Raw genomic sequence first — 174,685 nt, forward strand, 5'->3', positions numbered from 1 at the left:
CGTATATTCCTGCACCGTGAGGTACTCAGCGGCGGCAATAAAGTCATCGAACACGTTTTGCTTATGAGGCGTCATGCCGGCTTTGTGCCACTCTTCGCCGTACTCGCCCCCACCGCGCAGGTTCGGAATAGCTAGGATGCCGCCGTTTTCTAGCCACAGCATGCGCGCTACGCTAAAGCCCGGCGTGAGCGACACGTTAAATCCACCGTAAGCATAGAGGTACGTCGGGTTTTGGCCATTCAGCTTCACCCCTTTCTTCCGCACAATGAACATCGGAATCTTCGTGCCGTCTTTGCTGGCGAAGAATACCTGATTGGTTATGTAGTCTTCGGGGTTCACATCAACTTTCGGAGCCCGAAATACGGTGCTGGTGTTCGAAGCTGGGTCGTACTTGTAGATGGTGGTTGGGTACGTGAACGAGGTGAAGGCGTAGTACACCGTCTTGGCATCGTGCCGACCGCCGAAACCCGCGGCCGTGCCGATGGCCGGTAACGCTACGTCGTGCAGGAACTTGCCTTTTTCGTCGTACACCTTCACCAGCGAGCTAGCATCCTTGAGATAATTCGCAATCAGCTTCCCTCCTACTTGGCTCACGCCTTCCAGCGTGTTCTCCGACTCAGGCAGAATAGTTTTCCAGTTCTTTTCCTGCGGCTTCTTGGGGTCGATGGCCACGAGGCGGTAGCGCGGTGCTTTGTAGTTGGTCATCACCAAAAGCTGCCCACCCACGTTGCCAACTATCGAGTTGTTGTGCGCGTAGCTGGTAATCAACGACGTGAACTTGCCTTCCTGCTTGGGGTCGGTCAGGTCGCGCACGGAGAGGCGGTTGCCATCGTTCTTGCCGTCGGTAAGGTAGAGGATCAAGAAACGCTCGTCTTCGGTGGCACCCGCCATGCGGAAGCCAAGCGGCATCTTCTTGTCTTCGTACACCAGCTTGTCGGCACTCTGGGGCGTACCTAGCTTGTGGTAGTATACTTTGTGGAACTCGTTCTTGCCAGCTAGGCTGTGTTCGCCCTTCTTCGGCGCATCATAGCGGCTGTAGAAAAAGCCGTCTTTGTACCACGAGGCCCCCGATACTTTCACCCAGTTTAGCTCGTCTTTTAGCGGCTGACGCGTTTTGAGGTCGAGCACTTTAAGCTGGTGCCAATCGGAACCGCCGCCACTCGTGGCGTAAGCTAGGTAGCGGTGGTCGTTGGAGAAGTAGGTACCCGCTAGCGCCGTGGTACCGTCGGCCGAAAACTTGTTGGGATCAAGCAGCACTTCGGGTTGGGCGCCTTCGGTAGTGGGCTGCACGTACAGCACGGCTTGGTTTTGTAGGCCGTCGTTTTTGGAGAAGTACAGCTGGTTGCCTTCCTGCTGCGGCACACTGTATCGCTCGTAGTTCCAGATCTTGGTGAGCCGGTCGCGAATCTGATTCCGGAACGGAATCTTTTCTAGGTAGCCGAAGGTCACCTTATTTTCAGCTTCCACCCACGCTTTGGTTTCGGGCGAATCGGGGTCTTCGAGCCAGCGGTACGGGTCAGCGACGGGAGTACCAAAGTAGTCGTCGACTACATCAACTTTATGAGCTTGTGGGTATTGCACGGTAAAACGGGGTAAGTCGGTGCCGTTGCGGCGAGCCGAGAAAGTAGAACGGGTGCCAGCAGCACTGGTTTCACGTTCGGCTTCAGAAGCAGCCGAACGACAAGAAGCTGTTAGTGTCGTTAGTGCTAATAAAGCAAGTGAGAAGTTGCGCATAGGAGATTAGGTGGGAGCAGAGAACAGCGAAGATATGCGCTGGTCACTATACATCCGACGTACCCTACAAATTGTTCATCTAGCAAGATTGCCAACCCGTTTTCTGAGCTAATTCTTAGGCGACTTACGGCGGCGTTGCCATTCTGAAAGCTAGGTTAGCAAGTCAAAGGTGTAGTTCACCGAATTTGACTACTACTTATTCGGCCCACCTTTGGAATCACTTGAATCAGGAACCGCTTGTTCTGCCCTTCCCGATTACCGGCGTAGCGACCGGTGCCGAAGAAGCCGCTGCCACCAATGATCAACTCAATGCTCCGATCTTGGGTGAAGTCGAGGCTATTTTGCTTCCAGAGGTTCAGCAGGTTCAGAGCGCGGCGGTAGCTAAGTTGGTAGGTGGCTTGCTGCTCGTTGTTGTTGCGCGGGTCGCCTTCGGGGTAACGGGCCGCCATGCCCTCCACAATAACGAGGTAACGCACTGGCTGGTCAGTTTTGATGCTTTTAAGTACCGTGCGCAATCGGCGGCCGGCTTGTAGCAGCGCCGGTTTGTAGGCATCCTGAATCTCGTCGCGGCCCGACTTGAACTGCACGGGCACCAGCAACTCGTGGCGCTCGTTGGCGGGGTCATACTTAAAGTACTTACCTTCGAGCTGCTGCAAGGAACGCCGGATTTTGGTGATTTGCTCTAGCTCGGCGGCTTTTACTTTTAGCTCACCATTGGCCCGCTTCAGCTCCCCTTCTCGGTCCTTGAACAGCTTGAAGCTGTACACAAATAGCACCAACATCACCACAAACAGCGACGTCATCAGGTCCACGTAGCTAGGCCAGAAGAAGTCGGAAGATTGGCGATTGTTGGAGGAATTATTCATAAAAATTTAGAGCTTAAAACCCTGAACGATCATCCTCTATCATCAGTATTAGTCCCCATGATATCAACATAGGTACTACTACTATTACTAAGAATAGAGTAAGTCGGAGTAGCAGAAGTAACCGGCTCTGCTGTTCAGGTTTAACAAGTAGAAAGAAATAGCTTAATGCCACAGATATACCATAGAGTAATGCCCATGCGCTAACAACGAAAGTGTTTGAGTTAAGCATATTTGGACGTATCCACTACAACGGCTTCACACCGCCAAACACATTATCCATCGCCCGCTGCAGTCGGTTCTTAGCAGTAGCCTTCACAAGAATTTTATTCAGCTCACCTAGCTCACTTAGCACCTTCGCTTGGATCTGAGAGTCGAGTTCAACTTTGCGGAGTAATTCGCGCTGGGTAGCCGTCACGTCGCGGGCTAGGGCTTGCTGGCTCGCCTCCACATTTTTGAGCGGATCGAGTTGGCGCATGATGCGCTCGAACACGTTGTCGTTGTTGAGCTTTTGGAAGTATTGCCCCCACTTCTCGTAGGCTTGCTGAGCGTCGCGCTCATGGAATTGCAGGCGCTTCTGCATCAAGTCGGTGAGTGAAAGGCTAGCTTGGTCAAAGTACTGCTCGGTGCGGGCGCGCAGGGCGTCCATCTCCTTCTGGTGGCGCTGGAAGAAATCGAGCTGGTGCTGAATGATGTTGTCGTTCTTCCCAATGTACTGACCTAGGTCGTTGATACCTTTCTCAAAACCGCGCAACCGGTCCAAAATGCTGTTCACGCTCTGCGCCGAATGGTAGCCTGCCTCCAGCATCTGGTTTAGCTTCTGCTGGTAACCCGTGAACTGCCCAAACAGATCAGCCGACTCACGCACCTTCTCAAACACGGCAATATTGGCCTTCGCCATCTGGTCGTAGCCGATTTTGTCTAATGCTTCCAAGAAGCGGCTCTGCACCCGAATATTGTCGGTGAGCTTATCCATGATGGGTTCAAACAGCGTCACCTTACCCACAAAATCCTGGTTGAACGCATCCAGCACCGATTTCAGATTGCTCAGGCTGCCTGCCATGTCGCTGTGCAGAATGGGCAGCAACCTAGCTTGCAGGAAGGTGTAGTAGCTATTTTGCAGCACATCTAGCTGCTGGCGGGCGTTGCGGAGTAGGCCATTACCGAGCAGCGTGAGTAGCAAGCCCACGAAGCTGCCCGTCATGGCGATGAGCACGCCGGTGAGGAAGGGCGTCAGGGCATTGTCGTCGGAGACGCCGTTGCGGGCGATGCCCACCAGACCAAGAATGACGCCTAGAAACGTGCCCAGCAAACCTAGGTACAGCGGTGTAGCTACGTCAGCTTGGGCTTCGTTGGCTACCACCTGACTTTGGCGTTCGGCAATATCTTTCAGGATGCTGAAGTCGGCCGCGGCACCTTTGTTGTGTCGTAGGTAAGCATTGGTATCGACCAGGATATCTTGGAAATCCTTCGAGGTAGCATCAGCCCGGATGATGTCGGCCGAAAAAGCATCAGCGGGCGCATCGGAGGCATAATCGGGCATGTCGAGCCCCGCCGGGGTCACCAATCGCCGCTCAACGCGGAGTTGTTCTTTGGTTGGGTAAAGCTGAGCCAGCCGCGACGCTCGAGCGCGCGTTTGCAGAAACGTACGAATCTGCAAGCCCACTACGACCAGCACGACTATTACTTCAAGAATGATTTCGAACATAGAATACAATACAAAAGAACGTCATGCTGAGCTTGCCGAAGCATCTCGCGTGCAATGGTAACCCCAATCGACAGGAATTACTACAACATTAGCACGCGAGATGCTTCGACAAGCTCAGCATGACGTTCTGGAATTCGAATGCACTGCAACGTGTTTGCAACGTCCTGCTTCGTTCAACGAGAACGTGCCGAGGCGCGTTCCTACTGGCTACTCGAAATGAATCAGTGCCTTCGATTCAATCTGCCATACGCCGCCAACTTTGCGCAAGGTTCCTTCCTCATCGGTTACAATGCGCGATACGGGGCCGGTTGGCTGCTCGTAGCGGCAAGCTTCCCGCAATGAGTACTGGGCGCTCTGAATAGCATAGGCGTGTACCGTTGGGTCAGGGTTCACCTGGAAAATACCGACTTCAGGAAACTGTGTATCGAGAATGATTTCGTAAATGCTGTCGTGCTGCGGCTCTTCTGACAAGTCGTAGATGTTGAAACCGCCATTCACAGGCACTTTCACATAGCGCGTATAAGCCGTTGCCAGTGCGTCGTCTAACTCTTCAGTCGGCTGGTTTTCAGCGGCGGGCAACTGCATCGGCGGCACCAAGCTGTCAAACTCCTCGACAGGCGCCGAAGCCGGCGAACCAGCGGGTATCACCGGCGGCATTGGCGAGATTTCCGACATAGAAGGTGGCGCTTCATAGGTAACCGGCGCAGGAGCTGGCGCCGCGGGCGGCGCTGCTACGGGCGGTGCGGGTAGGGTAGGCACTGGAGCCGGAGGAGCCACCGTAACTGGAGCAGGTGCCACTGGAACCGGCGCAATTGGCTTCGGGCTAGGTGCTGGAGGAACTGGTGCCAGAGCTGCTGCTGCAGGTTGGGGCGCAGGTGCTGGTGTCGGCGCCGACTGTTTCCGCAACTCTTCTGCAACGCGCTGTTGCACTAGCTTTTCCACTTCGCGCTGTAGTTCAGGCGTTAGTTTGCTGATGCTAGCTGGACTAGACGCTGCCAAATCGCCAGCACTGCCGCGTGCGCCTTTGGTTTCTTTTGCGTAGCGGTCAACACGTTCTACTAGCTTGCCGATCTGGCCGCGTAGCAGCGCGTACAACACTAAGCTCAGCAAGGACAGAATCAGCGCCAACGGACTAAAAAACTTGCTCATGAAGCTTTCTCCCGACGAGCGAGTCGTGGCGGCATCGCCAACAGTCGCTGGGCCTGCATCAGCCGGAGCAGCGGCCGTCGCTTCATCCGTCGAGGACGACGTGTCGCTTACCTCTACGCTTGCCGTTTCACCAGCGCTGATGTCGCCGAGCGGCGTACCGTTTTCCACGTAGCCTTTGAGCGCGGTGTTCAGCGCTTCCAAAGCTTGCATCCGGGCCGGGCTAGCTTTGCGAGCCGGCGACGCTTTCAGACGGTTAATAATCTCCGTTACGAGCTTTTCGCTCCGCGCTTGATTCGTACCTAGGCCCTTGTACATCGTGCCGCGGCCCTCCAAGGGCTGATAAAGCAAGCTATATACTTTCTGGCTATCCGGCTTGATACTGTTCTCAAACTGTTTCAGCGTGCCGCCACAGTTGAGCTTGCTCTTGAGGTTTGGCCGGTTGTTGTCGTTGTACACGAACTTCACCGTAGCACACCAGATCTGCACCTTCTGCTCATCGAGAGAAGGCTGACCTAGGGGTGTTTGAGCGTAGGCAGCGGTGGTTAAAAGCAGGCTAAGAAGCAAGAAAGCAACACGACGAAGAGAGGTCATAGGTTGTGGCAACAAAGAAAAATTAGAGCTTACTGAAGTAAGGCAGAACGAGCATCAAATCGACAGCTACAATATGAGAATGTATTGTTCTATACCATCCCATTCTTCACCGCAAAATTCCCATCCGGTTTCGTACTCCTGTAGAGAATACTTCGCAGTGAAATGAGGTGGAAGTAATAGCGGCTTATGTAGATAGCAGCCCATCATACGGTCGTAAGAATTATAGAGCTCTGTCTCCGCTTTAAGGATAGTAATGTGGACTATGCGAGGCAGAACATCAGAACAAACAAGAGCTTTTATCAACTCCCTTCGGCTTGTTAATGGAATGATTACCTCGGCTCGATCAATGGTAGCCGATGAAACCATCTTCTTTATTGCCTTTAGAATTTCCTCTTCGGTAGAGTATAGTACTGCAGAAGCATCATTCGGCATTAACCGAAGCACATCAATAAAGAAGTTGGCGTTCTTGTTCATTCCGCATCATCTTCATGTTTAGCAGATTTCCTAGGATTGAAACCCTGAGCTATGGGATGAATCGTTCTTCGTCACTCAATAACTCAGAGTTTTAACTCTGGGAAATTTAATCTAGGCCTGCAATTCCCGGCTTAAATTGTACAGCGCCTGCTTCAGCGGGTAGAAAAACAGCGTTTCGGGTAGCGTCTCATCGTTGCTGAGCTGGCGCTGAAGCTGGTGCAAACCTAGGCTCAGGCTGTCTTCGATTTCGCGGAGCAGAATGTCGCGCACCCGCTGGCGGTCTACGTCGACGCCAACTTCGCGCAGGAGCGGCGCTACTTCGTCGCCTTCCAACACTAGGGTCAAGAAGTTGCGCACGTTGTCGAGCACCTGCTGCTTAAGGTCGGCATCTACTTGCTGCAACTTGAGGCGAGCCGCCCCGATTTCCGCCGACTGGGCCGTGCCGGTCAGCTTCACGTGCTTGATCTGGTCGTAGTCAGACGTAGACGACTTTTCCTCGAACAGCACACCACCGTTGGTGGTGGCTTCTTTCGGGTTATCAGCTAGAATAACGCGGAAGTTCTGTGGCGGCTCGGTGCCTGTTACGGCTTTGAAGACGGCTTTCGTGATCTTCTCAATAGCCACCAAGCTGCTGCCACCCGCTAACAGACGCAGGTACAAGCTGCCTTTGCCCGAGAAGCATAGGTAGCGCGGCGTTTTCAGACCTAGCTGCTGCACAAGCTGCGCCGTGTGGTAGATGATGGACGTGTAGTGCAGGTAGAACAGCACCCGCAATTGCCGGCCCTTCCCTAAGGTCAGGCTCTGGGAGAAGCGCAGCGCATCATCGTACTTGAAGAGCAAGCTCGTCACGTCGGCTGAGCCAAAGTCGGCGTTCTTCAGCGCAGCTTGCAGGTAGCCTTTGTACTCCTGGTTTTGCTCGCTGTTCGGCAGCGCGTCGGCGTGGTTAACACCTAGGCGCAGGAGGCCGTTTTGCTTGGGCGCGCCCTGCACACGGGCGTATCCATCGCCCCACAGGTCGTCGCCGGCAAAGCGGAACGACGAACTGAAGGCGGGTTTCTGCTCCGCGAAGATGAGCAAGTCGGTCGTGCCGCCGCCAATGTCAATGTTGATGACGTTCTCGTCGCGGTTGGGCACCACTTGGTTGGTGGCCGTGAGGTAGTAATACGGCGCCACCGATTCAGTGAGGCACACGGTATTCTGCCCCGACTTGAACACTTGCCGGAAAGACTCATCCCACACCTGCTGGAACTGGTTGCGCAGGAAGCCATCGAAGCTCAGTGGCGCAAACCACACCACGCGGGTATCTTCCAGAATGCCGCCGTGCAACGCTGCTTTGTGCTTGAGCAGCAGTAAAATCTCACGGAAGAACGCCTCAATGCGTCCTACGCCCTGCGGATCTAACTCCGCCGACCATTTCAGGTTGGTCACGAAACGATTTTGCGGTAGTTCGGCCAGTGTTTCGGTGTTGATGCTAAAGCCAATGTTGATGTTGCTCAACACCTTGGCGGGTTCGTTGGCAAACGACAACGTTTCGCAAACCGCCGTCCGAATTGGGAACTCATACACCGAGCCACCGTCGCCAACGAAGCTAGGTACGAACTCACGGTTTTGGAGTGTGGCCACCGAATCCCACATCTGGCCGGCGCCTGTGCGGTAGCGTTGCGCCGCCGATAAGCCCATATCTGCAACCGGTGCGTGCAGCCATTCTACTTGCACATCGGCCTCGCCAATGGTGAGCGGACGCGGGTGCGCCGACGGACCATCTGCGTAAGCAATGTGCGTGTTGGTCGTACCGAAGTCGATGGCAAACGTGAAGCGACGCGTACCACGGTCCAGCTCACGCCAACGGGGCACCAAAAGGCCGCGAGCTGGCTCACCGCCAATGTTGGCGGGCGGGCAGGTCAGCTCGGCTAGGTCGAAGTGCGTGCCGGTGATTTCGTAGTACGTGCTGCCGGCCGTGGCCATGCTCTTCTGCGTGCGCTCATGGCGCACGGCGCGGCGAGCTGCGCCTTGCTCCGTAAGCCGTTCGCCACCCACGAAGAACGTGAGGTCGTAGCGACGGCTGAGCATGGTGGGCGAGTTGTCGGCATCCACCAGCATTACTTTGTACAAGTCGTTGTACTGCGGCTGGTGGCGCACTTTGTAGAACGGGAATACCCCTAGGTCCACATTCGCGCGCACAATGCGGCCTTTCTCCAGAATCTCGCGGCCTTGCGCGTCCTTCGGGTTCTGCGGATTGTGGTAGTAGCTGCGTTCAAACGAGATGAAGCGCCCCGCCTGCACTGGCACCCGCAACGTCACACGCACGTGGTTCAGGTCGATGGTGAAGTGCAGCAGCTCGGCTAGCTCGTTCTCGGTGAAGTAGTCGAAAAAGGCTTGGCGCAGCGGCAGCAGGTATGGAAACCTAGCCCGACCCTGCCCGTCGGCGCCGTACTGGAACGACACTTTGCCGGTGTGGAAGCGCTGGGTATTCAGGTCGTACGGCAGCTCCACGAGCGAATCTTCTAGGAAGTCGCCTACGGTGATATAAGGGTACTTGAAGCCTTTACCGGGTAGCACGCGGTTTTCCAATGCTAGCTCGTCATGGTACGGCACTGGCGTGCGGTCGTCCCAGGGCTGGCCATTGAGGTAGTTGGCGCCCTGCATGGTCAAGTTGGGGCGTAACACCAAGGGGCGCGGCCGGCCGCTTTCGTTGGCGCGGGTCGGCTGGATAAACAGGTCGGAGCTGGTCACAGCTGACTGATCGGCACGGCCGGGCAGCGGCACCGTTTTCACGCTAGCTAGGTTGCCCTGAATATCGGGCAGCGCTGGGTAGCGAGCCGAGAACTGCTGCGCTGTCCGGTCGCCCTGCATCTGGAGCTGGTTGATCTTGCTCCGATCGAGGCCCGCGAAAACGCTGCCGGCGAAGTCGCGGCGCTGCAAACCCGGATAGGCTAGGAACAGCTCGTACACGAACTCGCGGAACTGCGGGTCGCGGTCCTCGAGCAGCACCGTCTGGTTGTCGAAGTAATGGCCACGGGCCTGCGGCCGCTCCAGGTCCAACGGCTTCACTTCCGGGCCGGTGAACAGCAACGTGAGCGGCGATGTGCCGCCCAGCAACCTAGGTCCGCCCGGCAGCTCCGGCGACTCATAGTACACCAGGTACATATCGGTGAAGTCGCGGAACCGCTCGTCTTGCAAGAACAGCTGCAAGGTTTCGCCGAGCAGGCGCGTGCCTTCCTGCTGCCGCATCTTGCGGATTTCCGTCTCCGCGTTCCAGCGCCGCAGCGTGATTTTGCGCCCCGCCTGCGAGTAGAGATGGTAGTTGTACAGCAGCTCAAACAAATCCCAGAAGTGCGTCACCAGCTCGTGGTACACCGACCCCGGATTGCGCTGCCCTTCCCGCGCCAAGAAATCAAAGGCCGTTTCGAAGAGGTGCATCCGCGCAAACGGCGTCGGGATGGACACAGCCACGTTCTTGGCCTTGCCGCCCGCCGGGTCGGTCACGGTGTTGATTTCGGTGCTGGTAACGGGCGCGGTTTTCTGCCAGCCTTGCACCTGCTGGGAACCGTTGTTATGTAAGCGAAGGACTTTGGGCATTCCTTTAGTATCTATTGAATGGTAATCAACTCCCCTCCTTCTTTAAGTAGGGGTGCCCGAAGGGCGGGGTGGTTGATCGTCGAACGATGCGGACCTAGGTCGTTCAAGAAAATCGTTTTAAGGTAAACAACGACTTCAACCACCCCAGCGTCAGCTAAAGCTGCCGCGTCCCCTCCTCTAATGAGGAGGGGAGCTGTTGTTCTTACACCACTTTCACCTTCTCCTCAAACGCCTTATCTGTCACATCATAGAACAGCTCGACGAGCTTCTTGAAGTTGTCGGGCTCGGCGATGGTCTTCTCGGTTTTGTTGAGAGAGTCGAGGAAGTAGTTGTGGTTGATGCCTTTGTTAAAGAAATCAGTCCATTTCTTTTCGACGGGCTTGCCAGCAATCATGGCGTTAAAGTCTTCGGTAGCTAGGTCGAAGGGACGGAAAGCGCGGCGATTTTGGCCTAGCTCTTTCAGCCACTCATCCACACCAAACTCGGGGCTGTGCAAGATATTTTGCAGCTCCCTGAAGATAGGCTCGTTGCGCAGTGCATAGTCGAGCTTCAAGTTGTCGTGGTACGGCGCCTTGTCAGTTGCGAGGAACTGCCGGTGGTAGCGCGTGAAGTAGAGCAGCTGCGTGAGGTGCTTGGCCATCAACTCGCGTGATTCGTCGGGCAGGTGGTTGAACTGCACCTCGGGCGCATCGGTGGCAAGGCCATACTCGTGGAAGTGCGGACCACCCGTGCGGAGTTCGGCCGCCGAGTACTTCATGAAATCTACGATACTCAGGGCCGCGAGCAGTTCGATGAGGTGGGCCTTGTTGCGCTGCTGGGTGCCGCCAGGCTGGTTTTCGTAAGGCGTATCGGGCGTATCGGCTAGGTAGTATAAGGCGTTCAGGCCTTGCAAATTGTGCTCGTAGTAGCTGAGCGCCGCTTTGGTTTTCGTGAGGAAGCTGTTGGAGTCAATAACCGAGTTATCCTCCGATTGCAGGGCGAAGTACGGCATCACCGTCACGGCGCCGGTGGGCGCGTCGCGCAGGTAACGGGCGTTGCTCAGGCGCGTGTTGGTGTCCTTCAGGTTTTTGAGCATGAGCGGGAAGCCCGCCGCACCCGTCCCGCCGAAGATGCTCGACACGAAAAACACCCGGTCGCCTTCCTGGAAGTTATCAGCGAAAAAGCGGATTTCGGGCGATTCCACCAGCTTGTTCAGCACGATGCTGCCCACATTGGGCGACCCGCGAAAACCAATCGTCAACGGACTTTCGAGGTTATCTTGCGTGAACAGTAAATCCACCAAACCCTTAGAGTCAACCGACAAACCATCGTAACTGAGGTACTGCCGGAAGCTCTGGTTGATGCCGCCGAAGTCGAAGATGAAGGTGTCCTTCACCGAGCCGTTCACATCCTGGCTAATGCCGCTGAGCGTGCTGATGTCGGTTTTGAAGAAGCCTTCTTCGCGCGGACCTAGCTTTTTGTAAATCTGCTGGTAGCTCTGCAACAGGGCTACCGTACGGTTCATGTCGCCGTTGTGGGCGTCGGGGTCAATGATGATGGGCACCACCCGGTCGCAGTTAGGCAGTTCCACGCCCGCCGCCAGCAGCATCGTGAGCGAGCGAATAACGCGGGAACCTGTGCCGCCGATACCGAATAAAAAGAGTTTAGCCATGTGGGTTGGGCTTGAAATTCTGATTTACAACTCAGCCTATGAGTGAGTCGTCGTACTCACAATTGTATATGGCATTTTGTAAAACCATATAGATGTCTTCAAAATGTCGTGACTGCTTGATCAATGTTATTAAGTGATCTGCCTCGATGAACTGAGTCAAAACATCATCGTCGGCTTCAACACATCGTACGACCCAATCCTTAAGATCATCAAGCGTATACTCTCCTACCTGGTACCATATGCTTTCTACTGGAACTTTGTCCCAATAAACATAGGAGAGTAGCTTTTGCCACTTGCCGAAGCTACGTTTCAAATGGAGCCTCCGTCTAAACAGTCTACCAGAAGCATCAAAATACAATTCTGGTTTTCGTTGTGATTCATAATAGCTATACAAGTTACAATACCCAAGCTCCTGCAAATCGTCTACGAAGTAGCAGTAAGGATTATCTTCCTCGTGTGCACAAAGCAGAGGAAAGATCGGGGTCATACTCGCTCAAACTAAAACGGCGTCGTACTCGCGTTGGTCGAGCCTTTGCGCAGAATGACGGAAAACAGGAAGTAGAACAAGAGGCCGTACACCGCGTTCAGCGTGGCCAGCCAGTAGATGTAGCTGTGGTCGGTTACTTGCTGCGCTTTAGCCTGCCACACCACCACGATAAATGCAAGCAGGGCATTCAGCACCAAGAACAGCGTCCAGTGGCGGAGCTTGTTGAAGGTGGCCACACCCATCGCGCGATTGATGAGGTAATAGAAAATAATGACCAGCGCCAGCGAGATACCTAGGTTCAGCAGGCCGATATTGGGGAATACAATCTGGCGGTACACGGGCGTGTCGGCCGGGGGCTGGGGTGTGCCGATGAGTTCGTAGAGGAAGCGGAAGAAGCTTTGCATAGAAGGAGAGGAAACGCCAACGTTAGCTGGGAGAGCGGTACACGATATGCGTCGGAATAAGAATACTGCGAAGAAGGTGCCAGCTAAAAGCTAGCGTTAGTCGGCGGGTTGCAGCGTGAGCGGAATCTGAAAGATAGGCGCTTGGTTTTGCTCATCTGTCGTGACGGCCGCTACGCCATCTACCAGACTACTTAAGGCGAAAGTTTTGGCGCCGACTTGATTGATGTTGCTGTCATTCTTAGTTGTCCACTGAGTTATCCACATTGGGCGCTTATCCTGGAGGATAACTTGGAGTGGCCGGGCGGCTTTGCCCATCTTGGTAACGCGAATTTTGACAAAATGCGTGTATTGTGCTTCTGGTCCGCTGCTGGCGCGCGTTTGATCAGTGGCGCTAAACACACTCACGATCTTTGCATCCGTGTCTTGCCCAGTTAGTTGCAGGTTTGCTTTCAGGTGACCTAGGTCTTGGTACAAAGCGGGCAGCGTTTGCAAATTCATCCCGAGTACAAACTCCACAGGCTGTTGCGCTGATACTTCGCTTACGGCTATGGTGTGGTAGCTAGCTCCCGCTGCGCGCTTGCTAGCATCTTTCTCGCCGTAGTACCAAGCACCTTGGTTCTGAAACTTATTCAGCAAGGAAGAAGCTGGCACCTGGTACTTCACGCCAAAGTGCGCTTGCTCACTAGGAGCTTTTTTCAACAAGGCTGCATCGAAGCGACGCACGGCATCGGCCGGACCAATCACCCACATATAATACGGTATATCCGTATCACAGCACCGATTGATGCGCTTGGCTGCTGTTTTCATGGCCGGATAGAAAGCGCCTTTGAAATCAGACGTGTGGCCGTAAACCGACACGGCTAGGTCGGAACGACCAGCAGCATTGAGGGCGTCGATGATATCCGTTTTAATGTACGGCACGGCTCCAGCGTTACGCGGCGCGTAGATAAAGTCCGAAATCAGCACGCTGACCGCGTTGGGCTGGTAGTAGTGGCTCACTAACGTATCCAGAATGGCCGGAATACTCGTGCTGCTGGCCGGCTCCCGAATGCCTTCGCGCACTGTCGTTTCCAACTGCTGGTATGAATCGCGGTACGGCTTCTCTTTGATGCGGTAGAACGTTTTACGCTGAACGCTGGCGCTCCGGTTTACATCGGAAAGAAACTGTGCTACGTGCTGCTGAAAACGTGTGTTTTGGGCATCAGCGCCGGTTTTGGGCATGAAGCCTTCCATCGAACCGGACACCTCCAAGAACACGTTCACTTGCTTGAGCGGACCAGTTGTGGCCGCAACGGAGCTAGCTTCGACTTCCGGCGAGGAAGCAGCAGCGGGCGTTTTATCTACAGAAGCTTCTGTAGTTTCGGCAGCTTTCGTGTTGCCCGCATCTGACTTGAGGTCGTCGCGGGAGTAGCAGCCAGGAAGTAGCAAAGCCACTGCCAATAGCCCTGGCAGTAGTTGAGAGAAGTGAGGACGTTGCATCGAACCAATGTACAGGTTGACGGCTGAAGCCGCAACCTTACCTACTGCCGGGGTGCCCAGCAGGTTGTGTAGGAACGATATATAAGAAAGAATATTTTATAACTAGGCTTGCCGCTGACCTAGCTATAGTCAATCTCCGTATTGTCGCCGATGTTCAGGCTGTGGTTCAGACCACGGAACGAAGCGTCGGAGCCGACAATGCAATCGTGGAGCACGGCTTGGCGCAACTCGCTGTAGGAGCCAATAATCGAATCCGCCAATATGGTGTTCTCCACAATCGTTCTGTCGCCGATGGCAACGTTAGGGCCGATGATCGAGCAGGAAATCTGGCAGTTCTTGCCAATGCTCACCGGCGGAATAATAATGGTGTTCGGAAACTCAGGCAGCGACTCCGTCCGCATAAACTCGGGCCGGTTCAGCAAGCGGGCGTTGGCTTCAAGCAACGTCTCTTTGCGGCCACAGTCAAACCAGTTATCCACCGAAACGGTCGTCATCTCCTCCCCTTCCTGAATCAGCGTCATCAGTGCATCCGTTAGCTGAAACTCGCCGTGCGTGCGGTGCTCCTGCTCAATCAACTGCCCCAAGGCGTCAACTAACCGTTCAGGATGAGCAATTTTGTACAGCCCAACCATGGCATAGTTGGACTTCGGAATTTTCGGCTTTTCTATCACTTTCGTGACGCGACCACCGGGTCCGGTTTCCACCAAACCGAAAAGGGTTGGGGTTTTAACTTCTCTTACCCCGAGCACGGTGCCTGGCATTTGCAGCACGGCACCTAGGTCGACATCAACAATGGTATCACCCAGTAAAATGAGGATGCCTTCTGCGTTGTAGCGAAATTCTTCACGGGCAATCCACAAAGCATGACCAATGCCTTCGCGAGGCTCCTGCACCACGAAGGTGGATTTTATCTGTGGATATTGGCGGCGCACATAACTCTCTACCTTTTCACCTAGGTAGCCAATGATAAATACAAAGTCCTGAACGCCAGCGCCCAGAAGCCGGTCGATGATATGCCCCAGGATGGTATTACCAGCAACGGGCACCAGCGACTTGGGCTGAGTATGCGTATGCGGACGTAGGCGAGAGCCGATGCCGGCAACGGGAATGACAGCTTTCATGAACAAAAGACGTGGCGTAAGCACGCAAAATAGTGAATCGGCGCCGGAGCACTGAGGGCCAGCACAACCGCCAGCGCCTTAATTCGTACTTTTCAGCGCACCAGCGCCTGCCGACGCTAACCACGTTGGCCCGCTTCAGGTTTCGAATGTCTTTCTCTCTCTTCCACTTTTTTAATTTCTCTCTCCCTATGAAACGTTTTGTTCTGTATTTCTTTGGCTTAGTAATTCTGCTCACGCAGTCGTCTTGTGGCTACAATGGCATGGTCGAGCGCGACCAGGCGGTAAAAGGCCAATGGGCCAAAGTGCAAAGCAGCTACCAGCGTCGTAACGACCTTATTCCGAACCTAGTAAACACCGTAAAAGGTGCTGCCAACTTCGAAAAAGGTACCTTGACAGACGTTATCAACGCCCGCGCCAAGGCTACCAGCGTGCAGCTTTCAAGCGATGATCTGACCCCCGAAAACATTAAGCGCTTTCAAGAAGCACAAAGCCAAGTTAGCTCAGGCCTAGGTCGATTGCTGGCTGTATCAGAAAACTACCCTGACCTGAAAGCCAACGCCAACTTCCAGGAGTTGCAAGCCCAAATTGAAGGCACCGAAAACCGCATCAACGTAGAGCGCAACCGCTTCAACGACGTCACGAACGACTACAACGGCTACGTAAAGTCGTTCCCGAACAACATTTTTGCGGGCATGTTCGGCTTTAAAGAGAAGCCCTACTTCGAAGCCGACGCTAGTGCTCAGAAAGCACCTACCGTTCAGTTCTAATTTTTTAGTGCGTAGTGCCTAGTGCTTGGTGCTTAGTTTATGCAGAAGAAAATAAGGGCGGTTGGCCACGAGTAGCAAAGAGATTTGCGTTACTACTCAGGCCATTGCCTTATCATCTAGCATCAAGCACACCCACCCAAGCACTAGGCACCAAGCACTAAGCACTACGTCATGAAAAGCCCTCTTACGCCGGAACAAGAGGCTGCGCTTGTGGCCGCAATCCGGCAGGCCGAAATCACTACTTCCGGCGAAATCCGGGTTCACCTAGAAGATACCTGCCCTACGCCCGAGCCACTCGACCGCGCCGCGCAGGTGTTTGCCGAGCTAGGTATGCATCGCACCGCTCAGCGCAACGGAGTCTTGTTCTACCTAGCCTGGCAAACGCGCCAGTTTGCCGTCATCGGCGACTCAGGCATCAACTCTGCCGTGCCCGACGATTTTTGGGAAGTGACGAAAGAAGCCGTGCTCAACTATTTCCGAACTAACGATTACGTGAACGGTTTGGACAAAGGCATCCGGCTAGTCGGGGAGCAGCTCCGACGCTATTTCCCATATGACGCGGCCACCGACCGCAATGAACTCGACGATTCCATCTCGTTTGGCGACTCCACGCCGCCACATGCATGAGCAGCACATCCTCTCTCCCTATTTCCGCGAACCGCTGGTTTGGGCCGCTGCTAGCTATTCTGTTGCTCGTCGCTGGCCTCTTGCCATCGGCGGTAGCGCAAAATGTGCCGCCCCGTCCTTCGCCCCCACGCCTCGTCAATGACCTAGCCAACATGCTCCGCCCCGATGAAGTGGAGGCGCTGGAGCGTAAGTTGGTCGCTTACAATGATTCCACTTCCTCGCAGATTGCCGTCGTGACGGTGCCAACACTGGGCGACGACGAAATTGCGGACTATGCCCAGCGCATTTACAAAACTTGGGGCATTGGGCAGAAAGGCAAGGATAACGGTGTCCTAGTTCTGGTTGCGAAGCAAGAGCGTGCCGCCCGCATTCAGACCGGCTATGGCCTCGAAGGGGCCGTGCCCGATGCGCTGGCAAAGCGTATTATCTCTAGCACCATCGTGCCGGCCTTCCGCGAGCAACGCTACTACGATGGTCTCAACACGGCTACCGACGAGCTAATTGCCCTGGCAAAAGGCGAGTACAAAGCGCCGCCGCAAGCCCAGGGCTCCGCTGACAACGGCGATACCAGCGGCTCGGGCTGGACGTTCTGGTTGATCATCGGCATGCTGATCCTCTTCGTGCTGCTTCGCTCCCGAGGCGGTGGCGGCGGTGGGGGCGGCGGACGACGCAGCCGGGGCTTCGGCGGTACGTTCATTCCGCCCATCATCTTCGGCGACTTTAGCGGCGGCCGCGGCGTGTTTGGCGGCGGGGGCGGCTTTGGTGGTGGAGGCGGTGGAGGTTTTGGCGGCTTTGGTGGAGGCAACTCTGGCGGCGGCGGCGCTAGCGGCAACTGGTAGCTAGCTTCTCAGTTAGCTTGCTAAAAAAACCCCAATAACATCGTTCCCATAATAGAAAGCACCTGATGTGCTGTAATGCTTCCTAGCAATGGAGGTCCTACAATACATGAGGTGCTTTTTGGCGTTAGTACGTTGTTCTACACGCCACATACACTTATGGCTTAGCAGCGAGAGAAGTAACTACTTTGGCGGGCTAAGCGCGTAAGAGGAATATGCTTAGAAACTCCGACAAACCAGAACTACCCGCGTGGGTCTTTCTCCTGCTTCGCTTCGCGGGTATTGCTTTCGTAGCTATTCTGTTCTGGGTTGTCACCAGGTGCGGACGCTAAGCTTCTCCTAGCTGCCTAGCTACAATAGTATGTCAGCGCTAGAGCCCAACAGCTTCTGCATCTGACGAGCATTCTCTACACCAGCCCCACCAATGCCGTTGTTGAAATACAAATAGACTTCCTTCACCTGAGGAGCAGCGCGTACCTCATCAGCTACGCGCTGCAAGAACTCGGGCGTATAGGGCGTGGTGTACAGTTCCGGCACGCCATGGAAGCGGTAGTAAAGCACCTCCGTATTGGCCACCACTTCGTCGGGCAATGGCTGCGGATGGCTCTGGCTCACGAATGTTACATGGTAGCGAGCTAACTCGCGGTATACCTCACCTTCCCACCAGCTTGGGTGCCGAAACTCTACCACGTTTGTAAAGGCTGGGTCGAGGCTATCGAGGATGCGCTGAAGTAGTTCGTCGGTGTAAGCAGCTTTGGGTGGCAGTTGGAACAACACTGGACCTAGCTTTTCGCGCAATCCCTCCTGCACCATGCCGTAGAAGTCGGCTAAGATCGGCTGAGCTTCCGCATTGAACTTCTTGTAATGCGTGACTTGGCGCGGCGCCTTTACCGCAAAATGGTAATCAGCTGGGCTCTTGACGTACCAATCTTCAAACACTTTCAACTCCGGCATGCGGTAGAAAGTAACATTCACCTCCAGCGTGTTGAAGTGCTGGGTGTAGTACTCAAACCACTTGCGCGGGGGCAAGCCTTCTGGGTACAGGATGCCTTTCCAGTCGCGATAAGAAAAGCCAGAGCAGCCGATATAGTAGGTGGGCATAGCAGGAGTGCGCAGCAGTATGATGTACGGTTTCTACGCGTCTAGCTTCCCTTCTGATCTAAGCGGAAAAGAATCTGCTAGCTTCCTTAAAACCGAATAGCCGTTGCGACCTGCACCATTTGGTGCTTAAATTCTTGTACATCCGACCGTTGCCCGATACCAATGTGGTTTAAACCCTGCATGTACCGAGCTTGCAGGCTGAAGCCGTTGGTGATATAAAACTCCAGCCCAGCCGTAGCACCAAAGCTGCGCTCCTCGGTATCGTGCGTGATGGTTGTGGTCGTACCATTGGTGCGCTCTTTTGCCTGGAGAAGCAAGTCAAACTGGGGCCCAACTACGAAAGCTAGCTTTGATAGTGGCTTGTACTGCAAAAGCAGAGGCAACGACAGATAACGCAATTGGTACGTGGTGCCCGTACTTTTCTCGGCGCCACCCATTTGCGAAAACAGGTACTCCTGCTGAAGAAACAGGTTTTTGCGCAGCGGAATCTGCCAAAAGAAACCCGCCATTACGCCCGCCTTCCAAGTCGTTTCGACAGATACTACTGGTTTTGGAAAGCCTTGGTTGAAATTCGTATTGGTGATGTTCGCGCCTAGTCTGGCGCCAAATCGCACGGCTGCTTTCTCCCCTGGTGGTTCATCGGCAACAAATTGCTTAACACGCTGAGCACTCTCTGTTTCAGGCATAGCTTGTAGCATCTGGGGTGGTTGGGCCACGACGAAAAACGGCCAACTGAGAAAGATAAAACTTAGTTTAAGCTTCGTTTTACTTACAGAGCTTCCACCAAAACGTAGCGCATTTTTCATTACTTCAAACCTAGGTTGTGTATATACAGCCATGCAGGGGCGTTGTGGGTAAAGATAGTGTATATTAAATACATACGATATTATTCTCAACTAACCCGCTTCCTGCTACGGCCTGCCGCGTGCAACTCCGCGGCTCTACCCCAGACTTTAGCTACAACTACTTCTTCCAAGCACATGAAAAAACGCTTTATTGCCCTTGCTGCGCTGTCGTTAAGCAGCCAAGCGTATGCCCAATACACCCAAACGGCCATCAAGACGCTGCCTTACCCGCAAGCCAAGAAGGTAGACACCGTCAACACGTACTTCGGCACGAAGGTACCCGACCCCTACCGCTGGCTCGAGAACGACCAGGCCGCCGACACCAAAGCGTGGGTGCAGGCCGAAAACAAAGTCACCCAGGGCTACCTAGCTCAAATTCCGTATCGTGACGCCATTCGCAAGCGTCTCGAAACGCTGTGGAACTACGAGAAGTTTGGGGCTCCTTTCAAAGAGGGCAAGTACACCTACTTCACCAAGAATACGGGCTTACAAAGCCAATCAGCGGTATATCGCCAAGTGGGCAATGGCGCACCGGAGCTGTTTCTTGACCCTAATACGTTCTCGAAAGACGGCACCACCTCCCTGGCCGGCATCGACTTCACCAAGGATGGCAGCATGGCCGCGTACCTGATTTCGGAAGGCGGCTCCGACTGGCGCAAAGTGATTGTGCTGAAAGCGGCTGATAAAGCAATAGTCGGCGACACGCTTACCGACGTGAAGTTCTCGGGCATTGCCTGGAAAGGTAACGACGGCTTCTACTACAGCAGCTACGACAAGCCCAAAGTAGGCAGCCAACTAGCCGGCATGACGCAACACCACAAGCTTTATTACCATAAGCTAGGTACGCCGCAAAGCACTGATAAGTTGATCTTCGGCGGCGAGCAAACGCCTCGGCGTTATATTAATGCTAGCCTCACGGAAGACCAGCGCTTCTTGGTTATCACGGCCGCTAACACCACAACCGGCAACGAGTTGTACGTGCAAGACCTAAGCAAGCCGGGTAGCGCCATCACGCAGGTCGTAGATAATTTCGAGAGCGAAGCCGACGTAATTGACAATGTGGGTAGCAAGCTCTACATCTTCACCAACCTGCAAGCGCCTAATTTCCGCGTGGTGACCGTAGACGCAGCCAACCCTAAGCCTGCTAACTGGAAAGATTTGATTCCGGAGACGAAGAATGTGCTGAGCGTGTCGACAGTGGGCGGAAAAATCTTTGCCAAGTACCTGAAAGACGCTACCTCTTTGGTAGAGCAGTACGACATGACGGGCAAAAAGGAACGCACCATTCAGCTGCCTTCTGTCGGCTCGGCGAGCGGCTTCGGTGGCAAGAAAGAGGAGAAGGAGACGTACTACACGTTCACGTCGTACATCTACCCGCCCACCATCTTCAAGTACGACCTAGCTACTGGCAAGTCGACGGTATTCAAGAAGCCCACCGTGCAGTTCGACCCCACTAAGTTTGAGTCGAAGCAAGTATTCTACACTTCGAAGGACGGCACCAAGGTTCCGATGATCATCACCTACAAGAAAGGGGTGGCGATGAACGGCAAGAACCCCACGCTGCTCTACGCCTATGGTGGCTTCGGTGTGAGCGTGACGCCTAGCTTCAGCACCTCCAATATTGTGCTACTAGAAAACGGTGGCATCTACGCGGTACCCAACTTGCGTGGCGGCGGCGAATACGGCGAAAATTGGCACCTAGCTGGCACCAAGCTCAAGAAGCAAAATGTATTCGACGACTACATTGCCGCCGCTGAGTACTTGGTGAAAAACAACTACACCTCTAAGGACTACCTAGCTATTTCGGGCGGTTCGAATGGCGGCCTGCTGGTAGGCGCCACCATGACCCAGCACCCCGAGATGTTCAAAGTAGCCTTCCCGGCCGTGGGCGTGATGGACATGCTACGCTACAACAAGTTCACGGCCGGTGCGGGCTGGGCCTACGACTACGGCACCGCCGAGGACTCGAAGGAGATGTTTGAGTATCTCTACAAGTATTCGCCTTACCATGCCATCAAGCCAGCCTCCTACCCTGCCACGCTCGTTACCACCGCCGACCACGACGACCGGGTAGTACCCGCGCACTCCTTCAAGTTCGGTCAGCGTTTACAAGAAAGCCAACAAGGCACTGCACCTATTCTAATTCGCATCGAAACCAAAGCCGGCCACGGCGCAGGTCGCTCTACCGCCCAGGTTATCAGCGAACAGACCGACAAGTGGGCCTTCATGTTCCACAATATGGGCGTGAAGTACCCAGCCGCCACTAATTAAATACCGTTTTCAGTTACCATGCATGCTACAACGAGCCGGCTCCTAGGAGCCGGCTCGTTTTTTTGACCTCGCTGGTAGTACTTCGCTCCACACCTAAGTCGCTAACCTTGCGTTGAGCTTTAACTTTGTGTAACCAGCATCAATGCGCTGTGGTAAGATGCCACGTGTGTATGCTGACAACTATTGCTTTTTTATGTTTCGCTCCTCGCCTGTCCGCAAAGCCCGTCGTCAGTTCGTTCATCGTCGCCTGCGGTTGCGGTTGCGCATGTTTGCTCTGGTTTTCACGCTGATGCTGTCCATCGTGATGTACGACTTAATAAAGCTTGACACGCAGGTTCCGCCCGCCATTGGCGCTGCCATGGGTGGCTTTGTGGTTGGAATGCTATTAGCGCGCATTGCCAACATAAGATGGCACGAAGAAGCTAGCCAAGTAGTGGCTAAAATGGACAAGTTGGGCATCGTGGTCTTGGTGTGCTACGTAGCTTTTGCCTTTTCCCGGCGCTGGATCTTCGGCCATTGGTTTGCGGGTACGGAGTTGTCGGTGGTAGCCATGAGCTTTACGGCGGGCGTGATGCTAGCACGACTGCTATTTATGCGGCGCGAAATCATTCGCATTTTAAAAAGCCAGGAAAAGTACTAAACAGCATAGCTAGCTGTGTGTAAAACGCCGCTTAAATTCAATTCAACCACGAACAGCTATATAGCATCTTATTATATTGAATTTCAAGTATTAAATTATCTGTATTTTCTTTCCATAACTGGCCCAAAGAGGTAATAGAACCAACAAACTTTGCTCTTCATACAAAATTCATAAATCTGCTAAATCCAGTTGATACCTCAGCGTCGTAGCTCCTGTGTAACTAAGTTTTTTCACATTAAAACAATATTAAATGAAAAACCTTTTCAGCTTACGGAAGCTAGCTTTTGTGGGGGCACTGTTCTTTGCTCTAACTAGCTGCGACGATGACGGTGAATTTCCAGGCTACAATGGCACGCTTGATGTACCCTTTTATGCGCTAGAAGACGGCGTGCGCCTCACAGCCTTTTCCGCTGGCAATCCGCAGACTCCCGCCAGCGCGGCTCCCATCACAGGTTTGCAAACCGGCGAAACCATCCTTGGCATCGACTTCCGCCCGGCAACGGGCCAGTTATATGGCCTAGGTAGCACCAGCCGCCTGTACGTTATCAATCCGGCCACAGGCGCAGCACGCCAAATTGGTGCGGGCCCCTTCACACCGGCCCTAAGCGGTTCCATCGCCGGCTTCGATTTCAACCCTACCGTTGACCGAATCCGCTTGGTGACCAGCAATGGTCAGAACCTACGCTTGAACCCAGAGACTGGTACCGTAGCTGCCACCGATGGCAACATCAACGGCGCCGCCGGAGCTAGCATTGCGGCCGTGGCTTACACCGGTAACACTGCGGGTGCTACTTCTACCACCCTCTACGATATTGACGTAACCTCCCAAAAGCTTTACAAGCAGCTGCCGCCCAACGACGGTACGCTGGTAGAAGTTGGCTCTTTGAACCTTGCCATCTCCGGCGAAGGAGGCTTTGATATCGCACCCGAAACCGACAAAGCGTTAGGCCTCTTTAAAGTGGGTGGCAAAGCGACGCTCTTCTCCGTTGATCTAGCTACAGGCAAGGCTACCGTTGTTACGGTGTACAACAAGTCGTACACCGGCATTGCTATTCCGACGCAGCCAGTGGCCTACGCGGTTAATGCTAGCAATAGCCTCCTGATTTTCAACCCTGACAAACCGACCACCAGCATTGCCAAGCCCATTACGGGTCTAGCTAATGGTGAGTCGATTGTGGGCATTGACTTCCGACCTGTAAATGGCCAGCTGTATGCAGTAAGCAGCAATAGCCGGGTACTGACCCTGAATACCTCGTCAGGAGCCGCCGCCGTGGTGGCAACTCTAAGCACTCCGCTCGTAGGCAATTCCTTCGGTGTCGATTTCAACCCGACCGTTGACCGCATCCGCATCGTGAGCAACACCGGTCAGAACCTACGCGTGAACCCCGCCGATGGTGTGGCGATTGTGGACGGCGCCCTAAACCCCGGCACACCTGCCGTAACCGGTGCGGCCTACACCAACAACTTCGCCGGCGCTACTACCACGATGCTGTATGACATCGACGTGAACACAGACAAACTCTACCTCCAGAACCCGCCAAACAACGGCACGCTAGTAGAGGTAGGCAGCCTAGGAGTGAACGTGGAAGCCGCTAACGGCTTCGACATCGGCGGCACCAGCAACACGCCCTACGCCCTGCTCACCTCGGGTGGCAGCACTAAGCTCTACCGCATCAATCCGAACACCGGTGCCGCCACGGCCACCGGCGACTTCAACGGCTCGGCCACTGGCTTCGCACTGGGCCTAGGTTTCTAATTAATACGCAGCCGCATACAACACGAAAGCGCCGTAGCTACTTAGCTGCGGCGCTTTTTCATGTACTGCACTTAGGGTTTTACCGAGAGCTGGCTACTGTTGAATCTAGGCTTCCACCGGTAGCTCCGTGGTAATAGCAATACGGTTCCAGGCGTTAATGACCACAATGGCCATGATGGCCTGCGCCAGCGTGTGCTCATCAAACAGCGCAGCTGCTTGCTGATAGGTAGCATCCGACACATGGGCCTGACCAATAAGGGTCACCTCTTCTGTGAGAGCTAGCAATGCTCGTTCTTCGGGCGTAAACAAAGTAGTTTCGCGCCAGGCCGAGAGCAGGTACAAGCGCTGCTCAGTTTCGCCAATTTTGCGAGCGTCGCGCGCGTGCATGTTGAGGCAAAAGGCGCAACCATTGATCTGGGAAGCCCGCATTTTGATGAGCTCTTTCTGAATGGCGGTGAGCTTGCTCGTACTCAGGTATTTCTCCAGAGCAAACATGGCTTTGTAGGCCTCCGGCTCGATTTGCTGCATGTTGAGTCGCATAGTCGTGGTATTTTTAGGGTTGATGATGCGACAAAGTTCCGCCCCGCCAAGCAGGAAAAACTTAATCTAGTTCAAGAAAGAAGCAGACCTAGGTATGCCCCACTTTCGCCCGGATCTTACTCAGAAACTCGGGCGTGAAGTTCAGATAAGAAGCTAGCATATACTGCGGCACGCGCTGTACAAACCCAGGAAACGCATTGTTGAAGTGGTGATACCTAGCCTCTCCCGACAAACTGAACAAGAACTTGATCCGAAACAGCGCGGCGGCCGCCGACTTCTGAAGAATGATGCGAAAGTACCGCTCTAGCTTCGGCACTTGGCTGAATACTTCTTCTTGCACGCGCTTCTCAAACACAACCACTTCCGTGTTTTCGACGGCCTGAATAAAGAACTGAGAAGGCGCGTGATTGTCGAGGCTGGCGTAGTCGGTGAGCCACCAATTTTCGATGCCAAACTGAATGGTTTGCTCACCGCCCTTTTCGTTCAGCAGATACGTGCGCAGGCAGCCCCGCAGCACAAAGTAATTGGCTAGGCACACCTGACCTTCTGTTACTACATACTCTTTGCGAGCGACAGTCTGCGGTTTTAGATACGAGAGCAGCGTGTTGGCCTCAGCTTCCGTCAGCGTGACGTAGCGGGCAATGTGGGCGAGCAGGGGCGCGTACATGAGCAAGCTAGGTTTAGCAGGTAGACAACTTTGGTAAGGTACACCGCTGCACGGCTTGTCATCAAGCTAGGCTCATGCGGTAAGCTGGCCGGTACTCTTCGTAGTCCTTTATCACTTGCCGCAAGATGCCCATGTCCTTGGGGCACGTCTCCGCAAATTCCTCCCAGTTGATGAACGTCAGCTGCTGCGGCATTTGCACCACCGCCACAATGCAGTCCCAGAAGGCATCCCAACTTGCCCACCCAACTCCATACCACTCCGGAAAACCTAGCTCGCGCTTAACTAGCTCGTGAAAGGCTGGTTTGCTGCTGATGCCGCGCAGATCAATGGTCATAGCTTGATTGATGCAAGTGAGAATATGTACTCAACGTTCGGCCGAGCCCGGCTAGGTTTGCAATTCATGAGTTGGCCTAGCAACTCATGTAGAACCGCGCTATCTTGCTTCTGTTAGCAATAGACTCACAACGCCCGGATTATAAATCAGGCCGACCACACAAGTATATCACTGCTTTTAAGGATCTAATCTATGAGCAAGCCATTCACCCCTCATGCTAAAGGGATTGCAGAACTATTTACCAAAAGTGAAAGAAAAAGGCTTGTCGTACCGGCATTTCAACGCGGCTTTAGTTGGGAAAAACAACAAATAGGTGCTTTTTGGGAAGATACAATTGCTTTCGGGAAAGAGTATCAGCAAGCTCCTACAGCAGCAACATATTTTTTAGGTTCTATAGTTGTTACTAGTGGAGAAGAAGATATTAAAATACTTGATGGCCAACAGAGACTTGCTACTATAACAATGCTTTTGTGTGCAATAAGGAATAAAGCAAGATCATTACAGAATGACAAGGGCCATAACCTTGCAAGAGATATCCATAGAGACTATATAACTAAGGAGAATGAGGACGAGAATGAAGAAAATATAATATATAGCTTAACGTTAGGGGAGCTCGATGGCGAATACTTTAGAAGAACAATACAATCTGATCCACCTCTTCATGTAGAAGTACAACTAAAATCACACAAATTAATTCATGATGGCAATAAACTAATAAATGACTATGTAGGACAACTAATCGATAGCTTGACTAAAGAAGAGGCCATAAAGAAGTTATCATCATTAAAGAATTGGTGCACAAAGGGCATGCAAATGGTATCGATAGAAGTCAGCAACGACGAAGACGCATATCACATTTTTGAGACACTCAATGATAGAGGCATGAGTTTATCTACTGTAGATCTGCTCATAAACTTACTATTGCAAAAAGCCAACTCTGCGCAGAGACCTCACATTAGACAAAGCTGGAACGAGATTATAGAGAATTTTGGAAGAAAAGACATAAACAGGTTTCTTAGACATGTATGGATATCAGAATTTGGTGATCTAAAGAATAAGACATTATACAAAGCATTAAAATTGTACATAGAAGAGAATAAAGTATCTAGTCAAGAGTTCAGTGATAGATGCCTTAGCGATTCCACAACCTATATAAATCTTTTAGATCAAAAAGATATACCAGAAGGATCAATATCGAATGTATATGGAATAACAAAGGCGTTAGGTATGGGATATACTTTACCTATTCTTTTGTCTGCCAAGAGACATCTTTCTGATAAGAATTTTATTAAAATAACAAATACTTTATCAACAATATGCACGAGAACTTATATTATTAACTATAATCCCACTATTGTTGAAGAAATTCTTTATGAATCCGCAAAAAAGCTAACAACACTTGGTAGAGAAGGCAAGAATGAAAGCCAAATTTTGTCTCAGGTCAATGACTATCTTTCTGCATTGAATATCAGCGATGATGCAGTATTATCTTCTTTACAAAATGAGAGCTCAATCAGCGTCAACAATACTGCTGCGCTTTGGATATTAAAGAATATTATAAATAAACAACAATCTATCACAGGTGAATTTGCAGTCAGCAATAGTAATGTAGAACATATTTTCCCACAGAAACCTACTGTAGATTCATGGAATAATATATCGGAGCTAAAGCCTTACACTTATCACTTTGGCAATCTAACTGTTTTACAGGCTAAGCTCAATGATGCCGCTGCTAACTCAAGTTTTAAGAACAAGAGAGACAATTATTACAAAAAATCAGAAATCATTATTAGTAAGAGCATAGTTAATTATACAGAATGGACAAAAGATGCTATTCTACAACGTGCCCAAGAACTAGGACAGCTATTAAACTCTACTTTCAATAATTCAGCAAAATCAATAAAACAAATGGTCAAAAAGTCAGATATAACAAAGACAGAAAAGCTAAAAACAGCCAAAACGTCATAAAAACACGTTTTGCACCCCGTTTGCTATGTCCCCCGTAGAACTTCTTAACCCGAGGTATCTACCAACGACGAAGCAAAATGAACTTTAATAACTATACCATCAAGGCGCAGGAGGCTGTGCAGAAGGCCACCGAAATTGCCGGCGCCAACCAGCAGCAGGCCATCGAGACGGGCCACCTGTTGAAGGGAATTCTGCAATCGGACGAGAACGTAGTTAGCTTCCTCACCAAGAAGCTAGGTGCGAACCAGAACCTGCTAAATACCCGCCTGGATGCCGTAGTAAACGGTTATCCGAAGGTGAGCGGTGGGTCGCCGTACCTGTCGAACGAAGCCAACTCGGCTTTGCAGCGGGCTACGAACTACCTAAAAGAATTTGACGATGAACTTGTGTCGGTGGAACACCTGCTGCTAGGTCTGCTCAGCGGTAAGGATAGCACCGCTACGCTAATGAAGGATGCGGGCTTCTCGGAAAAAGAGCTGAAAGCCGCCATCAAAGAGCTACGCGGGGGCCGCAAAGTGACCAGCCAAACCGCCGAAGACCAGTACCAGAGCCTGAACCGCTATGCTCGTAACTTGAACGAGCAAGTGAAAACCGGCAAAATGGACCCGGTAATCGGCCGCGATGAAGAGATTCGTCGGGTGCTGCAAATCTTGTCGCGCCGCACCAAGAACAACCCGGTGCTACTCGGTGAGCCCGGCGTTGGTAAGACCGCCATTGTGGAAGGCCTCGCCCAGCGCATCGTGGCCGGCGACGTGCCTGAAAACCTGAAAGACAAGGTGATCATGAGCCTAGATATGGGCTTGCTGATTGCCGGTGCTAAATACAAAGGCGAGTTTGAGGAACGCCTCAAATCCGTCATCAAAGAAGTAACGGACTCGGAAGGCCAGATCATTCTGTTCATCGACGAGATGCACACCCTGATTGGGGCTGGTGCGGGCGGCGAGGGCGCTATGGACGCGGCCAACCTGCTCAAGCCTGCCTTAGCCCGCGGCGAGTTGCACTCCATTGGTGCGACCACGCTGAAGGAGTATCAGAAGTACATCGAGAAGGACAAGGCGCTGGAGCGTCGTTTCCAGGCCGTGATGGTAGATGAGCCGACCATTGAGGACGCCATCAGCATCATGCGCGGTATCAAGGAGAAGTACGAGCTGCACCACGGCGTGCGTATTACGGATGATGCCGTAATTGCCGCCGTTGAACTCAGCTCGCGCTATATCACCGACCGCTTCCTGCCCGACAAAGCCATCGACTTGATGGACGAGGCGGCAGCAAAACTGCGCATCGAACTGAACTCCATGCCCGTGGAGCTCGACGAAGTGCAGCGCCGCATTATGCAGCTGGAGATTGAGCGCGAAGCCATCCGCCGCGAAGATAATCGCGACCGGGAAGCCGTGCTCAGCAAGGAAATTGCGGAGCTAGCTACCAAGCGCGACGACTTGAAAGCTAGGTGGCAGGGCGAAAAGGACGTGCTGACCAACATCCAGACGGTAAAGGAAAGCATTGACCGCTTCAAGGTGGAAGCCGAGCAAGCCGAACGCCAAGGCGACTATGGCCGCGTGGCTGAGCTGCGCTACGGCAAGATCCAAGAAGCCGAAGCCAAGCTGAAGGAGCTGCAAACTCAAGCCAGCGAAAACAAAGACGGTGGCTCGATGCTGCAAGAGGTGGTGACCCAAGAGGACATTGCCGAAGTGGTAGCCAAGTGGACTGGCATTCCCGTGAGCAAGATGCTCGCCAGCGACCGGGAGAAACTCCTGAACCTAGAAGGTGAGCTAGGTAAGCGCGTAGCCGGTCAGTCGGAAGCCATTGCGGCTATTTCGGATGCTGTGCGTCGTTCGCGGGCCGGTCTGCAAGACCCACGTCGCCCGATTGGTTCGTTCATCTTCCTCGGCACCACTGGGGTTGGTAAGACGGAGCTAGCTAAGGCCCTGGCTGAGTACTTGTTCAACGACGAAAACGCCATGGTGCGCATCGACATGAGTGAGTACCAGGAGCGTCATGCCGTATCGCGCCTCATCGGGGCACCTCCCGGATACGTGGGCTACGACGAAGGTGGTCAGCTAACGGAAGCCGTGCGCCGCAAGCCATACTCGGTGATCTTACTCGACGAGATTGAGAAAGCGCACCCTGATGTGTTCAACATCCTGCTCCAAGTGCTGGATGATGGTCGCCTCACCGACAACAAAGGCCGGGTGGCGAACTTCAAGAACACCATCATCATCATGACCTCTAACACCGGAGCCGACATCATTCAGAAGAATTTTAAAGAGCTGAATGAATATAACCATGATGAAGTAGTGGACCGGACCCGCGAGGAGGTAATCGACCGCCTCAAGCAGCATATGCGCCCTGAGTTCCTGAACCGGATTGATGAAATCATCATGTTCCAGCCGCTCAAGCGCAAGGAAATCCGCCGCATCGTGGATATCCAGTTCCGCCAGATTCAGCAGCGCCTGGAAGAAGCCGGCATCCGCTTGGAAGCCACCGACGAGGTGCTCGACTACCTAGGTGAGCAAGGCTTCGATCCGCAGTTCGGTGCTCGTCCGCTGAAGCGCGTGTTGCAGCGCGTGATTCTGAACGAGTTGTCAAAAGACATTCTCTCAGGTCGCGTGAGCAAGGATGCGGTGGTAGAAGCCGTGCTGCAAGATGGCCAGGTACGCTTCGAGAACGTGGACGTGCAGATTCCAGGATTGTAAGAGCTACGTTTTTTGTAGTTGATTGGTAAATGTAAAAGCCCCGCTGACCTAGGTCGGCGGGGCTTTTCTATCTATGGCTTAGGCCAAGGGCGAAAGTACTTGGGCCGTAATCGTCGCCGAATTTTGGGAGCTAATGGCTCACCTGCTTCGTACCGGCGAATGAGCGCTTCTTCTTTCGACTGAACCTACTTAGCTTTTCAATTCCGACGACCAGTAGCGGCAATGTTTCTACCGTAAGAATGATCACAACTTGCCGTTTGTTGGCTGCGGTGTAGGGTAGCCAAGTAGTAGCGGATTCGGTTACTGGCTGCGCCGCTGCATAGCTTATTCCTCCTACGCCTAGCCCACTGTATACCGCAAAGAACCTACCGCCTCGCCGGCGGTTCTGAAACAGACGACGAATTGCTTGTGTCGTATCTGCTTTTTGTATTTGAACAGCAGGGAATAAATCAGTTGCATTACTGTTGCCTGTTGGGGTGATATTCTGCGCGGAAAGCGACGCAGCAAGTAGTAGCAGAGCTAATAGTAAATTGATTTTCATCGTCACTCACTTTCATAGATTGTTAGAGCAAAGGACAAGTTCAGTTCTCCAATAAAAAAACAACGACTTCACAGCCAAAAGTCTAATTTACAAACAACGAATACAGCAGTTCTACGTCTCAGCAGCACTTTTAGAAGCAGAACGAGACGACAAAATCATAGTTACAGATGTCCTCCGTAAGCGCTTTTTTATTCAGCTTGACTTACCATCTTATGGGTCAGCACTAAAATCAAACAGCCTCACTAACCTAGGTTAGCGAGGCTGTTCTGTTTCGAGCTAAAACTTATCAATTGGCCTTACTACTTAACAACTTCTTCTCATTACGCTTACCGAGCAAGGGTAGCCAATTGCGCACAAACTCTGATAATGGCTCCCCTCGTTCTAAGGCAACTAGTACCTCCCGCTCGTGACGGCGGTTAAATTGAATCATGTTTGCCACACTGAAAGAAGCTGCGCTAGCGCCCATCGTAAGATCCACTCCGGTCGTCCAGTCGCTGCGCCCACCTATGATGTAGCCTAAAGCTGCTGCCGAACACAGTTGCGCCAGCAACAGCTCCTACGGTACTATACAGGCGGCCCCGTTTGAATATCTTGTGCACCACCTGCCGCATGCTATCCGATAACGGTTTGGTGGACGCTAGCACCGTAGTGGAGCTCACCGCTAGCGTGGGCATAGTAGCGGTTGCCGGCTGTGCAAAGCTGGCGCTGCTAGCCGTGAACAACATAACTGCAAACAAACTAACATTCTTCATAAGGGTATAATTTGTAAGGTTTTACCAATACTCAACTTATACAGAACGCACTTATTGTATCAAAGATCTAGCTTAGCTGATCACCGCACTCAATATATGGAAGGCGCACAAAAAAGCTCCCTTAGCAATACGCTAGGAGAGCTTTTTTGTGCGCCTTCATGGCAGCTAGTTACCTACAAATTACTTAGAGGTATTGCTCGTTTGTAACTGCTCACGCTGCATTTGCTGGCGTAGCGCCTCTCGTAGGTAGGCGGCTTCCGCGAAGTGCTGTTGCTTTAAGCCGCGCCGATACTTGGCCGGAATTGGTTTACCCGCTGCGTAGGCGTGGTCCACGGCAAGCAAGTGTTTTTTGTTGTAGGTATTGGCATGCACAATAAATCCGGCGAACGTACCTGCTAGCACCGCAATACCTAGGGGCGGCGATATAGCCTCCGACGCAACCGTGGTCCGGCCGTAGCTATCGGTCGAGGAGATGGGCAATGCGAGCGACATACCCACGATAAAGGGAATCGTGAAGGCATAGCCAGCCACTCGGCGGCGACGAAACATCGAGAGCAGCGCACCCGTTGTGTCGGCTTCCGCAGCTTTGGGTTGGTAGCGCGGCAAATACCAACCGTTGAACAACAGCACTGCTCCAGAGTCGGCAGATGCTGTGGGTGGCGCTGCGGGCAAGCTAGCATTAGTAGACTGAGCAAGGAGTGTAGTCCCAAACAGCACTAGCACCAATAGCAAGCAAAAAGACTTACGCATAAATACTAGAGCTATTTACTTAGCAGGCTTATAGTCAACTGATTTATATTGAATGATCGGTTGGGTAAAAAACCGGCGCTTCAGCTTTCGGCGCGTGCTACGTGCCAAGGGATGACCAGCAGCATAGGTCGTGAGCGTCTTTTCTAGGTTACCGTTGCTGTAGTGCAGCATCTTGCCTAGGCCGTAGGCAGCAAACGGAACCAGCACCAAGGCGGCAGCTGCACCGTTGCTGCTGTTGTCTTGCACTACATACGCGTTGTTGACTGTCGTGCTATTGGAAGCAGTGGCCACTCGGGCCGCAACCAACGCCGACGAAAAGATCCAGCTGGCACCACCCGCCTGCCGCCGGCTATACAAATTAATAATAGCCTGCGCAGTATCATTATTCAGATATTGAGCACGTAGATGCTGCTTGAAGGTCTCGGACTTCAGATTACCAGAAGTAGTTTGGCCTAGTGCAGTACCAACACCCATGCTTAGCAAGCCACCGATAAGTAGTGCTTTTATCATATGATAGGAGTAGAAAAAGAATATTTATAGCAAAAAATGATGGCTCTGTAGCAATAATTCGTCCCAAGTTTAGCTTGCATGTTCTTGTGTCTTGCTCTTGCAGCCACGGGACAACTTCCTTGGGGAAAGCTGTTCAGCTTACCTAGCTTTTTCTAACTGCGTATATAATTGTGTCTCAAGCGGATCGTACCTTGCTCGGGTTCGTATAGTAAAATTGCATTCTAGTTCTCCAACCACTACACCTTCATCCTACCCAGTATGCCCAACCTCTTCTTTCCTCGACAATCCACCCGGATTGCTTTTCGCCGTTTCTTCTCACTAGCCGCGCTGGCGATTGGCACGTCTTCTTTCCTGGCTTCTTGCTCGGAAGACGGCACGCTGCCTAACCCATTTACCCCCGATAAAGTCACTGTTGCGCAACCTGGCGTCTTTCCGGAGGGTGTACAATACGACGAGTTGAACCAGCACTTTTTGGTGAGTTCACGCCGCCTGGGCCGGATAGGAGCCGTGGAAGACGACGGCACCTACACCGTGTTCGGCGACGACTCACGGCTGATTTCCACCATCGGCTTGAACATCGACCCTGTTCGGCATCGCTTGCTAGCTGCCGTGTCTGATAACGGGTCTAACGCAACGCGTACGTCGCCTGCCACCCTGAATAAGCTAGCCGCCTTAGCGATTTTCAACTCGAACAATGGCAACTTGGTTAGTTACGTTAACCTAAGTGCGCTCCGGCCCGATCAGCGCCATTTCGCGAATGACATAGCCGTAGACATTGAAGGCAACGCTTACGTAACTGATAGCTTCTCACCGATCATTTACAAAGTTGATACGCAAGGCAACGCCTCTATCTTTCTGGAAGATGCGCAGCTAGGTGCTGCTACTGGTTTTGGACTTAATGGCATCGTCTACCATCCCGATGGCTACCTGATTGCAGCCAAAACAACGGAAGGCGTGTTGTTCAAAATACCCATCAATGCTCCTAAAAACTTCACGCGTGTGACGAGCAACCAGAGCGTTGTAGGCGCCGACGGCCTCTTGCTCCTGAATGCGAAGACGTTGCTACTAGTATCTGGTTCGCAGAGCACCGTGCTCCGCTTATCCAGCAACGACTCGTGGGCTACGGCTAATGCCACGGGCAGCTTTGCGACGGGCGCAACTAGCCCCACCACCATTACCCGCCGTAGCATTTCGGACGCGTACGTGCTTTACCCTTACCAAAGCACTGCCACGCAGTTCGATATCGTAAAGACCAAGTTCTAAGCTAGGCTTTGCTCCTAGCGCTTATCCCACACTGCAAAAAAGCCCCACTGTCATTCATTGGCAGTGGGGCTTTTTGTAAGAAGTATATAGCAGAATTACAGCTAAATACCTGAAGCATGAACTAGCAAGAAGAACGTAAATAGACGCTTGCAATCGTTCCCGGCAACGATTGCACAAATTATCTAGTCAGCAGGCGTCTTATCAGCTACAAACCCCGTTAATATGCCTTTCCAACCTCAATCCCACCAAAACCAAACACTATGGTTCCACATTCTACTTACCGTGCGGCCCTGCCCACCAACAAGCGTTGGTTTCTCCTTGTCTTGTTGCTGCTTGGCTCAGCGTTCTACTCGCCGCTTTTCGCCTACGACTTAGTGGTGGCGAAAGACGGAAGCGGCAACTACAAAACGGTGCAGGCCGCCATTGATGCTGTACCCACCGGCCGCACATCGGTCTATACCATCTTTATCAAGAATGGTATTTACCAGGAGAAGGTGACGGTGCCAGCTAATAAGCCTTTCGTGCAACTGATCGGTGAAAGTGTGGCCAATACCATCCTTACCTGGAACGACAACGCCAACACCCCGAACGGCTCCGGTGGCACCCTAGGTACTGGCGGCTCAGGCAGCGTGACGGTGAATGCCACCGACTTTTCGGCGCTGAATATCACGTTCGTTAACTCCTTCGGCGACGGTTCGCAGGCAGTAGCAGTGAGCTTGTACGCTGATCGGGCCGCTTTTAAGAATTGCCGGTTCCAGGGCAACCAAGACACGCTGCTCAACTACGGCAACGGTCGGCAGTACTTCAAGGATTGCTACATCGACGGCAACGTGGACTTTATATTCGGCAACGCTATTGCGCTGTTCGACAACTGCGTGATTTATGCGAAGACGCGCACGACAGCGGGCAGCTCCTTTATCACGGCCGCGAATACCCCGCCCGGTCAGACCTACGGGTATGTATTTCGGAACACCAAAATTCCGTCGAACACTGGTGGCACGCAGTACTACCTAGGTCGGCCCTGGCAAAATTCCACTGGCTCATCACCACTAGCCGAAAACAAAGTTGTGTTCCTGAAGACGACCATCGGCGCCAATCAGATTCTACCAGCCGGCTGGGTCACCTGGGATGCTGGCACCGATGTAACGAAGATCACCTACGCCGAGTACCAGACGCGCTACTTCAATGGCAAACTGGTACCCGTGAACCAGCGCGTGACTTGGTCGAAGCAACTGACGAGTGCTGATACAGCTCAGTACGTGAAGGCCAAGCTGTTTGGTACTTGGGACCCGTGCACGGTAGTCGCAGGCTTCTGCACTACCCTGAACACGCCCGACATTGCGGTATCGAACTTCCGGGCTACCAAAGGCGCTACGCAGGCTACGCTCGACTGGAATATTAGCTGGGCCATGAGTCAGATCAAGTATGAGCTGTTTCGCTCGACGGATAATGTGACCTTCAATAAAATATACGAAGCCACAGCCCAGAATGACTCGACCTACAACTTCCAGGCAACCGATGCGCTACCTGCCGCTGGTAATATCTACTACTATTACTTGCGTGCTTCCAAAGCGGGCCTAGCTACGCACACTACTCCCACTATTGAGGTATCGAGTGTGCCGACCATCAACATTACAGGTGGCACTATTACCTTTGCGCAGTACAGCAACGGGCCTTCCGCCCCGCAGACGTACGTGCTGGCGGGCGTAAACCTCCTAGGCAGCGTGACCATTACGCCACCGCCTAGCTATGAAGTGTCGGCGAACGGCGGCACAACGTGGTATAACTCGGCCACTCCGCTCGTCCTCTCCCAAGCGAACAATACCCTAGCTAGCACCACTATTAGCGTACGCCTGAATGCCTCGGCGGCGGGCACGTACGGCGGCAACATCGTGCACACGAGCACGGGGGCTGCTCCCGTCAATGTAGCCGTGAATGGCACGAAGGTGAATACGCCACAGCCCGTATCAGTGCCCTTGCAATGGTGGCCTCTGAAAGTGAATAACCAAGATAGCGCAGCTGTCCGCAGCACAAGTGTAATTGCGAGCAGCTCCACGTTGCGTAATTTTTACGTTTCGAATGGCACGACGGTACCAGCAATCAAGGCTTACTCGAAGGCATTTGGTCAGGCGCTGGGCGCGTCGGCAAACGGTGATGGCACGTGGGTACCGAACCCTAGCAGCAACCCTAACCGCCGGTATTATGAGGAGTTCACCTTGACTACTTCGCCCAACAGCACCTCTATCCGAGTCGATTCATTGGTGTTCACGGCTGGTTTTTACGGTACAGCCAACGGTCGCTTGGCCGTCCTAGTTTCGCGCAGTGGCTTCGTCTCCGATTCTACAGAGCTGACAGGCGGCCGAGGGCCGGTTGGCAGCCTCAATAGCAGTACCGGACTAGGCACCTTTGCTAGTCCGTTGGTGCTGGCCAACCAAACCAATGGCGTGACCACTACCTTTCGCTACCCATTGAACAGCACTACTGGGCTCACCATTAGCACAGGCCAGAAGCTCACGGTACGGCTCTATTTCTCGGCGGGCACGACCAGCGCCGGCCGTTACTCCTTGCTCAAGGACGTGCATTTTAAGGGAGAGCGGCTTAACGTGACGGCGGCAAACAAGCCGCTTGCTGGCACCTCGTTCCACGTTTATCCGAACCCTACCCACGAGGGCAACTTAACCGTGGAGCTAGGTGGTTACGCCCAAGACGTAACTCTAACCTTGTGCAATGCCTTGGGCCAGCAGATCTTCTCAACAAAAGTTAAAGCTGGTCAAACGCAAAAAGTGCTGCCGCTGGGCAAGCTAGCTTCGGGCGTGTACATGCTGCGGGCACAAAGCCAAGGCGGCACCGATGTCCGCCGGATTGTGCGGGAATAAATTTGGGTTGATGGAACAGACAAACGGGCCGCTGGTAAGTAACCAGCGGCCCGTTTGCTATCATATTATGGCTACTTCTGAGCGAAATACTCCGTCTTCGTTCTTACTCACCGGTTCTCTTGGGATAGTCGAGCTTCGAAAGGAAGTTTGCAGAGATGCCTAGCTTTAGGGCATGGCTTCCGTTTTTCAGACTTACCTCAAACTCGGGTTTTTCCACATCTTCAACCTGCAGGCCTACGATCATCTCGTCTTCCTGCTGGCCCTTTGTGCGCCTTACGTGCTAACCGATTGGCGACGAGTGATAGCCCTGGTAACCAGCTTCACCGTGGGGCACAGCCTGACCCTAGCGCTGGCTACCCTAGGTTTTGTAAAGTACGATGTTCAGGTAATTGAAACCCTGATTCCGATTACCATCCTGCTGACGTGCGTGCTGAACATGCGGCAGACTGGCCGCGAAGATTCCCGCCGCCTCGACCGCAGTTCCTGGCGTCAGGGGTCGGTTGTGTTGGCGCTGCCCAACTTGCTGGCCGCCGTCTTCGGACTGATTCATGGGCTAGGATTTTCGAGCTACCTACGCGAGCTGCTTGGCCGCCAGAGCCGCCCCGTACTAGAGCTGTTGGCGTTCAACCTAGGGGTTGAATTTGGTCAGCTGCTTATTGTGCTGATCATTCTGCTGGTGGGGTTTACCATGTTACAAGTCTTCCGGGTAGCGCGCCGCGACTGGATCCTGGCGGTGAGCAGCGCGGCGGCGGGCATCGCTGTGGTGCTCTTGCTGGGTGTTTGATAAGGAAAGATGACGTGTCCTAGCTTCTTCGTGCAACTTGCCTTTTTAGGGCTTGTCTGTAAGCACGTTATGGAGCTGGCTTTTGTATATTTGTTTTTACGCTGTCTCGAAACATCTTCTTAATATGCTGAAACACTTACTTTTAGTGGCTGGCGCCCTCGGGCTGGCTACTATGCCGTTGCGGGCCCAAACCACCAACTCCGGCACGGATAAGTTTGCGCAGCTCGGCACGGAGTTGCCGACGCCCAACGAGTACCGCACAGCCAGCGGTGCCCCTGGTCACGCTTACTGGCAGCAGCGCGCCGACTACAACATCCGCGTGAAGCTCGACGACGAGAAGCAGGCCATTACTGGCTCGGAGGACATCACCTACACGAACCTCTCGCCCGATGTGCTGACGTATCTGTGGGTACAGCTCGATCAGAACATCCTGGATAAGAACTCCATGACCACCGCCACGCAGATCGCGCAGGTACAGGAGAAGATGTCGTTTCAGGCCATGGACTACCTGATGAAGTCGGACTTCGACGGCGGGTTCAAGATTGAATCGGTGAAGATGAAGGGTGGCAAAGACCTGCCGCACACCATCAACCACACCATGATGCGCATCGACCTGCCCACGCCTTTGCGGCCGAAGCAGTCGGTGACGTTCAGCGTAGCGTGGCACTACAACATCAACGACCAACTCAAAATCAGTGAGCGTTCGGGCTACGAATACTTCCCCGAGGACAAGAACTATCTCTACGAAATTGCGCAGTTCTACCCGCGCATGGCCGTGTACTCTGATAACCAGGGCTGGCAGCAGAAGCAGTTCCTAGGTCAGGGCGAGTTTACGCTGCCTTTCGGCGATTACCGTGTGAGCATTACTGCCCCCGCCGACCACGTGGTGGGTGCCACTGGCGTGTTGGTGAACCCCGATCAAGTACTGTCGGCCGCGCAGCGCAAGCGTTTACAGCAAGCCAAAACGGCAACGAAGCCCGTGTTGGTTGTAGAGCAACCTGAGGCAGTGAAGGCCGAGGGAAGCCGCGCCAAAGGCACTAAAACCTGGACATTTGCGGCCGAAAATGTCCGCGACTTTGCGTGGTGCAGCTCGCGCAAGTTTATCTGGGATGCCCTCGGTGTCAAGCAGAACGGCAAAGACGTGATGTGCATGAGCTACTATCCCAAGGAGGGCAACCCACTGTGGGGTCAGTACTCGACGCAGGTAGTGGCTCACACCATTAAAACCTACTCGAAATTCACGATTCCTTACGAGTACCCGGTTGCCATTTCGGTGCACGGGCCCGTGGGCGGCATGGAGTACCCTATGATTTGCTTTAACGGTGGCCGCCCCGAGAAGGACGGCACCTATTCGGCGGAGCGGAAATACGGAATGATTTCGGTGATTATCCACGAAGTCGGCCACAACTTCTTCCCCATGATCATCAACTCCGATGAGCGCCAGTGGACTTGGATGGATGAGGGCTTGAACAGCTTCGTGCAGTTTTTGACGGAGCAAGAATGGCAGCGCGACTATCCATCGCGCCGCGGCGAGCCGAAGAACATCGTGCCCTACATGAGCATGGATAAGAGCTTGCAGAACCCGATCATGACCAACTCGGAATCGGTGTTGCAGCTAGGCAACAACGCCTACGGCAAACCTGCTACCGCGCTGAACGTGCTGCGCGAAACGGTGATGGGTCGTCAGCTGTTCGACTACGCCTTCAAAGAATACGCCCGCCGCTGGGCCTACAAGCACCCTGAGCCGGCTGACTTCTTCCGCACCATGGAAGATGCCTCGGGCGTGGACCTCGACTGGTTCTGGCGCGGCTGGTTCTACGGTACCGACCACACTGACCTCAGCATCGAGGGCGTGAAGTGGTATACCGTGGATTCGAAAAACCCCGAGATTGAGAATGCCCGCAAGCGGGAGATGATCAACGCGGCGCCTAAAACCATTACCCAGCAGCGCAACCTCACCGATCTGCAGAAGACGCTGGTGGATGATAAGCCTGAGCTAAAGGACTTCTACAACACGTACGATCCTACTGCCACAACCGACGCCGACCGTGCTCGGTACCAGAAGTACATTCAGACGTTGAGCCCCGAGCAGCAGAAGCGTCTCAACAACGGCTTGCAATTCTATGAAGTGAACCTGCGCAACCTAGGTGGCCTCCTAATGCCCGTCATCGTGCAGATGACCTACGAGGACGGCAAACAGGAGCTGGTGAACATTCCGGCCGAAATTTGGCGCAAGAACAACGAAGTAGTAACGAAGGTCTTCATCACGGAAAAGCCCGTGGTGGCTTTCTCCCTCGACCCTTACCTGCAAACCGCTGATACCGACGTGAGCAACAATAGCTTCCCCCGCAAACTAGCTCCGTCGCGCTTCGAGTTGTTTCAGCAGCAGCAGCAAGCGGTACCCAACCCGATGCAGATGCAGTCGAGCGCTGCCAATCCTGAGAAGAAGGCTAATGGTACCGGTACTACCGGCGGCACGAACTAAGCTCGTTACCGTTTCCCATAAAAAAAGCCAGGCAGTACTGCCTGGCTTTTTTTATATCAGCTTTCTTTAAGCTAGGTCACAGAGCAAGAATTTAACGCTGCACCTATTTCGTTACTTACAACGGCGAAATAGTAGGAGCCTTGCGTAACAGCAAGTAGCCGACCACGCCCGATAACAGAGAAACTAGTAGAATGGCTAACTTAGCTACTGCTTCTCCTTCAGAATGTTCTCCTAGGGCTAACAGCGTAATAAACAGTGACATCGTAAAGCCAATGCCTCCCAAAATCCCGGCGCCCCACAAATGTCGCCACGACACACCGGGCGGCAATGCGGCCCAACCGAGCCGCACACTGGCCCACGCAAACAGTCCAATTCCGAGCGGCTTGCCTAGCCCTAAGCCGGCCATAATACCTAGCCCCAACGGGGAAAGCAACTCCTTAAACACGGAGGATTCTAGTGCTAAGCTCGTGTTGGCGAAAGCAAACAGCGGAATGATACCAAAGCTGACCACGGAGTGCAGGCGCTCTTCCAGCTTCTGGGCCGGCGAGCTGATAACATTCACCAAATGCTCCATTTCTTCGCTGATAGTCCGTGGGTCAGCCTCGGAGTTATGTGCTTCATCACTTAGGTAGGTTAATCGGTCATTCAGCAGGCGCAACAACACGGGTCGCTCGTGGCTAATGCGAAACGGAATAGCCACCGCCAACAACACGCCGGCGAGCGTAGCATGTATCCCCGATTCTAGCGTGAAGTACCACAGCAACACTCCCAAAGGAAGGTAGCACCACAAACTGCGCGCCCCTAGCCAGTTGAGCAGCAACAGCACCGCCCATGTGCCCACGGCCAAGTAGAGAAAAGTCAGGTGCAGTTCGCGGGTGTAGAAGCCCGCAATAACGAGCACCGCCCCTAGGTCATCGACGATAGCCAAGGCCGTGAGAAATACCTTCAACCCCAGGGGTACCCGCGAACCGAGCAGCTGCAGGGCGGCTAGGGCAAAAGCAATGTCGGTGGCCATGGGAATGCCCCAGCCACCCGCAGTGGGGGTGCCCCGGTTGAAGAGCGTAAACAGCAGAGCTGGTAGTAGCATCCCGCCTAGCGCCCCGGCAATTGGCAAGGCCGCTTGCCGCAACGAGGACAGTTCGCCCTCTAGCACTTCGCGCTTAATTTCTAGGCCTACTATCAGGAAAAAGATAGTCATTAGCCCATCATTGATCCAGTGCAGCAAGCTCTTGTCGAGCACCCAGCCGTTGAAGGCAATGCGTAAGTGCTCATCCCACAGGGCCGGAAAGTAGCGCGCTACTCCCCAGCTGGTATTTGCCAGCAACAGCGCTAGGGCAGCACTAAAAAAGAGAATAATACCACTGGCCGCCTCACGCCGAAAGAATTCTGCAAAGGGCCGCACCAGCGGTCGTACGAGTTGAGTAATAGCCATAGGCAGTAGAAAAGAAGTACGTGTATCCCACAGACCGTTTGGGTAGTCGATGATTCCGCGTAGATGCTAGAGAGTACGTACCAAAGTAAAATCTGCTGCAATAAGCGTCGAAAAACGTTGTACTAGCGTCGACCTATCCATAGGTGCTTTCGCTTTCCTATTCTTTGGCCGCTAAGCAAGTTTCAACGAACTTATGAGACATCGACCGGAGCTAGCTACCAGTTATTGACCTAGCTTCTTGGAAACAGGGGCAGCGCTATTACGTTACACTATCTTTCCGCTTGCTAATTGCCCGTGATGCTTACCACCCACCATTACTTCTCCAACGCGCTTGGGACCCTCGAGTACTTACCTGACTCCTACGTGTACTTGCGCTGGTCAGGAAAGGCACCTACCAGCTTAGAGTTGCGGGCGCTCTACATCCATGCGCGTAATCTCTTGGAGCGCACCAATCTCTGCTGCCTGCTCGTCGACCACCGTGCGCTGCCGGCAGCCTTCGACGCAGCGGACCAAGAATGGCTGCTCACGCGCTGGTTACCCGAAACGACAGCCCATACGCATTGTAATCGCTACGCTGTGCTACCGGCTCTGGAGCCAACTCACCGCCTGCACACCGACCCAGTAATCGCCAAGTTTCGGTGCTATTTTTCCGTTGCCCTCTTTGAAGATCTTAACCAAGCCACTGCTTGGCTGCAAACGACCTAGCTATCGTCTGCGCATGAACTTCTAGCTGCTACGCCATTTCTAGTGGCTCTTCTTAAGCACCGCCTTACAAGAACTACTCCTGCGCCGGACGAGCGGCACGGGGTAGACGGGGTAGAACCGGCGGGGCTGGTTGGGCTAGCGCCTCCCGCAAGAAACTGGCTTTAAGATGCTCGTAGAAGGAGTGCGGATCGACTAGAGAAGCCACCGCTTGCGCCATCATGCCGCTGAGCAATAATTGAAAAATAGCTGAGTGACGGTCCGTCATTTCCAATACCAAAATAGCCGCCGTGAATGGGGAGCGTACTACGCCCGTCAGGAAGCTGACCATACTCACTAGGATCAAGAGGTTACGGTCTTCTACAGGCACCATTCCTAGTCGGGCTAGGGCGTCGCCTAGAATGGCGCCTGCACTCAGGGAGGTCGCGAAGATGCCGCCCGCGCCCCCACCGCTGTAGCTCAGTGCCATTCCCACGTAACGTACGGGGAATAGGTACCAAGGCGTCTGGCTGTCATTCTGAAATAGAAGCCGGTTGATGATGGGTTTGCCGGTACCCACACCTTCCTGCCCTACTCCGTAGGCCAGGACTGCCATCAATAAGCCGCAGCCTATTACCCACATAGCTTGCTTCCCGAAGGTGTCGAAGCGGCGGCGATAGTGCCCGAGCCACAGAAGGGTCTTAGCAAATACAGCACCCGCCAAGCCGCAGATGATGGCAACCAGCACGACCGTAGCCAGGAACCACCCCGCGTGCGCTGTCACTTTCGGGAAACCTAGGTATAAGTAAGGGCCCAGAATTGCCTGCGCTGTGAGGCCCGCTACAATAACGGCCGAAAACACAGCCATACGGAAGCGTGCCAGGTGCATTTGCGTCAGCTCTTCCACTACGAACACAATGCCTCCTAGCGGCGTGTTGAAGGCGGCGGCTAGCCCAGCAGCACCACCTGTCACTAACGCAATCTGCCGAGAAAGCTTCGGCCAGCCTGCTGGCTGCAAGCGGTTGATAGCCCGAAAAATAGCTGCCGACAGTTGAATAGTAGGTCCTTCGCGCCCGATTACGCCACCTCCTAGCAGCAATGCCACGCTACTCAGCACCTTGATGAAAACTACCCGCAAACTAAGCAGGTAGCCTGTACGGCGATAGTTGGCGGGGTTCGATAGCTCAATGCTAGCCATTACCTGCGGAATGCCACTGCCGCGAGCAGCGGGCGCAAAGCGCTGCACCAACACCCACGAGACAAAAAAAGCGAGCGGCGTAAGGACGAAAGCAAGCAGCGGTTGGTGTCGGAGCCAAGTGAAACTGGTGTGCTCGGCCCACTCAAATAGCCGCTCATAGCCCACAGCTACGATCCCCGTAATGATGGAGGCAAACCAAAAGGGAAAACTTTGCAGTACAAGCCGCCGCACCCGATCGGTGTAGAGCCGCTGAAGAAAATGCTGATCAAGCCAAGCGAGCAGCCTGGCATATCGAGTAGGAGAAGTAGGCATTCAGGCGAAGGTAGGCGTGCGTTTCTGTGGTACCGATGAACTAAGCCATTCAGCCATGTCGGCGCAAAGCGCCCTCAAACCATCTACAAACGGATACTATCCTCAGCCAACAAAGTTGCTCAGTGCGCTAAGTAAACTCGGTTTTAGATAAAACGCCGACGATTTGCTTCGTCACTTTCGAGGGAGCAGCTACTGCTTATTGGCTCCCAGTGGCTGAGTAGCTCATCTTCGAAACACCTCGAATCAATTGGTCAATTACATTTAATGGACTACTTCTTAAATAATCAGACGAACGCCACCTAGCTCGGAAATCTGGTAGGGAAAATGGTCGCCGGGGGAGCCAATGAACATGAAGTTCTTCGGGATTTGCCACTCTTTGCTCAGCCGGTCAATCAGCTCCGGCCCGAATGTGTCTCTCATGGTCACAAAATCCACCACGATTTCCTCGTAAGCTCGATCGAGCACCCGAATGTCCGTGATCAGCTCCTGCGGAAATACCTCGCCCTCCCGTAGTACCGTCACGATTTTGAGGCGGTTTGTGGATTCATTCTCCACGACGTAAGCCATTACCTTGTTGAGGTTGGAGACGTTGTCGCCCTTCGTAAAGAATACAAATTCCTGCCGGTGTAGCTCCCGCAACTGCCGACGGATGGTGATCTGAGTAAGGCGCGAGATACGGGGCGACTTACTAGCAAATGATTGAGCCGCTTGCAGTACCAAGTTTAGGATCCCCTTGCGGTTGAGCATGGCCGTGACCAGCAACAAAGCCGGCAGAAAGTATTGCAGAAACACAATCAGGTAGTCGGGCCGGATGCGAATGTTGCCGTAAAGAGCTGTCAGCACACCCAGGAGGGCCAGCGACACCGTGCCTACACTCGCGTACACGGGCCGCGGAAGCTTGGGGCGCTTTCGCTTGAGCAGGAAGTTGCCAAGGGCAAAAAACGCCATTACCGACAAGAACGAGATGGTGTACACCCCGGCCAGCGGACCTAGCTGCCCGTTGGTGATCAGCAGCACCGAAATGCACAGCAAGAAGAAGGTAATGAGAATGACGTAGTTGCTCTGGCGCTTATTCTCCTTCAGAAAGAACGGCGGCAAAATGCGGTCTAAGGTCATGCGCTTCATCAGACCACTCACGCCTACAAACGACGTGAGTACCGCCCCACTCAGCACCGCAACGGCATCAACGGAAATAAGCGTGGCTAGCCAAGAACTACCCGTCGTCTGCCCTAGATGAGAGAGCAACGTTTCGGTGTGCTCGCCCACTGCGGCTAGGGGTAGCGCAGCAATGGCCAGAAAGGCTAACAGTGGGTTGAATACCGTCACGACTACCCACATGTTGCGCAAGGTCTTCTGGAACACGCCCCGTGCCTGTTCCTCCACGAAGTTGGCGGAGCTTTCGAAGCCCGAAATACCGAGCATGGCCGCACTAAACCCTAGAAACAAAGCACTCGGCAAACTGCCTTTCAGCGGCATATGCCAGTTGGTTGCTAGCGTGGCCGTACCATGCTGCATGAGGTACCAACCCGTGACGCCCACGAGCAGCGTCAGCGAAAACAAGTGGAGCAAGAAGATGCCTACCGCTACTACCGCCGATTCGGAAATACCGAGAATAGTGAGGAGCAGAAACAGGCCGAGCAACAGCACCGTCGCGAAAATGATAGGTAAGCCGTGCCACAGCGTATGCAGGTAATGCATGGCCTCGGAAGCAGAAATAACCGCGGTGGCCATATAGGACAGAATCGTTAAACAGGCCGCCACAGCAGCATTGCGTTTGCTAGTGGTGTTGAGCAACACGTTGTAAGCCCCACCGTTGAGCGGTAAGGCACCTACTACTTCCCCGTAGATGCGGCGAAATAAATAGAGCACGGCTCCCACGACTAGCAACGCTACCCAGGCGTACTGGCCCGCATACGCAATAGCTAATGCCGATACGTAGAGACACGAAGAAGAAATATCATTACCACAGATAGCAGTAGCTTCCAGTTCGTTTAGCTTTCTTTCATGGCTCATGGTAGGGTGGTTAGAGAGCGTGTGTACACCGTTGCTAGTTGCTGCTCGCTACCCTAGCTCAAAAAACTCGTCGATGATAACTAGCTGAGCACGGTAAAGCAACGTCTTGAAGGAACACTTAGTCAGCGGGACTTCTTCTTTCATCCTACGCCTGCCAGAACAGTCCGTTGCCTTTGGATTGGCTGCTTACACTTTAGCTTCTAGCTCATCTTTGGGGCCCCAAGCTAGCTTTCACCAAATCAGGCCCACCACTCGGCTATAGTAGCCGGATGACGGGCCTGAAATGTTCTTATCTCGTGACCGAGACTGGTGATTTACTTACAGTGCCTAAACCCTATCGAGCTAGGTTATGGCTACTGGCCGAAGCACCTATTTCGGAACGGCGCCTTTGCCATTCAGTTGCTGATCCAGCATTTTCATGAAGTAGCCACCCACGACGGAGCGGGCCTGGAAACCTACTTGCTTAGCATCGGTGGTTTCGTGCCAGTCGTTGAGCGGTACCCGGCTGGGGGTCTCGTTAGCAAACTGCCACACGGGGGCCACCAGCGCTTGGAAATCGGCTTCGCTCTTGGCCATCGTGGCCGTCCACATAATCCAATCCGACTTGGTATACGTGCGGCGGCTATCGAGCGGCAAGCCGTAGCGCTGCTGGTGCTTGAGGTAGAAAGCTAGCTCCTGCTGAGCCACTTCCGGCGGGAAAATATTCAAGCTCAATACTTTGTCCCACACCAAGTTGTACTTCTGACTCCAGGAGCCGGCAGTTTTGTCGAAGGTGAGCGCATAATGGTCACCGTCTTTGGCCATTTGCTGCCACTTGCCGGCTAGCTCGCGGGCCAGGGTAAAGTGTTCGGTGGCCGTTTTCTGGTCGCCGAGTTGCTGGGCCATTTGCGCGTAACAGGCAATACCCATAATGGCCTTCAGCGACAAGTTGGTATTGCGAGCTAGGTGCCCGGCAAAGTCGTCGGTGCAAAGCTGGTTAGCTGGGTCGAAACCGTCGCGCTTCAGGAAGCCCACCCACTTAGTGAGCGTAGGCCAATGCTCGCGGGCGAAGTCGGCTTTGCCATCCATACGCACCGCAGCCGCGGTCAAAATCAGCATGTTGCCAGCTTCTTCCACGGGCATATCTTCGCCGTAGGTTTGCCCATTAGCCAAGGGGTACGTTCCGACATCGTGAGCTGGGAAGTCCTTTTTCCACCGTCCCGACTCCGAGTAATCGAAGATGAAGCGCAGCATACCCTTGGCTAGCTCGTTGTTGTAGAGCAAGAACATGGGCTCCGAGGGATAAGTTACGTCTACGGTACCAATGGAACCGTTGGAGAAGTTTTCCTTTGAGAAGAAAAACAGCTCGCCTTTCGGGCCGGCCACGATGCTATGCGCCGCAATGGCCTGGCGATAAGCTAGCTGGCACAAGTCGGCGTACTTCTGGCCTCCAACGGCTTGCGCATCGGCATACAGCTTCTTATCAAAGTCAGTAGCTTTTTTGCGCAGGCGCGTATAATCAGCTTCGGCCGCTTGCAGTGCTTTCTCCATCGTCATGCTGGGGTCGCGGCGCCACCAGGGGCGCAGGTTCTGGCCGAAGTACTGCACGGCGTACTGCTCATCATAGCCCATCAGCAAGTGCTTCTCAACGGGCTTGGTGGTTACGCTACCTAGGTCTAGCATTGCGACTTGGGCCACACGCTGGGCCTGACCAGGTTGGTTTTGGGCAGCAGGCAGGGTTCCTTTCTGAGCAAAGCTCGTTTTCAACGCTTGCGGATTGCCGGCGCTAAGTGTTCCGCCTGGCGCCGCCAAATATGCGTAGCCCCAATCAATGCGAATGTTGTCGCCGGCCTTCTTCAGCAAGGGTTGCGCTGTGGTACCCATCGACTGCCAACGCAGATTGCCAGATGAGCCCGCGCGCGTAGTAACCTCCTGGTACGGCGTGTTAGCGGCGAGTGTGCCAGCCTCCGTCAGCAGCACCTGAGTAGCGTGGCTTTTGCCATCGGTGGTGGTAGCGGTATAGGTCACGTAGCTCACCGGGCGGGCGACGGTTTCCAGCTCATCCAGCAGCAGCGGCGACAAGAAATTGACGGTCAACTGCACCGGTCCTGCGGCGAAGGTATAGGTGGTTTGGGTGGCGGTTACAGTTACGGCCGTTTGGCGAGCAGTGCCTATCTGCGTCTGCTCGGGCAAGGTTTCGTAGAGGCCCGCATCGAGGTACTCCCCACCTTGCGGGCTGTTGGCGTGCATGGCTAGCACGTTGTCGCCAGCGTGCAAGGCTTGCAAGCCCGCAGCCGGAATGGTGAAGAAGTCGTACTTGCTGTTGAAGCCGGTTTGCTTCGTGAGCATCACCCCATTCAGGTATACTTCCACGTCGTCGTCGTGCTCCATGAGCAGGCGCACTTGCCCCGCTGCACGTGGGTTGGCTACGCTCACCGTGCGGCGCACCCAAATATCACCCTCCGTCCAGGTAGTGCCATTCAGCCCCTTGTTATCGGTAAAGGGTGCCGCGCCTTCCTTCCAATTGGTAGCCGCAAAGTTTGCCTTCTCCCAACCCGCAGCAGGCTGCGTGAACGTATAGCGGGCCTTATAGGGTTGCTCGCCCACTATCGGTATGATGGCACGATACTGCGGGCTAGCTTTCCCCATAAACTGGTAGGCCTTCCCATCTACCCGCACCACTCCTTCCAGGCTTTGTGCCTCGCCGGTCCAGTGCCGCGTCGGAGCATCGGTCAGCACATCTTGAAAGGCCCATACGCTGAAGTATGGATCGTGTGTCACAAGTGGGTAAGCTGGTGGGCGCAGCGTTTGAGCCTGAAGCTGATACCAGCTTATTCCGCTCGTGAGCAGTAGCAGGGTAGTCTTTTTGAGCAACATTTTTTCGTGAAAAAAAGGTGAAAGAACCGCTCGGCTCCGGCAGAAGCCTTTGGTCAGGGGAATTTTACAAGACGCTAGCAGCGTGAGAGTATTGGTGGGTGGTTCAGTTATTTGCGCACGCCAAAGTGGTATTCAGTTGTCGAGTGAAACGCCTGGCCGGGCCGTAGCACCGTGCTGGGAAAATTGGGTTGATTAGGTGAATCGGGGAAGTGTTGCGTTTCGAGAGCAAAGCCATAGTGCTGGCCGTACGTTACGCCGCCTATACCCTTCAGATTGCCCTTCAAGAAGTTACCGGAGTAAAACTGCACGCCAGGCTGATCGGTGTACACCTCCATGATGCGCCCCGACCTAGGCTCGTATACTGAGGCAGCTAGCTCCGGCACAGCCTGTAGCTTGTCGGCCAGCACCCAGTTGTGGTCGTAGCCACCCGGCACCTGCCCGATCCGCTCGCCGATGGTGTGCGGCTGCCGAAAGTCCATAGGGGTGCCGGCCACCGATTGTAGCTCACCGGTAGGAATCAGGGTTTTGTCAACCGGTGTGAAGCGGTCAGCCGCGAGCGTCAGTACATGCCCTAGGATATCCTGGCTTTGTCCGTACCCTAGGTTGAAGTAGCTGTGGTTGGTCAGGTTGAGCACCGTAGGCTGATCGGTGGTGGCCGTGTAGCGCAGGCGCAGGGTATTAGTATTCGTGAGCGTGTACACTATTTGCACCCGCAAGGTGCCAGGGTAGCCTTCTTCACCATCTTGGCTTACATAGTTGAGTGTCAGGCTGGGGCCCTCGGGTGCAGTGCTGGGCGTAGCGCTCCACACGCGCCGGTTGAAGCCCTGTTTACCGCCGTGTAATGCATTAGGAGGATTGTTGATGGGAACTTGATAGGTTTTACCATCGAGGGTAAACTGCCCCTTCGCAAGGCGGTTGCCGTAGCGGCCGATGGTGCCACCGAAGTACGGATTCGTGGCGCGGATATAAGCAGCCAGGCTGTCGAACCCGAGTACTACATTACCTAGCTTCCCGTCACGGTCTGGCACGAATAGCCCCGTGAGTGTTCCGCCGTAGTTAGTGATAGTCGCCGTGACGCCTTGGACATTGCGCAAGGTATAAAGCTCTACCGCCGTGCCCTCTAGTGTAGTGCCAAATGTAGCTTGTGTAACTGTAGTCTGGACTGGGTTATACCCTTTGTTTATTCCTATTATATTAGGCGCAAGCATCCGCTGATTACAGGCTACTATCACAAATAACAGCATAGTGTAGCAGCCGAAAAGATGGGATTTCAGAGCGGTTAGCGGCATTGACATCCTAGCAGCGAGCGGGTTTGGTGGTAAATCTATAAAAGCCACCGCCAAGTGCAAACGTTTGCAAGAAAATTACCACTAACAGAAGCACTTGCTAGTCATGAAATTGCTTGCTATAGATAGCTGATACTACTTACTTATCCTCCTCTATTATTCACTAACTATCAATAATATACATCATAAAATCCTCCTCCTTATCATCATTGATGAAGAAATATTGAAGCCAAAATAATCTCGTGATACTTCCTTCAGTACTGTTTGCAGTGCTGCTGCTGCTTGTATTAGAAAATGCAAAGAATATTTGTGATTAAAGCAATCGTTTGCATATTTAGCCTACCGATTGATCTACAGGATTCTAAAGGCTTTCTGCACAGCATAAGCATACTTACCTATGCTGCACCTAGCTCACGCGGCAGTCACACTGTAGTCGCGCCACTTGCTACTTGCTTAAACGAATTAGCAAAAGAGCGAGCTGCACAGAATACAGAGGTCTTCCTCCTACCAAGCACAGCTACTAGCTAGGGACCTGGGTAATGACTAGAATAACGAAGCGCTTAGTATGATACCATTTTTGTACAATTATAGCAGCCATTGAATTTGCTTAAGTGGTTTGTACAAGACTGCTCACTGATGGTACCTCTTTTGAACTCCTTTACTTCATTTCATTCCACCATGCGAACAAAAACTACTAGCCGTTTTACGTTCCGGGCAGTAGCTGCTTTCCTTGGGCTCGTGGCTGTTGTCGGCACTAGCGCGCTCACTTGGGCTCCTCCGAAAGAAGCCAAACGCCCCAACATCATCGTCGTCGTCGCTGATGACCTAGGTTACTCCGACCTAGGTTGTTACGGCGGCGAAATCAGCACGCCCAACCTAGATAAGCTGGCCCAGAGCGGACTCCGCTTCAACGCGTGTTATAACACGGGGCGCTGCTGCCCTACGCGGGCTTCGCTGCTCACAGGGTTGTATCCGCACCAGGCGGGTATTGGCAAGATGACGTTCAACGAGGGCGCGCCCGGTTACGTGGGTTCGCTCAACGAACATACCGTGACCATTGCGGAGGCGCTGCGCTCGGCGGGCTATCAAACGGGCATGGTGGGCAAATGGCACATCTCCGAAACCATTGAGCGCAAGGACAAAGCGGAGCAGCTAAAGTGGCTAGCGCACCAAGTCGACTTCGGCGACTTCGCGGCTCTAAACACCTACCCAACGGCCCGCGGCTTTGACAAATACTACGGCACCATTTGGGGCGTAGTCGATTACTTCGATCCGTTCAGCCTAGTGTACGGCAATAAGCCGGTAAAAACAGTTCCGAAGGATTTCTACTACACCAATGCGCTTGGCGACTCGGCTATTTCGTTCGTCGACCAGTTCACGAAGTCGGAGAAGCCGTTCTTCCTATACGTGGCCTACACGGCTCCCCACTGGCCCATCCAGGCCCTGCCCGAGGACATCAAGAAGTACGAGAACATGTATAAGGATGGGTGGCAGGCCCTACGCCAGAAGCGCTACAAGCGTCTCATAGACCAGAAGCTGTTTGACCAAGTAACCACGCCCCTACCCGAGTTTATGTTCCCCGATAAGGATTGGGCCACCAACCCGAACCGGGAGTGGGATGCGCACGCCATGGCCGTGCACGCCGCCATGGTCGACCGCATGGACCAGAGCATAGGCCAGCTAATAGCCGATCTCAAGCGCAAGAAGCAGTTCGACAACACCGTCATTCTGTTCTTGGCTGATAACGGAGCTAGCTCGGAAGATCCGACAGAGTTCGGACCAGGCTTCGACCGGGCCGGCAGTACCCGCGATGGGCAGCCCGTTGCCTTTCCGAAGCAGAAGGAAGTTCTGCCCAACGGCGAACTTGTGCATGCTGGCATTGGCGAAGTGTGGGCGCACAGTCTCAACACGCCGTTTCGCTACTACAAGGCCAAGCAGCATGAAGGCGGCATTGCCACCCCTCTGATTGTGCACTGGCCGCAGGGCGTGCAGCAACCCGGTCGCGTTGTGCGTGAGCCCTTGCACGTGATTGACATGATGAGCACTTTCCTGGATCTGGCCAAAGCCTCTTACCCCAGCACGTTCCAAGGCCGCAGCATTACCCCTAGCCCCGGCAAGAGCTTCGTGTCGCTGCTGACTTCGGCTAAAGCGCCAGCGCAACGTCTGCACCCGGAGTTGTTCTGGGAACACTTTGGCGCAGCCGCGCTCCGGCAGCAAGACTGGAAGATTGTGCGGCTAAATGCCCAAGCGCCTTGGGAGCTGTACGACCTCAAAAACAACCGGTCCGAAACCAAGGACCTAGCTTCCCAGCAGCCAGAGCGCGTGAAGGCCATGAGCCAGCGCTGGCAGCAGCTAGCCGAAGCGTATCAGGCCTTCCCCAAGCCCGCCACTCCGCAGTAATTGGCCTTTCCCCCACACCAACACAATTCCTATGAAGACACCTTTATTGTTGAAACCAGTGCGGCAAAGTCTGCTGCTGGTTGTTGTGTTCCTTCTTAGTCTAGAAGCTAGCTTCGGACAAGCTATTAGCATCTCGGGCCGGGTTACGTCGAAGAATGGTGAAGGTATTCCGGCGGCCACAGTACTAGTAAAAGGTACGACGACCGGCACGGCGTCGGGGGCGGATGGCAGCTACACCCTCACCGTACAGGGCCCAAACAGTGTGCTGGTATTCAGCTCCGTGGGCTTTCTTACACAGGAAGCAACAGTGGGGCAGCGTACCACTATCAACGTTACGCTGGCCGACAACGTCAACGCCTTGAACGACGTGGTGGTGGTGGGCTACGGCACCGTAAAGAAGAGTGACGTGACCGGTTCCGTAGCTTCTATCAAGGAGAAAGACCTGACGCCGGGCGCCATCGTCAATGTGCAGCAGGCCATTCAGGGGCGCGTGGCGGGCGTGCAGGTGTACCAGAAAAGCGGGGAGCCAGGCAGCGCTATAAGCGTCAAAATACGGGGCGCTAGCTCCATCACAGCCGGCAACGATCCGCTGTATGTCATCGACGGCATGCCCATGAACAACGACGCGCCCATCACGGGCAACGGGGCGGGCTCGGTAGGCAACGTGAACCCACGCAACCCGCTTAACGCCCTTAACCCAGCCGATATTGAGAGCATTGAAGTACTGAAAGATGCCTCCGCAACAGCTATTTATGGCTCGCGGGGCTCCAACGGCGTTGTGATTATCACGACCAAGCGTGGCACCAGTGGCGCCATGCGGCTCAACTACAGCGCCCAATACGGTCGGCAGGAAGTGGCACACTATCCGCGCATGCTCACCGGCCAGGAGTACCACGACGTGCTGAATGCCCTCGTAGATGCCGGCGCTGCCGACGCTACTCAGCGCGTGCCTGACAACTACGTGAATACCAATTGGCAGAAAGAGCTGTATCGCACAGCACCTACTCAGACACACGACCTCTCGCTATCAGGCGGCGGCACCAACACAAAGTATTTCGCTTCCCTAGGCTACTTCGATCAGCAGGGTGTGGTGCTGAACTCCGCTACCAAGCGCTATTCGGCGCGCCTGAACCTAGAAAACCGTGTGGCGCAGAAGTACGCTTTTGGGGTAAGCCTGAGCACGTCGTACATCAAAGACAAGCTGAACTCGACGGGCGACCAGGGCATCAACGAAAACGCCAACGCCCTGTACTCGGCTATCAGCTACGATCCGACCGTGCCCATCTACAACCCCGATGGCTCCTACTTCCGCTCCACGGCCATGACCATCGACAACCCGGTAGCGCTCATCAATGGCCAATACGCCGTCAGCGATTCGTACCGTACGTTCGGCAACATCTACGGCGAGTACTACCTGTTGCCCTCGCTCTCGGTGCGGCTGCGGGTAGGCGGCGACGTGAACGTGAGTCAGCGTAATGAGTGGCTCGACCCGATTACGCTGGCTGGGCAGCAGAACAGCGGCCTAGCGACCATCCTCTCCGGCAACCGCAACTACTATCTCACGGAAGGCACGCTGAACTTCAACAAAGACCTAGGTAAGCACAGCATTAGCGCCGTGCTGGGGGCTACCTACGAGCACTTCGGCCTGAATACCTTCTCGGCCAGCGCCCGCGGCTTCACCCTCCCCGACCTGACGTACGACGCCATCGGCTACGGAAACAGCGCACTGAACCAAGTCGGCAGTGGTCGCAGCCAAACGCGGCTAGGTTCGCTGCTAGGCCGCGTCAATTACGTGTTTAACAATCGGTACCTAGCCACCGTGTCGATGCGGGCAGACGCTTCCTCGCGCTTTGGCCCCAACAACCAAGTGGGCTATTTTCCTTCGCTAGCGCTGGCTTGGAAACTATCCGAAGAAGATTTCCTGAAAAGCTACAGCTGGCTCACCGAGCTGAAGCTGCGCGCGAGCTACGGCGCCATTGGTAACCAGAACATCGGCAACTTCCTCTATACTTCTACCTTCGCATATGGGGGCAACATTGTGCAGGGCGGCGTGCGCTACCCGGCTATTTTTCCCTCGCGCAGCCCCAATGCTGACCTGAAATGGGAAGCCGCCGTGCAAGCCGACCTAGGTATTGATTACGCGTTGTTCGATGGCCGCTTGCAGGGTTCGTTTGAGTACTACAACCGCAAAACTTCTGACTTGCTGCTCGCCGTGCCTCAGCCCTTGAGCACAGGTTACGCCAACCAAGTGCGCAACGTGGGCAGCGTGCGCAACTCCGGGTTCGAGTTTGCTCTAACGGGCGGGCTCATTCGCCAGAAAAACTTTTCTTGGAACGTGAATGCTAACCTGACCACGCTCAAGAACCGCATACTATCGCTGGGCGGCAGTGCCCCCATTTACCAAGGTAGCGGCGGCAACATTTCCAATGCTAGCATCATTCGGCCAGGCGAGTCGCTGGGCAACTTCTACGGCTACAAGGTGACGGGCGTGTGGCAGCAAAACGACGACCTGAGCAAGGCCCCTGCTGGCGTGAAGCCCGGCGACACGAAGTACCAAGACCAGAACGGCGACGGCCAAATCACCGACGCCGACCGCGTGGTGCTCGGCAAGTCACTCCCCGATTTCTACTATGGCCTCACCAACACGCTTCAGTTCAAAGGCTTGTCGCTCGACATCTTCCTGGAAGGTGCGCAGGGTGGCAGCATCCTGAACAACAATTTGGTCGATAGCTACTTCCCCTTCAGCTTCCGCCGCAACCGCGTGGCGGAGCCTTTGCTCAACCGCTGGACGCCCAATAATCCGACCAACGAGTATCCCTCGTTCGTCAATCCGGTATCGCAGGGCCAGCGCGTGGTGAACTCGACCACCGTGGATAAAGCCGACTACTTGCGCCTGCAATCGGTGCGCCTAGCCTACACCGTGCCTCTCCCCACGAACAAGTTTATCCACTCCCTTGGGGTGTTCGTGACGGGCCAGAACCTAGCTACCTGGACCAACTACTCGGGCACTGACCCCGCCGCCAACACCATCGGCAGCGACATCATCAAAATAGACTACGCTTCTTACCCCCGCACCCGCACCTATCTAGCCGGGGTGAACGTCCAATTTTAAGCCGACTCTTCGATGAAAATCCCTACCAAAATCGGCCTGAGCCTACTCGTGCTTCTGACGCTCGGCGGCTGCAAAGATCTTATTACCGTGGAGCCGCAGTCGGAGCTGGCGCCTTCCAACGTGCTCACGACTCAGAACGGGTTGCAAGCGGTACTATACTCAGCCTACGGCAACTTCCAAAACCAGGAGCCGACCCGCATCCGCATTAACATATCGGAGGTGACGACCGACATGGCCTACAACACCGGCGGCGGCGAAAACCTGTACCTGAGCCAGTTCATCAACTTCACTTGGGACCCTTCGGTCGCGAACTTCCTGGGCGACGTGTGGGCGCCTTACTACTACTGCATCCGCGACGCCAACATCGTGCTCGATAACGTAGCCAACGTAACCGCGTCGGATGCCATTAAGCGGCAATTCACGGCGGAAGCTAGGTTTCTGCGCGCTTACTCCTACTCCATTCTCTACAGCTGGTATGGCCCAGTGCCGCTGCGCACGTCCAGCACCACGGTGAAAGACCAAGCCCGCGCCACCGACGATGAGATGAAAGCTTTCATCGAGAAGGAGCTGACTGAGTGCGTAGCTGATCTACCGGACCCTGGCAAAGAACAGGCGTTCGGGCGCGCTACCAAGGGAGCCGCGTACGCCGCCTTAGCCAAGTTCCTGCTAAATACCAAGCAGTGGCAGAAAGCTGCCGATGTCAGCCAGTCAGTCATTGGGCTGAATTACTATAGCTTGTATCCTTCCTTCACGGGTTTGTTCCGCGTTGAAAACGAAGGCAATAAGGAGATGATTATAGTGTCGCCCTGCCTGAACGTGGCGGGTTACGGCAACTGGTTTATGGCGGGCGCATTGCCCCCAGCTTTCAAAACCACGCCCCAAATTCCGGGTTTCGTGTGGACGACGGCCATGGCAAATTTTGCGACGCAATACCGTCTGCGCTCGGCCTTCGTGAACACCATTGCCGCCAACGACCAACGCGGGCAACTGGTGGTAAAAACCTACGTGAATACGTCCGGCGCCACCGTCGACCTGATGACCACGCCCGACAACGCCCGTAGCTTTAAATACTGGGACAACAGCACCCTCGGTAACAACAGCGCTACCGACGTGCCGCTGCTGCGCTACGCCGACATCCTGCTCACCCGCGCCGAGGCCCTCAACGAAGTAAGCGGCCCCACGGCCGCGGCCGTGGCCCTCGTGAACCAGGTGCGTACCCGCGCCGGCCTCGCCAACCTGCCCGCTGCCGATATTGCGTCGGCCAGCAGCTTCCGTGATGCTATTCTGCGCGAGCGGGGCTGGGAGTTTATTTCGGAGGGCAAGCGCCGCGAGGATCTTATTCGACACGGCAAGTTTATTTCGCTGGCCCAGGCGCGCGGGGTTACAGTGGCGAATGCCAATAAGCACGTGCTTTTCCCCATTCCGCAGTCGGAGATTGATGCCAACCAGTTGGCCGTCCAGAACCCAGGGTATTAAAGTTTACTTAAAAAAACGCGCCTTTCCCGAAGCTATCGGCGACTTCGGGAAAGGCAGCCTAGGTAGCATGCTCTCAGTCGTTTCTCCTTCTTCGAGCTTTCAAGAAATTGCCTGCTGCGATACGCCCTACTAGAACTTTGTGCCTGTGAATTGCCCGTTGACTGCTCGTATTTCTCTTCCTCGATTACTGTACGTAGTTATCAGTTCGTTTCTGGCTATGGCTACTACCAGTTGCCAGCAGCGTACAACCCATGAAACCGCCGCTACCACAAAGCCCAACGTCTTGATCATCTACGCTGATGACCTAGGCTACGGCGACGTGAGTGCAAACAACCAGGGCAAGATTGCGACGCTTAATATTGACAAGCTGGCTGCATCGGGCGTGCGATTCACCAATGGTTACGCTACCTCAGCTACCTGCACGCCAAGCCGCTTTGCCTTATTAACAGGCACTTACCCGTGGCGCAACAAAAATGCTCAGATTCTGCCCGGCGACGCGCCTCTACTCATCGACACGGCGTCCATGACCATGGCCGACATGTTTCGGCAGCAAGGTTACGCCACCGGCGTAGTGGGCAAGTGGCATCTAGGGCTCGGCCGAGGCCACGTTGATTGGAACCAGCCCATCATGGAAACGCCCAACGACCTAGGTTTTGATTATTCCTACATCATGGCCGCCACCGCCGACCGGGTGCCCACGGTATACGTCGAGAACCGCCGTGTGGCGGGCTTACAGGCTAATGACCCGCTCTACGTGAGCTACGAAAAGAACTTTCCAAGCCAGCCCACCGCCCTTACGAACCCGGAGCTGATGACCAAGATGAAATGGCATCACGGGCACAACCAAAGCGTACACAACGGCATTCCGCGCATCGGCTACATGAAAGGAGGAAAAGCAGCCCTTTGGGATGACGCAAGTATCGCTGCAGTGTTTCTGGAAAAGGCAAAAGCATTCGTCGATGCGCACCAGAAGCAGCCTTTTTTCCTGTATTACGCCTTGCATGAGCCGCACGTACCACGCGTGCCCGGAGCCCGCTTCGCGGGTAAATCGGGCCTAGGACCGCGCGGCGACGCAGTACTGGAGGCCGACTGGTGCGTGGGCGAAATCATGCGCAAGCTTCAGGAGGATGGCCTAGCGGATAACACGCTGGTCGTCTTCTCCAGCGACAATGGTCCGGTGCTGAATGATGGCTACTACGACGAGGCAGTGGAGAAAAACGGCGCGCACACACCCTGGGGACAGTTTCGGGGCGGCAAGTACAGCTTGCTGGAAGCTGGCACGCGTGTACCGTTCATCGTGAACTGGCCTGGGCATGTGCAGCAAGGCACATCTAATGCCGTGGTGAGCCAGGTTGATTTGCTAGCATCTTTAGCCGCTTTGGTTCATAGCTCCACGCAAGCACTGGATAGCCAAAACCTGCTTGCCACGTTCTTAGGCAAATCGACAAAAGGCCGCGCCAATCTGGTGCTGGAAGCCTCCGGACGCTTAGCCTTCCGCTCCGGTGACTGGCTACTTATTCCGCCTTATCGTGGCAAGCCGCTCAACGAAGAAGTGAACCTTGAGACGGGCCTCTCTCCCACTCCCCAACTCTACAACCTTGCTTCCGACCTAGGGCAACGCACTAACCTAGCTTCTATCCAACCAGCTAAGCTCACCGAACTACAACAACAGTTCAAACAAGTAGTAGGCCCCGATTTTCAGGCTAATACCGAGGAACTGCAACTGCACTAGCCTGCGTAATTGGCGGATACTGAGCTGGTCGAAGCATGACGTTCTATGTAGATAATAGCACAGAGCCCCTAGCTTACCATGCAACCAACTTGGCATGATGAGCTAGGAGCTCAGCGTTTAGTCTCAACTACTTACTTGCGCGCCGCAGGCGGCTCCGGTAGTACCTGCCCGGTCTGCACGGGTGTGCCGAAGTCAGGCGTGCCGTCGGTGCGCCACGTGAAGGGCTGCATTCTCGGCGAGCGGAAACGGCCGCATCCTTGGCCAGGCTCATCGTTGGCGTGGTATAGGATCCAGTTCTGCTTGCCATCGGGTGAGGTAAAGAAGGAATTGTGGCCGGGGGCGTATACCTTGTTAGCAGCCGACTGCTGGAAAACCGGCGTTGCCGTTTTGGTCCAGGAAGCTGGGTTGAGCAGGTCGTCGTTTGCCGAAGCAGTCAACATGCCGAGGGCGTAGAAGTCAGTCCAGCAGCCACTGGCTGAATAAACCAGAAACAGCTTGTTGCCGTGCCGCAATACTTCGGGTCCCTCGTTCACGTCGACGTGAGCTGGGTCATTGGGACTGTTAAGATCACCGTTTCGCTCCCAATCGTACGTGGGGGTCGATACCAGTACCCGCGGTCCGGCCAAGGTCCACGGGTTTTTCATAGGAGCTAGGTAGATGCTCTGGCGCCCATTGGCGTCGCCTTCCCAACCCGACCAGATAAAATACAGCTTGTCTTTATTCTCAAATACCGACCCATCGATAGCCCATTTGTCGTTGGCCGGATCCGCTATCTTCCCGCGGTCGATCCAAGTACCTTCGAGCGGATCGGGCGAGCTGTTTTCGAGCACCCATACGCGGTGCGTTTGGTTGGTACCAGCATCCGCCGAATAGTATAGGTACCATTTCCCTTGCAAGTAGTGCAGCTCGGGCGCCCAAATGTCACGGCTGTTAGGGCCAGTGTCAGGCGGCGTCCACACCACCTTTTTCTCCGCTGTTTTCAGCTCCGCGAGGCTTTTGGTCTTCCAGAGCGTAAGGTTACGGCCCGTGGTATGGGTGTAATAGTAGTACCCATCGTGGTAAGTAGTCCACGGGTCAGCGCCGGATGGCAGCAGCGGGTTGGCAAATGTAGCAGCCGCTGAGGTAGAAGCCGCCGCTGATTGACTTTGCGGCCGGGCGCAGCCACCTAGCAGCAGGCTGATACTCAGTACTGCACCAAGAATCAGCGGCACAGGATGCTGACGAGGAGCTTGTCTATTTACTAGAAACATCACCCCTATTTGCTATTCATTTTCTTGATGAAATCGGCTTCATCCTGGTGGTAGGCCGTGCCATCGGGACGGAATACCTCGTGAAACCACTCATTTGGTTCGCTACCGTCGGCAATGGGCACATCCCATTGGTACTTCGTATTGGTCTTGCCGGCTACTAGGCCCCAGTTGAGGGCAGCCACGTTGTATTTCTTCAACAAAGGCATCATATTGACGAAGCGCGAGTTGCGCGGCCGCGCCATGTACTCAGTGCAGAGCAGTGGCCGATTGTGCGTCGAGAGCAGCGAAATGATACGTTCGTGTGCTGGCACATCATCGTAGCAGTGATAAGTCATCACATCGGAATGTGTCGCCTGAAACGCATTCAGTTCTTTAAAACCTGAGTCCCAGTTCCACAGACCAGCGCTCAGCGGCTGATCCGGGTTGGCAGCTTGGGCCCAAGCAAACACATTACGCAGCAGTGGCAACGAGGCCACGCCTTTGTTCCCGTTGCCGGGCTCATTATACAAGTCCCACAGCAGAATGCGCTTGTCGTGGGCAAAGCTGGTCAGCACATCGGTTACATACGGTTTCAACTGCACGAATGTAGCTGAGTCACGCGAAGCTGGGTCGCCGGGATCTTGCACCCAACCCGAGTTGTGTATACCCGGTTTTGGCGCCGGCTGCTTTCCCGGCTGGTAGGTCTTGTTCCAGCAGTCGTCGAAAAACACGAACATCGTTTGGATGTGGTGTTTGTCGGCCAAAGCTAGGTAGTCGTTCAGCCGCTTCTTGAAGCCCGCTGGGTCTTGCTTCCACGCTAAGCTGTGCAGAAACACACGCATGGTATTGAAGCCAATGCCTTCGGCCCACCCTAGCTCTTTGTCAATGGTTTGAGGGTCAAAACTATCGGCTTGCCACATTTCCAGCTGGTTGATGGCAGTGCTAGGAATAAAATTAGCGCCCGACATCCACTGCCGACCTTGGTACCACGCATTGGCTTTCTCAGTAGACCAGCGTGCCCCCTGAGTAGCGGACATAGCAGCGCTAGTCGCCTTGACCTTCGTTTTGACTTTTTGAGCCTGCACTGCTGGCGCACCGAGCAGCAGCAAACCAAGCAACAGAGCGGAAATTTTCCTCATGAAAAGAAAGAATAAGGTGGGGTTTGGAAAATGGAAGTGTGGTAAGCGTTAGTGCTTGATACAGGCATAGTTTTGCCCCTATCAAGTGCTCTAAAGTATGAAAGAATGTGCAATCGTTTGCACATTCTCGCGAATTCGCTTTGAACAGATCATCTACCAGAGAGAAAGTGCATCCTAGCTTCTTCCCGAGACAGAAATTGTGTTACTCTATTGAGCTACAGAACAGGTCACCTTCCTCAATCCTAGAATGACTACGAACGGGCTAAGCTGCTTACTAGCTACAATGTAGGTATACAGACATGGTCATAAGCCTAGTAGGCGATATGAACCGATCTATGCTAAGCTAAAAAGGCTAGAGTTTGTGCAAAGGATTGCATGAAACCTAGGTGTACTTATCGTTCAGCCCTGCAAGAGCACTAGCTAGCTTTTATTGCGCTTCACTTTCAGCGACGCCAGTAGGAAGGGGCAAGATGGAATTGCTTGCTATACTGAGGGCAAGTGACTCAAGCCGGTTCTGTCATTCAGCATCCTTTACAGCATTAGCAAATAACAGTATTTAATACTATCATTATGAACTCCATAACAGCGTTGCTACGGCATTTTTATTTGGCTATGCAACCAATTTATCCTTGTTAGAATCTTGTAAGCGCCCCAACTGCTATTCTTTTCCACCTCATGAAAAAACTGGCTCTGTATTGCCTGAGTGCCCTATTGTTAACTAACCTTACTGCTTGTGATAAAGAAGCCGTTGCGCCTCAGTGTGTAAACGGCATTGTGCTAGGTACTACTTGCGATGGGGCGTATCTTATTCAGCTAGATACTGATATGCCTTTAGGCAAAAGCCTCGTTTTTCAGGGTGACGGTGGTCCAGTGCTGCCTGGCCCAGAAAGTGTAGCAGGCACCACCTACGCAAACGTTGTAGAGACGTTCACGGCGCTCCCCAGCAGTATCAGCCGGGGTCAGCAGTTGTTTTTTGACGCTCGTCCGGCTACGGAGGAGGAACTTGTGCACAACTACTGCATGGCCAATCGGCCTTGGTACGAGGCCCCGCAAGTTGTGCTGACGAACATTTCCCAAACCGCTTGCGCTATGCGCGTGGAGGAGTAAGCCTATTTCTCGTAGCTTGGTCATTCACCACACCAACCGCTCACCTTATGGGAATTCTCGATAGCCTTCTCGGCAATGCATCCGAAAGCGATGCCCAATCGTTGCAGCAAGAGCTTACGCGCCTGTTAGGTGCCGGCGAGCAGATACAAAAAGCATACGCCATCTTCCGTGACCAGCTCATTTTTACCAACAAGCGCCTCATCTTGGCCAACAAGCAGGGCGTGACGGGCAAGAAAGTGGAATACTTGAGTATCCCTTACCGCAGCGTCGAGCGATTTTCAATGGAAACGACCGGCCATTTCGACCTCGAGTCGGAGTTAAAAATCTGGGTACGGGGGCAAGTAGAACCACTCGGTTTCACTTTCAGCAACGATACGAGCATCTACGACGTGTACCGCACCCTCGGGGAACATGCGCTGTAGGCTTTCTATCAGAACTGTTAATTAAAAGAACATCATTTCTCCCGCTGGTCGAAATGATGTTCTTTCGCTAACAAACCTAGGTTGTTACCGGCGTCTGAATAGCCGGCGGCGTGGGATTATATTGAGGAGTAGCATTCTGACGTTCAGCGGCTTTCTTACCTTTGTCGTCTTTCATGTCGAGGCGATTGAAAGGACGAATGATGAGGCGCAATGCCTGATCGGAGCTGAAATAACCAATAGCCCAATCGGCAAAGGCTACTACCTTGTTGCGGAAGCCTACGAGCGTCATTAGGTGCACAAAGAGCCAGGTGAACCAGCCGAAGATACCATTGAAGTGAATGTCTCTGGGCAGATCAACAACCGCTTTGTTGCGGCTCACAATCGCCATGACTCCCTTGTTGTAGTACTTGAAATCGAGCGGCGCCTGGCCTTTCAGAATGCGCTTGAAGTTCTTGCCTAGGTGCGTGCCCTGCTGCTGCGCCACGGGCGCCAGCATCGGCAAGCCCTGCGGCATATCGTCGGTTATCATGTTCGCCACGTCGCCGATAGCGTAGATGTTCTCGAAGCCGTCGACTCGGTTCCAGCGGTTCACGTTGATGCGCTTGTTGCGCGCAATGGCCTCGGGTGGCAAGCCGGGGACTTCGGCCCCATTCACCCCGGCAGCCCAGATAAGGTTGTCCGTCGGAATATACTCGGTGTCAGAGTAATACACGCGACTATTTTCGTAACGCAATACTCTGGTATTCAGGCGCACTTTCACCCCTAGGTCTTCTAAGTACCGCCGCGAATCGTCTTGTGACTTCTTCGACATCGGCTTCAACAGTGCCCCACCCGACTCGACTAGAAAGATCTGCATCTGCTCTAGGTCTAGCTCGGGGTAGTCTTTGGGCAATACGTGGCGGCGCATTTCGGCCAGCGAGCCGCTAATCTCCACGCCCGTGGCGCCGCCTCCAACCACCACGATATTCATGAGGGCCTGGTATTCCTCGGGGTTGTTGGTGAGCAGGGCTTTCTCGAAGTTCTGGAAGATAAAGCTGCGCAAATTCAAGGCATTCGGGATGCTCTTGATCTGCATGCTATGCTTTTCGATGGCCTCATTGCCGAAGAAGTTGGTGAGGGAGCCGGTGGCTATCACCAAATGATCGTAGTGGATTTCTCCTACCGTCGTTACGATTACGCTACTCTTCGAGTCGATGCACTGCACATCGGCCATGCGATAGAAGAAGTTGCTCTGACCGGCAAAAATTTTCCGGATGGGATAGGCAATGCTATCGGGTTCGAGAGCACCCGTAGCAACTTGGTAAAGCAGCGGCTGAAACTTGTGGTAGTTGTTACGGTCAATCATGACGACCTGCACCGGAGCGTCACGTAACTCTTTCGCCAACCGCAGACCACCAAAACCACAGCCAACAATTACAACCCGCGGGTGAGCAGAAACCGGAATATTTGCATCCATACTTCTTCAACAGAAAGGTAGTGCGAGAGCACCAATCACCTTAACACCAAAAGGAGGTGGCTGGTTACGTAAATTTTGTCCGACCTAGCTTCTGGTTGCGCTTGCCCATCCAACTAACCTAGGGTTGTTTGAGGCTTACTACCATAACCTATTTCAACAAAAACGCCCAACCGAGGCTGGGCGTTGTAGTGGTTGACTTAGTCGTCGCTGTCTTTTTTCTTAAAATCCCCGTTTTTGATCTGGTTGATCAACTGTAGCCAACTGAATGGGTTTAGCAAGGGGTTGGACGTGTACGGCGAAGGTGCCGTGCCCATGCGCCGGTTATAGTCGTTTTGTTGGAGCTGCATGGTTTGCCGGTAGTTGCCCATGCTCGTAACAGGAGCATTGTTGAAGATGCGCTGCATAATCTCGGGGCTGAGGTTTTCGGCGGCCCGCGAACCTCGTTGCTTGGGCAAGCGCAGGGCTAGGAAAGCTTGCTTAAACTCCTTTTCGGTAGCATAAGGGAAGATGCGCACTTCGGGCAGAATGGTAGCATCTTCCTTCAGCTGCACAATCACGGAGTAGCTCTGGCGCGTGTAGTCGGCGGGCACTACCACGGTTTGGTTCCGGTAGCCCAGCGACCGAATGATGATACTATCGCCGGCTAACACTGGCAGCGAAAAGTATCCGTACTCGTTGGTAGCCGTACCGCGACCAGCTTTCGGAACGAAGATGGAGGCGCCCGGCACCCCTAGCAAACTGTCGCCCGTGGCCACAATACCCGTGAACTGCACTACGGCCCTCTGCCCTTGCGCGCGTGCTGGCGCGGCCACGCCGACCAACACGATGATTAGAGCGAGAACTAAGCCCGCCGTAAGCAAACGAAATCGAACAAAACCAAACATACTGGGTAGGATAGACTACAATAATACGGCTCTTTCGGAGGGCACCGGCCGCTTTGCTGTAAATTTGTTGACACTCAAGCGGCACCTCCGCCTGCGTTTCGATAAAAGATGCGCCTAAAACACTTTACCGTTGCATTCGGCCAGCAAGTATTTAAAGCATTCGGCGACGAGTCGCGGGTACGCATCCTGCATTTGCTGTGGCGTAATCAGGAAATGTGCATTTCTGACCTGGAACAAGTGCTCGACTTCACGCAAACGAAAACGTCGCGCCAACTCTTATACTTAAAAAACGCTGGGCTTGTAAGCTTCCGACGGCTTGACAACTGGGTATTCTATTTCCTGAAGGATGAAACGGCCGATCTAGTTCAACAACTACTCGCCTTCATGGAGCGCGACCCGCAGCTCATGCACGACCAACAGATCTATAAAACGTTGTGGTCGAACCGGGAGCTAGCCGCGTACAAACTACAGAACCGCCGCTGGACCGGCACCATCTCCGAATGAAACTCGACCATCATCTTTTTGTCTGCACCAACCAGAAAAGCGGCGTGGGTGAAGACCTAGCCAAAGCCCTAAAGAAGGAACTGAAGAAGCAGCATCTCAAGTCCGTCTTTGCGGATGGAGAGAAATACAAGAACCGCGTGCAAACCTGCAACTGCTTGGATTTGTGTAAGCATTGCAAGAAAGGCGACGGCGCCGCTGTGGTTGTTTATCCCGAAGGCATCTTCTACGGCGACGTAGAACCTAGCGACGCTGCCGAAATCGTGCACGACCACCTAGGTGCGGGCCAAGTAGTTACGCGTTTACTACTTGACTGATTGTCGCGCCGAACCGTTTGTCATTCCGAACGCAGTGAGAAATCTGGGGTTGAGTGTTTGTGCGTCGCAACTCAGATTCCTCACTGCGTTCGGAATGACAGCCGCTATTGTTAACTATTAACTGATACCTGTTACTTGAAAACCTACCGCCACCTCTTCTTCGACCTCGATCATACCCTCTGGGATTTTGAAAAAAACGCAGATGAGACGCTCCGCACCCTATTCGAGCTCCACAACCTAGGTCGCTACGGCTTCTCCGTCGATACGTTTATTGCGCGTTATAGCGAAGTAAACCACGCGCTGTGGCGGCTCTATCAAGCCAATAAGATCGGCCAGAAGGAGTTGCGCAGTATCCGTTTTACACGCACCCTCACCAAGCTAGGGGTGCCCGAAGACGAAATACCAACGGATATCTCGGACCAGTTTACGGACATATTGCCGTACAAATCGGCGGTGTTCCCTTACACACACGAAGTGCTCGACTACTTGCGCGACAAAGGCTACGTGATGCACTTGATTACGAATGGCTTCCAGGACATTCAGCATATCAAGCTAGCCTCTTCCCGCCTCACCGACTACTTCGTGGAAGTCGTTACCTCCGAGCACATTGGCTGCTTGAAGCCCGACCGCCGCATCTTCGACCATGCCCTGGAGCGCGCCGGCACCACGGCCGCTGAAAGTCTGATGATCGGCGACAACCTAGAGTGCGACGTGCTGGGTGCCTACAATGCGGGTATCGACCAAGTGTATTTCAACCCCGAAAAGCGCCGTCACTCCGCCCAGATTACTTACGAAATCAGCTGTTTGAGCGAATTGAAGAGAATTCTGTAGCAGCTATGGACAAGTATTTTACAGAACAGATTTTACCGTTATTAGGCCTTTTGCTGCTACTAGTAGTTGGTGGTAAGGTTGTTTGGCGCTGGCGGGTACTACATGGAGACCAAGCTCCTGCTACAGTGTATCAATTATTAGGAAAGCAGGGCTCAGGCAGTAGTGGCGTATATGAGATGCGTGTACGCTATGAGCACCCACAACGCGGACTCGTAACTGCATTAGTGCAAACCTCGCACAGTCAGCATGATGCTATGAACGTAGGAATGCCAATCGACATATCTTATATTTCTACTGCTCCATTTGAAGCTTTGCCTACTGCCGAAACATCTGTTACATGGCAGTATGGTATTGCGCTACTAGTCAGTCTTATGCTAATGGCACCTCTACTAAATACCTCTCGCCAGCAGTGATAAACAACAAGGCTCTTGTTGCTAGTAACTCGTATGCTATTGGGTTATCCTCAAAATCTACAGTCTACCTTTGCCCCACCCTCTCTTACATCAACCAACCCCGAAAATAATGGCCAACGGCTTTTTTAACGTTCCCACCCCCATCAACGAACCCGTTAAAAGCTATGCTCCCGGCACCAAAGAACGTGCGGAGCTACAGCAAGCGCTGAAGGAACTGAAGCAACAGCACCTCGACATTCCGATGTATATCGGCGGACAAGAGGTGCGCACCGGCAACACCATCACCATTTCGCCACCCCACGACCACCAATACAAGCTAGGTCAGTTTCACGAAGGCGATGCTAGCCACGTAACCCAAGCCATTGAGGCGGCCCTCGCCGCTCGTGAGCAGTGGGCTTCGCTGCCGTGGGAGCACCGCGCCGGTATCTTCCTGAAAGCGGCCGAGCTGCTGGCCGGGCCGTACCGTGCCCGCCTAAATGCGGCTACGATGCTAGGTCAGAGCAAGAATGCATTCCAGGCGGAAATCGACGCAGCGTGCGAGTTGATTGACTTCTTCCGCTTCAACGCGCACTTCATGCAGGAAATATACAAGCAGCAGCCTGAGTCGGCGCCGGGCATGTGGAACCGCTTAGAGCACCGCCCGCTGGAAGGCTTCGTGTTTGCCCTTACGCCATTCAACTTCACTTCTATTGCTGGCAACCTACCTACGTCGGTAGCGATGATGGGCAACGTGGTAGTATGGAAGCCTGCTTATCCACAAGTGTACTCGGCTTACGTGCTCATGGAGCTGTTCCGCGAAGCGGGTTTGCCCGACGGCGTTATCAACCTAATCTATGTGGACGGCCCCGTTGCTGGTGACATCATCTTCAACCACCGCGACTTTGCCGGTATCCACTTCACCGGCTCGACGGGTGTGTTTCAGAACATCTGGGGCCTCATTGGCCAGAATATTCACAAGTATCGCTCGTACCCGCGCATCGTGGGCGAAACGGGCGGCAAGGACTTCATCATTGCGCACCCATCGGCGCATCCTCGTCAGGTAGCCACGGCTATTTCGCGCGGCGCCTTCGAGTTTCAAGGTCAGAAATGCTCGGCGGCTTCACGGGTGTACATCCCGCGCAGCATGTACGAAGCGGTGAAAGGCTACGTGCAAGAAGACCTAGCTTCGTTCAGAATGGGCGACGTAGAGGACTTCGGCAACTTCGTCAATGCTGTTATTACCGAAGGCTCATTCGATAAGCTAGCCCGCTACATCGATGCTGCTAAGGCTGATTCCAGCGTGGAAATCATTGCTGGCGGTGGTCACGACAAGTCGAAAGGCTACTTCATCGAGCCAACTGTCATCGTGACTAAAGATCCGAAGTACGTGACAATGTGTGAGGAGCTCTTTGGCCCCGTGCTGACGATGTACGTGTACGAAGACGCCCAATTTGAGGAAACGCTCACCCTCATCGATACGACGTCGCCTTACGCCCTCACCGGCGCTATCTTCTCCCAAGACCGCTACGCCATCGACCTAGCTTCGAAGCGTCTCGTGCATGCGGCTGGCAACTTCTACATCAACGACAAGCCTACTGGTGCTGTAGTAGGTCAGCAGCCCTTCGGTGGCGCCCGCGCCAGTGGCACCAACGACAAGGCCGGCTCCATGCTGAACCTGCTTCGTTGGACTTCGGCACGCGCCATCAAGGAAACCTTCGTGCCGCCGGTCGATTATCGCTACCCCTTCATGGGCGTGGAAACTGGCGAAGACCTAAACGTGACTGGTCAGGGCGGGTTCTAGACCTAGGTTCAGTTAAGAAAGCCGCTCCAGGGTGCTGGAGCGGCTTTTTATTTTGTTGTCTTTAACTACCCTCCTGCCTTATCATCCGTCACGAGCGGAATGCGCAGGCTCGCATAAATATCTGCTAGCAACAGCCGCGCACCTAGCTCTGGAATCTCTATAGCTTCTTCTGGCTTCGTGAGCAATTCACGTTGCCACTCGCTGCTTTCATTGGTCTGGTAGTACCACTCCACTGCTTGATATTGTTGGGAAATAAGCAGATAGTGTCGTAGGGAAGCCAAGCGTTGGTATCGAAACAGCTTCCATAACCAATCCCGGTCGGCGGTAAGAGGCGATATTACTTCAATAATTAGCACCGGGTAGCGCATGATCCGCTCGGCCGTCACGTCTTTATCGTGGCAGGTTACCATCACATCGGGGTAGGTGTAGTGAATACCTTCGGCTACTTCCAACTGCACGGTTTCGGTAAATACCCGGCAGCCTCGACGACGAACAGTCTGTCGTAATTCAGCAGCACAGTTCAAGACCAATTCATTATGATTGGCAGTGCCGCCCAACATCGCCATAATGTCACCGCGGTAAAACTCATGCCGTTCAGGCGAAGTTGCTTCGAAGGCCTGATATTCCTCAACGGTGTAAAGCCGCGCTGAAGGTTGCGTTTGTGCCATAGACCTAGGTTATCAATTCTCCTAAATATAGCCTTTCTGCTGCCGCTGCCGCAAACCTTTGTTCCCAAGGACTGAACTGCTACATTTGCCTCTATCCGTTTTTCATTTTTGTCTTTACTCGCAGTTCGTATGTTACTTGTCGTTCCTGCTCCCCAATATCAACCTTCCGATTACCTTCCCATTTTAGCCCAGCTAGGCTTTGCACTAGCGTTTGTAGCCTTTGCGATGGTCGTATCGCACTTGGTAGGTCCTAAGCGCAAGAGCACAGTAAAGGATAGCTCCTTCGAGTGCGGCATCGAATCGGTGGGCAATGCCCGTACGCCGATTTCGGTGAAGTACTTCCTGACCGCTATTCTGTTTGTGCTTTTCGACGTGGAGGTTATCTTTATGTATCCTTGGGCAGTCAACTTTCGTCAGCTAGGTACTGAAGGGTTTGTGCAGATGATTGTGTTCTTGGCTTTGCTGATGGCAGGCTTCGCTTACGTTATCAAAAAGGGTATCCTGAAGTGGACTGGCACTAATGCCTAAGTCTAACACTAGCAAACTTTTACTTTTCCGCTGGTGTTGGCTTTATAGGTTCTTACTTCCTACTCGACTTCTCTCATGAACGATATCCGAGTTCCCGAAATCAAAACAGTAGCCGCTCCCGACGGCATTGAAGGTGCTGGCTTTTTTGCCACTTCCATGGAGAAGGTAGTGGGCATGGCCCGCGCTAATTCCTTGTGGCCTTTGCCCTTTGCTACCTCGTGCTGCGGCATTGAGTTTATGGCCACCATGGGTGCCCACTACGACATCTCGCGTTTCGGCTCCGAGCGCCCGTCGTTTTCGCCGCGCCAAGCTGACTTGCTGATGGTGATGGGCACTATCGCCAAGAAAATGGCACCGATTGTAAAGCAGGTGTACGAGCAAATGGCCGAGCCCCGCTGGGTGCTGGCGATGGGTGCCTGTGCTTGCTCAGGTGGCATTTTTGACAGCTACTCTGTGCTACAAGGCATCGACCGCATCATCCCAGTCGACGTGTACGTGCCTGGCTGCCCACCTCGCCCAGAGCAGGTGTTGGACGGCTTGATGCGTGTGCAGGACCTAGCTAGAAACGAATCGTTACGTCGCCGCAACTCACCTGAATATCAGGAGCTGTTGTCTTCCTATAATATCAAATAAGTACTTGGTACTGGGTATTGAGTAATTAGGCTTTGCCTACATCTCAATACCCAGTACCAAGTACTCAATACTCCCAATGGCTGAACCGAACGAAGAATCTGCTGCCGCTCAAGCTGCTGCTGTTGCCGAAGAAGATCCGGCCAAGCTCTCCAACAACCGTGTGTTGACCAACTTACACCAGATGTTTGGCGAAGATGCCTTCACTGATGTAGAGGAGCCTTACGGTTTGCTAACGGCTACAACAACCCGCGAGCGGATTCATGAGATTATCGAGGCGCTGCAAGCCGAGCAGGAAATGCAGTTTCATTTTCTGACCACGATGTGCGGGATTCACTACCCTGATCATGAAGGCAAGGAGCTAGGTATGATCTATCACCTGCATAGCCTCGTGAACAACGTGCGACTGCGGCTGAAGATCTTCTTTCCAATCAGTGACCCAGTGGTACCGACACTCACCGACCTCTATGCCACCGCCAATTGGATGGAGCGTGAGGCGTATGATTTTTTCGGTATCATCTTCCCTGGTCACCCCAATCTTATCCGCATCCTGAATGTGGAAGACATGGACTATCACCCTATGCGGAAAGAATATCCGCTGGAAGATGGTACGCGTGAAGACAAAACAGACTTATTCTTCGGCCGTTAGGCCTCGACCTGATACTTATGGCAGTCAACGACACGCTAGCAGGTACCCACAAAATTATTCAAGAAGCGCGCGAGCAGCAGCATAACCAGCTAGTTCCGACGGTCAACGACTTCAACCAGGAGCTGACCACGCTAAACCTAGGTCCGACCCACCCGGCTACGCACGGCATCTTCCAGAACATCCTGCAAATGGATGGCGAGCGGATTGTGTCGGGCGTGCCGACTATCGGCTACATTCACCGGGCGTTCGAAAAAATTGCCGAACGCCGGCCATTGTACCAAATTACGCCCCTCACCGATCGGATGAACTACTGTTCGTCGCCCATCAATAACATGGGCTGGCACATGACGGTAGAGAAGCTGCTTGGCATCACGGTTCCGAAACGCGCACAGTACATGCGCGTAATTATGATGGAACTAGCCCGTATCGTTGATCACCTAATCTGTAACTCCATATTGGGTGTTGACACAGGTGCTTTTACAGGCTTCCTATACGTGTTCCAGGAGCGCGAGAAGGTGTACGAGATTTATGAAGAAGTCTGCGGTGCTCGCCTGACGACCAACATGGGCCGTATCGGTGGCATGGAGCGCGACTTTTCACCGGTAGCGCTAGAGAAGTTGCGCAAGTGGGTAAAGGAATTTCCAGCCGTTATGCGGGAGTTCCAGAGTATGTTTGACCGCAACCGCATCTTCATGGACCGCACCCAATACGTGGGTGGCATCACGGCAGAGAAGGCGCTGAACTACGGCTTCACAGGTCCTAACCTGCGCGCTGCCGGTGTCGACTACGACGTGCGCGCAATGAACCCGTATTCTTCTTACGAAGACTTCGATTTTGAAATACCGGTGGGCACTAACGGCGACACGTATGACCGCTACCTAGTGCGCAACGAAGAGATCTGGCAGAGCTTACGCATTATTGAGCAAGCGCTGGAAAACCTTCCCGAAGGCCCTTACCACGCCGACGCTCCTCATTACTACCTGCCTCCCAAGCAGGCTGTGTACAAGAACATGGAGGCCCTGATTTATCACTTCAAGATCATCATGGGCGAGATTGAAGCGCCTGTGGGTGAGGTGTATCACTCCGTGGAAGGAGGAAACGGCGAGCTAGGTTTTTACCTAATCTCAGATGGTGGCCGCACGCCTTATCGCCTGCACTTCCGTCGCCCGTGCTTCATTTATTACCAAGCGTACTCGGAAATGGTAGTAGGCCAATCGCTCTCCGACGCCATCGTGACGCTGAGCTCCATGAACGTAATTGCCGGCGAACTGGACGCGTAGTTTTTGCTGAACTTGACCCCTATGGAATCCACAACCGCGCCCACCAAGCCTCAGTTTTCGCCTGCTGCCCAAGTCGAAATTAAACGCTTACTCACCCATTACCCCGACGACCGCAAAAAGTCGGCCCTGTTGCCGGTGCTGCACATGGCACAAGCTGAGTTTGGCGGCTGGGTGAGCCCCGAAGTACAAGACTTAGTAGCTGATACGCTAGGTATCAAGCCGATTGAGGTGTATGAGGTAGCTACCTTCTACACCATGTTCAACCTGAAGCCCGTGGGCAAGCACGTACTGGAAATTTGCCGGACGGGCCCCTGCATGCTGCGTGGTTCTGATGAGCTAACTGCTCACCTAGAGCGCATCACGGGCGCCAAAGTGGGTGGACCCACCTCGGAGGATGGCTTGTTCACGCTGAAAGAGGTAGAGTGCTTAGCAGCTTGCGGCTTTGCTCCTATTGTGCAGGTTCGGGAGAAGTACTACGAAAAGCTAGATACTCCTGAGGCGGTAGACGCCATGCTTACTGAGCTTCGTAATCAGGTACACCGTCCTATTCTGCCTTGGGAAGAAGTAGGTTTGCCTAACTCATTGAAGAATAACTAACAGCTGGCCATCAGCACAACGCTTATTACTATGGGCCGCAAGCTATTAACTGAACATATCAACGTTGAAGGCATTGACACCTTTGAGGTGTACCGCAAACATGGCGGTTACCGCTCGGTGGAAAAAGCCCTTAAAACGATGACACCTGACGAGGTGGTGGAAGAAGTGAAGAAGTCGGGGCTGCGCGGCCGCGGCGGTGCTGGCTTCCCTACTGGCATGAAGTGGAGCTTCTTGGCAAAGCCAGAAGGTGTGCCACGTTACCTCGTCTGCAATGCCGACGAATCGGAGCCAGGAACCTTCAAGGACCGACAGCTGATGTCGAAGTTACCTCATTTGCTTATCGAGGGAATGATTACGGGCTCTTATGCCCTTGGGGCTAACACCTCGTACATCTATATCCGCGGCGAGCTATTGTACGTGCTGCGTATTCTAGAAAAGGCTATTGCTGAAGCGTATGCCAACGGTTTTCTAGGTAAAAACATCCTAGGTTCAGGCTACGACCTAGACCTACACGTGCACCCCGGCGGCGGCGCTTACATCTGTGGCGAGGAAACAGCTTTGTTGGAATCACTGGAAGGCAAGCGTGGTAACCCGCGCAACAAGCCCCCTTTCCCTGCTGTGCAGGGCCTCTACGCCCGCCCAACGGTGGTAAACAATGTCGAGTCCATTGCCGCTGTGCCCATCATCGTCAACATGACGGGTGACGAGTACGCGAAGATTGGCGTAGGTCGCAGCACGGGTACCAAGCTCATTTCTGCTTGTGGCCACCTGAATAAACCAGGCATTTACGAAATTGAGCTAGGTCTGCCCGTCGAGGAATTCATCTATTCCGATGAGTACTGCGGCGGCATCTGGAAGGGTCGGGAATTGAAGGCGGTGGTAGCCGGCGGTTCGTCAGTACCGATTTTACCTAAAGAACTGATCTTAAAGACTGCTGCCGGTGAGAACCGTTTGATGACTTACGAGTCACTCTCCGACGGCGGCTTTGTGACGGGTACTATGCTAGGTTCGGGTGGCTTCATCGCCATGGACGAAACGACTTGTATCGTTCGCAATACCTGGAATTTCTCACGCTTCTACCATCACGAGTCGTGTGGCCAGTGCTCACCGTGCCGCGAAGGAACAGGCTGGCTGGAGAAGGTACTGCACCGCCTAGAGTACGGTCACGGCCATATGGAAGACATCGACCTACTGGTAAGCGTCGCTAAGCAGATCGAGGGCAACACCATTTGCCCACTTGGTGAAGCGGCGGCTTGGCCCGTAGCTGCTGCCGTGCGTCACTTCCGTGATGAATTTGAGTGGCACGTGAAGCACCCACAAGAAGCAATACGCCCTGGTGCTGTCTATCCGGGTAAGGCTGTTTTGGCCTAAATTCAAAACAGTCACACTGAGCTTGTTGGCCTTTTTACCGCGGTGGCAACATCCTGATGGTATAAATGAAATGCCTCAACAAGCTCAGTATGATGAATAACCTTAATGTCTCCAACTTAAATGGCTAAAATAACATTTGACGGCATAGAGGTGGAAGTACCAGACGGTACCTCTATTCTCAACGCGGCGCGCACGATTGGCGGCAGCATCGTGCCTCCAGCCATGTGCTATTATACGCCGCTGCAAGGCTCAGGCGGCAAGTGCCGTGCTTGCTTGGTACGTGTGGCTGCTGGTTCAGCCAAAGACCCGCGCCCCATGCCCAAGCTAGTAGCTTCGTGCGTGACGCCAGTGCAAGACGGTATGGTAGTGGAAAATACCACTTCCGAGCAGGTGCTGAACGTGCGCAAAGGCATTGTGGAAATGCTACTCATCAACCACCCACTCGACTGCCCAGTGTGCGACCAAGCAGGTGAGTGCGATTTGCAGAACTTCGCCTTCGAGCATGGCGTGTCAACGACGCGTTACCAAGAAGAACGCCGCACCTTCGAGAAAATCGACATCGGCCCACTGATTCAGCTACACATGACGCGCTGCATCTTGTGCTACCGCTGCGTGTATACGGCTAATCAGATTACTGATAATCGTGTGCATGGGGTGCTAGGTCGCGGCGACGCGGCGGAAATCGGTACTTATATCGAAAACGTCATCGACAACGATTTTTCCGGTAACGTTATCGATGTGTGCCCAGTAGGTGCGCTGACCGATAAAACGTGGCGCTTTAAACAGCGGGTGTGGTTCACTAAACCCGTAAATGCTCACCGCGACTGCTCGCACGAGAAGTGCCCCGGTCGTGTAGTGCTGTGGTACAAAGGCAAAGATGTGCTCCGTGTGACAGCTCGCAAGGATCAGTACGGCGAGGTGAAAGAGTTTATCTGCAACGAGTGCCGTTTCGAGAAGAAGGAAACTGCTGACTGGGTAATCGAAGGTCCAGCACACATCGACCGTTCTTCGGTAATCTCGGCTAATCACTACGAGTTGCCTGTACTGAACCAGCAAGTAATTGCTGACCTGCCTGAAAGCTCTGTGCGCGACCTAGAGCAGAACCCACCCATGAAATTAGGTAACTAGACGATGGAACTTCCTGTACTAGGCTGGCAAGCCCTTGTAATTCTAGTGGTATTTGGCATTTCGCTGCTTATTGCTACGTATTCCACTTATGCTGAGCGTGTTATAGCAGCATTCTTGCAGGACCGTGTCGGTCCTGACCGTGCGGGCCCTTTCGGCCTTCTGCAACCCCTAGCCGATGCTGTGAAGCTCTTCACCAAGGAAGAGTTTTTCCCAGCTGGTGCTAACCGCGCGCTATTCGTGTTTGGTCCTTGCCTAGCTATGGTAACGGCACTGATGGCTTCGGCAGTTATTCCGTTTGGCAACTACTTGCAGTTCGGTACTACCATTATTCACCTGCAAGGCATTGAGGTGAACATCGGTATGCTGTACGTGTTTGGGGTCGTATCGCTGGGCGTGTACGGCATCATGATCGGCGGCTGGGCTTCTAATAACAAGTTTTCCTTGCTCGGTGCTATCCGGGCGGCTTCGCAGAACATCAGCTACGAGCTAGCTATGGGCATGGCCTTGATTGCCGTGCTGATGATGTCGGGCACACTGTCGTTGCGTGAAATCACCTTGCAGCAGTCGGTACCCGGCGAGTGGCACTTCTGGAACATCGTGAAGCAGCCCCTTGGCTTCATCATCTTCATCGTGTGTGCTTTCGCCGAAACGAACCGTACGCCTTTCGATTTGCCTGAGTGCGAAACGGAGCTCGTAGGTGGTTACCACACGGAGTATAGCTCCATGAAAATGGGCTTGTACTTGTTTGCAGAATACATCAACGTATTCGTGGCGTCGGCGGTAATGAGCGTACTGTATTTCGGTGGCTTCAACTTTCCTTTCCAATACGAGCTACGTGAGGCGATTGCGCAGTCGCAAGGCGCCGTAACTGCTCAGAACATCATCACCATTCTAGGAGTAGTGGCGGTGTTCATCAAAATCTTCTCGTTCATCTTCTTCTTTATGTGGGTGCGCTGGACGCTGCCGCGCTTCCGCTACGACCAACTCATGCGCTTGGGCTGGACGATATTGATTCCGCTAGCTATTTTCAATATCATCCTTACCGGTGGTCTGATTCTGTTACACGTTATCAAATAGCTGCTCATTCAGCGTCAACACCTAGGTTCAGTATCATACCGTCCTAGGCCCTTGAACAACATTCGACTATGCAATCCTTAAGCAATAGAGCCAAAAAGCTAGAAAAGAAGCCGATGACGCTGGCCGAGCGGGCCTATTTGCCGGCTATTTTTCAGGGCTTGAGCATCACGCTGCGGCACTTCTTTTCCAAAAAAGCGACGATCCGCTACCCTGAGGAGACGCGGCCCTTCTCCCCCGTGTTCCGCGGCTTGCACGTGCTAAAGCGCGACGAGCAAGGCCGGGAGCGATGCACAGCCTGTGGTCTTTGCGCCGTAGCCTGCCCCGCCGAAGCCATTACAATGGTGGCTGGCGAACGAAAGAAAGGCGAAGAAGGCTTGTACCGCGAAGAGAAGTACGCTGTTAGCTACGAAATCAACATGCTGCGTTGCATCTTCTGCGGCCTCTGCGAGGAAGCTTGCCCGAAAGCAGCTGTTTATTTGCAAGCTGATAAGATGGCGCCGCCACGTTTTGAACGTGACGAGTTCATCTACGGTAAAGACCGCCTCGTGGAGCCGGTGGCACCCGATACGCGCTCTAAGCGCGGCATCCAGCTGACACCTGAGCAAGCCCAAGCGCTGAATGCAAAGCTAGCTCAACCCGCTTAGGTGCCTGCGCGAAGCTCCAGCTTCGCTCCTCATCCGGCTTATTCGGATACTCATTGTTCAACGATGCACGAAGCTGGAGCTTCGCGCTACCCTCTGCGAAATGTCACCTCTCTTCTTCTTTCTGTCGTTTGTGGCGCTGTTCAGTGCACTTGGTGTGGTACTAGCCAAAAACCCAGTTCATAGCGTACTGTTCCTGATCTTAACGTTTTTTACGCTGTCGGGACATTACTTGCTGCTGAATGCGCAGTTTTTGGCGGCCGTCAACATCATCGTGTATGCCGGTGCCATCATGGTTTTGTTTCTGTTTGTAATTATGTTCTTGAACTTGAACGCGGAGACAGAACCTCACAAGTCTACTGTTTCGAAGATAGCGGCTGCTGTTGCAGGCGGTTTGTTGTTCGTGGTAATGGTAGCTGCCCTGCGCGACGTGCAACCCGGTACAACCTATAACGCCACTACTTTCGACTCACAGATCGGGATGGTCGGTCAGCTTGGCTTGGTGCTGTACCAGAAGTACCTGCTCCCGTTTGAGCTAGCCTCTGTGCTGTTCCTAACGGCCATGGTGGGTGCCGTCATGCTTGGTAAGCGCGAAACAGGGGAACGGCATTTCTAAGATAGATTCGACTTCTCTTCAACGAAAAACGGCAACTGAGCTTCAGTTGCCGTTTTTTATTTACTTAATTATCTCTGCTCAACATGCGTTGGCTGTGGAGCTTCCACCGGTTGGCGGCGCATCCAGGCAGGGCCACAGGCGACTTGCATTTTCTGCCGGAATTTTTCTTGCTGCTCCGGCGTCATGTCGGCCATGCGGGATTCTATTTTCTCGCGCCATAGCTGCTTCTTGCGCGCCCAGGTCATACCCGCTTGGCCGCCTCGGCCCCAGCCCCCGAACAGAATACGCGAGAGCAAGAGTAGCCCGAGCGTCTGAGCAAAGCTGATGCTAGGTCCGTGGAAAAGCACGGGTACTAGCCAGTTCCAAAGGCTCATAGTAACAAAGCCTGCGGCAGCCACAAACAAGGCAGCGAAGGCCACGAAGCGAAGGCCACGAAGTAGCCAGGAGTTACGGTTCATGGGTAGTGAGATGCGAAAGTGATGATGTTTGTAGGCTTGCTGGTTGCATCAACGACGCTTCTTACAAGTCAAGTCGCATCAATCTGTGAATAAATTAGTGTAAAGTGCCTGCAAACGCTGCCGCAGGTGTTGTACGGCGTAGTGTTTACGCGAAATCAACGTTTTGAGCGGCACGCCAGTTTCTTCCACGAGTTCCTTGAAGCTCTTGCCCTCCAGTTCGTGCCACACAAACACGTCGCGCTGATTTTTGGGCAGTTCTTCTAGCGCCTCGGCTAGGGCTTCCATGATGGTTTCACGCAGGAGCCGGTTTTCGGGGGCATCGTCGGGGGCTGGCAATACGTCGGCTAGCAACAAGCTTCCTTCTTCGTTATCGGCGTAGCGGAGCGTCTCGGTTTCTAGGGAGCTAGTTTTTTTGCGCCGATACAGATCGGTAATGCGATTACGGGCCACGCGAAAAAGCCAGGCAGCTACCTTTTCTACGGGCTTGAGCAGCCGGTAGCTCTCTACTAACTCGCCAAACACATCCTGCAGAATGTCTTCGGCATCGGCTTCGTCGGGCACACGGCGCCGGATGAAGGCTAGTAAGCGGGCACGTTGCTCCTGTACAGCCTCCTGTATCTGCCGGTCCTGTCCTGTCATGGTGGCCGTGGTTGCGCCGGTGGTGAGAGCTAGAGATTCCATTCTACTAGCGCAGACGAATATGGCTGCGAAATATTTTAAAGATGATAATTATTTTAAATGGGTGCTAAAGCAGCAAGCCTACCTGACTGACCGTTGCCGAATCAGCCAAGTAGGCTTGCTGGAAAGCAAGTTTGTTCGCAGAGGAGCTCTTAGAATCTAGCTGTCAGACCTAGCTTCAGGTACGACATGTCATACCCAACTTCGCCAAAGGCACCTAGCTTGTCAGAGAAGTAGTAACGCCCGCCGACAAAAATGCCTGAAGTGACGTAGCTAGCGCTGGTTTTGGAGTAGTACATATCGGTACCAGCATTGTCGGAATACCGCTCGTGCCGAATGCCTAGCGAAATACCAGCATAGGTGTCGAGCTTGGGATTCTCGAATACATCGTAGTGGTAAGTACCGCGGGCCGATACCATAATGTTGCTCCATGTGCCTTTGTAGCCGCCGGACTTCCAGCCGTAAGACTTATAGCCTACCATTCCACCTACGCCGATAGTGCCCGGCCCAACGTTGTCAGAAACCCCGTATTCGAAAGAGGCACTCATAGCAGGTGTAGAATGCAAGCCCGACAGCCCATAGCCGTACCCAAGTCCTAGCCCCACACCTAGGTTCAAAGCTTTGCTGCCTTTCACAAAAAGCTGGCTTGTGGCGGCTGCCTTCTTTGCCACGTTGAGTTCCGGAGTCGGAGTAGCAGCGCGCGTCGTCTCTACGGCAACTGTAGGCACTTCGGCAACGGGCTTGCTAGCAGGCGCTGTGGTGGTTGCCTTAGCGGCAGGCTTAACAACGGGCTTGGCCGTTGCCTTATAGCCAGAGCTTGTAGGCTTGGCTGTGGCAGGTTTAGCAGCCGTGGTAGTTTTGGTGGCTGCTACCGGACGCGTAGCAGGTTTGGTCTGTGCCAAAGCCGAGGCACTAGTTAAGGCGCAGAAAAGGAAAGCGGAGGTAAAGTACTTTTTCATGGTATGAGTTAAAGAGTTTAGAGTAGTAAGAGAAATGCAATTCCGACTGGGAACGATGCAAAATTACCCTACTCTCCTCCTGCCGTCAATCGCCTAATCATGTGACGCGCCTCACCCAATTATGTGATATTCTCCTATCTATAACTTTATAATACAGTCCATTCTTACAGCACAAGTCGTCTGACCTAATCACATTAACATGTTATGTCAGCTTCCGCAGAAATAGCGGGCTTGACAGACAATTGCTTCTGATTTCGGCAAAGTCACTTTCAAAAGGATGGTAAAAGCCTTTTTTAAAGCTCTGCTACTACTGCTTTACGCTTGAGCCAATTAAGTTCTGCTTAGAATGTTCCTCGCTTCGCGGCTTTTTCCGAATTTCGGATACCTTTGCTAGGTACTCACCCCCAGCCGAGCCTCGGCTGTTTCGCCGTTTTATCGGAACGTCCAACTGCATGGAACAGAATATCCCAGAAGTTATCCGCACCGTCCCGCTTCAATACTATATATATTTTGCTACGGCGCTATTTGCCATTGGCGTAACGGGCGTACTCACCCGGCGCAACGCCATTATCATTTTCATGTGCGTGGAGCTGATGCTCAACGCCGTAAATGTGCTGCTAACGGCTTTTTCTGCTTACCGATCTGACCCCAACGGTCAGATTTTCGTGTTTTTTATCATGGCTGTCGCTGCCGCCGAAGTATCGGTGGGGCTCGGTATCATCGTAATGATCTACCGAAATTTCCAGAACACGGACGTCAATCTTCTTAACCGCCTCAAGTGGTAGCTTTCAGCTGTGGTATTGCGCTATCCAGACCGCTGGATTCATAAGCGCAATCTGACGATCTGAATTCTCTTCCGCATCAACTTATGCAAGAAACTGTTCTTCCCGCGGCCGGCGCGCCTCTCCCCACGCTGGTATACGTGCTGATTCCTCTGTTACCGTTCCTGGGTTTTCTGATTAACGGTCTCCTCAACAAACGTTTGTCGGGAACGATGGCGGGTGTCATTGGCAGCACAACCGTACTTGGTTCGTTCCTGATTTCAGCTTACCTGTTCAGTACCTTCCAGTATCAATACACTGTCACGCTGTTCGACTGGATTTCGGTCGGTTCGATGCAGATTCCTTTTGCCTACCAAATCGACCAGCTCAGCCTAATCATGCTGCTGTTAGTGACGGGCGTTGGCTTCCTGATTCACGTGTACAGCATCGGCTACATGCACCACGACGAGAATGTGGGCAAGTACTTCAGCTTTCTGAACCTGTTCGTGTTCAGCATGCTGGTGCTGGTGCTCGGGGCCAACTTCGTGATTCTGTTCATCGGCTGGGAAGGCGTGGGACTCTGCTCCTACCTGCTTATCGGCTTTTGGAACAAGCACGAAAACTTTAACAACGCGGCCAAGAAGGCTTTCATCATCAACCGCATTGGTGACCTAGGTTTCCTACTCGGTATCTTTCTCATCTACCTCACTTTCAACTCGGTGCAGTATGGTGAGGTATTCCATAAAGCGTCGTTAGCGCAATTTGGTCCTTATACCAAAGAGATTTGCACGGCTATTACGTTGCTGCTCTTTGTGGGTGCCATGGGTAAGTCGGCACAGTTGCCGCTCTATACCTGGCTACCCGACGCTATGGCCGGCCCAACTCCTGTTTCGGCGCTAATCCACGCTGCGACCATGGTAACCGCAGGCATTTACATGGTGTTACGCTCCAATGTGCTATTCACCCTAGCTCCTACCACGTTGGAAGTAGTTGGCATTGTGGGTCTAGCCACTGCTTTCTTCGCTGCTACAATTGGCTTGGCGCAGAACGACATTAAGAAGGTGCTAGCTTACTCTACGGTGTCGCAGCTAGGTTATATGTTCCTGGCGCTAGGCGTAATGGGGTACACCTCGTCTATGTTCCACGTTCTGACGCACGCTTTCTTCAAAGCGCTGATGTTCTTGGGTGCGGGTTCTGTCATTCACGCCATGAGCAACGAACAGGACATGCGCCGCATGGGTGGCTTGCGCAAAGCGCTACCGATTACGTTTCTTACATTCTTGATTGGCTGCCTAGCTATTTCAGGTATTCCGCCGTTCTCGGGTTTCTTCTCCAAAGACGAAATCCTGAGCCACGTGTATGAGCACAACAAGCTCATGTGGGCTGTTGGTCTGTTCACGTCGTTCCTAACGGCCTTCTACATGTTCCGGCTGCTCTTCCTTACTTTCTTCGGTCAGTTCCGCGGCACCGAGGAGCAGAAGCACCACCTGCATGAGTCACCCGCTTCCATGACGCTGCCGCTCATCGTCCTAGCGGTACTAGCTGCGGTAGGCGGCTTCATGGGTGCACCAATGATTCTAGGGAAACACTACTTGGCTGACTACCTAGCTCCAATTTTCACTTACTCGCAGCGAATCAACCCAGCCGCATTTGCCGCTGAAGTGGATCACAACACAGAGCTCATGCTCATCGGTGCTTCCGTGGCGGCGGGTGTGCTAGGCATTGTGCTGGCTTACGTGCAGTATGTGAGCCGCGGCGTGCTACCCGCTGAGGATGAAGGGCAACGCTCTACTCCCGAAAGCCTCGTGTACCACAAGTACTACGTGGATGAGCTATATGACGCACTATTCGTGCGGCCCATTATGGTTTTGTCGCGTGGTCTGTACCGCTTCGTGGAGCAAGGCATCATCGACCCGATTGTGAATGGTTTCGGCCGGATCACCCTAGGTGGCGGGCAGCTGTTGCGCTATGTACAGACGGGTACCACCGGAATGTACTTAATCCTGATGGTAGTAGGCATCGTGCTGATTCTGGCGCTTAACCTTTTTCGGCTTTAAGCTTAGCTAGCGATGAACAGTATTCTTCTTTTTTTGGGAGATATCAGAAGTAGTGATCTAATTCTGATTCTGTTCCTAGCTTTCCCTATTGGAGCTTTATTACACTTTTTGTCTAGCATTATTGGCCGCAAACGGCCAGATATTCTAGTCATTTTTCTGGTGAACTTATTGGCGGGCTGGTCAATCATTGACTGGTTTGTCGCTCTTTACCTAGCCCTCCGCAAAACTCCTATTGCCATTCCTTCTGCTTTTTCTTCTGCTTCGGTTGCCGATGAACTAACCAAGCTTCGTGACTTACGCAACCAAGGCGTGCTCACGCAGGAAGAATTCGAGCGTCAAAAGAATAACTTGCTTACCTAATGCTTACAGCTGTTCTCCTTTTTTTCCCCCTAGCGGCTGCGTTGCTGCTTCACTTTTTCAAAGGTGGCACTGCCCGCGTGGTGGCGTTTGGGGCGGCATTGCTCGAATTTGTGCTGGCGGTAGTAGTGGCCATTGCTTCTAAGTCATCGGCGGCAACGCAATTTTCCATCGATCAGCCTTGGATTGCTTCCTCTGGCATTCGCTTCCACATCGGGCTCGACGGGCTGAGTTTGTTGCTAGTACTGCTCACCACTTTCCTAGTGCCGCTGATTATGCTGGCCTCCTTCCGCCACCAATACAAGAATGAGTCAGCTTTGTACGCCCTTATCCTGTTTATGCAAACGGGTCTAATCGGCGTATTCGTGTCACTGGATGCGTTTCTGTTCTACTTCTTTTGGGAAGTGGCACTTATCCCGATCTACTTCATTGCTGGGGTATGGGGCGGCGAACGACGTGTGCAGGTTACCTTCAAGTTCTTCCTCTACACGATTATCGGTTCGCTATTTATGCTGGCTGCTTTCGTGTACCTCTACTTCCAAACGGGTGCCAACGGTGCTGAGCGCAGTTCCGACCTGCTAGCTTTCTACAACCTGAGCTTGAGCGCTGCTCAACAATCGTGGTTGTTCTGGCTGATCTTTATTGCCTTTGCAGTGAAGATGCCCATCTTCCCCTTCCACACATGGCAGCCCGATACGTACACTGAGTCGCCGGCCCCAGCTACTATGCTGCTGTCAGGTATCATGCTGAAAATGGGCATTTACGGTACGCTACGCTGGTTGCTGCCCATCGTGCCACTAGGCGTGAGCCAATGGAGCAAGTTGGTGATGATCCTGGCTGTAATCGGCATTATTTACGGGGCCATCATCGCCATCCGTCAGCGTGACTTGAAGCGCTTGGTGGCGTATTCTTCGTTTTCGCACGTTGGTCTAATGGCGGCAGGCGTTTTCTCGCTTACGCAAATAGGCTTGCAAGGTGCTGTTATTCAAATGCTCGCACACGGCGTGAACGCCGTCGGCATGTTCTTCGTGGTAGATGCTATCGAGCGTCGCACGGGTACCCGCGAAATATCGGACCTAGGTGGCCTCACCCGCCATACACCGGTATTGTCCGTCACCTTCCTCATAATGCTACTCAGCACGGTAGCACTGCCGCTCACAGCAGGCTTCGTTGGCGAGTTTCTGCTACTCGCAGGCGTATACGAATACAACGCTTGGCTAGGTGCAGCAGCCGGCCTGACCATCATCTTCGCGGCAGTATACCTGCTGCGCATGTTCCAGCGCGTAATGCTCGGCCCCGATACGGCGCTCACCGCGACGTTCCGTGACCTAACTGGCTCGGAGCTAGCTGTGTTAGCGCCATTGATTGTGCTAGTATTCTGGATCGGCTTGTTTCCTAATACTTTTCTGCACATCTCCGAGCCTAGCATCATTCAGCTGCTAGACATCGTGAAGCGGTAGTCTGCAAGCGTGAAGCTTCAGCTTTGCGCATTGTTTGCACCGTGTATTCATTCTTATCGCCTGTCGTTCAACGATACAAGAAGCTGAGCTTCGCGCCACATTCGCCGATATGACTTCTATTGTTCTTCTTTCTGTTCTCGGCATTGCCAATCTGTTCTTAGGCTTTTTGCGCTCCAACCGCATTCTGCTGCCGGCAGCCTTGGTTATTTTGCTCCTAGCTTTTGGCGCCAACGTATTGGATTGGGGTGCCGCGCCGCAGTCGTACTTCAACAACATGCTCACCGTTGACAGCTACTCAGTGGCTTTCACGGGCATTGTAGTCCTCACGACACTTCTACTGCTCCCCTTCTCTGAGAAGTATGTGCGTGATGACGAAGCCAACTTAGCTGAATACTACTCACTGCTGCTGTTTGCGCTGGTGGGCGCTATTATGATGGTGAGCTACGACAACATGCTGATGCTGTTCGTAGGTATTGAAATCCTGAGCATTTCGATGTACGTGCTGGCCGGCTCCGATAAGCGCAATGTGCGCTCCAACGAAGCCGCGCTGAAGTACTTCCTGATGGGCTCATTTGCCACTGGCATTCTATTGTTCGGCATTGCGCTGGTGTACGGCGCTACCGGTACGTTCCAACTCACGCAAATCGGGGCAGGCGTTGCCAACCCCGCCAACGCCAGCTTCGCTCCCATGCTCTACATCGGCATGCTGCTGATGTTTATTGGTATTGGCTTCAAAGTATCGGCGGCGCCATTCCACTATTGGACGCCCGATGTGTACGAAGGAACGCCCACGTTCTTCACGGCCTTCATGAGCACCGTGGTGAAAACCGCCGGTTTCGCAGCCTTTTTCAAACTGCTGATGATTGCTTTCAGCACAGCCAAAGGCTTCTGGATTCCAACCATTGTGTCTATGACGGTGCTCACCCTGCTTATCGGTAACGTAGGGGCTGTGGCGCAGTCTAGCGCAAAGCGCATGCTCGCCTACTCCAGCATTTCGCACGCAGGTTATCTGTTTATCGGCTTAGTAGCGCTCAATGGCAAGCTCTCCGCCAATGGCATCTTCTTTTACTCGCTCGCTTACTCCATTGCTACCGTAGCGGCTTTTGCCGTGCTTAAGCTCGTCATTGACCAACGCCAGCGGGAAGACTATGATGGGCTCAATGGCCTAGCCAAAACAAATCCGCTGCTCGCCTTCGTACTAACGGTAGCCATGCTCTCCCTCGCTGGTATCCCGCTCACGGGTGGCTTCTTCGGCAAGTTCTTCCTGTTTGGTGCAGCCGTCGATAAAGGGTATATCGGCCTGATCGTGTTTGCCGTAGTCATGTCGATGGTAGGTATCTACTATTACCTGCGCCCGATCATCGCCATGTACATGCGTCCCGCCGTCGATGAAGCGGCTACACCAATAGCAGTTAGTCCCTTCCAATCGGTAGTACTGGTGGTACTGGCTTTGCTAACGGTACTCCTCGGCGTACTTCCTGGCTTGGTGAGTAACCTTCTGTAAGCCTATCATTATTCAAGTTGCGGAGAAGCCCGCTATGCAGTACCTAGGTGCTGCATAGCGGGCTTCTCCTTTTGCAGTGCTTCTGCTGCTACATTGGTCGAGGATGCTGTAGAAACTCCCTAGCTCGCACTTCGACAATCAATTCCTTAAAACCAAAAAGGGCGACCATAACGGTCGCCCTTTTTGTAAGTAGTAAAGTAGTAAACTTTTTGTATAGGCTTTAATTATTATGGTATGGTAAGTAGTTGTATTAAGCATTTTACAACTACTATGCCAAACCACAAGCAGTGCCTTACTTTCTAGTAACGCGTAGGCTGATACGACGGTTAAGCGCACGTCCATCTTCGGTATCATTGCTGGCAATACCGTGTTTGTCGCCGTAGCCTTTGGCCTCGATGCGCTCGGTGGGTATGCCCATGTTGATGAGCGTCGCCATTGCTGATTTCGCCCGCTCCTCACTCAACTTTAGGTTTTTGAAAGCATCACCGCGCGTGTCGGTATAGCCGCCTATTTTCACTTTCGCCGTTGGGAAGGTTTTCAGAATATCTGCTACGTTTTGCAGCTGCACCAATGACTCGGCCGTGAGGGTCGTCTTGTTTGGGTCAAAATACACGCGGTCGAAACTGATCCAACCTTTGGTGCGGTTCACGGAATCGACCTCCGTGGCCGGATCGACCAGGAATTCGTACAGTTTGCTCTCAGTGGAGTTAGCCCCTACAATCTGCTTGGTTCCGTTGCTTAGCTTCAGTACCGTTGGCAGTCCGGTGTCGTAGATGTAGTTACCACTGGCTGCGTCGTAATGGCCGTTGACAGCTGCCGGCGCGTTTGTTTCTGCTCCTACCTTTTTGTTAGTAGCGTTAGCCGGCGTAGCAAACCCATCGACGCCCGCTAGCGCCGCGGAGCTAGGCGCCTCTACGGCACCAGGCTTGTAGCCTACTAGATAGCCAATGGTAGCGGCGGCAACTACCAAAGCAACCCACAGCCAACGACTTGTTTTATCAGCAGTTTGAGCTACGGCCATTGCGGGCCTCGGCATCTCGACGCTGGGCATACTGGCGAGCATCGGGGTAGCGGCTACGGGTTGTGCGGGATGTTGCTCACGTTGGCTTTGCAGCCACAGGCTAAGCTCCTCGGCATTCCAACCATGCTCAGCTACTTGCTCTCCTAGCATTCCTAGGGCAACGGGTACCACGATATTCAGCAGGTCGGCAACAGAAGTGGTCTGAATGCCAGCGGCTACTGCGATGCTGCGCACGGCTCCTTGATACCGATCCTCAAGCAAAGACTTGATTAGGTTCACCCCACGGTTGGCATCTACAGCGGCCTCATGCTGTAGCATTTGCTGCGGATTATTCAGCACCGACGCTTTCGACGCCTCGCGTGCCATGCCCCACACCACTTCCCTGCCTCCTACGCGTTCGGCCAACTCGATCAGGCTATTTACCGTCAGGGGCACAATACGGCGCAGCGCACTCCGAATACCTAGCTCTTCCTCACGGGCTAGGTCGCCAGTTTGTGTTAGGGCATTGCGGAGTATGAAGCTCTTTATTTCTTCCAGTAAACTTTGCGTCATAATCATATGATTAACAATTACGTTTTGAGGACGTGATAATACAAAAAAATAGCGGATAAGCACCAAAGGTTGAGCTTACAAACAATTGGTAATCAGCCGCCAGCTGACGAGCTGCCTATACGTTTTCCAACGAAAAAGAGCGACCTCATCAGCCGCTCTTTTTTCATTATTGCTATCTAGCACTGTTTATTTTTTTGTTACCCGAACGCTAACGCGACGATTTAGCGCTCTGCCATCCTCGGTAGTGTTGCTGGCAATGTTGTAGCGCGAGCCATAGCCTCTGGCTTTCACATTGGCTTCCTTGACCCCCATTTTTACGAGGGTTGCTTTGGCAGCTTGCGCGCGTGCTGCGCTCAGTTTCTCATTAAGCACAAACCCGCCCGTACTGTCGGTATAGCCTCCTAGCTGCACTTGAGCCACCGGAAACGTCTTGAGAATACTTGCTACGTTCGACAGCTGCCACATCGACTCCGGCGTCAGGATTGCCTTATTGGGCTCAAAGTAAATGCGGTCGAACGTAATCCAGTCCTTTCCTGAGCTGAGCGTATCAACTTTAGCAATGGGGTCAGATAAAAATTGGTATAGCTTGTTCTCAGTGGAGTTAACTCCGATTATTTGCCGAAGGCCATCCTTGAGCTTCAGCACGGCGGGCACTCCACCTTGGCCGTAAACGTAACTGCCGTTAGCGGTGCTATAGTTACCGTTGGCCGCGATAGCGGCTGGGTTGACAGCATCCCAAGGTCCCTCTGCCGCGGCGTCGGATGAACGGGAAGTTGGGCGTCCTGCTGGTGGATAGCCCGCGTACTGCTCTGAGTTGGGCTGGTACCCTAGCAAATAGCCAATCACGCACGAAGCCACTACCAATGCAATCCACAGCCAGCGACTCGTTTTTTCCGCTGGATGCGTGGTAGGCTGCTTGGTATACGCCGTGTTGAAGGCGGCGCCCCCTGGCACGACCAACGTAGGCATACCCAGCGGCCCCCCGTGTTGCCCCTGCTGACTGCGTAGCCACTTACTCAAGGACTCGGCGCTCCAGTTATGCTCCCCAGCTTGTTCGCCCAAGATACCGAGAACAACAGGCACCACGATATTCAGCAGGTTCGTGGCAGACTCCGCTTTGATATCGGCAGCCGAAGCAATGCTCTGAATAGCGCTGCCATACCGCTCACCTAGCAAGGAATGCATGAGCTTGGCTCCGCGGCTGGAAATAGTTTTGGTGGCGTACAACGTCTTGTGCGGATTACTCAGCAGCTCCGATTTTGCAGCTTCGCGAGCCATGCTCCACACTACTTCGCGGCCGCTGGCTTGCTCCGAAAACTCAATCAAGCTATTTACAGCGAGCGGTACTACTCGTTCCAAAGCATTCTGCGCGGCACTTTCCCGCTCATCGGCTATGCTGCCTACTTGCATCAGCTCGTTGCGTAGCACGAAGTTTTTTACTTCGTCTAATAAACTTTGCGTTAGGATCATGTCGGGCGTGTCGTAAAGCGAAAAGCTTAGTGCAATTTTTTTCTTGATAATTACTATTCAAGAAAAGATCCATACGATACGAACTGCCCAGTTGGATTTAGGGCCTAGGCTGAACTTTGGTTTTGCCACCCTCCTATCCTGCGCCTGCTCTAGCTAGGCCTCATTGAAAAACGCCTCATTTTTAGAACGCTTCATGGTGAGCCTGTTGCCGTCAATGTCTTCTTTTTCAACAAACAACAAACCCTGCCAGCGCCGCTTTTCACCGGAGTTGGCAGGGCTTACCTGCTATAATAAGGTAGTATACTGGCTAACGTGTTGTTATTACACGCGGCGCATCACTACACCAATCTCATCGGCATACACGATAGCATCATCGCCAAAGGGCGCTTCCCCGCGGAAACGCTGTAGCAGCCGGGCCGTCGTGATAATATCTTTTTGGCAGTAGTGCACGATGCGAGGCAGATCCCGCTCGCTGTAGTAGACGCGAGCCACATCTGCTCCCGAAATATCATCTTTGGGCGTTGGAATGCCAAACATGGCCGCCAAGAGCGCCAGCGACGTGAACGACTTCCGGTCGCCAAACTTCCACAGCTCCATTGTGTCGAGGTGCGGAATTTCCCACGGTTTCTTGCCCGCAATATCTAGCTGCGGTGGTAGCTGCAGCCCATTGATTAGCAGCCGCCGACCTAGGTATGGAAAGTCAAACTCTTTTCCGTTGTGCGCGCACAATAGGTAGTTCGGCTTGCGTGCGAGCAGGGCCGCAAATTCCTGCAGCATCTTCTTCTCGTCGTCGTCAGCAAAGCTTTTCACTTTGAAGCGCCATTGTTCTTCCTGCTTATCGAAGTAGAAACAACCAACGGAGATACACACTACCCGACCAAACTCGGCGTAAATACCAGCTTGCTCGAAAAGACTAGCAGCCTCAAGGTTCGACGGCATTTCCTCAACGTCGGCGCGGCTAGAGCTCCAGCCTTTTTCGCGACGCAAGGCATGGCACTTATGCTCCCATAACAGCCGTAGCATGTCGTTCAGCTCATCGTGGCAGCCCACGCACGGCACCGTTTCGATGTCGAGAACGAAAAGCTGATCGAGCGAGGTTTTTTGCAGAATCTGCATGGGAAAGGCTGCTAACGGGATTTTACTACTCCGAAGATAGCCTTTTCAACCTGATGCTCGCAACGGAACCTAGGTCAGAACGGGTTTGGGGCCGGCCAATTAGCTACCACAGAGAAGATAAGCGGTTGGCAGAAAAACCACAGAGATGGCACTTTGTTGCTGGCCGGACCAGCTCAGGCCAGTGCAGGTTGCTTCGTAAGGCAGAGACCTAGTAAGATTAGGGCGAGATGACGACGTGGCTTTGCCATAAGACAGAGGGGAGATTGAGCGCGTGTGAGGCGCCGTATGTTCAAGATGGACTTGCTCTGCTGAGTGAGCACTACTGCTAACCCCTCAAGGTACCTTTTCTCCGACCCCACTGTCAATCACATGATGATGTGATGCGCCGCCCTGAAGGTTCCTGTTATTGCTTGGCCCTAGCGGCTAGGTCAAACCTTGCCGCAGTGCCTTACTCACCGCCTCCGTCATCGAGCGCACATGCAGCTTTTCATAAATCTTCTTGATGTGGGAGCGCACCGTATCGATGCTAATGCCTCGGTCGGCAGCAATCATCTTATAGCTGTAGCCTTCTACCAAGAGTCGCAGAATTTCTCGCTCACGGGCGCTCAAATTGGCTGCTGATTCATCGTTGCTGGCGGAGGGAGAAGCTGGTGCTTTCGGAAAAAGCTGTAGCACCTGACGGGCAATGGCAGGCGTCATGGGTGCGCCACCGGCGCGTACCTCACTGATAGCTTCTAGCAAACGAGCAGGCGGCGTTTTCTTGAGCAAATAGCCGTCGGCACCGGCGCACACGGCACCAAAGACCCTGTCGTTTTCCTCAAATACCGTGAGCATCACCACGTTGATGGTAGGCGCATTGGCCTTTATACGACGCAAGCCTTCAATGCCATTGATGCCAGGCATATCGATGTCCATTAGTACGACGTGGGGCTGCAGACGCGCCACGTCGGTTGTTACTTGCGTGCAATTGCCGAAAGCTCCTACTAACGACAACCCAGGGGCGCCAGCAATCAACTGACTTAGGCTAGCCTGCAAATCGGGGTTGTCTTCGTAAATGAGTACGCGAGTCGATGTTTCCATAACGAGCTAAATTAGGTCACTAAGGTACGACAGCCCCGAACGCCGCGCGACTGCATGATCATGTGATACCGCGGATGCTCGCAACTACTTCCTGTTGCCTAAGCAGCACGCCCGCATAAGTTAACAAACTAACTACCAGCTTACTAATTTACAAGCTCGCCTTTGTTCGGTGGGTTAGCTATTCCTGCGAACCTAGCTATCTAGCGGAATGCTTAGCTCTATTTTCGTGCCCTGGCCGGGCGCTGTTTGAATGGTAAGCGTCCCTTTTAAAACGGCGGCCCGTGCCCGCATATTCACCATACCGTTGCCACCGCCCCGAGCTGGCGCTTGCGGGTCGAAGCCTACGCCGTCGTCCTCTACTTTCAGGATCAATCGGTTGCGCTCGTACAACAGATTAATGGCTGCTTCCTTCGCCTGGGCGTACTTGGCTAGGTTGTTCACGGCTTCCTTGAAGAGCAAGAAAAACTCGCGCCGGGCTTGCATATCCAGCCGCAACCCTTGCACTGAGGGCGCCACCCGGAAGCTAAAATCGATGCCGCGGCTTTCGAGTACCTCGGAGGCAAAGCGGCGCATGCGGGCCGTTACATCATCGAGCGAGTCGTGTGCGGGGTTAATGGCCCACACGATATCGTCCATGGCGTCGAGCATGCGGCGCGAGCTTTCCCCGATTTGCTCCAGCAAACGCTCTACCTGATCGGGGCGCTGGTGCTGCTGGTGGTTGCGTGCTAGTTGGCTCAGGATGGAGATGCTGCTGAGTGTTGAGCCCATATCGTCGTGCAAGTCGCGGGCGATGCCGTGGCGAACCCGCTCCATGGCCAGCAACTGCCTGACGCGCACCCGGTAGGCAAAGAAAAGTACGCCAAATACGCCCCAACTGCCGAGCACCCTAAACCACCACGTCTGGTACCAAGGAGGTTCTACAATGATGGTAAGCCCAGGCTTAGCCTTGCTCCAGACCCCGTCGTTGTTGGCAGCCCGCACCCAGAACGTGTAGGTACCAGGCCCTAGGTTGGTGTACGTAGCTTCGTGCCGATTTCCCGTCATCACCCAACCTGGGTCGAAGTTTTCCAGCCGGTATGCGTACCGGTTCTTATCGGGACGGCGAAAGTTGAGCGCGGCGAATTCTAAGGAGAAAAAATAATCACGCGGACTCAAGTGGATAACGCGACGTTCGGTGATGGATGTATCAAGCTCCACAGGCTCATTGAACTTGCGAAAGTCGGTTAGTACTAGGGTCGGCGGTACATGATTGATGCGTACCTCATCGGGTCGAAAAACTACTAGGCCACTCACTCCCCCGAAGTAGAAGCGGCCGCTACGCCCCCGGTAGTAAGCACCCGCATTATATTCATCCTGCACTAAACCATCGCGCGTGTCAAAGTTGTGAAACTGGCGCGTGCGGGGCATAAAGCAAGCTATACCCTTATTAGTAGACAGCCACAAGCTTCCCTGGTCGTCTTCCAATATGCCGTACACCATGTCGTTGGGTAAGCCTTGCGGTTCGCGGAACGCAGTGAAATACCCCTTCTGCTTATCATCAAGCCGGCAAAAGCCCCCACCTTCCGTCCCGATCCACAACACGCCAGCTCGATCTTCGAGGATCGTGCGCACGAAGTTGCTGCTCAAGCTTCTCCCTCCCTTGCTTTTGACACGATAAGCCCGAAACTTCTCCGTCTGAGGATCAAACTGACACAAGCCCCCGCCACCCGTTCCGATCCATAATTGCCCGTCGTGGTCTTGACAAACCGCCCGTACAAAATTGTTGCTCAAGCTAGCTGGGTCCTTCGGGTTGTGCTGAAAAGTCGTGAACTTTCCAGAAATAGGGTCATACTTGTTGAGGCCGTTTTCAGTACCAATCCACAAACGTCCTTGCTTATCCTCGTAAATGGCGCGAATAAAATTATCGCTGATGGTATAGCGCCCCTCGGGGTCGTGACGGTAGTGCCTGAACTGATTGCTACCCGGCTCTAGGCAATCAAGCCCTTGGCTTTGAGTGCCCACCCATAGGCGCCCTTGCCGGTCGAGCCACAAGGCGCGCACGTGGTCTTCGCTGAGGCTGCCGGCGTCTTGTGGATTGTGGCGAAACTCGCGCCGTTCGCCCGTTTTCGGATTGTAGCACACCAACCCCTCACTCTCCGTTCCGATCCAGGCTCGCCCAGCCCCATCCTCATACACGGCCCACAACGGCCCGCCGCCTCGTCGGCTGATGGGGTAACTGGTGAAGGGTACCGGCTGCCCACTGAAGCTGCTCAGCCCGGCCTCGGTTCCTACCCACAACAGCCCTGTGCGGTCTTCAAACAACGACTGCACTACATTGCCAGACAACGAATGAGGATCGTGCTGCACGTGCAAAAAGGTGTCAAACTTCTTCTCCTGCGTCCGGTAGCGGGCTAGCCCCATAGCAGTGCCCACCCACAAAGTACCTTGCTTGGTCAGCAACAAGGCCCGTACGTTATTGCTGGGCAATCCACCCGGTTGGTTATTGGCTCGAATGATCTGCGGTGGTTCTCCGTGGGCACCCAGGTACACCACACCATCTATTTCAGTGCCTGCCCATAGACCACCTTGCCCATCCGGAAACAGCGCAGTAATGGCGCTATTGGCTTGCCAGCGTGGATGCGGTACCAACTGATTGGTGCGCGGATCTAGCCGGCTTACTTTTCCTTCCCCGGTCCCGACCCACAGCGCCCCATCAGCGGTCTGGGCGATTGCACGGATTGAATTGTGTCGAACGCCTGCTTCTTCGTTTGGGGCATGCTGGAAGCGCTGCACAGGCCTGCCGTCGTTTCTTACTTGGTGCAGCCCATCTTCTGTCCCTACCCAGATGCGGCCTTCCTGGTCGCAGAATACTACCCGAACAAAGTTATCAGTTATGCTTCCCGGCGCATAAGACTTCGATTGAAAGATGCGCATCCGCCCAGTTATTGGGTTGTACTGGCACAGCCCGCCACCGCCGGTCCCGATCCATATTTTCCCCTGGCGGTCTTGGGCTAGGGAAAGAACGTAGTTGCTACTCAAACTACCTGGCCGCTGTGGATCGTTGCGAAAGACATGAAAAGCGGCCCCATCAAAGCGGTTCAGGCCATCCTGGGTACCTAGCCACAGAAATCCCCGCCGATCTTGCAACATAGCCGCCACGCTATTCTGCGACAGGCCGTTGGCGGTCGTGAAGGTGTGAAACAGCAACGTTGGTGGGGAAGGCATCATTGGCCCCGCCCACGCAGTAGGCCCAGTTCCTACTGCGAGGAATAACCCCCAAAGCACCAGAACGATAATTCGCCTCATGAGCATGCAGTAACTAGCAAGACCGCGGAATTCGGCTAGCCAAAACTAGAAAAAATCACTGCTTGTGCTGCATTATTTATTGTATAGCTACTGCTGCTCGCCTTATGGTAAAAGGCGAGACGAAATAACGGTACCTCGTGTGCCAGGCGCCGCTCCTATCTCTTTCAAATCTGGTTAGCTAGGTGCTACCTACATAAATGGATTTGAGGCTCTCGCAAACTGCTGCACCCAACTCGCTAGCTCTTTACCTTCAATATCTAAGTAAGGAACATACTCGAAAAATCGTGGCGTTAAATCATGAAGCCGACGAATCTCTATGGAGTAGTAACCCAAGCGTACTCGCTCTAAACTGACGGCCAAATCTTCCCATGACTGCCAACCCAACTCCTTTGTCCACACCTTTTCTGGCGTGAGCCGCAACAATACGTCACTTTCCTTAAGACGCAGGCTTGCCATGTGGATTACCAAGGCTCCAAGCAAGGCCTCCAGTATACTAGGAAGAAGTTGATCCATTCCACGGAGGATGGTTAGCAGGGCAACAAGAATAATGAGCGCGCCAAACGCTACCATCACCTTTGCTTTCCAACGCGTGTACCGAACCTCTACCATGAGTATAAAGGAGAAGCCTAGCTATTACTAGCTAGGCTTCATCATTTTGTTGCTCCGGAGACTACTTCCCCGGTACCACTGCGGTCTTGATGCTGAGTTCCTTCAGCTGCGCTTCCGAAATTTGGGCGGGTGAGTCGATCATCACGTCGCGGCCAGAGTTATTTTTCGGGAAGGCAATGAAGTCACGGATGCTGTCAGCGCCACCGAACAGCGAGCACAGACGGTCGAAGCCGAAGGCGATGCCGCCGTGGGGCGGAGCGCCGTATTCGAAGGCGTCGAGCAGGAAGCCAAACTGCGCTTTTGCTTCTTCGTCAGAGAAACCTAGCAGAGAGAACATGCGCGCCTGCACCTCCCGGTCGTGAATACGGATGGAGCCGCCGCCGACTTCCACGCCATTGATCACCATGTCATACGCGTTAGCACGCACCTGACCAATGGTTTCGGGGTTATCGAGCAAAGCTAGGTCTTCGGGCTTGGGCGAAGTGAACGGGTGGTGCATCGCGAAGTAGCGGCCTTCTTCCTCGATGTACTCAAGCAACGGAAAGTCGACTACCCACAGCGGCGAGAACGTGTCTTTGTCGCGCAGACCTAGGCGTTGGCCCATTTCCAAACGTAGTTCACTCAGAGCTTTACGTGTCTTGTTGGCGTCGCCAGCCAAGATGAGCAGCAAGTCGCCTTCATTCGCGTTGAAGGCTTCCTTCCACTTCTGCAACTCCTCCTGCGAGTAGAACTTATCGACCGACGACTTCACGGTGCCGCCTGCCTCTACCCGAGCATATACGAGACCCGTAGCACCTAGCTGCGGGCGCTTCACGAACTCCGTCAGCTCGTCGAGTTGCTTACGGGTGTACATGGCGGAGTTGAAGGCGTTGATGCCTACGACCAGCTCTGCGTTGTCGAACACGGGGAAGTTCTGGCCTTTCACCACGTCGTTCAGCTCCACAAACTTCATTTCGAAGCGCGTGTCGGGCTTGTCGTTGCCGTAGAAGCGCATGGCATCGGCGTACGTCATGCGCGGCAGCTCACTGATGTCGAGGCCTTTTACTTCCTTAAATAGGTACTTCACCAAGCCCTCGAAGGTATTCAGGATGTCTTCCTGCTCCACAAAGGCCATTTCGCAGTCAATCTGCGTGAACTCCGGCTGACGGTCGGCGCGCAGGTCCTCGTCGCGGAAACACTTCACAATCTGGAAGTACCGGTCAAAGCCCGACACCATCAGCAGCTGCTTGAAGGTTTGGGGCGACTGCGGCAACGCGTAGAACTCGCCGGGGTTCATGCGCGAGGGCACCACAAAGTCGCGGGCACCTTCAGGCGTGCTCTTGATGAGCACGGGCGTTTCTACTTCAATGAAGTTTTCGCCGTCGAGGTAGCGGCGCACAGCTTGGGCCATGCGGTGGCGCAACATCAAGTTCTGACGCACCGGAGTGCGGCGCAGGTCGAGGTAGCGGTATTTCATCCGCAGGTCGTCGCCGCCATCGGTTTCGTCTTCGATGAGGAAGGGCGGCAGCTTGGCGGGGTTGAGCACCTCTAGCTGCTGCACCCGAATTTCGATGGCGCCGGTCGGAATCTTTTCGTTTTTGGAGTAGCGCTCGGCTACTTTGCCGGTAGCTTGCACCACAAATTCCCGCCCTAGGGTACGGGCAAGCTCGCGCAACTCGTCGGCCTCCACGCCTTCTTCCAGCGTCAGCTGGGTGATGCCGTAACGGTCGCGCAGGTCAACCCAAAAAATGCCGCCTTTGTCGCGGGTGCGCTGCACCCAGCCAGTAAGCGTGACAGTTTGACCAGCGTTATCGAGGCGGAGTTCGCCGCAGGTATGCGTTCGGAGCATGGACCGCAGATGGTTAAGAGGTGGTTCGATACTAGGTTTGGGACAGCGAAGGTAGGCAGGAAAAATAAGTAGACCGGCCGACCTACCCGGATTTTAGCTAGGTATGATTAGAACTTTCATCGATTAAAATTCACTTTGTGAAGGCATACCACCGTTTTTTGCGTACGCTTCCTGCATTTTGGTACGGAGTGTGCCTTTTCAAGAACACACTCCGTTTTAATCTCCTCCTTAGTTTTTACATGAAACGCATTGTTCTTTTCGGCTGCGCCGCTGCTTTCCTCACGCTATCGGCAGCTCACGCGCAGACCCCGACGAAGGTTAAAACCAAATCTAAATCTGCTGCTACGGGCGCCGTTATCAAGTCGAAGTCGAGCGGTGCCGAGCCTGTTGTATTCGACGGACCTATCAAGCGCGTTGAAACCCTTTCGGGCATTGATGTGTACCCCGATCCTAGCTCTCAAACGATTATGCTGAGCTTCACGCAGCAATTCACCCAGCCGGGTACGCTGGTAATGACTAATTACAAGAACGCGCCCGTGTACACGACTGCTCTTGATCCGAAGAACAACACGGGCCAGCCCGTTGACCTAGGTCGGATTCCGGCCGGCACGTACCTGGTCGAAGCCAAAACGGGCAATTACGTGTACTGGAAACAGGTTCGCGTGAAGTATCCTTCGAAACCAGCGGCAAGCAAGAAGCGCCGTTAGGGCTTTCCTGACTGTTTATTGGAAACCTCCGCGGCTTCGTGCCGCGGAGGTTTTTTTATAGGAACGCGCCGTAGCACGTTTGGCGTTAGCGATGTTGGGATGGCCGCGGAGCCATTACGCACGCGATAACGCGCTGCAGCGCGTTCCTACATTGCTGCTAGCTCTTTACTTTGTCGTATGAAAATTCCTTTTTCCTTTTTGCGGTTGGCACCGTTGCTGGTGCTATTCACGCTTGTTGCCTTCGTTGCACCTGCGCCGAAGTTGAAGAAAACGCCGGTTGGCAAAAACATTACGCTAGGTGTTCCCGAGGGCTTCGCCGCCCTGCCCGACGATGGTATTGCCGCTAAATATCCGTCCCCGCGTAAGCCACTAGCCGTTTTCTCAAATCCGAGTGGCCGCGTGGATGTGAGCGTGGCCCAAAAGCCCAGCACCTTCACTAGCCACGACTACGCCTTGCTGCTCAAAATCTACAAGGCCAGCATTCAGAATACATATTCGAAGGTGGAGTTCCTGACCGAAGACATCCGGACCATCAACAAGCGCGACTTCGTGACGCTAGAATTCGTATCGAGCCTGAACGACACGCGGCGCAACGCCAACCTAGCCCCGATTCGCCGCTACCAATTCATTCAGTACGCCATTCAAGGCGACCAACTCTATGTATTCACCTTCAACGCGCCCGCCGAAGAGCAGCCCCAATGGCAGCCCACCGCCCGCGCCGTGATGGAGAGCATTTCTATGAAATAAAGTGACTGAAGGGCTGAGTAACTGAGTGGATCGTTGAACGACTTTCCTGTAGTTACTCAGTCGCTCAGTTACTTAGCCACTCAGTTACTCTTTTATGACTCTTTCTTTATACAGCGATGAGCACTACATGCGAGAGGCGCTGAAGCAAGCTCGCTATGCGTTAGCGGAGGAAGAAATTCCGATTGGGGCTGTGGTCGTGCTAGAGCGGCAGATTATTGCCCGTGCGTATAACCAGACCGAAAAGCTGCGCGACGTGACGGCCCACGCCGAGATGCTAGCCCTCACAGCCGCCGCAAACCATGTGGGCAACAAATACTTATCGGATTGTACGCTGTACGTCACCATCGAGCCTTGCGTGATGTGCGCGGGGGCCAGCGCCTGGGCACAGGTGAAGCGCGTGGTGTATGGTGCGCACGAGGAGAAGCGCGGCTATCGGCGGCACGGCAACCTACTGCATCCGCGCACTGAGCTAGCCACGGGCATCCTAGCCGCCGAAAGTGCGGAATTGATGCAACAGTTTTTCGCCCAAAGACGGAAATAACTCTACTTTTAGCGGCGAAACGGCGAGTGGTCTAGCGAGCTAATTGGCCCGCGGGCGTAACCCACAGGCCCCAAAGCTTGTTATCTCCTAACTCACCACGTTACCATCTCACTAATCCACTTAATCCTCTGACTATGGCTTTCGAACTGCCCCAGCTGCCTTACGCCTACGACGCCATCGAACCGTACATCGATGCGCAGACCATGGAAATCCACCACACGAAGCACCACCAGGCGTACGTGACCAACCTGAACAATGCTATTCAGGGCACGGAAATGGAGAACCAGTCGCTGGAAGAAATCCTGCACAACATCGCCAAAGCGCCCGCTGCGGTGCGCAACAACGGCGGTGGTCACTGGAATCACTCGCTGTTCTGGACCATCCTAGGTCCGAACGGTGGTGGCGAACCCACTGGCGCTATCGGCGAGGCTATTACCCAGTCGTTCGGTAGCTACGATAAGTTCAAGGAAGAATTCACGAAGGCCGCCACTACGCGCTTCGGCTCGGGCTGGGCGTGGCTTTGCAAGCAGCCTGATGGCTCGCTGCAAATCTGCTCGACTCCAAACCAGGACAACCCGCTGATGCCTGATTCGGGCTGCAAAGGCGTACCTGTACTCGGCCTCGACGTATGGGAGCACGCGTACTACCTGAAGTATCAGAACAAGCGCCCCGACTACATCGGCGCGTTCTACAACGCCATCAACTGGGACGAAGTAAACAAGCGCTTCGCTGCCATCTAAATTACTGAAGCTAGCTTTCTAGCTTTTTGAAAAGGCTTCTTCGCATTCGCGGAGAAGCCTTTTTGTTGGTGCGCTGCTTAGTCGAAGCAGAATGTTGTTTCTTAGAGCTAGGTCAATGGATGGTAAGCAGCTCACACGTACCGAAAATTACGGCGCGGGTCTGTTTTACTCACTCCTTTTTGCTACCTAGCCCTGACCGCTGTTGGTCCTGCTTCCACAAGAATCCTTAGTATCTTTAGGAGCCTAATTTCATTCATTTTCAAACTGCCCTTGCATGAACACCAAGTTGCGTCTTACCATCCTGAGCTTCCTACAGTTCTTTATCTGGGGTTCGTGGCTGATAACCATTGGGGCGTACTGGTTCCAGACCAAGCAGTGGTCGGGGGCGAAGTTCGGGCTCATCTTCTCCACCATGGGACTGGCCTCTATCGTGATGCCGTCGCTCATGGGCATTCTGGCTGACAAGTACATTAATGCCGAAAAACTTTACGGCATTCTGCACCTGCTGGGCGGCGTGATGCTGGCTATCGTGCCCTCCGTGGCCTCGCCCGAAACCATGTTCGTGGTGATGCTGCTGAACATGTTCTTCTACATGCCCACGCTGTCACTGTCCATTGCCGTGTCCTATTCGGTACTGAAGCGCGAAGGCCTCGACGTAGTCAAGGATTACCCGCCCATTCGGGTGTGGGGCACCATTGGCTTCATTGCGGCTATGTGGACGGTGAGCTTGCTAGGCTTCGAAAAATCGGGTAACCAATTTTACGTGGCAGCTATTGCGGCCGTTATCCTAGGTCTCTATGCGTTTACTTTGCCTAAGTGCCCACCGCTGTCCAAAGGAACGCCTAGCCGTTCGTTGGTCGATACCCTAGGCCTGAAGTCGTTTGCGCTGCTGCGCGACCCAAAGATGCTGACCTTCTTCCTGTTTGCGATGCTGCTGGGTGCGGCGTTGCAGCTCACCAACGCGTACGGCGACACCTTCCTGCACGATTTCGACAAGATTCCGGCCTACCAGGAAACCTTCGCGGTGCAGCATCCGGCTATGATCATGTCCATCTCGCAGATCTCCGAAACGCTGTTCATCCTAGCCATTCCGTTCTTCTTACGGCGCTTTGGCATCAAGCAGGTAATGCTGTTCAGCATGATTGCCTGGGTGTTGCGCTTTGGTCTGCTAGCCTACGGCAACCCCGGCACGGGCCTGTGGATGATTATCCTCTCGTGCATTGTGTACGGCATGGCGTTCGACTTCTTCAACATTTCCGGCTCCCTGTTCGTCGAAACCCAGACTACATCATCTATTCGCGCCAGCGCTCAGGGGCTGTTTATGATGATGACCAATGGCTTTGGCGCAGTACTCGGTAGCTCCGTGAGCGGCTGGGTGATTCAGGAGTACTTCACCAACCCCACCGACCAGAGCAAGGACTGGCCTAGCATCTGGCTAACGTTTGCAGCTTACGCCTTAGTTATTGCCGTGTTGTTCGTTGTTCTGTTCAGACACAAACACAATCCGCAAGCCGTCGAAGATCCGCAAACTGAACCGCTGCTTTCTACCAGCGAAGCTTAGCTGCGCAAGAGGATTACACGTCTGATACAAACGCCAACGGGCTGCTTGTTTCCAAGCAGCCCGTTGGCGTTTGTATCAGGTGCTATTTCGCTATACGGCATCTACAAGAATTGCCCCTATTCCTAAAACATATATCTTTTTAAAGGCACATTCTATCTAAACTGTACAGTTAAGGACAAAATACCCTACATATTGACAGTCATTTTTATCATTAGGTATATAATTTTTGCTTTTACGCCCTTTCGTCCTTAGGTTGCTGGCTTATTAGGTTACCGATTTCAAACTGATTCATCTATCTGCTATTGTGTTAGTTGTTGTTGAACCACTGAATGCAGTTAAGATTGGACACCATTTGTTACACGAAAGTTGGCAATAAGTACCCTGCTTACCTAGGTTCCTCGGACGAGCTAGTTGGCAGACGAGTTGTCTTTTTTAGGAGCTATTGGTGCCTAGCTTGGCTTTTGTGCCTGACCATGCTAGCTGGCTGCACAACCAGTAACTCGCCCCGAACCGATAGCACGGCTTCCGCGCAAGTGTATCGCCCTAGCGTCAATTCGGCGGCGTATGAGGTGCAGCGCCGGGCCTTTTTGGCCGCTGATAGCGCCCGGGCGTTTAATGCCGCTATTGTCTTGTCGAAGGAGGAGCAACAGGCCAACCGAAGGATCATTTTCTTGCGACAGCAGTTGCTCGGGCATTACGATTCCACGCACTATTTCCCGCCGGGACGAAATTTCTATCGGGCGCGCCAGCACATGTACGCCACGAAGCTGTTTCAGCTGCTGCGCAAGATGCCAAAGGGGGGCATTCACCACTTGCACCCCAATGCGGGCGGCAGCTCCTGGTGGATTGTGCAACGTGCCTTGCAGGAACCGCAGTGCTACGTGTACTGGCAGCCCGATAATCAGCAGTACGTCAAAGGCCAGATCTACTTTTTTCGGCCACGGGAAGTGCCAGCGGGCTTCTACCCAGCGAAAGCGCTGAACGACACAGTGCGCAACTTTCCCCAGCAGCTCCACGACTTGCTCACCTTCGATGCAGCGGAAAGCCAGGACTCAGTGGACGTGTGGCGGGAGTTTGAGCGCTGCTTTCAGCGGCTAGGTGGCTTCACGAGCTACCAGCCCATATTCAAGGATTTGTACACAGCTACCTTCGATTCGCTGGCGGCTGATGGCGTGCAGCACGTGGAGCTGCGTACTTCGCTGAACGGCAGTCTGTACGACTTGCAGCACCCCGCCGGCTCCTTCCCCGCCGACTCCATCATTCGGTACTTCCAACAGGCGGCGCAGCATACCCGAGCTAGGAGCGGCCCAGCTTTTACCTTCAAGCTGATTTATACCAACACGCGGTTTCGTTCGCTTGATATTATCAAAGCTGATTTGCGCAAAGCCTTCGAGCTGCGCAAGCGCTATCCTAGCTCGGTGGTGGCCTACGACTTAGTAGCGCACGAAGATGCGGGCCACACGACCGATTTCTTCCGCGAAGCTTGGTTTACCCGTGATTCGCTGAAGCGCATTTACGGCATCGACATGCCCTTGTGCCTGCACGACGGAGAAAGTGCCTGGCAACACACCAATAACTTGTACGACGCCGCCCTTCTGAACAGCACCCGCATCGGGCACGGCTTCAACTTGTCCTTCTTTCCGGCGGCTGAAGATTTAGTGCGCAAAAATGACATCTGCATCGAGGTGAGTCCGCTTAGCAACCAGATTCTGAACTACATCGGCGACTTGCGCATGCACCCGGCGCACGCCTGGATCAAGCACGGCATCCAGATTTCCATCAGCCCCGATGATCCCGAGATTTTTGACTACGTGAGCGTCACCCCCGATTACTGGTCCATCCTGCTCGCCTGGGAGCTCGACCTGCGCGACTTAAAAAAGCTAGCCCTTAATGGCATTGAGTACAGCTACTTGAGCGCTGCCGAAAAGAAACAGGCCTTAGCCGCTTGGCAGCAGAAATGGACGGCTTTTGTGGCAAAAATCAACCAAGAAGTAGCCCTTCAAAGCAAATAAGTAGCCGGAACACCCAGCCACAGCACTTTACACCTATACCAGCCCCTGCATGAGAAAACTTTTTCCGCTCTTTCTTCTACTCTTCGCTACCCTTACTACTTCTGCTCAAACGCCTGCTTCGAAGAGCAAGGTGGCGAAGCCCATTCCTGTCCGCGTGGTGATTATCACCATGTTTGAGCGCGGTGAAGACACCGGCGACACACCCGGAGAATTTCAATATTGGGTGGAGCGCCTACCCCTGAAGGAAACCATTGCCTTTCCGCAAGGCTACCGCAACCTGCGCTACAACCCCGAGAAGCAAGTGCTCGGCATTTGCACAGGCATGGGCACAGCCAGGTCGGCGGCTTCTATTATGGCGCTGGGCCTAGACCCGCGTTTCGACCTTTCGCATGCGTATTGGATGGTGGCAGGCATTGCCGGCATCGACCCGGCTGATGGTAGCACAGGCTCGGCGGTGTGGTCGGAGTGGCTAGTAGATGGCGACCTAGCTCACGAAATCGACCCGCGCGAAATGCCGAAAGAATGGACGACAGGCTACATCCCGTTAAGTAAAACCAAGCCGTACCAGGAACCCGCTCGCGCTGGTGAGTACAACAATGCCATGCATCTCAACTCCGGTTTGGTGCACTGGGCTTATGATCTGACCAAAGACCTGAAGCTGCCCGACAACGATAAAATTCGGGAGATGCGCATGGCCTACACTAATTACCCCACCGCCCAGCAGCCACCCAAAGTAATGATGGGCGACCACCTAGCGGCCATGACCTACTGGCACGGCCAGTACGCCAACGATTGGGCCAATGACTGGGTGAAGTACTGGACCCAAGGCAAAGGCAACTTCGTGACTTCGGCCATGGAAGACACCGGCACGGGGCAGTCGCTGGAGTTCCTAGCTAAGGCGGGCAAAGTAGACTTTCAGCGCTACTTGGTGCTCCGCACGGCGAGCAACTTCACGATGCAGCACCCGGGCATCACGGCCATTCAGAGCCTAGCCAACGAAGAACATGGGCAAGACAAAGGCTACTCGGCCTACCTCCCGTCGCTGGAGTCGGCTTACATGACCGGCGAAAAAGTAGTGAACAACCTTGTGAGTAACTGGAACACCTTCAAAGACAAAATTCCCGGCAACTAACCTCCTTCTCCCCTCCCTTAACGCCTCCCCCTCCGCGCTCTTTCTACTTAAGTAAAATTCCCAGCTCCCATGAACCCTCAACCTATTTACCAAAGCCATGCGAAGCTTGTACTTACGAATTTTACTGCTGGCGCTGTGCACGCTGGTCCACCACGTGGGCTGGGCACAGGGCGTCACCACGTCCTCCATGACGGGCATCGTCAAGGACACCAAGGGGCAGTCCTTGCCCGGAGCTAGCGTCGTAGCTGTTCACACGCCTTCCGGCACCAAGTACGGCACGGCTACTAACTCCGATGGCCGCTACAACCTGCCCAACATGCGCGTGGGTGGGCCTTACACCATCACGGTGAGCTACGTTGGCTACGAAACCAAAGTACTCGACAACATCCAGCTAGCGCTAGGCACGGCGGGCACCTTCAGCTTTAACCTCTCCGATCAGTCGAGTGCGCTGCAAGAGGTAGTGGTGACGGGCAACAAGAACGGCGTGTTCAGCTCGGATAGGACGGGCGCGGCCACCAACATCACGCGCGAAGCCATCAACTCGCTGCCCACGCTGAGCCGCTCCCTCACCGATTTCACGCGCCTCACGCCCCAAGCTAACGGGCAAAGCTTTGGCGGCCAGGATAACCGCTTGAACAACATCACCGTCGACGGCTCCATCCTGAACAGCAGCTTTGGCCTAGCTGGGCAGCCCGGCGGCCGCGCCAACGCCACGCCCATCAGCCTCGATGCCATCGAGCAGATTCAGGTGAACGTAGCCCCCTACGACGTGCGCCAAAGCGGCTTTGTAGGCGCGGGCGTGAATGCGGTGACCCGTAGCGGCACCAACGAGTTTTCGGGCTCGGTGTTTTATAACATTCAGGGAGACAAGCTAGTAGGCGACCGGGCCAAGAACACAAAGCTCACCGTCAATAATTTCTCCAACAAGCAGGCAGGCTTCCGCCTCGGTGGCCCGATCATCAAAGACAAGCTGTTCTTCTTCGTGAATGGCGAACTAGAGCGTCGCGTTGACCCGGCTACACAATACCGCGCCAACCAAGGCGGCGAGACGGTGGCGGGCAACACCACCCGCGTGCTAGCTTCTGACCTCGATGCCATCAGCAACTATCTGCGCACCAACTTCGGCTACGAGACCGGCGCTTACCAGGACTACAACCTAGAGCGCCGCAGCGACAAGCTGCTGGCTAAGCTCGACTACAACATCAGCGACAAGCACCGGGCGAGCATTCGCTACAACATGCTGAACGCGCGGCAGGATGTGCCGATCAACACGGGTAGCTTTGTGAGTGGCGCACGGCGCGGCAACCTGAACTCACTGACGTTCCAGAACTCGAACTACGTGCAGCTGGAGAAAATTCAGTCAGTGATTGGGGAGTTGAACTCTAGCTTCACCTCGAAACTCTCCAACAACCTGATCCTAGGCTACACCTACCAGAACGAGAACCGTGACCAAGGCAACGCCTTCCCGCTAGTGGACATTCAGAGCGCTGGCACTACCTACCTCTCGTTTGGCTTCGACCCCTTCACTTACAACAACCTGCTGACGTATTCGACGCTGCAGTTGCAGGATAATCTCTCGTACTACGCCGGCAACCACACGCTGACGGCCGGCTACAACCTGGAGCGCCTGAGCTACAACAACACCTTCGTGCAAAATGGCGTGGGCGTGTACACCTATAGCTCGCTGTCGGACTTCTACGCGGCAGCTAACGCAGGCCTCGCCGGCTCGCCTGTTTCCCCCGTGAACTTGGTGCGCTATCAGCAGCAGTACTCGGCGCTGCCCGGCAACGCACTGCCAACCTCGCGCACGAAAGTGACCTACACGGGTCTGTACTTCCAAGATAACTGGCTGCCCAAGCCCAACGTGAGCGTGACCCTAGGTATCCGGGCCGACGTGCCTTTCTTTGACAAGACGGGTCTATTGAACCAAGCAGCTTCCGAGCTAACCTTCAGGGATGAAAACGGCAAACAGCTAAAAGCGCGGACTGATGAAATGCCGAAAGCTAGGCCGCTCTGGTCGCCGCGCGTTGGCTTCAACTGGGATGTGCTCAACAACAAAACGCTGCAAGTGCGCGGCGGTACGGGCATCTTCACCGGTCGCCCGGCTTTCGTGTGGATCGGCAACCAGATCGGCCAGAACGGTGTGCTGCTCGGCACGACCGACGTGACGAATACGACGGCCATTCCATTTAGCCCCAACATTGCGGCCAACTACCCCGCCAATCCGACGCTGCCCCCCACGTACCAGCTGAACATCACCGACCGGGATTTCCGCTTTCCGCAGGTGTGGAAGAGCAACCTAGCTATCGACAAGACGTTGTTCGCGGGCATCATCGGGACCTTGGAGTTCATTTATAACAAGAACATCAACGCGATTCGCTATGTGAACATCAACCAGGCCGACCCGCTGGGCAACTTCGCCGGACCGGACACGCGGTTGCGCTACCCTGGCTCGGCCGCGGCCAACCGCTTGAATTCGACGATCACGCAGAACTACTACCTGACCAATACCAGCAAGGGCTCTTCTTACAGCTTGACGGCTCAACTGGAGCGCCCGTTCTCCAACGGCTTGTTTGTGCGGGCAGCCTACAACTATGGTCACGCGAAAGACTTGATGTCGGCAGGCACGACGGCCTCGGGTACGTACGGCGGCATCTACTCCGTGAATGGCGGCAACTATCCTAGCCTCTCCTACTCCGACAATGACCTGCGTCACCGCGTTATTGGCTCGGTATCGTACCGCAAAGAGTACGGCAACTTCGGCGCCACGCAAATCTCGCTATTCTACGAAGCTCGCAACCAGGGCCGCTTCAGCTACACCTACAGCGGCGACCAGAACGGCGACAGCTTCACCGGCAACGACCTTCTTTTTGTACCAAATTCGGCCAGCGACCTGACCTTCCTGCCCATTACGACTGGTTCAGGTAGCAGCACTACGACGTTATTCACTGCCGCCCAACAGGCTGCTGCTTTTGATGCGTACATCAACCAGGACAAGTACCTGAAAGATCACCGCGGGCAGTACACGGAGCGCAACGGCGTGCTGATGCCCTGGGTCGCCCGCGCTGATTTGAGCTTGGTGCAAGAGTTTTTCGTGAACGTCGGCAAAAAGCGCAACACGCTACAGCTCCGCGCCGACGTGTTCAACGTGGGCAACCTGCTCAACCACAACTGGGGCGTGGGTGATTTCTACATCAACCGCTCGCCGCTGATTGCGGCCGGCACCAATACGGCCGGCGTACCGCAATACCGCATGGCAACCCTAGGTACGGGCGCCAACCAAAGCCTGCTCACCACTACCTACCAGAACTCGGCTACCCTGAGCCAGACGCCCTCGGTAGCCAGCGACGTCTGGACGGCGCAGCTCGGTATCCGCTACATTTTCAACTAAGCCCCCGAAAAAAGCCGTCATGCCTAGCGTGGCGGCTTTTTCCTTTTTAGCTAGCTTCCGCCCTGATGCAGACCCAACTCGAAAAGCTCTTTCAGCTTCAACACCACCAAACCACCATCCGAACCGAGGTAGTGGCTGGCCTCACCACGTATCTCACGATGGCCTATATCGTGTTTGTGGTGCCCACTACCCTGGGTGCCGCCGGCATGGATAAGCAGGCGCTCATCGCCGTTACGTGCTTGGTCACGGCATTGTCTACGGCGCTGATGGGCCTAGGTGCCAATGTACCGATAGCTGTGGCCCCAGGGCTAGGTATGAGTGCGTTTTTCACTTATACGCTCGTGCTTACCAACCACATTCCGTGGCCAGTGGCGCTAGGCATTGGATTTTGGGCCGGCGTGCTGTTCCTAGTGCTCAGCCTCATTGGTGCCCGCGAAAAGCTGGTGCAAGCCATTCCGCCTTCCATCGTCACGGCTATTCCGGTGGGCATCGGCATGTTCTTGCTGTTCATCGGGCTGCGCAACATGGGCGTGGTCGTGGCTAACCCCAACACGCTGGTGATGCTCGGCAAGTTTACGCCCTCTGTAGTCATTAGCGTGGGTGGGCTGTTCGTGACCCTAGCTTTGCTAATCCGCAACGTGAAGGGCGCGATTCTGCTGGGCATTGTGCTAGCTACCATCGTGGCCGCCTTAGCTGGTCTGGTAGCGCCACCGGAAGGCATCTTTACGTCGGGCGTGCGGGTGGCGCCAGTTGCGTTCAAACTTGATGTGCTAGGTGCTTTGCGCTGGAGCTTGCTCGGGCCCGTGTTTGCCTTGTTCTACATCAACCTGTTCGACTCGCTGGGCACCTTGGTTGCTTGTGCCAGCGAGGCAAAGCTAGTGCAGGCAAATGGCAAGATTGAGCGTCTCAGCCGCATGCTGAACATTGATGCGGTGGCGGCCATCGTCAGCAGTTTGCTTGGTACCTCGCCTAGCACCGCCTACATCGAATCGGCTACGGGTATTGCAGCGGGTGGTCGTACGGGGCTCACGGCAGTAGTTACGAGTCTGCTCTTCCTAGGCTCTCTGGCTATTATTCCGCTCATCAGCATAGTGCCCGCTTACGCTACGGCGCCTTCGCTGGTCATTGTCGGCTTGCTCATGATCAGTCAAATCCGACACCTCGATTTCAGCAAGTTTGAGGAGTATATTCCGGCACTCTTCACTATCCTGATGATGCCTTTCAGCTTCTCCATTGCTACCGGTATGGCCTGCGGATTTCTTTCCTGGGGTCTCATCCGATTGCTCTTATTTCGGCCGCGCGAAATAAGTGGCGTGCTGTACGTGATTATGGCGCTTTCCCTTATTAGCTTGCTGCTCTAAGACCAGAGAAACAGCTGCTTACCTAGGTATAAGCACAATCTAAGTTTATTCTGAGTATAAAAACAGCATAAACTTAGTATACAAAAAACCCGCCTTGCACGCTGCAAAGCGGGTTTTTAACTTGAATTCAGCTGCTAATTACGCTAAAGGGCTACTTAATAGCGAATAGCTAACAGCGAGCAACAGAATTAGAACTGCTCGTCAGCGCTGAAGTAGAAGTCGCCTTCGATTTGCGCGTTTTCGTCGGAGTCAGAACCATGCACGGCGTTAGCCTCGATGCTCTTGGCGTACTTCTTCCGGATGGTGCCTTCAGCAGCCTGCGCCGGGTTGGTAGCCCCAATCAGCGTACGGAAGTCGGCCACGGCGTTATCCTTCTCTAGGATAGCAGCGACGATGGGGCCCGACGACATGTATTTCACAAGGTCGTTGTAGAAAGGACGCTCCTTATGAACTTCGTAAAACTTACCGGCGCGCTCGGGCGTCAGGCGTACTTTCTTAAGCGAAACGATGCGGAAGCCGCCTTCTTCGATCATGTGCAGGATGCCACCAATGTGGTTTTCCTGTACGGCGTCGGGCTTAATCATCGTGAACGTGCGATTCGTTGCCATGATAAATGGGGTGAATAAGTAACTGAGTGAGGTGAGAGGTAAAAAGGATTTTGTCCTTCTTTGGGCGCAAAAGTAGTCTTATTGCGCAATTGGATAAGAGCTTGGTGAAAAAGGGCGCGGCAATACGTGCAAACTCCTAACTCAGTTGCATCTTACCGCACCAAATTTCACCTTCTTTTGTTGAACCCAGTAATATTTCCGATTTTTGCCGCCTTGCTCCGGCGTAAACTCCCGACTTTCAGCCACCTATTAGTAGGCAATGTCCACTATCACCGACTTGAAGGAGCTGCTTGCGCAGCCCCGGCAAATCTTCATCACCACGCACCACAAGCCCGACGCTGATGCCTTGGGTTCGTCGTTAGCCATGGCGGGGTATCTCCGCAAAAAAGGGCACCACGTGACCGTAGTGACGCCTTCTGACTACCCTAGCTTCCTTGAGTGGATGCCCGGTAACGACGAGGTGATTATCTACGAAGCACAGCAAAACGACGCCCAGGTGCGCGACATCATCAGCCGAGCCGAGGTCATTTTCTGCCTCGACTTCAGCTGCCTAGGTCGCATCAACGAGATGGGCGAGTACATCCGTGCCGCGCGTGGGACGAAGGTGCTCATCGACCACCACCTAGAGCCGGAGCAGTTTGCCGACCTAGATTTCTCCAACCCCAAAGCCGCCGCTACGGCAGAGCTCGTGTTTGAGGTCATTCGTGACCTCGGCGACCAGCGCCTCATCGACGTAGGCATTGGCGAGTGTCTGTATGCCGGCATTATGACCGACACGGGCTCGTTCCGCCACCCGAGCACTTCGCGCAATGTGCACTTGATCATTGCCGAGCTCCTCGACGCTGGCATCGATTTGAGCTCCGTACACCGCCGCATCTACGACTCACACTCCGAGATGCGCCTGCGCTTCCTAGGTTTCGTGCTGAAGGATAAGCTCACGGTGCTGCCCGAGTACAACACGGCCTACATTGCCATCACCCAGGATGAGCTGCGCCGGTACCAATCGAAAACGGGTGATACCGAAGGACTCGTAAATTTTGCGCTCAGCATTGAGGGTGTGGTATTCGCTGCTATTTTAATTGACCGCGGATCGGCCGTTAAGATTTCCTTCCGTTCGGTGGGTGACTTCTCGGTGAACGAGTTTGCGCGCAAGCACTTCAACGGCGGTGGCCACCACAATGCCTCCGGTGGCATCAGCTACGACCCGCTCGACGTGACGGTACAGCGCTTCTTAGACCTTCTTCCTGAGTACCAAACCCGTCTCGTGACGGCCCCCTTGGCGGTTGCGCCGCCGACGGCGTAACTTGCCCCCAATTCCCTTATCATCTTTTTCTATTTCATGCTCTTTTCACGCAATTTTCTGAGTCTGGCTCTGGCAGCCGGCGTATTAGGCCTAGCCTCCTGCAACAAGGGCGGTGGCGAATTCAAAAAGGCCAAATCGGGCTTTGAATACAAAGTCTTCAAGAGCACAGGCAAAGGCAAGTACGACGCCCGCGAAGTAGCTCCCGAAGGCGACCCTACTTACAAAGAGCGGACGGGCAAGGTGATGGCCCTGAACGTGGAGTATCGCACCGGCAAAGACTCCATCTTGTTCAACTCGCGCAAGCAACAGATGGGCATTCCAATGCGCATTGAGCTGCAAGAAGTGAAAACTAAGGGTGGCTTAGAAGAAGCTATTTCCCTTCTCCAGCCTGGCGACAGCGGCGTGTTTCGCTTCAACGTGGATACAATCTTCGCTAAGTCGTTCAAAGCACCGGTGCCACCATTCATGAAGAAGGCTGGCGCTACCATGACCATGTACGTGAAAGTGGACAAGGTGCAGACGAAGGAAGAAGCCATGGCCGACCAGCAGAAGTCGATGATGGAAGCCCAGCAGAAGATGATGACTCATGCCAAAGATCAGCTCAAGAAGGACGACGTTCTGCTGCAAGAGTACATCAAGAAAAACAATCTCACGGCGCAGCGCGATACGTCGGGCATCTACTACGTAGTGACGCAGCCCGGTGCGGGCGCGAAGCCAAAGCAAGGCCAGACGGTATCGGTACAATACCGCGGCACGCTGCTCGACGGTAAAGAGTTCGACTCTTCGGCAAAAGGCAACGGCGGTAAGCCGATTTCGTTTGCGCTAGGTGTTGGCCAAGTAATTCCGGGTTGGGATAAAGGCATTGCCCTGCTCAGCAAAGGCAGCAAGGCTACGCTCCTCATTCCTTCGTCTCTGGCTTACGGACAACGCGGCGCTGGCGCCGATATCCCGGCCGATGCTCCGCTCCGCTTCGATGTGGAACTAGTTGACATTAAATAGAATTAAGTGGGAACAAGCCTCGTCGGAACTCAACTGACGGGGCTTTTTTCTTAACTTCAAGGGTACTATGACACACCTTTTTTCTTCCTCTTCCTTGCTTCGTTTGGCCGCGCTAGCTTTGGCAGCGGCTCCTTTGCTTGCTTCCTGCAAAAAAGATGACACGGATGCGCAGAACGCTGCGCTGCAAGAACAAGCCATTGCGGCCTACCGGGCTACCCGCGCCGCCGACTCGCTCACCATCATCAAGTACGTTGCCGACAGTAGCTTCAAAAACGTGGAGCGCCGGGCGTCAGGAGTGGTGGTCGTGCACAAGGTATCGGTTGCGACCACAGTGCCATTGGCGCAGCCTGGTCAGTCGCTCACCACTTACTACAAGGGCTACACGATTCCGGCCAACAAGTTGTTTGATGCTTCGGCTACCGATCCTACCACTGGCTTACGCAAGCCCTTCTCTTTTACACTGCGAGTCGACCAGGTAATCAGTGGCTGGCACGAGGGCTTTGCTTCCCTGCGGAAAGGGGAAAAAGCCATCCTGCTGATTCCGTCTTACCAGGCATACGGTCCAAGCGGTAACGGTCCCATCCCGCCGAATGCTCCCCTGCGCTTCGATGTGGAGCTAGCTGACGTGAAATAGATATAGCCTACTTTGCTGGTACAGCAGAGCGCGCAAAGGTTATGTATTCAGGTCGCCTTCTTATCGGAACCCTAGCTGCCTTCCTTAGCTTGGCTGCCCAGTCCACGTTGGCGCAGTCTGCGGATACCCTGCGCACGGCTAGCGGCGTGCGGTACGTCATTCGGCAAAAAGGCACGGGTAACCTAGCCCAACCTGGCGACCGGCTTACCATGCGGTATACCGGTTATTTGCCCAACGGGCGCATCTTTGATGCCTCAGTGGCAGACGGGGCTCCCATCCGCTTTCGGGCGGGCCGCGGGGAAGTTATTCGTGGCTGGGATGAGCTAGCTTTGCTGCTTCCCGCCGGTACTCGCGCCCACGCCTGGATTCCGGCAGCCTTGGCGTACGGCCATAAAGGCAACCTAGACCCAGATGATGAAAGACGCTACATCATCCCACCGGATACTGACTTGGAATTTGAGTTGGAAGTAGTCAGAATAAAATAAGATTTACCACGAAAAAGGCCTTCCCAAGGGAAGGCCTTTTTGCTATAATCGGGTACTGGCGCAAGTCTTACTCGGCCAATACTTCCGACAATACATCTAGTGAACGAATATCACCTAGCTTTTCCACGTGCAGCTGGTAGTAGCGAATAAGCACCTCCAGCAGCTCCCGTCGAACGCGGCCATTGGGCACAGTAGCATGCGCGGGATTATGAATCAGCTCCTCGAAGTAGTGGTCGAATTCCTGAAAGCGCAAAGCCGCGGGTCCGGTACCACGCGCCGAGTTGGTTGTCTCAGTAGCAAATGCTACCTGCGTCGTGATTTCACTACCCGCTTCAACCCCAAAACCTAGGTAGGATGCTAGCTGAAGCAGGAAAGTCAACGCGAAGTTTTCAAAGCCCGCTTCCTGCGTATCAAAGGCTAGGATTGAGTCGTGCAGGAAGTTGAACAACGGTTCGTTCTGTTCTTCCTCCAGCACCGTGCGGCTTACCATCTCCGACAGAAATAACACGACGCTGCTCTTGCGCATGTCATACGGCAACGACCGAAACTGGTGCTCGCAACGGTACTCCGATAAGCGTGTGATGCCACCCTGCCGCGACGTATACGCGACCAAGTCGAGCAGCGTGAAGGGCTGAAACAACGCAATACGCCCCGGGGGCTTTGCTTTTCGCACCCCATTGACGATGTACGTTTGCAAACCTAGGTGCTCGGTGTAGATGCGCGCGATAATGGACGTTTCGCGGTACCGAATATAGTTCAGCACGATACCGCGGGTTTTTATTAGCATACTTCGACGGGTAACTAAGTAGGAGAGTAATTGATTAACGGAGTAGCTGCGTAATATCGTTCAACCACGGCTTCCTCCCTTTCTTAGCTACTCGGTTACGCTATTGTTGCACCACCGCAATCTTGCTAATGCACCCCTGATTGCCATCTGCGTCGGAGGTAAGCACCAAGTACACCCCCGATTGCACCTTACGTCCGCTATAATCAGCGAGGTTCCAGGTTACGGTACCGCCGTTGGCGCGCGTCTGGTAGACAAGGGCGCCGGTGACATCTGTGATTTTCACAACGGCATTGTTCGCCAAGCCCGAGATACCGACCTGCCCTGTGAAATTCGTGCGCACCGGATTTGGAAAGACGCTGGCGCAGCTAGGTTTGGTGTCGGTAACGGTGGCATCGCCGCGGTACGAAGCTAAGCCAGCATCCGTCAGGACGAATACTTCGCCGGTTTTGTCGTTTACCGCCACATCCACGATACGGTTAGAGGGCAACGGCGAGTTATCAGTCGTAAAGTGTAACAGAGCTTCATCAGCGTCTTCGTTAAATAGCCAGAGGCCCCGTTCCGTCCCGAACCACTTGCGGTTGCCACCATCCACGGCAATACACAGCACCGTTTCACCCCGTAAGAGCGGAAAGCCACTCGTTTCACCGCGACGGACAATGGGAACCTGAAAACCTGTGTTGTTGCCAGACAAAAACGCTTGGCTAGGATCACTAAATACGGCCACGGCACCTGCCAAACCGGAGGCAGCACCAGCAGAGGAAGTGCCAACCCAGATAGCGCCTTTGCGGTCTTTGACAATGGCGTAAACTTCACTACCTGGCAGTCCGCCATCGGTATCGGAGAAGGTACGCGTGGTGCCAGTAGCTTCGTCGTACGCGACTACTCCGTTGATAGTGCTCCCACTAATTCCCCGGCGCGACCGCGAGGCCCAAACGCCATTATAATCATCGAGGATGATACGATCTAGGTTATCCGATCCAGCAAAGTAAGGTAAGGTTCGCCAAGTCTCATCGCTAGGCTTGAAAACGTGCACGCCTGGGGTACCCGGTAGTTCCGGATAACGGTTGGCAACCCACACATTTCCGTCGGCGTCCGTCGTAACGTCCGTTACACGCGTGTAGCTCGGGTTATCAAATTTTACATCAGCAGTTTTCAAAGGACTATTAGAAGGGCCGAATAGCTTGAACTCTCCTGGGCCTTTCCATTGCAGCAGCCCGTTACCGTAGCTCCCAATGTAGAGTGTTCCATCCGGTGCGCGGATGCCGCGCGTCAAGTCCTTGGGATTCGGATACTGACTTAGGTCCGGAAAATTCTCCTTGTTAAAATTCGTCCACTTCCCATCCCGGTATTCGTAGAACCCTTGGAAGTTGTCGCTCTGTACGTAGTTAGTTTGGTAGCCCCCGCTGAATACATCTACCGTATTGGTGGCCCGGTCCGCTAGTAAGCTAAATCCTAAAACACTAGCGGGTGCGTTGGTCACAAAGCTTTCGATAGTTTGTCCACCGTCGCTCGTGGTCACTAGGCCTCTAGTGTTATCAGCAATGAACAGCTTCCCTCCTTTAGCGCGTAGCACATCCTGCGGGTTCGGAACCTGGTTTCTGATTAACAGTGTGTACTGCCCAGTGCTATTCACCGCGCCAATTCCAGCACTTGAAACCACGAACAACTGAGAGCGGGAAGGGCGCAACCTTCGGAAAGACTCGCTATAGGTACCCGGCACGTCTACCCAACCAGTTGTGCTTCCTTTGTACACAAACAAAACTGACTGCTTTACACCAGCATATACTTGGCCGTTTTGTGTGGCTATCGCTTGGTAGAAGTCGCCAAAGCCCTTACCACCTAGCTGGTCAATTGTCCAGCGGTTGTAGTCGAGCAGATTGTCGGTGAGCGAGCCCTGCATGATCCCGACGGAAGTAGCAGCGAACAGTCGGCCGTTGGCCACGGTAGTTGCATACACGCGCACACTCGTACCATTCGGGCCAATGTTGCTGTAGCTTTCGCGCACCTCTAGCTTGGTCATGTCGAACAGGAGCAGTCCAAAACTGCACGCGAGGTAGGCCGACTTGCCGTTGAAGTAAATGCTGTTGATCGTCTTGTCACCTGAGATTTGCTTGCGCAAGACGTCGGTCACGTTTTTCACCGAGCCATCGGCGCGCAAGACATCAATATTGCCACTCTTGTAGGCAATCACCGTTTGCTGACTTACCGAATCATAGGCCGCGGTATTCACGCCCACATCACTCAACCCATCACGGCGGGTCAAGAAGCGTGTCGTGTTCAGGTTCTTATCGTAGTAGAAGAAGGCGTCCTCGGCAACCACATACACTCGGTCGCCGGCATCTGTCACTACCTTAGCCCGGTTGTTGGGCAAGTAGAGCTGCCAGTCGCCGTAGCCAACTGTACTTTGAGCGTTAGCAGTATAAGCACCTAGGATTAGAAAGAAGATAACAAACCAGCCGGATCGGCGGCGAATGGGTAGCAAATGCTTCATTGGCAGAGAATAGCAGCGAAATAACGGTGGAAGATAACGGTCCGCCGCTGTATTTAGTGTTTCGCCGCCGCCCGAACCGACTCTGGATTTTTTTCTTTCATGCCTTCCAGAAAACACGGCCGGCAGCGCGCCTCATACGAATCAGTTTCTCCGAGCAAAATCTTGTCTTCGGAAGCGGCAATGCGAAATGAGTACGCCGCCAGCTCGCCACAGCATACGCACACGGCGTGCACCTTCGTCACAAACTCGGCCACGGCCATGAGTGCGGGCATCGGGCCGAAAGGCTTACCGGTGTAGTCCATATCCAAGCCGGCCACAATTACGCGCGTGCCCCGGTTAGCTAGCTGCGAGCAAACCTCCAACAGGGACTCATCAAAGAACTGCGCTTCGTCGATGCCAACCACGTCGCAACCACTAGCTAGCAGCAAGATTTCCTGCGCCAGCGCCACAGGCGTCGAACGGATACTGTTGGCGTTGTGCGACACCACATCGAGCTCGTGGTAGCGCTTGTCCAGCGCCGGCTTGAAAATTTCAACGCGTTGGCGCGCGATTTTAGCGCGGTTGAGGCGACGAATCAGTTCTTCGGTTTTTCCAGAAAACATGGAGCCGCAAACGACTTCAATCCAGCCCCGACGGGGTAGGTCGCGGCTCGTGCCGACGCGAGGTTCTATAAACACAACAACGGGTAACTGAGTGACGGAGTAATTGAGTAACAGCGAGCCAAGCAGGCCGTTTTTCCTCAACTCTAACAATCGAAATTAGAACTTTATGGTTGGAAGCCGACGCATTTTCAACCTAAACAGTGCCGCCGGTTCTTATCGTTCAGGTAGTCAATTAGTCTTCCTTTAGTCGCTGTAGCTCACGTGCGGAAGCTTGGTGGCGTGCGGCACGCGGCCCGTCACGGCCCCTTCGCACAGACGCGCTTGGCAGGTGAGGCGCTCATGAGCCAAGAGACGCCCGGCAGCACGGTAGCGCAATTCGGCTTCGGTAAGAGGCGTTAACAGATCTAACCCTTCTACTACTTCTAGCCGGCACGTGGTGCAGCGGCCCCGTCCTCCGCAGGCATGCAGCCAATCGTGGCCGGCCGTTTGTAGCGCGCTCAGCAGTGTGGCGCCCGCAGGTACCGGCAACGCGCCGCTAGCTAGGTTTTCTATCAGTAGAGTGGGCATCTTTCCCTAAATTGCCAGTTGAACCAGGCTTTCAAATGAACAATAAATATAGCCAGGCAAAGCGCGAACAATACGGCCGCCGCCTTGCCGACCACCTTTGTCAACAATACTTTGCCGCCCCTGCTATGCCGCCCACGGCGACGCTCGACGGGCCGGCCATTCTGCGCTTTACGCCCATCCGGCAGATTAACCTGTTTGTTGTCCAGCAATTGCTAGCTCAATGGACCGCCGAAATGGCGCGCCTGCGCAGTCCTTATTTCGATTTTGAGGCTCCTGATGTTCGTCAAGCACTCACGCAGTTCATGAATGTGCTGTCGCGCCGCATCAAACTCACGCGCACGGCTTTCGAGCCATTGCTCGCCCGTGCCGTTGCCGATACCTTCACCGTCATTACCGATCCGACTACCACTTTCGATCTAAAACTGCTTAATGCCCAGCCTTATGCCAGTGTGGAGCAGTTGCGTGACGCGTTGCGCTACCTCGACGTAGAAAAGGCGCTGTACGAAGGCTTCTTGGATACGCTAACACCAGACAAGCAGCTAGAGCGTCGTATTCTGCTCACGGGCTTTCAGCACTACCAGGAGAGCACCCCCTTGCCCACCGATGCGCTTACGAAGCTGGTTCAGGAGCTCAACAACCTCCTGCCACTAACCGAAGCCGATTTGCTGGAGGCTAGCCCCGCAGCCCCCGAACCCGTTGCGCCCAAAGTCGACAAGGCGGAGCCGCAAGTTGTTGCCAAACCGTTAGAAACACCTCCAAAACCAGAGCCTAGCCCTGTAGCAGCCGAAAGCAAACCAGTTGCCCCAGCCCCGGCCGAAGCTCCCCGGCATCTGATGGTAGAAGCAGCACCGGTTGGCGCTGTTCCGCTCTATGAGAAGCTACGCGCTGAGCGGCCAACGGGCACCTCACTCGGTGAGACGCTGCGGCCGGAGCGACCTACTGGTACCATCTTAGCTGAAAAAGCCCCTAAGGTTGAATCACTGCGTGAGGCTATTTCCATTAACCAGCGCTTTAGCTTCATTAATGAGCTGTTTAATGGCGAAAACATGGAATATCACGCGGCCATTCAGCATCTCGACAGCCTGCCTGACGCCGACGCGGCTCGGCGGTATGTAGCGGATGAGCTAGCGCAGAAACACGGTTGGGTCCGGAAGGAAGAACACGTGAACAAGCTGCTGAAGCTTATTGAGCGAAAGTTCGCTTAAGTTCGGGGCGTGTCTTCTCCTGTCTCTGTCGCTTTTTCGCCTAGCATTCGGTTGCGCTGGCGCCAACTGCTGCTCGTGTACCTGTTCGCGGTGGGCATGATAGCGGGTAGTGCCTACACCATGTACGTGCACTACGACTTCTCGCACTCCCTCGACACGCGCAGCTACCTAGGTGTGGCCAGGGGCAAATTCAAGGGAAATAGCATCACGCGACGTTACCGAGTACTGGTACCCGCCGCTGCTGCTGCCGTAGCGTGGCCTTTGGAGCGCATCTATGCGCGCATTTGGCCGCAGCGGGCGACGAGCGACTGGGCGCTGCGCCTAGCTTTCTATGTCGTAAATACCTTGCTACTGGCTGCCGCCGGCTTAGTCATTTTCCAAACGTGCTTACTCTACGGCGCCACGCCGGCCGCGGCGCTCCTCGGTCTAGTAGCCGTGCTGACAAGCCGTTGGGCCGTGTACCTTGCGGGCTTACCCTTGGTTGATAGCCTGTACATGCTGGTATTTGCCCTAGGTTTTTACGCCGCTCGTAGCGGCTCAGGCCTAGCTTTAGTAGCCTGCATCTTACTAGGTCCGCACGCCAAAGAATCTTTCATCTTTTTGGCGCCTTGGCTGCTGCTGTTTGGGCAACGGGCTATGCGCTGGCCTTGGCAAATCCTCTGGCTTGCGGCCTCGGGTATGCTCGTGTATGCCGTTCGCCATTGGGTTGACCAACAAGCGGGTACCGAAGCGCAAGCGAGCGTTAAGAATGCCTTCAGCCACTTTGAGAATGTCTCGTACTCTCTTCATCGCCTATTCTCGTTGAAAGGCGTCGGAGAGATCTTCAGCATCTTTAGTTTCTTTAGCTTGGTGCTCCTGCTTGGGCTGCGCGGCGGTTGGGCGCAGGCACGGCCGTGGTTGCAACCGTTGGGTTGGGCAAGCGTTGGGCTAGGTCTGGTGGTAGTAATCCACATGCTCTTGTCGAGCGAGCTAGCGCGCATGGGGTACCTGTTTTCGCCGGTCTTTGCGGTAGCCTTTAGTCTACTTCTGACACGACACCCCACGTTTCGTTGGCTTCAAGGTCAACCGTCCACCAACTTATAGAGCAGCGCTTATCGCACCAGATCCTGCTTACGGTACGCGTCGATAGCGAGCAGAATAAACAAGAGCGTGGTGAAAGACCACAGCGACGACCCCCCGTAGCTGAAGAAAGGCAGCGGAATACCCACTACGGGTGCCAGCCCGATCGTCATGCCGATGTTGACGGCAAAGTGGAAAAAGATGATGCTGGCCACACAGTACCCATAGGTGCGGCCGAACACAGATTTCTGGCGCTCGGCTACGTACAGCACGCGGGCAAGCAGCGTCATAAACAGAATAATGACGACGAGGCTGCCAACCCAGCCCCACTCCTCCCCTACGGTGCAGAAGATAAAATCAGTGCTTTGCTCGGGCACGAAGTCGAACTTGGTTTGGGTGCCTTCCAGAAAGCCTTTCCCAACTAGCCCACCCGAGCCGATAGCAATCTTGGACTGCGTAACGTTCCAACCCACCCCTAGCGGGTCAGCCGAAGGGTTAATCAGAACCTCAATCCGCTTGCGCTGATGGGGCTGTAATACGTTGTTGAAGAAGAAATCTACTCCAAACACCATCGCCACCACAATGCCCCACACGCTGAGCGCCAGCGGCAGATGATGACGCAACACCCGCGAGTTGAACAAGAATGCTAGCCCTAGCATTACGGTGAAAGCACCCACCAACCATAGTTTCGGTATCAGCAGCGCAAGAATTAGAATAGCACCCGCGGCCGCTAGCACAATCAGAATCAGGGGCGACATTCCTTCACGGAAGTAAGCGAGCAGGAAGGCGCCAAATACCAGCGCCTGCCCCGTTTCGTTGGAAGCAATGATGAGTAGCGGCGGCAGCAGTGTAAGCCCGGCCAGCACCAGATGGTCGCGCCAATTTTGATGCCGCAGGTTGGTACTTGCCATAAAGCGCGATACCGCCAGCGCCGTCGTAAATTTCGCGAATTCAGCGGGTTGTAAGCGCACCGGACCTAGCTCCAGCCACGAGCGAGAACCGGCAATAGGTCGGGCAATCACCAACGTGATGAGCAGCAGCAAAATCATACCCCCGTAGAGGCCAAAAGCAAAGGTGTCGTAGGCCTTGTAATCGATGACCACTAGCACCACAATAAGCACAACGGCCGTCCCGATCCACATGATCTGCTTGAACCAGTTGAACTGCATCAGCTCGCCAAAGCTCAGGCTGAAGGCGTTGGAAGGAGCGTCAGGAGAATAGCTAGCCGCGTACACATTCAGCCAACCGAGGAACACCATCAGGAAATATATTCCAACGGTAATCCAATCGATACTGCGGCTGTAGCGCGCTGGGGAGGAGGGCATTGAAGGTAAATTGTAGCTGGTTGGAAGAAGCTAGTTAAACCCCTGAGCTTACCTAACTTCTCACAGAAACGATAGCAAAGTGGTACTGCAAAACGCGGCAGCCACCTTTCAGCAAGCGCAGCCGTGCTGGCATGAGCTGTAGATCAATGGTGACGCGAGACAAACCGGTCGGCGCTGCCGGGCAGCCACTCCTCCCATTTCTTACGAACGACTTTGCCGCGCAAGTATTTCTCGATCATAAGCGAAGCTAGCGGCGCCGCTGAGTTGCCCCCGAAGCCAGCATTCTCAATGAACACCGCAATGGCGATTTTGGGATCCTCGATTGGAGCAAAGGCGGCAAACGTGGCGTGGTCGGCCCCGTGGGGGTTTTGTACAGTTCCCGTTTTGCCCGCCATAGAAATACCGAACTGGGCTAAGCTCGCATAGTTGCCCGTGCCGCCGCGGCCATCCACTACTTGCTGCATCCCCGGAATAATAGCCTCAAAATGCTGTGGCGCCACAGTCGTGTAGTGGCGCTTCTGATATTCTGGCAAAGGCCCACCATTGCCGATACCACGCACAAAATGCGGCGTATAGTAGTAGCCCCGGTTGGCAATGGTAGCTAGCACGTTCGCCATCTGCATCGTCGTCACGCCCATTTCTCCCTGCCCAATCGACAGCGAGTAAATAGTGCGAAAGTTCCAGCCGTGGTGTCCGTATAGCTTATCGTAGAACTCGGGCTTCGGAATGCGCCCTTTGGTTTCGGAGCCCATGTCCACTCCTAGCTTATCGCCTAGGCCGAAAGACATTACTTGACGACGCCATTCAGCCAGCCCCAAGCGAACGTCCTCCCGGGCATTGCGCGACCGACCCCGCATGACCGCGGTCCGCATTACCTGATAGAAATAAGGATTGCAGCTGTTCTTGATGGCAATACTCACATTGCTCGGATACTCGTGGCGGTGCGTGCACCTCACCAGGCTCCAGTTGCAGGGAAAACCAGTCGACGGTGACACGGTGCCCATTTGCAAAGCAACCAGTTCATTAACGAGCTTAAATACCGAACCCGGAGGCTGTGGTGCTCCGAGCGGACGATTATACAGCGGCCGCTCCTTCTGATTGAGCAGGTCCATGTACCGGTTGCCCATACCTTTCCCGGTTAGCACTGCTGGGTCGTAGGCAGGCGCCGAAACGGCCGCTAGGATCTCGCCGGTCTTGGGGTCGATGGCTACAACTGAGCCCCGCTTACCGGCCATCAGCATCTCACCGTATTGCTGCAGATCGATGTCGATGCTGGTATGCAGGTCCTGGCCGGCCACGGAGAGCGTATCGAACTCTCCACCACGGAAAGCGCCTTTTTCAATGCCGCGCACGTTGACCATGCGGTATTTCACGCCGCGCCGTCCCATGAGTTGCTGCTCGTAGAACGACTCTAGGCCACTGCGCCCCAAAAACTCATTGGGCTGGTACTTAGCATACTTCGGGATTTCCATCAGCGCTGGCGTGATGGTACCTACGTAGCCGAGCGTATGAGCTAGGTTCTGGGTAGCATAGGCGCGCGCCATCCGAGCCTGAATGCTGAAGCCCGGAAAATCAATTAAGTTATCCTGAATAGCAGCTAGCTCCGGCGTACTTAGGTTTTGCACCAGCGGCGAAGCTTTAACGCGTGAAAATGCTTTGGCGGCTTTCAAGCCTTCCCGCACTTCTTCCACCGTCATTTGCATCACTTGACAAAAGCGAGCGGTATCGAGACGCTTCACTTCACGCGGCACCACCATCAGGTCGTACACCGGCGTATTTTGGACCAGCAGCTTGTGGTTGCGGTCATAAATCAGGCCTCGGTAGGGCGTCTGCACAATGCGCTGTAAGGTGTTGCGGTCGGCTGCTAGCTTATAGCTGCCATCGAGCACCTGAATGTAGAAAAGACGTGCCCCAAACACCATCGCCACCACCAGGAAGATGGCTTGCACTACGTATTTGCGTCCTTCAAGGTATTGCAAAGCGACTAAAACAAGAGGTAAACTACTGCCGACTCACCGGCCGGATTTGCAAAGATAACAGGTACCTCGTTGCTAAGTAATGATCTTGCGCAAGTTTCTCCTTACTAACGTACTAGCGGCAAACTCATTGCCTACCGTCCGCTCCGTTTGTTGGGGAAGAAAAGCAGCTGCACGATGAGCAGCGTTAGGCTTGTGAACAGCGTGCTCACGACAATCTTACCTAGCGTGAGCCCGATCACCCGGAAGCTACCTAGCTCTAGGAGGAAGAAAGTAGCATGGTGCAATACGACTAGTAAACTGAGGTAGACAATAAACCATTGCCAGCCCATCTGGTGGATATTGACCGAGTCAGAAGAATCATAGCCGTCGCGCGGTGTGAGCAAGCGCAGCACCCAGGGTCGTAAATACCCCAGCAGCACCGCCGATGCCGCATGCACTCCACCTGTATCATAAAAAATATCAATTGACCATCCTAACACAAAGCTCAACAAGAGCTGCAGCACGATAGGCGTGCTGATAGGTAAGAACAGTAAGAAACCTAGGTAGAAAAAGCACCACCCTAGGTCGAAGAGCACCAGCTTGCTGACAAACAGCACATGTACGCCCACGTACAAAGCGAAGCGCAGCAACTGAACAATGATGGCACCTACTCCCCTCATGGCTGGTCGTCTGCTGTAGGCTTTTTGCCAGCGCGCATTTCTACCGTGTCACGCTCGGCCTTGTGCCGGTTGCTGACCACGTACACGTACGTCAGGTTAGAGAAATTAACGGCTAGCTTCACCCGCACCGTCCAGAAGTTTTTGTCGGGTTCTTTCACAAACGAGTCGATGGTCCCGATCAGGATTCCCTCCGGAAAAACAGCGTTGTACCCTGATGTCAAAATTGTATCGCCGCGTACTAGCGTATTCTGCCGCGGAATCTGATCTAGCAAAGCATGCGTGGGGTCATCTCCTAGCCATTTGATGCTTCCGAAGGTACCATCGCGCTGAATGCGCGCCGAAATAGCTGTTTTGGAGTGCAATACTGAAGTAGCCGTAGCGTAGTGCTCGCTCACCGATTTTACCCGACCTACTACCCCAGCTGCCGCCAACACGCCCATGCCTGGCTGCACACCTTCGTTGGAGCCTACGTTAAGCGTGATGTAGTTATCGACGCGGTGCAGCTCGTTATTGAGCACACGGGCCGGAATCAGCAAGTACTCGGGGTCAGAAACGGGCAGCTGCCGCAAACCTAGCAGTACCGAGTCACGGCGTCCAGGCCGCAAAGGAGGCGCAGCGCTTAAGCTATCCGGTTGACGTCCGGCTAGGTCAGAACGGTAAAGCTGTTGGCGCAAGGTCGCGTTTTCGGCAACTAAGCCTCGGTTCACTTCTACCAAACGAAAATAATCGTAGATCCGCGTACGAGCTTCTAGCACTCGTCCCGCGTAGGCATTAGCGGAGTTGAAAAACGCCGCTCGCTGATACGAGCTGTTCTTGATCAGCAAATACAAACTAAACACCTCCAGCAGCCCGAACACCAGAATGCCCCGGTAGCGGAAAAGGAAGGCGAAAAGATTGCGCAAGGCGGTAGGTTAAATTATTAAATGGCTGGATGGTTAAATGGTTACAGTCGGCGCAGAGGCGACTATCCATTTAACCATCCAGCCATTTAACGACAGAAATTACGTTAAAAGTACTCCCCGGAAGCCATCTAGGTTCTTGATAGTAGCTCCCGTGCCGCGCACTACTGCCCGCAATGGGTCTTCGGCGATGTGAATGGTCAGCTTAGTTTTAGCCGCCAAACGCTTGTCGAGGCCTCGGAGCAAAGCCCCTCCCCCGGTTAGGTGAATACCATTGTCGTAGATATCAGCCGACAACTCGGGTGGGCTGATTTCTAGCGCCTTCAACACAGCCTCTTCGATTTTTGCTACCGATTTGTCGAGGGCAATAGCAATTTCGGAGGAAGTTACTTTGATGACTTTCGGGATACCCGTCATCAGGTCACGGCCCCGAATTTCGTAGTCGGCGGGTGGGTTATCTAGCTCGGTAAGAGCAGCACCTACCTCGATCTTGATCTTCTCGGCCGAACGCTCTCCAATCAGCAGGTTGTGCTGCCGACGCATGTAGTCCAGAATATCCTGGTTGAATACGTCGCCGGCCGTTTTAATAGACTGATCGCAGACGATACCCGATAGGGCGATAACAGCAATTTCGGTAGTTCCCCCTCCGATGTCGATGATCATAGAACCGACCGGCTGCTCTACGTCAATGCCGATGCCGATAGCCGCCGCCATTGGCTCCTGAATCATCCACACCTCTTTGGCGCCGGCGTGTTCAGCGGAGTCACGGACAGCACGTTTCTCTACTTCCGTAATCCCGGAAGGAATGCAGATCACCATACGGTGCGAAGGCTGAAACAAGCGGCGACGCGTGTCAATCATCTTGATCAAGCCCTTGATCATTTCCTCCGCCGCGTGGAAGTCGGCGATTACCCCATCTTTCAGGGGGCGAATGGTTTTAATATTATCGTGGGTCTTCTCGTGCATTTGCTGCGCTTGCCGGCCCACGGCAATTACTTTATTGGTCGTTCGGTCTTTGGCAATAATGCTGGGCTCATCTACTACGATTTTGTCGTTGTGGATGATGAGCGTGTTGGCCGTGCCTAGGTCAATAGCAATGTCGCTCGTAAGAAAGTTGAAGAAGCCCATTAGGTAGCGGCAATTAAAAGAGAATGGGCGATTTGCGCCCTGGCAAAGTGGGCGCAAAAGTAAGCAAGTTTAGTCGAAGCACCGCTGTTCTTTCCCCGAAGCTCTGCTCCAACAGCTAAACGGTATATTATAAAACTTAGTAGAAAAGTCCTGTAGCAGCTTACTGCTCTTTCTTATAGGACAGAACATTTTGGCGTCTTATGCCTGCTAATGGCACTTTGCTACCTAGGTTTTACGCCATAAGTTACCGGAGACTATCAGTGCTGCCTAACCACAAAGCCAGTAATTGCAACTACAGACCTAGGCACGCTGCATAAGCTCTTCAAATGACTCCATAATCTTATCAATGGAGAGGTAGCGCTCCGCGTAGGCACGGGCATTCTTGCGTTGCTGGCTGGTGTCTTGCGCCAAGGCTTTGCGCAGACCTTCGTTCAGCGCCTGTTGGTTTTCAGCCTCTACCAATAAGCCCATGTCGTACTTCTGCACCAGCGAGTGCAGACCGGACCCCGGATTGGCAGTGATAAGGGCGAGCCCCCCAACCGAGAGAATAGTTGTGAGCTTGGAAGGCATTACTAAGTCACTAGCCGTGGCTTTTTGAATCACTAGGTGGATGTCAGCTAGGTTCAAGAATTGGTTGAACTTCTCGAATGGCTGCAACGGTAAGAACGAGAGATTCGTGAGCTTCAGCTCATTGGCTAGGTTCTGCAACTTCTCTTTGTACGGCCCTGAACCACAAATAATAAACTTGACAGACGTTTGCTGCTGAAACTCTTTCGCAGCATACAGAATAGCTTCTAGGCCCTGCTTTTCCCCAATTGCTCCTGAGTACAGCACAATCTTGTCAGTGGGCGCAAAACCGAAATCTACTTTTATGCTTGCTTTATCTTCAACAGGATGGAATAGGTTTACGTCAGCCCAGTTAGGCAATAAGAAGATATCCTTCTTGGCTTTCTCCTGAATTCTAGCCACCATCCCTTCTGAGATGCTGCTCACGTAATCGGCCTTGTCGAATATGTACTTTTCAAACCCTAGTAAAGCATTGATTGCCTTTTCAGATTTTATCATTTGCAAATCCCGCGCTGCCTCAATCTGCATGTCCTGTATATGGTACATGAACTTTGCACCCCTAAATTTTTTATACAAGGCACCTAGGATACCAAATTGAAACGAAGGAACAACTGTTACAACGAAGTCAAATTTCTTCGCAGGCAGTAATTGAATTAATTTAAAAAATCCAGTTACTAGAAAAGAAAAATCCAACAGTATACGTTTCAAACCCGAAGGTTTGGCAGGCACATACATGGGACACCTGTATAATTTTATGCTCCCTCCCGAGGGAAACTTTGTCAGCTCAGTGCTATACCAGAACCTGTTTTTATGGTAAGGCTCCTGTACTTTCCAATAAGGGTAATAGGGATAAGTAGTGATAACGGTGCAGTCATACCCCTTTTCAGCTAGCCATTTAATCATTTCACCGCTATACTTGCCTATTCCGGTAGGTTCGGGATAGAAGTTATAGCCAATTAGCAGAACCCGCTTTTTCATCTTATGTAAGGGCATTTTGCTTCTGTGCATCAAATTCGCGCAGAAGCAGATGGTAAGATTGGATACGATTACAGTTATTTAGTAATAACTCGCTTTCGTATGTAGGTGGCTGGGTTTCCTGCGTAAATACCCCAGGCCTCTAAATTCTTTGTAGCAACTGAATTGACGGTTAGAATAGAATGCGACTCACATACTATTCCTGGGCATACAACGGCATGCGCCCCCACCCAAACGCCATCCGCTAGCTTGATCTTGCCTAGCCGATATGGAAAGCTAACTGCGGTATAATCATGATTACCCGTCAGAAGCATAGCCCCTTGTGAGATACTTACGTTGCTACCAATAGTAACATCTTCTAGGTTATCAATCCAAACCGATTCGCCAATCCAACAGTTGTCTCCAATTGTAAGCCGCCATGGGTTCTTGATTCGAACGTTAGGCTTGATGACTAACCCTTTTCCTATTTTAGCTCCAAATAACCGAAGCAAACCCTGCTTTAATTTGTAAGGCCAAGGTAAGGCGCTATCCAAGATGTAATAATTAAGAAAGTACCAAAGTAATACCTTCAGCTTAGGCCCCGCTTTGTAATCGCCTGTTTCAAATTTTGAGAGGTCTGTTTGCATCTACGTGACCAAATTTAAGAAATCAGAGTGAAGCAATTTTAGCATAGCTTACACTCAAGAACTGTTTATACAAAATTATACCTAGCACTACCCCGAGTGTATTAAGCAATACATCATCAATATCAGGCACCCCAATACGCCAAGTAAACTGAACTAGCTCAATCAATAAGCTAATAAATATTCCAATAAAAATGATAGTAAATTTATTTTTTAATAAAAATAAACTAATCAAAAATAAAGGCAACGGAATAAATAACGCTATATTACCAAGAAGATTAGAGAAGAAATTCCAATAATTTACTGCATCCGATTGAAAAGATTCAACTGTCAATTTTATTGGAATCAGGTTAACTAATTCATCATGCCAGATAAGAACATTTCTTCTTCTTGCAAAAAATACAATATAAGACAGCACCAAAATGTAAGGCACAAACAAAACCCACTTTAGTACCTTCATTATAATTTATTTAAAAACAGTGCACAAATAGGGGCAGCAGTTTTCTACAGCTCACTACCTAGTTATGCAGTCACTTGTTTAGCTAGATATTGCTTTCAGCAAATGAGAAGCGGCAGGACCTGTGGCGAAATTAGTCACAAAACACGTATGCGCTTTTTGACCCATTGCTACCTTTTGTGCTTGGGTCATCTGCTGCCATTGCCGCAAACCTGCCTCAACGCCAGCAGGCGTATCGTCGGTGACGATGCCTCCGCCGGCTTCTTCAATCTCCCGCCATATGTTCACTTGGTTGGAGATAAGGACAGGCTTACTACAGGCCAGCGCTTCCACAACAGCAATACCGAAGTTTTCCTGATGGCTAGGTAGCACGAAAGCCTCACAATGATAGAATGCACCCCATTTGGCCAATCCGGTCAGCATACCAGGGAAGAGAATTGCAGCTTGTGACTCTTTAGTTTTCGAAGCCACTTGCTGCATTTGCTGACCGTAGTTGGTTTCTAAACCTGGTCCAGCAACTACTAACCGGGTATGCTCAGGCAATGTAGCAACGTCGGTTGCTCTAGCAGCCATTGGAGCATTTGTTGCTGCTTCGCGTAGTGCGGGGCTGGTCTTTAGATACGCATTCAGCAGCAGGTCTACTCCTTTTTTCTCGTGAATACGGCTCAGGAAAAGCAGATAAGGTTGGTCTGCTAGCTGCGGGCACTGCTTCAGGAAAGCGTCACGCATACTTGGGGTGTAAGCTGGTGGTTCTTCTACACCTAGCCCAACCACAACCTCCCGCTTGGGGTGGTAAGGCCGAAACGGCTCACGAGCAAGCAGACGTTCTGCTTCGCACGTGAAGAGCACCCCATCTGCGTTGTTGATAACACGCCCTTCTATTAATTTCCAATAGGCCCAGTTTCGCAACGCCTTCAGCTTTCGACCAGTGGCTCGTTGAAAGTAAGGGTCCAACATGCCGTGCGGCATGACATAAAGCGTTGGAGCTGAGGGCGATTGTTGGCTTTTGTAGTGTCGCAAGGCTTTTTCTACGGCGTAGGTAGGATAAAGCCAAAGACCGTGCGCAATGACACAATCAAAGCGTACGAAGTTATCTAGGAGCCACGGCATTAGCCCAGCACTATATCCCCAAGGACCTTTAGCTGGCCCTAATGCATGAATCGGGAAAGGATCATGGGAGATAAAAGAGGCATCTGGGGCGTCGAGGCTAACTACCTCGCTGTGCACACCTAATTCAGCAAGACCAGCAACTATCGTCCGTACTGCCTGGCATACCCCACCCAGTTTGGGATCCATTCCCGCAATAACATGGAGTACCTTCATGAGTTTCTGTCTGCAATTTGTTCCATCAATGTAGCGTGTCTGACCCTCGTGAAAGCACGGATTTGCTTAGAGGCCTAGCAATGTGATTGACAGGTATTGCTAGTTGCTGAGAATAGGTTGCAGCTTGGCAGAGCCTAAAAGTACATAAGAATTATCAAATACTATCTTTCCGGTGTTACATTATACATTATGATATAGTGTAAAGCCGCTCTAGAATTAATGTAGGTTATTGATTACATGTTCACTACACCTTCATACTCATTACGCGCTTCTATTTACTCTTATTACCTGCTAAATAGGCACTGATATAAAATAATATCGTTTGCATGAGTGTTTGTCTTCGCACACCATGCTCCAAATTCTTAAAGACCAAGGAAATATGCTTGTTCTTTGAAAAATCGATAAAATCGTCGATCATCAAAGTCTGCTCTACTGTTAACGAACTTTGGTATTTACTTCTAAATACTTCAGCCATCAACACCTTTTTCTCTGCATCTTTAATAGGCTTTCGCTGAATAATAATACGCTTGAAGCGATTGATCAATGAATTATCATTGTAGTTACCCGAAATATTCTTCCCGTGCTGTCGGTAGAGAATAGTTTTTTTATCTAGATAGTGAATTTTCCCAAAGGCACTCGCGACCATAGCAATCCAATAGTCGTGGTTTTCTGCAACAGATGGTATATCACCAATTACCTCTACAAGCTTTCGATTCAAAACTGTAGTGCAGCCGTAGACGGGGTTCTGAGCCAGCAGATGGCACAAATTCAAATCCGTGATTTTAGATGCCTGGAAGTTTTTAGTTGCCTTTATGATCTTTAGATCGGTACTGGCGTAGTGAAAATTGGTATGAATAAGCAGGGGGAAATTTTCGCCGTAACAATCCTCTAGGGTACGCATACTGGCTAAAGTGTAAGCCACTTTGTCGGGTAGCCAAAAATCATCTTGGTCGCACAGCATAACATACTTTGCGTTGCCTTTGCTGGCTATTTGCAATAGAGCATTGAAATTCAATGTACTTCCAAGATTACCAAGGTCATCATTGACAATAAGTATCTTTCCTGGATAGCGCGCCTGATAGCTAGCCACAATTCGTGGAGTAATGTCCGAAGACTTATCGTCTCTAATTATTAATTCCCAGTTGGTATGCGTTTGTTGTAAAATACTGTCAAGTTGCTCTTCGACATATTTAGCACCATTGTAAGTGGCCAACAGGATAGTAACTTTAATAGCACCTTGCCCTAACATATCCCTTCTACTCGAGTACTATCAAAAAAGTTATAATTTTGAGTAGCACTAATTTACTGCTTTCAAACCATTATATATAAAATCATTATTTTATATGCTTACTATCTGCTTTATAGTCCCATTCGTCCAAAGCATAATCTTTTGGATTACTAGTTTTCAGGAGAATACGAAAAGACACTCTTAACGGCTCCGTCGCTTGCGACGGCACTCCTACGAATAGTCCAGAAGGCTGCTAGTAGCCAGCTGATGTGTAAACTACATTGCCGATCTATTACTTTTCTACTGTAATAGAGCTGATTACTTAATAGTTTTATAGATTTCTTCTATCCTGTTCAGCGCGTTTTCGGAGTTGAACCTAGCTACGTTCGTGATTCCTGCGGCAATGGCGGCACTACGCTCAGCGGGCGAAAGGTGTATAACTTCATCAATTGTAGCAGCTCCCGCTGTTGCCCAGCCCGCTGTTGTTGATTCATCGTGCGGACGGCGGGGAATCAGAAACCCAGCTTCTCCTGCAACCTCCGTCATGGGCGCTTCACCAGTAGTAATGACCAAGCACCCCGAAGCCATAGCCTCCGCAATCGGCCATCCAAATCCTTCTGCAATAGATGGGAAAAGAAACACCGTTGCTCCTGCATAAGCTAGGTGCACGAGTTCATCTTCGAGGCCGCTTACGACATGAATGTCCTTTTTGAACGGTGAAGCTTCTTTCACGCTATTCAGCTCTGCGCTCAGAGGCCCGCCCACAAGTAGCAAAGGCAACGCAGCAGAACTGCTGGAGCGCCAAGCATTGTAAAGCTCCATGACACCTAGCCGGTTCTTGTACCACTGGTTTCCGCCTACGTGCAGTAAGTATCCTTGGCTCAGGTCAATACCGGTTGCCGCGCTTACTTTAGCGCGAGCATCCGTTTGATCATGAGGTGTTAGTGCTTCACTTAGCCCATTGTACACCACCTCCGACGTTAAGGGAAGGGTAGGCAAGAAAGCATGAAGCTCCTCCCGGGTTTTCTGAGAAACAGAAATAAAGTGCTTCCCCTTGGAATAGCCTGCCCGAATCATACGCTGATATTGCTGCCCTGACCAACCCGTAGGGTTCTCTGGAATTTGCCCCTGGGCAGAACGTTGCGCCATAAAATCATGACAATGCATTACGTGTGGTCGGTCGGCAACCAAGGGCACCCACGGACCTAGGGCATTATCAGCAAAGACAAAGAGCGTATCTGAAGGATACTTCTTTAAACGTCGACGTACTTCAGCCGGAAACACGAGGTATTGATCGATGTAGCCTAACCACTTCTTGGGCCCTCCCGTCACCGGCAAATCAAAGAAACGCGACTTAGGTGCCCACATTTCCACCTCGTGGCCGCGTTCACGCATTCCATCAGCTAGCATCCGGGCAAAGCGTGGCATGCTGGCAAAAGCAGGCATGCGCTGGTCGCCCATGAAATCAGGGTGCGTGAAGAAAACTAGATGCATAAACGACGCAGCGAAGCCAGATGAATATAGATGGGCAGGGCGGCTTTAGTGAATGTTGACCTCCGCCAAGATCTTCCGGCAAATGTCTTCATTACCTACACCGATTGCCCGGATCTTGCGCATACCTGCTAGGCGAATACTTTCCCGAAGAGCGTCGTCGCTGAGCAGCTTTTTACAGATGGTGGCGCACTCAGCCGCATCGGCCCAAAATACAGCCTCTTTTCCTTCTTCATAGATCTCCTGGTGCTCTGTGGTACGCTCGGCGCAAAACAGCCCGCCAGCATACGGCACTTCCAACGAACGTTGGGTGTGCAAGTCGCGGTTGCCTTTCGATAAGAGACCTAAACAGATCTTAGAGCCTTGAATAGCCGCTACATAATCGCGCCCGCTAAGGTTACCACCCCGATAAGAAGCTTTGAGTGTCTCCCAATGGGGTGATTTCGACCATCTGCTGCCCCAAATGCTCAGCGGTACGCCTTGGCGCAGGAGTTCCATCATAAAATCATCTCGCTTCTCATGGCGCATCCACGTACCGATGAATACGACTTCACTTCTGAATGAAGCGGGAATATCATCGATGCTATCGAAGGGCTTGTGGGCCACTTCGTCGTAACTACGTAAGACGCGCAAGACGCGCTTCGCATGCAACTGGCGGCACTCCTCTTCACTTTCCTTCCGCACAACGGCAACCAGATCATACAGCGGCAATGCTTTCAGCAGCACATCGAAGCGCCGGCCGTCGCGCTTGCCCGTAGGGTCATCAAGATTGTAGAGTACAACGGGGCAGCCTAAGCTTTTCAACACGTTCAAGCTTGCTGGGCTCAGCAGTTCACCACTATCGACCCATACAACGTCATACGCTGAATTTTTCTCAAGTAGGCCTGTCAGCCACTTGGTAATCTTCCCTTGTAAGAGCCGAAAGCCAGTCCGGTAATGTATAGCGTGGAGCAGCGGAGAATCTAGCTGCGAGGCTACTACTTTATGAACGTCCTGGATATCAACGCTGTGCCCTAACCGTTCAAGAGCTTTTGCCCGATGCGAAGAAGTAGCAGCCGGGTGATTGTCACCTAGGTAAAGGATTTTAGCCATTGAGCAGTTACGTATAATCTGATGTGAAGCAAAATGTTGTTGCGCGTTTTTAGACATTTCCAAAGCTCTTCGTGAGCTAGGAATGCCATGCGTGAAGTGTGCAGCGGCGGCAATATAGGCAAGCTTGCATTCTTTTAGCGCCTAGTTAACCGGGCGTAGTCTGCCGGGCTCATGGTTTTGGGTCCCTGGAATACCTTACTGACGAGACGCGTAGCCTGAAAGAGTACGACGTACAGCAAGATCATCTGGATCCAACCACGCAGCAGAAAAGTAGCCGTCGTCACGACCGATTCGGCAGGGAGGAACTGAAAAATACCCGTGAGCACTAGCAAGCCACACAGGCTGAAGCGTAACGGGGTGCCAGTGCCAGGCGCTTTGTTAGAAATAGGAACGTACGCTACAAACAGGTCAAACAAGAAGTAAACGGGTATCATACCAAACCCTAGTATGGCTAGGTACCACCAGCCAAAGGCAGCCATACCGGTGCCAGCAAAGTGCCCGGTCCGGAACCCGCCCAGTGCTTCAATGGGCCCGCCGGCCTCTGCGTACAGATAGTCGCCTATTGAGACACCATAAACGTTTTCTTTGTCTGCGTCGATGTCCAATGCTTTCAGGAAAGGATCTGGCAAAGCGCCAAGGATGTAGTTAATCGAGTACGTTAACATGTCCTTGTCCTGGTCGCCAATTTTGGTTGACTGCACCAGGCTAGCATCATTGAACTTCAGGTTGGAGAAGCGAGCGGTAAAGATGTTATCCAAATAACGCTCGTCCCATTCGTCGGCAGTCGTATTGTCGTTCTGGCGCCGAGCCCGAATGGCATCTTTATCTTGATAGGCTTGCCAGGTTAATTCAATCAGCTCAGCATTAGAGATCTTACTGCGCTGTCCGCGCACGATAACCATAGCCGTACCGATATCAGCAATCGGCCCTGTAACCAACAGAAAAGCTAGCCCAGCAAGCGCGGCATTTCGCATGGTAAACAGCCGCGTCTTGAAGATTCCGAGCAACAATGCCAATCCAAAGCCGAAGCCAACGGAGGTGAAGCCTAGCATGAACGCTCCCCGGCTATTGCGGCCGATACTGACAACAAAAAGTAGCAAGGTAAACGCCACTAGCATCGGCACTAAGCGCTTGTCCGGATCTTTCATGTTTCCATACATGCGGCTGAATGGAATGAAGAAAGGCGCGTAGGAAAACGGTATTAAGCCCTGAATAGCCTTATCAGAAGCAGCTCCAGTTACCTCCCACCCGACTGAAGGCGAAATAAAATAGGCGTACACAGTAGCTCCTAGCCCCGTTAGGCCCATGAGCCAGAGCTGTAAATCAGCAGGGGGCGTAAACAAACCAATTTTCCCTAACAAGCCATTCGGATTGCTTAGCGGCATTTTTACGATGCCTCGATAGGCAGCATGCGCAAGCAGCAATACTAACAGCGACAAGCCGGAGTGCCCGAACACATGATACGGGAGCTCCAAGTTGAAAACAACAGGCTTCCCTTCTAGCGTCGTGAATACTAAGGGGAAATAGAATTGGGTTGCGGTGAAGCCAAGTAGTAGAAAGCTAGACAGCGGATAAGTATTCAGCCGGTCAGGCCGCAAAAACTGCGCGCTCAACAGTGCCCAAGCAATGATGATACAGCTTAGGGCAAATAGGTTAGCAACACTCAGGAAGAACACTACTTGAAACAGACACGCAGCAAACAATGCTAACCACGAGCTACGCACGAAGTTGAACAGAAAGCTATTCGTATCTGGCTTATCAGGATACGCAAGCGCTTTGTAGGACAACGCTGCCGGCTGCGTGAGTGCACTGCGAAAGTTAGAGGGCCACACGTTAGGCATTGGAGAAGTATTGAAACGAAAGAGAGTATGCACGCCAGTTTGGGTTCCGCTGGCACACCCTATTGTATATACTGATAATTATTTGGTTGGCGCGTAAAGCCTTTTCATCCCTGGCAAGGCACTCGCAATGCGCCGAGCGTGCTGCGTAGCTAGGTCGGGTAATACTTGCCAGTAACGCCACATATTACCGACTAATAGCACCAAAGATCCTAGCAGAATAAACCATTTCGCCTGTGGCAATACAACCATGGCTCCCATAGCCGCCGCCGCTATCCAGACAGAGGCCATTGCTATACTGAATTGGTTCTTTGGCCATAACAATCCGTTGGCTTGCAACCAGCGCTGAGCAACCACTCGGTAGCCGACCATAGCTGCTATCTCGGCCACTAGCAAAGCAATACCAGCTCCTAGGATGCTCATGAAGGGAACGAGTGCCGCAATACCACCCACTACAACGACAGCAGCTACTGCCGACAAGGTTAGCTGAGCCTTCAAAAGATTATTGCCTTTCACAACTGCGATGGCAGGCTGTGCCACAGCGTACACCAGCACACTCAGTGAAAGGGTAGCAAACAACAAGGGGTTGAACGGTACACGTCCGCGCGTCCACAATGTGTAGAGAGGCTCCATGATGGCTTGTAACACAACCATAGCCGGCGCCATCAAAGCCACTAGAACAAACCACAAGGTACCGAAAGCAGCTTCGCTCCGATCTTGGTCGCGCTGATGCAGAAAGCGCATCAGCTCCGGCATCAACGGGTTAATTACGGTATTAAGCCCTTGTAGTGCTACGTTTGCTCCCGTCCGCATCGTAGAGAAGGCAGCCAAGCCTGCAGCACCCGACAAAGGCGCCAAGACCAGACGTGCCCCTTGCTGACGCGCATTTTCCAGCAGTCCTTTGCCCGAAATAGCTAATGAGCGAACGAAGTTTTTGTAGCCAACTGCCAAAGATGGTTTGCTAAACGGAATACCTTCTTTGCGTAGCAACCGAAGTAAATCTAGGTACATCGGAACAGCAACGATCAACGACGTAGCCGTCATTACAATACCCGCAGTTAATAGACCAGCGCCCATTACCACGGCGACCACCGGTGCTACAGCGCTAAGCACCGTCGTCAGCAGGTTCCACCAAGCCATGCGGGGGAAATAGCCAAACGGAGCTAGCACCCGAAAGAGCAGGCCCGATACACTATTGCATATCAACCACGAAACACTTTGCAACAACACAATAATGCCAGCAGCCCGAATCAATTCGGGATCAATCAGACCAGCACGGTCCGATTGGCCAAGTAAATAAGGTAGTACGCCGCTTAGCAGAAAAGCAATGAGAAGAAGTATTTGGCAGAGGCTAATAATAATACCAGCACCGGCACCCGACCACAAAAATTTACTTAATTCTGGACGGTTATCTCGGCCTATTCTTAGAAACTCATACGCTAGAAATTCTTGGTGACCAAAATCTAGCGTGATCATTAAGTTCGTGAGTGACAAAATGGCGAGCCATATACCATAGGTGACAACGTTCCAGTGTGATAAATACAAAGGAACTAAAGCCATTTGGGATATCATCGTAACCCCGATCTGCGCCCAGGATGCTGCACTCCCAGAAATTACGCGCGCTGCAGTTGACATACTTCGCTTACTTTAACTCCGAAATGAATTCTTTTCGGAGCTGCACATTCAAGCAGGTTTAGTGAAATAATAGATGAACATACTATTTATAGGACTATTAAAAATAGTAGGGTAATTATCTTATTCTATCAAAGCTTTCTATTCTAATAAAAGAATAGAATACATTATTCTTATTATCAAAAAGGCACTATTCAGCAGTTCAATTCTAATTGAACCACTAAATAGTGCCCCGAAGACTTAAACTAATTTCTTGCTTTTTTTCGACTTATTAGCTTCCGGGTAGCCGTAGCCTTGGCCATAGCCATACGCAGATAAGTTGTTAGGGCGCGCGTCGTTCAATACCACCATTAGTTGGTTGAATGTGTGCTCCGTGCGCAACTTATTTATAAACTGCAGTTGTGCTTTCTGCGTGACGTTGTAGCGCACTACATACAAGGTTGCGTCTACGTAAGGAGCTACGCTGTAAGCATCTGCGACTTGCCCAATAGGAGCCGAATCGAGAATAATATGATCAAAGCTCTCTTTCAGTACGTTGAGCAGTTGTCCCACGCGCGGGCTTAGCAGCAGTTCGGCCGGGTTAGCTGGTAGCTCACCAGAGCCTACCACATACAGGCCTTCAACTGTCGTGCTTGGCTGCACGAGGTCGTTCACCCGCACTGCTTCGTTGGTCACGTACTCGCTCAGACCTGGACCAGAAAGCTCACCAGCTTCTGACAAAGAGCCAGGCTTGCGCAGATCCAGGTTTACGATGATAACCTTCTTGCCTGCCAGCAGTAAGCTAGCTGCCAAGTTCAAGCTGACAAACGTTTTACCATCGCCGCTTCGGCTTGAAGTCACCAGCATTACCTGATTAGCAGTGCCAGAAGTTGCTAGCTGGTAGTTCGTACGCAGCAAGCGTACCATCTCTGCTAAGGGGCTGCGGGTATTAGGCGATATTACGATGGTCTCGCGGGTGCGATTGTGCGCTAGCTCCCCAAGTACTGGAACACCGGTGGCCCACGCTACTTCTTGCAAGCTCTGCACTTTGTCGTTGAACATGTTCTTCACATAAACAAAGGCAAACGGCAAACCTAGGCCCAACATCAGCGCAATGAAGACAACGGCTGTTTTCTGCGGGCTCACTGGTGATTCGCCAGCTTCTGCAGCGTCAATGATCCGAGCATTCGACACAGCACCAGCCAAAGCTAATGCGGCCTCTTCTCTCTTTTGAAGCAGATACAGATACAGGTCTTTTTTCAGGTCCTGCTGACGGCTGATTTCTTGTAAACCACGCTCAATAGTAGGCATTTGCTGCAAACGCGAGCCAAACTGCCCTGATTTAGCCTGTAGGCCACGCCGTGTGATTACCAAGTTATTTTTGAGCGTACGTAAGTTCTCCAGGATACTACCCCGCAAGTTGGTCAACTGGTCCGTCATGGTTAGTACCAGCGGATTGTCGGCCTGTACAGTACGCAGCATTCGCTCGCGCTCTAACTGCAGTTCGTTGAACTTTGTGATCAACCCCGATAAGGTGGGGTCTTGCACACTCAACGTACCTGGAATCAGCTGATTCGGCTCAGTTGGCTGATTGATATATTGCTCAATCGAGGACAGTACGTCCAGCTGAATATTGAAGTCAGAAAGTTGCTTGTTATAGCCGCTAGCCTCTTGCAAGGACTGCTGAACTTGCGAAGTGATATTAACTACATTGTTTTCCCGGCTGTACTTCTCCACGTTCTTCTCCACCGAAGTAAGATCCGACTCTAGATATTTCAAGCGGTCATCAATGAAGCGGATAGTGTTATTCGCCAACTGATTCTTGTCTTCTACAGCCTCCTGGTTATAGACCTCCACCAATTTATTGAGAACAGCTTCGCCACGCTCAGGTACTGCATCTGTCACGTTGAGCGTCAATAAGCTAGCTTGCTTGTTGATAGTCGACACCCCTAGCTTCTTGGCATAAGAGCCAGCTAATTGACGCCGATCCTGGAAGCGAATCAGCAAAGGATGTTGCCGAAAAGCAGCTAGGTTGGCCGGCTTGCTTACTACAGTGAATTCTCCGTAAGGCGTATGCAGTAGCTGACCGAAAGCATATGTCTGGACGGGCTTATTCGCTTCTCCTAGCGTGAAATGCGTTGCATCAATTACTTGCAACAGCACTTGCTTGTTATACGCACTAGAGTCCAAGCGGCTGATCAGAAGTCGGCAAGGTAGGTTTTCACCATATAGCTCTTGCTTACCCACGCGGCCCTTGATGTAGTAAGCGGCTTGCATGTCGAGGTTCGCAAAAACCCGTTGCATCAAGCTGTTCGATTTCAACAGCAGAATTTCGTTGTCGATATTCTTGCTGGCATTCTCCTCATTCAAGTTGTTGAAGCGCTCGTTGCGTTGCTGCTGCGGCTCGTCTTTCTTGTCCTTGATAAGGATTGTCATGTTGATGCTGTACTGCGGCACTGTATAGCGCAAGTACAACCACGCGCCGGTTAGCGCTACTAGTAAGCCAAGGGCAAAAAGGTACCAGTAGCGACGATACGTGGCCCAGGTGAGCGGCTGGGGGGGTAATGCTGCCTCCGTAGGCAGTAGCTCACTAGTCGTATCGGGATATGCCATGGTAGTTATCTATTTAGTACCAAAGATGTTCTGGAAGTTGAAAAGCACTGCGGCTAGTACTGTGATACCCATGCCAGCTAGGGTAAGCGTCAGCGCGTTTGTGCTAGCCTGCACTTGCTTGATCTTATCTGGCGCAACATAAATTACGTCATTTTGCTGCAGATAAAAGAAGGGTGAGGTCAGCAAGGCCTTGTCATTCAGGTCCAAACGCGTCGTGGTGCGTACTTGGTTCTGTTCGCGAACCAGCAGCACGTTTTCGCGACGTCCGTAAGCCGTCATGTCTCCCGCCAAACCGAGTGCTTCCAAGATCGTGATACGCTGCGTGGGCACCAGGAACGTGGACGGGCGGTTTACTTCTCCAATAACCGTCACTTTGAAGTTTAGGAGCCGAATTGTGATGATGGGCGACTTGACGTATTGCTGTAGTAGCCCAGTCATTTTAGTAGTTGCCTCCGTGTTCGTCATTCCAGCTAGCTTAACTTTACCTAATACTGGAAAGTCGACGTTTCCATTCTGGTCCAGTAAATAGCCTTCGGTAGGAGTAGTTTCAGCAGAGAGCGTGGTGGCGGCGGCACCTGGAGCAGCTAGCACACCACGATTAAAGAGCGCATTAGACTCTGGGTTTAAGCTACTCACCTTGATGCTTACTAGGTCGTTTGGTTGCAAGCGCAATTCCACGGGTGCTTCAGGAGGAGTTTGATAACGGTCATTCTCCTTCAGATTGCTGAAATACACCAAATTACGCGGGGTACAGGAGGCTAATAGCCATAAAAAAAGAAGCGGTAAGATTCTACGGGCAGATATGCTACTCATGCGAAAAAAAGATTACAATAAGCTTATGAACTCAAGTTTCTCAGCAAGCAAGAGAAAGTAACAAGCAACTGCTGAATCAGAATAATTTACCCGTACCAATCAGACGCTTAGCGTTCTGCTAGTACTTAGCAAGTATGTAAGAAAGTCAGGCAAGTGTCACTCTCAACTAAATTAAGACGCAAGTTAGACAGCTTATAACTATTGCTGTAAACAATGCGAAGGTAGGTAATATAATCCTGTTAATGACAAGTCGAACGAATAAAAATATGAATCTATATATATTTTATTGCTTCATGAGGTAACATACAGGATTCCCATGGCAGAGGGTATGTTTTAACAATGAAATGGTATGAATGCTCCACAAAGCTTTTAACTGCAGAAGGCTGCTCTTGCTGCTTATCGCACAGTAGCAAAGCAGTGAGAACTGACACAGCAGCCAGCTACCACCTTGCAATGCTCAAGCAATCTAAATCGTTAATCAAGCTAGCTTAATCTCTTCACTCCTTCTCGCCTACTGCACTTGCCAAGGCTAGCAAATATGCTCCTCTCCTACGCTACCTCATACAAACCAACTTCTCCGTAGAGCTACTCAGAGGTTGTAACCTAAGTAATTTGAAAGTGGTTTATCCGCGACCTTACACTACATAAGTATAGGGAAGCTTTCGTTACTCTACTACTATTTTACGGCAGTATAGATTTCCCTCTCTATCCTACGAGTAACTGGCAGTAATCTGTTAGCAAATAGCCACCTGCCCGTCGCCAGATGTTTATTCTGTAGCGAAGTGCAGGAGGCTATTTGTCTTAAGCTTATCAGGTTACCAAATACTGTTAGAAAGCATTCTCGCTACCTTTAACTGCTTGCTTCACAGTTAGAAGTACGATTTTCACATCAAGCAGGAACGACCAGTTCTTGATGTAGAAGATGTCAGCGTTTACGCGCTTGGTCATGGCGGTAAGCTCCTTGGTTTCGCCACGGTGACCTGCTACTTGTGCGAGGCCTGTGATGCCGGGCATTACTGCGTGGCGCACCATGAAGTTGTCAATTACGCGAGCATAATCTTCCGTGTGTTTGAGCATGTGCGGACGCGGCCCTACTACTGACATCTCTCCCCGCAGCACGTTGATAAACTGAGGCAACTCATCTAAACTAGTCTTGCGCAGGATAGCGCCGAGACGAGTGATGCGACTATCGCCGCGGCTAGCTTGCTTATGATCAGCATCATTGCTCATACGCATGCTGCGGAACTTGAAGCAGTAAAAGGGAAGCCCATCTTTGCCTGTGCGCAGTTGCTTGAAAAAAACTGGACCCTTAGAGTCTAGCTTGATGAGAAGCGCAATCAGCGGTACCAACCAGCTGAGCAAAAAGATCAATACCAAAGAGGCAAATAGTAAATCAAAGACCCGTTTTACTAAAACGGCGCGAAATGCAGCATCTTCAACTTGACGGTAAGAAAAGTTGTTAGGCATTGTTCCTTGCTCTTTTAGAGTTGCGTATGCGGCCATGGTTATCAGAGTAAGAAGTGAGGCTATCGAACCTGCTACTGTTAGCGTTGACGAAATCAGTGCGTGATTGAAAGAAGCGTGTTTAAGTTTAATACAAGCTTATAAAACTTTGTATTACTGTTGCTTACATCTCTTCTTAAAGAATTCTGTGTAGGTTAACTGTTGTAGCTTACAAATAGTTTTTTTGTGTTCACATCCCCATCCGACACCCCCTTGTTTTGGGTCCATCTGCTCTTTCGATTTGGATAGCCTAAAACAGCAGGTTCTTGTTGGATAAAACATCTAAAAAAAGGTGTTTTACAAGCTTTCGGTGCAATATTACGTTAGAAAAATATACCATCAAAATAAAATCACATTTTTTATTACATAGTGACAAATTTATATTTGATAAAGATTCGGTAACAGCTAAGTGACACTCTTTTTTGTACTAGCTAAAGGTAACTATAGCCTTATACGCGCTTTTGGACTAATAGGTGGCTTTTTTATATAAATTTTACATGAACAAACGACACGTGATTTACTGAAACGTTTGCGGTAACTATTTAGAACCAACTAAAAGGTTTGCTAAGTATAAATACTAATTACTGTTAGTGTACAAATGCACACCATTCTAACTGAAGCGTTATCGTTAGAATCACCTTTAGCTAAATAGAAAAGCTTCTTGCTCGGCAGGTTATTGGTAAGGCTGCCGAGCAAGAAGCTTTTGGTTCGTCTGAACCTAGGTAAGCTGCGCAGAGAATTAATGCTTGAAGTGGCGCACTCCGGTCATTACCATAGCCATTCCACGGGCATCGCAGGCTGCGATGCTGTCTTTGTCTTTGATAGAGCCACCCGGCTGAACCACTGCTCGAATGCCTGCATCGCCTGCAATTTTTACGCAATCGGGGAAAGGAAAGAACGCATCGGAGGCCATTACTGCCCCATGAAGGTCGAACCCGAATGTGCGCGCTTTCTCAATAGCTTGCTTGAGCGCGTCTACGCGTGAGGTCTGTCCTACGCCAGAAGCGAGCAACTGCCCAGCCTTGGCTAGTACGATGGTATTGCTCTTTGTGTGCTTGCAGATCTTGGCAGCGAATACCAAGGCATCTACTTCTTCACTCGTGGGTGCTGATTGAGTAACTACTTGGAAATCGGCAGCAGTTTCAGTCTTGCGGTCGGCATCTTGCTCGATAAAGCCATTAAGTAGCGTTTTCACCTGCTTAGCAGGAAAAGCTACGGGCTTCTGACGCAATAGCACCCGGTTTTTCTTGCTTTGGAGCAGCGGAAGTGCCGCCTCGTCAAACTCCGGCGCAATCAGTACTTCGAAAAACAATTTGTTGAGTTCAACCGCCGTGGCTTCATCGACAGGTTGATTGACAATGATAACGCCACCGAATGCCGATACGGGGTCACATGCCAGTGCATTTAGGTATGCGTCGTGTAGTGACGCGGCTTGTGCAACGCCGCAAGCATTGGTGTGCTTTAGAATAGCGCAGGCTGGTTGTCCGTCCGTAAACTCGGCAATCAGCGCCACCGCTGCATCCACGTCGACTAGGTTATTGTAGCTAAGCTGCTTGCCATGCAGTTGATCAAACAGGGCAGCTAGGTCGCCGTAGAAAGCACCTGCTTGGTGCGGGTTTTCGCCGTAACGTAGAGGTGTGGCTGGTTTTTGGCTGATCTTGAGCGCCGTATCCTGCAACGTAGTTCCTTGGCTTAGACACCCGAATATCTGCGTATCGTAGTGCGAAGTAGCTTCGAAAGCTGCCGCTGCATAATAGCGCCGATCTTCTAACTCTGTTGCGCCATTCTTTTGGGTGAGCAGTTCTGTGACGGCTGCATACTGGTCGCGGCTGCTCACTACTAATACATCCTGATAGTTTTTGGCCGCCGCCCGCAGCAAAGAAATTCCACCGATATCAATCTTCTCAATTACGTCTGCCTCTGGAGCGCCCGCGGCAACAGTTTCCTCGAAAGGGTACAGATCGACGATAACCAAGTCGATTGGCGGAATTTCGTATTGCTCGGCTTCTTCTAGGTCGCTGGGTTCGTGCCGCCGATGCAAAATACCGCCGAATACTTTGGGGTGTAACGTTTTGACGCGGCCACCGAACACGGCCGGAAACCCGGTCAGACTTTCCACTGCCGTCACTTCAGCACCTTGGTCTTCCAAAAACTTCTGTGTACCGCCCGTTGAATAAAGCTGCACACCGTGCGCTTTTAACAGCGCCACCAACGGCTCTAACTGGTCTTTGTAATACACCGAGATGAGGGCGGCGCGAATTGGCTGAGACTGCATAGCAAGAGTGAATTAAGCTGGTTTGATGCGGCGAAGGTAGCACCTGTACCCTGCTAAGCCCAAGTTGCAGCCCTACCTTTCCCTTATATCCTTACTGCTATAGTCACAGAAAAAGGCCCGTAGCAGTTGCTACGGGCCTTTTTCTGTGGTTACTATTTATTTGATCTATGCTCTATTAGAAAGCTTCGCCAACTGCGAAGATGATTCCGGAGTTACCGCCAGAACCTACACCATAGTCAAGACGAATGTTAAGCCGGTCGCGGCGGTTGAAGCGAAAACGAGCGCCTAGTCCACCTGCTATTTTAGTACCATCAAAGGTGTAATCTGAGATTTTGTATCCCACTTGTCCTACACCGGCAAAGGCTACCCCATCAATCCGCCAAAATAGCTTCTGGCGAATTTCGGCTTGAAAAGTCGAGAACTGACGGTCGCGGAAGCGAGCTTCGTAGATACCACGCATCAAGTATGTATTGTTGTACAACGACCCTCCTAAAGTAGCACCCATACCACCTAGCTCCCGGAAGGGAACATCACCGGAGTGATATTGACCCAAGAACTGCAGCGCCAAGATGGTGTTATTGCTCCCAAATAAGGGATTGAAGTGGCGGGCATCTATCTGGTAGCGAGTGAATTTGTAGTCACTACCTAGCAACGAGCCATTGAAGAGCATGTGTGCATCGATGAAGTTACCACGGTACGTGGCCAGTACGTTGTCGCGCCCGTCGTAGAGCAGGGCCGGACCTAGGCCAGAGGTGATGATGCCGTTGCGTTGCTCCCCTAGCCCACGCAGATTAGTAGTGCCACTGAGTTGGTCGTACACGACTGGAGGATTCCCAACAGTGTACTCTTGCTCGTCCTTCAATTTTACATCACCTAGGTTCGTCAGGCGGTAGCGCAGGCCGACGAACAGATTAGGAGCAACTTTGGCTAGGGCCTTCTCGTCGAATACGAACAGTGGATACTGAATCTGTACTTCGTTTCTCTTATAGGTATCGTTGCCGATACCGTAATAGTTGAAGACCAGATCGTAATAGCTTAGCTCACCCGAGAAATAGAATTTCTCTTCTGGAGTGAAAATGGTATGCGTAAGCTGGATAGTAGTTTGTTTCTTTTGCGAGAACCAAGCTAGAAGACGAGCGTTCGATTTACGTACAGTCGTGTCGGTACCAAAGCGCCAGATGGGTAGGATAGCCGCGCCAGCCGCAAAACCGGTCTCTTGCTGGTAGAAAGCGAGTGGTACAGGCCAGAAAGCGGGCTTATCGGCTTTGCTTTTTGCCGGCTTTGCCGAAACGGATCTGTTGGCGGTGGTAGCAACAGAATCAGTTGCCGTTTGGGCGTAAGCTAGCCGAGATAAGGTACTCAGTAGCAGCACTACGTAGAGGAAGCGCATAGATGGGCGTGAGCGGAACAAAGTGGATGAAGACGGTCAGTCCAGCGCAGGATTGGGCACTTGAAACCCCAAGTCTGGTCAGGAATTTCTCTGCTAACGAAGCTGAGCCAGAAACGTTATCCTAGCTGAACGCCATCCAACTCATCGATAGGACCCCAGCTAGCATCACTCCTTTACACCAAGTGCTCAGGCGAGTAAAATTCCGCCGCCGGTCGGCTCGTACGAGTAGACGCCCTAAGCCGATCAAAGGAACAATTACGGCTACTACCAACCACAGCCCTAGCCCCAGCTTGTCGTGCGAAAGCGCATTCCAAGCTGCTCCGGTCACTAAGACCAGCAAGCTCATCAGAAAAAAGCCCGTCACCCACTTCGTCCGGATAATTCCCCAAACAATAGGCAATGTCCGGCAGTCGTGCTGAGCATCACCGCGCATATCTTCCACATCCTTAATAATTTCGCGCACCATCGTCAATAAGAAGGCCGCTAATGCATAGACCCATACGGTCAGATGCCCAGTGCGCAGTTGCAGCTCCGGTAAGAGCACCAATGCAGCGGTGAGCAACGCAATAGCTAGGTTCCCGACCAGCGGCAGCCGCTTGAATCGTGCCGAGTACCCCCACAGGAGCAACGCGGAACCTAGGTTCACAAGACCTAGCAAGGGCGACAACGCGCCTGCTACCACCACCCCCTCCCCTGAGAGTATCAAATGCGCAAGCATTGCCTGTCGCCGATTAACTAACCGACCAACGATTAGGCGGTCGGGCCGGTTGATGGCGTCAATCTTCACATCATAGTAATCATTGATGATATAGCCTGCTGCTGCGATGCACAAGGCAGCAAGCAACATCAATCCGAAACGTATCTCCAGCAGAGGCGCATGCAGTAGGCACGTGCGAACCAGCAGCAAGCACAGAGCCATTAGCAGCAAGTTGGGAAAGCGTACCAGTAGCAGTAGTTGTCGCGCGCCTTTTAATCCAGACGCCAGCACCCAAGAGGACGGCGAAGAAGAGGAAGCGGAGTAAGGCATAAAGCTGATAAAAACACCTAGGAAGATAAAATTACTTACTCTACTCTAGCTAGTTACTTCAAAAGAAAAAAGAAAGCCTCCCCGTTCACGGAGAGGCTTTCTAGCAAGCAAAAAAATACGTAAGACTAGCTTACAGCTTTTTTACATTGATAGCGTTAACGCCTTTACGACCTTCCTGCGTGTCGAATTCCACACGGTCGTTTTGCTGAATCTGGCCCCCGTTAAGGCCGGTTACGTGCACGAAGAAATCTTCCTTCGTAGCGTCTTCTGTAATGAAGCCGTAGCCCTTCGACTCATTAAAGAATTTTACGGTTCCTGTTTTCATGAAAATAAAAGTGGTGAATGGATGATTTTGTAAAGATAAAGGACTTTTATAAAATCGCAACTGCGCCTCCAAACGCGGCCTAACTCAATAATATTGTGTTAGTAGCCATTCTACTGTAGCGCTTGTTTACCAGGTGTTTTGCGCCTTCATAACGGCCTCAATTAACTCACGTACCGCTCCTTTTCCGCCGGGTAAGCTCGCAACATAGTTGCTGATGGCCGCAACATCAGTGGCAGCATCGCTGGGGCAAGCAGCCACGCCACACCGACGCATCACCTCCACATCCGGCATATCATCGCCCATGTAAGCAATGTACATAGGGTCAAGCCGGTTCAGATTGATGTAGTTGTTGAAGATCTTCATCTTATCGGCTACACCTAGGTAGATGTCGTGCACATCCAGCGACTCCAATCGGCGGCGTACCCCTTCCTCTTCCCGCCCTGAAATCACGACAATTCGGTAGCCTTTAGCCACGGCATGCCGAATAGCGTATCCATCCCGAATATGAAAGGTTCGGGCTTGCTCGCCGGAATTGAGAGCTAGCAGTGTACCGTCTGTTAGTACACCATCCACATCAAGAACAAAAGCTCGAACAGCGGATAAATCAGGAAGACTCATTGAGGTGCTGCTACTTAATGCGTGACACTTAGCGCTTTCTTAAAAGCCCTCGCAATTATTGGTTGTCACGCCATTCGTACACCCATTTCGCTTGAACTTGCTCAAGGTGTCCTTCGGTGGCCTGCTCACGCGTACCAGCAAAGTTGGGTAGGCTTAGAATCCACTCCAGCAATTCTGTGAAGCGAATACGATAGATTTTAGCCTCCGTAAAGTCGTCCCCAAATTTCTCGTAGAGCGCCATGGCAATATCTTCATGGTCGCCCCATTGGATGGGTGGCTCAAAATGGTTCATAGTAGTGAGATGCTGATTAGCTTATGGTATGTAGCGCCGAGCTGAAACTGACCAGAAGCACAGTATAGCGCTTCTGTCCGTTGATCGGAGCGCTACTTAGTGGCCCAAGAAGTCTTGCGGGGGCACAAGAATGACTACTTCTTGGGAGGTCTGGATAACGCACTGGCATGCTAGCCGTGAGTTGATCCGTGGGTTGACGGCCCGGTCAATGAAGTCTTCCTCTTTGTCGGAAATTTCAGGCAAATAGTCTTCGCCCTTCACTACGTACACGTGGCAGGTGCTACACCCACAAACGCCACCGCAGTTATGCTGCAGTTGAATCCCGTTGTTGAGGGCGACGTCCAGCACCGATTCCCCTTGGGCCGCAACGTGCGTTTGGGAAAGTTGGCCGTCCTGAAACTGAAAAGTAATATTGGCGACTTGCACAGGATAAATGCTTGAGCGGAGCGAAATGCGGGCACGAAGGTACGCACCCCCGCCCGCGAATCAAAGCTGTAACGGCTCCTCATTGTTTGTGGCATCGTCTAAAGCTTCTGCCTTAATGCTATCGGTCAGCACTTTATATAGCGCCAACCAACGAGGGTGAGCAGCCAATGCAGCCTGGTGACTAGCTAGGGTGGGCTCATCGCCGCGAGCAGCCGGACCCGTCTGCACAGAAAAAGGCGGATGTAAAAAGGCTTTATCGATGGTTTCCTGCACCAAGGGAGCTAACAACGAAAACGATAAGTCTGCTTCGGTGAGCAAGGCATGGCTGATACCTAGCAGGTGGTTGGTAAAGTTGCAGGCAAACACCGCCGCTACATGCAACGCTTGCCGTTGAGGCGTGGCAACACGCGCTACCTGCTGACTTAGCTCGTGCCCTAAAGCCAGCAGTGTGGCTTCGCTGGCAGCATCTGTGGCTTCAATGCATAGTGGTACCATCTGCCAGTCTACTTGCCTACCTAGGCTAAAGGTTTGCAATGGGTAGAACACCCCACCGCGTAGGTCCTTGTAGGGAGCGAATGCTTGTAGTGGTACCGTTCCAGAAGTGTGCGCCACCAAGGCGCCACTCGGGAACCTAGCTTCAGCCAGAACAGCAGGTATGGCTGCGTCGGGTACAGCAACTAGGTAAAGGTCAGCAGGGTAGGCACGCAGATCGAGACTATTACCAGCTTCCGCCCCTGGCAGCTCGGTTGCTAGCCGCTCGGCACCTGCTAGCGTGCGGCTCCAAACATAGGTAACCTGATGACCAGCATGCATGAGCGCCGGACCTAGCTGAGTGGCGACCCGACCGGTTCCTACTAGTACTATCGTGAGCATGAGAAAAGCGAATTTACACTATACCTAGGCTGATTATCAGCAGAATAAAACATTATAAAGACTTTTAGTATGTTTTTCACAATAACGCATTAGGATTTAAGAATATCCACACATATTAACATCACAAACTAGCTAACTACCTATTTGCAATGGGCTTATCTCTTTTTCTATCACTTCCTCAATTACCTATCATGAAACAATTTTACATTTGGAAGAGCCTCCAGTCATACTGGAAGCAAGTAGCCTTAGCTGCCGCTTGCAGTGTTGGTTTGGGCACAGCGCAAGCACAAGATGCGAGTGTGCTGACGATCCACACGCTCGGTAAGCTTGCCACGCCATCTTCGTTGCCGCATGCGGTAGCAGCAGCCGTCCGAAACACGGGCACTTCGGCTCTCACCAACCAATCTGTAACGCTCACGGTAACCGGGGCGAATACCTTCACCAGCACCAAGACTATTAGCACGCTAGCGGCAGGTGCTACCTCGCTAGTTACCTTCGATCCGTATCCCGCTGCTCTAGCCCTGGGAACGAATACTGTAACGGTCAGTGTGCCCGCTGATGCCAACAACACCAACAATACTCAGACGTACGAACAGCAGGTAACCACCACTCGAGTTACGCAGATTGACGTAACCAAACCTTACGTTGTCACTGGGGTTGGGGTGAGCAGCACAGCACCCGGTGGGGCACTGGCAACAAAGTTCACGACGAGCCTACCTGTTACCCTGAACGAGGCGAAGATAACGTTTGTAAATGCGGGTACTGCAGGCACCTTATATCAAGTACAAGTATTCGATGCAGCTGGTGCAGGCAGTACGCCTGGCACAGCCTTGTATACGTCGCCGACCCAAACGCGCCCCACTATCGCAGGCACCACTGGTCAGCTGAGCACCGCAACTGTTTCGCTTCCTTCCGTAGCCGTTACGGGTTCTTATTACCTAGCAATCCGCGAAGTAGGCACGGCATCTGGTGGGCCAGCGAATGTGGGCGTGGCGTACCAGCTCGAAGATCCACTGCGCGCTAGCACATCTTTCTACCAGATTGCGGCTGGCGGAGCCTGGACAGACGTAGGCACAACCACTCTACGAACGCGCCTAGCATTGGAAGTAACTATCGGTGGCGCTGTTACCTGCGGCTACCCAACCAACGTAGCTGTTTCCAATCTGACAACTACTAGTGCTACCGTAGCCTTCACAGGCCCAAGCGGCGTTACCAGCTTTAGCTTGATTTATGGTCCTTATGGGTTTAACCCTGCCACCGGTGGTACGGTACTCCCAGCCACGGCATCGCCCGTTACGATCAGTGGCCTAGCTCCGGGCACACGTTACCAAGTATACGTACGCTCAAACTGCGGCGGCACAGCTGGCCAGAGCGTTCTGAGCGACCAAGCTACCTTTTCGACCCTCGCTACTTGCTTGCCGCCCACGGCTGTTACAATCGGCAGTATTACCGGCACAACTGCTACCGTCACTTTAACTGGACCAACCAATGGCTCTGGTTTTACTTACTGGGTAGTGCCTAGAGGTGCTCCTGCCCCTACCACGGGCGGCACGACCGTGGCAGGTTCGCCTATCAGCCTGACTGGCCTGGCTTCTAGCACCAATTATGACTTTTACGTCCGCGCCAACTGTGGTAGCACCGACCGGAGTACGTTAGTAGGTCCTATTGCCTTTTCTACCTCTTGTGTCAATCCCGTCGTCACGGCTCCTTACCTCGAGAACTTCGATGCAGTTGCTGTTAATACGCTCCCCTGCGGCATTACGGTAGCCGATATCAACGCGGACGCCCGAACCTGGGCTGTAACAGCTGATGCTACTGGCTCAGCTCCGAACGCCATGCGCTATACTTATAGCTCCAACAACCCTGCTGATGACTGGTTCTTCACTCCTCCCATTGCTATGCAGGCTGGAAGGCGTTATCAGCTCCAGTTCAGATACCGTGCACAGTCGGCAACTTTCCCGGAAGGCTTGGAGGTAAAGTTTGGCGCTACAACAACACCAGCTGGCCAGACAACCACCATCTTCAGCAATACGAACATCATCAACAGCACGTACGTCACGGCAACATCGGGGCAAGCGGCTGGGCAAGTAGCCCCCATTGTAGCACCAACTAGTGGCAACTACTACATCGGCTTCCACGCCATTAGCGCTGTTGACCAATTCTATTTGTGGGTTGACGACGTTAGCATCTCGCAAGTGCTGGCAACCAACTCCCCCGAATTTGACCGGGCTATCAGCGTGTATCCGAACCCAAGCAGCGGGGTATTTATGCTCGATGCGCACGCAACCAACTCCAAAGGAGCTATGCAAGTCGAGGTGACCAATTTGCTCGGCCAACTGGTACATACGGCAAGCTTGGTAAACAACCGTGACCAGCAGCCAGTAGATTTATCAAAGCTAGCAGCCGGCATTTACCACATGAAGGTGAAGAGCGGTGACGAATACACGATGCGCAAGCTTGTAATCGAATAACTCCTTCCTACTTCTTTTCTACTAAAAAAGGCAGCCGAGAGGCTGCCTTTTTCGTTATGTACGGCAGCTAGTGCGTAACATTTGTGCGAAGGCCTTTTAGCTGTACCCTTTGCGCGCTTAGCGACCAAAATTCATGTTGAATACAGCGAAATAGCAGGATATTAGCGCGTAAGTCAATTCCCCCAAACCAGCTCATCAGAATTTTCTTTCCCCCTTGTCTATGAAAAAGAAGTACTGTTTTGGCCAAGCTAGCTCTAGATGGATCAGGCTGGCCTTTGCTGCACTGCTAACGGTTGGCGCTGCCACAGCCATCCAAGCACAAAGCCTCAACTACAACTTATATGGTGTGCAGGTTGGAACGCTGCCCGCATCGTCGCCCTACATCGATCTAGCTAGCTTTCCCAGTACAGTTATCGCTACGCCTAACACAGACGATGCCAACTCAGCGCCCCAGAACATCGGCTTTACTTTTAACTACAATGGCCAGAGCTTTACCCAATTTGTGCTTAATACCAATGGGTTCATTAAGCTAGGTAACAGCGCTCCAACGGGCAGCTCGTATTTTGAGGGAGCACAAACTGGCTTCGGTGGGCCCTTCGATTCTTCGGACGCCAACTTACTGGTGCCATTCAATGAAGATTTACAGAGTGGTACCTCTCCAGCAGAATATCGGGTGATTACGGATGGTACTGCGCCAAACCGGGTTTGTGTAATCCAATGGAAAAACGTGCAAGACAAAGCACGCCCCGTGGCTTCCGGAAAACCAAATGTTGGCCCGATCTACACCAACATGCAGTTTCAGATTTGGCTATCTGAATCGTCTAACATCATTGATTTCATCTATGGCCCGACTACAGGAGGCACCTCGACAGCTATTAAGTTGGCTGCCGTTGGTATAAAGGGCACGAACAGCACCAATGGCAATCTGCTCACGGCTACTAAAGAGTCAACCACACCTTGGGTTAACGCTAGCTTTCAAGACAACTTCTACCTAGCCAACTCAGACGCATTCAATGTCAGCAGCGCAATAGTCCCACCAACAGGACTTATCTACCGCTTCAATCCTGCGAAATCGAACGACTTGTACCTGAGCACTATTTACACGTTGGGTAAGCTCTCAACGTCCGTTTCGCTCCCTCATTCCGTAGCGGCCGCCGTCACTAATATCGGGACTACAACTCGTACCAATGTGCCTGTTACTTTGGCTGTAGCGGGCGCTAACACCTTCACGAATTCTAAGAGTATCACCTCCATTGCCCCTGGTGCTACGGCTACTGTCACCTTCGATCCTTATCCTGCTACACTTACCCAAGGCACGAACAACCTCACCGTGAGCGTGCCCACCGATGATGACGCTAGCAACAACACCGACGTTTATACGCAGCAAGTAACGCCTAGCACCATAGCGTACATAGACGATACACAGCCATCACCTTACCCGCTCGGCCTTGGTGACCGACCTAACGTTGCGTTTGCGACTAAGTTCTTGAGTAGCCGCCCCGTTGCGGTTAACCAGGTTAAACTCACTTTCCCTACTAGCACTACAACTGCTGATTACCAAGTAATAATCTACAATTCCGGTAGTGGTGGTACTCCTGGGGCGCCAGTGTATACCTCCGCGACGCGCACCCGTGCTGCCGCCGCTGCGGTTGAAACCATCACGATTCCTCCGACAGTCGTAACAGGTAACTTCTTCGTCGGGGTAAAAGAAATAACCAACAGCGTCAACTTAGGCTTTCAAATAGAAGATCCGATACGTAATGGCACCTTCTACTACACCCAGGATGGTACTAACTGGCTTTCGCTAGCCGACATCGATTTTCCAGCGCGGTTAGCAATGGAAGTTTCTTTCACTACGGTTACGGCTAACTCACCAGAACTCCAGCGCGCCATCTCGGTGTACCCTAACCCGAGCACCGGCACTGTTACGCTCTCTATCCATGGTGTAGCAGCCAAGGGTGCTTTGCAGGTACAAGTGAGCAACCTACTTGGGCAGACAGTATACACGGGCACGGCGAAAAATGAGGCTACGAATACCTTGAACCTAGCAAACTTAGCTTCTGGCGTTTACAACTTGAAGGTGCAAAATGGTGACCAGTACACCATCCAAAAACTAGTGATTGAGTAGTCACACGTATTATCCGAAACAAAAAGAGCCGCCCGATGGGCGGCTCTTTTTGTTTCTACTTATCTGACGATCTGTTTATCCCCTCGAGAACAACAAACCGTGACCGGCAAGCTTGCTGCTAATGCGTCTTAGGCTACTTGACGGCTAGGCTTAGCAGGACGATTTTTAAGCGGAACAGCAGGTGTTGGCACCTGCGAACTTACGCTTGCCTCGCGCCGCCGCTTCACCATGGCCATCCCAAAACCTAGGCCCATGAGCAGGGTACCACTCCACAGCAAGTTGATGAAGGGCTTCTCGACTGCTTTTAGGATGATGTAATCCTTTTGCGTGGTGCTCACGCCGAAGGTGAACTTCTTGTTCGTAGGATCGACGTTGAGGAAAGCGAGGCGCAGACCTAGGTCTTCTACTTCGTCAGCAACGCGACCGATCATCCGGTTACGCACCACAAACACGGGGTGCACATGGTAGCTCTTCTTCTCGCCATACACGATAAAGTCACCTTGAATAGCTAGGTCACCGGCCTTCAGGTCTAACCCTGCGGTTTGGTGAGCGGGCTCTACGGCGCGCAGCACGGCAAAGTAGTCATTCAGGTAAATGGTGTCGCCCACGCTCAGCACGTGTTCTTTCACCTCACTCCAGTCTTTCTCCTTGCGCGGGTCAGGCACGCTGCTGATGTGCGAATAGATATCGTGGCCAGCAAACTTTTTGATGTCGGGAGAAGCTAGCAAGCCGCCCATTTCCTCATTCACCTGAGCACGTGGAAACAAGGTAAATTTCTCGCCGCTTTTCTTGTCTTTGTACTCTACGCGGTAGTAGGTGTTCTCCGGCCGTAGCTCCAACGTGTCGCCGGCTTTGTAGTACACCTTGTTTCCTTGTTTGATTTCGGCTCGAGCTAGGGCTTTGAACTCATCATCTGTGCGGAATATCAGCTCCTTGTTTACGTAGTCTGGTAGGCCAGGTACATCGAAATACTGCCCAGTATAGCTCACATCGTAGCCATCCATTGCGGCAGTTTCGTTGCGCCACAGCAGCACGTTGTCACGGTTAATATCCTCGGGAAATTCTTTGGAATACACCAGCCCCGACGAGTTCTTGGAGATGATGTTTGAATAGCCGGCCGAAGCCAAGATACCGAGGAGCATCAGGGCAATACCAATGTGTGCCACTCCCCCACCCGACAGACTTACTTTGCGCTTCAGCAGCGTCAGAATCATGCTCAAATTAGCCAGCACGCCGAACAGCGCAGTGGTTAACAATACGATGTACACGGCTCCCATCTGTAGCTTGTTGTACTGCACAAGCAAAATGACGAGGGCCGCACCTAGCAGCGTAAGAATGCCTGGTACCGTCAGCGAGTTAGCCAAGCTTTCCTTGTCGTTCTTCTGCCACCACATGATCTGGGCTATACCCGACAGCAGAGCCACGAATACACCCATCCAAAGCTGAATCTTCGTGTAGTGAGCAATTTGGTCGGCGGGTAAGGCTAGGTTCGACTTAATGCCGATAAAACCTAGGAAGGCATTGTAAACGGGAATGCTCGTTGTGACTAGTACTTGGAAGGCACCTAGACAGAGCACTGTTGCGCCAATGAACACCCATAGCTCCGAGTTGTAGGTCGTAAGCTCCTTTTCAGAAACAGGAATTTCTTTCCAGCGCCAGATCAGCAAGCCTACAGCCAATACTACGAAGGCAGCTAGGTAGATGATCAGCTGCCCGGATAGACCTAAGTCGGTGAAGGAGTGTACAGACGCATTGCCGAGCACACCACTACGCGTTAGGAAAGTAGCGTACAGCACCAGCAAAAAGGTGGTGATAACCAGCACAAACGATGTGCGTAGTGCGGTTTTGCTCCGCTGCCACAGCACCATGCCGTGAATAGCAGCCACTAGCACCAGCCACGGAATATATACGGCATTTTCAACCGGGTCCCAGTTCCAATAGCCACCAAAGTTCAGGGTTTCGTAAGCCCAATAGGCACCCATCATAATGCCCACGCCAAGCACCAAGCCTCCAAATAACGCCCAGGGTAAGGCTGGCTTCACCCACTTGGTAAACTCACCTTTCCATAGCCCGGCAATAGCGAAGGCAAACGGCACTATCGTAAGCGCAAAACCTAGGAACAGCGTGGGCGGGTGAATCACCATCCAGTAGTTCTGGAGCAGTGGGTTCAGGCCCGTACCATCCTTTGGAATAAAGTTCGGATTAGATTGAATGAAAGGGGCATCCGTCAGGAAATCACGCAGCAGGATGAAAGGCGAAGAGCCAACCTTCACGTTCAGCAGCACCACACCCAAAATCATGGACGTCAGGAAAAGCTGCACGCCAGCAAACACAGCCATTACTGGTGCTTCCCAGCGCTTATTGTAGCGCATGATGGCGAAGCCCAAGCATACCTGCCAGAAAATCCAAAGTAAGAAGCTTCCCTCCTGCCCTTCCCAGAAGCAGGAAATCATGTAGTACACCGGCAAGTGGTTGCTAGAGTGACTCCAAGCGTAGTAGTACTCGTAGCGGTGCGTGTAGATGATAGTGAACAGGCAGCACACGATAGAGATTACCGCCGCGCCGTGCAAGAAGAATGCTCCGCGAGCTAGCTTCAGCCACGGGGCATCCGTTTCCCCCAGCGGCCGATTGCGGGCAGCCATATAATAGGAATACGCCGCCACTGTAGCCGCTACAAACGCCACAATGACACTTAGGTGCCCTAAGTCGCCTATGAAGGTATTTAGCATGGAATTCTCAATTATAAACGTTGTGTTATGAAGCTCTTCTTTTCATGGTTTAGCAAGTGGTTGTCTGCCTTTGCTAATCTGATGGTAGAACTCATAACAATTGATTAATTTCTACTCCTAGAGCGCAGTCGTTTCAAACGCGCCCGATGACTTCGCCGTTCCCAGCTTTGTTGTGCATGCGTTGCCTGGGCTTCTGCTCGCTGGTTAAGCCTCGTACTGAGCTTTGCTTTGGGCATCGGCTGGGTGTAAGCATACCATTGCTGGTGTAAAATTACCGGCTCCGTTGTATTCGGGCTTTCCGCTACCACTTGGTAAAGGTAGCGTCCAGGGGTTAAAAGCGTATCTGTCCAAGTGTAGTCCGGGGCGTTAGCGCCATATGTAGTGCGGTTTATGGAGACTGTTGCCTGCTCACTCGCGCGAAAAGCAGCTGCCTCTCGGCGCAGAATCCGAAACTGACGCACCTGCTCCAACGAATCAGGCAAAGTCCAACGCAACATAACTACTCGGCTGCTTGAGGGAGCGACACTAGAGAGAACCGGTGGTACCGTAGCCGGTACGCCACGCGCACGATCACTAACAGTTAAGGTAAACTCACAAAAATCCTTCAGGTACCCATCCACATCAAGCAGATAGGGCTTTCCGGCACGTAAAGAATCTAAGGTTATAAATACGTCGTCTTGGCTCCCTAGCGAAGTGCACGAAAGCACTTGATACGTGCTAGGCTGGCAAGGCGTACCCGTGAGTACCACCAGTTGCACACCACGCGTGTCGCGGCAGCTCTGGCCACCGATATTTACGAAGTAGCGTCCTGACACACGTGGCGTAAACTCGAACCATTGGTCATTGTGATATTCGATGCACTTACCCGTTAGCTTCTCGTCTACGCACGACCACTGCACAGTGCAGTTGGTGGTATTCGATCTAACAGTCTCGTTCGTCCGCAGCACCCGCCGTTGTTCGATGTCGTCGTTTGCCACTTGCGCCTGCACCGTTGTTGCCACCAAGGTAAGGCTCGGCAACATCAGGAACGGACAATAGGTAGCAAATGACATCAGCGACAACTTTAGTTAGAATCTACTTAACGCGACGCCGTAGCCCCCTGAATGTCCTTCTCCACGTACTTCGATGGGCACTTGAGCAGGATCTTATCAGCTACAAAAATGTCGTTGCGCATGGCGCCTGTAATCACTACTTGCTCCGACTTATCAAAATCTTGAGGCTTCGGATTGAAGTACACCACACGCTGCGCAATCCGGTTGGTATCAACCAAGGTGAAGGCAAAATAGTTGGGGTCCAGCGTCGGGTTATACTCCAGACCTAGGATCTGCTTTTGCCCATCTCGGGGCAAGCGGCCAACCACGTGAACTTTGGTCAGGTTACCCTCCGCGGCGCGGTCGCGCGCCTCCCGGAACGAAACGTAAACGCTAGCATCACCAGCGGCACTCATGATAATTCCGATTGCAAGCGCAATGACGGCAATGGCGAGAATGTGCGATTTTTTCATGTGCAAAAAAGCGGAAAACGCAGGTCTGGCTTTCTAGGCCGAGTAGTCTAAATAGGTAAGTGCAAAGAGAAATCCTTATCAGAAATAGCTGGCGCCAAGAGGCTAGGTCGTTGCTACAGCAACTGTACTTAATCTTTTAGCTCCCGTTCTAACCGGCCAATTTTGCGGTCGAGAGAAATGAGGTACACCAGTAAGCCCGTAAGTACGACCGCTATGACGGCAACCACCACGTAGATTTTGCCGCTTTGCCGAAGCGCATCTGCCATTTCGGGCGTGTCAGCGGCAGGGACTTGGGCGAAGGCGTGCATCACAGGCAGCAGTAGCGCCGCCAGCAACAGCACGGCATTACGCAAGCTGTTTTTCATAAACCTTTAGTTTGAGGAAAGCGAAACGGCAGGCAACTTGCGTAACCCAGAAGGCGAGTAGTGTCCAACCGATTACGGCCGGGTAAAACACCATACGCATGTTGCTGTCGAGGTCGTACTTGGCAAAAGCGGGGTTGCCTCCCGCGCCGGGGTGAAGCGAATCGGTGAGACGCGGCAGAATAAAGAACAACGGCATAGCCGCCGCGAAAGCAAAGATATTATAGATAGCACTGATGCGTGCCCGCTGCTGCTCATCCTGAAAAGAAGAGCGTAGCACCAAGTAGGCGCCGTAAATCAGCATGGCAATGGCCGCCCCGTTGAGTTTGGGGTCATTGGTCCACCACGTACCCCAGGTATAGCGGGCCCAAATGCTGCCCGTAGCTAGGCCCACGATGCCCATGTAAATACCCGTTTTGGCAGACTCGTGCGACAGGATATCCAACTGCGGCGTTGGGGTGCGCAAGTACCGGATGGAGTAGTACACCGAGGTAGCCAGAATGATGGTCATCCCGAACCACATCGGCACGTGGAAATAGAGGTTGCGGATGCTTTCGTTCAAAATAGGCAGCCGTGGCACCGGCATGAGCAACCCGGCTATTGTGGTATACACCAGCAACAACACAGCACCTGCTTTCCACCAATTTGTTTTCAAGAACATGTATTCAAATCCATGAGTAAAGAAATAGGCCCTAGCGAATGCCTGCCGCAGGAGGCCCATGGTTGCCTATCATCCAACACATACCTTCCTCAATTCGTGCTGTCTGGGGCGCTATTGCTGACTGGTTTTTCATTTATCTTTCCCTAAGAGCGCCACAGAAATGGGAACAGCAAATACGACACAGCCGTCACTATTAGGTTCAGTGCGACCAGCGTCAGCAACGAACCCTTGCTCGCCTCAAACTCTAAGCCGTCCAAAGCGTTCTTCGACACTTTGATCAGCAACAACAGCATCGGAATCATCAAAGGGAAGCCTAGCACCGCCATAAGCGTACTGCTATTGCTAGCCTTGGCGGCGATACCTGACACCAAGGTGAGGGTAGTCGCAAAGCCGAGAGCACCTAACATCACATTGGCTACGAACAGACCTAGGTTCTGCACCGGGTTGCCGAGCACTACCGCGTACACAGCCAAGCCAACCAACGACAGGCCCAACAGTAATAAGGCGTTGTAGCCAATCTTGGCCAGGATAACTGCCTGCGGCCGTACCAGCGTATAATAGTAGAGTAAGCGTCCGCGACTTTCCTGCAAGAAGCCTTTGGCCGCGGCATTCACAGCGGTGAAGAGCAGGATGATCCAAAAAAGTGCATTCCAGGCGGGCACGGGAAGCTCACCGCCGCGCAACGCAAAGCTCAGATAGCAGACGAAAACCGTGCTGCCGACGTAGAGCAGCATCCCATTCAGAGCGGCGCGCTGCCGCCATTCCAAGCGGAAGTCCTTCTGAATCAAATACCATATCTCGCGGAGGAGTAGCACGGCAGGAAGAATAATGAACCGGACTGCAAAGATACAACCCAAGCGCGGGATGGTCTCTAATCCAAGCTATTATTCTCCTTGTTCTATTAGCATTACAACTACTATAGCTAGTTGAGCGATGAGAAATAGCTTGCCGCAAGCACTAGCCTCACTAGAGCTTGCGTGCAGAGGCAGTATAAGCCACAAAAAAGCCACTGAAATATTCCAGTGGCTTTCTTCTATGACTTAGATACCTAGGTTAGAAATCGTATCCGAGGGTGAAGTAGAATTTCGGACCGGTCTGTTTGTAATCTTCCTGACCCCAGGCCATATCCGCTTTGCCGTAGAAGCCAAGCAGCGTCGTGCGCATGCCAAAGCCGTAGCCAATCAGTAACGGATTGCGGAAGTTCGTTACGACAGCAGAAAAGGCGTTGCCATTGCTAGGCCGTACCTGCGTGTTGTACGAGTTGTTTTCGTTGAAGGGATTCGAGCCAGAATACGTCGAGCCAGCATCGCCGAAAGCCGTCAGCTGTAGATTGCGGAAGAAGCCTGAATAAATCGGTTTGCGCGACAGATACTGAATGATAGGAATACGCAACTCCGAGTTGAACAGGATGTACTTAGGACCAGTCCGCTTATTGTAGTTGAAGCCACGCAGGTTCGTTACGAACTGTTGGTAGAAAATATCCGTCGGGTCAGTAGTCGGGTCGTTCGAGTTACGTGAGCCGTCGTAGCGCGTGTTCAGCCAGTTATCCATACCGCCAAGGCGGAAGGTCTGCTTGTCACTCCCAATAAATTGACCGTAGCTAGCTCGGTTGGCCCAGATGATTTGCCGATGCACTTTCTGATAGTGCCGCAGATCCACGTATATCTTACCGAAGTTTTGGTTTTTACTATCGAGGCTGTTCAGTTGTAGTATACCCACTTTCATCCGGGTGCCTTCCAACATGTTCACGCCCGTCGCAATGGCATTGTCGAACACCAGCTCGCCGCTTGCTCCGATGTAGTTCCGATTAATATCGTTCTCGGTGGTTAGCTCATTTTGCAGCGTCCGGTTCAGGTTGACAAACCGCGGGCCGCCGCGCAAGCTTAAGTTATGCGTGAGTGGGTAAGCAATGTTGGGCGATACCTCATGCCGGCCGTAACGAATACGTCCGTTCACCACATCGAAGAAGTAAGCCTGCTTCTGGTAGCTGATGCTCCAATCGTAGCGATGCTTCATGTTGGTGTAGGAAGCCGAAATGCTACTGGTGCGCAGGTCAGTAAGTGCAAAGATGCCGGCTTGGATGCGGTGATCTTCGAACATGTCCGACATGTTGGCCTGTGCCACCAACCCGATACCTAGGAGCGGATCATTGTAGATGGACGACACTACATTGTCGATGCTGAAGCGCGTATCATACCGGAACGGCCCCGACACAGCATACGCATCCACGGGCGGAGCTGTGGGCAGCGCTACGACCGTGGCTGAACGCTTGCGACGCGGCGTGGCCTGCGAAGCGGGTACATCGTCGTCAAACTGATAGTCGCTGGTGTTGATCTTCCCATTAGACGGTTTTGGCGTCGTGGGCTGGGCAGCTGGTTGGTTGGTTTGCTCCGTACCGTTGGCAGCCGGGTCTTGTACGGCAACGGGTTTGGTGGCTTGCGGCCTAGGTGCTGGCTTTGGCCGCGAGCGTTCCTCCAGTGTTTCCTGGCGCGCCGTTTTGTACAAAGCTAGGGTATCCGGTAGTGCGTACTTAGGATACACATACACGTACTCCCGCGCCCGGTCATTGGCGACAAAGCCCAATGCGCCGGTGGTAGCGTTGTAGTCGTAATCCTTTATATTCTGCAGGAAGCTGCTCACGGGCGTACGCTTCTTGGTGCTCAGCGACAACCGATAGATGCTACGGACGCCACTTTCTTCACCCAAAAAGAGTACCTCATCATCGGATATAGCCCGCGGACGCGACTCGTTTGAAATAGTGCTCACGAGTGACTCCATGGGCTGAGCCCGACCATCAAGGTGATACAAGAAGAGGTCGTAGTTGTTCACTACGCTGCCGAAATTGCCTTTGGCCGTACCCGCCGAATCTAGCCAGCGGTTAGAGCTAAATACAACCCCTGCACCATTGGGCAAGAAAGTTGGCTGCACATCGTCGAACACATCATCCGTCAGCTTCTCTGCCCGCCGATTGCCTGCCCGCAGTATATAGAGGTCATTCTGCCCGTTTTGCACTCCACTAAATACCAACGATTTACCGTCAGGCGAATACGTTAGGTCGAGTACCTGCTGGAAAGGCTGGAAAACGGATGTGCTTTTGCGGAAGCTAGGTAAGGCCGCGCGCAGTCGCACCAGCAAACCCAGAGGTCCGGCGCCAGAAGCCTGCTGTAGGTGGAGGGTCATGTTCCCCTTCACCATCTCTGCTACTGCCACTTGGTTGTTGCCACGCCAAGCCAACACAGGTAAGCGGTTTTCCACCTGCTGGTCGGGCGTCTTGTAGCCATTGCGGTGAATGACCGTCCGACCCGATCCATCCCGGTTCACTACGATCACTCGGTAACGCCCCCGGTCATTTTGGGCGTACGCTAGGTGCTGGCCATTTGGGCTAAGCACTGGCTGCGAGTAGACAATGTTCTTGCGGTTGGTCTTCGTCACCTGCGCTTTCTCCTCAGGCTGCACGAAGGCCGTCTGTGGTTGGGCGTTTAGCTGCCGATAGTAGCTCAACCAATCTTTCAGGAATACCTTATAAGGCACATTCAGCGAGCTGCTGATGCCTACTTCCACGTCGCGGGTGATGCGTGTTAGGTTCAGAATGTTCTGCACCGTGGTGTAGCCGTAGCGCTCGGCAATGTAGTTCCACACGCTTTGGCCAGCTAGCTGCGGGTTACGCAAGAAGAACGGTGCCGTTTTGGTGCCCTCGTACTTCTGCGTCATGTCGCGCATGTAGTCGTCCATCTCCATGCTCCAGCCTTCGGCCGCGTAAGACGAAGCCCCGCTCACAAACCAATCGGGTAGCTGCAACAAGTACGTGCTCTGAAGCACTTCCTTCAACGAACCACCGTACATCATATCGTTGAGCAGCACGCGGGTAATTTGAAAGCTCAAGTCCCGCTTAAACAAGGTTTGTTGGCCCTGAAAAGCTATCTGCACCTTGCTCATACGCAGCAGCGAGGTTTCGCCTCCCGTCTGGTATTTGTCTGCGTAAAGACCAATGTTGCTCTGCCGTAGGTCGCCCACGGAGTTATAGAGCATGATCGTGGTCTTTGAATACGGATAATAACCGATGAGCGAGGTGACGCGCTGCAACTCCTTCTCGGCGTACTCGGCCGTTCGGCGCGCTACGGTTTCGCCGCCGGCGTAGTAGTAGATGTTGAAGTTTTGGGTACTGAGCTGCTGCCAGTTAAAGTCTTTGTACTGGATGCGCACCCGTCCAAACCCCTCCTGCGCGGTTTGGGCCTGCGCTGTGCCACCTAGCAATAAAAGCCCTAGCACTACCGTCGCGGCGCCCTTCGTCGAGCGGCTAATGCCAGAAGACCAAGAATAGGATAAGTGCTTCATATAAGCAGCAAAAAGGCAGACAATCAAGAAGAAAAATCAACCGCCTGTGAGGCGGCTACATATAACGCGTGATAACGCAGAATATTGACCTCCGGCCACAATTCTACGCCATCTTCTAGCACCTCAGCAAAATGCCTAGCCAGCAGGGGCGCCAGCATCACGCCTTTGGATCCGAAACCATTCAATATACTCATAACTGGGTTAGCCGGATGCATACCTAGCAAGGGTTTTCGGTCGCGCACTGCCGGCCGCACGCCAGCCCGTTGTGCTAGCACAACAAACGGTTGATCCGTCATGTTAGCCAGCCGCTGACCAAGCTCTGCGCGGGCCTCTTCCGTAATGCCAGATGCAAAGGGAGGCCACCGGTAGGTGGCGCCTACCCGAAACCTTCCTGCGCCAAGCGGCACTACGTAAGCTCCCTTGTTGAGCACTTGCGTATCAGCTAAGCCCGCACACTCAACGTCAATCACTTCGCCTTGGTTGGGCGTAAGTGGCAGCCATTGAAAATAAGGATTGTGCACGGCCGCGGCACCTTCGCAGCACACCACATGCCGGGCATGAATGGTATTGGCGTAGGTAGCTCCCGTCGGGCCGATAACAAGCTGTTTCCATTCAAAAGTTTCGCGCTGAAGCCAACCTTGGCTGATTCCTTGAGCCGCCAAAGCATCCAGCAACTCGCGCACGGCTACATAGCCCCCGCGGCGGATGCATACTCCCCCAAAATCTTGGCGCACGCCCGCAGCGGAAGGCAAAGCTGGACCTAGCTCTTCCACAAAGTCTTGCCACGGGTGGTCGGCGCTGCGAGCTAGCATCGTATTTTGCTCCGCTACCGACGAAAACAGCTTAAGGATGGGCGTGTCGAAGAAGAACTGCTGCCCAAAGGTTGCTTCTAGCTCTCGGTAGAAAGTGGCTGCTGTCGTCAGAAACTCATCGGCCCGCCATGCAAGGGCAAACCGTTTGCCGGCCACTGGGTTCATGAGTCCTGCTGCTACATTGGAAGCAGAATCGGGCTGGTACGTGTCGAGTACCAGCACGCTACGCCCGCGGCGCCGTAGCTCGTGGGCCAAGGTGGCACCGGCAATGCCATGGCCAATAATCAAGTAATCGTGCATTATCATTTGAAGCAAGGTAAAGTAAATGGCGTTACGCTTCCTTAGGCTAACTTTTGGCTAGCTCGATTCGCAGCAAGACTCGTAACTTACCTCCGCATTACATCCTGGCCTGCGGGCCCTCTTTTATTCTGTTGCATGACCGTCAGTGGTTTTACTTTCAACGCGTTTTCGGAGAACACCTATTTACTGCACGATGGCACGGGCCAATGTGCCGTCGTAGACCCCGGCTGCTATAGCCGGCAAGAGCAGAACGCGCTACAAGAATTCATCAAAACACACGGCTTACAAGTCGTCCTTTTGCTCAACACGCACTGCCACATCGACCACGTGCTGGGCAATCAATTCATAATAGACACGTACCAGGTGCCATTCCTGATTCACGAAGCCGACCTAGGTACCCTGCGCGCCGTGCCGACGTACGCGGCGCCGTACGGTTTTCCGCAGTACACGCCTGCTGAGCCAACAGGTTTTCTAACACCTGATGCCCCTGTGCGGTTCGGTGATACGGAGCTAGCGGTACGCTTTACTCCTGGTCATGCCCCCGGCCACGTTATTTTTTACCACGAACCCACCAAAGTGGTCATTGGCGGCGACGTACTGTTTCGCCAGAGCATCGGTCGCACCGACTTACCCGGCGGCGACCATGCCACGCTCATCCGCAGCATCCGTACGCAGCTGCTTACCTTGCCCGATGACGTGACCGTGTATCCTGGTCACGGCACAGCCACTACCATTGGCGCTGAGCGCATCTCTAATCCTTTTCTGCGCTAGGTACCCTAGCTTTTTATGGCTATCAAAAAGCATTTACCCAACGCTCTCACCTGTCTGAACCTGCTGTGTGGCTGCGTAGCGCTGAGTCTAATTTTCGCTTACAACCCAACCCCAGGCACTCATGACTCTTTCGCAGGCTTAGCATCAGCAGCTTACTTGATTGGCATTGCTGCTGTCGCCGATTTTTTCGACGGCTTAGTGGCCCGTGCCCTGCACGTCTCTTCACCCATTGGCAAAGATTTAGACTCGCTCGCCGATATGGTGTCGTTTGGGGTTGTGCCGGGCGCTGTTTTATTTAAGCTGCTACAATACACGCTGCCGATGAGCACTTGGCCGTCAAGCTTGGGATACCTAGCTTTTACCGTCAGCATTTTCTCTGCGCTACGCCTGGCTAAGTTCAACAACGACGCTCGCCAATCGGACTCCTTCATTGGGGTACCCACTCCGGCTGCCACCTTGCTGGTTATATCGCTACCCGTCATTTTGGCTCACGACCAATTCGGAGTTAGCGGTGTGATCTTGAATCCTTGGGTATTGCTAGGTCTTACGTTTTTGCTTTCCGGCCTGTTGGTAGCTGAGATTCCTCTTTTTGCTTTGAAATTCAAGAACCTGCGTTGGCAAGACAACTCCTTGCGTTTTGTATTTTTACTGCTGAGTCTTGGCTTGTTGTTAGGTCTTCAGGCTACTGCCGTTCCTCTTATTGTGCTGCTGTACGTTTTGCTGTCGGTTCTACGGCCCGCGGCAGGCTAACTTTCCACCTCAAGCCTCACAATATTTAGATGTTTTGCTAGTTAAGTAGCAGTATTCATTATCTGGGCTGCTACCTAGCTCCATTAGGCGGAGGTCGTCCAAAATCATCTTAACTACGTCTTATCGAAATTATCTATATGCGTTTTTTTACTCTTCGTCTCCTGCTTTGCGGCGCTTTGTTAAGCTTGGGCTTTCGGGTGAAAGCGCAGTCGGGTGAGCAGGTAAAGCATACGACGCTTACCTGGCAGAGCTATGCTCACCTCGATATGCCAAATGGATCGGTGCGGCGCGTCCCTACCTTCATGGGTGCTGTGTACCAACCAGGAGAAATACTGGGGTCCTACACCATCAACCTAGCCGGTACCGTGGAAAGTGGCGCACTCCGCAATACTGTGTACGAAGCACTTCCGGAAGCTGACAGTCGCCTCTTTTCTAGTGGCGAGCTGCCTGCTGATGTACCCGTAAAAGTCCGCACAGGCACTACCCGCCGTCAGCCAGTAAGCTTCGTAACACTACAGCCCTTACGTCGGAACTCGCGAACGGGACAAGCTGAAAAGCTGGTTTCCTTCGATTATGCATACACCCTAGCTACCGTAGCACGCCGGCCCACGACTCGCACCTACACTTCTACGTCGGTACTTAACACAGGTGATTGGTATAAGATTGGGGTGCCAACCAATGGTATCTACAAGCTAGATAAGAACTTTCTCAAAGCGCTCGGCATCGATGTACAAAGTATAGATCCGCGCCGCTTACAAGTGTATGGCAATGCTACCGGCTTATTGCCGCAGCTCAACAGCGACCCGCGTCCCGACGACTTAGTCGAAAATGCCATCTACGTTTCTAGCGGCAACAACAGCACCTTCGGCGATAACGACTACGCTTTGTTTTACGCCCGCGGCCCGCACACGTGGACGCGCGACGGTACGAGCCAGCGCTTTCAGCATATCGAGCACATCTACACCGACACGGCCTATTACTTTGTGCGGGTGAGTACTAACCTAGGTAAGCGCGTTGCCACGGGAGCTACACTCACGGGTTCTTCCGCTACTATCTCCACCTTCGCCGAGCGCCAGTTTTACGAGCGTGATTTAAATAACCTGTTGCGCTCCGGTCGTCAATGGCTGGGAGAAACATTTGACACAAGCACTCCGCAACGAGAATTTACTTTCTCAATACCAGATCTGGTAACGACTGTGCCGGTACAAGTGCAATCGTCGGTTGCCGCCAACTCCCCGGTTGGTACTTCCACTACTTTTCGCACTGCTATCAACGGCGTTGCCATGAACAACGCTCAAAACATCCCAGCAGCTTATTCCAGTTACTTTCCGGAAGCAGCCAATACCAGTGTTGTAAACTTTTCAACTACCCTAACGGGTAATCCCACAGAAGTACGAGTCGCGCTTACCTACGATGCCAGCGGAGCTAGCAATTCCACTACGGCAAAAGGCTACTTGGATTACTTAGAAGTAAATGCCCAACGCCGTTTGCGCATGAGCGACAAACTGCTAGAATTTCGCTCCTTTGATAACATCAGCGCCAACGCTCGGAGTCAGTTTGTGCTTAGCGATGCGACCGATGCCGTTATATGGGACGTCACGAACCCACACATACCCGTTCAGCAGCCCTTGGCTATCAACGGTAGCACGAGCAGCTTTGTAGCAGCGACAAACGTATTGCGCGAGTTTGTGGCATTTAAAGGCAATGATTTCCCTAGCCCCCGTGCCTTTGGTCGCGTTCCGAACCAAAACCTACACGCCCTCAACACAGATGGCAAGCTAGATCTGGTTATTGTATGCTATCCGCCCTTCAAAGAAGAAGCCGAGCGCCTCGCGCAGCACCGTCGTGACCATGACAAGCTGAACGTACAAGTAGTAACTACGTCTCAAGTTTATAATGAATTCAGCTCCGGTGGGCAGGATGTTACTGCCATTCGCGACCTGATGAAGATGGTATATGACCGCGCCGCAGTTGGCAAGCAAAACTATTTACTGCTCTTCGGTGACGCCTCGTTCGATTATAAAGCTGACCCCAGCAATGATCTAACAAAGGCGCCAGCTTGGTGGACTGATCGGCATTGGGGAAATCCGCAAGGAAGTACGACAACCCAAAATCTGGATAAAATCAACCAGAACTACGTGCCTGTTTATGAATCTAGGGAATCGTTTGCGCCTATTTTCTCCCGTCTAACTGGTTCGGGCGGGAATTCTTATTCATCAGACGATTACTTTGGTTTTCTCGACGAAAATGAAGGCTACTGGCGTGAGGATATCGAAGAGACTGAAACAATCGACATTGGTATTGGCCGCTTACCTGTCCGCACGCCCCCAGGACAACCTGGATCTACTGCGCTCGTGCGTGATGTAGTAGATAAGCTTATTGCTTACGACTCGCCTGATGGGTATGGCAAGTGGCGCAATCGCATCACCTTTGTAGCGGATGATGGAGAAGTAGATTTTCATATGATGAAGTCCTCTGAGCCCTTTGCTAATTCATTACTTACTGTTCATCCCAGCTATAATGTACGCAAGGTATATTTGGCAATGTACCCGCAGACTATTTCTGCTGCTGGTCAACTATCACCTGACTGCAACCAAGCAATTGATGAAGCCATTGAGCAGGGCTCTTTGATTATCAACTATAATGGTCATGGAGGGCCTGAGTCCTGGGCTGAAGAGCGAATCTTCACGAAGGGATCCATTGCGCGACTTCAAAATACACAGCGTTTGAGCTTCTTTGTTACAGCTACTTGCGATTTTAGTACCTACGATAACCCGGAGAATACTTCCGCCGGCGAACAGCTACTTACGGATACAAAAGCAGGTGCTATTGCGCTCCTCACCACCACACGTCTAGCGACTACCACGGCTAATCTTAGTTTGAATACGGCTTTCTATAATGAAGTATTTAAGCCATCTGCTGATGGTTCAATGCCTCGTTTAGGAGAAGTAGTAGCAGAAACTAAGAACAATAGCACCTCTGCTACTATCAATCGCCATTTCAGTTTGCTCGGCGACCCCACAACCCGCTTAGCTTATCCAGAGCAAACTGTAACAATAAGCAGCATTAACGGGCAACCTGTTTCATCGGGAACTACGTTGAAATCCTTAGATAAAGTAGAGTTAAAAGGCCAAGTACTTCGCGGTGGAGTTGTCAATACGAACTTCACTGGCACCAGTCAGATAACCGTATATGAGAAGCCTTCTATAATAAAAACGCTTGTCAATGAGCCAGGTGACACCACTGCAAATATTGCTATACAAGAAAACATTATCTACGACGGTCAAGCCTCGGTTCGTAACGGTCAGTTTGCGCTTAGCTTTGTTGTTCCGAAGGACATCAACTACAGCTTAGGTAATGGCAAGATCAGCTTATACGCTGCCGATGTGACCAACCGAGTTGATGCACACGGTAGCTCTGTCGTGCCTATTGGTGGTGCCAACAGCACCGCTCAAGCCGATAGTTTGCCCCCGCGCATTCGTTTGTTTATGGATTCAGAGTCATTTGTATTTGGTGGTCTCACGTCTCCTAATACTACCTTGCTCGCTCGTCTGCGGGATGAAAACGGCATCAACACCGCTAGCTCCGGTGTGGGTCACGAAATCACAGCAGTGCTAGACAATGATCTGAGCAAGCTCACTATCCTAAACGATTACTACACCTCTGAAGTGGACAGCTTCCAGGCAGGTACTGTCAAATATCTGTTCAAGGAGCTGAATACCGGTCCGCATATGCTACGTCTGAAGGCGTGGGATACTCACAACAACTCCTCCGAGAAAGAAATAGAGTTTATTGTTGCAAGCAGCGAAAAGCTAGCCCTAAGCCACGTTCTCAATTACCCTAATCCATTCTCTTCGTCCACTACCTTTCACTTTGACCAAAACCGTAGCGGTGACGACTTAGAAGTGCAAGTACAAATTTTTACGGTTTCGGGCAAGCTGGTGCGAACGTTGCGCACCAGCGTTGCCGGCAGCAGTTCTCATCTTTCGGCACTCTCCTGGGATGGTCGCGATGAATACAACGATCAGCTTGCACGAGGCGTGTACGTGTACCGCGTAAGCGTACGTTCCCTTACTTTTAAGGGATCGACGGCTTCCAAGTACGAAAAACTAGTTATCCTCAACTAATCTTGTTCATCATCTGAGCAGACTTTCGGTCTGCTTTACGTCCAATCTCATTTTTATGGTTTTTTCGAAGACTTCTTTGCGTTTTGTGTTTCTGTCCGGTCTGTTAGGCGTATCAGCTGGCGCTACGGCTCAAAACGTGCAGAATACGATTACCACGGCCGTGCCTATCCTAACTCTCAGCCCAGACTCTCGTTCAGCGGCGCTCGGGGAGGCAGGAGTGGCCATTTCACCAGATGCAAATTCCGCCTATTACAATGCTGGTAAGCTAGGTTTTGTCACGAACAAGTATAGTGTATCTCCGTCCTACACCCCTTGGTTGCGCACGATTACTGATGATATGGGCCTCGCCTACCTATCAGGTTATTCTAAGCTAGGTCAGCGGTCAGCTATTGCTGCTTCGCTCATGTATTTTGACCTAGGCAGCATCTCATTACGCGGTAACCAAAACCAACTATTAGGAGATTTTAACCCGAAGGAGTACGCTGTCAGCATTTCCTACGGACAAAAGCTAAGCGACAATTTTGGTGTCGGTATCTCCGTACGCTACATCCGCTCCAACCTAACTGGCAACCTCAGCACCGACGCTAAGCCCGGAAACGCGGCTGCAGTGGACCTAGGTGCTTACTACAACAAAGACCTAACGATTGGTGCTGGTGAATACAACCTTGGTTTAGGAGCTTCTTTATCGAACATCGGTACAAAAATTACTTATACCGATCCGCAGCAAGCCGACTTCTTGCCCACAAACCTGAAGCTAGGTACCGCTATTATGCGCGAGCTAGATGCGTATAACAAGCTTACTTTCACAGTCGATGCGAATAAGCTCTTAGTTCCTACGCCGTACTATATCGAGGGTGTTGCCCCTAATGATCAGAGAATCATAGATAAGAACCGGGAAATTGCTAATAAATCTGTAGTCAGCGCAATGTTAGGTTCTTTCAATGATGCCCCAGGTGGTTTCAAAGAAGAGCTACGCGAGATAAACCTTTCAGCTGGTCTTGAGTATTGGTACAATGACTTGTTAGCGGTCCGTGCAGGTTACTTTTATGAAAACCAATACAAAGGTGACCGCCAATACCTCAGCTTTGGAGCTGGTATCCGTTATCAAGTATTTGGGGTAGATGGTGCTTACTTAGTTCCTAATTCCCGCCAAAATCCTTTAGCGCAAACTATTCGCGTATCATTACACTTTAACTTCAATAAGCTGGAAGAAGCCTTTGGGCCCAGCGACAGTAATTCGACCAACTAATCTGCTTCTATGCTCGACCGCCAAGTCGCTCCTTCTGTTCAGCCGCTGGCTAGCGTAACGCTACCCGCGGCTGACGTGTTTTCACTCCTTAATGGCGCTAGGTTGCATGTGCTACGGAACGCTGCTCAGCCTGTTGTCCGCTTGCAGGTTGTATTCCCGGCTGGCAAGTGGTATGATCCAAAGTCAGGAGTTTCCCTTCTCACAGCACGCATGTTACTGGAAGGCACGCGTACACGTAACGCACGTCAGATTGCTGATGAAATAGCTTTCTATGGTGCCTCTCTAGAATGTGAGCAAGGCTTTGACCGATCCACACTCACTTTATATTGCTTGGCTCGTCATTTCAGGCAACTCTTGCCGCTTGTAGTAGCTGTAATTACAGAACCTACTTTCCCAGCTACGGAATTAGATTTACTCAAGACACGTACAGTTCAGAACGTGCAGATCGAACGACAAAAACCTGGCTACCTAGCTTCTGAACGTTTCTCTAATAATTTATTTGGTCCAACATTTCCTTACGGAAGCGTTTTCAACGAAGCTACCTTTCAGAATATAACTGCTGGTGAGGTCAAGGCTTTTCACCAAGCTACTTATCAACTAAGTAGCGCAGAAGTTTTTCTGTGCGGTGATGTCGGTATTGAGCAAGAAGAATTGGTAACACGGATGATAGGTCAGCATTCATCAACCAATCTGCCGCTTGTTATTGAGCAGGCTGATTTGCGCTCTGCTCCTCTACAAGACCATGTTCTTCTTCCTGACAGCATCCAATCTTCTTTACGCATTGGGCGTTTATGGCCATCCCTTAGCCATGCAGATACTCACTCCCTACAGGTGCTAGTGAAAGTGTTGGGAGGTTACTTTGGCTCGCGGCTTATGAAAAACATCCGTGAGGATAAAGGATATACGTATGGCATTTATGCTAGCGTTTCTGCGCGTGAGTATGCGACTAGCTTTGTCATTGGTACAGACGTTAACGCTGAAAGCACCAAATCAGCTATACACGAGATTCACCATGAACTGCATCGCCTCCAGAAGGAATTAATCCCTGCTGATGAGTTACAGACAGTAAAGAATTATATGGCAGGTAAGTTTGCGAACGAGTTAAGTACTGTTTTCGAGCAATGTGACAAGTACAAGAACCTCATTTTCCAACACCTACCTAATACCTACTACTCAGATTTCTTATCTCAAATTCGTTCAGTAACATCTGAAACACTCTTGCAGCTCTCACAAGACTATTTATCACCTACTGATATGATAGAAGTAGTAGCTGGCCCTGCTCATTAAATACTCAAGGGTAACAAGACAAGGGCTTTTCCTATGGGTGAAATGAGCCTTGTCTTGTTACCCTTGAGTAAGACCAGATATCAAGCTATGAGATAGATCCCTTTAGGATGGAAAAGATGCTTAATTGCTCCTATGTACCACGTTACAAGTAACACGTAAACACGAAGTGTGCAATGAAATGAGCAGGAGCTAGGTTAACCAAAGCCATATGCTCCGCGTTACAACTCGTGGATCTGGGAGCCAAGGCTGAGGCTAGGCTATAAAACGCGTGTGCCGCGGGTGCTTCGCGCAGGCAGGCAGCGAAGCACCCGCGGCACACGCGGGGCAAAAAGCAAAGGTTGGCGGCGACCGACTCTCCCACCGGTGAAGGCAGTACCATAGGCGCACCGGGGCTTAACGACTCTGTTCGGAATGGGAAGAGGTGAACACCCGGGCTAAAGCCACCATTGCTGGCGGGGACTACTCGTGTTCCGAGCAGCTCCTAAAACCATTGACATGCGGCAACGAGCCGGAAAAAGAAAAGTACCAGGTGTGGTCTAGAAGCGTTCGGGTGCTTAGTACTACTCGGCTGTGCTATTTCTAGCTCTACACCTGTAGCCTATCAACGTCATCGTCTTTGACGGCCCTTATATTGGGAGATCTCATCTTCAGGTGAGTTTCGCACTTAGATGCTTTCAGCGCTTATCTCATCCCAGCGTCGCTACCCGGCGCTGCAGCTGGCGCCACAACCGGTGCACGAGCGGCTGGTCCATCCCGGTCCTCTCGTACTAAGGACAGGTCCTGTCAAATCTCCAACGCCCACCACAGATAGGGACCGAACTGTCTCACGACGTTCTGAACCCAGCTCGCGTGCCACTTTAATCGGCGAACAGCCGAACCCTTGGGACCTTCTCCAGCCCCAGGACGTGACGAGCCGACATCGAGGTGCCAAACCTCCCCGTCGATATGAGCTCTTGGGGGAGATCAGCCTGTTATCCCCGGCGTACCTTTTATCCTTTGAGCGATGGCCCTTCCATGCGGAACCACCGGATCACTATATCCGTCTTTCGACCCTGCTCGGCTTGTAGGCCTCACAGTCAAGCCCGCTTCTGCTATTGCGCTCTACGTACGGTTACCAAGCGTACTGAGCGGACCTTTGAAAGCCTCCGATACTCTTTTGGAGGCGACCACCCCAGTCAAACTACCCACCAGCCACTGTTTCCGTTTCCAGATTAGGCACCGGCTAACACAAGGGTGGTATTTCAACGTTGACTCCCCGAAAGCTGGCGCCTCCGGTTCACAGTCTCCCACCTATCCTACACATGTGTTAGCCAGCGTCAATGGCAAGCTATAGTAAAGGTGCACGGGGTCTTTCCGTCCCGTGGCGGGTACTCGGCATCTTCACCGAGACTACAATTTCACCGAGCTCACGGCTGAGACAGCGCCCAAATCGTTACACCATTCGTGCAGGTCGGAACTTACCCGACAAGGAATTTCGCTACCTTAGGACCGTTATAGTTACGGCCGCCGTTTACCGGGGCTTCGATTCAAACCTTCGCCTTGCGACTAAGTTCCCCTCTTAACCTTCCGGCACCGGGCAGGTGTCAGACCTTATACTTCCGCTTGCGCGTTCGCAAAGTCATGTGTTTTTGTTAAACAGTCGCTTGGGCCTTTTCACTGCGGCTTCTTGTATTGCTACAAGGAAGCGTCCCTTCTCCCGAAGTTACAGGACCAT

137 protein-coding genes, 2 rRNA genes and 1 pseudogene (2 of these 140 cut by a window edge) are annotated in these 174,685 nt (G+C 52.8%); 61 read left to right on the forward strand and 79 right to left on the reverse strand.

Going from position 1 to position 174,685, the window contains the following annotated elements:
- From SD425_RS23005 to SD425_RS23050, 10 genes are all read right to left on the reverse strand, one after another.
- A protein-coding gene (locus SD425_RS23005; RefSeq protein WP_324672688.1) for a prolyl oligopeptidase family serine peptidase crosses the window boundary here: on the reverse strand, window positions 1-1,734 show its 5' portion. The gene continues 483 nt to the left of window position 1, outside the view; only the first 1,734 of its 2,217 coding nucleotides appear in the window; it begins with the start codon at window positions 1,732-1,734; its stop codon lies off the left edge, out of view.
- Between the two features lie 176 nt (window positions 1,735-1,910).
- Window positions 1,911-2,600, reverse strand: a complete 690-nt coding sequence (locus tag SD425_RS23010) for a hypothetical protein (RefSeq protein ID WP_324672690.1) — start codon at window positions 2,598-2,600, stop codon at window positions 1,911-1,913.
- Window positions 2,601-2,844: 244 nt separating this feature from the next.
- Complete coding sequence (locus tag SD425_RS23015) at window positions 2,845-4,305, reverse strand: hypothetical protein (RefSeq protein WP_324672692.1); 1,461 nt, start codon at window positions 4,303-4,305, stop codon at window positions 2,845-2,847.
- Between the two features lie 207 nt (window positions 4,306-4,512).
- Window positions 4,513-6,045, reverse strand: coding sequence for a hypothetical protein (locus SD425_RS23020; protein ID WP_324672694.1), 1,533 nt, complete (start codon window positions 6,043-6,045; stop codon window positions 4,513-4,515).
- 66 nt (window positions 6,046-6,111) lie between these two features.
- Window positions 6,112-6,519 (reverse strand): hypothetical protein, encoded by a 408-nt coding sequence (locus SD425_RS23025; protein ID WP_324672696.1) that lies wholly within the window; start codon window positions 6,517-6,519, stop codon window positions 6,112-6,114.
- Between the two features lie 111 nt (window positions 6,520-6,630).
- Window positions 6,631-10,098 carry a hypothetical protein gene (locus SD425_RS23030; RefSeq protein ID WP_324672698.1) on the reverse strand — a complete coding sequence of 1,156 codons (3,468 nt, stop codon included), beginning with the start codon at window positions 10,096-10,098 and terminating at the stop codon, window positions 6,631-6,633.
- Window positions 10,099-10,300: 202 nt separating this feature from the next.
- The gene (locus SD425_RS23035) at window positions 10,301-11,749 is read right to left on the reverse strand and encodes a hypothetical protein (protein ID WP_324672700.1); all 1,449 of its coding nucleotides are present in this window, start codon (window positions 11,747-11,749) and stop codon (window positions 10,301-10,303) included.
- A gap of 498 nt (window positions 11,750-12,247) precedes the next feature.
- Window positions 12,248-12,640 (reverse strand): hypothetical protein, encoded by a 393-nt coding sequence (locus tag SD425_RS23040; protein ID WP_324672702.1) that lies wholly within the window; start codon window positions 12,638-12,640, stop codon window positions 12,248-12,250.
- 96 nt (window positions 12,641-12,736) lie between these two features.
- Window positions 12,737-14,119, reverse strand: coding sequence for a hypothetical protein (locus SD425_RS23045; RefSeq protein WP_324672704.1), 1,383 nt, complete (start codon window positions 14,117-14,119; stop codon window positions 12,737-12,739).
- Between the two features lie 119 nt (window positions 14,120-14,238).
- Window positions 14,239-15,240: a sugar phosphate nucleotidyltransferase gene (locus SD425_RS23050; protein WP_324672706.1), complete on the reverse strand. Its 1,002-nt coding sequence runs from the start codon at window positions 15,238-15,240 to the stop codon at window positions 14,239-14,241.
- Window positions 15,241-15,428: 188 nt separating this feature from the next.
- Between SD425_RS23050 and SD425_RS23055 the strand changes: the two genes are divergently transcribed.
- The 3 genes from SD425_RS23055 to SD425_RS23065 all read left to right on the forward strand — a co-directional run bounded on the left by SD425_RS23055 (window position 15,429) and on the right by SD425_RS23065 (window position 17,473).
- Window positions 15,429-16,007 (forward strand): LemA family protein, encoded by a 579-nt coding sequence (locus SD425_RS23055; protein ID WP_324672708.1) that lies wholly within the window; start codon window positions 15,429-15,431, stop codon window positions 16,005-16,007.
- A gap of 171 nt (window positions 16,008-16,178) precedes the next feature.
- Window positions 16,179-16,634 carry a TPM domain-containing protein gene (locus tag SD425_RS23060; RefSeq protein ID WP_324672710.1) on the forward strand — a complete coding sequence of 152 codons (456 nt, stop codon included), beginning with the start codon at window positions 16,179-16,181 and terminating at the stop codon, window positions 16,632-16,634.
- The gene (locus SD425_RS23065) at window positions 16,631-17,473 is read left to right on the forward strand and encodes a TPM domain-containing protein (protein ID WP_324672712.1); all 843 of its coding nucleotides are present in this window, start codon (window positions 16,631-16,633) and stop codon (window positions 17,471-17,473) included. The genes SD425_RS23060 and SD425_RS23065 overlap by 4 nt, the downstream gene beginning before the upstream one ends.
- 348 nt (window positions 17,474-17,821) lie before the next feature.
- Here the strand turns inward: SD425_RS23065 and SD425_RS23070 are convergent, their stop codons facing one another.
- Entirely contained in the window at window positions 17,822-18,571 is a 750-nt protein-coding gene (locus SD425_RS23070; protein WP_324672715.1) for a DUF72 domain-containing protein, read from the reverse strand.
- 86 nt (window positions 18,572-18,657) lie between these two features.
- Window positions 18,658-19,257, reverse strand: a complete 600-nt coding sequence (locus SD425_RS23075; RefSeq protein ID WP_324672717.1) for an outer membrane beta-barrel protein — start codon at window positions 19,255-19,257, stop codon at window positions 18,658-18,660.
- Between the two features lie 294 nt (window positions 19,258-19,551).
- On the opposite strand from SD425_RS23075, the gene SD425_RS23080 reads away from it, so the two are divergent.
- The 3 genes from SD425_RS23080 to SD425_RS23090 all read left to right on the forward strand — a co-directional run bounded on the left by SD425_RS23080 (window position 19,552) and on the right by SD425_RS23090 (window position 24,083).
- A complete protein-coding gene (locus SD425_RS23080; RefSeq protein ID WP_324672719.1) occupies window positions 19,552-21,687 on the forward strand; it encodes a prolyl oligopeptidase family serine peptidase in 2,136 nt (711 codons plus the stop codon).
- Between the two features lie 193 nt (window positions 21,688-21,880).
- Window positions 21,881-22,327 (forward strand): hypothetical protein, encoded by a 447-nt coding sequence (locus SD425_RS23085; RefSeq protein WP_324672721.1) that lies wholly within the window; start codon window positions 21,881-21,883, stop codon window positions 22,325-22,327.
- 250 nt (window positions 22,328-22,577) lie between these two features.
- On the forward strand, window positions 22,578-24,083 hold the full coding sequence (locus SD425_RS23090; protein ID WP_324672723.1) for a DUF4394 domain-containing protein: 1,506 nt from the start codon (window positions 22,578-22,580) through the stop codon (window positions 24,081-24,083).
- Window positions 24,084-24,188: 105 nt separating this feature from the next.
- On the opposite strand, the gene SD425_RS23095 is transcribed toward SD425_RS23090, so the two are convergent.
- The 3 genes from SD425_RS23095 to SD425_RS23105 form a co-directional block, all read right to left on the reverse strand.
- Window positions 24,189-24,623, reverse strand: a complete 435-nt coding sequence (locus tag SD425_RS23095) for a carboxymuconolactone decarboxylase family protein (RefSeq protein ID WP_324672725.1) — start codon at window positions 24,621-24,623, stop codon at window positions 24,189-24,191.
- An 88-nt stretch (window positions 24,624-24,711) separates the two neighbouring features.
- The gene (locus SD425_RS23100) at window positions 24,712-25,290 is read right to left on the reverse strand and encodes a Crp/Fnr family transcriptional regulator (RefSeq protein WP_324672727.1); all 579 of its coding nucleotides are present in this window, start codon (window positions 25,288-25,290) and stop codon (window positions 24,712-24,714) included.
- A gap of 61 nt (window positions 25,291-25,351) precedes the next feature.
- Entirely contained in the window at window positions 25,352-25,624 is a 273-nt protein-coding gene (locus tag SD425_RS23105) for a barstar family protein (RefSeq protein ID WP_324672729.1), read from the reverse strand.
- Between the two features lie 192 nt (window positions 25,625-25,816).
- Here SD425_RS23105 and SD425_RS23110 point away from each other — a divergent pair, with 192 nt between their 5' ends.
- Entirely contained in the window at window positions 25,817-27,592 is a 1,776-nt protein-coding gene (locus SD425_RS23110) for a DUF262 domain-containing HNH endonuclease family protein (RefSeq protein ID WP_324672731.1), read from the forward strand.
- 77 nt (window positions 27,593-27,669) lie between these two features.
- A complete protein-coding gene (gene clpB, locus SD425_RS23115; protein ID WP_324672733.1) occupies window positions 27,670-30,285 on the forward strand; it encodes an ATP-dependent chaperone ClpB in 2,616 nt (871 codons plus the stop codon).
- Window positions 30,286-30,415: 130 nt separating this feature from the next.
- Here clpB and SD425_RS23120 read toward each other — a convergent pair whose 3' ends face one another.
- From SD425_RS23120 to SD425_RS23130, 3 genes are all read right to left on the reverse strand, one after another.
- Window positions 30,416-30,826 carry a hypothetical protein gene (locus SD425_RS23120; protein ID WP_324672735.1) on the reverse strand — a complete coding sequence of 137 codons (411 nt, stop codon included), beginning with the start codon at window positions 30,824-30,826 and terminating at the stop codon, window positions 30,416-30,418.
- Window positions 30,827-31,758: 932 nt separating this feature from the next.
- A complete protein-coding gene (locus SD425_RS23125; RefSeq protein ID WP_324672737.1) occupies window positions 31,759-32,328 on the reverse strand; it encodes a hypothetical protein in 570 nt (189 codons plus the stop codon).
- Between the two features lie 15 nt (window positions 32,329-32,343).
- Complete coding sequence (locus SD425_RS23130) at window positions 32,344-32,838, reverse strand: hypothetical protein (RefSeq protein WP_324672739.1); 495 nt, start codon at window positions 32,836-32,838, stop codon at window positions 32,344-32,346.
- Window positions 32,839-33,096: 258 nt separating this feature from the next.
- Between SD425_RS23130 and SD425_RS23135 the strand changes: the two genes are divergently transcribed.
- The 4 genes from SD425_RS23135 to SD425_RS23150 all read left to right on the forward strand — a co-directional run bounded on the left by SD425_RS23135 (window position 33,097) and on the right by SD425_RS23150 (window position 40,246).
- Window positions 33,097-34,101, forward strand: coding sequence for a hypothetical protein (locus SD425_RS23135; RefSeq protein ID WP_324672742.1), 1,005 nt, complete (start codon window positions 33,097-33,099; stop codon window positions 34,099-34,101).
- Between the two features lie 260 nt (window positions 34,102-34,361).
- Window positions 34,362-36,977 carry a pectinesterase family protein gene (locus SD425_RS23140; RefSeq protein ID WP_324672744.1) on the forward strand — a complete coding sequence of 872 codons (2,616 nt, stop codon included), beginning with the start codon at window positions 34,362-34,364 and terminating at the stop codon, window positions 36,975-36,977.
- A gap of 172 nt (window positions 36,978-37,149) precedes the next feature.
- A complete protein-coding gene (locus SD425_RS23145) occupies window positions 37,150-37,761 on the forward strand; it encodes a HupE/UreJ family protein (RefSeq protein WP_324672746.1) in 612 nt (203 codons plus the stop codon).
- Between the two features lie 124 nt (window positions 37,762-37,885).
- On the forward strand, window positions 37,886-40,246 hold the full coding sequence (locus tag SD425_RS23150) for a M1 family metallopeptidase (protein WP_324672748.1): 2,361 nt from the start codon (window positions 37,886-37,888) through the stop codon (window positions 40,244-40,246).
- Between the two features lie 115 nt (window positions 40,247-40,361).
- On the opposite strand, the gene nhaA is transcribed toward SD425_RS23150, so the two are convergent.
- A complete protein-coding gene (gene nhaA, locus SD425_RS23155) occupies window positions 40,362-41,678 on the reverse strand; it encodes a Na+/H+ antiporter NhaA (RefSeq protein WP_324672750.1) in 1,317 nt (438 codons plus the stop codon).
- A 297-nt stretch (window positions 41,679-41,975) separates the two neighbouring features.
- On the opposite strand from nhaA, the gene SD425_RS23160 reads away from it, so the two are divergent.
- The gene (locus SD425_RS23160; protein WP_324672753.1) at window positions 41,976-42,383 is read left to right on the forward strand and encodes a hypothetical protein; all 408 of its coding nucleotides are present in this window, start codon (window positions 41,976-41,978) and stop codon (window positions 42,381-42,383) included.
- A gap of 73 nt (window positions 42,384-42,456) precedes the next feature.
- On the opposite strand, the gene SD425_RS23165 is transcribed toward SD425_RS23160, so the two are convergent.
- From SD425_RS23165 to SD425_RS23180, 4 genes are all read right to left on the reverse strand, one after another.
- Window positions 42,457-43,869 carry a chloride channel protein gene (locus SD425_RS23165; protein WP_324672755.1) on the reverse strand — a complete coding sequence of 471 codons (1,413 nt, stop codon included), beginning with the start codon at window positions 43,867-43,869 and terminating at the stop codon, window positions 42,457-42,459.
- Window positions 43,870-44,145: 276 nt separating this feature from the next.
- Entirely contained in the window at window positions 44,146-45,882 is a 1,737-nt protein-coding gene (locus SD425_RS23170; RefSeq protein ID WP_324672758.1) for an APC family permease, read from the reverse strand.
- Between the two features lie 369 nt (window positions 45,883-46,251).
- Window positions 46,252-48,738 (reverse strand): glutaminase family protein, encoded by a 2,487-nt coding sequence (locus tag SD425_RS23175; RefSeq protein ID WP_324672760.1) that lies wholly within the window; start codon window positions 48,736-48,738, stop codon window positions 46,252-46,254.
- Between the two features lie 107 nt (window positions 48,739-48,845).
- Window positions 48,846-49,832, reverse strand: a complete 987-nt coding sequence (locus SD425_RS23180; RefSeq protein ID WP_324672763.1) for an aldose epimerase family protein — start codon at window positions 49,830-49,832, stop codon at window positions 48,846-48,848.
- Between the two features lie 870 nt (window positions 49,833-50,702).
- Here SD425_RS23180 and SD425_RS23185 point away from each other — a divergent pair.
- The 4 genes from SD425_RS23185 (at window position 50,703) to SD425_RS23200 (ending at window position 58,744) form a co-directional block, all read left to right on the forward strand.
- Window positions 50,703-52,424: an arylsulfatase gene (locus SD425_RS23185; RefSeq protein WP_324672765.1), complete on the forward strand. Its 1,722-nt coding sequence runs from the start codon at window positions 50,703-50,705 to the stop codon at window positions 52,422-52,424.
- A gap of 31 nt (window positions 52,425-52,455) precedes the next feature.
- Window positions 52,456-55,536, forward strand: coding sequence for a TonB-dependent receptor (locus SD425_RS23190; RefSeq protein WP_324672766.1), 3,081 nt, complete (start codon window positions 52,456-52,458; stop codon window positions 55,534-55,536).
- A gap of 12 nt (window positions 55,537-55,548) precedes the next feature.
- Window positions 55,549-57,012, forward strand: a complete 1,464-nt coding sequence (locus SD425_RS23195; RefSeq protein WP_324672768.1) for a RagB/SusD family nutrient uptake outer membrane protein — start codon at window positions 55,549-55,551, stop codon at window positions 57,010-57,012.
- A 217-nt stretch (window positions 57,013-57,229) separates the two neighbouring features.
- A complete protein-coding gene (locus SD425_RS23200; protein ID WP_324672770.1) occupies window positions 57,230-58,744 on the forward strand; it encodes an arylsulfatase in 1,515 nt (504 codons plus the stop codon).
- Between the two features lie 131 nt (window positions 58,745-58,875).
- Here SD425_RS23200 and SD425_RS23205 read toward each other — a convergent pair whose 3' ends face one another.
- On the reverse strand, window positions 58,876-59,955 hold the full coding sequence (locus SD425_RS23205) for a glycoside hydrolase family 43 protein (protein ID WP_324672773.1): 1,080 nt from the start codon (window positions 59,953-59,955) through the stop codon (window positions 58,876-58,878).
- 44 nt (window positions 59,956-59,999) lie between these two features.
- Window positions 60,000-61,112 (reverse strand): 1,4-beta-xylanase, encoded by a 1,113-nt coding sequence (locus SD425_RS23210; RefSeq protein WP_324672775.1) that lies wholly within the window; start codon window positions 61,110-61,112, stop codon window positions 60,000-60,002.
- A 675-nt stretch (window positions 61,113-61,787) separates the two neighbouring features.
- Here SD425_RS23210 and SD425_RS23215 point away from each other — a divergent pair.
- Window positions 61,788-62,219 (forward strand): hypothetical protein, encoded by a 432-nt coding sequence (locus tag SD425_RS23215; protein ID WP_324672777.1) that lies wholly within the window; start codon window positions 61,788-61,790, stop codon window positions 62,217-62,219.
- Between the two features lie 47 nt (window positions 62,220-62,266).
- A complete protein-coding gene (locus SD425_RS23220; RefSeq protein WP_324672779.1) occupies window positions 62,267-62,641 on the forward strand; it encodes a PH domain-containing protein in 375 nt (124 codons plus the stop codon).
- Between the two features lie 76 nt (window positions 62,642-62,717).
- Here SD425_RS23220 and SD425_RS23225 read toward each other — a convergent pair whose 3' ends face one another.
- A complete protein-coding gene (locus SD425_RS23225) occupies window positions 62,718-64,097 on the reverse strand; it encodes an NAD(P)/FAD-dependent oxidoreductase (RefSeq protein WP_324672781.1) in 1,380 nt (459 codons plus the stop codon).
- Between the two features lie 197 nt (window positions 64,098-64,294).
- A complete protein-coding gene (locus SD425_RS23230; protein ID WP_324672783.1) occupies window positions 64,295-64,981 on the reverse strand; it encodes a carboxypeptidase-like regulatory domain-containing protein in 687 nt (228 codons plus the stop codon).
- 108 nt (window positions 64,982-65,089) lie between these two features.
- Between SD425_RS23230 and SD425_RS23235 the strand changes: the two genes are divergently transcribed.
- The 5 genes from SD425_RS23235 to pruA all read left to right on the forward strand — a co-directional run bounded on the left by SD425_RS23235 (window position 65,090) and on the right by pruA (window position 68,823).
- Window positions 65,090-65,485, forward strand: a complete 396-nt coding sequence (locus tag SD425_RS23235; protein WP_324672785.1) for a metalloregulator ArsR/SmtB family transcription factor — start codon at window positions 65,090-65,092, stop codon at window positions 65,483-65,485.
- Entirely contained in the window at window positions 65,482-65,799 is a 318-nt protein-coding gene (locus SD425_RS23240) for a (2Fe-2S) ferredoxin domain-containing protein (RefSeq protein ID WP_324672787.1), read from the forward strand. Before SD425_RS23235 ends, SD425_RS23240 begins: the two co-directional genes overlap by 4 nt.
- Before the next feature lie 135 nt (window positions 65,800-65,934).
- Window positions 65,935-66,630 (forward strand): YjjG family noncanonical pyrimidine nucleotidase, encoded by a 696-nt coding sequence (locus SD425_RS23245; protein ID WP_324672789.1) that lies wholly within the window; start codon window positions 65,935-65,937, stop codon window positions 66,628-66,630.
- Window positions 66,631-66,635: 5 nt separating this feature from the next.
- The gene (locus tag SD425_RS23250; protein ID WP_324672791.1) at window positions 66,636-67,043 is read left to right on the forward strand and encodes a hypothetical protein; all 408 of its coding nucleotides are present in this window, start codon (window positions 66,636-66,638) and stop codon (window positions 67,041-67,043) included.
- 109 nt (window positions 67,044-67,152) lie between these two features.
- Complete coding sequence (gene pruA, locus SD425_RS23255; RefSeq protein WP_324672793.1) at window positions 67,153-68,823, forward strand: L-glutamate gamma-semialdehyde dehydrogenase; 1,671 nt, start codon at window positions 67,153-67,155, stop codon at window positions 68,821-68,823.
- Between the two features lie 65 nt (window positions 68,824-68,888).
- Here pruA and SD425_RS23260 read toward each other — a convergent pair whose 3' ends face one another.
- On the reverse strand, window positions 68,889-69,491 hold the full coding sequence (locus tag SD425_RS23260) for a Uma2 family endonuclease (RefSeq protein WP_324672795.1): 603 nt from the start codon (window positions 69,489-69,491) through the stop codon (window positions 68,889-68,891).
- Window positions 69,492-69,620: 129 nt separating this feature from the next.
- Between SD425_RS23260 and SD425_RS23265 the strand changes: the two genes are divergently transcribed.
- The 10 genes from SD425_RS23265 to SD425_RS23310 all read left to right on the forward strand — a co-directional run bounded on the left by SD425_RS23265 (window position 69,621) and on the right by SD425_RS23310 (window position 78,008).
- Window positions 69,621-70,019, forward strand: a complete 399-nt coding sequence (locus tag SD425_RS23265) for an NADH-quinone oxidoreductase subunit A (RefSeq protein WP_324672797.1) — start codon at window positions 69,621-69,623, stop codon at window positions 70,017-70,019.
- 75 nt (window positions 70,020-70,094) lie between these two features.
- Window positions 70,095-70,652 carry an NADH-quinone oxidoreductase subunit B gene (locus SD425_RS23270; protein ID WP_324672798.1) on the forward strand — a complete coding sequence of 186 codons (558 nt, stop codon included), beginning with the start codon at window positions 70,095-70,097 and terminating at the stop codon, window positions 70,650-70,652.
- Between the two features lie 76 nt (window positions 70,653-70,728).
- Complete coding sequence (locus SD425_RS23275; RefSeq protein ID WP_324672800.1) at window positions 70,729-71,298, forward strand: NADH-quinone oxidoreductase subunit C; 570 nt, start codon at window positions 70,729-70,731, stop codon at window positions 71,296-71,298.
- Between the two features lie 17 nt (window positions 71,299-71,315).
- Window positions 71,316-72,578, forward strand: a complete 1,263-nt coding sequence (nuoD, locus tag SD425_RS23280) for an NADH dehydrogenase (quinone) subunit D (protein WP_324672802.1) — start codon at window positions 71,316-71,318, stop codon at window positions 72,576-72,578.
- A gap of 21 nt (window positions 72,579-72,599) precedes the next feature.
- A complete protein-coding gene (locus SD425_RS23285) occupies window positions 72,600-73,175 on the forward strand; it encodes an NAD(P)H-dependent oxidoreductase subunit E (RefSeq protein WP_324672804.1) in 576 nt (191 codons plus the stop codon).
- A gap of 30 nt (window positions 73,176-73,205) precedes the next feature.
- Window positions 73,206-74,546, forward strand: coding sequence for an NADH-quinone oxidoreductase subunit NuoF (gene nuoF / locus SD425_RS23290; protein WP_324672806.1), 1,341 nt, complete (start codon window positions 73,206-73,208; stop codon window positions 74,544-74,546).
- A gap of 120 nt (window positions 74,547-74,666) precedes the next feature.
- Entirely contained in the window at window positions 74,667-75,674 is a 1,008-nt protein-coding gene (locus SD425_RS23295; protein WP_324672808.1) for a 2Fe-2S iron-sulfur cluster-binding protein, read from the forward strand.
- 3 nt (window positions 75,675-75,677) lie between these two features.
- Window positions 75,678-76,751: an NADH-quinone oxidoreductase subunit NuoH gene (gene nuoH / locus SD425_RS23300; protein ID WP_324672810.1), complete on the forward strand. Its 1,074-nt coding sequence runs from the start codon at window positions 75,678-75,680 to the stop codon at window positions 76,749-76,751.
- 68 nt (window positions 76,752-76,819) lie between these two features.
- A complete protein-coding gene (locus tag SD425_RS23305; RefSeq protein ID WP_416381014.1) occupies window positions 76,820-77,395 on the forward strand; it encodes a NuoI/complex I 23 kDa subunit family protein in 576 nt (191 codons plus the stop codon).
- A 100-nt stretch (window positions 77,396-77,495) separates the two neighbouring features.
- The gene (locus SD425_RS23310) at window positions 77,496-78,008 is read left to right on the forward strand and encodes an NADH-quinone oxidoreductase subunit J (protein WP_324672813.1); all 513 of its coding nucleotides are present in this window, start codon (window positions 77,496-77,498) and stop codon (window positions 78,006-78,008) included.
- Between the two features lie 68 nt (window positions 78,009-78,076).
- Here the strand turns inward: SD425_RS23310 and SD425_RS23315 are convergent, their stop codons facing one another.
- The 3 genes from SD425_RS23315 to SD425_RS23325 all read right to left on the reverse strand — a co-directional run bounded on the left by SD425_RS23315 (window position 78,077) and on the right by SD425_RS23325 (window position 80,103).
- Window positions 78,077-78,466: a hypothetical protein gene (locus tag SD425_RS23315; protein WP_324672815.1), complete on the reverse strand. Its 390-nt coding sequence runs from the start codon at window positions 78,464-78,466 to the stop codon at window positions 78,077-78,079.
- Between the two features lie 78 nt (window positions 78,467-78,544).
- Entirely contained in the window at window positions 78,545-79,147 is a 603-nt protein-coding gene (locus SD425_RS23320; RefSeq protein ID WP_324672817.1) for a sigma-70 family RNA polymerase sigma factor, read from the reverse strand.
- A gap of 149 nt (window positions 79,148-79,296) precedes the next feature.
- Window positions 79,297-80,103, reverse strand: a complete 807-nt coding sequence (locus SD425_RS23325) for a hypothetical protein (RefSeq protein ID WP_324672819.1) — start codon at window positions 80,101-80,103, stop codon at window positions 79,297-79,299.
- 452 nt (window positions 80,104-80,555) lie between these two features.
- Between SD425_RS23325 and nuoK the strand changes: the two genes are divergently transcribed.
- From nuoK to SD425_RS23350, 5 genes are all read left to right on the forward strand, one after another.
- Window positions 80,556-80,888 carry an NADH-quinone oxidoreductase subunit NuoK gene (gene nuoK, locus SD425_RS23330; RefSeq protein ID WP_324672822.1) on the forward strand — a complete coding sequence of 111 codons (333 nt, stop codon included), beginning with the start codon at window positions 80,556-80,558 and terminating at the stop codon, window positions 80,886-80,888.
- Window positions 80,889-80,971: 83 nt separating this feature from the next.
- Entirely contained in the window at window positions 80,972-82,921 is a 1,950-nt protein-coding gene (gene nuoL / locus SD425_RS23335) for an NADH-quinone oxidoreductase subunit L (protein WP_324672824.1), read from the forward strand.
- Between the two features lie 108 nt (window positions 82,922-83,029).
- Window positions 83,030-83,281: a superinfection immunity protein gene (locus tag SD425_RS23340; RefSeq protein ID WP_324672827.1), complete on the forward strand. Its 252-nt coding sequence runs from the start codon at window positions 83,030-83,032 to the stop codon at window positions 83,279-83,281.
- Window positions 83,281-84,738 (forward strand): NADH-quinone oxidoreductase subunit M, encoded by a 1,458-nt coding sequence (locus tag SD425_RS23345; protein WP_324672829.1) that lies wholly within the window; start codon window positions 83,281-83,283, stop codon window positions 84,736-84,738. The genes SD425_RS23340 and SD425_RS23345 overlap by 1 nt, the downstream gene beginning before the upstream one ends.
- Before the next feature lie 109 nt (window positions 84,739-84,847).
- A complete protein-coding gene (locus SD425_RS23350; protein ID WP_324672831.1) occupies window positions 84,848-86,242 on the forward strand; it encodes an NADH-quinone oxidoreductase subunit N in 1,395 nt (464 codons plus the stop codon).
- Window positions 86,243-86,534: 292 nt separating this feature from the next.
- Here the strand turns inward: SD425_RS23350 and SD425_RS23355 are convergent, their stop codons facing one another.
- The 7 genes from SD425_RS23355 to aspS form a co-directional block, all read right to left on the reverse strand.
- A complete protein-coding gene (locus SD425_RS23355; RefSeq protein ID WP_324672833.1) occupies window positions 86,535-87,815 on the reverse strand; it encodes an OmpA family protein in 1,281 nt (426 codons plus the stop codon).
- Window positions 87,816-88,001: 186 nt separating this feature from the next.
- Entirely contained in the window at window positions 88,002-89,285 is a 1,284-nt protein-coding gene (locus tag SD425_RS23360; RefSeq protein ID WP_324672835.1) for an OmpA family protein, read from the reverse strand.
- 321 nt (window positions 89,286-89,606) lie between these two features.
- Window positions 89,607-90,401, reverse strand: a complete 795-nt coding sequence (locus SD425_RS23365; protein WP_324672838.1) for a 3'-5' exonuclease — start codon at window positions 90,399-90,401, stop codon at window positions 89,607-89,609.
- Between the two features lie 423 nt (window positions 90,402-90,824).
- Window positions 90,825-91,481, reverse strand: a complete 657-nt coding sequence (locus SD425_RS23370) for a response regulator transcription factor (RefSeq protein ID WP_324672840.1) — start codon at window positions 91,479-91,481, stop codon at window positions 90,825-90,827.
- Window positions 91,482-91,673: 192 nt separating this feature from the next.
- A complete protein-coding gene (locus SD425_RS23375) occupies window positions 91,674-94,688 on the reverse strand; it encodes a two-component regulator propeller domain-containing protein (protein WP_324672844.1) in 3,015 nt (1,004 codons plus the stop codon).
- A 267-nt stretch (window positions 94,689-94,955) separates the two neighbouring features.
- A complete protein-coding gene (locus SD425_RS23380) occupies window positions 94,956-95,279 on the reverse strand; it encodes a hypothetical protein (protein WP_324672846.1) in 324 nt (107 codons plus the stop codon).
- Window positions 95,280-95,436: 157 nt separating this feature from the next.
- Window positions 95,437-97,203, reverse strand: a complete 1,767-nt coding sequence (gene aspS / locus SD425_RS23385; protein WP_324672849.1) for an aspartate--tRNA ligase — start codon at window positions 97,201-97,203, stop codon at window positions 95,437-95,439.
- Window positions 97,204-97,442: 239 nt separating this feature from the next.
- Between aspS and SD425_RS23390 the strand changes: the two genes are divergently transcribed.
- From SD425_RS23390 to SD425_RS23430, 9 genes are all read left to right on the forward strand, one after another.
- On the forward strand, window positions 97,443-97,910 hold the full coding sequence (locus SD425_RS23390; protein WP_324672852.1) for a hypothetical protein: 468 nt from the start codon (window positions 97,443-97,445) through the stop codon (window positions 97,908-97,910).
- A gap of 177 nt (window positions 97,911-98,087) precedes the next feature.
- The gene (locus SD425_RS23395; RefSeq protein WP_324672854.1) at window positions 98,088-98,657 is read left to right on the forward strand and encodes a hypothetical protein; all 570 of its coding nucleotides are present in this window, start codon (window positions 98,088-98,090) and stop codon (window positions 98,655-98,657) included.
- A 94-nt stretch (window positions 98,658-98,751) separates the two neighbouring features.
- On the forward strand, window positions 98,752-99,198 hold the full coding sequence (locus tag SD425_RS23400) for a nucleoside deaminase (protein WP_324672856.1): 447 nt from the start codon (window positions 98,752-98,754) through the stop codon (window positions 99,196-99,198).
- A gap of 134 nt (window positions 99,199-99,332) precedes the next feature.
- The gene (locus SD425_RS23405; RefSeq protein ID WP_324672858.1) at window positions 99,333-99,938 is read left to right on the forward strand and encodes a superoxide dismutase; all 606 of its coding nucleotides are present in this window, start codon (window positions 99,333-99,335) and stop codon (window positions 99,936-99,938) included.
- A gap of 274 nt (window positions 99,939-100,212) precedes the next feature.
- Window positions 100,213-101,499: a nucleoside permease gene (locus tag SD425_RS23410; protein WP_324672860.1), complete on the forward strand. Its 1,287-nt coding sequence runs from the start codon at window positions 100,213-100,215 to the stop codon at window positions 101,497-101,499.
- Window positions 101,500-101,960: 461 nt separating this feature from the next.
- On the forward strand, window positions 101,961-103,511 hold the full coding sequence (locus SD425_RS23415; RefSeq protein ID WP_324672862.1) for a hypothetical protein: 1,551 nt from the start codon (window positions 101,961-101,963) through the stop codon (window positions 103,509-103,511).
- A 49-nt stretch (window positions 103,512-103,560) separates the two neighbouring features.
- Window positions 103,561-104,643, forward strand: a complete 1,083-nt coding sequence (locus tag SD425_RS23420; RefSeq protein WP_324672864.1) for a purine nucleoside permease — start codon at window positions 103,561-103,563, stop codon at window positions 104,641-104,643.
- Between the two features lie 97 nt (window positions 104,644-104,740).
- Window positions 104,741-108,034 carry a TonB-dependent receptor gene (locus SD425_RS23425; RefSeq protein WP_324672866.1) on the forward strand — a complete coding sequence of 1,098 codons (3,294 nt, stop codon included), beginning with the start codon at window positions 104,741-104,743 and terminating at the stop codon, window positions 108,032-108,034.
- Window positions 108,035-108,099: 65 nt separating this feature from the next.
- The gene (locus SD425_RS23430; RefSeq protein ID WP_324672868.1) at window positions 108,100-109,395 is read left to right on the forward strand and encodes an NCS2 family permease; all 1,296 of its coding nucleotides are present in this window, start codon (window positions 108,100-108,102) and stop codon (window positions 109,393-109,395) included.
- Window positions 109,396-109,583: 188 nt separating this feature from the next.
- Here the strand turns inward: SD425_RS23430 and SD425_RS23435 are convergent, their stop codons facing one another.
- Window positions 109,584-110,003, reverse strand: a complete 420-nt coding sequence (locus SD425_RS23435) for a nucleoside-diphosphate kinase (RefSeq protein ID WP_086594475.1) — start codon at window positions 110,001-110,003, stop codon at window positions 109,584-109,586.
- A 259-nt stretch (window positions 110,004-110,262) separates the two neighbouring features.
- Here SD425_RS23435 and SD425_RS23440 point away from each other — a divergent pair, with 259 nt between their 5' ends.
- From SD425_RS23440 to SD425_RS23455, 4 genes are all read left to right on the forward strand, one after another.
- Window positions 110,263-111,306: a bifunctional oligoribonuclease/PAP phosphatase NrnA gene (locus tag SD425_RS23440; protein ID WP_324672871.1), complete on the forward strand. Its 1,044-nt coding sequence runs from the start codon at window positions 110,263-110,265 to the stop codon at window positions 111,304-111,306.
- Between the two features lie 36 nt (window positions 111,307-111,342).
- The gene (locus SD425_RS23445) at window positions 111,343-112,305 is read left to right on the forward strand and encodes an FKBP-type peptidyl-prolyl cis-trans isomerase (RefSeq protein WP_324672874.1); all 963 of its coding nucleotides are present in this window, start codon (window positions 111,343-111,345) and stop codon (window positions 112,303-112,305) included.
- A gap of 67 nt (window positions 112,306-112,372) precedes the next feature.
- Window positions 112,373-112,939: an FKBP-type peptidyl-prolyl cis-trans isomerase gene (locus SD425_RS23450; protein WP_324672876.1), complete on the forward strand. Its 567-nt coding sequence runs from the start codon at window positions 112,373-112,375 to the stop codon at window positions 112,937-112,939.
- A gap of 41 nt (window positions 112,940-112,980) precedes the next feature.
- On the forward strand, window positions 112,981-113,424 hold the full coding sequence (locus tag SD425_RS23455) for an FKBP-type peptidyl-prolyl cis-trans isomerase (RefSeq protein WP_324672878.1): 444 nt from the start codon (window positions 112,981-112,983) through the stop codon (window positions 113,422-113,424).
- Window positions 113,425-113,491: 67 nt separating this feature from the next.
- On the opposite strand, the gene recO is transcribed toward SD425_RS23455, so the two are convergent.
- The 4 genes from recO to SD425_RS23475 form a co-directional block, all read right to left on the reverse strand.
- Window positions 113,492-114,211 (reverse strand): DNA repair protein RecO, encoded by a 720-nt coding sequence (recO, locus tag SD425_RS23460; RefSeq protein WP_324672880.1) that lies wholly within the window; start codon window positions 114,209-114,211, stop codon window positions 113,492-113,494.
- A gap of 100 nt (window positions 114,212-114,311) precedes the next feature.
- Window positions 114,312-116,702, reverse strand: a complete 2,391-nt coding sequence (locus SD425_RS23465; protein WP_324672882.1) for a two-component regulator propeller domain-containing protein — start codon at window positions 116,700-116,702, stop codon at window positions 114,312-114,314.
- Between the two features lie 53 nt (window positions 116,703-116,755).
- Window positions 116,756-117,379, reverse strand: a complete 624-nt coding sequence (locus SD425_RS23470) for a thymidine kinase (RefSeq protein ID WP_324672883.1) — start codon at window positions 117,377-117,379, stop codon at window positions 116,756-116,758.
- 168 nt (window positions 117,380-117,547) lie between these two features.
- Window positions 117,548-117,871, reverse strand: coding sequence for a 2Fe-2S iron-sulfur cluster-binding protein (locus SD425_RS23475; protein WP_324672884.1), 324 nt, complete (start codon window positions 117,869-117,871; stop codon window positions 117,548-117,550).
- Window positions 117,872-117,906: 35 nt separating this feature from the next.
- Between SD425_RS23475 and SD425_RS23480 the strand changes: the two genes are divergently transcribed.
- Both SD425_RS23480 and SD425_RS23485 read left to right on the forward strand, forming a co-directional pair.
- Window positions 117,907-119,076 carry a hypothetical protein gene (locus tag SD425_RS23480; protein ID WP_324672886.1) on the forward strand — a complete coding sequence of 390 codons (1,170 nt, stop codon included), beginning with the start codon at window positions 117,907-117,909 and terminating at the stop codon, window positions 119,074-119,076.
- A 9-nt stretch (window positions 119,077-119,085) separates the two neighbouring features.
- Window positions 119,086-120,159 carry a hypothetical protein gene (locus SD425_RS23485; protein WP_324672888.1) on the forward strand — a complete coding sequence of 358 codons (1,074 nt, stop codon included), beginning with the start codon at window positions 119,086-119,088 and terminating at the stop codon, window positions 120,157-120,159.
- Between the two features lie 8 nt (window positions 120,160-120,167).
- Here SD425_RS23485 and rodA read toward each other — a convergent pair whose 3' ends face one another.
- The 26 genes and pseudogenes from rodA to SD425_RS23615 form a co-directional block, all read right to left on the reverse strand.
- The gene (rodA, locus tag SD425_RS23490) at window positions 120,168-121,460 is read right to left on the reverse strand and encodes a rod shape-determining protein RodA (protein ID WP_324672889.1); all 1,293 of its coding nucleotides are present in this window, start codon (window positions 121,458-121,460) and stop codon (window positions 120,168-120,170) included.
- A gap of 143 nt (window positions 121,461-121,603) precedes the next feature.
- Entirely contained in the window at window positions 121,604-123,439 is a 1,836-nt protein-coding gene (gene mrdA / locus SD425_RS23495; protein WP_324672891.1) for a penicillin-binding protein 2, read from the reverse strand.
- 131 nt (window positions 123,440-123,570) lie between these two features.
- Complete coding sequence (locus SD425_RS23500; RefSeq protein WP_324672893.1) at window positions 123,571-124,098, reverse strand: hypothetical protein; 528 nt, start codon at window positions 124,096-124,098, stop codon at window positions 123,571-123,573.
- Complete coding sequence (gene mreC, locus SD425_RS23505; protein WP_324672895.1) at window positions 124,095-125,000, reverse strand: rod shape-determining protein MreC; 906 nt, start codon at window positions 124,998-125,000, stop codon at window positions 124,095-124,097. Before mreC ends, SD425_RS23500 begins: the two co-directional genes overlap by 4 nt.
- Window positions 125,001-125,099: 99 nt before the next feature.
- Window positions 125,100-126,125 (reverse strand): rod shape-determining protein, encoded by a 1,026-nt coding sequence (locus SD425_RS23510; RefSeq protein ID WP_086594488.1) that lies wholly within the window; start codon window positions 126,123-126,125, stop codon window positions 125,100-125,102.
- Window positions 126,126-126,425: 300 nt separating this feature from the next.
- Window positions 126,426-127,670, reverse strand: a complete 1,245-nt coding sequence (locus tag SD425_RS23515) for a WcaI family glycosyltransferase (RefSeq protein WP_324672900.1) — start codon at window positions 127,668-127,670, stop codon at window positions 126,426-126,428.
- A gap of 74 nt (window positions 127,671-127,744) precedes the next feature.
- Window positions 127,745-128,293, reverse strand: a complete 549-nt coding sequence (locus SD425_RS23520) for a WcaF family extracellular polysaccharide biosynthesis acetyltransferase (protein WP_324672901.1) — start codon at window positions 128,291-128,293, stop codon at window positions 127,745-127,747.
- Window positions 128,294-128,315: 22 nt separating this feature from the next.
- On the reverse strand, window positions 128,316-128,750 hold the full coding sequence (locus SD425_RS23525; RefSeq protein WP_324672904.1) for a VanZ family protein: 435 nt from the start codon (window positions 128,748-128,750) through the stop codon (window positions 128,316-128,318).
- Window positions 128,751-128,828: 78 nt separating this feature from the next.
- Entirely contained in the window at window positions 128,829-129,476 is a 648-nt protein-coding gene (locus SD425_RS23530; RefSeq protein WP_324679593.1) for a glycosyltransferase, read from the reverse strand.
- An 87-nt stretch (window positions 129,477-129,563) separates the two neighbouring features.
- Window positions 129,564-130,070, reverse strand: a pseudogene (locus SD425_RS23535) (glycosyltransferase); the annotation flags it as partial.
- A 271-nt stretch (window positions 130,071-130,341) separates the two neighbouring features.
- Window positions 130,342-131,319 carry a glycosyltransferase family 2 protein gene (locus SD425_RS23540; RefSeq protein WP_324672906.1) on the reverse strand — a complete coding sequence of 326 codons (978 nt, stop codon included), beginning with the start codon at window positions 131,317-131,319 and terminating at the stop codon, window positions 130,342-130,344.
- 297 nt (window positions 131,320-131,616) lie between these two features.
- Window positions 131,617-132,792: a glycosyltransferase gene (locus SD425_RS23545; protein WP_324672908.1), complete on the reverse strand. Its 1,176-nt coding sequence runs from the start codon at window positions 132,790-132,792 to the stop codon at window positions 131,617-131,619.
- Window positions 132,793-132,837: 45 nt separating this feature from the next.
- Window positions 132,838-133,881, reverse strand: coding sequence for a glycosyltransferase (locus SD425_RS23550; protein ID WP_324672910.1), 1,044 nt, complete (start codon window positions 133,879-133,881; stop codon window positions 132,838-132,840).
- Between the two features lie 134 nt (window positions 133,882-134,015).
- Window positions 134,016-135,755, reverse strand: a complete 1,740-nt coding sequence (locus SD425_RS23555; RefSeq protein ID WP_324672912.1) for a hypothetical protein — start codon at window positions 135,753-135,755, stop codon at window positions 134,016-134,018.
- Window positions 135,756-135,800: 45 nt separating this feature from the next.
- Window positions 135,801-137,195, reverse strand: a complete 1,395-nt coding sequence (locus tag SD425_RS23560; RefSeq protein ID WP_324672913.1) for a hypothetical protein — start codon at window positions 137,193-137,195, stop codon at window positions 135,801-135,803.
- A gap of 396 nt (window positions 137,196-137,591) precedes the next feature.
- Window positions 137,592-139,943: a GumC family protein gene (locus tag SD425_RS23565; protein WP_324672915.1), complete on the reverse strand. Its 2,352-nt coding sequence runs from the start codon at window positions 139,941-139,943 to the stop codon at window positions 137,592-137,594.
- A 9-nt stretch (window positions 139,944-139,952) separates the two neighbouring features.
- Complete coding sequence (locus SD425_RS23570; protein WP_324672917.1) at window positions 139,953-140,678, reverse strand: polysaccharide biosynthesis/export family protein; 726 nt, start codon at window positions 140,676-140,678, stop codon at window positions 139,953-139,955.
- 906 nt (window positions 140,679-141,584) lie between these two features.
- The gene (locus tag SD425_RS23575; RefSeq protein ID WP_324672918.1) at window positions 141,585-142,259 is read right to left on the reverse strand and encodes an exopolysaccharide biosynthesis polyprenyl glycosylphosphotransferase; all 675 of its coding nucleotides are present in this window, start codon (window positions 142,257-142,259) and stop codon (window positions 141,585-141,587) included.
- A gap of 739 nt (window positions 142,260-142,998) precedes the next feature.
- Window positions 142,999-144,534, reverse strand: a complete 1,536-nt coding sequence (purH, locus tag SD425_RS23580; protein WP_324672920.1) for a bifunctional phosphoribosylaminoimidazolecarboxamide formyltransferase/IMP cyclohydrolase — start codon at window positions 144,532-144,534, stop codon at window positions 142,999-143,001.
- Window positions 144,535-144,709: 175 nt separating this feature from the next.
- Window positions 144,710-145,924, reverse strand: coding sequence for a BamA/TamA family outer membrane protein (locus SD425_RS23585; protein WP_324672922.1), 1,215 nt, complete (start codon window positions 145,922-145,924; stop codon window positions 144,710-144,712).
- A 121-nt stretch (window positions 145,925-146,045) separates the two neighbouring features.
- Window positions 146,046-146,951: a geranylgeranylglycerol-phosphate geranylgeranyltransferase gene (locus SD425_RS23590; protein WP_324672923.1), complete on the reverse strand. Its 906-nt coding sequence runs from the start codon at window positions 146,949-146,951 to the stop codon at window positions 146,046-146,048.
- Window positions 146,952-147,081: 130 nt separating this feature from the next.
- Complete coding sequence (locus SD425_RS23595; RefSeq protein ID WP_086597166.1) at window positions 147,082-147,276, reverse strand: cold-shock protein; 195 nt, start codon at window positions 147,274-147,276, stop codon at window positions 147,082-147,084.
- 126 nt (window positions 147,277-147,402) lie between these two features.
- Entirely contained in the window at window positions 147,403-147,894 is a 492-nt protein-coding gene (locus tag SD425_RS23600; RefSeq protein ID WP_324672927.1) for a 3-deoxy-D-manno-octulosonate 8-phosphate phosphatase, read from the reverse strand.
- A 55-nt stretch (window positions 147,895-147,949) separates the two neighbouring features.
- Complete coding sequence (gene iscX / locus SD425_RS23605; protein ID WP_324672929.1) at window positions 147,950-148,186, reverse strand: Fe-S cluster assembly protein IscX; 237 nt, start codon at window positions 148,184-148,186, stop codon at window positions 147,950-147,952.
- Between the two features lie 96 nt (window positions 148,187-148,282).
- Window positions 148,283-148,612, reverse strand: a complete 330-nt coding sequence (locus SD425_RS23610) for a 2Fe-2S iron-sulfur cluster-binding protein (protein WP_324672932.1) — start codon at window positions 148,610-148,612, stop codon at window positions 148,283-148,285.
- Between the two features lie 60 nt (window positions 148,613-148,672).
- The gene (locus SD425_RS23615; RefSeq protein WP_324672934.1) at window positions 148,673-149,485 is read right to left on the reverse strand and encodes a Rossmann-like and DUF2520 domain-containing protein; all 813 of its coding nucleotides are present in this window, start codon (window positions 149,483-149,485) and stop codon (window positions 148,673-148,675) included.
- Between the two features lie 191 nt (window positions 149,486-149,676).
- Here SD425_RS23615 and SD425_RS23620 point away from each other — a divergent pair, with 191 nt between their 5' ends.
- Together SD425_RS23620 and SD425_RS23625 are read left to right on the forward strand one after the other, a co-directional pair.
- Complete coding sequence (locus SD425_RS23620) at window positions 149,677-151,956, forward strand: T9SS-dependent choice-of-anchor J family protein (protein WP_324672936.1); 2,280 nt, start codon at window positions 149,677-149,679, stop codon at window positions 151,954-151,956.
- Between the two features lie 220 nt (window positions 151,957-152,176).
- Entirely contained in the window at window positions 152,177-154,084 is a 1,908-nt protein-coding gene (locus SD425_RS23625) for a T9SS type A sorting domain-containing protein (protein ID WP_324672938.1), read from the forward strand.
- A gap of 128 nt (window positions 154,085-154,212) precedes the next feature.
- Here SD425_RS23625 and ccsA read toward each other — a convergent pair whose 3' ends face one another.
- The 8 genes from ccsA to SD425_RS23665 all read right to left on the reverse strand — a co-directional run bounded on the left by ccsA (window position 154,213) and on the right by SD425_RS23665 (window position 164,787).
- Window positions 154,213-156,813 carry a cytochrome c biogenesis protein CcsA gene (gene ccsA, locus SD425_RS23630; RefSeq protein WP_324672940.1) on the reverse strand — a complete coding sequence of 867 codons (2,601 nt, stop codon included), beginning with the start codon at window positions 156,811-156,813 and terminating at the stop codon, window positions 154,213-154,215.
- A 104-nt stretch (window positions 156,814-156,917) separates the two neighbouring features.
- The gene (locus SD425_RS23635; protein ID WP_324672944.1) at window positions 156,918-157,865 is read right to left on the reverse strand and encodes a hypothetical protein; all 948 of its coding nucleotides are present in this window, start codon (window positions 157,863-157,865) and stop codon (window positions 156,918-156,920) included.
- Between the two features lie 26 nt (window positions 157,866-157,891).
- Window positions 157,892-158,317: a cytochrome c maturation protein CcmE gene (locus SD425_RS23640; RefSeq protein ID WP_324672946.1), complete on the reverse strand. Its 426-nt coding sequence runs from the start codon at window positions 158,315-158,317 to the stop codon at window positions 157,892-157,894.
- 128 nt (window positions 158,318-158,445) lie between these two features.
- The gene (locus SD425_RS23645; protein WP_324672948.1) at window positions 158,446-158,682 is read right to left on the reverse strand and encodes a CcmD family protein; all 237 of its coding nucleotides are present in this window, start codon (window positions 158,680-158,682) and stop codon (window positions 158,446-158,448) included.
- Window positions 158,663-159,334: a cytochrome c biogenesis protein gene (locus SD425_RS23650; RefSeq protein WP_324679595.1), complete on the reverse strand. Its 672-nt coding sequence runs from the start codon at window positions 159,332-159,334 to the stop codon at window positions 158,663-158,665. Before SD425_RS23650 ends, SD425_RS23645 begins: the two co-directional genes overlap by 20 nt.
- Before the next feature lie 149 nt (window positions 159,335-159,483).
- A complete protein-coding gene (locus SD425_RS23655; RefSeq protein ID WP_324679598.1) occupies window positions 159,484-160,125 on the reverse strand; it encodes a heme exporter protein CcmB in 642 nt (213 codons plus the stop codon).
- A 268-nt stretch (window positions 160,126-160,393) separates the two neighbouring features.
- Entirely contained in the window at window positions 160,394-163,675 is a 3,282-nt protein-coding gene (locus SD425_RS23660; RefSeq protein WP_324672950.1) for a hypothetical protein, read from the reverse strand.
- A 23-nt stretch (window positions 163,676-163,698) separates the two neighbouring features.
- Entirely contained in the window at window positions 163,699-164,787 is a 1,089-nt protein-coding gene (locus tag SD425_RS23665; protein WP_324672952.1) for an FAD-dependent oxidoreductase, read from the reverse strand.
- Between the two features lie 135 nt (window positions 164,788-164,922).
- Between SD425_RS23665 and SD425_RS23670 the strand changes: the two genes are divergently transcribed.
- From SD425_RS23670 to SD425_RS23690, 5 genes are all read left to right on the forward strand, one after another.
- Window positions 164,923-165,558 carry an MBL fold metallo-hydrolase gene (locus tag SD425_RS23670; RefSeq protein ID WP_324672954.1) on the forward strand — a complete coding sequence of 212 codons (636 nt, stop codon included), beginning with the start codon at window positions 164,923-164,925 and terminating at the stop codon, window positions 165,556-165,558.
- Window positions 165,559-165,573: 15 nt separating this feature from the next.
- The gene (locus tag SD425_RS23675; protein ID WP_324672956.1) at window positions 165,574-166,308 is read left to right on the forward strand and encodes a CDP-alcohol phosphatidyltransferase family protein; all 735 of its coding nucleotides are present in this window, start codon (window positions 165,574-165,576) and stop codon (window positions 166,306-166,308) included.
- Window positions 166,309-166,445: 137 nt separating this feature from the next.
- Complete coding sequence (gene porU / locus SD425_RS23680) at window positions 166,446-170,435, forward strand: type IX secretion system sortase PorU (RefSeq protein WP_324672958.1); 3,990 nt, start codon at window positions 166,446-166,448, stop codon at window positions 170,433-170,435.
- 55 nt (window positions 170,436-170,490) lie between these two features.
- Complete coding sequence (gene porV / locus SD425_RS23685) at window positions 170,491-171,684, forward strand: type IX secretion system outer membrane channel protein PorV (RefSeq protein WP_324672960.1); 1,194 nt, start codon at window positions 170,491-170,493, stop codon at window positions 171,682-171,684.
- Between the two features lie 9 nt (window positions 171,685-171,693).
- Complete coding sequence (locus SD425_RS23690) at window positions 171,694-172,971, forward strand: pitrilysin family protein (protein WP_324672962.1); 1,278 nt, start codon at window positions 171,694-171,696, stop codon at window positions 172,969-172,971.
- Window positions 172,972-173,307: 336 nt separating this feature from the next.
- Here the strand turns inward: SD425_RS23690 and rrf are convergent.
- Together rrf and SD425_RS23700 are read right to left on the reverse strand one after the other, a co-directional pair.
- Window positions 173,308-173,419 (reverse strand): 5S ribosomal RNA (gene rrf / locus SD425_RS23695).
- Window positions 173,420-173,505: 86 nt separating this feature from the next.
- Window positions 173,506-174,685, reverse strand: a 23S ribosomal RNA gene (locus tag SD425_RS23700); it runs 1,728 nt beyond the window's last position.

The organism is Hymenobacter sp. GOD-10R, from assembly GCF_035609205.1.
In the GTDB taxonomy this organism is placed as follows: Bacteria; Bacteroidota; Bacteroidia; order Cytophagales; family Hymenobacteraceae; genus Hymenobacter.

Coding starts and splice junctions, on each gene's coding strand:
- SD425_RS23010 (WP_324672690.1), bottom strand. CDS start 2,600: ATGAATAATTCCTCCAACAATCGCCAATCTTCCGACTTCTTCTGGCCT.
- SD425_RS23015 (WP_324672692.1), bottom strand. CDS start 4,305: ATGTTCGAAATCATTCTTGAAGTAATAGTCGTGCTGGTCGTAGTGGGC.
- SD425_RS23020 (WP_324672694.1), bottom strand. CDS start 6,045: ATGACCTCTCTTCGTCGTGTTGCTTTCTTGCTTCTTAGCCTGCTTTTA.
- SD425_RS23025 (WP_324672696.1), bottom strand. CDS start 6,519: ATGAACAAGAACGCCAACTTCTTTATTGATGTGCTTCGGTTAATGCCG.
- SD425_RS23030 (WP_324672698.1), bottom strand. CDS start 10,098: ATGCCCAAAGTCCTTCGCTTACATAACAACGGTTCCCAGCAGGTGCAA.
- SD425_RS23035 (WP_324672700.1), bottom strand. CDS start 11,749: ATGGCTAAACTCTTTTTATTCGGTATCGGCGGCACAGGTTCCCGCGTT.
- SD425_RS23040 (WP_324672702.1), bottom strand. CDS start 12,640: ATGCAAAGCTTCTTCCGCTTCCTCTACGAACTCATCGGCACACCCCAG.
- SD425_RS23045 (WP_324672704.1), bottom strand. CDS start 14,119: ATGCAACGTCCTCACTTCTCTCAACTACTGCCAGGGCTATTGGCAGTG.
- SD425_RS23050 (WP_324672706.1), bottom strand. CDS start 15,240: ATGAAAGCTGTCATTCCCGTTGCCGGCATCGGCTCTCGCCTACGTCCG.
- SD425_RS23055 (WP_324672708.1), top strand. CDS start 15,429: ATGAAACGTTTTGTTCTGTATTTCTTTGGCTTAGTAATTCTGCTCACG.
- SD425_RS23060 (WP_324672710.1), top strand. CDS start 16,179: ATGAAAAGCCCTCTTACGCCGGAACAAGAGGCTGCGCTTGTGGCCGCA.
- SD425_RS23065 (WP_324672712.1), top strand. CDS start 16,631: ATGAGCAGCACATCCTCTCTCCCTATTTCCGCGAACCGCTGGTTTGGG.
- SD425_RS23070 (WP_324672715.1), bottom strand. CDS start 18,571: ATGCCCACCTACTATATCGGCTGCTCTGGCTTTTCTTATCGCGACTGG.
- SD425_RS23075 (WP_324672717.1), bottom strand. CDS start 19,257: ATGCCTGAAACAGAGAGTGCTCAGCGTGTTAAGCAATTTGTTGCCGAT.
- SD425_RS23080 (WP_324672719.1), top strand. CDS start 19,552: ATGAAAAAACGCTTTATTGCCCTTGCTGCGCTGTCGTTAAGCAGCCAA.
- SD425_RS23085 (WP_324672721.1), top strand. CDS start 21,881: ATGTTTCGCTCCTCGCCTGTCCGCAAAGCCCGTCGTCAGTTCGTTCAT.
- SD425_RS23090 (WP_324672723.1), top strand. CDS start 22,578: ATGAAAAACCTTTTCAGCTTACGGAAGCTAGCTTTTGTGGGGGCACTG.
- SD425_RS23095 (WP_324672725.1), bottom strand. CDS start 24,623: ATGCGACTCAACATGCAGCAAATCGAGCCGGAGGCCTACAAAGCCATG.
- SD425_RS23100 (WP_324672727.1), bottom strand. CDS start 25,290: ATGTACGCGCCCCTGCTCGCCCACATTGCCCGCTACGTCACGCTGACG.
- SD425_RS23105 (WP_324672729.1), bottom strand. CDS start 25,624: ATGACCATTGATCTGCGCGGCATCAGCAGCAAACCAGCCTTTCACGAG.
- SD425_RS23110 (WP_324672731.1), top strand. CDS start 25,817: ATGAGCAAGCCATTCACCCCTCATGCTAAAGGGATTGCAGAACTATTT.
- clpB (WP_324672733.1), top strand. CDS start 27,670: ATGAACTTTAATAACTATACCATCAAGGCGCAGGAGGCTGTGCAGAAG.
- SD425_RS23120 (WP_324672735.1), bottom strand. CDS start 30,826: ATGAAAATCAATTTACTATTAGCTCTGCTACTACTTGCTGCGTCGCTT.
- SD425_RS23125 (WP_324672737.1), bottom strand. CDS start 32,328: ATGCGTAAGTCTTTTTGCTTGCTATTGGTGCTAGTGCTGTTTGGGACT.
- SD425_RS23130 (WP_324672739.1), bottom strand. CDS start 32,838: ATGATAAAAGCACTACTTATCGGTGGCTTGCTAAGCATGGGTGTTGGT.
- SD425_RS23135 (WP_324672742.1), top strand. CDS start 33,097: ATGCCCAACCTCTTCTTTCCTCGACAATCCACCCGGATTGCTTTTCGC.
- SD425_RS23140 (WP_324672744.1), top strand. CDS start 34,362: ATGGTTCCACATTCTACTTACCGTGCGGCCCTGCCCACCAACAAGCGT.
- SD425_RS23145 (WP_324672746.1), top strand. CDS start 37,150: ATGGCTTCCGTTTTTCAGACTTACCTCAAACTCGGGTTTTTCCACATC.
- SD425_RS23150 (WP_324672748.1), top strand. CDS start 37,886: ATGCTGAAACACTTACTTTTAGTGGCTGGCGCCCTCGGGCTGGCTACT.
- nhaA (WP_324672750.1), bottom strand. CDS start 41,678: ATGGCTATTACTCAACTCGTACGACCGCTGGTGCGGCCCTTTGCAGAA.
- SD425_RS23160 (WP_324672753.1), top strand. CDS start 41,976: ATGCTTACCACCCACCATTACTTCTCCAACGCGCTTGGGACCCTCGAG.
- SD425_RS23165 (WP_324672755.1), bottom strand. CDS start 43,869: ATGCCTACTTCTCCTACTCGATATGCCAGGCTGCTCGCTTGGCTTGAT.
- SD425_RS23170 (WP_324672758.1), bottom strand. CDS start 45,882: ATGAGCCATGAAAGAAAGCTAAACGAACTGGAAGCTACTGCTATCTGT.
- SD425_RS23175 (WP_324672760.1), bottom strand. CDS start 48,738: ATGTTGCTCAAAAAGACTACCCTGCTACTGCTCACGAGCGGAATAAGC.
- SD425_RS23185 (WP_324672765.1), top strand. CDS start 50,703: ATGCGAACAAAAACTACTAGCCGTTTTACGTTCCGGGCAGTAGCTGCT.
- SD425_RS23190 (WP_324672766.1), top strand. CDS start 52,456: ATGAAGACACCTTTATTGTTGAAACCAGTGCGGCAAAGTCTGCTGCTG.
- SD425_RS23195 (WP_324672768.1), top strand. CDS start 55,549: ATGAAAATCCCTACCAAAATCGGCCTGAGCCTACTCGTGCTTCTGACG.
- SD425_RS23200 (WP_324672770.1), top strand. CDS start 57,230: ATGGCTACTACCAGTTGCCAGCAGCGTACAACCCATGAAACCGCCGCT.
- SD425_RS23210 (WP_324672775.1), bottom strand. CDS start 61,112: ATGAGGAAAATTTCCGCTCTGTTGCTTGGTTTGCTGCTGCTCGGTGCG.
- SD425_RS23215 (WP_324672777.1), top strand. CDS start 61,788: ATGAAAAAACTGGCTCTGTATTGCCTGAGTGCCCTATTGTTAACTAAC.
- SD425_RS23220 (WP_324672779.1), top strand. CDS start 62,267: ATGGGAATTCTCGATAGCCTTCTCGGCAATGCATCCGAAAGCGATGCC.
- SD425_RS23225 (WP_324672781.1), bottom strand. CDS start 64,097: ATGGATGCAAATATTCCGGTTTCTGCTCACCCGCGGGTTGTAATTGTT.
- SD425_RS23230 (WP_324672783.1), bottom strand. CDS start 64,981: ATGTTTGGTTTTGTTCGATTTCGTTTGCTTACGGCGGGCTTAGTTCTC.
- SD425_RS23235 (WP_324672785.1), top strand. CDS start 65,090: ATGCGCCTAAAACACTTTACCGTTGCATTCGGCCAGCAAGTATTTAAA.
- SD425_RS23240 (WP_324672787.1), top strand. CDS start 65,482: ATGAAACTCGACCATCATCTTTTTGTCTGCACCAACCAGAAAAGCGGC.
- SD425_RS23250 (WP_324672791.1), top strand. CDS start 66,636: ATGGACAAGTATTTTACAGAACAGATTTTACCGTTATTAGGCCTTTTG.
- pruA (WP_324672793.1), top strand. CDS start 67,153: ATGGCCAACGGCTTTTTTAACGTTCCCACCCCCATCAACGAACCCGTT.
- SD425_RS23260 (WP_324672795.1), bottom strand. CDS start 69,491: ATGGCACAAACGCAACCTTCAGCGCGGCTTTACACCGTTGAGGAATAT.
- SD425_RS23265 (WP_324672797.1), top strand. CDS start 69,621: ATGTTACTTGTCGTTCCTGCTCCCCAATATCAACCTTCCGATTACCTT.
- SD425_RS23270 (WP_324672798.1), top strand. CDS start 70,095: ATGAACGATATCCGAGTTCCCGAAATCAAAACAGTAGCCGCTCCCGAC.
- SD425_RS23275 (WP_324672800.1), top strand. CDS start 70,729: ATGGCTGAACCGAACGAAGAATCTGCTGCCGCTCAAGCTGCTGCTGTT.
- nuoD (WP_324672802.1), top strand. CDS start 71,316: ATGGCAGTCAACGACACGCTAGCAGGTACCCACAAAATTATTCAAGAA.
- SD425_RS23285 (WP_324672804.1), top strand. CDS start 72,600: ATGGAATCCACAACCGCGCCCACCAAGCCTCAGTTTTCGCCTGCTGCC.
- nuoF (WP_324672806.1), top strand. CDS start 73,206: ATGGGCCGCAAGCTATTAACTGAACATATCAACGTTGAAGGCATTGAC.
- SD425_RS23295 (WP_324672808.1), top strand. CDS start 74,667: ATGGCTAAAATAACATTTGACGGCATAGAGGTGGAAGTACCAGACGGT.
- nuoH (WP_324672810.1), top strand. CDS start 75,678: ATGGAACTTCCTGTACTAGGCTGGCAAGCCCTTGTAATTCTAGTGGTA.
- SD425_RS23305 (WP_416381014.1), top strand. CDS start 76,820: ATGCAATCCTTAAGCAATAGAGCCAAAAAGCTAGAAAAGAAGCCGATG.
- SD425_RS23310 (WP_324672813.1), top strand. CDS start 77,496: ATGTCACCTCTCTTCTTCTTTCTGTCGTTTGTGGCGCTGTTCAGTGCA.
- SD425_RS23315 (WP_324672815.1), bottom strand. CDS start 78,466: ATGAACCGTAACTCCTGGCTACTTCGTGGCCTTCGCTTCGTGGCCTTC.
- SD425_RS23320 (WP_324672817.1), bottom strand. CDS start 79,147: ATGGAATCTCTAGCTCTCACCACCGGCGCAACCACGGCCACCATGACA.
- SD425_RS23325 (WP_324672819.1), bottom strand. CDS start 80,103: ATGAAAAAGTACTTTACCTCCGCTTTCCTTTTCTGCGCCTTAACTAGT.
- nuoK (WP_324672822.1), top strand. CDS start 80,556: ATGGAACAGAATATCCCAGAAGTTATCCGCACCGTCCCGCTTCAATAC.
- nuoL (WP_324672824.1), top strand. CDS start 80,972: ATGCAAGAAACTGTTCTTCCCGCGGCCGGCGCGCCTCTCCCCACGCTG.
- SD425_RS23345 (WP_324672829.1), top strand. CDS start 83,281: ATGCTTACAGCTGTTCTCCTTTTTTTCCCCCTAGCGGCTGCGTTGCTG.
- SD425_RS23350 (WP_324672831.1), top strand. CDS start 84,848: ATGACTTCTATTGTTCTTCTTTCTGTTCTCGGCATTGCCAATCTGTTC.
- SD425_RS23355 (WP_324672833.1), bottom strand. CDS start 87,815: ATGACGCAAAGTTTACTGGAAGAAATAAAGAGCTTCATACTCCGCAAT.
- SD425_RS23360 (WP_324672835.1), bottom strand. CDS start 89,285: ATGATCCTAACGCAAAGTTTATTAGACGAAGTAAAAAACTTCGTGCTA.
- SD425_RS23365 (WP_324672838.1), bottom strand. CDS start 90,401: ATGCAGATTCTGCAAAAAACCTCGCTCGATCAGCTTTTCGTTCTCGAC.
- SD425_RS23370 (WP_324672840.1), bottom strand. CDS start 91,481: ATGGAAACATCGACTCGCGTACTCATTTACGAAGACAACCCCGATTTG.
- SD425_RS23375 (WP_324672844.1), bottom strand. CDS start 94,688: ATGATGCCTTCCCCACCAACGTTGCTGTTTCACACCTTCACGACCGCC.
- SD425_RS23380 (WP_324672846.1), bottom strand. CDS start 95,279: ATGGATCAACTTCTTCCTAGTATACTGGAGGCCTTGCTTGGAGCCTTG.
- aspS (WP_324672849.1), bottom strand. CDS start 97,203: ATGCTCCGAACGCATACCTGCGGCGAACTCCGCCTCGATAACGCTGGT.
- SD425_RS23390 (WP_324672852.1), top strand. CDS start 97,443: ATGAAACGCATTGTTCTTTTCGGCTGCGCCGCTGCTTTCCTCACGCTA.
- SD425_RS23395 (WP_324672854.1), top strand. CDS start 98,088: ATGAAAATTCCTTTTTCCTTTTTGCGGTTGGCACCGTTGCTGGTGCTA.
- SD425_RS23400 (WP_324672856.1), top strand. CDS start 98,752: ATGACTCTTTCTTTATACAGCGATGAGCACTACATGCGAGAGGCGCTG.
- SD425_RS23405 (WP_324672858.1), top strand. CDS start 99,333: ATGGCTTTCGAACTGCCCCAGCTGCCTTACGCCTACGACGCCATCGAA.
- SD425_RS23410 (WP_324672860.1), top strand. CDS start 100,213: ATGAACACCAAGTTGCGTCTTACCATCCTGAGCTTCCTACAGTTCTTT.
- SD425_RS23420 (WP_324672864.1), top strand. CDS start 103,561: ATGAGAAAACTTTTTCCGCTCTTTCTTCTACTCTTCGCTACCCTTACT.
- SD425_RS23425 (WP_324672866.1), top strand. CDS start 104,741: ATGCGAAGCTTGTACTTACGAATTTTACTGCTGGCGCTGTGCACGCTG.
- SD425_RS23430 (WP_324672868.1), top strand. CDS start 108,100: ATGCAGACCCAACTCGAAAAGCTCTTTCAGCTTCAACACCACCAAACC.
- SD425_RS23435 (WP_086594475.1), bottom strand. CDS start 110,003: ATGGCAACGAATCGCACGTTCACGATGATTAAGCCCGACGCCGTACAG.
- SD425_RS23440 (WP_324672871.1), top strand. CDS start 110,263: ATGTCCACTATCACCGACTTGAAGGAGCTGCTTGCGCAGCCCCGGCAA.
- SD425_RS23445 (WP_324672874.1), top strand. CDS start 111,343: ATGCTCTTTTCACGCAATTTTCTGAGTCTGGCTCTGGCAGCCGGCGTA.
- SD425_RS23450 (WP_324672876.1), top strand. CDS start 112,373: ATGACACACCTTTTTTCTTCCTCTTCCTTGCTTCGTTTGGCCGCGCTA.
- SD425_RS23455 (WP_324672878.1), top strand. CDS start 112,981: ATGTATTCAGGTCGCCTTCTTATCGGAACCCTAGCTGCCTTCCTTAGC.
- recO (WP_324672880.1), bottom strand. CDS start 114,211: ATGCTAATAAAAACCCGCGGTATCGTGCTGAACTATATTCGGTACCGC.
- SD425_RS23465 (WP_324672882.1), bottom strand. CDS start 116,702: ATGAAGCATTTGCTACCCATTCGCCGCCGATCCGGCTGGTTTGTTATC.
- SD425_RS23475 (WP_324672884.1), bottom strand. CDS start 117,871: ATGCCCACTCTACTGATAGAAAACCTAGCTAGCGGCGCGTTGCCGGTA.
- SD425_RS23480 (WP_324672886.1), top strand. CDS start 117,907: ATGAACAATAAATATAGCCAGGCAAAGCGCGAACAATACGGCCGCCGC.
- rodA (WP_324672889.1), bottom strand. CDS start 121,460: ATGCCCTCCTCCCCAGCGCGCTACAGCCGCAGTATCGATTGGATTACC.
- SD425_RS23500 (WP_324672893.1), bottom strand. CDS start 124,098: ATGAGGGGAGTAGGTGCCATCATTGTTCAGTTGCTGCGCTTCGCTTTG.
- SD425_RS23510 (WP_086594488.1), bottom strand. CDS start 126,125: ATGGGCTTCTTCAACTTTCTTACGAGCGACATTGCTATTGACCTAGGC.
- SD425_RS23515 (WP_324672900.1), bottom strand. CDS start 127,670: ATGAAAAAGCGGGTTCTGCTAATTGGCTATAACTTCTATCCCGAACCT.
- SD425_RS23520 (WP_324672901.1), bottom strand. CDS start 128,293: ATGCAAACAGACCTCTCAAAATTTGAAACAGGCGATTACAAAGCGGGG.
- SD425_RS23525 (WP_324672904.1), bottom strand. CDS start 128,750: ATGAAGGTACTAAAGTGGGTTTTGTTTGTGCCTTACATTTTGGTGCTG.
- SD425_RS23530 (WP_324679593.1), bottom strand. CDS start 129,476: ATGCGTGACGCTTTCCTGAAGCAGTGCCCGCAGCTAGCAGACCAACCT.
- SD425_RS23540 (WP_324672906.1), bottom strand. CDS start 131,319: ATGTTAGGGCAAGGTGCTATTAAAGTTACTATCCTGTTGGCCACTTAC.
- SD425_RS23545 (WP_324672908.1), bottom strand. CDS start 132,792: ATGCATCTAGTTTTCTTCACGCACCCTGATTTCATGGGCGACCAGCGC.
- SD425_RS23550 (WP_324672910.1), bottom strand. CDS start 133,881: ATGGCTAAAATCCTTTACCTAGGTGACAATCACCCGGCTGCTACTTCT.
- SD425_RS23560 (WP_324672913.1), bottom strand. CDS start 137,195: ATGATCACGCTAGATTTTGGTCACCAAGAATTTCTAGCGTATGAGTTT.
- SD425_RS23565 (WP_324672915.1), bottom strand. CDS start 139,943: ATGGCATATCCCGATACGACTAGTGAGCTACTGCCTACGGAGGCAGCA.
- SD425_RS23575 (WP_324672918.1), bottom strand. CDS start 142,259: ATGGCCGCATACGCAACTCTAAAAGAGCAAGGAACAATGCCTAACAAC.
- purH (WP_324672920.1), bottom strand. CDS start 144,534: ATGCAGTCTCAGCCAATTCGCGCCGCCCTCATCTCGGTGTATTACAAA.
- SD425_RS23585 (WP_324672922.1), bottom strand. CDS start 145,924: ATGCGCTTCCTCTACGTAGTGCTGCTACTGAGTACCTTATCTCGGCTA.
- SD425_RS23590 (WP_324672923.1), bottom strand. CDS start 146,951: ATGCCTTACTCCGCTTCCTCTTCTTCGCCGTCCTCTTGGGTGCTGGCG.
- SD425_RS23595 (WP_086597166.1), bottom strand. CDS start 147,276: ATGAAAACAGGAACCGTAAAATTCTTTAATGAGTCGAAGGGCTACGGC.
- SD425_RS23600 (WP_324672927.1), bottom strand. CDS start 147,894: ATGAGTCTTCCTGATTTATCCGCTGTTCGAGCTTTTGTTCTTGATGTG.
- iscX (WP_324672929.1), bottom strand. CDS start 148,186: ATGAACCATTTTGAGCCACCCATCCAATGGGGCGACCATGAAGATATT.
- SD425_RS23615 (WP_324672934.1), bottom strand. CDS start 149,485: ATGCTCACGATAGTACTAGTAGGAACCGGTCGGGTCGCCACTCAGCTA.
- SD425_RS23620 (WP_324672936.1), top strand. CDS start 149,677: ATGAAACAATTTTACATTTGGAAGAGCCTCCAGTCATACTGGAAGCAA.
- SD425_RS23625 (WP_324672938.1), top strand. CDS start 152,177: ATGAAAAAGAAGTACTGTTTTGGCCAAGCTAGCTCTAGATGGATCAGG.
- ccsA (WP_324672940.1), bottom strand. CDS start 156,813: ATGCTAAATACCTTCATAGGCGACTTAGGGCACCTAAGTGTCATTGTG.
- SD425_RS23635 (WP_324672944.1), bottom strand. CDS start 157,865: ATGTCATTTGCTACCTATTGTCCGTTCCTGATGTTGCCGAGCCTTACC.
- SD425_RS23640 (WP_324672946.1), bottom strand. CDS start 158,317: ATGAAAAAATCGCACATTCTCGCCATTGCCGTCATTGCGCTTGCAATC.
- SD425_RS23645 (WP_324672948.1), bottom strand. CDS start 158,682: ATGAAAAACAGCTTGCGTAATGCCGTGCTGTTGCTGGCGGCGCTACTG.
- SD425_RS23660 (WP_324672950.1), bottom strand. CDS start 163,675: ATGAAGCACTTATCCTATTCTTGGTCTTCTGGCATTAGCCGCTCGACG.
- SD425_RS23665 (WP_324672952.1), bottom strand. CDS start 164,787: ATGCACGATTACTTGATTATTGGCCATGGCATTGCCGGTGCCACCTTG.
- SD425_RS23670 (WP_324672954.1), top strand. CDS start 164,923: ATGACCGTCAGTGGTTTTACTTTCAACGCGTTTTCGGAGAACACCTAT.
- SD425_RS23675 (WP_324672956.1), top strand. CDS start 165,574: ATGGCTATCAAAAAGCATTTACCCAACGCTCTCACCTGTCTGAACCTG.
- porU (WP_324672958.1), top strand. CDS start 166,446: ATGCGTTTTTTTACTCTTCGTCTCCTGCTTTGCGGCGCTTTGTTAAGC.
- porV (WP_324672960.1), top strand. CDS start 170,491: ATGGTTTTTTCGAAGACTTCTTTGCGTTTTGTGTTTCTGTCCGGTCTG.
- SD425_RS23690 (WP_324672962.1), top strand. CDS start 171,694: ATGCTCGACCGCCAAGTCGCTCCTTCTGTTCAGCCGCTGGCTAGCGTA.